Raw genomic sequence first — 174,698 nt, 5'->3', positions numbered from 1 at the left:
CACACCCTAACGCGCCGGCAGCTTCTGTTGTTTAAAAGCCACAGGTCGGCACCGGGTCCGAGTGCCCCGGAGGCGAGCGGGCGAATAACAGCGAAGGGCGGGCTCCCTCCGATCGGAGGGAGCCCGCCCTTTCGTCTGGCAGCGGCCGCGCGGCTACTCGTACTCGGGGAACCCCGGGATGACGCCCTCGCCCTCGGACAGGAGCAGGGCCCGGACCTCGTCGAGGGTCGCCTCGGCGCTCGGCAGGATCAGCTCGGACGGCTCCAGCGAGTCGTCCGGCAGCCGGCTGCCGTACTGCTTCACGGCGTCCAGCAGCTTGCCGTAGGCCTGGCGGAAGGTGTCCTCGTCGCCCGACTCCACCGCGGTGAGCAGCTCGTCGTCGAGCTGGTTGAGCAGGTGCAGGTGGTCCTCGCCCACCTCGAACTGCCCCTCACCCATGACCCTCATGATCATGCTGCGCTTCTCCTGGTTCGTGGGTGTGTTCAGCTCACTTGTTGTAGTTGATGCGCGGGGTGTCCTGCGGGTGCGACTCCTGCGGCTGCTGGGCCGGCTTGCCCTGCTCGATCGCGGCCGGACCGGCGGCGGGGCCACCGGACAGCTCGGCCTTCATCCGGGCCAGCTCAAGCTCGACGTCGGAACCGCCGGCCACTCGCTCCAGCTCGGCCTCGATGTCGTCCTTGCGGCCGAGACCGCTGGCGTCGTCGAGCGCGCCGGAGGCCAGCAGCTCGTCGATCGCACCGGCCCTGGCCTGCATCTGCGCCGTCTTGTCCTCGGCACGCTGGATCGCCAGGCCGACGTCGCCCATCTCCTCCGAGATGCCGGAGAAGGACTCGGCGATGCGGGTCTGCGCCTGCGCCGCGGTGTAGGTGGCCTTGATGGTCTCCTTCTTGGTGCGGAAGGCGTCCACCTTGGCCTGGAGCCGCTGGGAGGCGAGCGTGAGCTTCTCCTCCTCGGCCTGCAGGGCCTGGTACTGCGTCTCCAGGTCGGTGATCTGGGACTGCATGTTGGCCTTGCGGGTCAGCGCCTCGCGGGCGAGGTCCTCCCGGCCGAGGGACAGCGCCTTGCGGCCCTGGTCCTCGTACTTGGCGGACTGCTGCTGGAGCTGGGTCAGCTGGAGTTCCAGGCGCTTGCGCGAGGTCGCGACGTCCGCGACGCCACGCCGTACCTTCTGCAGCAGTTCGAGCTGCTTCTGGTAGGAGTAGTCGAGCGTCTCACGGGGATCCTCCGCCCGGTCCAAGGCCTTGTTCGCCTTGGAGCGGAAGATCAGCCCCATACGCTTCATGATTCCGTCGCTCATGGGCCTCGGGTGCCCCCTTCTCCGGCCTGCGGTTTTAAATCTCGTTACCAGACACGACGAGTGTATGTGCAGCGAGCCCGTCGCCGCAGTGCACCTGCCTGCAACAAGACTGCTACAGCGACCGGTGCCAGATCCTCATCCCCCGGGTGGATCCGCCTCTCATCCTCCCCATACTCCATCCGATTGATCCCCTACGGGAAGAGCCCGGGAGATCCGGGTCGGATCGCGGCCGGGCGGATCGATATGCGTTTGGGTCCGAGGGGACCCGTGGTCGCGGCGCCGCACCCCGTACGCTGGTGGTGTGTTCCGACGCCGTTCAGATGATGCCGCCGCCTCCGCCACCGTGCTGGAGAAGCAGGACGAGACGCCCCAGGCCCGCCACCCGCAGGCCAAGAAGGGCCGCCCCACCCCCAAGCGCAACGAGGCCGAGGCCAACCGGCGCACCCGGGTCACGGTGCCCAAGGACCGCAAGGAGGCCTCCCGCCAGGCGCGCGACCGGATGCGCACCGAGCGCGAGAAGCAGCGCCAGGCGCTGATCGACGGCGACGAGCGCCACCTGCCCGCCCGCGACAAGGGCCCGGTGCGCAAGTTCGCCCGCGACTACGTGGACTCCCGCTGGTCGCTGGCCGAGTTCTTCCTGCCGGCCGCCGTGGTCATCCTGGTGCTGAGCATCGTCAAGGTGCCCGCCCTGCAGCTGCTGTCCACGCTGCTGTTCCTGCTGTTCTTCGTGCTCGTCGTCCTGGACTTCGTCCGCCTCGGCTTCGGCCTGCGCAAGCAGCTCACCGAGCGCTTCACCGGGCAGAACACCCGCGGCACCGTCGCCTACGGCATCATGCGCACCCTGCAGATGCGCCGGCTGCGCCTGCCCAAGCCGCAGGTGCGGCGCGGGGAGAAGCCCTGACCGCCGAACCGGTGGACTCCGGCTGGGCCCCGCCGTCCTGGGAGGGGCCCGGCCTCTACGCCCTGCCCGGACAGGGGGGCGCCCTGCCCGGACAGGGCGACGGCGGCCACGACCGGCTCGGCCTGGAGCGCCGGCTGCCCTCGCGCAGCGGCTCCTTCGCCGGCGGCACCGCCGCCTGGCTGGACCGGCTCGGCGGACTGCGCAACTTCGTCCGGCAGGAGCTCGTCTCCCGGCAGCTCGCCGAGCAGCTGACCGGCCGGAGTGCCCAGCGCGTCCTGGACATCGGCTGCGGCCAGGGCACCCAGGCCCTGCGGCTGGCCCGGGCCGGCCACTACGTCACCGGGATCGACTCCGACCCGGTCGCCCTCGGCGTCGCCCAGGGGGCGCTCGCGGAGGAACCGCCCGAGGTGCGCGGCCGACTGCAGTTGCTCAGCGGCGACGGCCACCAGTGCGGTCGCTGGTTCGGCCCGCGCAGCTTCGACGTGGTGCTCTGCCACGGCGTCCTGATGTACCTGCCCGACCCGGACCCGATGATCGCCTCGCTGGCCCGGCTGCTGGCGCCCGGCGGGCTGCTCTCACTGCTGGTCCGCAACCGCGATGCGCTCGCGCTGCGGCCCGCCGCCGCCGGGGACTGGCGGGCCGCCCTGCACGCCTTCGAGAGCGACCGGTACTACAACCGGCTCGGGCTGGCCGCCCGCGCCGACCGGCTCGCCGACCTGACCGTCACCCTCTCCGAGGTGTCCGTGCCGCTGCGGCACTGGTACGGCGTCCGGGTCTTCACCGACAACGCGCCCGACGACGCGGCCCCGCCGGTGGACGGGCGGCAGCTGGCCCAGTTGCTCGAAGCCGAGGACCGGGCCGCCCGCACCGACCCGTACCGGCAGGTCGCGGCGCTGCTGCACGTGATCGGGGCGAAGTAGGGGCTCAGCCCTGGTGCGGGCTCAGCCCTCGTGCAGGCTCATCCCGTAGACCTTGGCGCCGTCCTCCAGCAGGACCGCGGTGTCCACGCCCTCCTCGGCGAGCTGCTTCCAGCTCTCCCCGATCCAGGTCTCGGCGTCGCCCTGACCGGCGAACTCCTCCTGGCCGAGGCTCGACGTCACCGCGCTGCCGTCCGCCTTCTCGTACCGCCACGTCCAGACCATGCCCGGCTCCTCCCACTGACGCTGCCTGCTGTACTGCCTGCTGTGTGCTGCGCACCATAGCCTGCCCGGCCCGATCTTCCGTATGCCTGTCGGGCAGGATGGGCGGCATGGCGACCCACCCCCCGCTCCCCCGCACGCTGCTGCTCGGCGGCGCGCGCTCCGGCAAGTCCACCCGTGCCGAGCAGCTGCTCGCCGACCACCCGGACGTCCTGTACGTGGCCACCGGCGGCACCCGGGACGGCGACGCCGAGTGGGCCCAGCGGGTCGCCCTGCACCGGGACCGCCGGCCGGCGGGCTGGCGCACCGCCGAGACCTGCGAGCTGGAGGCGGTGCTGGCCGACTCCGAGGACCCGGCGCCGGTGCTGATCGACTGTCTGGCGCTCTGGCTGACCGCCGTGATGGACGAGAGCGACGCCTGGGACGACCTGGCCTGGGCGGACGGCGGCGAGGCCGCGGTGCAGCGCCGCTGCGAAGCCCTGGCCGCGGCCTGGGCCGGCACCCCGCGCACGGTCGTCGCGGTGAGCAACGAGGTCGGCATGGGCGTCGTCCCGGCCACCGCCTCCGGGCGGCGCTTCCGCGACACCCTCGGCCGGCTCAACATGGCCGTCGCCGACGCCTCGGAGCGGGTCCTGCTGGTGGTCGCGGGACAGGTTCTGACGGTCAAGCCGAGCCCGCACACCTGCGGCGTGTAGCCTTCCGGACGATGGACACGACCGTGGATCTCGATACGTTCTCCTCGCTCGTCGAGCGCCCCGACGACAGCGCCCGGCGGGCCGCCGAGGAACGCTGGCAGGAGGCCGGGCGGCCGCGTGGCGGCCTCGGCAAGCTGGAGGAGCTGGGCAGCTGGCTGTCGTCCGTACAGGGGCGCTCCCCGGTGCGGCCGGTCTCGGCGCCCAAGGTGCTGCTGTTCGCCGCCGACCACGGCGTGGCCGCGCTCGGCGTCTCCCGGCTGCCCGCCGACGGCGGCACCGCGGCCCGGGTGCGGGCCGTGCTCGACGGCAGCGCCCCGGTGGCCCGGCTGGCCGCCCGCTACGGCGCCGAACTGCGGGTCGTCGACGTCGCGGTGGACACCGACCCCGCGAACTTCCCGGACGAGGTGGTCGCCCACCGGATCCGGCGCGGCTCCGGCCGGATCGACGTCGAGGACGCCCTCACCCCGGAGGAGGCCGTCCGGGCCTTCCGGGCCGGCATGGCCGTGGCCGACGAGGAGGCCGACGCCGGCACCGACCTGGTGCTGCTCGGCGACCTCGGGGTCGGCTCCACCACGGTGGCCGCCGTCCTGGTCGGCGCGCTGTGCGGGACGGACGCGGCCGCGGTCTGCGGGCGCGGCTCGGGCATCGACGACCGCGTGTGGATGGTCAAGTGCGCCACCATCCGGGACGCGCTGCGGCGCGCCCGGCCGGTGCTCGGCGACCAGCTCGCGCTGCTCGCCGCCACCGGCGGGGCCGACTTCGCGGCGATCACCGGCTTCCTGCTGCAGGCCGCCGTCCGACGGCTGCCGGTGGTGCTGGACGGCGTGGTCTCCTCGGCCTGCGCGCTGGTCGCCCAGCGGATCGCCTTCCGGGCGCCGGAGTGGTGGCGGGCCGGGCAGTCCAGCGGCGAGCCGGCCCAGGCCAAGGCGTACGACCGGCTCACCCTGACCCCGCTGCAGGACCAGGGCGTCACCGTGGGCGAGGGCGTCGGCGCGGTGCTCGCGCTGCCGCTGCTCCAGGCGGCGGGCGACGCGCTCGCCGAGGAGGCGCCGAGGCCGTTCGTGCCGTCGGTGCCGAAGGAGCAGCCGAAGCTGCCGTCGGCGGCGGATCTGCTCAGGAAGCTGTAGCAGGGGCGGCTGTCCGGACGCTCCGTCAGCTGAGGCTCGGCGTTCGGGCTTCGGGCCGTGGCCTTCCGCCTCGCGCAGTTCCCCGCGCCCCTTTCGGGGCGCGGGGATTCTGTTTGTCGGGGGGCTTCGGTTGGCGTCCGGCTTCGGTCGCGTCGGGGCGCGGGGATTCTGTTCGTCGGGGGCGCAAGGGGTTCGGTCGGGGCAGGGCGAGTGCGGTGGAGGAGTGCGTGATGGCCGGCGGCGGTGGGCGAGCGACGTGGGGCGAGGGGCTGCGGTTCGCGTTCGGGACGCTGTCCGTGCTGCGGGTGCGGGTGGAGCGGTGGGACCGCGAAGCGGCGGGCCGGGCGATGACGGCCGCTCCGGTGGTCGGGGCGGTGCTGGGCGGGATCGCCGCCGTGGTGGGTGCGCTGGTGGCCGGGCGGGCGGGCGGGCTGCTGGGGGCGGTGGCGGCGGTGGGGGTACTCGCCGCACTGACCCGGGGACTGCACCTGGACGGCCTGGCGGACGTCGCCGACGGGCTGGGCAGCGGCAAGCCCGCCGAGGACGCGCTGCGGGTCATGAAGCAGTCCGACATCGGCCCGTTCGGCGTACTGACCCTGCTGCTGGCGCTGCTGGCCCAGGTCGCCGCGCTGGCCGGGCAGTTCGGGCAGTCGACGCCGCGCGGCGCGCTCGCCGTACTCGCCTCGGCGGTGGCCGCGCGGTGCGCGCTCGCCTGGGGCTGTCTGCGGTCGGTGCCGGCCGCCCGGCCGGGCGGGCTGGGGGCGATGGTGGCGGGCACCGTCACACCCGCCGGGGCCGTCGCCGGGACGCTCGCCGCCGTCCTGGCCCTGGCCGCTGCCGGATCGTTCGACGGGTGGTCAGCAGCCCGTCTCCCGCTGGCCGTTGTGCTCGGTGTGGCCGGTTCCCGGCTGCTGCTGGAGCGCTGTGTCCGCCGGTTCGGCGGCATCACCGGGGACGTGCTCGGCGCGATGGCCGAGACCGCCGCGACCGGGACGCTGTTCGCCCTGGCGTTGCTCGGCTGACACCGGGCGGCGCGTGATCCCACCATGCGGACTACCATGCGTGGAGCACCGCAGCCCTGCACCGTGGCAGGTCCTGCCCGCCCGGCGCGCACCGAGGAGCCGGGGCCTCTGGCGTGCGCGGCCGCTCCGACGGACGCGCGCACCAGGGGGCCCGGAATCCAGGGCCCGCCGGCGGACGGCCCTGCACGTCGGGCTGCGCCGGTTCGGCAGTCACGCCGCGACCGGCCGTGGACCGCGAAAGAACAGGACGCATTACGTGACTGCATTGTCTGTGAGCACCTCCTCCGCCGCCTCGCTGCGTGCGGACGCCCTGGTGGTCGGTCTCGCGAAGGGCCCCAAGGGGATCGTGCTGACCCCTGGTGCCGAGGCCGTGAACGAGGCGTTCGAGGGCAAGCTGGCCGAGATCCTCGGCACCCTGGGCGCGACCGGCGCCGAGGGCGAGGCCGTCAAGGTGGCCTCCCCCGCCGGCCTGAAGGCCGCGCTCGTGCTCGCGGTCGGCCTCGGCGAGGCGGCCGAGGGCGCTTACGGCCTGGAGGCGCTGCGCCGCGCCGCCGGTGTCGCCGCCCGCACCCTGGCCGGCACCAAGAAGGCCGCGCTGGCCCTGCCGGCCGAGTCCGCGGAGGAGGTCGAGGCGGTCGCGCTGGGCGGCCTGCTCGGCTCGTACGCCTTCGGCGCCTACAAGGGCAACGGCAACGGCAAGGAGCCGGTCGGCGAGCTGGTCGTGCTGACCGCCCGCAAGGGCAGCAAGGACGCCAAGGCCGCCGTGGAGCGGGCCACCGCGATCGGCGAGGAGATGAACCGCGCCCGCGACCTGGTCAACACCGCGCCGAACGACCTGAACCCGAAGAGCTTCGCCGCGATCGCCCAGGCGGCCGGCAAGGAGCACGGCCTCAAGGTCGAGGTGCTGGACGAGAAGGCGCTGACCAAGGGCGGCTACGGCGGCCTGCTGGGCGTCGGCAACGGCTCGACCAACCCGCCGCGGCTGGTGAAGGTGGCCTACACCCACCCGAAGGCGAAGGCCTCGCTGGCCTTCATCGGCAAGGGCATCACCTACGACTCGGGCGGCATCTCGCTGAAGCCGGCCGGCCACAACGAGACCATGAAGTGCGACATGGCCGGCGCCGCCGCCGTGTTCGCCGCCGTGGTGGCCGCCAAGCGCCTGGGCCTGGCCGTCAACGTGACCGCCTGGCTCGCGCTGGCCGAGAACATGCCCTCCGGCACCGCCACCCGCCCGGGCGACGTGCTCCGCATGTACGGCGGCAAGACCGTCGAGGTCCTGAACACCGACGCCGAGGGCCGGCTGGTGCTGGCCGACGCGATCGTCAAGGCCGGCGAGGACAACCCGGACGTCATCGTCGACGTGGCCACCCTGACCGGCGCCATGGTGCTGGCCCTGGGTACCCGCACCTTCGGTGTGATGGCCAACAACGACGAGCTGCGCTCCACCCTGCACGCCCTCGCGGGCGAGGTCGGCGAGCAGTCGTGGCCGATGCCGCTGCCGGCCGACCTGAAGAAGGGCATGACCGACTCGACCATCGCCGACCTGGCGAACATGGGCGAGCGGATGGGCGGCGGCCTGGTGGCCGGCCTGTTCCTGCAGGAGTTCGTGGCCGAGGGCATCGACTGGGCGCACCTGGACATCGCCGGTCCGGCGTTCCACGAGAGCGCACCGTTCGGCTACACCCCGAAGGGCGGCACCGCGAGCGCGGTGCGCACCCTGGTCCGCTTCGCGGAGCAGACCGCGGCCAACGGCAAGGCCTGATCCTCCAGGCCCCGGCCTCGACGGGGGCCCGGCGCGAGTGCGCCGGGCCCCCGTCGGCGTTTCCGTACGGGTTACCTGCGAGTAGACCGGGACGCCTCACCGCACCCTTGTTCGCCACGGGCGAAACTTTGTTCCGCACTGCGGAAGAGGTGGCTGCGAAGCGGGCGGAAGACGCCCGTCCGGCGGCTGTCAACAAGGCCTTGAGCTGCGATGATGCCCTTCCGTCGGGGGCATTCCCGCCCCGGTGACCACTCCGTGGGACTCCCCTGGGGTGGACCCGGACATCAGCCACCGCGAACAAGTGCGAAGATGTATTTCCGGCACGACTGGGCGCCCCACAAAGGCTTCCGACCCACCGGACCGCGACCGGCCCGGCGACCCACCCCATTGCATGGAGGACGTGACGTGGCGAACGACGCCAGCACCGTTTTCGACGTAGTCATTCTCGGAGGCGGAAGCGGCGGTTACGCCGCGGCGCTCCGCGCCGCTCAGCTGGGTCTGAGCGTTGCCCTGGTCGAGAAGGGTGAGCTGGGCGGCACCTGCCTGCACCGCGGCTGCATCCCGACCAAGGCTCTGCTGCACGCCGCCGAGATCGCGGACGAGACGAAGGAGGCCGCCGAGTTCGGCGTTCTGGCCACCTTCCAGGGCATCGACATCAACGGCGTCCACAAGTACAAGGACGACGTCATCGCCGGCCTGTACAAGGGCCTGCAGGGCCTGGTGGCGTCCCGCAAGGTCACCTTCATCCAGGGCGCGGGCAAGCTCTCCTCGCAGACCTCCGTGGACGTGAACGGCCAGCGCATCGAGGGCCGCCACATCGTCCTCGCCACCGGTTCGGTGCCGCGCTCGATCCCGGGCCTGGAGATCGACGGCAACCGCGTGATCTCCTCCGACCACGCCCTCAAGCTCGACCGGATCCCGAAGTCGGCCGTCATCCTCGGCGGCGGCGTCATCGGCGTCGAGTTCGCCTCGGTCTGGAAGTCCTTCGGCGTCGAGGTCACCATCGTCGAGGCGCTGCCGCACCTCGTCCCGCTGGAGGACGAGAACTCCTCCAAGCTGCTGGAGCGCGCCTTCCGCAAGCGCGGCATCAAGTTCGAGCTGAAGGCCCGCTTCTCGGGCGTCGAGTACACCGAGTCCGGTGTCCGCGTCTCCACCGAGAACGGCAAGCAGATCGACGCCGACCTGCTGCTCGTCGCCATCGGCCGCGGCCCGGTCTCGGCCGGCCTCGGCTACGAGGAGAACGGCGTCGCGATGGACCGCGGCTACGTCCTGGTCGACGAGTACATGCGCACCAACGTGCCCACCATCTCGGCCGTCGGCGACCTCGCCCCGACCCTGCAGCTCGCCCACGTCGGCTTCGCCGAGGGCATCCTGGTCGCCGAGCGCCTGGCCGGCCTCAAGCCGATGCCGATCGACTACGACGGCGTCCCGCGCGTGACCTACTCCAACCCGGAGGTCGCCTCCGTCGGCATCTCCGAGGCCAAGGCCGTCGAGCTGTACGGCAAGGAGAAGGTCGTCACCCTGAAGTACAACCTGGCCGGCAACGGCAAGAGCAAGATCCTGAAGACCGCCGGCGAGATCAAGCTCGTCCAGGTCAAGGACGGCGCCGTGGTCGGCGTCCACATGGTCGGCGCCCGCATGGGCGAGCAGGTCGGCGAAGCCCAGCTGATCTACAACTGGGAGGCCCTGCCGGCCGAGGTCGCGCAGCTCATCCACGCGCACCCGACCCAGTCCGAGGCCCTGGGCGAGGCGCACCTGGCGCTGGCCGGCAAGCCGCTGCACGCGCACGACTGATCGCGCCCACCACCCCCCCGTTTCCAGTACTTCCCGTACGCAAGACTTGATAGGAGTCGCTGAAACCATGGCGGTCTCAGTAACACTGCCCGCGCTGGGCGAGAGCGTTTCCGAGGGCACCGTCACCCGTTGGCTGAAGGCCGAGGGTGAGCGTGTCGAGGTCGACGAGCCGCTGCTCGAGGTGTCGACCGACAAGGTCGACACCGAGATCCCGGCCCCGGCTTCCGGCATCCTCTCCTCGATCAAGGTCGGCGAGGACGAGACCGTCGAGGTCGGCGCCGAGCTGGCGATCATCGACGACGGCACCGGCGCCCCGGCCGCCGCCCCGGCCCCCGTGGCCGAGGCCGCTCCGGTCGCCGCGCCGGCCCCGGTCGCCGCGCCGGCCCCGGTCGCCGAGGCCCCGGCTGCTCCGGCTGCCGCCCCGGCTGCTCCGGCCGCCGCCCAGGCCGCCGACGCCACCCCTGTGCTGCTGCCCGCCCTGGGCGAGTCGGTCACCGAGGGCACCGTCACCCGATGGCTGAAGGCCGAGGGTGAGACGGTCGAGGTCGACGAGCCGCTGCTCGAGGTCTCCACCGACAAGGTCGACACCGAGATCCCGTCGCCGGTCGCCGGCGTCGTCGTCAAGATCCTGGTCGGCGAGGACGAGACCGCCGAGGTCGGCGCCCAGCTCGCGCTGATCGGTGCCCCGGGTGCTGCCGCTGCCGCTCCGGCCCCGGCCGCCGCTCCGGCTCCCGTCGCCGCTCCGGCCCCGGCCGCTCCGGCCGCTCCGGCTCCGGCTCCGGCCGCCGCTGCTCCGGCTCCGGTTGCCACCCCGGCTCCGGTTGCCACCCCGGCGCCCGCTGCCGCTCCGGCTCCGGTTGCCACCCCGGCGCCGGTCGCCCCGGCCGCTGCGGTGGCCGACGCCGGTGACGCCTACGTCACCCCGCTGGTGCGCAAGCTCGCCGCCGAGCACGGCGTGGAGCTGGCCTCCGTCGCCGGCACCGGCGTCGGCGGCCGCATCCGCAAGCAGGACGTCATCGCCGCCGCGGAGGCCGCCAAGGCCGCTCCGGCCCCGGTCGCCGCCGCCCCGGCCGCTGCGCCGAAGGCCGCTGTCGCGCCGTCCGCCCTGCGTGGTCAGACGGTCAAGATGACCCGCATGCGCAAGGTCATCGGCGACAACATGATGAAGGCCCTGCACGAGCAGGCTCAGCTGACCAGCGTGGTCGAGGTGGACGTCACCAAGATCATGTCGCTGCGCGCCAAGGCCAAGGAGGGCTTCCTCGCCCGCGAGGGCGTCAAGCTCTCCCCGATGCCGTTCTTCGTGAAGGCCGCCGCCCAGGCCCTGAAGGTCCACGCGGTCGTCAACGCGCGGATCAACGACGCCGAGGGCACCATCACCTACTTCGACACCGAGAACATCGGCATCGCGGTGGACTCCGAGAAGGGTCTGATGACCCCGGTCATCAAGGGTGCGGGCGACCTCAACATCGCCGGCATCTCGAAGAAGACCGCCGAGCTGGCCGCCAAGGTCCGCGACAGCAAGATCACCCCGGACGAGCTGTCCGGCGCCACCTTCACCATCAGCAACACCGGCTCGCGCGGTGCGCTGTTCGACACCGTGATCGTGCCGCCGAACCAGGCCGCCATCCTGGGCATCGGCGCCACCGTCAAGCGCCCGGTCGTCATCGAGGCCGACGGCGGCACCGCCATCGGCATCCGTGACATGACCTACCTCTCGCTCTCCTACGACCACCGCCTGGTGGACGGCGCCGACGCCGCCCGCTACCTGGTCGCGGTCAAGGAGATCCTGGAGGCCGGCGAGTTCGAGGTCGAGCTCGGCCTGTAAGGCGCACGGCCGCACCGCGGTCGTACGGAGCCCCGTGTCGTTCCCGGACGGCGCGGGGCTCCGGCGTATTCCCGGGATGCGGAATCCGCCGGGTCATGGCATGCGTGAAGACGACGGAACAGGGATGCTTGAGCCGTGATGGACGAGACCGACTTCTGGCAGATCATCGACGACACCTGGGAGGCCGCCGACGGCGATCCCGACGAACAGGCCGAACGGCTGGTGGAGCGCCTCGTCCAGCTGACTCCCGACGACGTGATCGACTTCGCCCGGCTGTTCGAGGCCCGGTTCCAGCGCGCCTACCGCTACGACCTGTGGGGCGCCGCCCACCTGCTGCTGGACGGCGCCTCCGAGGAGACCTTCGACTACTTCCGCTGCTGGCTGATCGGCCAGGGCCGGGAGATCTTCGAGGGCGGGCTGGTCGAGCCGGACGACCTGGCGGACCTGCTGCCCGAGTTCGACGAGGAGGAGGACGGCGAGGCCGAGGACCTCGGCTACGCCGCCGACGAGGCGTACGAGCAGCTGACCGGCCTGCCGCTGCCCGACGTGGGCGGGCGGCAGGCGGGGCGGCCGGCCGGGGCGACGCTGGACTTCGACGACCCGGACGTCATGGCGAAACGCTTCCCCAAGCTCTGGGAGCGCTACGGGGACTAGCTAGGCTCCGGTGGATCCTGCCGCAGCTCCCGAGGGTCAGGTGCTGCCGCCGGGGGTGGCGGCGGTGCCGTCCTGCTTGATGCCCTTGAGGATCTGGTCCAGCACCCCGGCGTCCGGGGCGGCCGGGTCGTCGTCGACGCCGCCCTCGAAGACGACGTAGCCGCCGCCCTTGGCCGGGACGGCGGCCAGCAGGACGTAGCCCTGGGTGCCGTCCGAGGTGCGGACGTGCCAGCGGGTGGCGTAGCCGAGCACGCCGGCCACGGTGACGTAGCCGGAGCCGGAGTCGGTGTGCGAGGTGATCCCGGTGAAGATCGTCCCGGCGTAGGCCGGCATGGCGGCGTCGGAGGCCGCCTTGGGGGTGTCGCCCTGGACGGTGTCCTTCTCGATCGAGAACTGGCCGCGGATGCAGGAGTTGCCGTCGGCGCAGGTGTAGCGGCCGCTGCCGAGGTAGACCGTGGAGTGCGTGGAGTTGGCCGCCGCGTCCCAGCCGTCGTACACCGGGACGGTGATCGCGTGCTGCGGGTCCGGGACGGTGCTCTTGAGGGTCGGGACGGGCTTGGGCGTGGGCCGGGGCGGGGTCGGCGACGGGCTGCCGCTCCGGGTGACCGTCACCGTGGGGTCGGGGGTCGGGTCCGCCTTGGTGTCCCCGCCGCTGTTGGCCACGATCCCGGCGATGATCCCGCCGACGGCCAGTACGGCGACCGAGACGCCGACGATCACGCCGGTCCGGTTCTTCCCGGGGCCGGCCGGCTGCGGGTAGCCGTAGGCCGCGCCCGGGTAGGCCTCCTGGCCGGGGTAGGGCGCCTGGCCCGGGTAGGGCGCCTGGCCGGGGTAGCCGTAACCGGGGTTCTGGGACGCGTCCTGGACCGGGTAGCCGTAGCCGGGGGCGGCCGGGCCGCCCTGCGCCGGGTAGCCGTAACCGGGCTGCGGCGGGGTGGCGGGCTGCCAGTGCTGGGTCGGGGCGTCGGCGAGCTGTCCGGCGCCGCCCTGGAGCGGCCGGACCTCGCTGGTCCAGGCGTTGCCGTCCCACCAGCGCTCGTGACCGGGGGTGCCGTCCGCACCGGGGACCGGGTACCACCCGGGAGGCGTCGAGTTGCTCACGGGCGTACGGTACCCGGCGGGGCGGCCGTGCAGACAGGGCAGGTACGTCACGACTCTGCAGCACCCGGCCTGACGGCACGTCAGGGATCGTCACGGGTTCAGTCGGTGAGCCGGCGGGCCATCCAGACGTCGTCCACGAAGCGCCCGTCGATCAGGAACTCCTCGGCCAGCACGCCCTCGACCGCGAAGCCGCAGCTCTCGTACAGCCGGCGGGCCGGGGCGTTCCAGCCGAGCACCCGGAGGGTCATCTTGCGGGCACCGTCGGCCCTGGCCGCCGCGCAGGCGGCCTCGACCAGTCGGCGGCCGATGCCCCGGCCGCGCACCGTGTCGTCGACGGCCAGGCCCTGGATCTGCCGGACGTGCCGGTTGACGGCCAGCGGCGTCGCCGGGACCTGGCGGACGTAGCCGACGATCCGGCCGTCCAGCACGGCGAGGAGGTACTGCTCGGGGGTGTGCCGCTCGTCGAAGACGCCGTCCTCCGTGGGCGGCTCCGCGGAGACGTCGGACAGGGTGGACCAGGTGGCCCGGTTGAGCGCTGCGAGTCCGCGCTCGTCCTCGGGGCGGGCCAGGCGGATGGTCGGATCGTCATCACGGGTCATGCCGGCTGATGCTAATGGGGCGCGTGCGAAAGGTGACAGAGGATAAGAACTGCGAGGATGAGCCCATGCGCATCGCTGTCACAGGCTCCACGGGATTGATCGGTTCGGCGCTCGTCCGCTCCCTGCTGGCGGACGGCCATGACGTGGTCCGGCTCGTCCGGCACCGCTCCAGGACCGGGCCACAGCCCGACGGCAGCACCGCGATCGGCTGGAACCCGCTGCTCGGCGAGGTCGACCGGGCCGGGCTCGCCGGGGTCGAGGCGGTGGCGCACCTGGCCGGCGCCGGGGTCGGTGACCGCCGCTGGACGGACTCCTACAAGCGGGAGATCCGGGAGAGCCGGGTGTACGGCACCGAGACGCTGGCCGTCGCGCTGGCCGAGCTCAAGGAGCCGCCGACGGTTCTGGTCAGCGCCTCCGCGGTCGGCTGGTACGGGCAGACCGGCGACCAGGTGATCGACGAGGACTCCCCCGCCGGGGACGACTTCCTGGCCGAGGTGTGCCTGGAGTGGGAGGCGGCCGCGCGGCCGGCCGAGCGGGCCGGGATCCGGGTCGTCCACCCGCGCACCGGGATGGTGCTCTCCGCCGCGGGCGGTGCGGGCGGGCGGCTGTTCCCGCTGTTCAAGCTGGGCCTGGGCGGGCGGCTCGGCAGCGGGAAGCAGTACTGGAGCTACATCTCGCTGGCCGACGAGGTGGCCGCGCTGCGGTTCCTGATCGACCGGGACGACCTCTCCGGCCCCTTCAACCTCACCGCGCCGGAGCCGGCCACCAACGCCGAGCTGACCGCGGCGCTCGGGCGGGCGCTGGGGCGGCCGACTCCGTTCCCGGTGCCGGAGGCGGTGCTCAAGGCGGTGCTCGGGGAGCTGGCGGTCGAGGTGGTCGGCAGCCACCGGGTGGTGCCGCGTCGGCTGCTGGACGCCGGGTTCCGGTTCGCGCACCCGGACCTGGACTCGGCGGTGCGGGCGGCGCTCTGAGGCTTCGCGAGGGCTCCGGGGCGGGCGCTTCCGCGGGCGGCGGTGCGAAGCCTCGCCGTGGTGGGGGGCGCTTCCGCGGGCGGCGGTGCGACGGTTCGTTCTGCGTAGTCCCCGTACGGCATTCGCCCTGGCCAGGGGCATATGCCGGGCGGGGGTCGGACGGGGCTCCGGGAGGGGGCGCACGGGAGCACATGGCGGGCGCGTCGCACGCCCCCGGTGACCGTGCGCGCCCGCCGACCCCGTAACCCGGGCGCCACGGCGCACTGTCCGTGACCGCGCCCCCGCCCGGTGCCACACCACCCCTCCGGAGCCCCGCATCCGGTCCACCGCACTTGTCTGATGCTCACACTGACTGGGCATCACCTTCCTCGGACCGTGTCCCGGCACCCCGCTGCCTGCGTCGGCCGGAGCCCCGGGACCAGGGAGGGAGCACTCCAGTGCCCACGTACGACTTCACCCGCCGCGCCCGTCGCCCGTCCGACCCGGACGTCGTCGTGGTCGGCGCCGGACTCGCGGGCCTGGCCGCCGCCCGCGCACTCACCGGCCACGGCCTCACCGTCCAGGTCCTGGAGACCACCGACCGGATCGGCGGCCGGATGGCCACCCGCGAGCTGGACGGCTTCCGCCTCGACGACGGCAGCCACCTGCTGAACACCGCCTTCCCCGAACTGCGCCGAGCGCTCGACCTCGACCGCCTGGACCTGCGCCCGCTCGCACCCGGCGTACTCGTGCACAGCGCCGGCCGCCGCTACCGCGCCGGGGACCCGCAGCTCACCGCCGCCCGGCAGGCCGCCCTCCGGGCCCCGCTCGGCAGCCCGCTGGACAAGGCCAGGCTGGGCAGCTGGCTCGGCCGGATCGCCTCCACCCCGGCCGCCCGGCTCCAGACCCGCCCGGAGACCACCGCCGCCCGCGCGCTGGCCGGCCACGGACTCGCTCCGCGCACCGTCGACGGCTTCCTGCGCCCGCTGCTCAGCGCCCTGCTGAGCGACCCGGCCCTCGGCACCAGCAGCCGGATCGCCGACCTGGTGCTGCGTTCCTACGCCCGCGGCCGGCTCTGTCTGCCCGCCGACGGGATCTCGGCGGTGCCCGCCCAGCTGGCCGCCGCGCTGCCCGTCGGCTCCGTACGGACCGGGGTGCAGGTCACCTCGATCGGCGCCGACGGCGTGGAGACCCTCGCCCACGGGCGGATCGGCGCCCAGGCCGTGGTGGTCGCCACCGACGCCCGCTCGGCCGCCGAACTGCTGCCCGGCCTCCGCCTGCCGGACTTCCACCCCGTCACCACCTTCTTCCACGCGGCCGACCGCGCCCCGGTCGGCGAGGCCGTCCTGCTGCTCGACGCCGACCGGCCGAACGGGCACCCGCCGCTGGTCTCACACTCGCTGGTGCTCAGCGAACTGCACCCGTCCTACGCCCCGGCCGGGCAGGCGCTGATCGCCACCACCGTGCTCGGGCGGCGCTCCTTCGACGCGGGCGGCCCGGCCACGCTGGAACCGGCCGTCCGGGCCCGGCTCGCCGAGCTGTACGGCGTCCCGACGGCGGGCTGGCAGTTCCTCAGCGTGCGGCACGTCCCGGACGCGCTGCCGGCCATGCCGCCGCCGCACAACCCCCGCCGCCCGGTGCGGCTGGTGGCCGGACTGTACGTCGCCGGGGACCACCGGGACACCAGCACCGTGCAGGGCGCGCTGGTCTCCGGGCGGCGGGCGGCCCGGGCGGTGCTGGGCGACCTCGGGCTGCCGGCCGGTGCGCGGGAGGCGGAGGTGGCGGCCTGAGGCCGGTCCTGGGGAGGAACGGACACGCCAGCGGTCTGCCGGGGTGACAGACCGACGGCGTGCCAGGATCCCTCGCATGACCGCTCTGGCCGTTTTGGCCGTTCCGGCCGTTCCGGCTGTTCTCGCTACTCTGGCCGCTCTGACAGCTCATCGGACGATTGCATCGGTTCCGACCGTTCGGCCGGCCACACCGTGAGCGCCACCGCCCAGCCGGTGGCGCTGATCCTGATCCCCGCCGCTGCCCTCGCCGCGCCCCTGCTCGCCGACCGGCCGCTGCGGTGGATCGCCGTACCGATCGTGGTGTTCGAGATCGTGCTCGGCGTCCTGATCGGCTCGGACGTCCTCGGCTGGGCGCACGTCGACGACCTGGTCAACGCGCTGTCCCAGTTCGGCCTGGCCATGCTGGTGTTCCTGGCCGGGTACGAGATCGACCTCGCCAAGCTGCGCGGCGGCCCGCTGAAGCGGGCGGGCACCGCGTGGCTGGGCTCGCTCGTACTGGCCCTGGGCGTGGGCGCACTGGTCAACCGGAATCCGTGGGACGGCGCCTTCGCCGGGCTCGTGCTCACCACGACCGCACTCGGCACGATCCTGCCGGCCCTCCGCGACTCCGGCGAACTGCCCACCCCCTTCGGCTCGTTGGTGATGGCCACCGGTGCGGTCGGCGAGTTCGGGCCGATCATCGCGATCGCGGTGCTGCTCAGCGGCAACTCGCCCGCGCGGACCGCGATCATCCTCGACGCCTTCACCGCCGGCATCGTCTCCCGGCTGCTGCTCTCCGACATCCGGCGGGCCGAGGAGGAGGTGATCGAGGCCAAGCTGGAGAGCATCGGCTTCGGCTTCCTGGTGCCGATCTTCTTCGTGGTCAGCGGGATGAACTTCGACCTGGACGCGCTGCTGGACGACCCCGGCACGCTGCTGCTCGTCCCGGTGTTCCCGCTCCTGTTCCTCGCCGTGCGCGGCGTGCCCGCCGCACTGCTCGCCCCGGCCGGGCTCGGCCGGCGGGACCGTACGGCGCTCGGGCTGTACGGGGCGACGGCGCTGCCGCTGGTCGTGGTGATCACCACGACCGAGGTGGAGGCCGGGCACCTGCCGTCCTCGACGGCGGCGGCCCTGGTGGGCGCCGGGATGCTGTCGGTGCTGGTGTTCCCGCTGGTGGCGCAGCGGGTGCGGGGCGGAGTGCGGCCGGCGACGGCGGCCGGTGCCGAGCGGCCGAGGGTCCGGGCCGAGAGCTGGTGAGCTCCCGGCCCTCGCTCACCTGCTCCGATCAGATCACGCCCGCCTGGCGGGCCGTCTCCTCGAAGGCCCGGGCCACCTGGCTGCCCCGGTAGGGGGTGAGGCGGCGGTGGAAGTCCCGGACGTACTCCAGCGAGCGGGCCGAGCGCATCTCCCCCGCCGCCCGCAGCGCGTCGGTGGCCATGGTGCAGGCCTCGTCGAGGTCGCCCATGCCGAGCCGGGCGGTGGCCAGCACCAGCCGGCAGAAGATCCGGCTGCGCGCGTAGGCGGGTGAACGAAGCCGCAGCGACTTCTCGGCGTGTTGCGCGGCGGTGCGCCACTGCTGGAGGTCGCGGTAGCAGTGGGCGAACTCGTCGGAGAGCTGGGCCTCGTCGAAGTACCGCGCCCAGGAGGGCAGTTCGTCACCCGTCCGGGAAGCCGCGAGCGAGCGTTCGGCCCGTACCAGCGCGGTGGTGCAGGACCGGACGTCGCCCAGCAGACCGTGCCCGCGCGCCTCGGCCGCGTGCATCAGCGACTGGACCACCGGCGGGACGGCGGTGCCGACGCCCTGCTGGGCGACCCGGGCGAGCTGGACGGCCTCCCGGCCGTGCCCCAGGTGGACGGCCTGCTGGCTCATCGTCACCAGGACGTAGCCGCCGAGCGCGCGGTCCCCGGCGGCCTGGGAGAGGCGCAGCGCCTGGACGAAGTAGCGCTGGGCGAGGCCGTGCGCGGCGATGTCGAAGGACGTCCAGCCCGCCAGCCTGGTCAGGTCCGCGACGGCGCCGAACAGGGCGCGGCCGATCTGCTCGCCGTAGCGGCCGCGCAGCATCGGCTCGGCCTCGCTCTCCAGGTAGCGGACCAGCGCCTGCCGGGCGTGGCCGCCGCCGTAGGCGTGGTCGAGCGCCCGGAAGAGGTCGCCGACGGCCCGGATGGCGGCGATGTCGCCGCGGCCGACCCGCAGGGTGGGGCGGGCGTCGCGGGCCGGGTCCGGGTACGGCGGCTCCAGGGCGGCGGGCGGGCGGCGGCTCTGGGTGGGCACCCGGCCGATGGTGGCGGCGGTGCCGGTCGTCCCGGCGGTGCTGCGGGCACCGGGAGCGCCCGGGGCGCCGGGGGACTGGGTGCGCGCGGGGCTCACGGCGGGGGCACCGGGCGCGCTGGTGACGCCCTGCGCCGGTGCGGTGGGGGTGGCGCCCGGCGGGCCGGTGGCGGCGTCCGGGCGGGTCAGGGTGGAGCCGTCCCGGGCGACCCGCTCGTCGGTGCGGCCGATCAGCCAGTCCCGGCTGGGGACGACCAGGCCGGCCGGGGTGAAGGCGATCCGGCGCAACTCGGACTGCGGGCCGTTGTCCTTGCGCCACATGCTCGCCACGATGTCCACCGCCTCCTGCGGGGTCTCGGCGAACTCCAGGCCCGCGTAGACCGGGGCGCAGGCGTCCAGGCCGAGGTCCTGGGCGGTGAGGCGGCGGCCGAGGCGGCGGGTGAAGACCTCGGCGATCAGCGCCGGGGTGGCGCCGCGGGGCTGCTGGCCGCGCAGCCAGCGGGTGACCGAGGTCTTGTCGTAGCGCAGGTCGAGGCCGTGCTCCAAGCCGAGCTGGTCGACCCGGCGGGCCAGGCCGGCGTGCGAGAAGCCGGCCTCCTCGATCAGGGCGGCGAGCTGGCCGTTCTGCGGGCTCGGGCCGGAGTGGCCGGTGTGGCTGCCGTGGCCGCTGGTGGTCGCGGGGGCGGGTGCGGGTGTGGCGGTGGCGTCGTGCCGGGCGGGTGTGGCCTGCGCGGGCAGCCGCAGTTCGTCGGCGGTCGGGGCGTCGGCGGTCAACGTGTCGGCGGTCAGGGTGTCCGCGGTCAGCGTGTCGGCGGTCAGGGTGTCCGCGGTCAGCGTGTCGGCGGTCAGGGCGTCGGGGGCGTCCGGAAGGCCCCGGCCGACCGGGCCTCGGCGCTGGCCGAGCGGGTCGAGCGGTCCGTACGCCGGGCTGTCGGTTGCAGGCCGTTGGGGCATGTCAGTCAACACCTCTCGGACGTCGCACCGGGCTCCACCAGCAGTTCGGCTCGCCCGGGGCGGCGCCCCCTGTCGGGAATCGGCGTGAATGTAGCGAGCATTCGGGCGCTATGGGTGGATCTGACCGAGCAATCCTCCGAACGGGTGAAGCATCCGCGCCCATTGTGGGGAAGCGGGGCCAGGATGGGTTTGGCCATACGGGCCCGAACCGTCAACCGGTGCCGGTGGTGGTTGACTCCATGGCACACCGGGATGCTGTGTCGGTCTGCCACATGGGAGCCGCGCCGCCGGATTCCTACCGTTCTCTGCCATGGACACCTCTACTGCCCGCCCGCTCGACGGCCGCACGGCCCTGGTCACCGGGGCCGCCTCGGGCATCGGCCGGGCCTGCGCCGAAGCCCTCGCCGGGGCCGGCGCCCGGGTCTACGTCGTCGACCTCGCGGCCGGCCCGGCCCGGGAGCTCGCGGACCGGATCGGCGGGCACGCGATCGTCGCGGACCTCGCCGACGCCGAGGCCGTGGACGCCCTGCCGGCCGACGCCGACATCGTGGTCAACAACGCCGGGCTCCAACACGTCGCGCCCGTGCACGAGTTCCCCGTCGAACGCTTCACCCTCATCCAACGCGTCATGGTCGAGGCGCCGTTCCGCATCCTGCGCCGCACCCTCCCGCACATGTACGAGCGGGAGTGGGGCCGGATCGTCAACATCTCCTCCGTCCACGGCCTGCGCGCCAGCGCCTTCAAGTCCGCGTACGTCACCGCCAAGCACGCCCTGGAGGGCCTCAGCAAGACCGTCGCCCTGGAGGGCGCCCCGTACGGCGTCACCAGCAACTGCCTCAACCCCGGGTACGTCCGAACTCCCCTGGTGGAGAAGCAGATCGCCGCCCAGGCGCTGGCCCACGGCATCCCCGAGGACGAGGTGGTCGAGCGGATCATGCTCGACCGCACCGCCGTCAAGCGCCTCATCGAACCCACCGAGGTCGCCCAACTAGCCCTCTGGCTCTGCTCCCCCGCCGCCTCCTACATCACCGGCGCCAGCCTGCCCATCGACGGCGGCTGGACGGCGCACTGAGGACGGGGCGGCGGGAGAACCCGCATCGACGGCCCGCGCCCCACCCCCGGGGCGCGGGCCGTCGCGCTCTGGTCATGGGACAGCTCGCCATGGACCGCCCGGGGACTATGTGGGTCAGCCACATAGTCCCCGGGGCGTGGGGTTCCTACCTTGTGGCGACATCGTCCCCCGCCTGGAAGTGGTGACCCATGAACGCCCCCGCACGTGGTTCGACGGCGACCAGTTCACTCCCGCGAGTGGTGGCCGCGAGTCTGATCGGCACGACGATCGAGTGGTACGACTACTTCCTGTACGGAACGGCCGCGGCGCTGGTGTTCGGGAAGCTGTTCTTCCCCAACACCGATCCGCTGACCGGGACGCTGCTGTCGTTCCTGACGTACGCGATCGGGTTCGCGGCGCGGCCGATCGGGGCCCTGGTGTTCGGGCACTTCGGGGACCGGGTGGGGCGGAAGAGGCTGCTGGTGGTGAGCCTGCTGCTGATGGGCGGGTCGACGACGGCGATCGGACTGCTGCCGACGTACGACTCGGTCGGGATGGCGGCCCCGGTACTGCTGACCGCGCTGCGGCTGGTGCAGGGGTTCGCGCTCGGCGGGGAGTGGGGCGGAGCGGTGCTGCTGGTGTCGGAGCACGGGGACCAGCGGCGGCGCGGGTTCTGGGCGTCCTGGCCGCAGGGCGGGGCGCCGGCCGGGAACCTGCTGGCGGCCGGGGTGCTGTCGCTGATGACGGCGGTGCAGTCGGAGAGCGCGTTCCTGGCGTGGGGGTGGCGGGTGCCGTTCCTGCTGTCCGCGGCGCTGGTCGGGGTCGGGATGTGGATCCGGCTGGCGGTGGAGGAGTCGCCGCTGTTCCGGCAGGCGGTACGGAACCGGCCGACCACCGAACCGGCCCCGCTGGTGGGGGTGTTGACGCAGCACTGGCGGGAGGTGCTGGTGGCCATGGGGGCACGGATGGCGGAGAACATCTCGTACTACGTGATGACGACCTTCGTCCTCACCTACGCCGTCACCCACGCCCACTTCGACAAGCAGAGCGCGCTGAACGCCGTGCTGATCGCCTCGGCGATCCAGTTCGCGCTGATCCCGCTGTTCGGCGCGCTGTCCGACCGGGTCGGCCGCAAGCCGGTGTACCTGGTGGGCGCGGCCGGGGTCGGGGTCTGGGCGTTCGTGTTCTTCGGGATGGTGGACACCAGGTCCTTCGCGCAGCTGGTGGTCGCCGTGACCGTCGGCCTGGTGTTCCACAGCGCGATGTACGCGCCGCAGGCGGCCTTCTTCTCCGAGCTGTTCGCGACCCGACTGCGCTACTCGGGGGCCTCGATCGGCGCCCAGTTCGCCTCGGTGGCGGCCGGCGCACCCGCCCCGCTGATCGCGACCGCACTGCTCAAGGACTACGGCACTGCCACTCCGGTCTCGGTGTACGTGGCGATCGCGGCGGCGGTCACCGTACTGGCGGTGCTGTGCGGGCGGGAGACCAGGGGGCAGGACCTGGCGGAGGTCGAGGAGCGGCCCGCGGAGGAGCCCTCGGCGGACGGTTCCCCGGCCGTAAAGCCCGCTGTCACCTGAGGGTCGAGCCGATAGCATCGCGAGTTCTCGGCACCGACGGAACCGACGCCGATTGGCGGCCAGCACCATGAACCACCCCGACGAGAGCGCCGCGCCCGCGCTGCGCCGGCTGCTCGACCTGCTCGCCTCCGGCGCCGCCACCGAGGACTTCGCCGAGGTGCTGGCCGACGCCCGCCGCCGCGGGGCGCCGGCCGGCGTCCTCGCCGAGATCGACGACGCCACCTGGCAGGCCCTCCGGGTGCACCGGACGCTACGCCAACACCGGCGCCGCGAAGCCGAGTTGACGGCCCTGTTCGACACCGCCGGGGATCTCGCCGCCTCCCGCGACCTGGACGCCGTCCTGCAGGCCATCGTCCGCCGGGCCCGGATGCTGCTCGGCACCGACACCGCGTACCTGACCCTGCCGGACATCGCCGCCGGCGACACCTACATGCGGGTCACCGACGGCTCGGTCTCGGTCCTGTTCCAGACCCTGCGGCTCAGCCTCGGCGACGGCCTGGGCGGGCTGGTCGCCCAGACCGCCCGCCCGTACGCCACCCCCGACTACCGAACCGACGAGCGCTTCCACCACACCGGCACGATCGACGCCGGGGTGCTGGACGAGGGCCTGGTGGCGATCATCGGCGTGCCGCTGCTGCTCGGCGGGGACGTCATCGGCGTCCTGTTCGCCGCCGACCGCTCGCCGCGCGCCTTCTCCCCCGACGAGGTCGCCCTGCTCTGCACCCTGGCCGCACACGCCGCGATCGCCCTGGACACCGCCAAGTCGCTGGCCGACACCAGGGCCGCGCTCGCCGAGCTGAACGCCGCCAACGAACTGGTCCGGGCGCACTCCGCCGCCGTCCAGCGCGCCGAGCAGGCCCACGACCGGCTCACCGACCTGGTCCTGCGCGGCGCCGAGGTGCCGGACGTCGCCGCCGCCGTCGCCCACCTCCTGGGCGGGGAGACAGCCGTACTGGACGCCGAGGGCGAGCCGCTGGCCGGACGGCCCGCCGCCGAACTCGCCGGGGCGGTGGCGGCCTCCCGCGCCGAGGGCCGGTCCGTACGGCACGGCGACCTGTGGGTGTGCGCCGCGCTGGCCGGGCACGACGCACTCGGCACCCTGGTGCTGCGCGGTCGGCCCGACCTCGACGACGCCGACCGGCGGCTGTTCGAGCGGGCCGGCGTGGTGACGGCGCTGCTCCTGCTGCTGCGCCGCTCGGTGGCGGAGACCGAGAACCGGGTCCGCGGCGAGCTGCTCACCGACCTGCTCACCGCCCCCGAGCGCGACCCGGCCGGGCTCACCGCGCGCGGCCGCCGACTCGGGGTCGACCTCGCCCGGCCGCACCTGGTGCTGACCGCGGAGCCCGCCGACCGCGACGGCGACGACCGGGGACGGCTGGCCGGCGCGGCCCGGCGCTACCTCTTCGGCTCCCGCGGCGTCAGCGCCGAACACGGCGAGACGGTCGTCCTGCTGGTGCCCGTCGTGCCGGGCAGTACCGACGACCCCGAGGAGACCGCCCGGCGGGCCGCCGACCGACTGGCCCGGCTCGCGGGCTTCGCCGTCACCGTCGGGGCCGGCCGCCCCGCCGCCGGCCCGGCCGCACTGGCCGCCTCCTACACCGAGGGCCTGCGCTGCGTACGGGCCCTGCGGGTGCTCGGCCGCGCCGGGGATGGCGCCTCGGCCCGCACCCTCGGCTTCCTCGGGGTGCTGCTCGGCGACGGCCACGACGTGGACGGCTTCGTCGGCGCCACGCTCGGCCCGCTGCTCGAGTACGACGCCCGGCGCGGCACCGAGCTGGTGCGCACCCTGCGCGCCTACTTCGACTGCGGCGGCAGCCTCACCCGGGCCAAGGACGAGCTGCACGTCCACGTGAACACGGTGGTGCAGCGGCTGGACCGGGTCGAGGCGCTGCTCGGACGGGACTGGAACCACCCGGAGCGCTCGCTGGAGCTGCAACTGGCCCTGCGACTCCAACTGCTCGCCGGCGACGGGAGCGGGAGCGGAGACAGGGGCCGGGCCGGCGACGGGAGCGGGAGCGGGAGCGGAGACAGGGGCGGGCTCGACTGACCAGGGGCGCCTACCCGGGACGGCCGAACGGGTGCGACGGGCGTGGGCGTACAGTGGCGAGGTTGGTCTCGAACGCCTGGCAAGGAGCGGCAGCGGTGAGCGAGAACGTGCGTTTCGTTCGAATGGGCATAGGCGATCAGGTCGTCCCGTACGAGGCGGCGTGGGAGGAGCAGCAGCGACTGCACGCACTGCGGGTCGCGGACGAGATCCCCGACACCGTGCTGCTGCTGGAACACCCGCCCGTCTACACCATGGGCAAGCGCACCAACCCCGCCGACCTCCCGCTGGACGGCACCCCGGTGGTCGAGGTCAACCGGGGCGGCGAGATCACCTGGCACGGCCCCGGCCAGCTGGTCGGCTACCCGATCATCAAGCTGCCCGACCCGATCGACGTCATCGCGTACGTCCGCCGACTGGAGGAGGCGCTGATCCGCGCCGCCGCCGACTTCGGCATCGGCACCACCCGGGTCGAGGGCCGCAGCGGGGTCTGGGTGCTCGGCGAGAACCTCCCCGACGCCGTGGTGGACCCGTCCGAGGTGGTGGACATCGGCAAGCTCACCCTGCGGATGGGCCTGCCGCTGGGCATCGACCCGCGCCTGGCCGGCCCCGAGTACGCGCCGTCCAACGCGGGGCAGCGCGGCGGCGACCGCAAGCTCGCCGCGATCGGCGTACGGGTCGCCCGCGGGGTGACCATGCACGGGTTCGCGCTCAACTGCGACCCGGACATGACGTACTTCGACAAGATCGTGCCGTGCGGCATCCGGGACGCGGGCGTCGCCTCGCTGGCCGGCGAGCTGGGGCGCGACTTCCCGGTCGGCGAGGCGGTGCCGTCGGTCGAGCGGCACCTGCGGGACGTGTTCGCCGAGCTGCCGGAGCCGGCGCTCAGCCGCTGAACCCTCCCGCTCATTGGGAATCTACTGGCCGGTAGCCGCGTTGCCCTGCGATTGCAGGGCGACAGGCCCGGCATAGGCCGTACAACCACAGGCGTACCCTGGGGGTACCCCGTCTAGTTCTAGGAGTCGCACGTGTCCGCTGTCGCGCCCGACGGCAGGAAGCTGCTCCGCCTGGAGGTCCGCAACAGCGAGACCCCCATCGAGCGGAAGCCCGAGTGGATCAAGACCCGCGCGAAGATGGGCCCGGAGTACAACGCCCTCCAGTCGCTGGTGAAGAAGGAGGGACTGCACACGGTCTGCCAGGAGGCCGGCTGTCCCAACATCTTCGAGTGCTGGGAAGACCGCGAGGCGACCTTCCTCATCGGCGGTGACCAGTGCACCCGCCGTTGCGACTTCTGCCAGATCGACACCGGCAAGCCCGCCGAGTTCGACCGCGACGAGCCGCGCCGGGTCGCCGAGTCCATCGTCACCATGGACCTCAACTACGCCACCATCACCGGCGTCGCCCGCGACGACCTGGAGGACGGCGGCGCCTGGCTGTACGCCGAGACCGTCCGCCAGGTGCACGCGATGACCGCCGAGCGCGCCGCCGGCCGCACCGGCGTCGAGCTGCTCATCCCCGACTTCAACGCCGTGCCCGAGCAGCTGGCCGAGGTCTTCTCCGCCCGCCCCGAGGTGCTCGCGCACAACGTCGAGACGGTCCCGCGGATCTTCAAGCGGATCCGCCCGGCCTTCCGCTACGAGCGCTCCCTGGACGTCATCACCCAGGCCCGCGCGGCCGGGCTGGTCACCAAGTCCAACCTGATCCTGGGCATGGGCGAGACCCGCGAGGAGGTCAGCCAGGCGCTGGCCGACCTGGTCGGGGCCGGCTGCGAGCTGATCACCATCACCCAGTACCTGCGCCCCTCGCTGCGCCACCACCCGGTCGAGCGCTGGGTGAAGCCGCAGGAGTTCGTCGAGCTCCAGGAGGAGGCCGAGGAGCTGGGCTTCGCCGGAGTCATGTCGGGCCCGCTGGTGCGTTCCTCGTACCGGGCCGGGCGGCTGTACCGGCAGGCGCTGGAGCGGCGCGAGCAGGCCGCGGTCTGACGTCGGTCTCGACGTCTCGACGTCGGCCTCGGCCTCGGCCTCGACGTCGGTCTCGACGTCGGCTTTCGGCCGCGCGAACCGCGTGAATCACGTGAACCGTCGGAAGGGCGGGGCTTCGGCTCCGCCCTTCCGACGGTTCACCGTGCTTTGACTGCCTGGTCACGGACTGGTAACACGGGGTGGGGACGATGGACGCCTGATGGGCGTTCGATTCTTCTCAGCCACGACCAGTCGTGAGAGGAGCTGTTCGGGATGCAGCTGCAGGTGCGGATCCGGTCGGTGGGGGCGGCGCTGCGGTTCGCCGAGAGCGTCCTGCTGGCACCCGGACAGCGGCACGCCCGACGCAACGCCTGGGCGGCGGTGTGCGAGAACCGCGAGCACGCGGCCGACCGGCGGAACGACGCTCCGGCGGGGAGCGCGGGGCGGGCGGGGGACGCTCCGTAGGGCAATGAGGCCCCGACGTCGCTGTGCGCGACGGCGCACGGTCCCCCGGGTCACGGTTCGGGCGAACGGGTACCCGGGCTTGGATATCCCGTACCCGCGCCACGTACCATGAGCGTTATGGCGAGGGAAACATCCGAGAACCCAGGGCGACTCAAGCAGATCCGCCTGGCGTACACCATGACCAAGAAGGTCGACACCAAGATCGGCCTGATCATCGCCGGCGTCGGCCTGCTGACCTTCGGCGTGTTCCTCGCCATCGGCTTCGCAATCGACCATCCGATCTACCTGGGCATCCTGGGCTTCATCGTGGCCGTGCTGGCCATGGCGATCGTCTTCGGGCGCCGGGCCGAGCGCGCCGCGTTCGGACAGATGGAGGGCCAGCCGGGCGCTGTCGCTGCGGTGCTGAACAACATCCGGCGCGGGTGGAGCTCCAACTCCACCCCGGTCGCGGTCACCCGTAACCAGGACGCGGTCTACCGCGCCGTGGGCCGGGCCGGCATCGCACTGATCGGCGAGGGCAACCCGAACCGGGTGCGCCAGCTGCTGGCCTCCGAGAAGAAGAAGATGGCCCGGGTGGTCGGCGACGTGCCGGTGCACGACATCGTGGTGGGCACCGGCGAGGGTGAGATCCCGCTGAAGAAGCTGCAGATCCACCTGATGCGGCTGCCCCGCGCCATCACCGCCGCCCAGGTCACCGAGACCAACGACCGCTTGCGCGCGCTGGGCGACCTGCTCTCCAAGGCGCCGATCCCCAAGGGCCCGATGCCCAAGGGCGCCCGGATGCCCAAGGGCGGCCAGGCCCGCTGATCCTCCCCTCCCCTGACGACAGCAGAACGGCCCCGCCCCGGAACCTCCGGGGCGGGGCCGTTCGACGTTCTGGCCGCTGTGACTCCGGCCTTCGTCGGGGGGCTACCGGCCAGGGCCCCCGCCGCGGGCTCCGTCAGGGGCTCCCGGTCAGATCCGGACCTCGACCGTGCCGACCGCCTTGTCGTGCAGACCGCGGGTGTCGCGGTCCCAGACCAGCGGCGGCACCACCAGGCACAGCAGCACGGTGCGCAGCAGCACCTGCGGGATGGTCGCGCGGCGCCCGTCGAGGCGGACCACCCGGAGGCCGAACAGCCGCTTGCCGAGCGTCGTGCCGGTGGTGGCGAGCAGGACGGCCGCGACCAGGAAGAAGAGCGGGAGGGTCCACAGGTTGGCCTCGGCCGGATCCCCCTTGGCGAGCAGGCCGTAGGAGACCAGCGAGACCAGCCAGCCGTCTACGAACAGCGCGCCGATCCGTCGGCCGGGGCCCGCGATCGAGCCGGGGCCCTCCTTGGGCAGTCCGAGGCGCTCGCCGCGGTAGCCGAAGTCGGCGCCCATCTTCTCGGCGGCCGCCTTGGGGCCGTCGATCCACGATCCCAACGCTTCTCTGGTGTCCACGAATCCACACTAACCGGGCTCACACCGCGGACCGGCACCGGCTCCCCTCCCGGCGGGGCGCGGCCAGGCTCCGGTCGGGCTCCGGTCGGGTGTCGCTCCGGGGCTCCGCCACGACCGGGTGAATCCCGCTCGCCGGGCTTACCCACTGGTCCAGACCACTTCTCGGACGCCCCCCAGGTCGGCGGGGTGATTTGCCCTGTCCCGTAGGGCTTTGCCGCCCGTCCGGCGGTCGTGGTTAACATCTAGGAAACGAGCGGGTCACCGACTGGAAACGACCCATTCCTAGGGTGAGCCGTCCCAATTCGCACGCCGAGGAGGATGGATGTTCAACAACGCCGCCGAAGTGAAGCAGTTCATCCAGGACAACGACGTCAAGTTCGTCGACGTCCGGTTCTGTGACCTGCCGGGCGTCATGCAGCACTTCTCCGTCCCTGCGGCCACCTTCGATCCGTCCGAGACCCTGATGTTCGACGGATCGTCGATCCGCGGCTTCCAGGCCATCCACGAGTCCGACATGGCCCTCGTCGCGGACCTCGCCACCGCCCGCCTCGACCCCTTCCGGGCCGAGAAGCACCTCAACATCAACTTCTTCATCCAGGACCCGGTCACCGGCGAGGCCTACAGCCGCGACCCCCGCAACGTCGCCAAGAAGGCCGAGGCCTACCTCGCCTCGTCCGGCATCGCCGACACCGCCTTCTTCGGGCCCGAGGCCGAGTTCTACGTCTTCGACTCGGTGCGGTTCGAGACCAGCGCCAACGCGTCCTTCTACCACATCGACTCGGAGGCCGGCGCCTGGAACAGCGGTGCCGCCGAGGGCGACGTCCGCGGCTACAAGGTCAAGTACAAGGGCGGCTACTTCCCCACCCCGCCGGTCGACCACTTCGCCGACCTGCGCGCCGAGATGTCCCTGGAGCTGGCCAAGTCCGGCCTGGAGGTCGAGCGCCAGCACCACGAGGTCGGCACCGCCGGCCAGGCTGAGATCAACTACAAGTTCAACACCCTGCTGCACGCCGCCGACGACCTGATGCTGTTCAAGTACATCATCAAGAACGTCGCCTGGCGGAACGGCAAGACGGCCACCTTCATGCCGAAGCCGATCTTCGGCGACAACGGCTCGGGCATGCACGTCCACCAGTCGCTGTGGACCGAGGGCTCCCCGCTCTTCTACGACGAGCAGGGCTACGCCGGCCTCTCCGACACCGCCCGCTACTACATCGGCGGCCTGCTCCGGCACGCCCCCTCGCTGCTGGCCTTCACCAACCCCTCGGTGAACTCCTACCACCGCCTGGTGCCCGGCTTCGAGGCGCCGGTCAACCTCGTCTACTCGCAGCGCAACCGCTCGGCCGCGATCCGCATCCCGATCACCGGCTCCAACGCCAAGGCCAAGCGCATCGAGTTCCGCGCCCCGGACCCGTCCTCCAACCCGTACCTGGCCTTCTCCGCCATGCTGATGGCCGGCCTCGACGGCATCCGCAACAAGATCGAGCCGCTCGAGCCCGTCGACAAGGACCTCTACGAGCTCGCCCCCGAGGAGCACGCCAACGTCCCCCAGGTGCCCTCCTCCCTCCCCGCCGTCCTGGAGGCCCTCGAGGCCGACCACGAGTACCTCCTCGCCGGCAACGTCTTCACCCCGGACCTGATCGAGACCTGGATCGACTTCAAGCGCACCAACGAGATCGCCCCGATCGCCCTCCGGCCCCACCCGCACGAGTTCGAGCTGTACTACGACCTGTAGGACACCCTCCGACCTGCGGAAACGCAGTTCGGTCTCTCGTCGTTTCCGCAGGTCAGGCAGGGCCCTGACCTGCGGAAACGCATGGAGAGAGGTCGACTGCAGCACCTCTGGGGCTCGCGATGTGAAATGAGTGTGAAATGACGCCCGCGCAGGTGCTGCTCGACGCGAGCGGGGACGCCGGTCTGCTCGTGGTGGGCACCCGCGGTGCCGGCGCCTGGGGCCGCCTGGCACTCGGCACAACCAGCACCGAGGTCGTCCACCACGCCCACGTTCCCGTGGTCGTCGTGCCGCCCGAAGGTGACGCCGCGCTCGACGAGTAGCCACGAGCCCAGTACCGCCTGGACCCGCTCAAAGGAGAGCCACGCGGCACCGCACCGTGGAAGACGTGATGACCCGCGACGTCGTCGTCGCCCACCGTGAGACGACGTTCAAGGAAATCGCCAGGCTGTTCCACCGCAACGCGATCGGTAGCACCGCGTCGCGCCACACCGTGAGGAGCCGGCTCGACATCGTGGTCCTCGGCACGCCCCCTGCGCGTACCGCACCACCGTGTCGTACCGCAGGATCAAGGTCCGTCAGCACCTACGACCAGGCGAGTTCAACCTGAGTAGTCGAACTGGATGAGCCCCCGGCGCGCGGCCTCCGCCACGGCGGCTGCGCGGTTCTCGACCTTCAGCTTGCGGTAGATGCGCACGAGGTGCGTCTTCACCGTCGCCTCGCTGAGGAACAGCGCCTCCGCGATCGCCCGGTTGCTCAGCCCGTCCGCCGCCAGCCGGATGACCTCGACCTCGCGCTCGGTCAGGTCGGCGTCGGGGCGGACCACTTGGCCGACGAGCTCCCCGATGACCTCGGGGGCGAGGGCCGTGGCGCCGGCGGCAGCGCCACGGACGGACCGGAAGAGCTCCTCGGGCAGCCCGGCCTTCAGTGCGTATCCGCGTGCTCCCGCCGCCAGCGCCCGCACGATGTCGGCCCGCCCGGAGAAGCTCGTCAACATCAGCACCGGCACGGCCGGGGCCTCGACGGCGAGTCGGCGGACGGCCTCGATGCCGTCGATGCCGGCACCGGCGAACCGGAGGTCCATCAGGACGACATCGGGCTTCATCCGGACGGCGAGCCTCACCGCCTCCTCGCCGCTGCCCGCCTCCGCGATCACCTCGAGGTCCGGTTCCCCCTCCAGCAGGGCCCGCAGTCCGGCCCGTACGACGGCGTGGTCGTCCGCGACCAACAGACGTACGGTCATCCGGCGGTCGCAGAGGTCAGCCGGGGAGCTGTCGCCGGCAGCACGGCCCGCACCCGGGTGCCCCGACCCGGTGCGCTGGTGACCCGCAGGTCGCCGCCGGACTCGCGGAGCCGGGCACGGGCCGCCGGGAGGCCGAAGCCGCGGCTCTTCCGAGGGGTGGTCCCGGTCGGTTCGAAGCCCAATCCGTCGTCCTGTACGTCGAGTTCGATCCGGTCCGCCTCATGGCGGAGCGTGACCAGCACATTCACCGCGCGGGCGTGCTCGCGCACGTTCGCCAGGATGCCCTGCGCGACGCGGAACAGGGTGGCCGCCGCCTGCTCGTCCAGGACGGGACTAGGCTCGCCGGCCGAGCGGAACTGCACCCGGGCCGCGGCCCCCTCCCGCTCCACCTGCGCGCACAGCAGCCGCAGCGAGCCTTCGAGTCCGGCCTCGGCGACGGCGGACGGTGTGAGGTCGTGAATGATCCGGCGGGTCTCGGCGAGATTGCCGTCCAAGCCGTCGGCCACCGCGCGGACCCTGGTGCGGGCCGCGTCCGGCCGCTGGTCCCAGTCTCGCTCGGCCGCCTGGAGCAGCATCAGGCTGCCCGCGAGTTCCTGGGCCAGCGTGTCGTGCAGGTCCCGGGCGATCCGGGTGCGCTCGGCCGACACACCGGCCCGGAGCCGCTGTTCGGCCAGGACGTCCCGGGTGCTCCGCAACTCCTCCAGGAGACGCTGCCGTTCGGCGACGTCCCGCTGCTGGGCCCGGTAGAGGGCCACGGTGCCCCAGACGGCCGCGACCGGGATCAGCGCCATCTCCAGGTCGAGCCGGCCGGTGGAGCCGGCCAGCCGCCAGCCCAGTGCGGCGGAGATCGTGCCCACCGCGAGCAGCGCCGCCCGCCGCCCGAGAGCCCGCAGGGCCGCGCACGCGAGCGGCACCCCGCTCCAGGCGTACGCCGAGGTCAGCGGAGCCGGCGCGAGGAAGACGAGGACGCCCCAGAGACCGATCAGCGTGGTGATCCAGCCGAGCCGGACGGCCGGACCGAGCCGAATCCACAACCCCAGACCGGCCCCGTACACCACGGCCAACAGCCCGCTGACGCCGACCATGTGCCAGCACAGCGGGCTGTTCAGATCCACGAGCCGAACGACGGCGGCACCGACGACCAGGAAGAACACGTAGTGCGGGGTGTGTTCCAGGGCGCGTCGGGCGCCGTGGGCGGGAGCGCGGTCGGTCACGGCAGATCCCCTTGGACGGACTGACCCACTTGGACGGGCGTCCGAGTCTATCGGGGCTCTGTATGACCTGTGTCAAGAACCGTGTGCGCTACACGCCCGGGTGCAGCCCCAGCCAGCCGGGCGTGGGGTCGCCCTTCACCTCGCCGAAGTACAGCGCGAAGGTCTGCTTCCAGCGCTCGACCGCGGCACGGTCGGCCATGAAGCGGGGGAAGCCGTCGAGGTTCGCGTCGGGGTACTCCCAGACCGGCTTCACGCCCGTCGGGGGCGTGACGTCGGTACGTACGGACCAGCCGTTGAAGGACCCCTGCTGCGTGGCGAGCGACAGCTGCCAGTTGAGGTACAGCTTGGCAGCGGTCTTGTTCGCGGCCTGCTGCAGGATCGCCGCGCGCTGACCCCAGGCCATGAACGGGGCACTGTCGGAAACGACCCACTTCACGGGCCCGGTGGAGAGCGGCGCGCCCGAGCCGCCGATGCCGATCGCGTGGGTGCCGGCCCGAACCGCCTCGCCGGGGGAGTTGCTGCCGCGCGCGAAGCGCACGTCCTGGGCGGCGAGCTTGGCCGCCCACTCCCAGCCGTACTTCTGGACGTAGAGCGAGTAGAGGTAGAGGACCGCGTCGTCGTCGTGCGGGTAGGAGGAAGCGATCTTCCCCTTCCACTTCGGGTCCACCAGGTCCAGCGGCGTCCGCGGGGCGTCCGAGCCGACCGCGGACGTGCTGTACATGAAGCTGAAGCCGATCGCTCCGATGGCGACCCACGCGCCGTCCGGGTCCTTGAACTTCTCGTACACCTTGGAGAATCCGGCCGGCTTGTACCGCAGCAGGTGCCCCTGCTGCGCCCAGCGTGTGAAGTCCTGGAGGGTCTGAAACTGCACGACGTCCGGGACACGGCTGCCGGTGGCGAGCAGGTTGTCGACGCGGACGTCGTGGTACTTGCTGTAGTCCACGACCAGGGTCAGGTCGATGTCCGGGAAGCGCTTGAGGAACGCCGCCTTGGTGAAGTCCTGCTGGGTCGGGGTGTCCCCACCGGCGTAGACGACGAGCTTCCCGCCCTCGGCGAGAGCAGCCTGGTAGAGCTCGTCGAGGGTCCTGGTCTCCTCGGACCCGGTGGTGGCCTGCGCGGAGCCGGCGCCCAGCGCACTGATCCCGATGGCGGCACCTGCGGCGGCGCCGGCGGCCAGGACACTTCGCCTACTGAGGAAGCTGGACATGAAGCGGAGACCTCTCTGTCGGGGGTGACGTACCGTACGCATCCTGCTCGCCACCGACCGGCGCCCGCGTCCTCCGCTCGGAGCGAAGGACGGGCTGGAGTGGTAACCGCGGTTCAACCGAACGGTTGACCTGTGACCTGTCTCGGCGACGTTTGATCTGAGCCCAGGCCTGCTGGACGACGCACCGTGAGATCACCCGGGCCATGGCCCGTGCCCGGCACCGCCCGATGTTCACACAGGTCCCGGGCCTCGCCCTGCGTGGGAGTGCACTGGGTTCGATCTCGGCCGGGCAGCGGCACGGGCTGGACCGGAGGCGGCGTCGCCGTTTCGCTCCGGGGAGAGAGGTAGCACTAGCATTCCGGCGGGCAAGATGTCCGATTGGCCGTTGTGCGATCTTGACTGTCGCGAGCAGCCCGGTGGCTCCGATGGCTCGGGCGCCTGAGTCGACAACCAGTGGGTCTGCTCGCTTCGGCGTCTTTTGACGCCGCGCCGACTCGGAGCAGTCCGATCTGTCGCCGACGGTCACCAGCGCCGGACGTCGCATCGCAAGCCAATGCGCGGAGCGGCTCGCGAACCATCCGTCGGAGTCACACTTCGGCGCGGCACAGGACCGCCAGGCGGCGCTGGGCCTGGCGGTCCTGCTGCGGTTCGGTTGAAGGGGGCGTGCCGGACCGGCGACTATCTCCCGTGCGTGTCAGATCAGTTCGAGCAACCGCAGGTCCGTCGCGTACTTCTCGATCAACTCCGCTTCCACATAAGGGATTTCTTCATCCGCGAGTCCTGCTTTCCGCACCGCCTCCGTGAACCGCACCGCCGGGACCATCGAACCGTTCAACGGCTCGTCGGGTCGGCGGAAGGTGTGCAGCAACGGCAGCAGCGAGTACTGCCGCCGTGCCTCCGGCAGGGCGCGCAGGGCGGTCTCGAAGCGGGCGAACCACTCGTCGTAGTCGGCGATGCGACTGACCGGGTGCCCGGCGGCGATGAGCCAGTCCACGAAGGTGTCCAGCGAGACACCGTCGTCGTGCGGGTTGACCACGTTGTACGTCCGGTAGCCGGTGAGGCCGGCGCTGCCGAGCGTGTCGACGGCCTCGGCGACGAAGTCGCCCGGCAGCCCGTCGTAGTGGGCCCGCGCCGGCCCGCCGTCGGCGTCGGGGCGGTAGAACGACGCCGGTGCGACCCCCGTGGTCAGGATGCTGAACAGCAGCCGGGTGAACATGTCGGGGACGTTCAACTGGCCCGCGTACCGGCGGTGGGCCAGGATCATGTCGGAGCGCAGAACGGTGACGGGCAGTCCGTACTCCTCGTGCGCGCGGCGCAGCAGTACCTCGCCGGCCCACTTGCTGGTGGCGTATCCGGAGGCGTAGCCGTCGGTGAGCGCGCGGGCGGCGCTCGCCTCACGGATGTCGGCGCCCTCGTCGAGCCGGGCCGGATCGAGACCGCCTGCCACGCCAACCGTGGAGAGGTAGGTGAGCGGCTTGACCTTGCCGGTCAGGGCCAGCCGGATCAGTTCGGCGGTGCCGACGACGTTCGGGCCGAAGAGCTGTTCGTAGGACAGGACGTGGTTGACGAGCGCCGCGGGGTGGAAGACGGCGTCGACGTCCTCGGCGAGCCGGTTCCAGGTGTCCTCGTCGAGTCCGAGCCGCTCCTTGCTGATGTCGCCGGCCAGCACTTCGAGATGGCTGGCCGCCAACTCGTTGAACCGGGACATGAGTTGCGGGTCTCGGCTGTCGAGTGCGGTGTCGAGCCGGCGACGGGCGTCGGCGTCGTCGCGGCCGCGGACCACGCAGATCAGCCGGCCGTCGGTCGCCGACAGGCGCTCCAGCCAGTCCAGGCACATGAGCCGGCCGAGGTAGCCGTTGGCGCCGGTCAGCAGCACGGTGTGCGGGGCGGCGCCGGAGGCGGGGCGGGCGCTGCCCAGGGCGGTGACGTCGAGGAACTTCTCCAGCGTCAGCTCGTCCGCGCGCACCTCGGACGCGTCCGCGCCGTGCACCGACGCGGACGACGGGCGCCCGGCGCCGGCGCGGGCCGCCTCGATGTGGTCCGCGACCGCCTGGAGGGAGTTGCCGGCGCTGAGCAGCACCCCGACCGGCACCTCGACGGCGAAGACGTCCCGCAGCAGTTGCGAGAAGGACAGCGCCGACAGCGAGTCGACGCCGAGATCGGTGAAGCGTGCGGTGGACCGCAGCTCGGAGGCGGGGCAGCCGAGCAGCGTGCTCGCCGCGACACGGATGGCCTCGAACACCGGCTGATCGGGGCCAGCCGCGCGCAGCGCGCGCAGTGCCTCCTGGCGCCCATCGGCCAATTCCTCGTACAGCGCCTCCAGTTGATCGCCGTAGCGGTCCTTGAGGCTGGGGCGCAGGTTCTTGCGGATGTCCGAGAGGAGTCCATTCGCCGTGCTGAACGGCTCGGTCTCGACGAGGAAGTCGCGCGGGATCTCGTACGGCTCCAGCTCAGCCTGCCGGGCCGTCTCCTGGAGGGAGGCGGCGAGCAGCGCCTTGAGCTGCTCCACGTCGCCGGCCTGCGCGAGGGCGTCCTCGGTGGGGACGATGACCGCGAGGAGGTACGCGCGCTCGCTGTTGCCGTAGACGTAGATCTGCCGGATCAGGGGGCTGGTGACGAAGGTGGTCTCCAGCTGGGAAACAGTGACGAACTCGCCCTGGGCCAGCTTGAGGACGTTGTTTCGGCGGTCGAGGTAGACCAACTGGTCCGGGCCGGTCTCGGCCATGATGTCGCCGGTGCGGTAGAAGCCGTCCGTGTCGAAGACCGAAGCGGTCGCGTCCGGCCGCTTGTAGTAGCCGGGGGTGATCATCTCGCTGCGGATCAGGAGTTCACCGCGCGGATGTGGCACGTCCGAGGCGAAATAGCCGAGTTCGGGTACGTCGGCCAGTTTGTACTCGATGACCGGGGGCCGCACGATGCGCCCGTCCATCAGGACGGGGCCCGTCTCGGTCGAGCCGTAGCCGTCCCGCAGTGACAGCTCCAGGCAGGACTCCACGAACCGCTTCAGCTCCGCCGCGATCGGCGCGCTGCCGCAGAGGACGTCACGCACCCGGCCTCCGACGAACTCCTCCCGCAGCTGCGCCTTGACGGCCTTGTCGAGCGCGTCGGGGTCCGCGAACTCCCCGGCCCTGCTCGCCGATCGGCTCTGGTACTCCTGGAAGAGCATGTCGCAGATCCGCGGCACCAGCAGCAGCTGGGTCGGACGGGCCTCGCGCATGTCGTCGAACAGCGTCGACATGTCGCTGGATCCGGTGAAGTACATCGCGCCGCCCCGGACCAGCGTCATGTACAGCGATGCGCGCGCCGCGATGTGGCTCATCGGCATGTAGCCCATGGTGACCGGCGACGCGTCGCCCGTCGGCGCGAGCCAGCCCGCCCAGACGCTCTTGAGCATGCTGTCCGTGTAGATCGCGCCCTTGGGCGCGCCCGTGCTGCCGGAGGTGTAGATCAGCAGCCGCACCGGGTTGTCCTCCGCTACCGCGGGCGTGACCGGTGCCGGCAGGGTCCGGCCGCGCGCGACGACGGCGCTCAGTGCCTCGACGGCCGTGACCCCGGCGTCCGCGAGCCGCCTGTGGGCGGCCTCGAACCGTTCCCGCTCCTCGTCGGCCTCCGGGTGGAAGTCGAACACGACAAGGCGTGGCCGCGACGGCACGGCGAGGACCAACTCGACGGCACTGTCGATGGATTCGATGCTGGTGGCGAGGACGCGCGGCGCGGACTCGGCGACGATCGGCTTCAGCTTGCCGAGCGAGGAGCTGTGCTGGAGTGGCACCGAGACCGCGCCGGCTCGCAGGCAGGCCAGGTCGAGCACCGCGTAGTCGACGCTGGTGAACCCGTGGATGGCGACGAAGTCACCTTCGGCCACCGGGTGTTCCGCGTCCGCCGCCCACTCGGCCGCGACCGCGCCGGCCCGCTCCCACAGCTCGGCGTAGCTGACGGTCGTGTAGTGCGGCAGGAGCCGCAGTTCGGTCCGGCCGGTCGCCGGGTCGGTCACCGGCTCGCGGACCCGCTCACCGAGAGCGGGGCGATCGGCGTACTCCGCCATCACGGCGGCGACGGCCTGCGGCAGAACGGTGCCGCGGTCGCGCAAGGTCGCCAGGACCGCGGGGGAGGCGAGGAGCCGGGTCTCCTGAGCGGGGGAGGCCGAGCCGTTGGTTCGAGGTGTCGAGGACACCGGCTTCACCGACTTTCCATCAACTGTGGTTTGTCAGGACACGTTGGTGCACGGTCTGGGCACAGGCCGATGGCCGGGCCTGGTGCGATGGCGCGGCGGATCAGCGGCCCGGGGAAGGCGTGGTCTGCCCGGGGTGGCGCTCGGGCCGCGGGTGGAGCGATGGGTGCGGCCTGCCGGGCGTGCCGGCCACCGTCTCCGCAGGGGAAGCCGACACATTCCTTCCGATCAGATGCCTTCGCGTACTCAACGACTATCTCAGGTTGCGTTACGTGACTGTCAAGTAAAGTAATGCCAAGCTACGCTGAACGGATGCGAGACATGGCCGAAAAGAGCCCTGGGAACAGCAAAGAGAGCGCAGGGAAGAGCAGGGCGAAACCGCCCTCCGGGAGCGGGCCGGGCAGACCCAGGGACCCATCGGTGGAGAAGGCAGTTCTGCGCGCGACCGTCGAGCGGCTCGTCAGTGACGGCTACTCCCGCATGACGATCGGTGACATCGCCGCCGATGCCGGCGTCACCCGGCCGACGGTGTACCGGCGCTGGTCCAACAAGCACGACCTGGTCGTCGACGCCCTCGACTTCAACTTCCAGGAGGAGCGCGAACGGCACCCCGTCGGCCCCCTGGACGAACTCCCACCCGTCGAGGCCCTGCGCCAGGCCCTGCGCCACGCCTCCCCCTTCGGCCCGACAAGCCGGGGCATGACCGTCATCGGGAACGTCCTCAGCGAGGCCGAGCGCACACCTGGCTTGATCGAGCTCGTCCGGGAACACGGGCTGGAGCCTCGGCAGCAGCCGCTCATCGACACCTTGCGGCGGCTGGCGGCACAGGGGGTGCTGCGCGAGGGGGTCGACGCGGAACTGGCCGCCGACATGATGATCGGGAGCTACTACGCGTCGTACATGCGACGGGGAGAGCGGGACCCGGAGTTGGGAGACCGAGTTGTGGAGATGGTGTGGCGACTCATGGGGATCGAGGGCTGAAAGGGCCTCTGCGCCGGGAACGCCTGGTCGCCATGCCGTACTCGGGTCGAGTCCGGGGCGGTCCGCAACCGCCGGCGGCGCCCCTCGGGAAGGCCGCGCAGCGAGACGCTCACCGTTGCGTCATGCCCGTTCCGTCAGGTCGACGTGGTGTGTCCGGTGCCATGCCCATGGTGAACCCGCCTCCGGTCCGGTTCGCTCCATGACGTGTCCAGCGACCGGCCGAGGCCGGTCACCCACCCGACTGCGGGATGCGTCTTGCGTCTTGTGGGTCTTGGGGCCCTCGTGTGCCCGGATGCGCCCTGGGTCGAAGCGGGAGCAGGCGCGTCCAGCAGGTGCGGTGCCGACGATCCGGACTGCGTCCACACGTTCGCGGGCAGTATCGCCCCTGGACCGGTCATCGCTGGAGTTCCCAGGCGAGTGCCAGCAGGGCTCCGACCGGCAGGGCGAACATGCCGACCAGGATTCGGTTGCGAAGGGTGTAGGGGAGGCCGGCGACCGCCGGGTAGGCCAGTAGACAGGCCGCCGCGAGGACGTCGACCACGAAGACGACGCCCGGTGGGTGGAGCGGGTGTGAACTGGCGCGGTTGGCCCAGCCGGTGACGACCTCGAAGCTGGAGAGGAGCACGACGACCGAGGCCAGCACGTTGGGCACGGGCGCCAACGCGGCGTGCGGGGTCATGCCGCCGGGTCTGAGCCGTGCCACGGCGACCAGGAGCCCGACGCTGAAGGCGATCGCCAGGACGGGCACGACGACGAAGATCAACGGTTCCTCCAGTGGGACGACGCGACGGCGCTCACCGCCGCGGGCAGCAGGACGGCGAGGAGGAGCAGGGAGACGAGGACCACGGACAGGTCCGCGGGTTCCCGGGTCCCGGGCTGCGAGATGTGTGGCGCGGCGACGGTGGCCGGGGCCGTGACACCGCTGCTGAGCGCGGTGGGGCTCGGTGTCACCGCGGCGGGCCCGGTAGGGCGGTCGGCGGGTGTGGTGGTCCGCTCGGCTGCGGCTGGCGCGGGCCCTTCCTGTGGGACGGACTCGGCGGGGGGAGGAACCGGAACGGGAGCCGGGGCCGGGACGGCGGGCCCGGGGGGTCGCTGGAGCGCCGCGGCGGTCGACTGCTGCGGGGCCGGTGGGACAGGGGGCTGGGCGGTGGGCCGTGGCCCTGCCGGCGGGGCCTGGTTCGCCGGCGGGCGCGGTGCCGCCGGCGGCACCGCGCTCGGCGAGGCATGCGCGGTGCCCGGTGCGATGGTCGCGGGCGGGGCGGTGGCCGCAGGCGGTGTCGGCTCGGGGCCGGGACAGTCGAGTGACGGAGCCGGTGTCGTGGGCCCGACGCCCGGAACCGGCGCGGCCGTGCGTGAGGTGACAGGGTCAGGCACTGGTGTTGACCTGGAGCGCGGCCTCCACCCCGGAGGCCACGGCACCCGCGATCCAGGCGTGGTAGCGCGGCTGGCAGTGGTCCCCCGCGAAGTAGAGCCGGCCGTCGACGGGCGTGGCGACGTGCGGTCCGAGGCTGGTCAGCTGGCCGGGTGTCTCGACGACCGCCTCGCCCAGTGCCCATCGGTTGCGCAGCCAGGACTGTGACACCGAACGGTCGGTGGCGAACTGCCGGATCCGGTTGCCGTACAGGGCCGCGAGGTGGTCGAGCGCCTCGGTGCGCCGGTCGTCGGGAGCGAGGGCGTCGAAGCGCATCGCGTCCTCCGCCCAGTTGTAGGCGGCGAGCACGACGCCGCCGGGTGCGCCCAGGTCACTGGGGTGGGAGGGGAAGTAGACGAAGCGGCTGGCCTCGTCGCTGACGCAGCCGCCACCCGTGGCCGGCCGGGAGGGCCCGTGGGGTGCGGGGCGGTACGCGTCGCCCGTCCGGCCGCGCCAGGTGTCCTCGTCCCACTCCCACCAGCGCTCGGTGAATTCCAGCAGCACCTTGTGCGCGGTGTCGTGGTGCAGTTCGTTGATCGCCCGCCGCTTCCCGTACGGCAGCAGCGGGTCGAAGTCGACGTGGCGCAGCGCGGCGAACGGTACGGCGAGGACCACGGCGTCGGCCCGGTACTCGTGCACCGGTGCACCGATGGCGCCGGCGCAGGCTTCGTCCTCGGGGCCGGTCTCGGGAGCGGCGAGGACGGTCACGCGGCCGGAGGGGTCGAGCAGGACCTTGGTGACCACGCGGTCCTGTTCGATCGGCAGGCCTCGGGCCAGGGCGGTGGTGAGGGCGTCCGTGCCGTCGGAGAACTCGAAGTAGGTGACGGCCGGGTTGATGTCGACGGCGTCCAGGGCCGAGTGCAGGAACCCGTAGGAGAGGCGGCTGGTGAGGTTCTCCAGGGTGCCGACCGCCTGGATCTGCGGTTCGTCCCAGTGCGCGATGTCCGTCAGGTAGCGACGGAGGGAGTAGCCGTCCAGTTCGTGCAGCAGGCGGGCCGCGCCGTCGACCCGGTCCTCGATGCCCTTGTCCGACCAGGTGCCGTCCGGGTTCCTGGTCTGGGTGTAGGAGCGGGCGGTGGCCAGCGCCTCGTCGAGGGCGGCGGCCGCGGTCTGCCCGCTGTCCCAGCCGAAGGACTTGTTGACGGGCCGTGGGTCGGCGGCGTAGGCGGCCTTGGTGACGGTCTGGCCGTTGACGTGGATCAGCCGTGAGCCGAGGGCGGGTGGCGCGAAGTACGGGGGCCGCGTTCCGGTGCTGAAAGTCTCGCCCGTCCAGGAGGTGTACGTGACCCGGCTGTCGCCGGAGGTGCGGTCGGGTGTCGGGCCGGTGTCGAGGAGGTGGAACGGGCGGCGGGCGACGCCGAGGTGGTCGGCGAGCGCGAGGGTGAGGACGTGGCTGGAAGGGATCCGCATGGCGCCGGCCTCCGCCCGCAGTCTGGAGTCCTGCCAGACCTCGCCCCGGAAGGTCTTCACCCGGCCGCCCACCCGGCTGCGGTTGGCCTCCAGCACGCGCACCCGGTGCCCGGCGGCGCGCAGCAGCCGGGCGCAGACCATCCCGGCCACCCCGGCCCCCACCACCAGGACGTCGCGTTCACGGACGGCCCGCATCGGGGACTTTCCGGTGAGGAGTCTGAGGTATTCCAGGGTCAGGTCGTTGTGGGCTTCGTCGGTGAGCAGGATCCGGCGGGCCATCGTCAGCGAGTTCGCGTCGCGCACCGGTTCGGCGGCGTGCGAGGTCGCGGAGAGGCCGGAGAGCGAGCCCACGGCCGCGGCGGAGGCCGCGGCGGAGAAGAGGGACCTTCTGGTGATCATGGTCCACAGAGTGGCAGGCACCGGGACCGCCGCTCCATGCGGTCGAGCAGGTCTCACTCGAACGCCTTACAGGCGTGCACGAACGGTAGTTCGCTGGAAGCTGGTTTGCCGATGGGCCGTTCGGATGCACGCGTGTCACGGCCCCCTGCCAACCACCGGGAGCCACCGGGAGCCACCGGGAGCCACCGGGCAACGGTTCCGGCGGGGCGAGCAACGATCACGACCACACCGTCGCGCGCCCGGCCTCACGGGCCGGTTCCGGGGCCGTATTCGACGGTGAGTTCGGGGGCGGTGATGGCCGGGCGGGACGACAGGGAGGGGTTCCGGCGGGCGGATCAGCGGGTGATGGCGGAGTTCTACCGGGAGTTGCGGCCGGTCAGTGCGGAGTACGCCCCGGAGCCGCTGGCGGTGGCGGGGTTGGGCCCGTGGGAGCGGGCGGTGCCGTTCGCGAACCCGTGTGAGCGGGGCGGGCCTGTCCAGGGGTGAGGGCGAGGACGGCGAGGTCGTCGGCGAGCAGGCCGGCGTACCGGTGGACGTCCTGGGCGAGGAAGGAGACCACCTGGTCGGGCGCCGTGCTGCCCAGGGCGGCGAGGCGCGGGGCGAGCGGGTAGAAGGAGCCGGTGGCGTCGCGGGCCTCGCTGACGCCGTCGGTGTAGAGCAGGACGGTGTGACCCGGGGGCAGGGCGACGGTGGCCGGCTTGGCGGGCTCGTCCTCGGGTCCGAGGTGGCCGAGGCCGAGCGGGAGTTCGTCGGCGCAGGCCAGCGGGGCGATGGTGCCCGGGCCGAGCAGCAGCGGGGTGGTGTGGCCGCGGTTGACGATCTCCACGCAGTCGGTGCCCGGGCGGTACTGGAGCAGGACGGCGGTGACGAACAGCTCGTCGTCGCCGCGGTCGGCGGCGTCGCGGAGCACCGCGCGGTCCAGCTGGTCGGCGAGTTCGACCAGGCCCGGGGTGTCGTGGGCGGCCGCCCGGAAGGCGCCGAGCACGTCGGCGACGGTGCGGACGGCGCCCAGGCCCTTGCCGCGGACGTCGCCGAGCAGCACCCGGACGCCGAAGCAGGTGTCGCACACCTCGTAGAGGTCCCCGCCGACCAGGACGTCGGCCTGGGCCGGACGGTAGAGCCCGGCCACCCGCAGGCCGCCGACCCGCTCGGGCACCGGCCGCAGCACGGTGCGCTGCAGGGTCTCGGCGACCGTACGGGCCTGCAGCAGGTTGCGGTTCTGCCGGGTGCGCTGCCAGGACAGGGCGGTGCCCATCGCCCCGGAGAGCGCGGTGGCGATGTAGACCCAGACGTGGTGCTGCTCGTTGATGTGGCCGGCCCGCAGGGCCAGCAGCAGTTGGAGGCCCAGCGCGCCGACGGTGGTGCCGGCGGTCAGCGCCGGTCCGTAGCTGAACGCGGCCACCACGGGCAGGGCGGTGAGCAGGAAGCCGGCGGCGACCGCGTCCGGGACGACGGCCTCCGCGATCAGGTCCAGGACCAGCAGGATCACCGGCAGCCAGGGCACCCAGCGCGGCGGCCGCTGCTGCGCGACCGCGAGCTGCGGCGGGCGGGGTGCTGACACGGTGGGGGCCTCCTGGCTGACCGGCCATGGGGGTTCGCGAGGAATGACCGGATTCGTCCCTCCATGCTCCCCCACGGACGGCCCAGCCACGAACGGCCGAACGTCCCGGTTTCCCGCCGGCGGACCGGACCGGAGCGGTCCGGAGCGGTCCGGAGCGGTCCGGAGCGGTCCGGACGGAGCTCAGCGGACCGGACCGGACGGGCTCACCGGCGCACGGTCACCGGACCGTCACCGGCAACGTCTCGTAGCCGCGCAGCACCAGTCGGTCACGCCGGGTCGGGACGCCGCCCGGGGCGAGCCGGGGGAAGCGGTCCAGCAGGGCGGGCACCGCGACCTCGCCCTCCAGCCGCGCCAGCTGGGAGCCCAGGCAGAAGTGGGTGCCGCCGCCGAAGCTGAGCGGCTGGCTGTCGGTGCGGCTCGGGTCGAACACGCCGGGGCGGTCGTACCGGGCCGGATCGTGGTTGGCCGCGCCGATCAGCAGGGTCAGCCCGCTGTCGGCCGGGACGGGCAGGCCCTCGACCGACAGGCCCTCCTCCAGCGCCACCCGCGCCGTCGCCTGGACCGGGGAGTCGAAGCGCAGCACCTCGTCGGTGAACCCGGCCGGGGTGACGGCGCCGCTGCGCAGCCCGGCGGCCACCCCGGGGTGGCGGAACAGCAGGGCGAGGCCGTTGCCGAGCAGGTTCGTGGTGGTCTCGAAGCCGGCCACCAGCAGCAGCACCAGGTTGGCCAGCAGCTCGGCGCCGGAGAGCCGCTCGCCGTCCGCGGCGGCGATCCGGGCGAGGTCACTGACCAGGTCGTCCTGCGGGCGGGCCAGCCGCTCGGCGATCAGCGCGGTGAAGTACCCGGAGAGCTCGTCGGCGGCGCGGTCGGCGCCGGCCAGCTCGTCGAGGTCCTGGACGATCTCCAGGGCGACGGTCAGGTCGGAGGCGAGGTCGCGGAAGCGGTAGCGGTCCCGTTCGGGGACGCCGAGCAGCTCGCAGATCACCCCGACCGGCAGCCGGAAGGCGAAGGCGTCCATGAAGTCCACCGGGGAGCCGTCGGCGCCCCGCTCGGCCATCTCGTCCAGCAGCCGGCCGACCGCCGCCTCCACCGCCGGGCGCAGCGCGGCGACCCGGCGGGCCGTGAACACCGAGGCGATCAGCGAGCGGACCCGGGGCTGGTCGGGAGCGTTGCGCTGGAGGATCGAGCGGCCGAACAGGGCGAGCGAGGAGTGTTCGGCGAACTCCGGGGCGAGGCCGGCCATCATGTCGGCGGTCGCCACGCCGAACGCGGGCGTGCGCAGCACCTTGTTGACCGCCGCGTATCCGCTCACCACGAACATCCCGTCCCCCGCCGGGGCCACCGGGCCGAGCTCGTGCGCCCGGGCGTAGAGCGGGTACGGGTCGGTTCTGCCCTCCGTCGTCATCAGCTGCTCGATGATCGCCGCGCCGTCCATGCGGTGCTCCCCTCCGACGTCCTGGTTCCTGGTTCGTGAACCGCGGTCGGACTCGGCGGAGTTCCCGGCGGCCCGGGAGCGGGCCGGGCCCCGATAGGCTGGCGGACATGGAGATCTGGATCAACCCGCGCTGCGGCAAGTGTCGGGCGGCCCTCACCGAGCTGAACGCCGCAGGGCTCGAGTACACCGTGCGCCGCTACCTGGAGGACCCGCCGACCGCCGCCGAGCTGGAGCAGGTGCTGGAGCGCCTGGGCCTGGAACCGTGGGACATCACCCGCACCGACGAGCCGGTCGCGAAGGACCTGGGGATGAAGGAGTGGCCCCGGGACGCGGGCGAGCGGGCGCGCTGGATCGCGGCGATGGCCGAGCACCCGGTGCTGATCCAGCGCCCGATCATCACCGCGGACGACGGGCACGCCATCGTGGCCCGGACGCCCGAGGCGCTCAAGTCCGTCCTGCCGTAGGACGTGACCGGGCCGTAGGACGTGACCGGCCGGTCAGTGGAGCTGGGTCCGCTCCACCGGTCGGCCCGGGTGCCAGTTGAGCACCCACAGGGCGTCGCCCTCCAGGGAGGTGTGCACCACCTGCTGGAGATCCAGCCGGAACAGGTGGAACGGGGTGGGCGGCGGCTCGGGCAGGTCGGCCGCGAAGGCGGCGAGCTCGGTCTCGTCGGTGACCTCCACCGCGCGGCCGGAGAGTTTGGAGTCCCCGCCCGCCATGGTCTCGTCGCCCGGGTGGGCGTGCAGCGCGAAGCGGGCGTCCCGCTGGAGGTCGCGCGCCTTGACCGCGCCGTACATCGAGCCGAGCCAGGCGTCGGCGCCGACGAAGTCGATCTCCGTGCCGCTGACCCGGGGTGAACCGTCCTTGCGCAGCGTCGCCAGGACGTGGTGCTTGTCGGCCTCGAACCGGGCGCGTACCAGGGCCGCGAGTTCGGGTGCCTCGTGCTCGAAATCCTGCCAGGTGGCCATGGCGCCAGTCTGGCACCCGGCACCGACGGCCGCCGGGTACGGGCGGTGCCGGGCGGGCGGCGACGGGCGCGGGTGGCGATGGGCGGGTGGGCGGCGGTGGGCGGGTGGTGCCGGGCGGGCGCCATCGGTGAGCGGGCGTTGTCGGTGGCCGGTGCCACACTGTCCGGGTGACCACCACGACCACGTACATCGCCTTCCTGCGGGCCATCAACGTCGGGGGCCGGACGGTGAAGATGGAGCGGCTGCGGGCGCTCTTCACCGAGTTGGGGCTGCGGGACGTCCGCTCGTACATCCAGAGCGGGAACGTCTTCTTCGGCACCGACGAGCCGGACCGCGCCGCACTGACCGCGCGGATCGCGGAGCACCTGGAGCAGGCACTCGGCTACCCGGTGCCGGTGCTGCTGCGGACGGTCGACGAGGTGGCCGCGCTGCTCGCCGCCGAGCCGTTCCGGGGCGTCGAGGTGACGCCGGACGTCCGGCTGGTGGTCGCCTTCCTCTCCGAGCCGCTGCCGGCCGAACTCGCGCTCCCGCACCGCTCCGCGAAGGGCGACGTCGAGGTGCTCGGCGCCGATCCGGGGGCCGCGTACATCGTGGTCCACCTGCAGGACGGCAAGTGGGTCACCAGGGAGATGTTCGGCAAGCAGTACCGGGGGGCGGTGACGTCCCGGTTCCTGCACACCACGGAGAAGATCCTGGCGGCCGCCCGGAAGGGCTGAACGCCCTGCCCACGGGCTGGAACCGCTCGGGTGGAGCGGGCGTCTGTCGCTCAGTGAGGCACGAAGTGACGGACGAACCACCCGCCGGGACACCGCGCGATCTGGACAGTCGGAGCCGCTCGATCCGACAATCGGGCCATGACGCAGCCTGAGCTCCCCACCGGCGCCGTCCGGCCCTCCGACGCCGAACGGGACCAGGCGCTCGGGGTGCTCCGGGACGGCGCGGGCAGCGGCCGGCTGTCGCACGACACCTTCCTCGGCCGGATGGACATCGTCCTGCAGGCCACCAGCCGCGGCGAGTTGGACGCGGCGGTGGCCGGGCTGCCCACCGGCGGGCCGGTCGAGCGCTTGGTCCTGCGGACGGTCGGCCGGGTTTCCGCCTTCGGTGGCCGGCTGAACCGGGCCTGGCGCACCGAGCGGCTGCCCGGGCTGAGCCTGCCGCAGGCCGGGGCCGGGCTGTTGACGATCGGACGGATCCCCGGCTCGGGGCTGCGGCTGCACGACGCCTCGGTCTCCCGGCACCACGCCGAGCTGCGACACGAGGGCGGCGGCTGGGTGCTGTACGACCTCGGGTCGACCAACGGCACCCATGTGAACGGGCGACGGATCGCGGGCGGGATCCGGGTGCGGCCGGGCGACCAGGTGCGGTTCGGCAACCTGGAGTTCCGGCTCGCCCCGCACTGAGCCGCCCCGGGACTTGCTCGGGCGGTCCCGCTCCCCCGGTCAGTGCGGGAACTGTCGGGGCGGGCGCTGTCGCGGCAGTTCGTCCCGGAACTCCTCGATCAGGGTGCTGATCTGGCGGGTCACCACGGTGTGCTCCAACCGGTCCAGGTAGCGGTTCTCGGCGGCCAGCGCCTCGACCGTGACCCCGAAGTAGAGCGTCATCAGCGGATTGACGAAGAGCTTCTCGCCCTTGGTCCGCTCGGTGAACCGCACGTCCCCGAACTCGCCGCGCAGTGCCGCCGCCACCGAGCCGTTGACGATGCTGGGGTGCTCGGGGAAAGCGGCCCGGGCGTGCTCGACCGCGTCCAGGTAGAGCGCGCCCTCGCGGCTGCCGCGCGGGATGGAGAAGGCACCGAGGTAGCCGCCGGCCCGGTCGAGCGCGGCGAGGTTCTCCAGCACCAGGGCGTGGTTGACGCCGTGGTGGGCGTCGATGCCGAAGCCCAGGCAGGCGACCAGCCGTTCGGGCACCTCCGTCAGGCCCGCCACCGCGGCCAGGCTCGCCATGTCCTCCTCGGGGGTGCCGAGTCCGGCCTCGTCGCCGCGCATCAGGATGTCGGTGCCGCCGTCCACCAGCAGGACCGCGTCCACGCCCAGGTGGGCGACGAGTCTGCGGTAGGCCTCGCGCAGCAGCCGGACGCCGACCGTCGGGAAGGCCCACACGGTGTCGGGCATTCCGTGCAGGCGCAGCCAGCGGGCCAGGGTGCGTTCCGGGAAGTAGCCCTCGGGAGCAGGGGTGTCGGGCCCGATCCGGGCCAGGTCGGGCTCGTGCCAGACCTCTCCGGGCAGGCCGTAGAGGTGGGTGAAGGAGAGGTTGGCCAGGTGCACCTCCTTGCCCGCGGCACGCAGGGCGAGGGCGATCGGCAGCCCGGCGTACACGTCGAAGCCGCCGCCGGCTCCGGCGATCAGGATGCGCTCGGCGGCCAACAGTCGGGTGATCAGCGGGGGTTGCAGCAGAGAGATCATCGGCGGACGGTAGCGCACCGGCGCGGACCGCGGACCGGAATTGTCAGTGGTGGGTGCGAGGATCCCGGCATGACCCAGGAGACGGCGCTCACCCCCGACGTGCTGCTCGAAGCCCGCGAGCGGGCTCGCGAGTTGATCCGGTGCGGCTTCCAGGAGCCGGACGAGATAGCCGAGTCCCTGGTCGAGGTCCTCGACGACCAGGGGCTGACCCAGGAGGAGGCGGAGCGGATCGTCGCTCCGCTGTGGAGCGAGAGGCTGGCCGAGCAGGCCGGGTGGCCGGAGTTCACGGACGTGGACCGGCTGGGGCAGGCCTTCGACCTGCTGGAGGATCAGGGCATCGTCGCGGCGATGGACTTCACCTGCTGCGCCGGTTGCGGCTACGCGGAGATCGGCGGCGAGGCCGACGAGGACTCGGTGGGCTTCGTCTTCTTCCACCAGCAGGACACCGAGGCGGCCGCGGCCGGGCACGGACTCATGCTGCGCTACGGCGCGTTCCGCACCGGGGAGGAATCGGACGAGGAACTGGACGAGGAGTCGGCGGCAGCGGCGGGGCGGCGGACGGTGGAGGTCGGCCGGGCCGTGGCGGCGGTGCTGGAGGCGGTCGGCCTTCCGGTGGAGTGGGACGGATCGCCGCAGAAGGCGATCCGGGTCGCTCCGCTGGAGTGGCTCAACCGGCTGCCGGAGTAGGGCCGGTACGGGCTTCGGCGCCCCGCCCGTCCTGGCGTCCTCGCGTCCTCGCGTCCGCCGTCCCGCCGTTCCCGCCGTTCCCGTCGTGTCCGCCAGTACGCCCGGGAGCGCTGCGGGACTGCGGGGTGCGGGACTGCGGGGTGCGGGGGCGCTGGCGTTCTTGTCGGTGAGGTGGCCGACGGTCATGTCCAACGAGTGCTCCCCGCCCAAGGCAGCGACGGCAACCGAGGTGCGACCGGGCATATGTCACCGACACATGCCACGCGCGTAGATCAACGGCCCGAAAAAGGACCCGGCGCTCAGTCGACCAGGCTCCCCAGACCGCCACCGTCCACCGGCCCCCACAGCGGCGCGGTGCAGCGCTGGTAGGTCGCCTGCCAGTGCGGCCAGTTGCGGGCCACATCGTCGTCGCACTCGGCCAGCAGCCGCTCGACCAGCACCGGGTCGACCCCGTCCAGCAGCCAGGCCAGCGCGTCCGGCGCACCCGGACCCTCCGCCGAGCGCAGCAGGTCGAGGAGTTCGCCGAGACCGCCGAGCCGGGAGTTGCCGGTGACCACCCGCTCCATCCGGGGCAGCAACTGGCGCTCCTCGATCCGCAGGTGGGTCTCCAGCCGGGCCGCCAGGTCCTCCATCGCGTACGCGACCGGCCAGGCGCTGCCGGTGTCCCGGCTGGCGATCCGGACCAGCGTGGTGACCCGGGTGAACGAGTGGTCCAGGTTGTGGTGATCGGCCTCCAGCCAGTTGAGCAGCAGGCGCAGCTCGGGCGCGAAGCGCCGCACGATCGGCCAGATCCGGGTGTCCTGCTGCTCGTGGTGGCAGGTCAGCATCGCGGTCATGAAGGTCCAGTGCCGCAGCATCGCCTCGCCCTTGTCCTCCTCGTCGGGCTGGAGCAGCCGGAGCGCGTTGGGCAGCCGGGCGAGGTCCCGGCGCAGGGCGGCGTGGACGAGCCGCAGCCCCGCGAAGCGGACGGTGAACGCCTCATCGTCCGAGGCCGGGCCGTACGCGTCCGCGCCCCGGTGGTCGACTCCGGGCTCCGCCTGGGCGGGGACGGAGGCGGCGGGCTGAGGCAGCAGGTGGATCGGCATGACACTCTCTTCACGACGTGGTGAGGCGGACGGGGGCGGCCGGTGAGGACCGCCCCATCCAAGGTGCTCGCAGTCGATCAGAAGCGAATCAATGTCCGATTGACGCGCAGGTCACGGGCCTGCGCGCGGGTTGGGCGCGCTCCCCCGGGACGCGCCTGGAAGGCACGCGGAACGGATCCGGAAGGACCCGGAACGGACCCGGAACGGACGGAGGGCCCGCCACCCCGATGGGTGGAGGGCCCTCTCCGCGCGGGTCGGCACCCGCCCGCGGCACGCCGTGCCGGCTCAGTCCGAGGCCGGCCCCGCCAGGTTGGCGGTGAGCCACTGCAGGGTGTCCGGGATCATCTTCTTGAAGTCCGAGGTGAGGTGCTTCCCACCCGGCTGCTCGTAGTACTGGATGGTCACCGGGGCGACGGCCTTGGCCACCCAGCTCTTGACCACGTCCTTCTCGTACCCGTTGGCGCCGCCCGCGGTGACGTACATCTTGACGTCGGCCTTGCCCTGGGTGATCAGCAGGTTGGGGTTGTTGGCCGCCTTCTCGGCGTCGTGGCCCTTCCACAGCCCGGAGTCCGGGATGAAGTAGCCGTCGATCGGCACCGCGGCCTTGTAGACGTCCGGGTACTGGAGGGCCATCTTGGCACTGCAGAAGCCGCCGGTGGAGGCGCCCATCACGCCCCAGCTGTCGCGGCCCTTCAGGGTGCGGAAGTTGGCGCGGACCCAGGCCGGGATGTCCTCGGCCATCCAGGTGCCCATCTTCGGCTGGCCCGGGATGTCGGAGCAGTCCAGCGCGTTCTTCTCGTCGCCGTTGAAGTTCTGCACCGGCATGATCATGATGAACGGGTGGGCCTTGCCCTGCTTGGCCAGCTGCTCGTCCACCTCCTGGATCGGCAGCTGGTTGTCGGTCCAGGTGTTGTAGCCGTTGCTCTGGCCGCCCGCGTAGAGGGTCAGCACCGGGAAGCCGGTCTTGGCGAACTTGGGGTCGTTGTACTCGGGCGGCAGCCAGACCCAGACCTGGCCGGTGACACCGGACTTCGCACCGGCCACCTTGGTCATCATGATCGGGCCCGCGCCGGTGTCCCGGACCTTGGTGAGGTTCGCGGCCGGACCGGTCGGCATCAGCACCTTCCCGTTGGCCGGGGTGGGCTGCTCGGCGGAGGGCGTCCCGGTGGTGCCCGCGAGCGGGCTGCCCGCGGCGGGGGTCGCCGCCGGGGTGCCGTCGGCCGAGGAGCCCTTCCCCTTCCCGCCGTCGGACCCTCCGCAGGCCGCGAGCGAGGCGGCCAGGGCGAGCACGGCGGCGCCGGTCAGGACGGCACGGGAACGGGACGACTGCCTAAGCACGGTGAGGACTCTCCGACCGATGTCGCGCCCGGTCCGTCTGACCGGGCGGCGGCCCCCCGGTGGGGCCGGACAGGCCCGGGGCGCGACGCTGTGCGGGCCCCGGAGCGACGGCGCGCGGACCCTCGCGGAAGCGCACCTTCCTGCGATCTTATGACGTGGCCCCGGCCCGGCCGGTTGCGAGGTGGCCACCGGAAATCCAATGTTTGTTCGCGATCAGGTAAAGGCCTTCACCGGTCCCGTCGGACGGCGGGGGCCGGACGGCGGGGGCCACAGCGGCCGGCCCCCCGGGCGGTCCGGATTTTGGGCGCTTTGCCCAGTGACGGCGGTCCGCACATCCGGAACGATCGCCTCAGCACGCCCGCCGGCAGCGTCCGGGCGGAGTGCGGCCGTGCCGGCACCGAGCCACCGAGCCACCGAGGAGAGCCACCATGCTCGAACAGATCGCCGTCGTCACCGGAGCCGGGAGCGGCGTCGGCCGGGCCGTCGCGGTCGAGCTGGCCGCGGCCGGCTGGCGGCTGGTGCTGGCCGGACGCCGCGCCGAGCAGCTGCGCGGGACGGCCGACGACTTCCCCGCCGGTGTGCTGCCCGCCCACGTGGTGCCGACCGACGTCACCGACCCGGCCGCCGTGGACGCGCTGTTCGCGACCGCCGCCGAGCGCCACGGCCGGGTGGACCTGCTGTTCAACAACGCCGGGACCTTCGGCCCGGCCGTCCCGGTCGAGGACCTGGCGGTCGAAGACTGGCGGGCGGTGGTCGACCTCAACCTGACCGGCGCCTTCCTCTGCGCCCGAGCCGCCTTCCGGCAGATGAAGGCCCAACACCCGCAGGGCGGCCGGATCATCAACAACGGCTCGATCTCCGCACACGTCCCGCGCCCGCACTCGATCGCCTACACCGCGACCAAGCACGCCGTCACCGGCCTGACCAAGTCGCTGTCGCTGGACGGCCGCCCGTACCGGATCGCCTGCGGGCAGATCGACATCGGCAACGCGGCGACCGACATGACGGCCGCGATGGGCGCGGGGGTGCGGCAGGCGGACGGCCGGATCGCGCCCGAGCCGACCATGGACGTCGCGGACGTGGCGCGCACCGTCCGGCACATGGCGGCGCTGCCGCTGGAGGCCAATGTGCAGTTCGCCACCGTGATGGCGACGGCCATGCCGTACATCGGCCGCGGCTGACACCGGGCGCAGCTGACACCGGCGCGGCCGAGGCACCCCGCCGGGCGGACAGCCGGGCACTCGGCGCCAGCCCGCTACTCGTCGTGCGAGTACCGGTACCGCAGCCCGCCGTCCGCCCCGTCCAGCCGGTAGACGCTGGTCGTCGGCCAGTACTCGCCGTCCTCGGCGACGGGCAGTCGGGTGCGGAGCACCATCCGCAGGGCGGGCGGCGGGGCGGTGGCGTGCACCCGCTTGCGGTGGCCGTCCCAGCGGCCGCCGCACAGTTCGAGGTCCAGGACGAGGGGGGTGGTTCTCATCCCGCGATGCTGTCAGCGCCGTACCCCTGTCGGGGGGTTTGGAACGGCTCGGCCACTCGTACGAGGGACCCCCGTCAGCCCTGGGCTGACGGGGGTCCGAGGGCCCGGGCCTACGACTGCCAGGTGTCGTTCAGGGTGACGTTCCCGGTGGCCGGCACCGTCGCCGTCCGGTTGGCGCCGGACTCCCAGGTCACCGCCCCGCTCGCGTCCTTGCGCAGGTACTTGTACTGGAACGGGGTGCCGGCCGGCAGCGAGAGCGCCAGCGACCAGACCGGGTAGCCGGCCGAGGAGAGCGGCAGCGCCTTGGCCGGGTCCCAGCCGCCGAGCGCCGGGGCGTCGCCGACCACGTAGAGGTTCTGCCCGTACGAGGTGGTGGCGTTGACGTTGAAGGACGCGCCGGAGGCGCTCGTGCCGGGCTGGACGTAGAGCGCGACCGCGTCGCCCGCGCCGACCGTCGCGGTGAACTGCCCGTTGGCGCCGACCTGGTACGTCGGGCCGGTGCAGCCGCCGCCGGGCTGCGGGTCGCCGTGCTGGACGTCGCAGTAGGTGCCGGCCGGCAGCCCGGTCTGGAAGGTCTGGGTGATCGCGCCGGTCTCGTGGTTGATCGCGACGTAGCCCCGGTTGCCGCGGCCGAAGGCGATCGCGTTGTTGCCGTTGGACCACCAGTCGGTCACCCCGGTGCCCGCGACCGCGTTGCGGAAGCCGACCATGTTGGCGATCTGCCGCCAGGCGTGGGTGCAGTTCCAGCCGTCCTGGTAGCAGGCGTTGACGGTGCCGCCGTTGGGCGGGCCGTCGTCGGTGCTGGCGAAGGAGTAGCCGGAGTAGATGTTGGGCGAGCCGTAGGTGGAGGCCAGCAGGAAGACGTTGGCCAGGGTGTAGGTGTTGCCGTAGGTGTAGTTGAGGGTGGAGCCGTTTCGCTCGGTGTCCCAGTTGTCGATGAAGCTGCGTGCCTGGTTGCTCGGCAGGTAGCCCCAGGAGGCGCCCCAGCTGCTGAGGTTGGCGAGCTTGTCGCCGGTGAAGATGCGCTTGAGGTCGGTGCCGACCCGGAACTCGTCGACGTCGCCGTTGCCGGTGTACTCGGTGGGCTGGATGGGTTCGCCGGCCCCGTAGATGACCTCCTGCACCCAGTAGGCGTTGGGGTTGGCCATCTTGGCCTTGATGGCGGCGAGTTCGGTGGCTGCGATGTGCTTGGCGGCGTCGATCCGGTAGCCGTCGACGCCGAGCGAGCCGAGGTCGTCCAGGTAGTGGGCGATGGTGGTCTGGACGGAGCTGCTGCCGGTGTCCAGGTCTGCGAGGTTGACCAGCTCGCAGTCCTGCACGTTGGTGCGGTCCTGGTAGTTGGAGATCGGCTGGCGGCAGGTGTGGAAGTCCTGGTCCTGGTACGTGCCGGGGTAGTTGTACTTGGTGTAGACGGTGCCGCCGGTGCCGGTGCCGGAGCCGGCCGACATGTGGTTGACCACCGCGTCCGCGATCACCTTGACCCCGGCCGCGTGGCAGGTGTCGACCATGTTCTTGAAGGACGTGCGGTCGCCGAGCCGCCCGGCGATCTGGTAGCTGACCGGCTGGTACGAGGTCCACCACTGCGGGCCCTGGATGTGCTCCTGGGGCGGCGAGACCTCGACGAAGCCGTAGCCCTTCGGGCCGAGGGTGGTGGTGCAGGCCTGGGCGACGGAGTCGAAGCGCCACTCGAAGAGGGTGGCGGTGACGTCCTTGCCGTTGTTCGCGGGTGGGGAGGCCTGGGCCGCGGGGGCGCCGAGGGCGGTGCCGAGCGACAGCGCGAGGGCGGCCGAGGCGGCGAGCGCGCCGGCCGTACGGGCGGGCCGGCGGGTGGGGGTGGTGACCACGTCGTCTCCTGGGGGTGGCTGGGGTGGGGGACAGCCGGGAGTGAAGCCTGCAGGAAGTTTCTGTAACTTGCCGGAAACTTGCAGCGCTGAACCTAGGACGACGGGGAAAAGCCGTCAAGGTCCCGGGAGATACGTTTCTGTATCGACGGACAGTCGGCGGGCGTCCGGCGGGCGTCCGGCGGGCAGTCACTGGGCAGTCGTCGGCCGGTCGCCGGGCGCCGGCAGCCGGAACGGCACACGACAAGGGCCCGGCAGCCGTAGCCGCCGGGCCCTCACCTGTCCTGGTTCACCGGTCCCTCAGGAGCCGGCGCGACCTCAGCCGGTCTGGATCGAGGTGTCGTCGATCACGAAGCTCGTCTGCAGCGAGGAGTCCTCGGTGCCGGTGAACTTCACGGTGACCGTCTGGCCCGCGTAGGCCGAGAGGTCGAAGGTCCGCTGCTGGTAGCCGGCCGCCGCGTCCGCGTTGGAGTAGGTCTTCAGCGCGGTGCCGTTCACCGTCACCGCCAGCTTGTCGTACGCCGTCGAGCCCGACTCGGCGGTGTCGATGTGCAGCCAGAAGCTCAGCGTCGCCTTGCAGCCCGCCGGGATGGTCACCGTCTGCGACAGCGAGTCGGTGTGGGTGCTGCCGTACCCGTCCAGGTACGCCTTCCAGCTGCCACCGTGGGCCGGCTCGGAGGAGCTGTTGTCCACCACACCGCTCGAAGCCGTCCACGGCGAGGCCGTGCCGGTCTCGAAGCCCGCGTTGCCGAGCAGCTGGGCCGGGGTGCAGCTGCCGCCGCCACCACCGGTGACCGTCCAGGTGAAGCTGGTCGTACCGGACTTGCCGGCCGAGTCCTTCACCGTGACCGTCACGTTGGAGCTGCCCGCGGCGGTCGGCGAGCCGGTGATCACACCGGTGCTCGCGTTGATGGCCAGGCCGGCCGGCAGCCCGGTGGCCGAGTAGGACAGCGGCGCCGTCCCGCCCGAGGCCTTGATCTGCAGGTTGACCGAACCGCCCACCGCGGTGGACTGGTTGCCCGGGCTGGTGACACTGACCCCGCCCGGGTTGGGCAGCGAGCCGACGTTGACGGCGGCCCAGGCGGTGGCGACCGCGTTGTACTCGGCGCTGTTGGCGCCGTACAGGTCGGTGGCCGCGTTCAGGGTCGCGGTGCGGGCGGCGGCGTAGTCGGTGGTGGAGGTCATGTACGCGGTCAGCGCCTTGTACCAGACCTGTGCCGCCTTGTCCCGGCCGATGCCGGAGACGGTGATGTTGTTGACCGTCGGGCTGTTGTAGCTGACGCCGTTGATCACCTTGGCGCCGCTGCCCTCGGCCAGCAGGTAGAAGAAGTGGTTGGCGACACCGGACGAGTAGTGCACGTCCAGGTTGCCGACGCCCGAGTACCAGGAGTCGGCCGAGGTGCCGTCCTTGGAGGGCTTGTCCATGTACCGCAGCGGCGTGCCGTTGCCGTTGATGTCGATCAGCTCGCCGATGAGGTAGTCCGGCACGTCCTTGGACAGGTTGGCGTAGAACTCGACCATCGTGCCCATGATGTCGGAGGTGGCCTCGTTGAGGCCGCCGGACTCGCCCGAGTAGTTCAGGTTGGCGGTGGCCGAGGTGACGCCGTGGCTCATCTCGTGGCCGGAGACGTCGAGTTCGGTGAGCGGGTGGGTGTCGCCCGAACCGTCGCCGTAGGTCATGCAGAAGCAGCCGTCGTCCCAGAAGGCGTTGACGTAGCCGGTGTCGTAGTGGACCCGGCTCATCGCGCCGACGCCGTCGTTCTTGATGCCGTTGCGGCCGAAGGTGTTCTTGTAGAAGTCCCAGGTGACCGCGGCGCCGTACTGGGCGTCGACGGCGGCCGACTCCCGGTTGCTGGCCAGGCCGTTGCCCCAGGTGTCGCTCGACTTGCTGAACAGCGTGCCGTTGCCGGAGGTGCCGTTGCTCATGTCGGTGGTGTACTGGCCGCCCCGGGTGGCGTCCTTGAGCGAGTAGGTCGAGCCGCTCTGGGTGGTGGTCAGCGGCACCTGGCCGACGAAGACGCCGTTGCCGCTGCCGCGCTTGATGCCGTCGGCCTTGCTGAGCACGGCGCCGGTCTTGGCGTCGGTGACGACGTGCAGCTTGCTCGGGGTGCCGTCCGACTCGCGGCCGCTGACCACGGTCTCCCAGGCGAGCTTCGGGGTGCCGTCGGCGGCCCACACGACCAGCCGGGGCGCGCCGTCGACGGTGCCCTGCTCGGCGGCGAGCGCGGCCTCCTGGGCCTTCGGCGCGGCCAGCGCGGGGGTGGTGTCCACGCCGGCGAGGTTGGCCTCGCTGGCCTTGGTCACGCTCTTGGTGGCGCCCGCGGCGTCCTGGTGGACGATCAGGTCGCCGCCGAGGACGGGGAGTCCGGCGTAGGTGCGCTCGTAGCGCAGGTGGCGGGCACCGTTGGCGTCCTGGACGACGTCCTTGGTGACCAGCTGCTCCTTGCCGCTCAGGCCGAGCGCCTGGGCCAGCGAGGCGGTCTGCTGGTTCGCCGAGGCGATCAGCGCGGCCCGGCTCGCCTGCTGGGTGGCGACGGCGGTCGGCGCGTCCGGGGCGGCCTGTGCGATCACCGGTATGCCGGTGACCAGCAGCGCCGTGGTGGCGGCCAGGACGACTGCCGCCTTCCGGACGTGAGCGTGACGAGACATGCGGACTCCTTTTCCGACCGGCGCGGGTGCGCGCACGGTGGAGAGAACCTGGGCCGCGGGGTTGCGGCGCAGTGGGGGCCTCCGTCGGGTGCGACAGAGGTGCGAGGTGCGGTGCGAGGTGCGGTGCGGCGCAAGGTGCGGCGCGACGTGCGGTGCAAGATGCGGCGCAAGGTGCGGCGCGACGTGCGGTGCAAGATGCGGCGCAAGATGCGGCGCTCACGAGTCGTGCGGTTTCTTTGCAGGTTGGGACGCGCTGCACCTGAACTGGGGCAGCTGCACCGGGGGGTGGGGCCCCCTCGTCTGCAGCCGGAGGAATCGTGGCAGCAAACGCGTCGTTAATGACAGATGCATGCCACCGATTGGCCGATTAATTACCGAAACCGTATGCACGACGTTTCGTCAGTTGTGTTACGTCATGACGAAGTCTTGAACACGGTTTTCATGCCATCGACAAAGTTCGATCACCACCGGAGGTGACTGACCAGCACTCGGTCCCACCGCCGACCCCACCGGGCCTCCGGCAGCGCCGGACCGGCCCGGCACGTCACAGTTCCGGCCGTGCCACCACCTGATTCCGGCCAAACCCCGGCCGGAACGGAACCGGGCCCCGCACCGCCGGAACGGCGCTGCGGGGCCCGGGAGTCGGGGCCGGCGGAATCAGCCCTGCACGAACACCGCCACGGTCCGGCCCGGCACGGTGAAGGTGCCGGTCGCGGCATCGAAGCCGGACTGCTTCACCACCCCGTCCAGCCCGCCCGCCTGGACGGGGTGCAGTGCCTGGTTCGTCCCCTTCAGGGCCGCCACGGTCTGCGCCTGGGCGGTGGGCGTGGCGTTGAACACCACGGTGACGCCCTTCTGGGCCCCGGCCAGCCCGGTGCCGTCCAGGTGCAGGGTGATCACCCCGGGCGTCTCACCGGGCGTACCGGAGAGCGGGTACGACAGCCGCCGCTGGACGTCGGCCAGGGTCGGCAGCGAGAACAGCGGCGAGGACTGCTTGATCCGCAGGAAGTCCTGGAACTGCGCGCTGGTCGCCCGGATGTCGGCCGCGCCGACGGTCGACTCCGGGTTGGCCAGCAGGGACTTGGCGGCCGGCCAGAGTTCCTGGTTGTCCTTGGCCATCGGCAGGCCCCGACCCCAGCCGTTGCCCTGCGAGGGGTCCCAGTGGATCGCGTTGAACCAGTCCCCCGAGTCGTAGGAGTTGGAGTCCAGCGACTTGGAGCGCAGCAGGTCGCTGCCGGCCTGGGCGAAGCCGGCGCCCTGGGTGAGCGCGGTCAGCGACAGCCCGAGGGCCTGCATCCGGGCCCGGTCGGCGGGCGGGGTGCCGGCCGGCAGCTTGTACGCGAGAGCGTCGAACAGGTCGGTGTTGTCGTGGGCGTCCACGTACTCCACCGCCTCGCCCGGCTTGGCCGCGTACCCCGTCGGGGCGCCGTTGTAGTCGACCTGGGCGCCGGTGACGGCCTTGCCCGAGCTGTCGGTGAAGGAGTAGCCGGCCAGGTTGCCGGTCAGTCCGACCTTCAGCTGGTCCATCTGGTGCAGCAGCCGGGCCTTCTGCTCCTCCGGAGTGCCGTTCGCGGCCGAGCCGTTGGGGTCGGTGTACAGCCCGGAGGCGAAGCCCTGCTGGGGCGCGGAGCTCAGCATGAAGTTGCCACCGCGGGCGGCGTCGCGGATCCGGTCGTCGAAGGTGGCGATGCCGGTGCCGGCCATGTTGGCCTGGGTGGCCTGCTCGAACCGGGCGTTGTTCGCGACGGTGCCGAAGTTCCAGCCCTCGCCGTAGAGGAAGACGTTCTTGCCGTCCACCCCGTCCGACTCGGGCGTCATCTTCCGCAGCGCGGCCTGTACGTCCAGCATGGTGGACTTCGGGTCCAGGCCCATCAGGTCGAAGCGGAAACCGTCGACCTGGTACTCCCGGGCCCACAGCGTCACCGAGTCGACCACCAGCCGGTTCATCATGGCGTGTTCGGGCGCGGTGTCGGCGCAGCAGCTGTCCGTGGTCACCTTGCCGTCGGCGTCCAGCCGCTGGTAGTAGCCGGGCACCACCTTGTCGAGGACGGAGTGCTCGGCCTGGCCGCTGGCCGCGGTGTGGTTGTAGACCACGTCCAGCACCACCCGCAGCCCGGCCGCGTGCATCGCCTGGACCATCTGCCGGAACTGCACGGTACGGGCGGTGCCGTTCGGATCGGTCGCGTAGGAGCCCTCCGGCACGTTGTAGTGCAGTGGGTCGTAGCCCCAGTTGTAGGCGTCGTCGGCGGCGACGGCCGCCACGCACTCCTGCTGCTTCGGGCCGTCCGGAGGAAGGGACTCGAGGTCGCAGGCGGGCAGCTTCTGGTCCGCCCGGTTCTCGTGGATGGTCGCGATGTCGAAGGTCGGCAGCAGGTGGACGGTGGTCACCCCGGCCTTGGCGAGGTCCCGGAGGTGCTGCATCCCGGCCGAGTTCGACTCGGTGAAGGCCAGGTAGGTGCCGCGCTCGGCGGCCGGGACGCTGGTGTCCTCCACCGAGAAGTCCCGGACGTGGAGTTCCTGGATCTGCTGCTGCGCGGGCGGGATCGCCTTCGGGTGGGCCTGGTCGTCCCAGCCGGCCGGCTTGAGCTCCTTGGCGTCGAGGTCGGCGACCAGGCTGCGCTTGGAGTCGGTGGCGAGTGCCACCGAGTACGGGTCGGTGACGGTGTTGACCACCAGCTGCTGCACCGAGGGCGCCCAGACCTTCACCTGGTACAGGTAGTACTTGCCGTCCAACTCCTTCCTGTCCCGGACGACTTCCCACACGCCGGTCTCGTCGTCCAGCTTCAGCGGAAGCGTCCTCGGGGTGCCCCCGGTGGCGCTGTCGAAGACCTGGACGGACACCTGCTGGGCGGTCGGCGCCCAGAGCGAGAGCGCGACCTTGCCGTCGTAGTACGCCGGGCCGAAGTCCACCTTTCCGGTCCGGCCGGCGTACAAGTCGTCCAGCACGCCCGGGGTCTGCACCCCGGTGGCGGCCAACGCGGCGCCGCTGGGCAGGTGTTCGGTGAACAGCAGCTGGCCGCGCAGCGCGGCCGGGACGCGGGCGGTGTCCCGGGCGTCCACGGTGAAGGCCCGGTAGCCCGCCAGGTGGGGGTACTTGGCCTTCTGGGCACCGGTGAGCCCGCCCGTGACGGGGGTGAGCCGGATCCACTGGCCCGGCTTGGTCAGCACGCCCTTGTCGGCGCGGATGCCGCCCTGCGGGTCGTAGACCAGCTGGGCACTGGTGCCGCCGGCCAGGGCCTGGTCGGTGGCACCGTAGTTCGCCGGGACGACGACGGTCTTCGCGTCGATCCACTGGGCCTTGGCACCGGAGAGGTCCAACTGCGAGGAGGCGGCGGGGTTCTGCGGCAGCAGGTAGCCCTCGCGCCCGCCGAGGACCCACACCTCCCGGCCGTTGACGGCGAAGTCCAGCGACTGGTCGGCGGGCAGGTCCTTGTCGTTGCCGTTGTGGAGGATGTAGCTGAGGCTGGTCGCCCCGGGGGCGAGCGGCACCTCGAAGACGGCGCCGAAGGCGTCGTGGCGCGCCGGCAGCAGCGGCTTGCCCCAGTCGGTGGGGGTGGCGGCGCCGGTCCAGTCGTGCAGGCCCCAGCCGTCGTAGTTGCCGTCGGCCCGGTTGTAGTGGATGACGGCGGTGCCGGCGGGCGGGCTGTCAGCCGGGCCCGGGTCGGTGGTGCGGACGGTCGGGTCGCCCTGCTTCAGCCAGACCTCGCCGGTGGCGCCGACGTCGAGGTGCCGGTCGGCGTCCACGTCCTTGACGCCGTTCTTCTCCACGATGAAGCCGACGTCCGAGGCGCCGGGCTTGAGCCGCACGTACGCGAAGGCGCCGTACGCGTCCCGCCCGGTGAAGGGGTGGCCGGCGGGCCACTGGGTGCCCTCGCCGTCGGCGAGGTCGCCCCAGGCGTAGAGGTTCCAGCCGTCGTAGTCGCCGTCCGGCCGGTTGTAGTGGACGACGGCGTACGGGCGGGCACCGGCGGTGGGCACCGGCACGGGCGCGGGGGTGCCGGTGGTGAAGCTCGCGGTGGCGGAGCGCAGGTGGCCGCTGGAGTCCTGGACGACGGCCTTGTAGCGCACCACCGTGCCGGGGGCGACGGCGCCCAGGTCCTGCGTCACCGCGTACTTCCCGGTGTCGGCGGTGCCCAGGGTCTGCCAGGGCCCGTTGCCGATCTGGGCGGCGAAGGAGACCCGGTCGAAGCCGCCGCCGTCCGGCGTGGCGCCGATCGTCACGAGCCCGGTGGATCCGTCCGCGGGCGGCCGGACCGAGAGCTGCGGCGCGGCGGCGACCGGAGCGAGCTTGGCACCCGCCTTGAACACCACGGAGGACAGCGCCGGCACGGTCACCGTCACCTTGCGGTCGGCGCCGCTGGTGATCCGCGAGCCCGCCGACGGGTAGATCGGGTCGAAGCCCATGCCCGCCGAGAAGGTGTCCAGCGTGACGGTCTTCGCCTCGGTGGCGTTGTTGACCGCCACCAGGTACTCGACCTGCTGGCCGGCGTCGATCCGGGAGAAGGCGTACACGCCCGCGCCGTCGGCGGCGTAGCGCTCGATCTGCGCGCCGTCGGCCAGTGCCGGGTTGGCGCGGCGCAGCTCGGCCAGGCCGGCGATGCCCTGGTAGAGCTCGCCGCCCTGCCCGTACCGGTCGGCGGGGCCGGAGGGGCCGCCGAGCACCCGGTCACCGTTGTACGAGGCCGTCCTGGAGGCGAACATGTCCTGCCGGGCGTCCTTGTCGCCGCCCGCGCCGGTGAAGCCCTGCTCGTCGCCGTAGTAGACGACGGGCTGGCCGCGGGTGAGGAACTGAAGCTCGTTGCCGAGCCGGTCCTTCTTCAGCAGGGTGGCGTCGTCGGCGCCCGGGTTGTCGGCGAGCAGGAACGAGCCGAAGCGGCCCATGTCGTGGTTGCCGAGGAAGGTCGGCAGCTCGTAGGCGTCGGTGTCGGCGCTGGTGTAGCGGTAGTCCTGGCCGTAGACGTCGGCCAGGTTCCGGGCCGAGCCGCCCTGGGAGACGTAGGACCGGGCCGCGCCCTGGAACGGGAAGTCCAGGGTGGCCTGGAGCTTGCCCTTGGTGACGTAGGGCGAGGTGACGGCCGGGTCCCCGGAGTAGACCTCGCCGAACATGAAGAACTTCTTGTTGCCCTGCTTGGCGGCGAAGTCCTTGAGCGCGGGCGCCCACTGCTGCCAGAAGGCCAGGTCGACGTGCTTGACGGTGTCGATCCGGAAGCCGTCGACCCCGGTGTCCTTGACCCACTGCTGGTAGACCTGCTCGAAGCCCTTGACCACCCGGGGGTTCTGGGTGTCGAGGTCGTCCAGGCCGTTGAAGTCGCCCTCGGTGGCGGACTCGCCGACGAAGGTGGAGTCCCCCCGGTTGTGGTAGAGCGCCGGGTCGTTGAGCCAGGACGGGGTCTTGGCCCCGGCGTCGGCCGGGGTGCGGAAGACCGGGGTGTAGGGGAAGGAGTCCTTGGTGATCTTCGGCCAGGGGCCGCGGGCGTCGGCGATCGCGGTCTCGTCGACCGGGTTGCCGTCCGCGTCCAGGGTCGGGTAGGCGCCGGTGGAGCGGTAGCCGTGCTGCTGCTCGGCGTCGTCGATGACGTCGGCGGTGTGGTTGGTGATGACGTCGAAGAAGACCTTGATGCCGCGCGCGTGCGCCTTGGCTATCAGCTCCTTGAGCTGCTCGTTGGTGCCGAAGTGCGGGTCGACCTGGGTGAAGTCCGTGATCCAGTAGCCGTGGTAGCCGGCCGAGGCGTCGGCCCCGCTGCCCTGCACCGGCTTGTTCTTGAAGATCGGGGCCATCCAGATCGCGGTGGTGCCGAGGTTCTGGATGTAGTCGAGCTTCTGGATCAGGCCGGCCAGGTCGCCGCCGTGGTAGAAGCCCTTGTCGCTCGGGTCGAGGCCGTTGTCCAGCCGTCCGCCGGTGATGCCACCGGTGTCGTTTCCGGGGTCGCCGTTGGCGAAGCGGTCGGGCAGGACGAAGTAGTACTGCTCGCGGGTGAGGTCGTGCCGCCCGGCGGTGGCCGCCAGCGCGGCGTCCGAGGGCGGGGCCGGCGGGGCGGCGGCGAGGGCCGCGGGGGCGCCGCCGAGGGTGGCGGCGGTCAGCGCGGCGGCCAGCAGCGCGGCCGTGCGGCCGGGTCTGCGCCGGCCGGTGCGCGGTGGAGCGGGGCTCCGCCTGGGGCGGAGCGCGGCATCGGTCACTGAGGGGCTCCCTTAGGGGAAGGGGCGATCGATTTCCCAGGAAGCTAGCGGCCTGCAATATGTTTCAGCAAGATGCAGAAACGGTTTCGTGCCGGGAAAATCCAGGCCGCCGGCCCTCCCGGCGACCCCGGTTACGTCCCAACGGCGGACGGCGTGACAATGGGACGTATGTCCGTCCCACCGGTAACCACCAGACCCGATCGCACCCCCTACCCCGGTGGGATCCGCCCCCTACCCCTGGAGGGGGACATCCGGTGAAGAATCCACTTCCAGAGGATGAGCAGACGGCTACGAGCGGTCTGGCAGACTTCTCGCCCATGGGGGAACCGACCGAGATCCAGCGAGACGACACCGGGCGCGCCGCCGCGGCCCACGGTGGCGGTTCCGAGGCAGCCGGGGCCACCGCGGCCCGGCGGCCCGAAGGAGCCACCCGTGCCGCCCAGTCCCGCACCGCCGCCCTGCGCAACCGCGTCCGCGACCAGCGCCGCTCACCGGCCCGGCCGCGGATCTGGTTCGAGCTGGCGCTGATCGGGATCAGCTACTGGCTCTACTCGATCGTCCGCAACGCCGTCCCCGAGCAGGAGGCGGTGGCCCAGCGGAACGCGAGCTGGATCTGGGATCTGGAGCACCACCTCGGCATCGCCGTGGAGCGCTCGATCAACCACGCCGCGGACAGCGTCGGGTGGCTCATCACCGGGATGAACTACTACTACGCGACGCTGCACTTCATCATCACGATCGGCGTGCTGGTCTGGCTCTACCGCAGCCACCCCGGCCGCTACGTCGCGGCCCGCACGGTGCTGTTCGTCACCACCGGGATCGCGCTGGTCGGCTTCTACTTCTTCCCGCTGGCCCCGCCCCGGCTGATGACCGACGGCGGCTTCATCGACACCGTGCAGACCCACCACACCTGGGGCTCGTTCGCCTCCGGTCCGGCCGCGCACGTCTCCAACCTGTACGCGGCGATGCCCTCGATGCACATCGGCTGGTCGACCTGGTGCGGCCTGGCGATCTTCTTCCTGGCCCGGCGGACCTGGGTCCGGGTGCTCGGCCTGCTGTACCCGCTGGCCACCCTGACGGTCATCATCTCGACCGCCAACCACTTCTGGATGGACGCCGTCGGCGGCTTGATCTGCCTGACGGTCGGCTTCCTCGCCGCCCGCTGGCTCTACCACGAGTGGGTGTACAAGCTGCCCCGGGTGCCCGCCCGGGAGACCGCGGACCAGCCGGTCACCGTCCCCGAGCAGTGGAGCGAGCCGGCCGTCAGCAGCGCCCGGCGCTAGGGTCCGCCCGGCGCCGGGCTCAGCCCGGCGCTTGTTCTTGCCCGGCGCTTGGTCCTGGCCGGCGGACCTTGCCGCGCAGAACGACGAGGGGCCCCTGACCGGGGCCCCTCTCGCGTCGGCGGCAAGAGCCGGTACGGGCGGCCGCGCGGAGGCTCAGCCCGTCCCGTAGAACAGCCGGTCCACCACCGCCCGGGCCCGCCGGGTGGTGCGCCGGTAGTCGTCCACCAGCTCCCCGCTGTGCCCGGCGCCGTACCCGAGGTAGCGGGCCACCCCGGCCAGCTCCCGGGCCTCCCCCGGGAAGCTGTCCCCCGGCCGCCCGCGCACCAGCATCACCGCGGAGCGCACCCGGGAGGCCAGCACCCAGGCCGCCTCCAGCACCTCCGCGTCGGCCGGCTCCACCAGCCCGGCCCCGGCGGCGGCCGCCAGCGCGGCCCTGGTCCGGGTGGTGCGCAGCCCCGGCACCTCGTGCCCGTGCTGGAGCTGGAGCAGTTGCACCGTCCACTCCACGTCCGCCAGCCCGCCCCGGCCGATCTTGGTGTGGGTGGTCGGGTCGGCGCCGCGCGGCAGCCGCTCGGCCTCGATCCGCGCCTTGATCCGGCGGATCTCCACCAGGTCCCGTTCCGGCACCCCGGCTCCCGGGTAGCGCAGCGGGTCGATCAGCTGCCGGAACCGCGCGCCCAGCTCCTCGTCCCCGGCCACCGGCTCGGCCCGCAGCAGTGCCTGGCTCTCCCAGGCGTGCGACCAGCGCCGGTAGTACGCCGCGTACGAGGCCAGGGTGCGCACCAGCGGGCCGCTGCGCCCCTCCGGCCGGAGGTCGGCGTCGACCAGCAGTGGCGGTTCGGTGGACGGCGCGGCCAGCAGGGTGCGCAACTCGTTGCAGACCGCCTGGGCCGCCTTGGCCGCCTCCTGCTCCAGCGAGCCGAGCAGCGGCTCGTGGACGAGGAGCACGTCCGCGTCGGAGCCGTAGCCCAGCTCGTGCCCGCCGAAACGGCCCATCGCGATCACCGCGATCCGGGTGGGCAGGTCCCCGTGCTCGGCCTCCCAGCCGGCGACACAGGCGCGCAGCGCGCCCTGGAGGGTGGCGGCGTTGAGCGCGGTGAGCGCCTCCCCCGCGGCGTCCAGGGCCTCGGCCGGGTCCTCGCCGAGCCGGCCGAGCACGTCCGCGGCGGCGGTCCGGAACAGCTCCCGGCGGCGCACCGAGCGGGCGGCGGCCACCGCGGCGCCGGTCGAGCCGGCCCGGCCGACGGCGGCCAGTATCTCCGACTGGAGGGCCGCCCGGCCGCGCGGTACCAGGCCCTGGGGGTCGCCCAGCATGGCCACCGCCTCGGGGGCGCGCAGCAGCAGGTCGGGGCCGAGCCGGCCGGCCGACAGCACCCGGGCCAGCTGCTCGGCGGCGGCGCTCTCGTCGCGCAGCAGCCGCAGGTACCAGGGGGTGCGGCCGAGCGCGTCGGAGACCTGGCGGAAGTTGAGCAGCCCGGCGTCCGGGTCGGCGGATTCGGCGAACCAGCCGAGCAGCACCGGCAACAGGGTGCGCTGGATCGCGGCCTTGCGGCTGACCCCGGAGGCGAGCGCGCTGATGTGCCGCAGCGCGGCGGCCGGGTCGGCGTAGCCGAGTGCCTCCAGCCGGGCCCGGGCCGCTTCCGGGCTCAACCCGGCGGCGCCGGGCGGCAGTTCGGCGACGGCGTCGAGCAGCGGCCGGTAGAAGAGCTTCTCGTGCAGCCGCCGGACCTCCACCGCGTGCCGCTTCCACTCGCGCTGCAGCGCGGCCACCGGGTCGGAGCGGGTGTCGTCGTTGATCAGCGCGGCGAGCGAGCGGGCGAGCCGGCGCTGGTCCTCCTCGGCGGTGGGCATCAGGTGGGTGCGGCGCAGTCGGTGCAGCTGGATCCGGTGCTCCAGCGAGCGCAGGAAGCGGTAGGCGGTGTCCAGCGAGGCGGCGTCCGCCCGGCCGACGTACCCGCCGCGGGAGAGCGCGGCCAGCGCCTCCAGGGTGTTGCCGCTGCGCAGCGCCTGGTCGGTGCGGCCGTGCACCAGCTGGAGCAGCTGGACGGAGAACTCGACGTCGCGCAGCCCGCCCGGGCCGAGTTTGAGCTGGCGGTCCAGTTCGGGGGCCGGAATGCTGTCGATCACCCGGCGGCGCATCTGCTGCACGTCGGTGACGAAGTTGTCCCGGGCGGCGGCCTGCCAGACCATCGGGGCGAGCGCCTCGACGTACGCGGCGCCGAGTTCGGCGTCCCCGGCGACCGGACGGGCCTTGAGCAGCGCCTGGAACTCCCAGGTCTTGGCCCAGCGCTGGTAGTAGGCGAGGTGGCTGGCCAGGGTGCGCACCAGCGGCCCGTTGCGGCCCTCGGGGCGCAGGTTGGCGTCCACCGGCCAGATGGTGCCCTCGCCGGTGGTGTCCGAGCAGAGCCGGGTGAGCGCGGCGGCCAGCCGGGTGGCGGCCCGGACCGCCTCGTGCTCGGCCACGCCCTCGCGCGGCTCGGCGACGAAGATGACGTCCACGTCGGAGACGTAGTTGAGTTCACGGCCGCCGCACTTGCCCATCCCGATCACCGCGAGCCGGCAGGCCGCGGCGGCCTCCGGGTCCTGTTCGGCGGCGAGGTCCAGGGCGGTCTGGAGGGTGGCGCCGGCCAGGTCGGCGAGTTCGGCGGCGGTCTGGGCGAGGTCGGTGGTGCCGGTGAGGTCGCGCGCGGCGATGGCCAGCAGGCAGCGGCGGTAGGCGATCCGCAGCGCGTTCTCCGGGGCGTGCTCGGTGCCCCGGACGCCTTCGGCGAGGGCGCGGCGGAAGTCCGCCGGGCCGGGGTGCATGTCGCGCAGCTCGAAGGTGACCAGCACGTGCCAGTCGTGCGGGTGCCGGGCCAGGTGGTCGCCGAGCGCGGTGGAGACGCCGAGCACGCCGAGCAGCCGGTCGCGCAGCGGCTTGGAGGTGGTGAGGGTGTCGCGCAGGGTGTGCCGCTCGGCCTCGTCGGCGGCCTCCAGCAGCCGGGCCAGGCCCAGCAGCGCGAGGTCGGGGTCGGCGGTGGCGCCGAGCGCGTCCAGCAGCACGGGGTCGTCGGCCAGGCCCTCCAGTCCGGGGCCGTCCAGTAGCCGGACCGCCTTGGCGGGGTCGGTGAACCCGCGCCGGACCAGCCTGATCTCGGGCCGACTGACCCGGCTCCCGGCCCGCTGCTCCTCCACCGCCATCGGCCCCTCCATCCGTCCGCCCCAGCAGGTTACGCGCCCGGGCGGCCGCGTGCCGGGCGTGACCGCCGGGTGGACGGGCCCCGCGCCCACGTGACCTCGCCACCGCCCCGCTCGTTCACCCGACGCCGCCCGTCCCCTCCCCGCCCTCACGGAGCGCCCGATGCCCCGCCGCCTGCCCTCGCTCACCGGGCTGCGCTTCTGGGCCGCCCTGCTGGTGGTGCTGTACCACCTCTCCCGCAAGGTCGGCGAGCTGCCGCTGCTCAGCCCGCTCGCCTGGTACGGCCGCTCGGGGGTGACGTTCTTCTTCGTGCTGTCCGGTTTCGTGCTCGCCTGGACGTACGACGGCGCCCCGGTCCGTGCCGTGACCTTCGCCCGCCGTCGCTTCGCCCGGATCCAGCCGCTGCACCTGCTGTCCACCGCCCTCTCGCTGGGCGTGGACGCCGTCACCGGCGCGGTGCTGCCGCTGGCCGCGGCGGCCTGGTCGCTGCTGCTGGTGCACCCCTGGGCGCTGTCGACCGTGTACGGGGGGAACCCGGCTTCCTGGTCGCTGGGCGCGGAGGCCTGGTTCTACCTGCTGTTCCCGTCCCTGCTGCGGCTGCTGGGCCCGCGTCCGCGGTGCTGGCTGCCGCTGGCCCTGCTCTGCTCCGCGCTCGGCCCCGCCCTGTGGGCCGCCGGCGCCCTGCTGCCCGCCGACCCGGGCCTGCGCGGCTGGCTGCTGGACTACCTGCCGCTGACCCGCACCCCGCAGTTCGTGCTCGGCGTGGTGACCGGCCTGGCCGTCCGGCACGGTCTGCTCCCCCGGCTGCGGCTCGCCCCGGCGGTCGCCGCCGTCCTCGGCTGGCACCTCGTCCTGGTGCCCTGGCACGCCGCCGTCCCCGACGGCCTCCGGTACGGCCCGTACAGCGCCTCGCAGTTGTTCCCGGCCCCGCTGTTCGCGGCGCTGCTGGTGGCGGCCGCCCAGCGGGACGCGGCGGGCACGGCGCCGCGGCTGCTCGCGGGCCGGGCGGCGGTGCGGCTCGGCGAGTGGTCGTACGCCTGGTACCTGGTGCACGAGATCGGCATCCGCTGCTGGCTGACCGCCGTCGGCCGCCCCACGCCGGGCGCCGCCACGGCGGGCGTCTGGCTGCTGCTGGCCGGGGCCTCGCTGCTCGCCGCCGGTGGGCTGTACCGCCGGGTGGAGCGTCCCTGCGAGCGGCTGCTGCGCTCCGGGCGCGCGGCGGCGCCGCTGCCGCGGGTGGTGCGGCAGCGGCGCGGGGAGGCGTCGGGGACTCAGACGTCGGTGGAGCCGTCCAGGTTGACGTAGGCGTAGAAGACGCCGACGTTGTAGCCGTCCTTCTGGGTGCGGAAGGTGGCCGTCAGGTCGGTGTCCCCGTTGCGCAGGAACGGCGAGATGTCCCAGCGGTTGGAGTCGTAGCCGAAGTTGTTGCGGTTGTACGGGTTGCGGGCGAACCGGTCGGCCGGGGTCAGCTCCTCGATGGTGGAGTTGAACGCGTCGTCCGGCGCGTGGTTGGCGTCCTGGAACAGCGCCGCGGGTCCGTTGGTGGACTTGACCGACAGGGTGTCGCCGGTCCACTTGAGGTCGCCGTCGTAGACGACGAAGCCGAGCTTGCCGCCGACCGGCCCGCTGTCCGGGGTGTGCAGCCCGGACAGCTTGATGTCCAGCGCCGGGCTGTCCGGCAGCTCCACCTGGAAGCCGTCCCAGAGGTGGATGTGGCGCATCGGCTTGCAGTCGTTCTCGTAGGCGACCACGATCGTCCAGCCGCCCCAGCTGTGCGGCTTCACCACCGAGTCCATGTTGGCCACGGTGTAGGTGCCGTTGCCGGCCTGCTTGACCAGGTCGGTGATGTCGGCGGACGCCTGGTAGCTGCTCTCCACGCTGGTGGTGATGTAGCCGATGGACGGCTGGTCGTTGGCGATGTTCCGGTACTGCGTCTCGCCCGGGACCTTCAGGTACACCTCGTTGATCTGGTTCTCCGGCAGCACGGTGTCACCGATGCCGCGGGTACCGCCCCAGTACAGCCGGGCGTACTTGACGGTGGACCCGTCGATCAGGCCGAGGTCGGCGGAGCTGGCGGAGTAGATCGCGTCGCCGAGCGGGCCGATCGAGCCCGGGTCGATGTTGATGTACTTCATCTCGTACTTGTTGTTGATCGGCATGGCGCCGAGGCCCTGGCGGGCCTGCTCGCAGGGCGGCTGCGCCGGGTCCAGCGGGGCTTTGGTCTCGTCGCAGGTCATCAGCGAGTTGCTGATCCGGCTGACGGAACCGTGGAAGTTGCCCGTGAAGCGGGTGGTGAACGGCAGCGGGTTCGAGGCGATGGTTTCGGCCCGGCTCTGCGGCTGCGACGAGTTCGAGCCCGAGCCGCGGGCGTCGGCGGGGCTGGGCGCGGCCAGCAGCTGGGCCGCCACGGCGGCGAGGGCGGCACCGGCGACGCCGACCCGGCGGGCGAGCAGACGGGCGGCGGCAGCACGACTGACGGATGACGAAGGCATGGGGACCTCTCTGGACGGAACGGGCTGGCAGGCTCATCGCACCACGACAATCCGTCACAGAATCGTCACATACCGCCATCGGGGGATCGATCTGCCGCAGATCCACCCATCAGGAGGGCCCGCTGCCGTCCGGTCGAACGACAGCGGGCCCGGGCGGGTTTGAACCGGCTCAGGGCGCCGGGAGCGACGGCCGGTCAGCCGGTCAGCTCTCCGTGGAGCCGTCCAGGTTGATGTAGGCGTAGAAGACGCCGATGTCGTAGCCGTCCTTCTGGGTGCTGTAGATGACGGAGATGTCGGTGTCCCCGTTGCGCAGGAACGGCGAGACGTCCCAACGGTTGGAGTCGTAGCCGAAGTTGTTGCGGTTGTAGGGGTTGCGGGCGAACCGGTCGGCCGGGGTCAGCTCCTCGATGGTGGAGTTGAAGGCGTCGTTCGGGGCGTGGTTGACGTCCTGGAACAGCGTCTGCGGGCCGTTGGTGGACTTGAAGGAGAGGGTGTCTCCGGTCCACTTGAGGTCCCCGTCGTAGACCACCCAGCCGATCTTGCCGCCGACCGGGCCCTCCTTCGGGGTGTTCAGGCCACCGAGGTTGATCCGGCGCTCCGGGCTGTCCGGCAGCTCGACCTGGAAGCCGTCCCAGAGGTGGATGTGGCGCATCGGCTTGCAGTCGTTCTCGTAGGCGACCACGATCGTCCAGCCGCCCCAGCTGTGCGGCTTCACCACCGAGTCCATGTTGGCCACGGTGTAGGTGCCGTTGCCGGCCTGCTTGACCAGGTCGGTGATGTCGGCGGAGGCCTGGTAGCTGCTCTCCACGTCGGTGGTGATGTAGCCGATGGACGGCTGGTCGTTGTTGACGGCCCGGTACTGGTTCGCGCCCGGGACCTTGAGGTACACCCCGTCGATCCGGTTCTCCGGCAGCACGGTGTCGCCGATGCCGCGGGTACCGCCCCAGTACAGCCGGGCGTACTTGACGGTGGACCCGTCGATCAGGCCCAGGTCGGCGGAGCTGGCCGAGTAGATCGCGTCGCCCTCCGGGCCGACCGCCCCCGGGTCGATGTTGATGTACTTCATCTCGTACTTGTTGTTGATCGGCATGCTGCCGAGGCCCGTGCGGGCGTCCTCGCAGGGCGGCTGCGCCGGGTCCAGCGGGGCCTTGGTCTCGTCACAGGTCATCAGCGAGTTGCTGATCCGGCTGATGGAGCCGTGGAAGTCGCCCTGGAAGCGGGTGGTGAAGGGGAGCTGGTTCTCGGCGACGGTCTCGGCCCGGGTCTGCGGCTTCGACGAGTTCGAGCCCGAGCCGCGGGCGTCGGCGAGCGTGGGTACGACCAGCAGCTGGGCAGCCACGGCGGTGAGGGCGGCGCCGGCGACGCCGATCCGGCGGGCGAGCAGACGGGTGGCGGCGGCGCGGCTGACGGATGAGGAGGGCATGGGGTCCTCTCTGGACGAAACGGACGGGCACGCCCATCGGACCACAACGTTTCGTCACAGAATCGCCACATACCGCCACCGGGGAAACGGTCCTCCCCAGATCCACCCAAGAGGAGGGTCCGCCATCCCCCTGAAGGGTGACGGCGGACCCGGAGAGGTTTGAAGCGGCTCAGAGCACCTGGAGGTTCTTCCGCAGCTCGAACGGGGTGACCTCGGAGCGGTACTCCTCCCACTCCTGGCGCTTGTTGCGCAGGAAGAAGTCGAATACGTGTTCGCCCAGGGTCTCGGCGACCAGTTCGCTGCGCTGCATCAGGTCGATGGCCTCGCCCAGGTTCTGCGGCATCGGCTGGATGCCGAGGGCGCGGCGCTCGGAGTCGGACAGCGCCCACACGTCGTCGTCGGCGCCGGGCGGCAGCTCGTAGCCCTCCTCGATGCCCTTGAGGCCGGCCGCGAGGGTGACGGCGTAGGCGAGGTACGGGTTGCAGCCGGTGTCCAGCGAGCGGACCTCGATCCGGGTGGAGCCCTGCTTGCCCGGCTTGTACATCGGCACCCGGATCAGCGCCGAGCGGTTGTTGTGACCCCAGCAGATGTACGAGGGGGCCTCGCCGCCGGCGCCGGCGGTGCGCTGGGAGCCGCCCCAGATCCGCTTGTAGGAGTTCACCCACTGGTTGGTGACGGCGGCCGTCTCGGCGGCGTGCCGCAGCAGGCCGGCGATGAACGATCTGCCGACCTTGGAGAGCTGGTACTCGGCGCCGGACTCGTGGAAGGCGTTGCGGTCGCCCTCGAACAGCGACACATGGGTGTGCATCCCGCTGCCCGGGTGCTCGGAGAACGGCTTGGGCATGAAGCTCGCGTGCACGCCCTGCTCCAGCGCGACCTCCTTCATGACCAGCCGGAAGGTCATGATGTTGTCGGCGGTGGACAGCGCGTCGGCGTAGCGCAGGTCGATCTCCTGCTGGCCGGGGGCGCCCTCGTGGTGCGAGAACTCGACCGAGATGCCCATCGACTCCAGCATGGTGATCGCCTGGCGGCGGAAGTCGTGACCCACCCCGCGCGGGGTGTGGTCGAAATAGCCGGACTGGTCGGCGGGGATCGGCGCGGTGCCGTCGCCGGGCAGGTTCTTCAGCAGGAAGAACTCGATCTCGGGGTGGGTGTAGAAGGTGAAGCCCTGGTCGGAGGCCTTCTCCAGGGTGCGCTTGAGCACGAACCGCGGGTCGGCGTAGGAGGGCGAGCCGTCCGGCATCAGGATGTCGCAGAACATCCGCGCGGTGCCCGGGGTCTCCGAGCGCCACGGCAGGATCTGGAAGGTGGTCGGATCCGGCTTGGCGATCATGTCGGACTCGTACACCCGGGCGAATCCCTCGATCGCCGAGCCGTCGAACCCGATGCCCTCCTCGAAGGCCTGTTCCAGTTCTGCCGGCGCCACCGCGACCGACTTCAGAAAACCGAGCACGTCGGTGAACCACAGCCGGACGAACCGGATGTCACGCTCTTCGAGCGTCCGAAGCACGAACTGCTGCTGCTTGCCCATGGGGACAGTCTCACCTCTGCTCTTTACGCGCGTGTTACGCCCGGAAGGCCCCCGAAAGACCTCGTAAAGCGATTGCCCCCCATCATGGCCGATCCCCGCGGACCACGGCAGGGCAGACCCCCGGTACGACGATCCTCACAGGACATTGTGTCAGTTAGACGATTAGACTTCCGGACATGCCCACTCTCCGTCTCGCCCTGAGCCAGATCGACCCCTGGGTCGGTGACCTCGCCCGCAACAGCGATGAGGTGGTGCGCTGGACCAAGCAGGCCGTGGAGGCCGGCGCCCAGCTGGTCGCGTTCCCCGAGATGGCCCTGACCGGGTACCCGGTCGAGGACCTCGCGCTGCGCCGCTCCTTCGTGGAGGCCTCGCGCGACGCCCTGGTCCGGCTGGCGGGCCGGCTGGCCGACGACGGCCTCGGCGAGGTGCCGGTGGTGGTCGGCTACCTCGGGCGCTCCGAGCACGCATCACCTCGACTGGGCCGCCCCGCGGGCTCGCCGCAGAACTGCGCCGCGGTGCTGCACCGGGGCCGGGTGCTCACCCGCTTCGCCAAGCACCACCTGCCCAACTACGGCGTCTTCGACGAGTACCGCTGGTTCGTCCCCGGCGACCAGCTGCCGGTGCTGCGACTGCACGGGGTGGACATCGCGCTGGCGATCTGCGAGGACATCTGGCAGGACGGCGGCCGGGTCAGCGCCGCCCGCGAGGCCAGGGCCGGGCTGCTGCTGGTGCTCAACGGCTCGCCGTACGAGCGGAACAAGGACGACCAGCGGCTGGAGCTGGTGCAGCGGCGCGCGGCCGAGGCGGACTGCGCCCTGGCGTACGTCAACATGGTCGGCGGCCAGGACGAGCTGGTCTTCGACGGCGACTCGATCGTGGTCGGCGCGGACGGCGAAGTCCTGGCCCGCGCACCGCAGTTCGAGGAACACCTGCTGGTCCTGGACCTCGACCTGCCGGCCGCCGACAGCGACCACACCGACGGCCTGCTGCTGAGCGACGGGCTGCACCTGGTCCGCACCGAGCTGAGCGACGAGCCGGCCCCGGTCCCCGCCGGGAGGCCCGCCGCCGGCATCGCGCCCCGGCTGTCCGACGAGGCCGAGATCTGGGCCGCGCTGGTCGCCGGCACCCGGGCGTACGTGGCCAAGAACGGGTTCCGGTCCGTGCTGATCGGCCTCTCCGGCGGCATCGACTCGGCGCTGGTGGCCGCGATCGCGGTGGACGCGGTCGGCGCCGACAACGTGCACTGCGTCTCGATGCCCAGCCGCTACTCCTCCCAGCACTCCCGGGACGACGCCGCCGAACTGGCCCGCCGCACCGGGCTGCACTTCCGGACGGTCTCCATCGCCCCGATGTTCGACGCCTACCTCGGCGCCGTCGAACTGACCGGCCTGGCCGAGGAGAACCTGCAGTCCCGGCTGCGCGGCACCCTGCTGATGGCGATCTCCAACCAGGAGGGGCACATCGTGCTCGCGCCCGGCAACAAGAGCGAGCTGGCGGTCGGCTACTCGACCCTGTACGGGGACTCGGTCGGCGCCTACGGCCCGATCAAGGACGTCTACAAGTCGCTGGTCTTCCGCCTCGCCAACTGGCGCAACGAGGAGGCAGAGCGGCGCGGCGAGGTGCCGCCGATCCCGGAGAACACCATCACCAAGCCGCCGTCCGCCGAGCTGCGGCCGGACCAGGTGGACAGCGACTCGCTGCCGGACTACGACCTGCTGGACACCGTGCTGGCCCGCTACATCGAGGACGACGAGGGCCGGGACGCGATCGTCGCGGCCGGCTTCGATCCGGCCGTGGTGGACCGGGTGGTCCGGCTGGTCGACACCGCCGAGTACAAGCGGCGCCAGTACCCGCCGGGCCCGAAGATCTCGGTCAAGAACTTCGGCCGGGACCGCCGGCTGCCGATCACCAACCGCTGGCGCCGCGGCTAGCCGTACCCGGCCGGGGCAGGCCGAGCCAGGCCTCAGCCGTACTTGTAGGCGGCGACCACCGCGAGGTGGTCGCTGCCGTCCCGGGGCAGGGTGCGGGAGTCGACCGGCCGGAGCCCGCCCTTGCTCATGATCTGGTCGATCCGCGCCATCGGGAACGCCGCGGGCCAGCTGAAGCCGAAGCCGTCCCCGGCCGCGCCCTGGGCCGAGCGCATCTGAGAGGTGACGGGCGCCAGGCTGCGGTCGTTCATGGTGCCGTTGAGGTCGCCGAGCAGCAGCACCTTCTTCACCGGCTCGGCCTGGATCGCGTCGCCGAGCGCCTGGGCGCTGACGTCCCGCTGGTTGACGGTGAAGCCGCCCTCGGCCTTCAGCCGCACGGACGGCAGGTGGGCGACGTACACCGCGAGCGGGCCCTGCGGGGTGCTGACCTCGGCCCGGAACGCCCTGGTCCAGCCCATCTTCAGGTCCACCGGGGAGGCGTCGCCGATCGGGTACTTCGACCAGAGCCCGACCGTTCCCTCCACGGTGTGGTGCGGGTACGTCCCGGCGAGCCCGGTCTCGTACGCCCGCAGCTGCGAGCCGGCCAGCTCCTGGAGGGCGACGATCTCGGCGCCGGAGGCGATCAGGCCGCGGATGGTGCCCGGCACGTCGGTGTTGCCGGCCTCCACGTTGTGGCTGACCACCGTCCAGTCGCCCTTGCCGCCGCTCTTGTCGGAGACCAGCCCGCCGAACAGGTTGACCCACAGCACGGTGGGCACCAGCAGGGCGATCAGCGCGGTGGCGGAGCGGCGCAGCAGCGCGGGCACCAGCAGCACCGGGACGGCCAGGCCCACCCAGGGCAGGAAGGTCTCCAGCAGGCTGCCGAGGTTGCCGACGGTGTTGGGCACATCCGCGTGGAAGGCCAGCAGCACCGCGGTGAGCAGGGCCAGCAGGGCGACCAGCAGCCCGCGCCGCCAGGTGTTGCCGCCGCGGGCGTCCCGGCCCCAGTCCCGCAGGCCGAGGAATCCGCCGGTACGGCCGGTCGCCGCGCTCGCACCGGCACGCGCCGTGGTCCGTTCGGTGCTGTCCGCCTGCGCCATGCCGTGGCTCCCGTTCGTTCGTGCCGTCGCCGGTCCGGGGTCCGGTCCGTGGGAGAACGGGCGCGGTGCCGGACCGGTGCCGGTTTGATCGGACTCCCGGCTCAGCCTATGCCGGGACAGACGCGCGGCTCCGGGAGCGGGTTCCGGCGTGGCCCGCTTTGGTGAGCCAGGCCACGTCCGGGCACGAAGGAGTGAACCTCAGCGGGGTGCGACGCCGTCGAGGACGGAGTCGACCAGCCGGCGCGCGAGGTTCGGGTCGTCCAGGTCGGAGTCCTCCGAGAGGATGCTGCGGTAGAGGATCGGCCCCATCAGCAGGTCGCCGAGCAGCTCCACGTCGAGGTCCTCACGGATCACGCCCTCGGCGACGGCCTGCCGGATCAGGTGCAGCCCGGCGTCCCGGCGGGGCTTGACCACCCGCTCCCGGTAGGCGGCGTGCAGCTCGGGCAGGGTCTGCATCTGCCCGAGCGCGGCCTTGAGCACCCAGCGGGTGCGCTTGGCCAGGCCGCGGCGGCGGATGTAGTCGACCATCGCGATCAGGTCCTCGCGGGCGCCGCCGCCGGTGGGGGCCGGCATCGGCTCCTCCAGCCGGCTGACCACCTCGACCAGCAGAGCCTCCTTGTTGGGCCAGCGCCGGTAGATGGTGGCCTTGCCGACGCCGGCGGCGGTGGCGATGCCCTCGATGGTGAGGTCGGACAGCGTGTTGCCGTCGGCCATCAGGTCCTCGACGGCGGTGAAGATGGCCTGCTCGGCGGCCTCGCTGCGGGGTCTGCCGCGGCGTACCGCCGCGCAGGGCTGCCCGGTGTCGGCGCTCGGCGTGTCCGTCCTCATCCCCGCTGTCTCTCCCTCGGTGGTCCGGGCGCGCGGGCGCCGTCGGTGGTTCCGTCGGTCCGGACGCCGGGGGTCCGCCCCCCGCCCGGGCCGGGGCCCCGCCGGCCGGAGTCACCGGCCGGCAGGGCCATTGTCGCTCAGTCGACCGCAGGTCAGGCGCCCCCGGGTCGAACGGCCGGGGTCAGGCGGCCGCGGACTCCCGGGCCTGGCCCGGCTGCTCGGTGGCCGGCCCGCCCACGGCGCCCGGCTTGCCCGGACCGCCGGGGGCGGCGGTGCGGCGCGGGAGCAGGAACCAGGCGACCAGCGCGCCGACCAGCGAGATGCCGACGGAGAGCGAGGCCACCACGTGCATCGCGTGGATGAAGGCGTCGTTCGCCGGTGCGATCAGCGCCTGCCCCTTGCCGTCCGGGATCCGGCCGGCGATGGCCAGGGTGGCCTCCAGCGACTCGCCCGCCTTGTCGCGCAGGTTCTCCGGCAGACGGGTGAGGGTGTCGGACATGCCGTCGCGGTAGACGGTGGAGAGCACCGCGCCGAGCACGGCGACCCCGAGCGAGCCGCCGACCTGGCGGAAGGTGTTGTTGACGGCCGAGCCGGCGCCGGCCTTCTCTCGGGGCAGCGAGCCCATGATCGCGACGGTCACCGGCGGCATCACGTGCGCCATGCCCGTACCCATCACCAGGCCGAGCACGATCAGCACCCAGATCGGGGTGGTGGCGGTCAACACAGTGTAGCCGACGAAGCCGAGCGCGACCAGCACCATGCCGCCGGCGGCGGTGGCGGCGACGCCGAGGCGCTCGACCACCAGCCGGGCCCGCGGGGCGAACATCAGCTGGGCGACGGCCAGCGGCAGCATCAGCAGACCGGCCTGCAGCGCGCTGTAGCCGCGCACGCTCTGGATGTAGAAGACGCCGAAGAAGGAGACGCCCATCAGCGCGAAGAAGATCACGCCGACCACCACCACGGAGGCGCTGAACACCTTGTTGCGGAACCAGGTGACGTCCAGCGCGGGGAACGGGATGCGGCGCTCGTACACGACGAAGGAGGCCAGGGCGACCACGCCGAGCAGGGTCGGCCCCCAGGCGGCGAAGGAGGTGAAGTCGGCCAGCTCACCGCCCTTGATGATGCCGTAGATCAGCGCGACCAGGCCGATGACGGACAGCAGCACGCCGACCGGGTCGAGGGCGCCCGGGTTGGGGTCCTTGGACTCGGGGACCAGGATCGCCATCGCGATCACCGCGACGATCACGATCGGGACGTTGATCAGGAAGACCGAGCCCCACCAGAAGTGCTCGATCAGCACGCCGCCGGTGATCGGGCCGATGGCGATGGCCAGGCCGACCGCGCCGGCCCAGATGCCGATGGCCTTGGGCTGCTCCTCGCGCTCGAAGACGTTCATGATGATCGCCAGCGTGGCGGGCATCGCGAGCGCGGCGCCGACGCCCATCAGGCCGCGGTAGCCGATGAGCTCGCCGGGCGAGCCGGACATCGAGGACAGCAGCGAGGCGATGCCGAAGACCACCATGCCGACCAGCAGCGCGAGTTTGCGGCCGAAGCGGTCGCCGAGCAGGCCCGAAGTGAAGAGCAGCCCGGCGAACACCAGGGTGTAGGAGTTGATCGACCATTCCAGGTCGCTCTGGGTGGCGCCCAGTCCGACCGGGGCCGGGGTCGCGATGGTCTTCATCGCGACGTTGAGGATCGAGTTGTCGAGCACGACGACGAGCAGGGCGAGCACCAGGGTGCAGAGGATCGCCCAGCGCCGACGGTGGATGGCTTCCGGCACACGGGGTGGCGCGGCTGCGGTGGTCATTGGTCTTCCCGTCCGTGTTGGCGTGGCACTGGCGGGCATTTGCGAGTCGCGGACGTCTCGTAACCCCCCGGGAACAGATTAGCGGCCAATACGATACGAGACGAGCCCGTTTCGTAAAAACGAGGCAAAGCCCGGCTGATGCCCCCGGGGCGCGTGTGGCGTGGATCGCACCCCGGCGGCGACACCCCTCTTTGCGCTCGCGCCGGGGCGTGCAAGCATGGAGGTGATCCGGGGACGCCGTACGGCGCCACGAGACGACAACCCTTCAGGAGTCCGTTCGATGAACGCTTCTTCGCCTTCGCCTGCCCAGAACCAGGCGTCGACCGCCACCCTCTACGGCGGGGTCACCAACCGCCGCGTCACCGTCCGCGACCTCGCCGGCGCCAAGCAGCGCGGCGAGAAGTGGGCGATGCTCACCGCCTACGACGCCCTCACCGCGGGCGTGTTCGACGAGGCCGGGATCCCCGTCCTGCTCGTCGGCGACTCGGCCGGCAACTGCCACCTCGGCTACGAGACCACCGTGCCGGTGACCATGGATCAGATGGTGATGCTCTCCGCCGCCGTCGTCCGCGGCACCCAGCGCGCCATGATCGTCGCCGACCTGCCGTTCGGCTCGTACCAGGAGTCGCCCGCCCAGGCCATGCACAACGCGGCCCGGCTGATGAAGGAGGCCGGGGTCGGCGCGGTCAAGCTGGAGGGCGGCGAGCGCAGCGCCCGCTCGATCGAGCTGCTGGTCGAGGCCGGCATCCCGGTGATGGCCCACATCGGCCTCACCCCGCAGTCGGTGCACGCCTTCGGCGGCTACCCCGTCCAGGGCCGCGGCGACGAGGCGGCCCACCAGCTGCTCCGCGACGCCAAGGCCGTGCAGCAGGCCGGGGCCTTCTCGGTGGTGCTGGAGGCCGTCCCGGCCGAGCTGGCCGCCCAGGTCACCGAGCAGCTGGCGATCCCGACCGTCGGCATCGGCGGCGGCCCGGAGACCGACGCCCAGGTGCTGGTCTGGACCGACATGGCCGGCATGACCGCCGGTCGGGTGCCCAAGTTCGTCAAGAAGTACGCCAACCTGCGCGGCGTCCTCGGCGACGCGGCCCGCGAGTTCGCGGCGGAGGTCCGCGGCGGCGCCTTCCCGGCGGAGGAGCACAGCTTCCACTGACGGCCCCTGGGCCCTGGCCCTCACGGCCCCGTTCCGAGCGGCTCGGAGCGGGGCCGCTGTCACGCCCCGACGGCGCCGGACGGCGGGTGACAGCGGCCTGACAGCGGGGCCGCCCCGGCGACAGGGGGCTGACAGCCGGTGCGGACAACCTGGAGGCATGACAGGAATCGCCACCGCCCCGAACACGCGGGGAACTGCCGGGAACGCCGTCGAGGTGCACGGCATCGTCAAGCACTTCGGCGACACCAAGGCCCTCGACGGCGTCGACCTCACCGTCCGCGAAGGCACCGTCCTCGCCCTGCTCGGCCCCAACGGCGCCGGCAAGACCACCCTGGTCCGCGTGCTCTCCACGCTGATCAAGCCCGACGCGGGCACCGCGTTCGTCGGCGGCTACGACGTCCTGAGCCAGCCCAAGCAGCTGCGCCGCACCATCGGCCTGACCGGGCAGTACGCCTCCGTGGACGAGCTGCTCTCCGGCTACGAGAACCTCTACCTGATCGGCCGGCTGCTCGACCTCTCCCGGCGCGACGCCAAGGCCCGGGCCACCGAGCTGCTGGAGCGCTTCTCGCTCACCGACGCCGCCAAGCGGATCGCCAAGACCTACTCCGGCGGCATGCGCCGGCGCCTCGACCTGGCCGCCAGCATGATGGGCCGCCCCCGGGTGCTCTACCTGGACGAGCCCACCACCGGCCTGGACCCGCGCACCCGCAACGAGGTGTGGGACGAGGTGCAGCGGATGGTCTCCGAGGGCAGCACCGTGCTGCTGACCACCCAGTACATGGAGGAGGCCGAGCAGCTCGCCAACGAGCTGACCGTCATCGACCGGGGCAAGGTGATCGCCAACGGCGGCGTCGCCGAGCTCAAGGCCAAGGTCGGCGGCCAGATCCTCCAGGTCCGCCCGGCCCACCCGGCCGAACTGCCGGAGATGGCCCGCTGCCTCCACGAGGCCGGGATCGGCTCCGCCACCATCTCCCCCGACGAAGGCCTGCTCGCGGTGCCGATCACCGGCGAGCAGCAGCTCACCGCGGTGATCGCGGTGCTCGGCGGCCGCGGTTTCGCGATCGCCGGCATCGACACCAAGGTGCCCAGCCTGGACGAGGTCTTCCTCGCCATCACCGGCAAGCCCACCGCCGACGCGGCCACCGCGTCCGCCGACGCCCTCGTCAAGGAGCCCGTCGCATGACCGCCGCCACCCTCACCCCCGCCCGGGCCGACCGCCTCCCGGCCGACGACACCCGGATCGGCCTGGCCGGCACCCTGCGCCACATCGGTGCGCTGACCCGCCGCAACCTGATGCGGATCAAGGCCGACCCGGAGTCGATGTTCGACGCCGTGCTGATGCCGATCATCTTCACCGTGCTGTTCGTCTACGTCTTCGGCGGCGCGATCTTCGCCCAGGACCCGGACCAGTACAAGCAGTTCATGATCCCCGGACTGCTCGGCCAGACCGGCATGACGCTGGCGCTGGCCGTCGGCACCGGCCTGAACACGGACTTCCAGACCGGGGTGATGGACCGCTTCCGCACCCTGCCGATCGGCCGGGCCTCCGTCCTGCTCTCCAAGATCGTCGCCGAGACCCTGCGCGCCCTGCTCTCCTCCGCGATCCTGCTGACCTTCGCGTTCCTCCTCGGCTTCGAGCTGAAGACCGGCCTGCCGGAGCTGCTGGCCACGGTCGGCCTGTCGCTGGTGTTCGGCATGTCGATCGTCTGGATCTCGATGCTGCTCGGCATGTCGCTGAAGAGCGCCCAGGCCGTCCAGGGCGTCTCCATGCTGGTCCTGATGCCGATGCAGTTCGGCAGCTCGATCTTCGCGCCGACCAGCACCATGCCGGGCTGGCTGCAGGCCTTCACCAAGGTCAACCCGCTCTCCGCGCTGGCCGACGCCTCCCGGGCCCTGCTCAACGGCCAGGGAGCGGTCGCCCACCCGGTGATGATCGTGCTGGTCTGGTCCGCCGCCTCGACCGCGATCTTCGCCCCGCTCGCCGTGGCCCGCTTCCGCAAGCGGACCTGAGCGAGCCGGGGGCGAGGACCGGCCGGCGGCCGTGGACAGGACGCCGGCCGGTACGCGGGCCGGTCGTACGGGTGACCAGGGGACGGGCACCCGTACGACCGGCCCCCGGGGGCGTGTCCCGCGAACCCTGCCGGGCGGGCGACGCCGGGGCGGCCTCAGCCGATCAGCTCCGTCAGCATCTCCTGGGTCTGCCGCTGAGTCAGCTCCTCACCGACCGCGTGCGCCGCCTCGAAGTCGGCACCGCCCAGCAGCTCCTGCAGGACGGCCGCCGAGCGCTCGCGCTCCACCCGGTCCAGGTAGCCGCCCTTCGGGCCGTTCAGCCGCGTGTGCGCGCCGATCAGCACGGCCGCCTGCCGGGCCCGCTCCAGGTCGCCGTCCCGCTGCGCGAACGCCCGCAGCACCCCGACCACGGCCGGCACCACCATGACCGTCATCTGCTCGGCGAACCCGCTCGCGGCCGTCATCGAGACCAGCAGTCGGCGGCCCTCGCGCAGCAGGGCGAGCCCCTCGTCCGGATCCCCCGCCCGGGCGACGATCCAGCCCCGGGCGCTGAGCAGCATCCCGCGCACGATGCCCGGCACGAACCCGGACGAGGTGATCGCGTCGAGCTCCGCCAGCTCCGCCAGGGCCTGCGGGTACTCGCCGCGCTGGGCGTGGATGCCGCAGAGCGTCAGGTGGCCGAACAGCAGGGCGCCGGTGTCGGACTGGTTGAGGCCCGCACCGTCGATGGCGGCCAGCGCCTCCCTGATGATCCGCTCGCCGAGCTCCAGGTCCTGCTCCAGCAGGGCGCTGCCGAGGTTCACCTGGAGCATCGGCACCTCCTGCGGTGCGCCCAGCTCCTCGGCCAGTTCGATCGCCCGCTCGTACGCCGCGGCGGCGCCCACGGCGTCGCCCCGGTTGGCCAGCGACTCGCCGCGGGCCGACAGCGCCTGGGACACCCCCCAGAGGTCGCCGGCCTGCTCGAACAGCTCCAGCGATCGCACGCCGTCCTGGATGCTCTGCTCCTCTCCGCCCGGCCAGTCGTTCAGCATCCTGGCCCGGACCTGGAGGGCGAACGCCAGGTCGTTCGGATCGCCGTGCACCTCGCAGCCGCGCACGGCGTCGTCCATCAGCTCCCGCATCGCCTCCAGCCGGCCGGCCAGGAAGGCGCCGAACACCCGCATCAGCCCCGGGAAGCGGTAGGCCTGCGGGTGCTCCGGGGTGTAGGCGTCCAGCAGCGCCTCCGCCATCCTGACCGCGTCCGGGTTGCCGAGCACGTCGAGGTTCCCCTCGAACATCCCGATCAGCCGGAACATCGCGACCAGCCGGCGGGCCTCCTCGACCACCCCCCGGGGCATCGGGACGCCGTACGCGAGCACGTTGCGCTCCAGCGGCACCGGCCGCGGGGCGTCCGGGCCGAACGGGTCCGGGCCGAGCGCGCCGATCGCGGTGTACCAGCCGCGGGCCTCCATGCCGTAGCCGCGCAGCGACCAGTACCAGCTCATGCCGACGGCGATGACCAGCGCCTGCTCCTCGTCGGCGCGGTCGACCGCGCGGCGCAGCGCGGCCCGGATGTTGTCCTGCTCGCGCTCCAGCACGGTCAGCCAGTGCAGCTGCTGCGGGCCGTGGACGTTGAGGTCGGCGGTGGCGACCAGCGCGCGGAAGTGCGCCAGGTGCCGGGCCTCGGTGGCGTCGCGTTCGGCGGCGGACTCGGCGAGGCGCTCGGTGGCGTACTCGTGGATGGTCTCCAGCATCCGGTAGCGCGGCTGGCCGGTGTCGTCGGCGAGGTCGGCCACCAGCAGGGACTTGTCCACCAGGGAGAGCAGCAGGTCGGCGACCTCCGGGGCGACCACCCCGGTGCCGTCGGCGCAGATCGCCTCGGCGTCCTCCAGCTGCCAGCCGCCCGCGAACACCGAGAGCCGGCGCAGCACCGCCCGTTCCCGCTTGCCCAGCAGCTCCCAGCTCCAGTCGACCACCGCGCGCAGCGTCTGCTGGCGCGGCAGCAGGGTGCGGCTGCCGGCGGTGAGCAGGGCGAACCGGCCGTCCAGGCGGTCGGCGATCTGCCGGGCGGTCATCACCCGCAGCCGGGCGGCGGCCAGCTCGATGGCCAGCGGCAGGCCGTCCAGGCGGCGGCAGATCTCGGCGCAGGCCTCCGGATCGCCCTGCGGGTCGAAGCCGGGGCGGGCGGCGGCGGCCCGCTCGGTGAGCAGCCGCAGCGCCACCGGGTCGGGCAGCGGCTCGACCGGCAGCACGGTCTCGCCGGGGACGCCCAGCGGCTCCCGGCTGGTGGCGAGCACGGTCAGCCCCGGGCACTCCGCGAGCAGGGTGTCCACGAGATCGGCGGCGGCCTGGATCAGGTGCTCGCAGTTGTCCAGGACCAGCAGCATCCGGCGGTGGCCGCAGTGTTCGATCAGCCGGCGCACCGGGTCCTCGGCGCGCTTCTCCATCACCTCGGCGACCATGCTGGCGCTGTGCAGCACGATCTCCCGCAGGCCGAGCGCGGAGACCACGGCGGCGGGGACGGCCTCCGGACTCTCCAGCGGGGCGAGTTCGGCCAGCCAGACGCCGTCCGGCCACTGCCCGGCGGACTGTTCGGCGCGGCCGGCCTCGACCGACAGCCTGGTCTTGCCGGAGCCGCCGGGGCCGGTCAGGGTGACCAACCGACGGGCCGTCACCAGCTCGCGCAGGGCAGCGAGATCGCTCTCCCGGCCGACGAAGCTGGTCAGCCGGCCGCGCAGGTTTCCGGTGGCGCGCGGGAGTTGGGCGGCGGACGGGGGCGCGACCGGGGCCGGGGCCGGTCGCATCCGCTCCGGCTCCGGCTCCGGCTCCGGCTCCGGAGCGGCTTCCGCCGACTTGAGCAACTCGGCGTGGAACGAACGGAGTTGCCGCCCCGGATCGGCGCCGAGCTCGTCCGCCAGGGCGCGCCTGGTGCGCTCGTAGTGCCGCAGCGCCTCGGCCGTACGGCCGCTCCCGTGCAGGGCCCGCAGCATCAGCAGCTGCAAGGGCTCGTCCAGCGGCTGCCGGTCGCACAGTTCGGCGAGTTCGGCGACCAGCTCCCCGGCCCGGCCGAGCCCGAGGTCGGCGGCTATCCGATGGCGGCGGGCCTCGTCCCGCTGGGACTCCAGCCGGGCGGCCGGCCCGCTGCGGTCCGGCAGGTCGGCCAGGGCGGGACCGCGCCACAGCGCCAGGGCGGCGCGCAGCCGTTCGGCGGCCAGCGCGTGGTCACCGGTGTCGAGGGCGCGGCGGCCCTCGGTGCTAAGCCGCTGGAAGTCGGCGAGGTCGGTGGCCGGGTCGGTCAGCCAGTACCCGGCCGGGCCGGAGCCGATCCGCTCCCGCCCGATGGTGCGGCGCAGCCGGCCGACCAGGGTCTGCAGGGCGGCCGAGGAGTCCTGCGGCGGCTCGGCCTCCCACACCTCGTCCACCAGCAGGTCGGCCGGGACCGGTCGGCCCTGCCGCAGGGCCAGCGCGGTGAGCAGCGCCCGCAGCCTGGCGCCGCCGAGCGGGACCGGCGTGCCGTCGTCGTGGTGGGCCGTGGTGGTTCCGAGGATGCCGTAGTGCACCGGTCCATTCTGGTCGATCGGCGGCTGCGAGGGCGCACAATTGTGCTGGCCCCCACCGGGCGCCGCCGCCCGACGGAACCGGGCACCGCCCCTCGGACGTTCCCCCTGGGCGGCTTGTCCGGCCCCCGGCCCGCCCGGCATGATCGGTCCCAGCCGGTAGTCCCCCGTCCCTCTGTTCACGGAGCCCCCACAGATGACCTTCGCCGCCACGCCGCGTTCCCGCAGCGAGGACCGCCGGATCAGCCCGGTGTTCTGGGTGCTCCTCGCCACCCTCGGCACCTCCGCCTGGGCGGTGTACTCGGGATACGGCAACGCCCGGTTCGGAGTGTTCCTGTTCGTGGTGTCGGGCTGGATGGTCTCGCTCTGCCTGCACGAGTACGCCCACGCGCGCACCGCACTGCACGGCGGTGACATCACCGTCGGCGCCAAGGGCTACCTCACGCTCAACCCGCTGAAGTACACCAATGTGCTGCTCAGCTTCGTCCTGCCGATCGTCTTCGTGATCCTCGGCGGCATCGGCCTTCCCGGTGGCTCGGTGTGGATCGAGCGCAGCCGGATCCAGGGGCGCCTCAAGCACAGCCTGATCTCGGCGGCCGGGCCGCTGGTGAACGTGGTGTTCGCGGCGGCGCTGCTGATCCCGGTCGGCGCGGGCTGGCTGGACGACTCCGACCTGCACGCCTCGTACTACGGCTACGAGCTGCCCGTCTCCCCGTTCGCCTGCGCCCTCGGCTTCCTCGGCCTGCTGCAGCTCAGCGCGGCCCTGCTCAACCTGCTGCCGGTGCCCGGCCTGGACGGCTACGGGATCATCGAGCCCTGGCTGTCGGCCAAGGCCCGGCGCTCGGTCGAGCCCTTCGCCCCGTACGGGATGCTCGCGGTGTTCGCGCTGCTGTGGCAGCCCGAGGTGAACTCGTTCTTCTTCGGGATCGTCCACGACCTGATGAGCCTGTTCGGCGTGGACACCGACTACGCGACGGTCGGCCGGTACCTGTTCAGCTTCTGGAAGAGCTAGCCCTGCTGGGCGGCGGCCGCCGCCTCGGCGATCTTCGCCTTGCGGCGGTTCATCCACAGCACGTTGCTCGCCACACCGGCGAGCGGGAGCCAGATCAGCCCGATCCAGAAGCCCTCGATCATCGAGACCACGGCGGCCGCCAGCGCGAGGACGACGACGAGCAGGGCGAAGAGGGACGTGCGAGGCATGGGGCGAGGCTCCTAGGACCGGGTACGGACGGCCGGGTCGCGGCCGGCCCCCATTGTCGCCGACCTCACCTCCGGGCTGGGCCCAGGGGGCCTGTCCTCAGGATTGCGTCGTCCGTCCGGCGGACGGCAGACGGATTCCTGAGGACAGGCCCCCTGAGGTGAGGCCGACACGACGCCGGTCATCGGTCGGTCACTACACGTCGGTGATCCGCAGGCCCGCGTGGGCCTTGTAGCGGCGGTTGACCGAGATCAGGTTGGCCACCAGCGCCTCGACCTGGTGGGCGTTGCGCAGCCGGCCGGAGTAGATGCCGCGCATGCCGGGGATCAGGCTCGCCAGCGCCCGCACCACGTCGGTGGCGGGCCGGTCGTCGCCGAGCACCATGACGTCGGTGTCGATCCGCTCGACCGACTCGTCCTGCAGCAGCACCGCCGAGAGGTGGTGGAAGGCGGCGGTGACCCGGGAGTCCGGGAGCAGTGCGGCGGCCTGCTCGGCGGCGCTGCCCTCCTCCGGCTTGAGCGCGTAGGCACCCTGCTTGTCGAAGCCGAGCGGGTTGACGCAGTCGACGACGATCTTTCCGGCCAGGTCCCCGCGCAGCGCGGTCAGGGTGGCGGCGTGGCCGTCCCACGGGACCGCGACGATCACCACGTCGCTCTCCCGGGCGACGGTGGCGTTGTCGGCGCCGCGCACGCCGAGGCCCAGCTCGGCGGCCGAGGCCTCGGCCCGGGCGGCGTCGCGGGAGCCGATGATCACCTGCTGGCCGGCCTTGGCCAGCCGCAGGGCGAGGCCGCGCCCCTGGTCGCCGGTGCCGCCGAGGACGCCGACCACCAACTGCGAGACGTCCGGCAGCTCGTGGGCCGGGTTTGTCGCTGATTCGAGGGAAGTCATGGCCCGATCTTCCCAAATCGCCGACCCGGCGCGACATCCTGGCCCGCATGGACGCGGTGAGAGTTTCGGCACTCCGGGAGCGGCTCGCGGGCACCGGCTGGCTGGAGGCGGTCGGCGGCTTCGCCGGCTCGTTGCGGCGCTCGGTGGAACGGCGCGGGGCGGGCCAGCTGCTGCTGGTCGGCACCGAGGCGTACGAGCCCTGGCACCTGGCCGCCCACCTGGAGGACGAGGCCGCCTGGTCGGCCGTCCCCCGGCTGGCACCCACCCTGCTGCGGCACCGGCCGCCCGCCGCCGCCCCGGCCCACCTGGCGCACGACCTGCGGCGGCTGACCGAGGCCGGGCGCGGCGCCACCGTGCTGGTGGTGGCCCCGGGGGCGGCCGGCGTCCCCCTGCTGGAGCGGGTGCAGGACGCCCGCCGGCACGGCGCGACGGTGCTGGCGCTGGACGGCACCGCTTCCGCCACCGGCGACCTCGCCGGTCTCGCGCACGAGCGGCTCGGTGTCGGCACCGCCGCCGAGGAGCCCTTCGACCTCGCCCAGCACCTGGTCAGCGCCGCCGCCGGGCAGCCGCCGGGCCGCCGCTCCGCGCTGGACCGGCTGGCCGGACTCGCCGGGCGACTGACCGCGGGACCCGCGATCAACCGCTGGTGAAAAACCCGTTGCGGGCGCGGAACCGACCGCCCGAGGATGGTGGTTCGTGAACGACGACGAACCACCGCATACCGGTCGGCCACGCGGCCTGCTGCGCTCGCTGACACCCGATCTGACGCCGTGGCGCGCCTCCCGCGACTTCCGCTACCTGTGGACGAGCGGCTGCGTCACCAGCTTCGGCAGCTTCCTGACGTACGTCGCCGTGCCGATGCAGATCAAGGAACTCACCGGCTCCTCCTTCGCGGTGGGCCTGATCGGCGCCGTCGAACTCGTCCCGCTGATCGTCTTCGGCCTCTGGGGCGGCGCCCTCGCCGACGCCCTGGACCGCCGACGGCTGGTGCTGCGCTCCGAGGCCGCACTCGGCCTGCTCGCCGGACTGCTGCTGCTCAACGCCCTGCTGCCGCACCCGCTGCTCTGGCCGATCTACCTGGTCGCCGCACTGGTCGCGGCCTGCGACGGCCTGCAGCGCCCGGCCCTCGATTCGCTGCTGCCGCGGATCGTGGCGCACCAGCACCTGACGGCCGCCTTCGCCCTCAAGTCGCTCTACCACAACGTCGCTTCGGTGGCCGGGCCGGCACTGGCCGGTGTCGTGGTGGCGTTCTCGGGGGTGCACACCGCGTACGCGCTGGACGTGCTGACCTTCGCCGTCTCGTTGCTGCTGCTCGTCCGGATCAAGGCGGTGCCGCCGGCCACCGGCGCCGAACGCCCTTCTGTGCGGGCGGTGTTGACGGGCGTGCGGTACGCGTGGAGCCGCAAGGACCTGCTGGGCACCTACGCGATCGACGTCTGCGCCATGCTGTTCGCCTTCCCGGTGGCCGTCTTCCCGTTCCTGGCCTCGGAGTTGGGTGCGGAGTGGGCACTCGGCCCGATGTACGCGGCCTCCGCCGTCGGCGCCCTGCTGGTCGGCGCGACCAGCGGCTGGGCGTCCCGGGTGCACCGGCACGGGCGGCTGCTGGTGGCCGCCGCGGTCGGCTGGGGCGCGGCCATGACGCTGGCCGGGCTGTCCGGGAACGTCTGGGTGGTGCTGCTCGGACTGGCGCTGGCCGGCGGCGCGGACGAGATCAGCGGGCTCGCCCGCTCCACCATGTGGAACCAGTCCATCCCGGACGCGGTCCGCGGCCGGATGGCCGGCGTCGAACTGCTCAGCTTCTCCGTCGGCCCCCAGCTCGGCCAGGTCCGGGCCGGCACCATGGCCGGCCTGCTCGGAGCCCGCGCCGCCGTCTGGACCGGCGGCCTGGCCTGCGTCGCCGCCGTCCTCGCCGTCGCCGCCGCCCTGCCCCGTCTGCTCGCCTACGACGACCGCACCGACCCGCACACCGCGGCCGTCCGCGCCGAGCACGAACGCACGGAACAGCAGACCGCCGCCCCGGCGTGACCGGTCGCCGCGCTACTGACCGCCCTCGTCCTTCGGCCGGTCGCTCCAGCGCGGGTCGTTCTGCCACTCGCGGTTGCGCTCGTCGGCGATCTGCAGGGCGTGGGCGGCCTCGTCGGGGGTGGCGTACGGGCCGAGGCGGTCCTTGGCCGGGCACTCGGGGCCCTCCTCGACCTTGCCGTGCTTGATGCAGTAGAACCACTCGCCGGGCTTGCCGGTCGGCTTGCGGTTGAATCCGAGGGGCATGGTGTTCTCCTGTCCGGACACAAGGGTCGGTACCGATCATTCCCCGGGCCGGGCCGCCCTGCACACCACGGGGGGAACCGCCGGGCCGGGGCGGGGGCGGGGGTGGCGACTAGACTCGCCGCCATGGCTCTCGTACCCGGCATCCAGTCCCCCACCCGCAAGGTCCCGGCGCACATCGCGCGCCCCGAGTACGTCGGGAAGCCCGCCCCGACGCCGTACACCGGGCCCGAGGTGCAGACCGCCGAGACGATCGAGAAGATGCGGATCGCCGGCGGGATCGCCGCCCGGGCGATGGAGGAGGCGGCCAAGCTGATCGCCCCCGGTGTCACCACCGACGAGCTGGACGCCGTCGCCCACGCGTACATGTGCGACCACGGGGCCTACCCCTCCGACCTCGGCTACCGCGGCTTCCCCAAGTCCGTCTGCACCTCCATCAACGAGGTGATCTGCCACGGCATCCCGGACTCGACCGTGCTGCAGGACGGCGACATCGTCAACATCGACGCCACCGCGTACATCCACGGGGTGCACGGCGACCTCAACGCCACCTACCTGGTCGGCGACGTGGACGAGGAGTCCCGGCTGCTGGTCGAGCGCACCCGGGAGTCCCTCGACCGGGCGATCAAGGCGGTCAAGCCGGGCCGTCAGGTCAACGTCATCGGACGGGTCATCGAGTCCTACGCCAAGCGCTTCGACTACGGCGTGGTGCGGGACTTCACCGGACACGGCATCAACACGTCGTTCCACTCCGGCCTGATCATCCCGCACTACGACAGCGAGCGGGCCACCGAGGTCATCAAGCCCGGCATGACCTTCACCATCGAGCCGATGCTCACCCTGGGCACCTACGACTACGAGATCTGGCCGGACGGCTGGACGGTCGTCACCAAGGACCGCAAGCGCACCGCCCAGTTCGAGCACACCCTGGTGGTCACGGCGGACGGCGCGGAGATCCTCACCCTGCCGTAAGCCCTGGCGTAAGTCCTGGCGTAGGTCCTGCGGCAAGTCCTGCGGCAGGTCCTGCCGCAAGCTTCTCCGCAAGCCCCGCCGTGACCCCGACCGGTGGGCGTCCTAGCCGATCAGCCACTGCTCCTCGGCGACGGCGCCCACCTCGGTGCAGGCGTCGGTGAGCACGTCCAGGACGCGCAGCGGGTCCGGCAGCGGCAGTTCGGGCCCGCGCAGCCACCGCACCTCGGAGCCGTCCGGCAGCGCGGCCGGCGGGAGCAGGGTGTACGAGCCGCGGCAGTGCCAGCGCAGACCGGGGTGCTCGGACATGGTGTCCGGGGTGGAGTCCAGCGCGCTGTCCCACCACTCGTCCTCGTCCTGGGGGGTGCCCCGGGTGGCGGTGAAGAACAGGTAGCGGTCCTCGCCGACGGCGGCGACCGGGCCCTCGACGCCCAGCGCGGTCAGCCGCTCCAGGGCGAGCCGGCCGGCCTCGGCCGGAACGTCCAGCACGTCGTGCACCCGGCCGGTGGCGGTGACGAAGTTGGCCAGGGGGTCGCGGGAGAGCCAGCGGGAGAGCTGCTCGGGGTCGGTGGTGGCCTGGGTCTGCCAGGCGAAGGAGACCGGGTGCTGGGCCGGGGCTGGGCAGGCCACCCGGTCGCAGGAGCACCGGTAGCCGGCCGGGTGGGCGGCGGGTGCGAGGGGGAATCCGGCGCGTACCGCGCCGAGCAGTTGATCGAGTCTGGCGGCCGGGTCCGCGCCTCCCGGGCGGTCCCGCTGTCGGTCACGCTTCTGCCACCAGGTCGTCCACCTGCCGCCGGCTTCCATCGGGCCCCTTCCGCGCAACTGCCGTGCCTGGTGCGACACAGCGTTCGACGTACCACTCCGACGCAACGCACGGCGCCCCCCGCTGCTTCCCCGAGGTGGTGCTCGGCCCTGCTGTCCGCGCCCCGCCGACCGCGGCCCGGGGTCACCGGACGGCCGACGCCGGGTCTCGGTACGCCTGTCGCGGCAGCACGCTGTCCGCGCCGGTGACGGCCGGAGGGCGCGCTGACACGCGCCCCGCCCGGCCCGTACGGGCCCGCTGACCCGGGGCGGACCCCGAGGGCGTAACAGGAAGGATAAGGGTGCGCGGGGCCTCCGGATGACCGGGGGCGGTGCCTCTCCGGTCACACTCCGGGCACTCCGCTCTCACCGGGCCTCCGCCCCGGGGTGCTCCCGCCGTGGCCACCGCGTGGAGGTGAGACCCTGGAGGGGTGAAGAGCGCGGACACCGAATTCGTCGGCGGGCCCCTGGACGGGCGGATCCTCCCGATCCCGCTGGGGCCGATGCTCGGCGTGCCCAAGAAGTACAAGGTCCCGGTCCCCGCGCACGGCGACGCCGCCGCGCGCACACTGGTGTACGTCCGGAGCAAGCAGACGCGGGGACTCAGCTGGTTCTGGCGCTACGAGTACGACGAGGCGGCCTCCACCGGACCCTCGGACTGACCGGCCGCCCGCTCCCCTTCCCCTCCCCGGGAGGTCGGCATGGCCAGGACGGCACGGCACCCCGTACGGCGCTCCAGGAGCCGCGCGCAGGCGGCCGCCCACCACAACCGGCAGGTCGCCGGGGTGACGGGGGTGCTGCTGCTGGTGGTCTGCCTCTACAGCGTGACGATCGGCCCGGACGGCTGGCTCTGGTTCGGCTGGGCGGTGCTGCTGCTCGCCTGCGTGGCCCTCTTCGTGGTCCGCCCCTGAGCAGCCGGCCGACCCGAGCAATGATCGGTCCCTCCGGAGTGCTCCACCCCTGAGCAGTGATCGACCCTCGGGCCGTGGTCGGCCCCTGAGCAGTCATCGACCCTTGGGCAGCGGCACCGCCCGTGTCACCGGCTGCCGCCGGGACCGGCCCCCCGCACCGGTCAGTCATCCTCTGCGAGGATGAGGTAGAGCTTCTTGCGGGCCTCGGTCAGCACCGCCAGGCCCTTGACGCGCTGCGCCTCGGTGCCCGTCCGCATGACCTGCTGGACCGCCTGCTCGACCGCGGCGAGCGCCTGGCCGACCTCCTGGACGGCCTCCCAGTCGACCTCCCGGCCGGCTTCGGCCCACGGCTCGGCGGGGCCGGCCTCGGCCTCGGCGCGGCCCTTCTCGGTGAGCGAGACCAGCCGCTTGCCACCGACCTCCTCCGCCGTGATCATGCCCTCCTCCTCCAGCAGTTGGAGGTTCGGGTAGATCGACCCCGGGCTGGGCCGCCAGGCCCCGTTGGTCCGCTCGGCAATCTCGGCGATCATCTCGTAGCCGTGCATCGGCCGCTCCTTGAGCAGCGCCAGCAGCGAGGCCCGGACGTCGCCGCGCCGGGCCCGGCCGCCGCGCCGCCCGTGCGGGCCACCGCGCCGGCCGCCGTGGCCGCCGAAGCCGTGCCCGAACGGGCCGCCCATCGACCGGCCGGGGCCACCGCCGCCGAACGGCGGGCCGAAGCCGCCGAAGGCCTCCCGCCCCTCGAAGCCGTCCCCGGGCATCCCCCGGAGCTCCGGGCCCGGCCCACGGCGTCGCCCGCCGCCGCGCGGGCCCTCGCCGCGAAATCGCATTCCTGAGCGCATGGCGCCCACCTCCTGAAGGTTCCATCTGACGCATCCGAGACAGTCGAGTCACTGTCTCGATAGTTCGACGATATATCGGTGACTGTCGCTCGTCAACGGATACCGACACGGCTCCGCCAGCGGCCCACGGAGTCCGGCAGGCTCCCGACGACTTACTGATCGCACGTCTACCGGGGTGCCGACAGCATTCGGGCCCATGAACGGACGATCACGCGTCGGCACCTGGCCGGGCCTGTCGGCCCTGGCCGTCTGCGCCACGCCCGCGGCTCCCTCGACCTCCGCGCAGGCCGTCACCACGGCCACCGACCAGGCATTCACGATCACCTTCGGCAACGACAAGTGCCTTGAGGTGGACGGGAGTTCCACGGCGAACGACGCGCAGGTCCGGATCTACGACTGCAACGGCTCCGGCGCCGGCGTCCGGACCGGCCGTGCGGCGAAGCACCGCGGCCTCGCCCTCGACCGTCGCCGCGACAGGACATCCTCCGGACGGCACCGGCCCGGACCAACCGATACGGTGACGGGTATGGCCGGTGAACGAGACCTTGCGACCCTGCTCCGCGGGATGCGCCCGCAACTCAACCCGGGGCGGTACGTCTACTGCACCCTCCCCGCGAAGGTGCCCGCCGGGATGCGGCCGGTGGTGACCGTGGCCGAACCCGAAGGGGTGACCGTGGTGGTCGCCCAGGACGAGGCGGACGCGCTCGGGCTGCGCTACGAGTACGTGGCGGCCTGGATCACCCTGCAGATCCACTCCGCGCTGGAGGCCGTCGGACTGACCGCGGCCGTCGCCGGGCGGCTCGCCGAGCGGGGCATCAGCTGCAACGTGGTGGCCGGCTTCCACCACGACCACCTGTTCGTCGCCGCCGACGACGCCGACCGCGCCGTCCGGGCCCTGGAGGAGCTCTCCGCCGGCTCCGCCTGACGCTCCCGCCCGGGTCCCGCCCGACGCCGCCCGCCTCCGCCCTGCGCCGCCCGGCCCGTCCCGCCGGACGGGCCCACCGGGTGGCCGCCGCCCGCCGGTCCTTCGACACTGGAAGGAGCCGCCCCGCCAGGGCCGGCCCCCACCGGAAGGAGACGGCCGCCATGGCCATCTGCGTCACCTGCGGCAACGACTACTGGCTCGCCTTCGAGATCAAGACGGTCACCGGCGACACCTACACCTTCGACAGCTTCGAGTGCGCGATGGAGAAACTCGCCCCACGCTGCGAACAGTGCCACGTGCGCATCGTCGGCCACGGCGTCGAGGTGGCCGGCATGTTCTTCTGCTGCGCCAACTGCGCCCGCGTCAACGGCGGCCTCGGCGAACAGATCCGCGACGCCGTCGGCTCCCGCCCGGCCTGAGTCGGGACGGGACGCACGAAGGCCCTCCGGCCGGCGCTACGCGCGCGGGCCGGAGGGCCTCCGACGTTCAGGGGGCGGAAGAGTCGGCCTGTACGCCGGGTTCTGTCACCCGGGTTGCTTGCGCGGCCCGGGGAGACGGCCATCCATCTAGGGCTGCCGTTGCCGACAGCCTCGTGCGGTCTACCCGCGAGCTCGGGCGAGCAGCCCTCGAACACTCGCGCACGGCGCCCGAAGGCACCGATCTTGACCTTGCTCCAGGTGGGGTTTACCTAGCCGGCCGGGTCACCCCGGTCGCTGGTGGTCTCTTACACCACCGTTTCACCCTTACCCACGCGCCGAAGCGGTGGGCGGTCTGTTTTCTGTGGCACTGTCCCGCGGGTCACCCCGGGTGGGCGTTACCCACCACCCTGCTCTGTGGAGCCCGGACGTTCCTCGGCGGGTCTGGGACCCGTCGCGACCGCCCGGCCGGCTCTTCCGCCGTAGTGGTCATGGTAGCCGCTCGGGCGGGGCCTCCCGCACCCCGGTCCGGACCACCGGCGCCTCCGCACCGAGGCGGGCCGCCACCCGGGCGGCCGTACCCGTCGCCCAGGCGCCCGTGGTGAGCACCCCGAGGACGAGGACCGCCCCGCCGAGACCGACCAGGATCCACCAGCCGGCGTGGCTGGCCGGGGCGAAGCCGGTCGCCATCGGGCCCACCACCGCCGAGGTGACGACCGTACCGATCACCGCGACCCCCAGCGACTGGCCGACCTGGCGGCTGGTCGAGGCCACGGCCGCGGCCACACCCGCCTGGGCCCGCGGCATCCCGGAGACGGCCGCGTTGGTGATCGGCGCGTTCACCAGGCCGAAGCCGAAACCGAACAGCGCGTAGGCGACCAGCAGTAGCGCCGCCGGGGAGTCCGCGGTCAGCCGGGTCAGCAGCAGTCCGCTGGCGGCCAGGCCCAGGCCGGCCACCACCAGCGGCAGCCGCGGGCCCCGGCTGCCGACGATCCGTCCGGACAGCGGCGCGCAGACCAGCATCAGCCCGGCCATCGGCAGCGTCCACAGGCCCGCCTCGACCGGGGTGTAGTGCCGGACGTCCTGCAGGTAGAGGGTGTTGAGGAAGAGGAAGCCACCGAGCGCGGCGAACGCGCAGACCGCGGTGACGGTCGCCCCGGTGAACGGCGCGCTGGCGAAGAACCGCGGGTCCACCAGCGGCTCGGCGACCCGCCGCTCCCACAGCGGGAAGGCGATCAGCGCGGCCACCGCGGCCGAGGCCAGGGCCAGGATCAGCGGGGACGTCCAGCCGCTGCCCGGGCCTTCGATGATCGCCGCGGTGCCGCAGCCCAGCAGGACGACCATCAGCGACTGCCCCACCGGGTCCAGCCGGCGCGGCCTGGGCGCGCGCGACTCGGGGACGTAGCGGACCGTCAGCAGTATCGCCAGCAGCGCCACCGGGACGTTGATCAGGAAGATCGACGGCCAGCCGGCGCCGTCCACCAGGAAGCCGCCGAGCAGCGGGCCGAGCGCCATCGAGATGCCGACCACACCGCCCCAGACGCCGATCGCCTGGGCCCGCTCCTTGGGATCGGTGAAGGTGTTGGTGATGATCGACATCGCCACCGGGTTCAGCATCGAACCGCCCACCGCCTGCAGCGCCCGGAACGCCACCAGCCACTCCAGGCTCGGCGCCAGACTGCACAGCAGTGAGCCCAGCGCGAAGCAGGTCAGGCCGATCTGGAACACCCGGCGGCGGCCGAAGCGGTCGGCCACCGAGCCGAACAGCATCAGCAGCGAGGCCAGCACCAGGGTGTAGGCGTCGATGATCCACTGCAGGCCGGAGGCCGGGGCGTCCAGGTCCTTCTGGATCACCGGGAGCGCGATGTTCACCACGGTGTTGTCCAGGCCGACGATGAACAGGCTCAGGCAGCAGATCGCGAGGACGAGCAGCCGGCGGCGGCGCCCGGCGTCGGGGACGGGCCCGGCGGGTCCGGGGGCGAGGGTGGGGAGCTGGGGATCGGGCACGGACCGATCCTCCCACCCCCGGGCCGGGGGCGGAGGACTCAGAGCGCCTCGAAGCGGACCGTCCGGGTGGCCGGGTCCGCCCTGCTGAGCCGGACGTCGATCTCCCGGCCCAGCGGCAGCCCGGCGGGAGCCCCGGCCGGCGAGCCGTTCACGGCCGCGTCGCAGCGGGCCCGGACGGCGGGCTCGCGCAGCTGGACGGTCCCCGACCCGGGGCGCTTGCCGTCCACCTCGATGACCACCGCCGAGAAGTCCTCGCCCTCCCGGCCGACCAGCAGCTCCGCCTCCACCAGGTCCACGCAGGCCCGTTCGACCTCGGCCGCCCGCCGGTCCCCGCTCGCCATCAGCGTCGGCACGGCCGGCAGCGCCTCCCGCGCCCAGCCCGGTACGTCCTCCCCCGCCGCCACCGCCGCGCACACCTCCTGGGTGAAGCGGTCGCCGAGCCGGCGCAGCGGTGCGGTGCAGTGCGCGTACGGGGCGGCCAGCGCGGCGTGCCCCGGCTCGACGGGGGCCGGCAGGCCACGGGACTCGTCGAAGGCGTGGTAGCCCGCGCCGCGCAGCAGACCCGTGCAGGCGTTCAGGAAGGCGGCGTTCAACGGCACCTCCGGATCCAGCGACCGGATCAGTTCCGGGTACGGGACGGCCTGCGGCCAGTCCACGTCCAGCGCGTCGGCGATCCGGCGCAGCCGCTCGTACGCGGCGGCGGGCGCCGCCGGCAGGGTGCGCAGCAGGCCGACGCCCGCGTCCAGCATCAGCTCGGCCGCGGCCATGCCGGTGAGCAGCGAGATCTGGGCGTTCCAGCCGTCGGCCGGACCGGCCGCGCGGTAGCCGAGCACGTAGCCGTGCAGGGTCTCGGTGACCTCCTGCTCGGGCACCGGCAGGCTGATCCCGCCGCGGGCCCGCTCCTGCTCCTCGCGCAGCCGGCCGACGGTGGCGAGGAGCGCGAGCTGCTCGTCGGCGCCGCCGAGGTCCACGGCCCGCTGGACGGCCGCGTAGTCCAGGCGGCGGTGCGAACGCACCAGGGCCCGTCGGACGTCCGCCAGCACCACGGCGCCGTCGGTGTCCAGGTCCAGTTGCCAGAGCAGGGCCGGGCGGGGTTCGCCGGGCAGCAGGCTGGCGGCGTCCTCGGAGATCCGGGCCGGGTGCAGCGGGACGCGGTGGTCCGGGAAGTAGAGGGTCTCCACCCGGCGGCGGGCCTCGGCGTCGATGGCGCCGCCCGGGCGGACGAAGGCGGCGACGTCGGCGATCGCGTAGTGCACCCGGTAGCCGCCGCCCGGACGGTGGGTCAGGTGCATGGCCTGGTCGAGGTCGCGGGAGCCGGGCGGGTCGACGGTGAACAGCGGCAGGTCGGTGGCGTCGTACTCCGGCAGCCGGGGGCTCCCGGCCGCCTCCTCCGCCTCGGCGAGCACCGCCTCGGGCCACTCGGTGTGGATCTCCAGGCGGGTGCGGAGCTCGGTCAGCTCGGTGTTGATCCGGGCGGAGTCGACGGCCTTGACGCGCAGTTTTCGGCGAGGCATGCAGGTCAGCGTAGGGCGAATCGGGTGATTCCGGACGGAGGCCTGGACGCTCGGCGCGGTTCCGGCGGCTGAACGTCCGGTACTACGCGCCCTGTGCGTGGCGCTGGGGGGCGGAGCGGCCGCAGTAGGGTGGCGGGGTTCGTCCGCCACAAACTGTTGAGGAGTCCGCTGTGCTGGTGCTGTTGCCGCCCTCGGAGGGCAAGGCCGCGTCCGGGGACGGCGAGCCGGTCGCGCTCGACCGGCTGTCGCTGCCGGGGCTGACGGCGGCGCGCGGTGCGGTGCTGGACGCGCTGGTCGACCTCTGCCGGGGCGACCAGGACACCGCCGCCGAGGTGCTCGGGCTGACCCCCGGGCTGCGCGGCGAGATCGCCAAGAACGCCGCCCTGCCGACCGCCGGGGCCCGTCCGGCGGCCGAGGTGTACACCGGGGTGCTGTTCGACAACCTGGGCCTGGCCACCCTGGACGCCGCCGCGTACGCCCGCGCCGAGCGCTCGCTGCTGGTGTTCTCCGGCCTGTGGGGCGCGGTGCGGATCTCTGACCGGATCCCGTCCTACCGCTGCTCGATGGGCGTGAAACTCCCGGAGCTGGGGGCGCTCGGCGCGTACTGGCGGGGCGCGACGGCCGCCGTGCTCCCGGAGGTGGCGGACGGGCTGGTGCTGGACCTGCGCAGTTCCGCGTACGCGGCGGCCTGGAAGCCGGCCGGCGAGGTGGCCTCCCGTACGGCGACCGTCCGGGTGCTGCAGGAGCGGAACGGCAAGCGCACGGTGGTCAGCCACTTCAACAAGGCGACCAAGGGCCGGCTGGTGCGGGACCTGCTGGTCGCCGGGGCGGAGCCGAAGACGCCGGGCGAGCTGATGGACGCGCTGCAGGAGCTGGGCCACCGGGTCGAGCTGGCGGCGGAGGGCACCGCGCGCAAGCCGTGGCAGCTGGACGTGGTGGTCACCGAGGTGCACTGACCCCCGGTTCAGCGGGGGTCAGTGCAGGTGGGAGCCGTCGTTGAGCAGCCGCAGCGAGGCGTTGCCGTCCGCGTAGTACTGGACGGCGCAGATCGAGGCGGCGGAGAGCTCCATCCGGTACATCGAGTCCGGCGGGGCGCCGAGCGCGAGGCGGACCAGCGTCTTGATCGGGCTGACGTGCGAGACCACCAGCACCGTCTTCCCCGCGTACCGGGCGAGGATCTTGTCCCGGGCGACGCCGGCCCGGTGGGTGAGGGTGGTGAAGCTCTCGCCGCTACCGGTCGGCTTGGCCTTGGCGGAGCCCAGCCAGGCCGACAGGTCGTCCGGGTAGCGCTCCTGCACCTCGGCGAAGGTCAGGCCCTCCCAGTCGCCGAAGTCGACCTCGCGCAGCCCGTCCTCGTACCGGACCTCCAGGCCGAGCCGGGCGGCGACGATCTCGGCGGTCTGCCGGGTGCGGCGCATCGGGGAGGCGACGACCGCCTGGATGCTGCCGCGCGCGGCCAGCGCCTCGGCGGCCCGCTCGGCCTGCCAGCGTCCCTTGTCGGACAGCTCCGGGTCGGTGCCGCCGCTGCCGGAGAAGCGCTTCTCCGGGGTGAGCGGGGTCTCGCCGTGGCGCAGCAGGACGAAGGTGGTCGGGGTGCCGAGGTCGGCGGGCGCGGCCCAGCCGGCCTTGGGGGCGGGCGGGCTCGGCAACGGCTCGATGGCCTCCGGGACGGGCTTCCGGGGCTCCCACCGGCGCCCGTCGCGGCCGGCGTCCATCGCCTCGTTGGCCAGCCGGTCGGCGTCCTTGTTCCGCTCGCGCGGGATCCAGGTGTACGTGACCCGGCCGCGCGGGAAGACGCTGCGCGCCTCGGCGGCGAGCGGCTGCATGTCGGGGTGCTTGATCTTCCAGCGCCCGGACATCTGCTCGACGACCAGCTTGGAGTCCATCCGGACGTCCACCGAGGCGTCCGGGTCGAGCTCGCGGGCCGCCTTCAGCCCGGCGATCAGGCCCCGGTACTCGGCCACGTTGTTGGTGGCGTGGCCGATGAACTCGGCGGCCTCGGCGACGAGCTGCCCGGTGTCGCCGTCCCGGACCACCGCGCCGTAGCCGGCCGGCCCCGGGTTGCCCCGGGACCCGCCGTCCGCTTCGACGACGAAGCGCGCCGCCATCGGCTCAGACGCCCGAGTCGGCGGTGCGGACCAGGATCCGCGAGCAGTTCTCGCAGCGGACCACCTTGTCGGCCGGCTCGGCCTTGATGGCGTTCAGCTCGGTGATCGAGAACTCGGTGCGGCAGCCCTCGCAGCGGCGCTGGTAGAGGCGGGCCGCGCCGACGCCGCCCTGGGTCTCGCGCAGCTTGGCGTACACCTTGAGCAGGTCGGCCGGGATGACGGCGGCGACGGCCTCGCGGTCGCGCTTGACCTTGTCGGCCTCGCCGTCGATCTCGGCGAAGGCGGCGTCGCGGCGGGCCTCGGCCTCCTTGAGCACGACGGTGGAGTGCTCCAGGCGGGCGGACAGCTCCTCGACCCGGCTCTGGGCGCTCTCCTGGCGCTCCATGATCTCCAGCACGACCTCTTCCAGGTCGCCCTGGCGCTTGGCCAGCGAGCCGATCTCGTGCTGGAGGTTCTCCAGGTCCTTCGGCGAGGTGATCGCACCGGAGTCCAGGCGCTGCTGGTTGCGGGCGGCCCGGGCGCGGACCTGCTCGACGTCCTGCTCGGCCTTGGTCAGCTCGCGGGCGGTGTCGCCCTTCTGGGCCTCGGCGGCGACGACGAGGTCCTTGAGCGCGGTGTGGTCGGCGGTGGCCTTGTCGATCTCGGCGTGCTCGGGCAGGCCCCGGCGCCGGTGGGCCAGCTGGTCGAGCTTCGAGTCGATGGCCTGGAGGTCGAGCAGGCGGATCTGGTCGGCGGGCGCGGCGTTCAAGGGGAAAGCTCCTGTGAATCGGGTCAGGCGGTGAAGGACATGGGGGCGTGCGCGGTCCACGGGTCGGTGACCCGGTGGGAGACCTTGGTCTCCACGGCCCAGCCGTGCTGGCCGGCGACGGCCCGCAGGGCGCGCTCGGCCAGGCCGAGCCAGGGCCATTCGGTGGCCCAGTGGGCGGCGTCGACCAGTGCGACCGGCGCGGCCTCGGTGGCCTCGGAGGCCGGGTGGTGGCGCAGGTCGGCGGTCACGTAGGCGTCCACACCGGCCGCCCGTACGTCGGCGAGGAAGCCGTCGCCCGAGCCGCCGCACACCGCCACCCGGCTCACCAGGCGGTCCGGGTCGCCGGAGACGCGCACGCCGGCGGCGGTCGCGGGCAGGCCCGCGGCGACCTGCGCGGCGAAGGCCGACAGCGGCAGCGGGGGCTCCAGCAGACCGATCCGGCCGGTGCCGCGACGGCCCAGCGGGTCGGTCGGGTCCGGCACCAGCGGGCCGGTGACCTTGAGGCCGACCGCCTCGGCCAGCGCGTCCGAGACGCCGGGGTCGGCGTGGTCGGCGTTGGTGTGGGCGACGTGCAGCGCGATGCCGTTGCTGATCAGCGTGTGCACCACCCGGCCCTTGAAGGTGGTGGCGGCGACGCTGGTGGTGCCTCGCAGGTACAGCGGGTGGTGGGTGACCACGAGGTCGGCGCCCCACTCCACGGCCTCGTCGACGACCGCCTGGACGGGGTCGACGGCGAAGAGCACACGGCTGACCTCGGCCTGAGGGTCCCCGCAGACCAGGCCGACGGCGTCCCAGGACTCCGCCCACTGCGGGGGGTAGACCTCTTCGAGCGCGGTGATGACGTCGGACAGTTTCGGCACCTGTCGAGACTACCGTGCGCGCGGGGGCGGTCGGGCCTCGGCCGATCGGGGGACGAGGGCGGGGGCGGGCTGCGGACGGGGGTGGGTGAGGTCGTGGACGGCGGCGGGTGGGGTCCCGGACGGGGCCGGGTGAGGTCGCGGACGGGAGTACTGCCGCCGTACAGATGCACGTCAACCTGCGGATGGGGCGCCCGAACCCCCGGGCGGGGCGCCCCGTTCGGGCTCGCGCGCACCGTACGCACCCGTGCGCCGGGCGCCCGCTACTCACAGCAGTGTTCTCGTACGAATTCGAAACCGCCTCCCGATCACCCTTACGAGTGAAGTGACCGGCTCTGCGTTGAGGCTTCGGTTTTCTCGAAACTAACTTCAGTCCTGCGAACGGGAGTTGCCCCGGCCACCCCGACCACCGGTCGGCGGCCCGGTTGAGGGCTCCCGTCCCGGAGCGGCACTCCCGCTCCTTCCGAGAAACCGATCAGGCCGGGCCGTCGCGCCGCGGATGCCGAGCAGGGGCACCCGCGGCCGCCGGCGGCCGAGACGAAGGGATGTGGCGGCGGATGAGGGCGAGCGCATCCCTTCGTACGGCCGGGGGCCGGGGATCGGCGGACCATGGACCGGACGCGGCCGGGACGTGGCCCGGGACGACGCGGGCGGCGCTGGCCGGTGCCGGAGGCCGGGGAGGCGGCGGTGACTGGGAGGTCACCGTCGGGGGCTTCTGGTGCACGGCCAGGCCGTCCGCGTCCGCGCCCTTACCGGACCAGGGGTGGAAGCTGCACGTCAGCGCGGCCTCGGTGGCGGGCGGGGAGGTGCTCGCGGCGGTGACCCGGGTGCTCGCCGCGGACCCGTGCGACTTCAAGTTCGCCGCCACGGAGGAACGGCTGCGCGAGCTCAACTCCCGGAACAGCGAACGGGGTTCGGCGGGCAAGTTCATCACCGTCTACCCGGCGGACGACGCGCAGTTCCAGCGGCTGGCGGCCGAGCTGGACCGGGCCACCGCCGGACTGCCAGGACCGGTGGTGCTCTCCGACCGCCCGTACCGGCCCGGCAGCCGGGTGCACTACCGCTACGGCGCGTTCGCGGCGCGGGCGGAGCTGGGCAACGACGGGGAGTACCGCTCGGTGCTGCGCGGGCCGGGCGGGGAGCGGGCCGAGGACGTGCGCGGGGGGTCGTACCGGGCGCCGGGGTGGGTGCGGGATCCGTTCGCGGCCCCTGTTCCTTCGGGTGGACCTTCGGGTGCTCCTTCGGGTGGTCCTTCGGGTGACCCTTCGAGCGGCAGGGGCCGAGGGGGTCGCGGGGTCCTGCTGGCCGGGCGCTACGCGGTGACCGCCGCCGTACGGCACGGCGCCAAGGGGGGCGTGTTCCTCGGGCGGGAGGCGGCGAGCGGCGCGGAGGTCGTGGTCAAGCAGGCCCGGGCGCACATCGAGGTCGACCGCGCCGGAACGGACGCCCGCGACGCGCTGCGGCACGAGGCCGACCTGCTCGCCCGGCTGGACGGACAGGGGCTCGCACCGCGCGCCGTCGAACTGATCGAGCAGGACGACTCCGTCTTCCTGGTGCAGGAACGAATCGCCGGACAGCCGCTGGGCAGCTGGGTCGCCGGCCGGCTGCGGCGCAACGGCACCCCGGACGTCGACTGGGCCGAGGCCGGCCCGGTGGTGCACGGGCTGCTCGACCTGGTCGAGCGGGTGCACGGCCAGGGGCTGGTCCTGCGCGACCTCTCCCCCGGCAATGTGATGGTCCGCCCGGACGGCAGCCTGCGACTGGTCGACCTCGAACTCGCCGCCGAGACCGGCCGCCCCGCCGGAACGGCCGGCACCCCCGGCTACCGCGCCCCCGAACAGGGCCGGCTCGCCCTCGCGGGCTCCTGCGTCGCCGACCCGGCCGTCGACCTGTACGCCCTCGGCGGGCTGCTCTTCCTGCTCGCCACCGGACACGACCCCCTGCTGCCGGAAGACCTGCCGAACGCCCGCCCGGTCGCCGAACGCCTCGGCCGCTGGCTCACCCTCGCGGCCCGCTCCGGCGCGACCGCGCGGCGGCTGGCGCCGGTGGTGCTGGGGCTGCGGGCGGAGGAGCCGGAGCTGCGGTGGGGGGTGGCGAGGGTTCGGGAGGCGCTGGTCGGCGCGGACGGTGCCGTCGACCGTTCCGTGCACCGGCCGGACGGCGCCGCGTCCGCCGTCGTCGCTCCGCTGTGGCATGTCGCCGCCCGGCCCGGCGCGGGCGCGGGCGCGGCTCGCCCTGGCGTGGGCCTGGTTCACCCCGGAGTCGGCTCGGTCCACCCCGGCGCAGGCCTGGTTCGCCCCGGCGCGCCGCAGGAGGCCGGCGCCGACGAACCGTCCCTCGACCGACTGCTCTGCGACGGCCTGCGACACCTCGCCCTCAGCGCTACGCCCGAGCGGTCCGACCGACTGTGGTCCGTGGTGCCCGCCGGGGAGCGGACCGACCCGTGCAATGTGCAGCACGGCGCCGCAGGTGTGCTCGCCGTGCTGGCGCGGGCGGCCTCGGCCGAGGGTCTGCCGGCCGAGGTGCGGGCGGAGGCGGCGCGCACGGCCCGTACCGCCGCCGGGTGGATCGAGCGTCGGGTGGCCGCCGAGCCGGCGGTGCTGCCCGGGCTGCACTTCGGACGGTCGGGGACGGCCTGGGCACTGCTGGATGCCGCCCGCGTCCTGGGCGACGCCGACGCGGCCGAGCGGGCCGCCACGCTCGCCCGTCGGATCCCCGTCGAGTGGCCCAACCCCGATGTGTGCCACGGCGCGGCCGGCGCCGGGTTCACCCAACTCCGCTTCGCCTCCGACGACCTCGCCGACAGCGCCAACGGCTTCGGCAACGGCCTCGGCGACGACTTCGGGCAAGGCTTCGCCGGGCGGGCCGACCGCTGCGCCCGCTCCCTGCTCGCCGCCGCGCGGCGGGAGCCGTACGGGGCGGTCTGGCCGGTGCCGGCCGGCTTCGACTCGGCGCTCGCCGGAGCCACCCACCTCGGCTTCGCCCACGGCGTGGCGGGCGTGGGCGCCTTCCTCCTCGCCGCCGCCGCAGCGACCGGCGACCGGGCCCTGCGGGACGCCTGCACCACGGCCGCGATCGAGGCCGGCCGGACGCTCGGCGCGACCGTACGGTGGGGTCCGTCCGACGGGGCCACCCGCCCGGCCAGCGACCGGACCGCTGACCGGAGCACCGCCTGGTGGCCGCAGAGCGCGGGCGACCCGGAGCACATCCGGCTCTCCCACTGGTGCAGCGGCTCCTCCGGCGCGGGCAGCTTCCTGCTGCGGCTGTGGCGGGCCACCGGCGACCCCGACGCGCTCGCCCTCGCCCGGGCCGCCGGGCGGGCCGTGCTGACCGGCCGCTGGCACAGCGGAGTGAGCGCCTGCCACGGCCTGGCCGGTGACGGCGAGTACCTACTGGATCTCGCCGAGGCCACCGACGATCCGGCATTCCTCACGGGGGCCAGGGAGTTGGGCCGACTGATCGCCGTCCGCGCCGCCCTGCGCGACGGCCTGCTGACCCTCCCCGACGAGACGGGCACGGGCTGCGCCGCCGCCTACGGCACCGGCACCGCAGGGCCGTTGGCCTTCCTGCTCCGGCTCCGTCACGGCGGCCCCCGGCTCTGGCTGGACCCGCTCTCCCCCGCTGACCATCAACTCCCGTGCGAGACGACCGGGGTGAGCGAGGCATGAACGTGGCCACCCGCACCACCACCCGGGCTCTGCGCCGACTGAGTTTCTCCTTCTCCGCCGACGGCAGCCACGCGGCCTGCCTGGCCGCCGCCGCCGACAGCGGCTGGTACGTGGAGAGTTGGCGGCTCCCCGCAGACGGCGCACCGGCCTCCCCGGCCGCGCTGCCGCTGTCCGGCAACCGCTCCGAGCACCTGCGCTCACAGCTGGTCGCACTGCCCGACGGCTCGGTGCTGGTCTGCCGGCACGACGGCGAACGGCATGACCTGGTCCGCCTCTCGTACGGCGAGAACGGCACCGTGGAACAGGAGTTGGCCTCGCTCCGGATGCCCGGACTGCGGCTGCTGCCGCTCCCGGTACCGCCCGGCGCCGACCCGCGCACCCCGGTGGCGATCGCCCTCGGCACCGACACCCGGCCGGCGACCACCGCGTGGCTGGTCCGGGCGGACGGCAGCGAACCCGTCAAGGTCGCCGAGATCCCCGGCCTGCACGGCGGCGGCGCCTGGCTGGACCACGCGGGCGCACTGCTCGCGCTGGACCGGGTGGCCGGCGGGCTCGTCCGCACCGTCGTCCTGGACCTGCGCAGCGGCACCACCAGCCCACTGCTGGAGATCGGCGAGCACAGCAACGACCGGCTGGTGCTGTTCGACCCCGACAGCCGCTTCGCGATGGTGCGCAGCGACGCACCCGGCACCGACCGGCTCGGCTGGGGCGTGCTGGGCGGCGGGGAGCCACTGCGGTTCCCGGAATGCCTGCACGCCACGGGCATTGTCCTGCGCCCGGTCGCGCTGCGGCAGGCGGCGGACGGCCCCCGGGTCGCGGTGCAGATCGACCACGGCGCCGGGTCCGCGCTCGCCCTGTGGCGGCCCACCGTCGGCCGACTGGACCCGCTGCCCGTCCCGCCCGGACGGCTCGGCGCGGTCGGCCACTGGGACGGGGCGGGGCTGCGCCTCCCGTACTCCTCGCCCGACCACCCGGCGGCACTGGCCACCCTGGACGTGGACGCCCTGCTGGCGCACGGCCCCGCCCCGACCGGGTCCGCCCCGATCCCGCTGCCGCTCCAGCTCGCACCCCTGGGATCGGGGCTGCCCGGCCCGTGGCGGGACACCGTCCCGCCCTGGCAGCCCGGCGCGCCGCGTGCCGTCCGCACCGAGCCCGTCGGCTGGCGGCTGGACGGCAGCACCCCGCCCGGCGACGGTGGCCGCTGGCATCCCGCCCAGAGCCTCGAACTCGCGGGCCCGGCAGGACCGTTGGAGGCCGTGGTGTACGGCGGGGACGCCTGGCTGAGCAGCCCGCACCTGGTGCTCGCCCTGCACGGCGGCCCGGCCGACGCCTGGCGGCTGGAGTTCGACCCGGCCCTGCAACGGATGGCAGCCGAGGGCCTGGCCGTGGTCGCCCCCAACCAGCGCGGCTCCACCGGCTACGGAGTGTCGCACGCCCTGGCCATCCGGGGCGCCTGGGGCGGGCCCGACCTGGACGACGTGCTGTACCTGCTGGAGGGCGTCGCCGGCCAACGGGCCGCTCTCGGCCTGGAACCGCCCGCCCTGTTCGGGGTCAGCTACGGCGCGTTCCTGGCGCTGCTGGCGGCCGCGCACGCGCCGGCCGAGCAGGTCGCCCGCTGCGCGGTGGTCGCACCGTTCCTGTCCGGCGGCCGGTTGCTGGCCGAAGCCGCGCCCCCCGTAAGGGCGTTGACCACCCGGCTGGGCGGCGGCGACCAGATCCTGGACGCCCGCGGCCCGCGCGACGTGCTCCAGCTGGCCCACCGGCTGAGCGCACCGCTGCTGGTGGTGCACGGCAACCGGGACGAGGTCGTACCCGTGAGCCAATCCCGTTCGCTGCGGCACGAGTTGCTGCGGATCGGGCGGGTCGAGGGCACGGACTTCCGGTACGTGGAGGCGGCCGGCTCCGGGCACGAGGTGCTGGCCGAGGAGGGCGCCGCCGTGCTGCACGAACTGCTGGCCGCCTTCCTGCGGACCGGCCGACCGGGCTGACCCGCCCGACGCCCCCAGCACTTCAGACTCCCGGGCCCGTCGCGGCCCGGGGCACCACCCCCGTGCGGCGGATGGAGGCCGCCCGGGGCGCAACACCCGACGCCCGCAGGCAGATCGCGGCGGGCGCACCTCAAGGGGAGGACCCACAACATGGAGAACATGGTGGACTTCGAGACCGACCTCGCGGCCCTGCAGGACCTGCCGGAGACCGAGTCGGTCGAGCTGACCGGCCACGGCAGCGGGTGCCAGTACACCTGTCTCATCCTGACCTGCCTGATCTTCACCAACAGCTGAGCCATCAGCTGATACATCGGCTGATACATCGGCCGACCAGGTTCGACCAAGGGTGCCGTCCCCGCCTGTCCGGACAGGCGGGGACGGCACCCGTCTCTTCTCCCACCCCTTTCAACCCATCGACGGGAGCCAGGACTTGCCCCGCCGCCCCACCGGATGGACCCTCGCGCTCGGCATCGCCCTGCCCGTCGAGGCCGCCACCACCCTCGCCCTGCCCGCCGTACTCGCCGGGGCCGTCGACACCGTCCTCGCCCACCGGGCCGGGACCTCCCCCGGCCTGCCGGCCCTCGTCCTGCCCGCCGTCGTGCTGCCCGCCGTCGTCCTCGGCGCGGCAGCCGCCGCCAACGCCATCGCCGCGGCGGCCGCGCCCGCCTGCTCGGCCGAAGCCACCGCCGACCTGCGCGGGCGCCTGGTCCGCCACCTGCTCGCCCTCGGGCCGGGCGGCCGACTTCACGGCGGCCCGCCACCCGGTGACCTCGCCACCCGACTGCTGGGCTCGGCGGGCGACGCCGGCGCCCGACTGCCCGCCGTGCTCGGCGCGGCCACCGCCCTGCTCACCTCGGTCGGCGCACTGCTCGGGCTCGCCGTGCTGTCGCCGTGGCTGGCCCTCGCCTTCTTCGCGGGCGTGGTGCCCGGTGTGCTGCTGATCCGGCTCTTCCTGCGCCAGGCCGGCCCGGTGTTCGCCCGCTACCAGGAGGTGCAGGCCGAGATCGCCGCCCGGCTCAGCGGCGCCCTCACCGGACAGCGCAGCATCCACGCGGCACACGCCGAACAGCGCGAGGCCGCACGAGTGTTGGCGCCACTGCCGGAACTCGCCACGGCCGGACACGCGCTCTGGGCCGCACAGCGACGCACCGCCTGGCAGGCCACCCTGCTGATCGCCATGGTCGAGGTCGCGGTGCTCACCACCGCCGGGGCCCTGCTCGCCGACGGCGCCCTCGCCCCAGGCGCGCTCGCCGCGGCGGGGGGCTGGGCGGCGCTCGGCGCGGGGCTGTTCGAGCAGGTCGAGTCGCTGGTCGGGGTCGCGCACGCCCGCGCCGGGCAGGCCCGGGTGGACGGGCTGCTCGCCCTCGCACCCGCCCCCACCGGCACGGCGGCCCTCCCGGCGGGCGGACCCGGGGAGGTCTCACTGCGGGGCGTGGTGGTGCGGGACGGCGAACGGGTCCTGCTCGGTCCGCTCGACCTGACCGTCCCCGGCGGTCGCACGGTCGCCGTGGTCGGGCGATCCGGCTCCGGCAAGTCCCTGCTGGCCGCACTGCCCGGGCGGCTGCGCGACCCCGACGAGGGCACCGTACTGATCGACGGTGTCCCGGTGAACGCCCTGTCAGCCGCCGAACTGCGGCACGCCGTCGGCTACGCCTTCGCCCGGCCGGCCCTGGTCGGCCGCACGCTCCGCGACGCACTCGCCGGCGCCGGCCCCGCCGAGGCGGCCGCCGCCCGCGCCGACGGCTTCCTGGCCCGGCTCCCCCAAGGCTGGGACACCCCGCTCGACGAACTCCACCTCTCCGGCGGCGAACTCCAACGCCTCGGCCTCACCCGGCTACTGGCCCGGCCCACCCGGGTCGTCGTCCTGGACGACGCCACCTCCGGCCTGGACCTCGCCACCGAGTACCAGGTCACCGAGGCCCTCGACCGCGCCACCCACGGCCGCACCCGCCTGGTGATCGCCCACCGCACCACCGTCGCCGCCCGCGCCGACCTCGTCGCCTGGCTCGACGCCGGCCGCCTCCGCGCCCTCGCCCCCCACACCACCCTCCTCGCCCACCCCGACTACCGCGCCACCCTCTCCGACACCGCCCTCTCCGACACCGCCCTGCGGACACCATGACCGCCTGCACCAGAAGTCGGCCCCACCGGCTTCTCCTCTGCTGCCCCTCCTCATGTCCCTCACGCAGAAAGTCAGCCGGATCGGCTTCCCATGCAACTGACCTCAAGCCGCGCAAGCGCCGGCACAGAAAGTCGGCGGGGCCGACCTCCCCTGCGATCCCGGCCCCGACCGCCACACCCGCAGAGCCGGGCGAATCACCGGGCGGGCCGGAGGCGTCGGCGGCGGGGCTCGGTGGTGGGGGCGGCGGGGTGGGGGTTGCTGTTCCGGCAGTTGCGGGTGACCCGCGGGGCGTTGCTGCGGTTGCTCGGGTGGTCCGGGGTGGAGGCGTTGCCGCCGCTGGTGTCCGGGTTGTTCGTCTCGGCCGCGGTCGATCAGGGGTTCCTGGCCGGGCGGCCCGGAGTCGGGGTGGCCTGGCTGGGTGGGTTCGGGGCGGCCATGGGGCTCCGGGCGTACGCGGCGCGGGCCGGATTCCCGCACCTCGCGGGGGTCGTGGAGCCACTGCGGGACGCACTGGTCGAGCGGGTGGTCCACAGCGCGCTCGCGCGGCCCACGGCGGACCCTGCCGAGGTCGCGCGGCTCACCGAGCAGGTCGAGTCCGCACGGCAGTTGACCGCGACGCTGCTCCGCACCCTGCGCGGGGTCGGGGTCACCCTGGCTGCCGCGCTGATCGGCCTGACGCTGCTGGCGCCGGCCGTCCTGCCACTGGTGCTGCTGCCGCTGCTGGCGGCCGGACTGCTCTTCGTACGGCTGCTGCGGCCGATGGCGGCTCGGCGGCAGGCGGTCGTCCTGGCCGAGGAACGGCTGGCGGCCGAGGCCGGACGGGCCCTGCACGGGCTGCGCGACGTGCAGGCGTCGGGTACCGGGGACGCGGTCGCCGAGGCGCTGGCCGGGGCGGCGTGGGAGAGCGCCGATGCCTCCCGTGCGCTGGGCCGGGCATCGGCCCTGCGTGCGCTGGTGGTGGCGCTCGGCGGGCGGCTGCCGGTCCTGGCCGTCCTCGTGACGGCCCCCTGGCTGCTCGCGCACGGCGCGCTGACGGCGGGTGAACTGCTCGGCGTCACCACCTATCTGCTCCAGCAACTCGACCCAGCGGTAAGGACGTTGGCCGGTACGGTCGGCGGCTGGCTGCTCAACCTCGCCGTGGTACTGGACCGCCTGGCGGCAGTCACGGTCAGCCCCGCCGAGGCCACAGGCACAGGCGCGGGAACCGGCAAACCAGTTCCGGTCGGGGAGGTGCGGCTGGTCGGGGTCGGGTTCGCCCATCGGGGCGGGGTGGCGCCTGTGCTGGAGGGGCTCGATGCGGTGGTCGGGGCCGGGGAGCACGTGGCGGTGGTGGGGGCGAGTGGGGTGGGGAAGTCGACGTTGGCGGGGATGGTGGCGGGGGTGGTGGCGCCGACGGCGGGGGTGGTGTCCGTGGGTGGCGGGGCGGGCGGGGTGGTGCTGCTGCCGCAGGAGGCGTACGTGTTCCCGGGGTCGGTGTGGGACAACCTGGCCTGGCTCGCTCCGGACGTGTCGGAGCGGGAGTTGGCGGCGGCCGTCGAGTGCTTGGGGGCCGGCGCAGTGGTGGCGCGGCTGGGCGGGTTGGCGGGTGCGCTGCGCGATCCGGGGGAACTGTCGGCCGGTGAGCGCCAGTTGTTGGCGCTGGTGCGGGCGTATGTGGCGGGTTCGCCGGTCGTGGTGCTGGACGAGGCGACCTGCCATCTGGATGCCGCGGCGGAGGAGCGGGTGGAGCGGGCGTTCGCGGGTCGGCCGGGGACGCTGGTGGTGGTCGCGCACCGGATCGGTTCGGCGTTGCGGGCGGACCGGGTGCTGCTGTTGGACGGCGGACATGGGCTGTCGGCCCGGCACGGCGATCTGCAGGTGCTGTCGCCGTTCTACCGCGAACTGGTCGGCCACTGGTTGGCTTCGACGCCACCGGGCGGGGCGGGACTCGCCTCATGAGGTCGATAGGATCTCGTCCGTCCCGGCCGTTATGGTGGCCGGGGCACGGGCCGCGATCACCGGCTGTGGGCGCGTACCGGGCGCCCGATCGGGGACCCGACCGTGTGCCGCAGGCGCCGGACGGGCGCCGATGACCTGCACCCTCGCACGGAAGACGATTCTCATGTCCGACACCCTCACCGACATCACCGGACCCGCGCTCAACGGGACCGACGCCGACGAGAAGACGGCCGGGGACGCCGCGTCGCACGGTCGCCACCGGGGTGGCTCCGCCGCGAACGACGCCCCTGGGTCGGACCCGCACGGCCGCCACCGCGCGGCCGGCGCCCAGGGCTGAGTCCAGGGCTGAGCCCAGGGCCGGCCCCGGAGCCGGTCCGAACGGATCAACCGCACACTGCGTCAACCGCACATCGCGAGGGCCCGCCGGGGCACACACCCGGCGGGCCCTCGCACGTTACCGGTCCGACCGGTCCAGCGAGACCACCGTCCGCAGCGCCTCGCCGCTGCGCATCTGCTCGATGGCCCGGTTCACGTCGGCGAGCCCGACCCGGTGGGTGATCATGCCGTCGAGGTCGATCCGCCCGGCCCGCCACAGGTCGACGACGAGGCCGATGGTGCGCGCCACCGGCGCCCCGCCGTACAGCGAGGGCAGCAGCCGCTTCTCGTTGAAGAACAGTTCCCCCATGGTGAATTGGGCGAGGTCGTCCTGGGCGCCGGCGCCGATGACGACGACCGCGCCGCCGCGCCGGACCGCGTCGTAGCCGACCCGGACGGTGGCCGCCCGGCCGACCGCTTCGAAGACGTAGTCGAAGCCGCCGCCGGGCAGCCCCTTGGCGAAGGGCTTGAGTTCCTCGGGGGCGAGCGCCTCGGTGGCGCCGAAGGCGAGCGCCCGTTCGCGGCGCGAGGCGACCGGGTCGACGACGGTGATCCGGGCGGCGCCGCAGACCCGGGCGCCCTGGACGGCGGCCACGCCGACCCCGCCCGCACCGATCACCGCGACCGAGGAACCGGGCTCGACCCGGGCGGTGTTGACGGCGGCGCCGATGCCGGTGGTGACGCCGCAGCCGATGAGTGCGGCGACCTCGTACGGCAGGTCGGCCGGCACCTTGATCACGGCGTCGGCGGTGACCACCACCTCCTCGGCGAACGCGCCGGTGCCGTAGAAGCCGGAGGCCTCGGTGCCGTCGTCGGCCAGCCGGAAGCCGGGCGCGCCGAGCCGTCGCAGGCTGGCGACGCACAGGTGGCCGCGGCCCTGCTCGCAGTGGGCGCAGCGGCCGCAGGGGGCCATCCAGCAGAGCACCACGCGGTCCCCGGACTGGACGCCGGTCACGCCCTCGCCGACCTCGACGACGTCGCCGGCGCCCTCGTGCCCGGGGACGAACGGTGCGGGCTGCGGCAGCACGCCACTCATCGCGGAGAGGTCCGAGTGGCACAGGCTGGCGGCGCGCATCCGGACCCGTACGGTGCCCGGTCCGAAGCCGACCGCCGTGACGTCCGCGCGGACGTCGAGGGAGTCCTGGCCGGTCTTGTGCAGGACGGCTGCGCGCATGGGGCTGCTCCCGGTGTGCCTCGGGTCATGGGTCGGGCCGATTCTGGCACGGCCCTCGGCGGCCGACTAGAACGCGTTCCAGAACGGCCGTGCGGGCGGTGCCGTGCGGGCGGTGCCGGCCGGGCGGAGCGGGAGGGGGCGGCTGGTGCGGCGCTACCGTCGAGTAGGGTCCCGAGCACGTCCCGTCCGTCGTCCGAGCCTGAGGAGCACCGCATGTCCGACCTGCTGGAGGGCGCCCGACCGGCGCCGGAGGTACTGGCGGCGTTCGAGGCGGCCACCGGGTTCATGCCGGTGGACGAGGGCCTCGCGCTGTACGCGGCGGCGGTGGCGGCGGCCCGGCGCACCGGGCTGCCGGTGCTGGAGATCGGCACCTACTGCGGCCGCTCGGCGGTGCTGCTGGCCGCCGCGGCGCGGGAGGCCGGAACGGTGGCGCTGACGGTGGACCACCACCGCGGCTCGGAGGAGCAGCAGCCGGGCTGGGAGTACCACGACCCGACCCTGGTGGACCCCGAGGTCGGGCGGATGGACACCCTGCCCCGGTTCCGCCGCACCCTGTACGCGGCCGGGCTGGAGGAGCACGTGGTGGCGCTGGTCGGCCGCTCGCCGCAGATCGCCGCGCTGTGGGGCCGGCCGCTGGCCCTGGTCTTCATCGACGGCGGGCACACCGACGAGCACGCCACCGGTGACTACGAGGGCTGGGCGCCGCACCTGGCGCCGGAGGGCCTGCTGGTGGTGCACGACGTGTTCCCGGATCCGGCGGACGGCGGCCAGGCCCCGTACCGGGTGTACCTGCGGGCGCTGGCCGAGGGCTTCGAGGAGGTCTCGGTGACCGGCTCGCTGCGGGTCCTGCGCCGGACCGCCGCGTAGGGAAGGACCGCCACCCGACGGACCGGGCAGCCGCGGGATCGCCCCCACGGCCCGGCCCGGATGCTCTAACGTCGTGCCGGGACCGTCGGGCGGAGCCCGAACGGTACGGTGTCCGCGCGGCTCCAGGCAGTGCGCGGAACCACGCACGGCACCAGGCGGAGCACAGGGCATCGGCGGACGGTGGGGGCTAGCGGCACATGACGGACCAGCACAACACCGCTCCGGCGGTCTGGGACCCGACCGCGCGCGGCGGCGCCGGCGGCTGGGTGCGCAATCCGCAGCGCCCGGACGCCGAGTCCGCCCCCGCCACGCCCCCCGCACCCCCCACCGCGGGCGCGGTCGGCGACCAGGGCCCGCCGCTGGGCGGCCGCCCGTACCTGTCCACCGCCCCGGGCTTCGGCCCGCCGCCGGACATGTCGGCGCCGGAGCCCGAACCGGCCGCGGGCCCCGGGGCGCCGACCACGGCCCTCCCCCGGATCACCCCGCCGCCGGGCGCGCCGCCGACGGCCGCGCCGTTCCCCTCCCACGCGACCCCGCAGGAGCGGGGCCCCCAGGGCGGGCCGCTCCCCGGCCCGGGGTACGTCTACCCGCCGCCGCCCCAGGCCGGCCCGTACCCGCAGGGCGACCCGCAGGCCCCGCACCCGCGGGGCGGCTACGGCTACCCCCCGCCCCCGCCCCCGTACCCGGCCCAGCCGGCCCAGCCGGACTACCCGACCGCCCACCCCGGCGGGCGCGCGGACGACGAGGACCGCCCGGCCAACCGCAAGGCCCCGCTGCTGATCGGCTTCGCGGTGCTGCTGGTGCTCGCGGTCGGTGGCGGCCTGCTGTACGCGACCCAGGGCGGCGGCAAGAACGACCAGGCCGCGCCCGCCCCTTCGGCCGCCACCGCGACCGGCTCCGGCAATCCGCAGCCCGCCCCGGCGCCCACCGGTACGGACGCCGCGCCGAGCGGCGCCGCCACGCCCTCCGACTCGCCCTCCCCGAGCGCGACCACCGCCGGCCCCAACGCCAAGGCCCAGGCGCAGGCCCTGGACGCGCTGCTGACCGAGGGCGGGAACGCCAGGACGCAGATCGGCAACGCGGTCGCCAAGGTGTCCAGTTGCCCCGCGAAGGCCGACATCGACAGCGCGGTGCAGGTCTTCGACAGCGGTGCCAAGCAGCGCGACGGCCTGCTGGCCAAGCTCGCCAAGCTGAGCGTCACCGACCTGCCGGGCGGCGCGGACGCGGTGAACTCGCTCAAGTCCGCCTGGCAGCTGTCCGCCGACATCGACCGGGCGTACGCGAGCTGGGGCCGCGCGGTCGCCACCCAGGGCTGCTCCGGCACCGCGCCCTCCACCGCGGACAAGAAGCACGCGGACGAGCTCAACCCGCAGGCCACCCAGGCGAAGAACGACTTCCTCACCAAGTGGAAGCCGATCGCCACGACGTACGGTCTCACCTCGCCCACCTCGGACAGGATCTGAACCACCCGTGACCGGCCCGACCTCCCGCACCCCCCGCCGTTCCGCCCTGCTGCGCGCCGCCACCGCGGTGGCCGTGGCCGTTCCGCTCTGCACGGCGGGCTGGTTGGGGTGGCACGCCCTGGACGACTCCGGCCCGGTGGGCGCCGCGACCTCCGCCTCGCCCGCCGCCCAGTCCACCGCGGCCCGGTCCACCACCGCGGAGCCCGCCCAGCCGACCCGGCCCACCACCCAGGCCCCGGCCGTCCCGGAGGCCCCGCCGACCAGCGGCGCCCCCACCGGCAGTACCCCCACCGGCAGTACCCCCACCGGCGGCACCCCGCAGAGCCCGGCCGCCGACCTCACCGGCCGCACCGTCGTGATCGACCCCGGCCACAACCCCGGCAACTTCGCCCACCCCACCGAGATCAACCGCCAGGTGGACGTCGGCAACGGCCACAAGGAGTGCGACACCACCGGCACCGAGACCGACGCGGGCTACACCGAGGCCGACTACACCCTGGACGTCAGCCGCCGGGCCCGGGCCCTGCTGACCGCCCGGGGCGCCAAGGTGGTGCTGGTCCAGGACGGCGACCGCCCCTGGGGCCCGTGCGTCGACGAGCGCGCCCGGGCGGGCGCGGACGCGCACGCCGACGTGGCGGTCTCGGTGCACGGCGACGGCGGCCCGGCGAGCGGCAGCGGCTTCCACGTGATCATGCCCGCCAAGGTGGTGGCCGGTAAGGCGGACAACTCGGCGATCGTCGAACCCTCGCACCGGCTGGGCCTGCTGCTGCGCGACCGCTTCCACGCCGCGACCGGCGAACCGTACGCCGACTACATCGCGAACGACGGCCTGGACACCCGCTCCGACCTGGGCGGCCTCAACCTCTCCGCGGTTCCCAAGGTGTTCATCGAGTGCGGTAACATGCGCAACTCCGCGGACGCCCGACGGATGACGGACCCTCAGTGGCGCCAGCAGGCCGCCCAGGGGATCGCCGATGCGCTGGCGGCCTTCCTGACCACTCACTGAGTGGGCTGGGCAAGGGAGTTGGGGCGTACGAGCCCGGTGGACGACACCCCACCTCGGTCGCACGGTTTGCAACGACTTCGACCCATTGCCGAGCCCGCCGTGCACCGGCGGGACGGTTGGGCCTAGGCTTCTGGTCCGTTCGGGAGTTTCGGCCGGTCGGCCCGACCGCACGAAGCACCGTCCACGACACGTCAACGAGGGGAACGTAAGTGAATCTGCGCGCTCTCACCAGGGGAGACGCCGCCGTCGCAGGCGGGGCCGTCCTGCTTTTCATCGCCTCCTTCCTGCCCTACTGGACCGTCGACTGCAGCGGCCGGTACTGCGGGAACACCTCGCAGAACGCGTGGAGCACCGAGCTGTTCCCCATCCTGCCCTCGATCTACCTGCTGGGCATCGCCGCCGCCGCACTGATCCTGGTGCAGCGCTTCCAGGGCCCGGCCGCCGCCAACCGCCAGGTGCTCGGCCTGCGGCTGGACCAGTGGGGCATCGCGTTCGCCGTGGCGGCGCTGTGGACCTCGCTCTGGTCGCTGGGCGGCGGCCCGTCCGCCGGCAGCATCAGCCACGGCTTCGGCGCCTGGCTCGGCCTGATCTCGCTGATCGTGCTGGCGGGCGCGGCCGCGGCCGCCCCGCTGGTGCCGGCGCTGAAGGCCCCGCTGGTCAGCGACCGCCCGGCGGCCGTGCCCTACCAGGGCGGCTACCCGATGCCCGGTCAGCCCGGTCAGCCCGGCCCCGGCCAGTACGGCTACCCGGGCCAGGCCCACGACCCGGCCTTCGGCGCCCAGCCGGCCGGTGGCTACGGCTACCCGGCCGCCGGCCAGCCGCAGCCCGGCCAGCCGGTGCAGCCGCAGGACGCCGGTGTCCCGGCCCCGCAGCCGACCCCGGCCGTCCAGCAGCCGGCCGCGCCGGCGGCGGACTTCCAGCCGTTCTGGTTCGCCGTCCCGTCCCCGCGCCAGCTGGCGCCGAAGGACAACCCGGTCGGCGCCCCGGTCGGCGAGGTCGTGCCGGGCACCTGGTACCTGGCCGTCGAGCAGCGCGGCGCGGCCCTGGTCGCCCAGCTGCCGGACGGCACCCAGGGCGTGCTGGCCGACACCGCGGGCATCCAGCGCGGCTGACGCCTGCCGCACATGACGAAGGGGCGGGACCGGTGATCCGGTCCCGCCCCTTCGTCATGCCTCCGCAGGCCCCTCCGCGGACCCGCTCAGCAGCAGTCCTGGACCACCAGTCCGGCGGGCAGCTGCTCCCCGCCGAATACCGCGACGGTCGCCGGGTCCCCGCCGAGCGCGGCGACCGCGAGCAGCAGCGCCCCGGCCGTCCAGGTGGTGCGCTCCTCGGGCCAGATCGCGTCGTCCTCGAAGACGTACCCGGTCCAGTACGAGCCGTCCTCGTGCCTCAGGTGCCGCTGGATCCAGCGCAGGATCTCCACCGCACGGTCGGACTGGCCGATCGCCCAGAGCGCGAGGGCCAGTTCGGCGCTCTCGCCGCCGGTCACCCACGGGCGGTCGCTGACGCAGCGCACGCCGAGGCCGGGGACGACGAAGCGCTCCCAGTCCCGCTCGATCCGCTGCACCGCCGCGTCGCCGCGCAGGCCGGTGCCGAGCACCGGGTAGTACCAGTCCATCGAGTAGCGGCCCTTGTCGAGGAACCGCTCGGGGTGGTGGGCGACGGCGTGCCGCAGCCGACCGGCCGCGAGCTCCCAGTCGGGCTGCGGCTCCTCCAGGTAGTCGGCGACGGCCAGCCCGCAGCGCAGCGCGTGCAGGATGCTGGACGAGCCGGTGAGCAGCGCCTCGTCGGTGGCGGCGCCGTCCTCGTCGACCCGCCAGGCGATCGGGCCGCCGGGCAGCCGCAGGCCGACGATGAAGTCCAGCGCCCGCCGGACCACCGGCCAGATCCACTCCAGGAAGGCGTCGTCGCCGGTGCTGAGGTGGTGGTGCCAGACCCCGACCGCGATGTAGGCGCAGAAGTTGCTCTCCTTGGCGCGGTCGGTGACCTCGCCGTCGGTGTACCCGGCGTACCAGGAGCCGTCCGGGTTCTGCCGGGCGGCCAGCCAGCGGTAGGCGGCCTCGGCGGCGGCGTGCTCGCCGGCGGTGTCGAGGGCCATCGCGGCCTCGGTGTGGTCCCACGGGTCGAGGTGGTGTCCGGCGAACCAGGGGATGGCGCCGTCGGGGCGCTGCTCGGCCAGGATGCTGCGGACGGTGTCGGCCGCCTGCTCGGCGTCCAGCACCCCGTCGAGCAGCAGCACCTCGGGGACGGCGGCGGTCATGCGCCCGCCCGACCGGACTCGGCGCGGTGCGGCTTGGCGGCGTACGCCACGAAGCTCTTGCCGATGAGCGGGTTGAGCGCCTTCTCGGCGGCCTTGGTGATCGAGCTGATCACCGGGGTGCCGACGATGTCCCAGACCAGCAGCTGGTGGTAGGCCTTGACCGGCAGCGCCTTGTCGTTGTCGACGCCGACGGCGCACTTGATCCACCAGTACGGCGAGTGCAGCGCGTGCGCGTGGTGGGTGCCGTACGGCTCCAGGCCGGCGTCCTTGAGCTTGCCGACCAGCTCGTCGCCCCGGTAGATCCGGATGTGGCCGCCCTCGACCTCGTGGTACTCGTCGGACAGTGCCCAGCAGATCTTCTCCGGCAGCCAGCGCGGCACGGTCACGGCGAGCAGGCCGCCCGGCTTGAGGACCCGGAACATCTCGTTGAGCACGCCCTTGTCATCGGGTATGTGCTCCATCACCTCGGAGATGATGATCTTGTCGAAGTAGTCGTCCTCGAACGGCAGCGCCAGCGCGTTGCCCTCCATCGCGACCGCCGACGCGCCCTCGGGGGCCTCGCCGGCCAGCTCCATCGCGGCGAACCACTTCTTGACCTCGGCGATCTCCTCGGCGTTCTGGTCGAGGGCGATCACATTGGCGCCGCGGCGGTAGCACTCGAACGCGTGCCGGCCCCCGCCGCAGCCCAGGTCGAGCACCCGGTCGCCGGGGGCGAGCGGGAAGCGCGAGAAATCGACGGTCAGCACTGCAGGGCTCCCATTCCTATTGCTACCAAGCGGTCCTGACGCTTCGTCAGACCATTTCGTCAGGTCAACGCTCCGCCGGTCCGGCGCCTCGGCGCCGGGCTCGGGGCGCGTACCGCCGAGTTCGGGGACGTACCGCTGAACTCGGAACGCGTACCGCCGAGTTCGGCGGACGCACCGCCGGGCTCGGGATACGCACCGCCGGGCTCGGAGCACGTACCGCCGGCTCGGCGGACGCACCGCCGGGCTCAGGGCACGTACCGCCAGCCCGGCCCGGAGCGGGCCCGGGCGCCGGCGCCGGTGGCGATCGCCGCGCGGTACGCCTCGGCGGTCAGCTCGGCGGCCCGCGCCCAGGTGAACCGGGCCAGCACCCGCTCCCGGCCGGCCGCGCCGAGGGCCGCGCGCAACTCCGGGTCGTCCAGCAGCCGGCCGAGCGCGGCGGCCAGCGCGTCCGCCTCCCCCGGCGGCACGGCCAGGCAGGTCTCGCCGTCCGGCCCGGCCACCTCGGGGATCGCCCCTCCGGTGGTCGCGACCAGTGGGGTGCCGGTGGCCATCGCCTCGGCGGCGGGCAGCGAGAAGCCCTCGTACAGCGACGGGACGCAGGCCACCTCGGCCGAGCGGTAGAGGTCGACCAGCTCCCGGTCGCTCAGGCCGGTGCGGAACTCGATGTGCTCCGCCAGTCCGAAGCGGCGCACCGCCTCGGCCACCGGCCCGTCCTCCTTCTGCGGCTTGCCGACCACCACCAGGTGGGCGTCCCGCTCGGTGCGGACCTTGGCCAGCGCCTCGACCAGGAACACCAGGCCCTTGAGCGGCACGTCCGCGCTGGAGGTGGTGACGATCCGGCCGGGGACCCGCCCGATCTCCTCGGAGGGCGACCAGAGCCGGGTGTCGGCGCCGATCGGCACCACCGAGATCGCGGCCGGGGCGGCGCCCAGGTGCTCCGCGATCTCGCGCTGCGAGGTGCCGGAGACGGTGATCACGTGGTCCAGCCGGGCCGCGACCCGGCGCTGCATCCGGGTGAAGGCGTACCAGCGGCGCAGCGAGAGCCGCTTGCCCCGGGTGGTGGCCGCGTCCAGCTCCAACTGCCGGTCCACGGTGATCGGGTGGTGGATCGTGGTGACCAGCGGGAAGCCGTGCCGGGCCAGGCCGAGCAGTCCGTAGCCGAGGGTCTGGTTGTCGTGCACCACGTCGTAGCGGCCCTTGTGCCGGGCCAGGTACTGGCGGGCGCGCAGCGAGAAGGTGAGCGGCTCGGGGAAGCCGCCGGTGCGCATGGTGGCGAACTCCAGCACGTCCACCGGCCCGCGGAACTCGCCGCGGGCGGGCGTGCGGAACGGGTCGTCGGCGCGGTAGAGGTCCAGGCTGGGCAGCTCCACCAGGCGGACCGAGCCGGGGCCCTCGACCTCGTCCAGCACGGGGTAGGGCTGGGCCCCGATCACGTCCACGTGGTGGCCGAGCCGGGCCAGCTCGCGGGAGAGGTGCCGGACGTACACGCCCTGACCGCCGCAGAACGGGTCCCCGCGGTATGACAGCAGGGCAATCCGCAGCGGCTGCGCGGTCATCCTCGGCCCTCATCTCTGGCTGCTATCGGTGCGAGCGGCGCCAACGGTGGTGCCGGTCGCTAAAGTAGATCAGGTTTCAGTGGCTGTGGAACTCGTCATCGACCGTGTGAACAATGAGAGACCTCGAAGATACCGGCCCGTAGCTTTCGCTCAGGAGCCAGGGCTGGTGATTCCCGCCACGCCGGGCCCGACCGACCGCGACCGACCGCCGGAAGCTTCGGGTCGACCTTTCTGGAGCACGCCGCCACCCACGCGCCCCCGGGAGCACCCTTGCCGTCGCCGACCACGTCCGTGAGCTCCGCCTCCCCCGCCCCGGGCGAGCCGACGCTGTCCGCGCGCCAGGCCGAGCGGCGCCGGCGCATCCTGCGCGCCGCCACCGCGCTGGCCGCCCGGGGCGGGTACGAGGCGGTGCAGATGCGGGAGGTCGCGGAGAGCGCGCAGGTCGCCCTCGGGACGCTGTACCGGTACTTCCCGTCCAAGGTCCACCTGCTGGTCGCGGTCATGCTGGAGCAGCTCCAGGGGCTCCAGGAGCACATCAGGCGGCACCCGCCGACCGACCCGGAGCCGGCCCTGCGGGTCGCCGACGCCCTCACCCGGGCCTTCCACGCGCTGCAGCGCGAGCCGCTGCTGGCCGAGGCGATGGTCCGGGCGCTCAGCTTCGCGGACCGCTCGGTCGGCACCGAGGTGGACCAGGTCAGCGCCGCCACCGGACAGCTCATCCTGGACGCGATCGGGCAGTCCGGCCCACCCAGCGACAGCCAGCGCGCGGCCGTCCGGGTGATCGAGCACACCTGGCACTCGGCGCTGGTCGCCTGGCTCTCCGGGCGCGCCTCGATCGCCGAGGTCCGGGCCGACCTGCACACCGCCGCCCGGCTGCTCACCCTGCCCTGAGCCCTCCGGACCCGAAGCCGATCCCGCCCCGGCCCCGCCCCGGTCCCACCCCCGATCCGGCCCGGCGGGGCCCGGCCGACGGGCCGATTACTGGAACCTGTTCCTGCTCCGGCCCGCTCCCGCCGACCCGCCCGCCGCGACCCGGCGGTTAGAGTCGACGGGTCGCACAACTCCATCCCGCTCCTCCCCCGGGGAAAGCCGGTGCGAATCCGGCGCTGACCCGCAACCGTGAACCCGGCCGCGCCCCCGCGCGCCGGGCGAGCCGGAGCACCCGGGGAGGGACGAGCGGCGAGCCGGACGCCCCGCGCGTCCGGCACCCGTCGAGGACTACGGACGGCCCGCCCGGGCCCCCACCGCTCACCGAAAGGCACACCCGCACCATGCCGACCGCCGCCCGCCTGGGTGCCGCCACCCTGTCCGCCGCGCTGCTGGCCGGCCTCGCCGCCGGACCGGCCCTCGCCGACACCGCCCCGCCCGCCACCCCGGACGGCCTGTACGGCAAGAGCGACCCGACGTACGACGGCGTCTGGCGGCAGTCCCTCGCGCTCACCGCGCTGACGGCGGCCAAGATCACCCCTGCCGACTCCGCCGTCGGCTGGCTCACCGGGCAGCAGTGCGAGGACGGCGGCTGGCCCTCCTACCGGGCCGCCGGCGCCGCCTGCGACCCCAAGTCCGAGGACAGCAACGCCACCGCCGTCGCCGTCCAGGCCCTGGTCGCCCTCGGCGGGCACCAGCCCGCCGTCGACAAGGGCGTCCAGTGGCTCAAGGCCAACCAGAACGCCGACGGCAGCTGGCCCTACAACCCCGGCAACCCCGGCGACGCCAACTCCACCGGACTCGTCGTCAACGCCCTGTTCGCCGCCCGCACCGACCCGGCCGGCGTCGCCAGGCCCGGCAACGGCGGCACGGCCGGCAAGAACGCCTTCGACGGCCTCGCCCGCTTCCAGCTCGGCTGCACCGCCCCCGCCGACCAGCGCGGCGCCTTCGCCTACCAGCCCGAGCCGGCCGCCGGCACCCTCACCCCCAACACCCTGGCCAGCGCCCAGGCCGCCCTCGCCGCCGCCGGCGGACACCTGCCGGTCGTCGGCTCGGTGCGCGCCGACGCCACCGCCGCGCCGCTCGCCTGCGCCGACGGCTCCGCGCCCGCCACCATCCCGCACGCCGAGGCCGGCGAGGCCGTCGGCGCCTACCTCGCCACCCAGCTCGAAACCGGCGACGGCCACCTCACCCTCACCACCCCGGGCGCCGACCCCAAGCCCGACTACACCGCCACCGCCTGGGCCGCCCTCGCCCTCACCCAGAGCGGCCACCCCGACCAGGCCACCGGCGCCGTCGACTGGCTGGACGCCCAGGGCTCCACCTGGACCAAGAACGGCACCGACGCGGCCGCCACCGCCACCCTCCTCCTGGTCACCCAGGCCGCCCACCGCAGCGACACCGCCCTCACCGAGCAGCTCACCGCGCTCGGCCCGGCCCCCAAGGCCAGCGCCGCCACCACGGACGCCGTCCCGGCGAAGAAGAAGGACGGGGGCTTCGGCAAGGTCTGGCTGATCATCGTCGGCGCCCTCATCGGCATCGGCGGCGGCCTGCTCCTCAGCCTCCAGCGCAAGCGCAACCCCAACCTCTGATGGGGCGCCTCCCCCACGCCCTACGTCCCGGACAGGGCCTGGACCCCGGTGGCGTGACCCGCCGCCCTGCGCGGCGCGCGGTGGCCGCCGTGCTGCTGCCGCTGCTCGGGGTGCTGGTGCCGCTGGCCGCCGCGGCGCCCGCCGAGGCGGCCGGGTACCGGTACTGGTCGTTCTGGCGCGGGGGCGGCGGCGGGGCGTGGGCGTACCAGCAGCAGGGGCCGGCGGTCGCCGTGCCGCCGGACGGCTCGGTGGACGGGTGGCGGTTCGCCGTCAGCCCGGACGGCGGGCAGGACGCCGCCAAGCCGCGTGCGGCGGCCCGGTTCGACGAGATCTGCGCCGCCACGCCCGCCCAGGACGGCCGCAAGCGGGTCGCCGTGGTGCTGGACTTCGGGACGGCCGAGGACGCCGGGGCATCCGCCGCGCAGCCTCCCGGGCAGCGGACCACCTGCGCCACGCTCGCCCCGCGCGCCACCTCGGCCGAGGCGCTGGCCGCCGTCGCCCCGCCGCTGCGCTACGACTCCAACGGCCTGCTGTGCGCCATCGCCGGCTACCCCGAGGCGGGTTGCGGCGACCAGATCGGCGCACCCGCCGCCGCCCGGCCGGACGCGAAGGGCCCGAAGGGCTCGTCCGACGGTGGACCGGACATCGGCCTGGTCGCCGGCGGCGCGCTGGTCGTCGTCCTCGCCGGTGGCGCCGTCTGGCAGGCGCGCCGCCGCCGTCACTCCTAACCCGTTCCCAGGACAGATCCGTGAACAGCCCCGCCCGTAGCACCCGCCCACCCGTCGGCCCGCGCCAACTGCACCCCGGCGCCTGGTGGCTGTGGGCGCTCGGGCTGGGCGCGGCGGCGACCCGCACCACCAATCCGGTGATCCTGCTGCTGCTCGCCGCGACCGCCGGGTACGTGGTCGCGGCGCGCCGCGGCGATGCGCCCTGGTCGCGTTCGTACGGGGCGTTCCTGCGCCTCGGCCTGCTGGTGCTCGGCGTCCGGCTGGTCTTCGCGGTGCTGCTGGGCTCGCCGGTCCCCGGCACCCATGTGCTGTTCACCCTGCCCGAAGTCCCGCTGCCCGTCTGGGCGCAGGGGGTTCGGATCGGTGGGCGGGTGACGCTCGAAGGGCTGCTCGCGGCGCTGTACGACGGCCTGCGGCTGGCCACCCTGCTGGTCTGCGTCGGTGCCGCCAACTCGCTGGCCAGCCCGGCCCGGCTGCTGCGGGCCCTGCCGGGCGCGCTCTACGAGGCGGGCGTGGCCGTGGTGGTGGCGATGACCTTCGCGCCGAACCTGGTCGCCGACGTCCGCCGGCTGCGCGCCGCCCGGCGGCTGCGGGGCCGTACCGACAAGGGCGTCGCGGCCGTGCTGAGCGTCGGACTCCCCGTCCTGGAGGGCGCGTTGGAGCGGTCGATCGCACTGGCGGCGGCGATGGACACCCGCGGATTCGGCCGCACCGCCGACGTCCCGCGCCGGCTGGCCCGGGCCACCGCCGCGCTCACCCTGGCCGGACTGCTCGGAGTCTGCCTGGCCGCGTACGGACTGCTGACCGCCGGGGGCACCGGCTGGGCGCTTCCGGTGCTGCCGCTCGGCCTGGCCGCCGCCTTCGCCGGACTGCTGCTCGGCAACCGACGATCCATCAGATCCCGCTACCGGCCCGACCCTTGGGCAGTTCCCGAGTGGCTGACCGCCGGCTCCGGAGCCGCCGTGGCCGCCCTCGTCACCTACCTCGCCGCGCGGGATCCGGCCGCCTTCGCCCCCACCGTCGTCCCGCCGACCGTCCCCGCGCTGCCGCTGGCCGCCGTCCTGGCCGTACTCCTCGGCCTGGTACCGGCGTTCGCCGCCCCGACCCCGCCCCGGAGGGCCTCGTGATCACCTTCGAGCAGGTCTCCGTCCGGTACGCGGACTCCGCCGAACCCGTACTGAACGGGGTCGACCTCACCGTCCCCGAGGGTGAGCTCTGCCTGCTGGTGGGCCCGTCGGGCTCCGGCAAGTCCACCCTGCTGGGCACGGTCAGCGGGCTGGTGCCGCACTTCACCGGCGGCGTGCTGCACGGCCGGGTCACCGTCGGCGGCCGGGACACCCGCGAACACCGGCCGCGCGAACTCGCCGACCTGGTCGGCACGGTGGGCCAGGACCCGCTGGCGCACTTCGTCACCGACACCGTCGAGGACGAACTCGCCTACGGCATGGAGTCCCTGGGCCTGCCGGGCGACGTCATGCGGCGCCGGGTCGAGGAGACCCTCGACCTGCTCGGCCTCGCCGACCTGCGCGACCGCGCCCTCGGTTCGCTCTCCGGCGGCCAGCAGCAGCGCGTCGCCATCGGCTCGGTGCTCACCGTGCACCCGCGCGTCCTGGTCCTGGACGAGCCCACCTCGGCCCTCGACCCGGGCGCGGCCGAGGAGGTACTGGCCGTACTGCAGCGGCTGGTGCACGACCTGGGCACCACCGTGCTGATGGCCGAGCACCGGCTGGAGCGGGTCGTCCAGTACGCCGACCAGGTGCTGCTGCTCACCCCGGGCGGGGAGCCGGTGCTCGGCGAACCGGCCGAGGTGATGGCCCACTCCCCGGTGCACCCGCCGGTGGTCGGACTCGGCCGGCTCGCGGGCTGGCGGCCGTTGCCGCTGTCCGTCCGCGACGCCCGGCGCAAGGCCGCACCGCTGCGCACCGAGTTGGACGGGCGGGCGCCGGCCGCCGTCGCCGCCCCCGACGGCGCGCCGATCGCCACCGGCGACCGCCTCGCCGTCCGGCGCGGCCCCGTCCACGCCCTGCGCGGGGTCGACCTCGCGCTGCGCCCCGGCGAGATCGCCGCCCTGATGGGCCGCAACGGCGCCGGCAAGTCCACCCTGCTCGGCAGCCTGGTCGGCCTGCACGCCCCCACCTCCGGCACCGTCACCGTCGCCGGCCGCACCCCGCACCGCACCCGCCCGGCCGAACTGATCCGCCACGTCGGCCTCGTCCCCCAGGACCCGCGCGACCTGCTGTACGGCGAGAGTGTCACCGCCGAGTGCGCCGCGGCCGACGCGGACGCGGGCGCCGCCGCCGGCACCTGCCGCGCCCTGGTCGAACGACTGCTGCCCGGCATCGCCGACACCGCCCACCCCCGCGACCTCTCCGAGGGCCAGCGGCTCACCCTCGCCCTCGCCGTCGTCCTCACCGCCCGGCCCCCGCTGCTGCTCCTGGACGAGCCGACCCGCGGCCTGGACTACGCCGCCAAGGCCCGGCTGGTCGAGATCCTGCGCACGCTGGCGACCGAGGGGCACGCCGTCCTGCTGGCCACCCATGACGTCGAGCTGGCCGCCGAACTCGCCCACCGCACCCTGATCCTGGCCGAGGGGGAGATCGTCGCGGACGGCCCGACGGCGGAGGTGGTGGTCTCCTCCCCGGCCTTCGCCCCGCAGGTCGCCAAGGTGCTGGCGCCGGGGCCGTGGCTCACCGTCCGGCAGGTCGCGGAGGCGATGGGCGCATGAGCAACCGCCCCGTTCCGCTCGGCCGTCGATCCGTCACGGCCCTGCTGCTGGTGTCGTTCGTCGGCGTGACGGCCTTCGGCTGGCCGCTGCTCGCCTCCACCGGGTCGGCCCTGGTCGGCCACTCAGCCGACGCGCCCTGGCTGTTCGCGCTGCTGCTGCCACTGCTGCTGGCAGTGGTCATCGCCCAGATCTCCGAGGGCCGTACGGCGGGCGGCGGCGCACCCGGACTGGACGCCAAGTCCGTGGCCCTGCTGGGGGTGCTGGCGGCCGCCGGTGCGGCGCTCCGTCCGCTGGGCGCGGGCACGGCGGGCTTGGAGCCGATGTTCTTCCTGATGGTGCTGTCCGGGCGGGTGCTGGGCCCCGGCTTCGGTTTCGTCCTCGGCTCGCTGTCGATGTTCGCGTCCGCGCTGCTTACCGGCGGGGTCGGGCCGTGGCTGCCGTTCCAGATGCTCGCCATGGGCTGGGTCTGCCTCGGCGCGGGGCTGCTGCCGGGGTCGGCCACCTTGCGCGGACGCCGTGAACTGCTGCTGCTGGCGGGGTACGGCGCCGTTTCCTCCGTCCTGTACGGCACGATCATGAACCTCCAGGGCTGGCCGTACATCGGCGGGCTGGCCGGCTCCATCTCCTTCGTCCCCGGCGACCCGCTGCCCGCCAACCTGGTCCGGTTCGCCGCCTACTGCCTGACCACGTCCCTGGGTTGGGACCTCCCCCGGGCCGCCCTCACCGTCGTGCTGTGCCTCACCCTCGGCACCCCGGTGCTGCGCGCCCTGCGCCGCACCACCCGCCGGGCGGCCTTCGACGTGCCCGTCGACTTCCGGCCGCCGCCGGCCGGGTGAACCCACCGCGCCACCCCCGCCTGGTCCGCGACTACGAAGCCCTGCCCGGGAACCCGCGAGATCGAACGCCCTCTAAGGTGAATGTTCGATCCGCGCGCCAGAACGGGAGCCCACCGAAGTGTCCGACGAACCCCTCGACAGCGATATCGACATCGACATCGACGAGGAGGACGAGGACGATCCCTGGATCGTCGCGAGCTGCCCCGTCTCCCCCGAACTGGCCGCGCAGATCGCCGGGATGACGGAACTCGACTGGACGGACGGCGACGCCGGCCGACAGGCGATGACCGACGCCGGCTGGCGCTCGACCGGCGACTACCTGGGCGACCTCAATGAGAAGGCCTACACGCCCGCAGGTCACTTCGCCTACGGCGACGAATGCCTCTTCGTGCCGTTCGCGTACGAGTACTACCTGCACCCCGATGGCGCGATGACCGAGGACTTCTGGGGCACCCTCCCCGGCTGGCAGAGCACCGTCGATCCGCCGGCCGGCACCTTCGAGGCCCAACTCGACGCAGTAGCAGCTCAGTTCACCACCCTACTGGGCCCGCCCGACCACGACACCACCCATGAGCGGCGACCGCACTCAAGCTACGTGTGGCGGTACCGCATCTGGCGCCGGGGGGACAACGCCCTGGTGGTGGCCCCTGGAATGGACCCCTTCTCGTACTCCCAGTTCGAGCACGCCTTCGTCCAGATCCGCCCCCTCCCGGCGGACGCCCCGCTGCCGCCCGCCGACGAGCTGCCCGACTTCTTCAACTGGTAACCGCCCTTGCACGGGAAGTCGGCCGGGCCGACTTCCCGTGCAGCGGCAACGCACACAAGTCAGATGAGGCCCTTGGCCGGGTCGCCGGCCGGGAAGGCGTCGAGGACGGCGACGTCGGCGGGCTCGGCGAGGGCGGCGGCGAGGACGGGGCCGAGGGCGGCGAGCGGGGCGCCGGCGCTGTGGGCGTCCAGGGCGGCCTGGTCGGCCCACTTCTCGACGACGGTGATGCGGTCGGGGCCGGCGTTCACGGCGTAGAGCTCGCAGCCGGGTTCGGCGTGGATGGCCGGGGCGTGCTGCTCGAAGGCGGCGAGGACTTCGTCGCGTCGGCCGGGCTTGGTCCTGAGCGTGGCGATGACGACGGGCATGTGGATCTCCAATGACGGTGGAATGGGCATGTTATCGACCCATCAAGGAGCCCTCATTGAGCCGGGGCCGCCGTCGACCTCACCCTCGTCGACGCCGACGGCCGTGAGCTGGGCCTCGGCACCAGGGCCGACGCCAGCCCGGAGGAGAGCGCCGGGGCACTGGTCGTACGGCGACCGCTACTGGGCGCTGGCCACCGGCGCGCCCGCCGCGCTCTACGGGCCCGACGGGCAGTAGCGACTCACCAGTCCAGGGCCGACCTGGCGAGGGCCCCGAGGCCGAGGGCGGCCGGGAGTTCGACGAGGAGGGCCATCGCCAGGGCGGTGTACCAGGCGCCGCCGCCGTCGGCGGTCATCACGTCGAACCAGGCGTCGAGCAGGAGCAGGGTGGCGGACGCGGCGGCGGCCAGGGCGGTCAGGCGGGAGCGCCGGACGAGCAGTCGGCCGGTGGCGAGCAGCCCGGCGACCTGGAGGACGTCCATGCCGACCCAGGCCGTGGACCAGTTCCGGACTTCGGCCTGTCCCCGGGTGACAGCTCCGAGGACCAGCAGCCAGCCGAAGAGCAGGACCGCGACGACGAGCAGCCCTGCGGCGAGGAGTCGGCGGGTGCGCTCCGCCGCCGGATGTTCCGTTCCCAAGTGGTCGAGCGCCGCGCGCAGCGGTCTACCGTCCCCCGTTGATGTTCTCATGATCCAAAATCTACCCACCGCCCCTGCGACACGCGGCGACCGGTGCCCCGACGGCCGGGCACGCGGGCGCGGACGACGCCCGGCACCGGACGAACACCAGTGGAGCACAGCGGCGTGACCCAGCCGAGCGCCGACCGGCGCCTCCCCGGCATCGCCGTGGCGATCGTCGTCCAGGACGGCCGGGTGCTGATGGTCCGCCGACGGGCCGCCGTGGGTGGGCTCTCCTGGCAGTTCCCGGCCGGGCGGGTCGAACCCGGCGAGTCGGCGGAGCAGGCCGCCGTCCGCGAGACCGCCTTCCCTGGGCCATCGAGGTCCGCACGGCCAACGCCGCCGCCCGGCACGAACGCTTCGGCGAGGGCCACCCGAAGACGTGGGCCGCGCACCGGTCCGTGTCGGCGCTGAGCCGACCCAGCGCCACCGCCGCAGGAACGGCTTCAACCGACCGATGTGCCCCGAACGCACCCGATACGCCCCGGCACGCCACCTGCCGTCCTGGGTCGAACCGTCGTAGATTTGACAGATCGTCAGTTCATCGGACCTACCTGACCAGCTACGACTCCGTCGATCGGTGGTGGTTGCCATGCGACGTCCCCCCCTGCGACCCCTGCGCACGCGGATCCTCCGTCTCGGCCTCGGCGCCTGCCTCCTGGCCGCCGTCACCACCGGCAACGCCGTCGCCGCCCCTCAGGAGCCGACGGACGGCGGGCAGGAGCAGCGCATCGAGCACCTGCTCTCCCAGCTCACCACCGACGAGAAGGTCACCCTCCTGCGCGGCCTGGACGCCCCGCCCGGCGTGCACTCCGTCGGCTACGTCGCGGGCGTGCCCCGGCTCGGCATCCCGCCTCTGCTGCTCTCCGACGGCCCGGCCGGGGTACGGGACGGCCGGCCGGCGACGGCCCTGCCCGCGCCGGTCGCGCTGGCCGCCGCCTTCGACCCCGCGCTCGCGACGACGTACGGCGACGTGCTGGGCCGGGAGGCGCGGGCGCGCGGCTACCAGGTGCTGTACGGGCCGATGGTGAACATCGTCCGGATCCCGCAGGGTGGCAGGGACTTCGAGACGCTGGGCGAGGACCCGTACCTCGCCGGGCAGCTCGCCGCCGCCGAGGTGCGCGGCATCCAGGCCCAGCACGTCGCCGCGCAGGTCAAGCACTACGCGGCCAACAACCAGGAGGACAACCGCCAGTCGTACAGCTCGGACGTGGACGAGCGCACGCTGGCCGAGATCGAGCTGCCCGCCTTCCGGGCGGCCGTCCGGGACGGCCGGGCCTGGTCGGCGATGTGCGGCTACAACCCGGTCAACGGCATCTGGGCGTGCGAGAACTTCCCGCTGCTGCGCGACGTGCTGAAGGGCCGCTGGGGCTTCGACGGGGTGGTCGGCTCCGACTACCCGGCGACCCATTCCTCCGTCAACGCCGCGGCGGGCGGCCTGGACCAGGAGTTCGGCGGTTCGACGTACTTCGCCGAGCTGCCCGCGGCGGCGGCCGACGGCCGGCTCGCCCCGGCCGTGCTGGACGACCAGGTCCGACGGGTGCTGCGGCTGATGGCGCGCACGGGGGCGCTCGACGGCGCCGCCGCGCCCGCCTCCGATCCGGCCGCCGGAGCGCGCGCCGCCCGGACGGCCGCTGCCGCCGGAACCGTGCTGCTGCGCAACGAGAACGCCGCCCTGCCGCTCGACGCCACCCGGATGAAGTCCGTCGCGGTGATCGGCCCCTGGGCGGACCACGCGTACACCGGCGGTGGCGGCTCCTCGCACGTCATCCCGTACCCCGAGCACACGGTCACGCCCCGGCAAGGCATCGCGGCCCGGGTCGGTGCGAGCACCGAGGTGCGCTACCACCCGGGCGACGACGCGACCGCAGCGGCCGCGGTGGCCGCAGGGGCGGACGCCGCGGTGGTGGTGGTCGGTGACCAGGAGACCGAGGGCGCCGACCGCGGCTCCCTCGACCTGGCCGCGGCCGACGACGCACTGATCCGGGCCGTCGCCGGGGCGAACCCGCGCACCGTGGTGGTGCTCGACACCGGCGGGCCGGTCACCATGCCGTGGCTGGACGCGGTGCCCGCCGTGGTCGAGGCCTGGTACCCGGGCGAGCAGAGCGGCGCCGCGCTCGCCGACGTGCTGTTCGGCGACACCGACCCGGCCGGGCGGTTGCCCGTCACCTTCCCGACCTCCTCGAACGCGACCCCCGTCCAGGACGCCGGCCAGTACCCGGGCACCGACGGCGCCTACCACTACACCGAGCGCCTCGGCACCGGCTACCGCTGGTACGACGCCAGCGGCACCGCCCCGCTGTTCCCCTTCGGCCACGGCCTCTCCTACACCACCTTCGACTACAGCGGCCTCACCGTGGCCGGCCCTGACCAGGCCGGCCGGGTGCGCGTCGGCTTCGACCTCGCCAACCGGGGCACCCGGACCGGCACCGAGGTGCCCCAGCTGTACCTGACCTTCCCGTCGGCGGCCGGCGAGCCGCCGCAACAGCTCAAGGCCTTCGACAAGGTCACGCTGGCGCCGGGCGGTTCGACCCACGTGGAACTGCGGCTGGACCGCTCCGCCTTCGCCGTCTGGGACGCGGGCGTCCACGGCTGGGCCGTGCCCGGCGGGCAGTACGACCTGACGGTCGGCTCCTCCTCCCGTGCACCCCGGCTGCGGGGCACGGTGAACGCGGCGGGCTCCCCCGCCGTCTCCACCTGGTCCGGGCGGATCACCGGCGCCGACGGCTCCTGCCTGGACGCGACGGACGCCGACTCGCCGGTACGGCTCACGAGTTGCGCGGCCACCGCGGCCCAGGACGCCACGGTGGGCTCGGGCGGCAGCATCGGCCTCCTCGACCGCTGCCTCACCCCCGACGGCCCGGCGGACGGCGCCGCCGTCCGGCTGCAGGACTGCACGGGCGCCACCGAGCAGGTCTGGCAGCAGCCTTCGGACGCCTCCATCCTGCACCCCGCCTCCGGCCGCTGCCTCGCGGCCGCCGACGGCCACCTGCTGCTGCGGAACTGCACGGGCGCCGCGGAACAGCACTGGGCCACCCCCCGCCCGAGCGGCCCGCTGACCGGCATCGCCGGACAGTGCGTGGACATCGCCCGGGCCTCGACCGTCAACGGCGCCGCCGTCCAGCTCTACCGCTGCAACTCCACCGGCGCCCAGGACTGGTCCGTCCAACAGGACGGCTCGCTACGAGCCTTCGGCAAGTGCCTGGACGTCACCAACGGCTGGACCGACGCCGGCACACCCGCCCAGCTCTACGACTGCAACGGCACCGGCGCCCAACACTGGCTGCCCCGCCCCGACGGCACCCTCCTCAACCCCGTCTCCAACCGCTGTCTGGACGCCCGCGACGGCAGCAGCGCCGACTGGACCAGGCTCCAGATCCAGGACTGCCAAGCAAGCGCCAACCAGCTCTGGAAACTGCCCAGTTGAACAATCCCGGCGATCACCTGAGTCCTCCAGGGGCCCGATGAGGGGTGGGGGAAGGCCGCCCACGCTACGCCTCCCCCCGGAATCCGTCCCACCGGTGATTCCGCGCGAACCGTTCGGAACACCCGAACGCAGCCGTACGCTGTCCCGCAACACCGGCAGCACCATCGCGAACACAACAACGCAGCACCTCGACACGAGCCGCACCGCGACCCGCCCGCGGGCCACCCGCGCCGGGCGGGCCATCCGACCACGCGCGGGCGTTCGGGGGAACCGGAGAAACCAGTGGAACTTCGTCAGTTGCGGGTCTTCGAAGCCGTGGTCACCCACCGCACCGTCCCCGCCGCCGCCGTGGCGCTCGGCGTCGCCCCCTCCTCGGTCGCCGAGCAGATCCGCGTCCTCGAACGCAGCCTGGCCATCGAGCTGTTCGACCGGGCCCCGCGCGGCATGACCCTCACCGCGGCCGGCGAACGGCTGCTGCCCTGGTGCCGCAGACTGCTCGACCAGGCCGAACAGGCCCGGCGGGAGGTGGCCGCCGACCGCGCCCGGCTGCGGCTCGGCGCGCTGGAGACCATAGCGGCGACCCACGTCCCGACCGTGCTGGCCCGGCTCGCCGAACGCCGCCCCGACCTCGACGTCTCCCTGCACACCGGCACCACCCGGGACGGCCTGCTCGGCGGCGTCGCGGCCGGGGCCCTGGAGGCCGCGCTCATCCTGGACACCGCCGGCCCGCTCGGCGAACTCGGCTTCTACCTGCCACCCGCCCCGCTCGACCACCTCGACCTCAAGGAGGTCCCGCTCGCCCTGGTCGCCTCCCCGACCCACCCGCTCGGCGGCACCACCACCCTCACCCGCGAGGACCTGCGCGGCCGGCGCCTCCTGGTGAACGCCCCCGCCTGCTCCTTCCGGCTCGCCGGCGAACGCCTGCTCGGCAACGACGTCGAACGCGTCCGCACCGGCGGCGTCGCCGTCACCCGCGCCTGCGCCGAACAGGGCCTCGGCGTCGCCCTGCTTCCCGACTTCGCCGTCCAGGACGCCCTGACCGCCGGCACCCTGGTCCGCCTCCCCCTCGCTCCCCCGCCCCTCCGCCTCCGCCTGGTCTGGCGAGCCGACCGCGAGAGCGTCCCCGGCCTGCGCGAGGTCCTCTGCGCCGCCGCGGCCTGAACTCCCGCAACCGGCACGGAAACGGCGAACGGCGCACCCCGGAACCCCGGAGCGCGCCGTTCGACAGGCCCTGCCCGACCGTCAGGCCTTCGGGCCGGCCGACTGGACGACCTCGAAGGACCACAGCGTGGAGCCCGAGGCGGCCGGCCGCTTCGGGGCCTCGCCGCCCTCGCCGCCGCCCTGGTGGGCGGACTTCATCGGGCCCTCCATCCAGGCCTTGAAGGACTCCTCGTCACGCCAGCGGGTGTAGACCAGGTACTGGTCGGTCCCCTCGACCGGGCGCAGCAGCTCGAACCACTCGAAGCCGTCCGAGCCCTCCACCGAACCGGCGCGGGAAGCGAAGCGCTTCTCCAGCACCTCGCGCTGCTCGGCTGGCACCGTCAGTACGTTGATCTTGACAACGGACATGCCGCTCCTCAGTGAACTGGTCCGCCGGGGCCCGTACGGCCGCCGGCTCGGTTGCTCCCTACGAGCAGCAGTCTGCTACACCTCACACGCCGCCGGTTCAGGCGATCCATGCCGGGAGGAGGCGTTCCGCGTCTCGCGGGGCGAGGGCGCAGGCGCCGTCGGGGGTGCGGGCGTCCGGGTTGTAGGCGTGGGACGGGGAGGGGGAGGCGACCAGGGCGGTGAAGCCTTCGGCGGTGGTGATGCGGCGGGGCGCGTCGGCGGGGAGGACGAGGGTGTCGCCGGCGCCGATGGTCAGGGTTTCACCGGACAGGGCCACGGTGGCCGAGCCGGCGAGCAGGGTCCAGATCTGCTCGGTGTCCATGGCGTGCAGCGGGCCCTGCCGGTCGGCGGGCATCTCGACCCGCCACTGGGCGAGGGCGGTCGCGCCCTGGGTGGGCGAGGCGAGGGTGGTCATGACGGCGTTCGGGGTCTCGGTGCGGCGGGCGTCGGCGGAGCGGATCACGGGCATGGCGAAGGAACCCCTTAAGATGGACAATGTCGTTGTCTATATGGTCAATGAGGTTGTCTATCGTGTCAAGTGACCCCGCCCCGCCCGGCTTCGAGCTCCCGCTGCGCCTGCTGCTCGCGTTCCGGACGATCATCGACGAGCTGCACGAACGCATCGCCCGCGAGGGCCACCCCGACCTGCGCCCGATGCACGGCTTCGTCTTCCAGGCGATCGGCCCCCACGGCACCACCGCCGTCGAACTCGGCCGCCGGCTCGGCGTCTCCAAGCAGGCCGCGGGCAAGACCGTCGAGAACCTGGAGCAGCTCGGCTACGTCGAGCGCGGCAGCGACCCGGCCGACGCCCGGCGCAAGGTGGTCCGGCTCACCGACCGGGGCGTGGACTGCCTGGTCCGCTCCGCCCGGATCTTCGACGAGCTGCGCGCCGAGTGGTCCGCCACCCTCGGCGAGGAGCAGCTGCGCCGGATCGAGGACGGGCTGCGGCAGCTCGCCCCCGGGGACCCGTTCCGGCTCGACACCCCGCGCTGGTTCGGCGGCCCGTGAACCCGTGAGGAGACCTCAGAACGACCGGCCCTCCCCCCGGTACGGCGGCTGGGGGCCGAGCGGCGGGTCGGGCCGGTCGCGCTGGTCGGCGCAGAGCGCGGAGCTGAGTCGGGTGAGCAGGGCGGCGAGGTCGTCGTACTCCTTCTCGTCCCAGTCCCCCAGCAGTTCGGCGAGCTGGGTGCGCCGGGCCTCGACCAGGCGCAGCGCCGCCTCCTCCCCCGGCTCGGTGAGCCGCAGCGGCAGCCCGCCGGAGCGGGCGGCGAGGCCGCGGCCCTCCACCTCCCGGACGGCCTCCTCGACGACCGAGACCGGGACGATCCGCCGCTCGGCCAGCTCGGCGGGCTCCACCGAGCCGTGGTGGTGCATCTGCAGCAGCAGCCAGCTGGAGGCGGGCAGCAGGTCGAGTCCGGCGGTGGCGGTGATCCGGCGGAAGAGGTCGCGCCGGGCCTCCCGGGTGCTCAGTACGGACAGCGCGCGGGCGATCTCGTCCAGGGAGGAGCGTTCGACCGGATTGATCCCGATGGACTCGCTCAGGTCGGGCGCGGTCACCGTGGAGCGCAGCTTCTGCTCGCGCAGGAACAGCGACAGCACGAAGGCGACCACCGCGACGGGCACCGCGTAGAGGAACACCCGGGTGATCGACTCGGCGTACGCGTGGTGGACGCCGGCCTGCGCGGCGGCGGGCAGCCGGGAGATCAGGCGGGGGTCGGCGGTGATCGCCTCCGCCCGGAAGCCCGGTGGCAGCGGCTGCCCGGCCAGGGCGTCGGCGAGCCGGGAGCGCAGGCCGCTGGCGAAGATCGTCCCGAAGATGGAGACGCCGAAGGAGGCGCCGATGGAACGGAAGAAGGTGGCGCCGGCGGTGGCCACCCCGAGGTCCTGGTAGCCGACCGAGTTCTGCACGATCAGCACCAGCACCTGCATCACCAGGCCCAGCCCGAGGCCGAAGACCAGGAAGTAGAGGCTCATCTCGGCCGTGCTGCTGTGCTCGTCCAGCCGGGAGAGCAGCAGCAGGCCGACCGTGGTGACGGCCGTCCCGGCGATCGGGAAGATCCGGTAGTGGCCGGTGCGGGCGACGACCTGGCCGGAGCCGATCGAGGTGAGCAGCATGCCGAGCACCATCGGCAGCATGTGGATGCCGGACATGGTGGGCGAGACCTGCTGGACCACCTGGAGGAAGGTCGGCAGGTAGGTGAGGGCGCCGAACATCGCGAACCCGACCACGAAGGAGATCACCGCGACCAGGCTGAAGGTCCGCGAGCGGAACAACCGCAGCGGCAGGACGGGCTCGGCGGCCGCCCGCTCCACCTGGACGAAGACCAGCAGCAGCGCCAGGCCGAGCACCCCCAGGCCGACGACCTGCCAGGAGCTCCAGGCCCAGGTGGTGCCGCCGAGCGAGGTCATCAGCACCAGGCAGGTGGCGACGGCGGCGATCAGCGCGGTGCCCAGGTAGTCGATCCGGTGCTCGCGCCGGACCTCCAGGCCGTGCAGCACCGCGGCGATCACCACCAGGGCGACGACGCCGATCGGCAGGTTGACGTAGAAGACCCAGCGCCAGCTGAGGTGGTCGACGAACAGGCCGCCGAGCAGCGGTCCGAGGACGCTGGTGACGCCGAAGACGGCACCGAAGACGCCCTGGTACTTGCCGCGGTCCCGAGGGGCGACGAGGTCCCCGACGATCGCCTGGGAGAGCACCATCAACCCGCCGCCGCCGAGCCCCTGGAGCGCCCGAAAGGCGATCAACTCCCCCATGTTCTGGGCGAGTCCGCAGAGCACCGAGCCGATCAGGAAGATCACGATGGAGGCCTGGAAGAACCGCTTCCGGCCGTACATGTCGCCGAGCTTGCCCCAGAGCGGGGTGGCGGCGGTGGAGGCCAGCAGGTAGGCGGTGACCACCCAGGACAGGTGGTCCAGGCCGCCGAGGTCGCTGACGATGGTGGGCAGCGCGGTGGAGACGATGGTCTGGTCGAGGGCGGCGAGCAGCATCGCCAGCAGCAGGGCGCCGATGGGCACCCACAGGTTGGGGGCGGTGACCTCCGGCGGGCCGGGCTCGGCCGCCGGGCTCCGGTCGGACGCGGCACGGGGGTACCCGCGGCCGGAGGTCGGGGGAGGGTCCGTCATGGCGTCTCCGTAGGGTCGCGGGGTGGCGGGGCCGGACCACCGGACGCCCGGTGGATGATCACTCCCGGTTCCCCATGCTGGCAGATTCGTCCCGTTTTGCGCCGCCCGGTTGAGCCGAACGTAAGCGCCCGGGCCATCCCACGCGCCCCGGCGGTTTCCCCCGGGGCCAACCACCACCAACCGGCACAACACCCCCGCCGGGGGCCGGACGCCCCTGTCCACCCTCCGGGACGTCCTGCATAATCAGGCGCGATCGCGAGACCCGAGAACCGAGGAGGACCGGCCGATGCCGGACCAGCACTGCCCGACGTGCGGCACCGCCCGCTCCACCGGGTGCGGCTGCCTCCCGGACCGGAGCCTCGACGAGACCGCCGTCCTCCCGCACCTGGAGGGCCCGCCGCTGGTCCGCCCGTACGTGCCGCAGGCGCCGGACCAGGTCGCGGACGAGCCGCCGCTGACCACCGACCCGTTCGCGACCACTGTCCTGCCGCCGGTCCAGCCGGGTCAGTCGGGTCAGCCGGGTCTCCAGGGCAGAGCGGGCACGCCCCCGCTCGGGCCGGACGCGGACGCCTACGCGACGACCGTGCTGCCGCCCGTCCCGGGCCCCGCGCCGGACGCGTACGCGACCAGCGTCCTGCCGCCGGTCCAGCCGGTCCAGCCGGTCCAGCCGGGGCCGCCTGCCCCGCCCGGCGGCGGGGACGACCTCGGCTACTTCCCCTTCGACAACGGCGCACCCGAACCCGGCGCCGCCCCCGGCGGACGGGCCGCGCGCCGGGCAGCCGAGCAGGCCGAGCGCAGCCCGTTCGCCGGGCGCAAGGGACTGATCGCGGGCATCGGCGCCGGACTGCTGGCGCTCACCGTGGGCCTCGCGTACGCCGTGACGCCCTCCTCCGAGCCGACCCGCCGGGCCGCACCGGCTCCCAGCACCTCGCTCGCCCCCGCCCCGGTGGACCCGCCGACCCTGGCCGCCCCGCCCACCGACTCCGCGGCACCGACCACCGAGGCGCCGAGCCCGACCCCCACGCCCACCCGCAAGCCGAGCCCGACCAGGACGCCGACCCCGACGCCCACCCCCACCCCCACGCCGACCCCGACCCCCACCCCGACGCCCACACCGACCCCGACGCCCACCCCCACACCGACGGCCACGCAGACCCCGCGGGTGCTCCAGATGGGCATGAGCGGACCGGACGTCAAGGCGATGCAGCAGCTGCTCTACCAGGCCGAATGCGGCTACGTCGACAAGTCGATCATCACCGGCACCTTCGACTGGTGGACCCAGTCGGCGCTGAAGGACTACCAGGGCCAGAACCGCATCAAGGGCGAGAACGGCGTCTACGGTCCCAAGACCCAGGCCGTCCTCACCGCCGACCCGGGCTGCTGACCCCGGCCGTCCTCACCACCGCCGGGCCGCTGGCCCCCGCCGCCGGGAACATCGCCCCCCGCCGTCGGCCCGCGCCGACCGGCGTGGGCGGTCACCGTCAGCCGGTGATCGCCCCGAAGATGCTGACCCCGGCCAGCACCACCATGATCGCCGCCGCCACCCGGATGATCAGCTTCATCGGCACGTACTTGAGCAGCTTCTGCCCGCCCACGATGGCGATCCCGCCGACCGCGCACAGCGCCAGCCAGGAGCCGAGGCCGACCGCCAGCGGATCGGCGTACTTGGCGGCCAGGTTGGCGGTCATGATCTGGGTCAGGTCGCCGAACTCGGCGACCGCGACGACCAGGAAGCTGGTCCCGGCCACCTTCCAGAAGCGGTTCGAGGACGGCTCCTTGGCGGCGTGCTCGTCCTCGTCCTCCCCGCCGTGGAACAGCAGCATCGCCGCGCCGACCAGGAACAGCACACCGGTGATGCCCTCCACCCACCGGTGCGGCAGCAGCGAGAGCAGGTGCCCGGCGACCAGTGCCAGCACCACCTGGACCAGCATCGCGGCGGCGACACCCGCGAAGACGTAGCTCGCCCGGTACTTGGTGCCGAGCACCAGGCTGGCCAGCGCGGTCTTGTCGGGCAGTTCGGCCAGGAAGATGATGCCGAACGTCAACGCGGCAACGGTCAAACTCATCGGAGGAATCCCTCGGTCGGGCTGCCCGGCCTCGGCGGGTCCGTCAGGGGACGCTTCGGCCCGACAGCACTGGAAACGGTCACAGCACTGCGGCCGAAGGTCTCGCCGGCAGCCGCCAACCGCGCGGTGCCCCGGGCGCCGGGCCTGTGAGGGCCAGTATGTCGACGGTCCGGTGGAGGGCTACTCCCCTTCAACGCGCCCCAGCCTACCCGACGCCGTCGAACACCCGACCGCGACCGCCGAGCACCGCGGGCGTCAGATCCAGCTGGTGAACCACATCCGGTCCTGCCAGGACGACATCGGGATCACCTCGCCCGTGTACAGCGGGTAGAAGAAGGCGAAGCAGCCGACGATCGCGAGCACGATCAGCCCGGCCGCCGCCGCGCCGTACCGGCGGCGCCGGGGGCTGCAGCCCACCGGGCCGAGGATCGCGCCGAGCATCTGGGCGACGGCCAGGCACAGGAACGGCACCAGCACGACCATGTAGAAGGAGAAGATCGTCCGCTCCTGGTACTGGAACCAGGGCAGGTAGATCCCGGCGACCGCGCACAGCACGGCGCCCGAGCGCCAGTCCCGGCGGAAGAACCAGCGCCACAGCAGGTAGACCAGCGCGAGGCAGGCCGCCCACCAGAGGAACGGGGTGCCCAGACCGAGGATCTGGGCCGCGCAGCCGCCGGAGGAGGTGCAGCCGCGGGTCCCGCCCTGGGCCGGTTCCCAGTACATCGAGACCGGGCGGCCGTCGACCAGCCAGGAGAAGGGGTTGGACTGGTAGGTGTGCGGGGTGCTCAGGCCGGTGTTGAAGTCGTACATCTGCGAGTGGTAGTGCCACAGACTGCGCAGCGGCCCGGGCACCCAGCTCATCGAGACCTGCGGCAGCGGGATGCCGAAGGCGTGGTCCGGGGAGAGCCCGGCGCGGCCGTCGGCCCAGTGCCGGTCGTAGCCGCCCTCGCCGTTCGCGCCACTGGCCAGCCAGCCGCTCCAGGCGCCGACGTACACCACCACGGCGGAGCCGACCATGGCGAGGAAGGCGGGTACGGCGTCCCGGCGCAGCATGGAGCGCCAGGGGTGGCGGGCGCCGGCGCCGCGGCGGCCGGACTGGTCCCAGAGCACGGTCAGCAGGCCGAAGGCGGCCAGGATCGGGGCGCCGTTCCACTTGACCGCGCAGGCCGCGCCGATGAGCACCCCGGCGGCGATCCGCCAGGGGCGCAGGCCGAGCCGGACGGTGTCGCCGTCGGTGGCCGCCGCCAGCCGGGCGCGGGCGTGGTCGCGGTCGACCAGCAGGGCGCCGAAGGAGGCGAGTACGAAGAACATCTGGATGCCGTCGAGCAGCCCGACCCGGCTCATCACCAGCTGGAGGCCGTCGACGGACATCAGCAGGGCGGCGGTGCAGCCGATCAGGGTGGAGCCGAAGAGCCGGCGGCCGATCCGGGCCAGCATCAGCACCGCGAGGGTACCGAGCAGGGCGGTCATGAACCGCCAGCCGAAGGGATGCAGCCCGAACAGCTGTTCGCCGATCGCCATCACCCATTTGCCGAGCGGCGGGTGGGCGATGAACTCGGGCGCGGAGGTGAGCGGGACGGACTGCGGGGCGGCCAGGATGTCGGCGTTGGCATGGTCGGGCCAGGTGCCCTCGTAGCCCTGCTGGAGCAGGGACCAGGCGTCCTTGGGGTAGTACGTCTCGTCGAAGACGAAGGCGTTGGGGTAGCCGAGGTTCCAGAACCGCAGCAGGCCCGCGAAGACCGCGACGCCGATCGGGCCGAGCCAGCCGGAGTGGTCGGCCGCCCAGCGGAGCGGACCTCCGCGCGGGGCCGGTGCCGGATCCGGGTCGGCGGTGGCCCGGGCCGCCGGGGGGTGCGTGAGCGCCGCTTGCGTCATAGCCTCGCCGATTCGCCTGTCTGCGGGGCCCGCGACTGCCGCGCCGGACCCGGGTCTGCTGCCCTGGCCGGGGCCGGGCGGTCAACAGCCACTGACACTATGTGGCGGTGCCCGGGAAGCCAAGCGCGACCGGCGCCGACCAGGTGACCTGGCCGGCGCCCGCCTCGAACACCCTTGCGCGGCCGGGGCGCACGCCCTCGCGCGGCTGCGGCGCGCGGGCCCGTGGCCCGTCAGGCGGCCGTCTGCAGCTCCCGGACCGGGGCCGGGGTGCGGACCACGGCCGGAGCCGCGTTGTCCTGCTCGGCCGTGAGGTACGGGCGCAGCCGCAGCGCCAGCAGGACGATCAGCAGCGTCGAGCCCGCCATGGCCGCGAGGTAGAGCGGCCAGGTGCCGGAGCCGACCAGCAGCACGCCGACGGCCGGGCCGACCGCGATCGCGATCTGCTTCACCAGGGCGTACCCGGAGTTGTAGGTGCCGAGCAGCCGGGCCGGGGCGAGGTCCGCGACCATCGGGCCCATGGTGGGCGCGAGCAGCGACTCCCCGACACCGAACAGGGCGTAGATCGAGACGATGGCGACCGTGGCGGCCATGGTCTCGGTCCGGATCAGGCCGGCCACCAGGGCCATCGCCCAGGCGCCGAGCCAGACCACGCCGGCCGCGGCCATCGCGGTGGTGCGGCGGCGGCGCGCGGTGATCCGCACCATGAACATCTGCAGCACCACGATGGTCACCGCGTTGGCGCCGATCGCGAGGCCCAGGGTGGACGGCGCGGTGCCGACGGTGTCGGTGGCGAAGGCCGCGACGCCGGACTCGAACTGGCCGTAGCAGGTGAAGAAGATCAGCCCGGCGAGGATGCTGAGCCGCACCATCGCCTTGTCGGCGAGCAGGGCGCGCAGGCCCGTCGGGCCGTCGCCCTGCCGCTGGACGACGCTCAGCTGGGCCTTGGGCATCCGTGCGGTGCCGGTGACCAGGGCCAGGCCGAGGAAGGTGATCGCCTCGATGGTGAACAGCCGGGTGAGGCTGGCCGGGTCGGCGACGTTCACGATCTGCCCGCCGACCAGCGCGCCGATGCCCATGCCCAGGTTGACCAGGGTGAACTGCAGCGCGAAGGCGTGCGAGCGGGTCGCCGCCGTGGAGCAGCGGACGATCATCGTGGCGAGCGCCGGCTGGCAGGTGGTGACACCGGCGCCGAACAGGAACGAGGAGACCAGCAGGGCCGGGGTGCCGGTGGCGTGGCCGAAGGCGAACGCGCCGGTGGAGGCCAGTGCCGCACCCACCAGCAGCACCGGACGGGGACCGTGGCGGTCGATGCCGCGCCCGGTGAACGGGAGCACGGCCAGCGCCGCCAGCGCGAAGACGGTGAACACCATCCCGGCCGCCAGCGAACCCAGCCCGCGCACCTGGTCCACGTACACGAACATGTACGGCATCGTGAACCCGCTGCCGAACGCACTGAGCGCGTTGCCGATCTGGACGCGGCGCAGCGGGCCGCCCGCCCCGCGCTGCTGCCTCTGCTGCTTCACCGTGCCGGTCACCGTGCACATCCCTTCTCTGTTTCGACTGGAACTCTTAAGCCCGGAAGATTTCAGACCTAAACTGTGACGAGATAAAGTCTTAGCACCGGAAGACTGCGGAGTCAAAGGCTTAAGGAGTGCACGCCCGTGCGACACTGGTCCGCATGACTACGGACAAGCCGTCGCCGGCTGCCGACAAACCGCCGCGGAGCACTCCCCTGGAGCTCGGCATCGCCGAGCAAGTTGCCCTCTACCAGCGGGAGTTCCCCACCGTCGACCCTCAGGTCGAGACGATCGTGCAGACCCTCAACCGGGTCTCCCGGCGGATGGGCGTCGCGTACGACCGGCAGCTGACTGTGCTCGGAATCACCTCCGCCGAGTGGGAGGTGCTCAAGGCGCTGGTGGTGAGCGGCAGCCCGTACCAGCTGGGGCCGGGCGAGCTGGCCAAGCGGCTGGGGCTCACCCCGGCCGCGATGACCCACCGGATCGACCGGATGGTGGCCGAGGACCTGGTCACCCGGGAGCGGGACGAGTCCAACCGGGTGCGGGTGATCATCGAGCTGACCGAGAACGGCCGCGACAAGTGGCTGGAGTCGATGCGGATGGCGGCGGTGTTCGAGGAGGAGCTGCTCCAGGACATCGCGGGCGAGGAGCGCACCGCGCTCTCCGCCCTGCTGGCCCGGATGCTGCGGCGGATCGAGGAGAGCCAGCCGGACGCGCTCGGGCGCACGGCCGACCTGGCCCCGTGACGCCGGTCCGGCGGAGACACGTGAGTCCGGCCCGCCGGGGGGGTGCTCCCCCGGCGGGCCGGACTCGTTCCAGGTCAGGTACCGCTCAGCCGCTCAGCCGCTCAGCCGCTCAGCAGGGGCCGTTGTCGGTCCAGACGCCCCACTGGCCGCTCTGGCTCGGGTCGTCGCCCTTGGTCCACCACTTGTTGGTGTAGTAGTGGCCCTTCCAGGAGACCTTGGTGCCGCCGGCCGCGTAGGTGGCGTTCGGGTCCCAGCTCGGGGCGGCCGGGCAGGTCGCCGGCGAGGACGGGGTGCCGGTCGGGGTACCGGTGGGCGTGCCGGTCGGGGTCCCGGTCGGCGTGCCCGTGGGGGTACCGGTCGGAGTCTGGGTCGGGGTCGGGGTGCCGGTCGGCGGGGCCGGGCAGCCGGCCGCGGAGCCGTTGGTGGCGTTCACCATCGTGTCGAACAGGGTGGTGTTGGTACCCAGGTCGTACAGCGAGAAGGCGAAGGAGCCGCCGAGGCCGTTGCAGTGCGCGTAGTCGAGCTTGGCCTGGACGGACTTGGCGTTCTCACCGCTCCAGAAGGTGTTGCCGTCGTAGAAGTAGGCGGCCTTGGCGTCGTCGTCCCAGTAGGTCTTGGACGGGTTGTCGACGAAGCCGGCCAGCTCCTTGTACATCTGGATGCCCGGGACGTTGCCGGACATCGCGGCGCCGGCCGCCGGGGCGGTGGCGGGCTGGAAGAGGCCGTTCTTGCCGTTGTTCTGGACGCCGGTCCAGCCGCGGTAGTAGAACGGCACGCCCATGTTGATCTTGTTGGCCGGGAAGCCGCCGGGGATGCCGTACTGGGCGTCGCCGGCCGTCCAGGCCTTGATGGCGTTGTCGATCGAGTACTTGCCGTTGCCCGGCTTGGCCGGGGTCGACGGATCGTTCGGGCCGGAGTACAGCGGGGCCTGGTGGTTGGTCGGCCCCTGGGGGTCCCAGCCGCCGTGCATGTCGTAGGTCATGACGTCGAGGAAGGTCAGGTACTGACCGATCTTGTCGGTCTCGACGTTCATGATCTTGTCCTGGCCGGCGCCGACCGCCGCCGACAGGGCGTAGGACTTGCTGTCGGCCTTGCCCTGGGCGTCCAGCTGGTTGCGGAACTCCTGCAGCAGCAGGGTGAAGTTCTGCTTGTCGGCCGGGCTGGAGATGTTGCCGGTGTGGCCGCCGCCGCCCGGGTACTCCCAGTCGATGTCGATGCCGTCGAAGATGCCCTTGCCCGTACCCGGACCGCCGTAGCCGGCGTCGGACGGGAGGTTGCCCTTGATGAACATGTCGATGCAGGACGAGACCAGGTGCTTGCGCGAGGCGTCCGTGGCGGCCGCCGACGAGAAGTACTTGGAGTAGGTCCAACCGCCGATCGAGAGCAGGATCTTGAGGTTGGGGTTCTTCGCCTTCAGCTTCTTGAGCTGGTTGAAGTTGCCCGCGATCGGCTGGTTCCAGACGTCGCCGACGCCGTCCACCGAGATGTCCGCGCCGAAGCTCTTCTGGTAGTCCGCGAAGGCGTCGGCCGCGCCGTCACCGGCATTGGGGTTGTTGTCGTTGGTGTCGGCGGCCTTGGTCGCCTCGAAACAGCCCAGGTCGGTCGGGGAGATGTTGGCGAAGTCGTAGATCAGGTAGTCCAGCTTCCCGGCCACGCCGGTGTCCTGGATCGTCTTCGGGTAGTACGCGTTGGCGTAGACCGACCACTGGTCGTAGTAGGCGACCTTGATGCCGCCGCTGGTGGCGGGCGCGCCGGTGGAGTTGGTGGTCGCGGCGTTGGCCGCGCCGCCGCCGGTCAGCGCGAGGCCCGCGCCGAGCAGCAGGGAGGCGGTGGTGCCGGCCGCGATGGCGGCCAGGCTCTTCGGGCGGCGCCGGCGGGGCCCGTCCGGAGCCGGGGTCCCGGCCCTTTCAATGCGTGAGCGCAGCATGGGTGCGTGACTCCTGGGTGTGGGGGGGTTCCGTCGCCCGGTGGGGTGGCACATCCGGGGTGGGGCCGGACGACCGGGACATGACAGACAAGGGGTGGGAATCGAGCGGGCAGGCCTTGGACGGACACCGGGATGTGCCGAACCGGCGCCCCCGGCACGAGGCCGGTGACGCCGGTTCAGGGGCTCCCTGCACCTGGGCAATAAAAATGGACTAGACCAACTCCCCCGTCAAGGGGTGCTGTTGGCCCTTGAGACCCGCTTAAGGTTCCGCCCCGCGCCGACCGCGGCCGCACACCGGGCCTGAGCTGCGGCAGTTCAGTAGCGGACGGCGTTGGCCACCTCGGCCTTGACCGTGCCGGAGAGGTCCCGGTTGGCGTGCGCGGTCGCCTGGGCGCTCCCGCCCGCGGCCACGTCGTCGACCGTCACCGCGGTCGCGTCCAGCAGCTTGCCGCTCCCGTCGGTGAAGTTCACCTGGATCACGTACCGGTACGACTGCTGCCCGTGGTTGGTGACGGTCAGCTGCACCTGCGGCTTGCCGTCCGAGCCGGTCGACACCGACCCGACCGAGACGTCCCCCTTGGCATCCAGGCCGCCCTTGATCCCGGCGACCGCCGAGGAGGCCGCGGAGATCGCCGACGAGGCCTCCGCCTCCGCCGAGGAGATCGCCCCGCCCACCCCGCCGGCCGCCGAGGCCAGTGCCGAGGCGGCGGAGGCCGCGGCGCTCGCCAGCTTCTGCGCCTCCCCGGCCGCCGAGGAGGCCGAGCTGCTCACACTCTTGCCGGAGGAGCAGCCGGCCAGCACCGCCGAACCCAGCACGGCGGCGGCCAACACCCCTGCGGCGAACCTGTGTTGACGTTTCACCGGTACGGCCGGGCGCGGCCCGGAGACGGCTCGGACGGGTGGCCGACGGTCCGTGCGGTCCATGGAATCCTCGTTCCTTCCCGGCGCCGGGCTGCCCGGCACACTCCCCGCCCACCCTCCGAGCCGGCCGCCACCCCCGCCAGCAGGGGTGCTGCCTCCGGGTGACGCCCGGGCCGCGCCCCGGAGCGGGTCCGACACTTCCCACCGGGCGCGCGGCGCCGAACGCGAACCGCCGACCGCCGACCGCCGGACGCCGGACGGGAACCGCCGGACGGGAACCGCCGGGTGCGAAGCGCCGAACGGGAACCGGCGGAGCGGCCCTACGACAGCCCGGATCCCTCCTGCTCGTCCGCCTCCACCGCCGCCCGCTCCTCGCGCAGCCGCACCAGGTGACGGCGCCGCGCCACCACCCCGTACGCGCCCGCCGCGCTCGCCACGAAGGCCAGCGCGCCGACCCACGGCCGGTCGAAGACGTGCCCGGTGCAGTGGTCCAGGGAGTACCGCCCCGGGCCGGCCAGCCCGATCGCCAGCCCGGTCGCGCCGAGGAACGCCGGGTACTCGTAGCCGCCACCGGTCATGAAGAAACCCGCCGGAGCGTGCACCGCCACGGCGCCGGCCATTGTCCCGGCGACCACCGCGCCGGCCGCCGGGGTGGCCAGCCCGGCCACCAGCAGCGCGCCGCCGCCCGCCTCGCCGAGGCCCGCCGCGATGGCGCTCTCCCGGGCCGGGTGGAAGCCCATGTGGTCCATCGCCTGGGTGGTCCCCTCCAGGCCGGCGCCACCGAACCAGCCGAACAGCTTCTGGGTGCCGTGCGCGATCAGCACCCCGCCGACCGCACTGCGCAGGGCCAGCAGGCCCAGGTCCTTACGGTTCAGGCACATGTCGCATCCTCGTTTCCGCCGAGGAGTGGTCGTACCGCCGGGGAGCGGTCGCACCCACCTCCGTGGCACCTACCTCCATGGCACCCGAGAGCGCTCGCCCGTTCGAGCCGGGACCGCCATCCGGGCGAATCCGCCCACTGCACGGAATGAACCGCGAACGGGGAGATTCGCGCCACGCCCGAGCGCGGGGCGTGGCGTGGCGGAGCGGTCGCACCCGGCGCCGCGGTCATGCTGGGCGCATGTTCGTCTTCAACCTCGGCAGCGCCTTCATCACCTTCTTCGCCGTGGTCGGCCCGCCGAAGACCATGCTGTCCTTCGCCCGGCTGGCCGGTACCCGCAGCAACCGGGAGCTGCGCGGCCTGGCCGCGCTGAGCACCGTCATCTCGGCGGTGATCGGCCTTGTGCTCGGCTTCGGGGCGGACGAGGTCACCACCCTCTTCCACATCAGCGACCAGTCGCTGCAACTCGCCGGCGGGGCGATCTTCTTCGTCTACGCGGTCGCCCTGGTCTTCGGCCTGCACCTCGGCGCGGACGGCGACGACGACGACCACCTGGCGAACCCGCTGGCGGACGGCATCCGCGAGCTGCTGCTGCCGTACATCGCCAGCCCGCTCGCGATCACCGCCGTGCTGGTCTCCTCGCTCAACCGGGACGACTGGGGCTGGAAGGCCGCCGTCGCCGGGGCGTACGTGGCCGTGGTGGCGCTCAACTACGTCTGCGTGGCCGTCCTCGCACCGCTGATGCGGCGCACCCACAGCACCTCGCTGGAGGTGCTGTCCCGGTTGCTCGGCCTGCTGCTGGCGGCGGTCGGCGTCGAGCTGTTCCTGGAGGGCCTGGCCGGGCTCGGGGTGCACCTGCCGGCGGCGCACTGACCGCACCGCACCCCGACCGCGGCGCACCGACCGCGTCGGCTCAGCCGGCCGCCAGGCGGGCCAGCACCTCGCCGATCCGCCCGCGCACCGCCGGGTCGGCGACCAGCCCGTCCGGGCCGATCGCGCCGCGCTCCAGCGGGATCCGGACGCAGGCCTCCGCCAGCACCGCCGCGCCGGTGTAGCCGAGCACCGTGCCCAGGGTGGCCGCGGCGCCCCCGCCGCGGCCCGGGCCGGCGCAGTTGATCCAGGCCGCGGGCTTGTCCGAGATCTCGGTCCCGCCGACCGTCCAGTCCAACAGGTTCTTGAAGGCCCCCGGCAACGTCCCGGCGTACTCGGGGGTGCAGACCAGCAGTGCGTCGGCCGCCCCGATCGCCGCCCGCAGCGCGGCCACCGGCTCCGGCAGCGGGTCGGTGTCGTGGTCCGGGTTGAAGTGCGGCAGTCCGGCCAGGCCCGGGTAGTACGTGGTCCGGAGGCCCGGCAGGGCGTCGGCCACCGCGGCGGCGGTGCGCAGCACGGCCTCGTTGGCGGAGCCGGCCCGCAGGCTCCCGGACAGCAGCAGGATGTTGCGCTCGTTCGGCATGCCGAGGAACCTACTCCCTGACGTCGACGTCAACGCACGGCCGACGTCATCGCACGGCCGACGTCATCGCACGGCCGACGTCAACGCACGGCCGACGGTGCCGCCCGGCCGTCAGTTCGGCAGCAGCGGACGCCAGGGCACCGGGCTGGAGAGGATCATCGAGCTGGCGGGCGGCCCGTACCCGCCGAGCCGGTCGCAGAGCGCCTCGAACTCGGCCATCGTCGCCACCGCGACCAGCAGCACGCAGCACGCCCCGCCGGTGACCCGGTGCAGCTGCAGCACCTCCGGCCAGGTCGCCACCTCGGGGTCGCGCAGCACGCAGCGCGGGCCGTAGCACTGGACCTGGACCAGTGCGGTGATCGGCAGCCCGGCCCGGGTGGGGTCGACGTGGGCGTGGTAGCCGCTGATCACCCCGTCCGCCTCCAGGCGGCGGACCCGTTCGGCCACCGCGGGTGCGGACAGGCTCACCCGGCGGGAGAGTTCGTTGTACGAGAGCCTGGCGTCGGCCTGCAGTTCGGCCAGCAGGCGGCGGTCGACGGCGTCCATGACGGCTCCTGGGATGCGTTGCGATCAGCGGTTTTACATTCATTAAGCAGATCGACCGAACGCCTCGCGAACGACAACCCGAAGCACGGTTGCGGTGCTCATCGGCCATTCAAGCGGGGGGCCACGGCGCCGCACAATGGGCTCCCCGGTGGAACCAGGACTTCCGTCCGCTCCGCCGGTCCCGGGCGACCAGGCCCGGACGGATCAGGAGGGATCGGGATGGGGCACGACACGGTGGAGACACCCAACCTGTCGTTCGGTCGGGGCGGCCGGCCGGGTCGGGGCACCCCGTACGCGCAGTACGTGCGCCTGGAGGAGCTGCACAGCCTCCAGCACCCACGCAGCAAGGAGCCGGCCGAGCTGTCGTTCATCGTCACCACCCAGGTGATGGAGCTGCTCTTCGACCTGCTGCGGCACGAGTGGACGATCGCCCGGCAGGCGCTGCGCGAGGACGACCTGACCGGCGCGCTGGCCGCACTGCGCCGCGGCACCCATGTGCAGGACGTGCTGGTGGAGTCCTGGGACCTGCTGGCCACCATGACGCCGCAGGAGTTCAACTCCTTCCGTGCCCTGTTCGGCGAGGCCTCCGGCTTCCAGTCCTCGGCCTTCCTGCACCTGGAGTTCCTGCTCGGCAACAAGAACGCCGCACTGCTCAACATGTACGGCGAAATGCCCGAGGTCCAGGCCGAGTTGACCGAGGCACTGCGCTCCCCCGGCCTGTACGACGAGGCGCTCGGGCTGCTGGCCCGGCGCGGCCTGGCGGTGCTCCCGGAGGCCTCGGAGCAGCGCTACCGCCCCTCCGAGGAGGCCGCCGCGGCCTGGCGCCGGGTCTACACCGAACCGGAGTTCGCGGAGCTGCAGCCGCTCGGCGAGACGCTGCTGGACGTGGCCGAGCGGGTCACCCGCTGGCGCCAGCGTCACCTGAGCTCGGTCAAGCGGACCATGGGCGGCAAGCCCGGCTCGGGCGGTTCCAGCGGGCTGACCTGGCTGCGCAAGGCCGCCGAGCAGGACGTGTTCCCGGAGCTGTGGGCGATCCGGGACGAGCTGTGAGCAGAAGCGACGGACGAGGGATGGGCATGATCACGCGCGAGGAGTGCGCGGCGCTGGACGCCGTCGACCCGCTGGCGGAGTTCCGCAAGGAGTTCACCCTGCCGGACGGGGTGATCTACCTGGACGGCAACTCGCTGGGCGCCCTGCCGGTGCGCACCCCGGAGCGGGTGGCCCGGGTGGTCGAGCAGGAGTGGGGCCGGGAGCTGATCCGCAGCTGGAACGACGCCGGCTGGTTCGAGCAGCCGTACCGGCTGGGACGGCGGATCGCGCCGCTGATCGGCGCCGATCCGGCGGAGGTGGTCGTCTGCGACACCACCTCGGTGAACCTGTTCAAGGTGCTCGCCGCCGCGCTGCGGCTGCGCCCGGAGCGGCGCACGGTGCTCGGCGACGTCGAGGCCTTCCCGACCGACCTGTACATCGCCGAGGGCGTGACCGGCCTGACCGAGGGCGGGCGCAGCGTGCTGATCCGCCCCGAGGAGCTGGACCGGCACCTGGACGGCGACGTCGCCGCGGTGGTCCTGTCGCACGTGGACTACCGCACCGGCGAGCTGCTGGACATGCCCGGGATCACCGCCCGGGTGCAGGCCGCGGGCGCCCTGATGATCTGGGACGTGTGCCACTCGGTGGGCGCGCTGCCGGTCGAACTTGGCGCCGCGAACGCGGACTTCGCGGTCGGCTGCACCTACAAGTACCTGAACTCCGGCCCCGGCTCACCGGCCTTCCTGTACGTCGCCGAGCGGCACCTGGCGGCCGGTCCGCGGCAACCGCTGAGCGGCTGGTTCGGGCACGCCCGCCCGTTCGCCTTCGAGCCCGGCTACGACCCCAAGCCCGGCATCGGGCGCTTCCTGACCAGCTCGCCCTCGCTGCTCGGCCAGGCCTCGCTGGAGGTCTCGCTGGACATCTGGGAGCGGGCCGACCTGGCCGCCGTACGAGCCAAGAGCCTGGCGCTGACCGACCTGTTCGTCTCGCTGGTCGAGGGCCTGGACGGGGTCGAGGTGGTGACCCCGCGCGAGCACACCCGGCGGGGCAGCCAGGTCGCGCTGCGGCACGCGGACGGCTACCCGGTGGTGCAGGCCCTGATCGCCCGCGGGGTGATCGGGGACTTCCGCGCGCCGGACCTGATGCGCTTCGGCTTCACGCCGCTCTACCTCTCGTACACCGAGGTGTGGGACGCGGCCCGGCAGCTGGCCGAGGTGCTGGCGAGCGGCGAGTGGCGGGAGGAAAGGTTCTCCCGTCGGGGCGCGGTGACGTAACCGGAAGGTCCTGGACATCAGCCTGACCGGCGTCTTCACCGGGGTTCGGGATGAAGACCGTCGTCCCGGCGATGCGGGCGGCCGGCGGCGGCGGCTCGATCGTCAACACGCGGATCCGGGTCAACTCGGTGCACCGGCCGCAGTACGGCGAAGGCCGCCCGGTCGGATCGACCGGGCGGCCTTCGCGTCGGCGCGACCCGTCAGCTGTGGCGGCCGCGGCGGCGGGCGGCCAGGACGGCGAGACCGCCCAGCCCGAGCAGGCCGACACCGGCCAGCCCGAAGACCACCGGAGCGTCGCCCGCACCGGTCGAGGGCAACTCACCACCGCCACCGGGGTGGTGGCCGGTCGGGTGGTGGCTGGTCGGAGCGGGGTGCCCGCTCGACGTGGACGTGCTCGCCGACGGCGAGGTGGCGCTCGCGCTCGGGGAGGTCGGGGACGGCGAGGTCGGGGACGGCGACGTCGGGGACGGCGACGTCGGGGACGGCGATGTCGGGGAGGGGGAGGTCGGGGACGGCGATGTCGGCGACGGCGAGGTCGGCGACGGCGAGGTGGGGCTCGGCGAGGGCGAGGTCGGCGTCGGGCTCGGCGTCACCTTGCAGTCCGGCAGGTCCCCGTCGAACGGGTAGCTGTGGATCTCGTAGCCGCCCGTCCCGGTGTGGATCAGGTTGCCCGCGAGGTACACCCGGCCGTTCACGCCCGGCTGGGCGAGGGTCGTGGTGCCGCCCGGGTTGCCCGCCAGGACCGCGCCCTGGAACTGGGCGCTGCCCAGGATCCGGGCGTTGGTCGCGGTCGGGAAGTTGTACATCAGCTTGGAGCGCATGTCGGTGGTCTGGTCGCCCGGCTGGCCGGTGCCCGTGTAGGTGTTGATGACCGGGCTGTCCCCGAGCATGTTCACCACGACGGTGGCCCCGGCCGGGATGTTGGCGAAGACCAGGCCGATCTGGCCGCCGCTCGGCGAGGCCAGGTCCCGGGAGACGTTGAAGACCTGCTTCATGCTGACTCCGTCACCGGTGAGGGTGGCCTGGCTGGCGGAGACGTCGACGGTGCCGGTCGCGGTGGCCCGCCCGACGCAGTCGGAGACCTCCTCGATCTGGGTCAGCACGTCCTGGTACGGCGCGGCCGCGTTCGGGTCCTGGATCGACTGGCCGGTGGGGTCGATGGTGACGGTGCCGGTGACGCTGCCCGCGTGGCGCAGGTTGCCGAAGGCCGGACCGTGGGAGTCACTGCCGCCGATCAGGATCGAGCTGCCGCTCTTCGCGTCGACGTTGCCGCCGGTGGTGACGAAGTCGCTGCCGTTCGGCGGCACGACGCGGGACCCGACGCCCACGACACCCATGTTGTAGATGCCGCCGCCGTTCTTGTCGACGGTCAGGTTCCCCAGCGTGACGATCTTGCCCTCGGCCTCGGCCGCACGGCCGTTGACGGTGTAGTCGCCACCGGTGAACACGTTGATCGTGGCGTCCCGCCCGGGGAAGTCGCCGTTGTGCGGCGGCGGCCAGGTGGCGGGGCAGTCGGGACCGGAACAGGCACCCAGCGGCGGGGCCAGCGGGGCGGCCCAACCGACCGTCAGCACGGCGGCCAGCGGCACCGCGGCCACGGCGGTGGCCACGGCGACCCGGACGGCCCGGCGCCGTCCGCCGGCGGGCGTTGTTCTCACGGCGGTCGTTCGGTGATCCGGCGAACCGGCGGCCTGACCCATCGACATTTCCTCCGCACATAGAAAAAAGACAGGCCCGGAGGACCTGCCATGTCCCGTGGTATCTGCTGGCGATCCCACAGATCCGGGACATCCAACCCTAGAAGGAACTTTTCCTACCCTATAGACCCTCGGATCCGATCCGACGATCATCCGATCGGCCCAAGACCTCGCCGTCTCCCGCACCGTCCCCGCGGGCTTCCCGCATCGTCCGCGCGGGCCCCCTGGGGGCTTGCCTCCGGCTCACTCCGGGCTCCTCGAGGTCCGGGCCCCCGCTCGACGACCCGGCGGACTAGGTTGGAGCCCATGACCACCGAGGCCCAGGAGCAGGACGCACCGCTCGTCGCCGTCGCGTCCGCAGACGCCGTACTGCGCCACCCCGAGGCGGGCGAGCACCTGCTCACCGACGTCGAGCGGGCCCGTGCCGGACGTTTCCGGCACGAGTCCGGGCGGACCGACTTCGTCGCCGGGCACGTCCTGGTCCGGCTCTGCGCCGCCCGGCTGCTCGGCGTCCCCGCGGCCGGGCTGGTCCTCGCCCAGCAGTGCCCGGACTGCGGCCTCGCCGACCACGGCAAGCCCTACCTGCCCGACCACCCCGGGGTGGAGGTGAGCCTGTCCCACACCCGGGGCGTGGTCGCCGCCGGGGCGGGCCGCCGGCCGGTCGGCGTGGACGTGGAACTCGCCACCCGGGGCGGCTCGCTGGGCGCGGTCGCCCGCCGGGTGCTCACCCCGGCCGAGCTGGCCCTGGTCGAAGCGGCCCCGGAGCCGGACCGGGCGTTCCTGCGGCTGTGGGTGCGCAAGGAGTCGCTGATCAAGATCGGGCGCGCCACCCTGGACACCCTCGGACAGGTCGACCTCTCCGCCCTGCCGCTGGAGGTGCCGCCCGGCCCGCCGGCGCGCAGCCGCTTCCAGGACCTCCACCTGCTCGACTGGACCGCCCCCGGGCAGGGCGCGGCCGTCGCCGCCGTCAGCACCGCCCCGCCGCGGATCGTGGAGCTGGTCCCGGCGGGCTGAGCAGGGCACCGGCCGGGGGCACCCGAGCGCGGGGCCGCTGAATAAGCGGTGTTAGCGTGCCTGGTCGTGGGCACGCCGACGGCGCACGCCCGCCGACCCCCAGCTGCCCACCGGATCAAAGGGTGCCCCGCCATGGCCAAGTTCCTGCTGAGCCTGCACGTCCTCGCGTCGGTCCTGTTCATAGGCCCGGTCGCGGTGGCCGTCAGCATGTTCCCGCGCCGGGCGAAGGCCGCCCTGGCCGGCGGGCCGGACCAGGCCTCGGACGCGGGCGTGCTGCGCGTCCTGCACCGGATCACCCAGCTCTACGCGCTGCTCGGCGTCGCCGTGCCGGTGCTGGGCATCGGCGTCGCCCAGGTGATGGACGTGCTGAGCCAGTCCTGGCTGATCGCCTCGATGGTGCTCACCGCGATCGCCGCGCTCTCCCTGCTGCTCTTCGTCCTGCCCGGCCAGCAGGCCGCCGTGGACGCGCTCGGACTCGACCCGGCGGACGAGAAGCACACCAAGGCCGTCAGCGGCCTGCGGATGCTGCCGATGACCGCCGGGGTGTTCAACCTGCTGTGGGCCGTGGTCGTGGTGCTGATGGTGATCCGCCCGGGCTCGACCACCGGCGCCTGATCCCCGGCCGACCCCGCCTGATCCGCCCGGCCCCCTCCCGCGGGACCGGCTCGTTCGAGTACCGTCCTTGCCCATGACGATCGTGGCGGGCATGGGCAGCCCCACCGGGACGGGCGTCGGCCCGCTGATCCGCGGCTGGCGGGAACGCCGGCAGCTCAGCCAACTGCAACTGGCCGTGCGGGCGGACTCCTCGGCCCGGCACCTCAGCTTCGTCGAGAACGGCCGCGCCCGGCCGGGCCGGGACCTGCTGCTACGGCTGGCCGAACAGCTGGACGTCCCGGTGCGCGAGCGCAACTCCCTGATGCTGGCGGCCGGTTACGCCCCGCACTACCCCGAGACACCACTGGCCGACCCGTCCATGGACGCGCTGCGCGGCGGCGTCGAGCGGCTGCTCGCCGCGCACGACCCGTACCCGGCGGTGGTGCTCGACGGGACCTTCCAGGTGCTGGCGGCCAACCGCTCGCTCGCCCTGCTGCTGGACGGCGTCGACCCGCAGCTGCTCCGGCTGCCGTTCAACGCCGTACGGGTCGCCCTGCACCCGGACGGGCTGGCGCCGCAGATCGTCAACTTCCGGCAGTGGCGCGGGCACCTGCTGGCGCGGCTGGAACACCGGCTGGAGCTGGTCCGCGCGGAGCCGTTGCGGCGGCTGTACGAGGAGGTCCGCGGCTACCCGGAACCGGCGGAGGACGGGCCGGCCGGGGACGGCGCCGGGCACGGGCACCCCTTCGCGCTGCCGTTGCGGGTCCGGCGCGACGGGCGGGTGCTCTCCTTCCTGTCCACCATCGCCACCTTCAACACACCGCTGGACGTGACCGTCTCCGAACTCGCCATGGAGACCTTCCTGCCCGCCGACCCGGAGACCGTCCGGTACCTCCAGTCCGTCGTCGGCCCGGAGCGCTAGCCGGCCACCGCTCCCCGGCCGCTGCGGCCCCCTCCTCCCGGCCGCCGCTGCCCCCGGCCGCGGGAAGGCCCGGCCCCTCATGGTCGGCCCGGCTGCCGGAGCGGCACGCCCGCCCGCTTCACCGCGCGGGCGGTGATGGTGGTCTCGGCGCGGGTGACGCCGAGCGGGCCGAGGGTGTCGGTGAGGAAGCGGTAGAGGCCGCCGTGGTCGGGGCAGAACAGCGTGGCCAGCAGGTTGGTCGGGCCGCTGGTGGCGAAGACGCCGTGCACCCGGGGGTGGCGGGCCAGTGCGGTGCCGACCTCGGCGAGCCGGCCGGGCGGCACGTCGAGCCAGAGGTTGGCGTCCACGGCCATGCCGAGCAGCCGGGGGTCCACGGTGGCGTGGGTACGCAGCAGTCCGAGCCCGTCCAGCCGGTGCAGGCGGCGCCGGACGGTCGACTCGGGGGCGCCGACCGCCGCCGCCAGTACGGCGTGGGACTGCCGGGCGTCCTGCTCCAGCCGGTCCAGCAGCGCGCGGTCGAGGCCGTCCAGCGGCGGGGGCGTGGCCGGGCGCGGGGCGAGCGGCCGGGCGAGCGCGGCGGCCTCCTGGTCGGTCAGCGAGCCGGCCCGCCACTGCCCGGCGTCCGCGAAGACGTGCAGCACGGCGTGGGTGGTGGTCTCGGTGACGGCGCCGGTCGCGGGCAGTTGCCCGTACAGCAGGCGGTCGCGGGCGCCCGCGTCGCTCAGCATCACGGCCCCGACCTCGTGGCCGCCGAGCATGACGTCGACGAAGGGGACGTCGGGGCGGTCGGCGAGCGCCCGGGCGATGGCGTCCACCCGGCCGCGCAGCACCCGGACCCGCAGCAGCAGCGCCCCCACGGCGGCGTCCTCGACGTCGGGCATCCGGACCACCCGCAGCACCCCGGCCTGCCGCATCCGGCCCAGCCGGCGGGTGACCGTCCGGGCGGAGACGCCCAGCACCTCGGCGATCCGGCCGGGCTCGGCCCGTCCGTCCACCTGGAGGGCACCGATCAGGCGGCGGTCGAGGGTGTCCAGCACGGTGTCCGGATCGGTCGTGGCGAGGTCCATGGTGTCCGATCTCCGTCATTCGAGGCCGATTGAGCGTCCTGTTCGGCAGCTCAGACGGTACTCCTTGTCCTGTTCGGCCGGAGTGGACCGGCCACCGGGAGAGGAAGAGACCGCGATGGGGACGACGGAGCTGTGGACGCTGGCGGCGGCCGTGGAGGCGGCGGTGCGGGAGGTCGGCGCGAAGCTGGCCGCGGGCCGGCCGGCCGAGCCCACCCCGGGGCGGACCGTCGAGGAGGCGATGGCGCGGTTCGCGGCACTGGACGGCCCGGCCGCCGCCGAGCTGCGCGAGCGGCTGGCCGCGCTGCGCCCGCAGGCCGGCTGGCTGCCGGAGGAGTTGGACGGCTCGGTGCCCGCCGCGGGCGAATGGTGGGTGTGCGACGCGACCGACGGCGCGGTGCAGTACCTGCTCGGGCAGCCGCACTGGGCGGTCACCGCGGCCCTGGTGCGCGACGGCGCCGCGGTGCTGGCCGTGGTGCACGCCCCGGAGCTGTTCGGCGCGGGCCGCACCTACCGCGCGGTGCTGGGCGGCGGAGCACAGCTGGACGGGCGGCCGATCGCGCCGCTGGAGCGGGAGTTGGCGGCCACCGTCGCCGCCACCAGCCAGCCGCCGCTGGTGGCCGCCGACCCGGTGGCGCTGCGGCGGGCCGGCGAGTCCCTGTCCGCGATGGCCGGCGCGGTGCTGGCGGTGCGCAACCTCGGCCCGACCGCGCTCCAGGTGGCGCAGGTCGGCTCCGGGCACCTGGCGCTGTTCTGGGAGTACGGCCAGGACGCGGGCAACCTGCTGCCCGGCGCCCTGGTGGCGAGCGAGGCGGGCGCGACGGTGACGGACGCCGCCGGGGCGGCCTGGACGGCCGACTCGGACAGCTTCCTCGCCGCCGCACCCGGACTGCACCCGGCGGCGGTGGGGGTGCTGGGCGCCGTCAGCTGAGGCCGAACAGCGCGGCCGCGTTGTCGTGGCAGACCGCCCGGAGCCACTCCTCCCCCAGCCCCAGCCCGGCCAGCGCCTCCAGCTGGTGGACGTACCGGTACGGGATGTTGGGGAAGTCGCTGCCCAGCAGGACGCGTTCGCCCAGCCCGCGCAGGCGCGGCAGTTCGTCGCGCGGGAACGGGACGTCGGCCTCGGCGAAGTCGGTGAACGCGATGGTGGTGTCCAGCCGGACGGACGGGTGGCGCTCGGCCAGGTCGAGGAAGTCGCGGTACTCGGGCATGCCGAGGTGGGCGACCACCAGGACCAGGCCCGGATGCCGGTCCAGGACCGCGCCGATCGGGCCGGGGCCGGTGAACTTGCCCGGGACCGGACCGGATCCGCAGTGGGCGACCACCGGGGTGCCGGTGTCGGCCAGCAGCGCCCAGACCTCGTCCAGCCGGGCGTCCGTCGGGTCGTAGCCGCCGACCTGGAGGTGCGCCTTGAACACCCGGGCGCCGTCCTCGATCGCCCGCGTCACGTAATCGGCCACCCCCGGTTCGGGGAAGAAGGTCGCGGTGTGCAGGCAGTCCGGGGTGCGGGCGGCGAACTCGGCCGCCCAGGCGTTCAGCCAGCCCGCCATGGCCGGCTTGTGCGGGTAGAGCATCGAGGTGAACGCCCGGACGCCGAAGTCCCGCAGCCGCTGGACGCGTTGTTCCTCGGCCTCGCGGTAGGTGATCGGCCAGGGGCGGTTCACCAGCGGGCCGGCCGCGTCGAAATACGCCCACACCTTGTCGAGGACGTTCTTCGGCATGAAGTGGGTGTGCACGTCGATCATCCCGGGCAGGCCGAGCGCCCGCCAGAACTCCCGTACGTCCTGCGCCTCCTGGGCTTCCTGGCCCTCCTCGTCGTTCACGCGGGCACCGGGCGGGCGCGGTCGATGATCTCCGCGGTGTCGACACCGGAGGGCAGGGTGCCGAAGGCGGCGCCGTGGTCGCCGCCGAGCCGGCTCGCGCAGAAGGCGTCGGCCACCGCCGGGCTGCCGTAGCGGACCAGCAGCGAGCCCTGGAAGGCCAGCGCCATCGACTCGACCAGCCGCCGGGTGCGGTACTCCAGATCACTCAAGTCGCTGAGCTGCTTGCGGAGTTCGGCGACGGCGGCGTCCAGCCGGCGGTCCGCCCCGGCGGCCGCGTCGAGTTCGCCGAGGAAGGCCTCGACCGTCTCCGGGCGCTTGGCCATGGCACGCAGGGCGTCCAGCGCGGCGACGTTGCCGGAGCCCTCCCAGATCGACACCAGCGGGGCCTCGCGGTAGAGCCGGGGCATCCCGGACTCCTCGACGTAGCCGTTGCCGCCCAGGCACTCCAGCGCCTCGGCGGAGTGCGCCGGACCGCGCTTGCACACCCAGTACTTGGCCACCGCCAGGCCCAACCGCCTCACCAGCGCCTCGGTTTCGTCCCCGGCGAGAGCGAGGTCGGTGGACCGGGCCAGCCGCATCGCGACGGTGGTGGCCGCCTCGGACTCCACCACCAGGTCGGCCAGCACGTTGCGCATCAGCGGCTGGTCGACCAGTGCCTTGCCGAACGCCCTCCGGTGCAGGGCGTGGTGGACCGCGCGGGTGGCGCCGTAGCGCATCCCGGAGGCGGCGCCGATGGTGCAGTCCAGGCGGGTCATGTTGACCATCTCGATGATGGTCTGCACGCCCCGGCCCTCGGCCCCGACCAGCAGTCCGACCGCGCCGTCGTACTCCAGCTCGGCGGAGGCGTTGGACTTGTTGCCGAGCTTGTCCTTGAGCCGCATCAGGTGCAGCCGGTTGCGGCTGCCGTCCGGGAGGACCCGCGGCAGCACGAAGCAGCTGAGCCCGCCGGGGGCCTGGGCCAAGGTCAGGAAGAGGTCGGACATCGGCGCCGAGGTGAACCACTTGTGGCCGGTGAGCCGGTAGCTGCCGTCTGGCTGCGGGAGCGCCGTGGTGGTGTTGGTGCGGACGTCCGAGCCGCCCTGCTTCTCGGTCATCGACATGCCGGCGATCAGCCCGCGCTTGGTGTGCGGCTCGCGCAGCCCGTAGTCGTACTCGGTGGCGGCCAGCCGCGGCTCCAACTCGGCGGCCAGATCGGGACTCTGGCGCAGCGCGGGGACGGCGGCGTAGGTCATCGAGATCGGGCAGGTGTGGCCGGCCTCGACCTGGCTCCAGACGAAGAACTTGGCGGCGCGGGCGGAGTGGGCGCCGGGCCGCTCCTCCCGCCAGGGCGCGGCGTGCAGCCCGTACGAGACGGCGGTGCGCATCAGCTCGTGCCAGTACGGGTGGAACTCGACCTCGTCGATCCGGTGGCCGAAGCGGTCGTGGGTGCGCAGCACGGGCGGGTTCTCGTTGGCCAGCCGACCCCAGTCGGCGGCCTGCTCGGAGCCCGCCAGGCGGCCGAGCTCGCGCAGTTCGGGCTCGGCCCAGCCCGCGCCGGCCCGGTGCAGGGCGGCGAGCAGGGTCGGGTCGGCGGCGGTGTCGTGTCCGTACGGCAGGGGCACCTGGTTGGTGACCTCATGCGTCGCTGTCATCGCGTCCTCCCAGGGCACGCAGGGTGAAGGAGACCAGGGCGGGGACCACCTCGGCGGTGGCCCGCTGGGGTTCGGAGGGCTCGGCTTTCCCGACTGTCTCGGCCGTCTCGGGTGCCTCGGCTCTCCCGGCTGTCTCGGCCTTCCCGGCCTTCCCGGATGTCTCGGCTGTCTCGGCAGGGGCAGTCGTCTCGACCGGGGCGGCCGCGAGCGGACCGGCCAGGGCCTCCCCGACCGCGCCGACCAGGGCGGCGGCGGTCAGCACCGGGTCCTGCTCGGGGAGTTCGCCGGCCGCCACGGCGGCGGCGATCTCGGTGGCGATCACGTCCCGGAACGCCCGCCGGAAGACCAGGCGCTCGCCGTCCACCACCGCGTCGGCGGGCTCCACCAGCAGCGCGTACGCCAGCCGGGGCGCGCGCAGGGCGCGGGCGGCGAAGGTCTCGACCACGGCGGCGATCCGCCGCTGCGGGGTGTCCCGGAGGGAGACGGCGGTGTTCACCGCGGCCATCTCGCGGGTGACCACCCGGCGGAACAACTCCACCGACAGCTCGGCCTTGTTGGCGAAGTGCTGGTAGACGCTGCCGGTGGCGATCCCGGCGCGGTCCGCCACGGCGGCCATGGTGCAGCCACCGTAGCCGCGCTCGGCGAGCAGGCCGACCGCCGACTGCAGCACCGCCTCGCGCTGGGCGTCCAGGCGGGCTTGGACGGCGGGGGTGCGTCGGTAGGCCATGGAAGCATTGAAGCACCGATTCACTGCTTCGGGGAGGGGGCGGCGCCCTCGTTCGGCTCCAACGACGGGAGGCCGCCCCGGCTGGGGCGGCCTCCTGGCCCTGCTGGTCGTGCTGGTCGTGCTGATCGTGCTGGTCCGACTGGTCGTGCTGATCGTGCCGAGAGCGCTGGTCCGACTGGTCGTACCGGTCCGGCTGGCCCGGCTGGCCCGGCTGGCCTTGACGGTCGGCTACGGGGTGTTACAGCGGGCGGCGCTCCTGCTCCAGCCGCTGGCCCTCGATGTCGAGCGGGCCGAAGGGCGCCCCCGCCTGCGGGGACTTGGCCAGCGAGCGGGCGCCGTCCTGGTCACCCAGACCGGCCCACTCCAGCACCTTGGCGGTGGCCTCCGCCGACTGCGCGGCCGGCAGCTTGCCGATGTTGGAGCCGTGGTTGCCGCCCGGAACGACGTAGACGTAGCTGTCGTCACTGCCCCGGCCGAGACGGAACGGCTTGGCGCCCCACGGGTCGTTGCCGCCGTAGACGAACATGATCCGCTCGCCCTCGCGCTTCACCCAGCGGTCGATGTCGGGCATCGCACGCGGGTTGAAGACGGTCGGGATCTCCTTCGGCACGTAGGAGCGGGCCGAGTAGAGCTCCTTGTAGTCGTAGTGCAACTGGTCCTTCAGGTACGAGACGTCGAAGTACGGCGCACCCAGCTCGGTCGCGGCCTGGTAGTAGTACGCGGTGTACTTCGCCAGCGACTGGTCGCTGTTGCCGGTGATGCCGGACTGGGCGTCGTACCACGCGTACAGCTCGTCGTCGGTCGCGGTGGCGGCCACCGGGACCTTCGCGCAGTCCGACTCCAGGCTGTACTGCCAGAACGCCCAGACCACGTCGAGCACACCGGCCTCGTAGGCGCGGTCCGGGGTGCCGAGGGTGTTGAAGGTGGAGCCCGCCGCCTTGTTGTCGGCGACGTAGCGGGGCTCCAGGCGGTCGCGACGCACCAGCAGCTCGCGCTGGGCGGCGTTCAGCTTGGCGCGGCACTCGGGCGTGCCGACGGTGCGGAAGAAGTCGGTGTAGGCCGCGTAGTCGTTGACATCGGTGTTGTTCGGCGCGACGTAGGCGATCGTGCCCGCCACGTCGTCCGGGTAGAAGCGGCGGTAGAAGGTGGAGGACATGCCGCCCTTGCTGGCACCGGTGGAGAGCCACTCCTGCTGGTAGATCCGCTTGAGCGCGGTCACCAGCTTGTGCGAGTCGGCGGCCTGCTGGCGGATGCCCGCCTTGGACCAGTCGGCCGGCTCGGGGCGGGAGGGGGTGAAGAACCGGTACTCGATGGAGACCTGGTTGCCGTCCACCAGCCGGGTCGGCTCGGTGCGGGACGGGGTGGTGCCCAGCGTGTAGCCGTTGGTGTAGAAGACGGTCGGGCGGTCGTAGCCCCGGTGCAGCACGCTGAAGCGCTGCTGGAAGGTGCCCAGCCAGGGGCGGAAGTGGTCGATCGGCTGGGTGTAGGTGGCCAGGAAGTAGCGGTGGCCGGTGGTGGTCGGCTGCTCCTCGGTGATCGTCACGCCGGGGATCGCCGCCAGGCGGTCCTTGATGTCGGCGGTCGGATCGTCCGCGGGGCTCCGGCCGTGCGCGGCACCGGCCGCCTCGGCCCCCTGTGCGCCGGCAGCCGAGGCCGGGGCGGCCAGGACGCCGATCGCGAACATCGGTATCAGCAGGACGGAAACCAACAGCCTCTTCAGCTTGGTGGTCATCAACTCTCCATCTGGTCAACGGACATGGCAGCTACCCCGTCGGCACAACTCTGCGGTGCGGATGGTGCGGCGGCCGCCCGGTGGACGGCCGAATGGGCCACCCGCCTGGTCGCGGGTGGCCCATCGGGAGAAGGTGCTGGTCAGGGGGTGTCGACGAGGCCTACGGGCGGGGCAGGGTGCAGCCCGACAGGGTGAGGTCCAGGCGGTTGCCGGGAGCGAAGCAGGCGGGGATGCCGTACGTCTCCTGGGCGTAGCCGATGCCCTGGTGCACCGTCACCGCGCCGCTCTCGTCGACCTCGCACGGGTTGTCAAGGGTGCAGGACTCGCCGTTCTCGTTGATCGTGTTGTTCACCGCGACCAGCTGACCGGTCGAGGCGTCGACCACCGGCGAGCCGGAGGTACCGCCGATGACGTTGCAGCCGGAGGTGTAGCGGACCGAGTCCTTGAAGGTCCAGTCGGCCTCGTTCAGCTGGTAGGCGAAGCCGTCGATCGAACAGGAGTAGATCTTCTTCCAGTAACCGGAGACGACCCGGATGTCCGCACCCTGGGTGGGGTGGGTGTCGGCGATGGTCAGCGGCGAGATCCCGTACTTCGACTTGATCGAGGCGTAGCTGGTGTTCAGCTGGTAGATCGACACATCGGTGTCGGTCATGGCGCCGTAGACCACCTTGGTCGCGCGCAGGGTGGCGAGGCGGCCGCCGGTGGCGTTGAGCAGGGTGAAGGTCCGGCTGGAGGCCTGGTCGAGCACCACCTCGCCGGGGCCCGGCATGCCGGATTCCAGGCAATGGCCGTTGGAGAGCACGAGGGCCGGGTCGGTCGCGGCCGAGTTCGGCATCCGCACCAGCGAACCGGAGCAGTTGCTGAGCGCGACCGTCCCGGCGAAGCTGACGGCGGCCGTCCGGGCCGTCGGGGCGGCCTGGGTCGAGGCGGCTTGGGTCGGGGCGGCGGCCTGGGCCGGGAGGGCGCCGACGAGGGAGGACGCACCGGCGACCAGGAGCGTGGAGAGCATGCCTATGAGCGGCTTCTTCATGAGAGACCTCTCGGTGTGGGGGTCCCCCAAAACTGTCGCGGACATGACTTACTGTCAAGAGTCAAAACAAGACCAAGAGAACACCCCTGACCGCGAGGGCCACCCCCCACCGAGCCCAGCCGGGGGCTCAATGGGGGCCCGGCAGGAGCTCACCCAGGTGGCCATCCGGAGCTCACCAGGGGCCCACCAGGAGCTCGCCGGGGCCCGTCAGGAGCCCGGGGCGCTCAACTCCCCTGCCAATGACGCCGACCGAGGCTGATCAGGCGCAGCTGCAGCCGGGCGGTCGCGGCGATCCGCTGCTCGCGGGCCGGGTCCGCCTCCTGGGCCTCCAGAAAGGCGGAGGCCGTCGACACCATGTGGTCGACGTACAACTCGGCGAGCATCCGCAGATCCTGCTCGCTCCAGCCCTTCGAGACCGGCTGGAGCGCCAGAGCGGAACCGACTTCGGCGGCGAAGCGGCCGAGCTCGGCGTCGATCGCCTCGCGTACCTGCCGGACCCCGCCGTGCCGCTCGCGCGCCAGGAAGCGTACGTGTGGACGGTGTTCGCGGACGTGCTGCCGGATCACGTCCACCGTCCGGTCGATCAGCTCCTCGGCGCCGCCGGCCTCGGCGAGCACCGAGCGGATCATGACGTGCAGGCTGGCGAGCGACTCCTCGACCAGCGCGACGCCGAGGGTCGCGAGGTCGGGGAAGTGCCGGTAGAAGGCGGCCGGGGACAGCCCGGCCTCCCGGGTGACCTCGCGGACGCCCAGGCTGGCCAGGTTCTGATCGGCCAGCAGGTGCAGCCCCGCGTCCAGCAAGGCCCGCCGACTCTGCTGCTTCTGGGCCTGTCTGGCCCCTACGGTGTGACTCACGCCATTCAGTAAACAGTCGTTTGCCGAACTTGGCCAGCCGGGCGTACAGTGGTGCCCGAAGTCAGTGAACACTTGTCAACCGAAACCGGCACAGCACCAGCCGCAGCCGAAGGAGCCAGCCGTGATCCTGTTCTCCGCACTGGTCGCCATGGGAGTCCTGATCGGCACCGCCGCCCACCTCCCCCTCCCGGTGTTCCTCGCCGCCTCCGCCGCCATCGCTGCCTGGCTGCTCGCGTTCGGCGCCCGCGAGGGCATCGCCCGCCTGCGCCACCGCTGATCCGGCCGACCGCCACCGGCCCGGCCGAACGTTACGGGCCCAGCCGAACGCCCCGGGCCCGAACGAACGCCGCCGGCCCCCGCAAGCCCCGCCGCCCCGTCCACTCCCGTTGAGAGGACCGCCACCGCCATGAGCACCGTCACCGAGCACGCCCGCACCAACCGCGCCGCCAGCACCCACGCCGCCACCGGGCGCACCGCCGGCGACCGCACCGCCGGCGACCGTCAGGGCACCGCCGAGGCCGACAACCTGGCCATCGCCTCCTTCCTCCTCGGCCTCCCCGGCCTGCTGCTCTTCAACATCGTCCTGGGCCCGATCGCCATCACCCTCGCCACGCTGGCCCTGGTCCGCGGCACCGACCGCCGCGTCCGCGCCTTCCTCGGCCTGGCCCTGGGCATCACCTCCCTGGTCATCCTCGCCGTCACCACCGCCACCTCCCACGGCGTGCTGATCGACCTCGGCTCCTGAACTACGCTCAACTCCCCGTCTCGCTGGCCGAACCACTGATCACCCCAACTCTGCCCACGGCCCCCGCCCGCCACGTAGGGTGGCCACATCGGCCGGGTGACCCCAGGGGGCAGGAGTGAGTACCGAGATCCGCAGCGACGCACAGTCGGCGTCCACCGACGCGGGCGGGGGCGGGCGGCTGCTCGCGGTGAGCGATCTGCACATCTCCTACCGGGAGAACCGCGAACTGGTGGAGAAGCTCCGGCCCACCCACCCCGACGACTGGCTGCTCGTCGCCGGGGACGTCGCCGAACTCACCACCAGCATCGAGTGGGCGCTGGGCCTGCTCGCCGACCGCTTCGCCCGCGTGGTGTGGGCGCCCGGCAACCACGAGCTGTGGACCCACCCCGAGGACCCGGTCCAGCTCCGCGGCGTGGCCCGCTACGACCACCTGGTGGAACTGTGCCGCGGCCTCGGCGTCGTCACCCCCGAGGACCCGTACCCGATCTGGCAGGGCCCGGGCGGCCCCGTCCGGATCGCCCCGCTCTTCCTCCTGTACGACTACTCCTTCCGTGCTCCGGGCACGACCACCAAGGAGGAGTCCCTGGCGGCCGCCTACGAGAGCGGCATCGTCTGCGCGGACGAGCGGATGCTCCACCCGGACCCGTTCCCGGACCGCGACTCCTGGTGCCGCGAGCGCGTCCGGCTGACCGAGCAGCGGCTCGCGGCTTGCGACCCGGACGTCCCGCTGGTCCTGGTCAACCACTATCCGCTGGTCCGCCACCCCACCGACGTCCTCTGGTACCCCGAGTTCGCCCAGTGGTGCGGCACCGAGCTGACGGCCGACTGGCACCGCCGCTTCAACACCGCCGCGATGATCTACGGCCACCTGCACATCCCGCGCAAGACCACCTACGACGGCGTCCCGTTCGAAGAGGTCTCGCTCGGCTACCCGCGCGAGTGGCGCAAGCGCGGGCTGCCGGACCCGCTCCTGCGGGAGGTGCTCCCGCAGGTCACGGTGGGCTGAGCGGAGGTGCCGTGAGCGGCGGCGCCCTGAGCCTCCGCGCCCGGATGCCGGTGCCACCGGCGCCGTGGACCTCCACGGCGCCGGCAGCCCGGGCAGCGGTGCCGCATCCGGTGTCGAGTCCGGTGCCGGGCACGGTCACCTGGCGCCACTTCCCCGGTCGGTGTCCCTGGTCGGCTCCGTGAGCACGGCCCGCTTGGCGCGGTACTCCTCGGCGTCGATGTCGCCCTCCGCGTAGCGGCGGCCCAGGACGGCGAGCGGGTGCTCCGCCGCCCCGGCGGCCCCGGCCCCGCCCGCGAAGCCGCAGGCTCCGCGGCGCCGCCAGACCGTCCGGCGCAGCAGCGCGATCACCAGGACCACCACGGCGATCCAGACCAGGGGCACCAGCAGGATCCAGGCGCCCGGCCCGTGCCAATCTGCCAGCTGGGTGTACATCGCGGGTCATCTCCTCGCGGTCGGCTCCACACCCCCGGGGTTTCCCGAGGTGCCTTGAGCGTCCCGCCGAGGAGTCTCATCGCGCATCCTCCCAGCAGCGGCAGTCGGGGTACTCCCGCGAGAGTACGAACACCGTCCGACACGCCGGACCGGGAGTAGCCGTCAGCCCAGCCAGCCCGGCCGCACCAGCCCCGACTCGTACGCCAGCACCACCAGTTGCGCCCGGTCCCTGGCCCCGAGCTTCACCATCGCCCGGCTGACGTGGGTCTTCGCCGTCAGCGGGCTGACCACCAGCCGCCGGGCGATCTCGTCGTTGGACAGCCCCATCCCGACCAGCGCCAGCACCTCGCGCTCCCGCTCGGTCAGCATCGAGATGTCCGAGAGCCCCGCCGGAGCCGCCTCGGGCCCCTTCGAGCGGGCCGCGAACTCGCCGATCAGCCGCCTGGTCACGCCCGGTGAGAGCAGCGCGTCGCCGGCGACCGCGACCCGGATCGCCCGCAGCAGGTCGGCCGGCTCGGTGTCCTTGACCAGGAAGCCCGCCGCCCCCGAGCGCAGCGCCTCGAAGACGTACTCGTCCAGCTCGAAGGTCGTCAGCACGACCACCCGTACGGAGGACAGCGCCGGGTCCGCGGCGATCCTCCTGGTCGCCTCCAGCCCGTCCATCCGGGGCATCCGGACGTCCATCAGCACGACGTCCGGCACCAGTTCGCGGGCGAGCCGGAGCGCCGCCTCGCCGTCGTCCGCCTCGCCGACCACCGTGAGGTCCTCCTGGAGGTCCAGCAGGGCCCGGAAGCCCGCCCGGACCAGCAGTTGGTCATCCGCCAGCATTACCCGAATCAATCGCTCTCCGCCTTCGGTGTCGGCAGCTCCGCCCGGACCCGGAAGCCGCCGCCCGGCAGCGGCCCCGCCGTGATGGTGCCACCGAACGCGGACGCCCGTTCCCGCATCCCGACCAGCCCGCTGCCGGACCCCCCGGCGTCGCCGACCACCGCGGGCCCCGGGTCCTCGACCAGCACCACCAGGACGGCGGCATCCCGCCAGTCGAGCACCACCACCGCCTCCCGGGCCACCGAGTGGCGGATGACGTTGGTCAGTGCCTCCTGGACGATCCGGAAGGCGGTGAGGTCGACGGTGGCGGACAGCGGTCGGCGCTCGCCGTCCTCGTGCACCTGGACCGCCAGGCCCACCCGGTCGGCCTGCTCGGTGAGTTCGTCCAGCCGACCCAGCCCGGGGGCCGGCCCGCGCGGCGCCGCGTCGGGCCCGCGCAGCGTGGCGAGCACCTGGCGGACCTCGCCGAGTGCCTCCTTGCTGGTCGACTTGATCGTCACCAGTGCGGTGCGGGCCTCCTCCGGCCGCCGGTCGAGCAGCGCCAGCGCGACCCCGGCCTGGATGTTGATCAGCGACAGACTGTGCGCCAGGATGTCGTGCAACTCCCGGGCCATCCTGAGTCGTTCCTCGTTGGCCCGGCGCTGCTCCAGCTGCTGCCGGTAGGCCCTGTGGGCGGCGATCCGCTCGCGCCGGAAGCGGATCAGCTCGGCGACCGCCAGCACCAGCAACAGCCAGGCCAGCAACCCGAGTTCGGCCTGCCAGGCGAACCTGCTCGGCGGGGTGCGCTGCCAGCTGTCCGGCAGCACGAAGGTGGCCAGGACGTGCACCAGGTACACCCCGGCGACCCCGGCCCAGGCCACCCGGCGGTGCCCGCGGCCGATCGCGAGGCCGCAGGCGATCACCCAGCTCACGAACACCGGCCCGTACGGGTACCCGGCGGCCAGGTACCCGGCGGTGACCACCGACGTCCCCGCCACGGCCGCGACCGGACGGCGCCCGAACAGCACCAGCAGCGCCGGGCCGAGCAGCAGCAGGAGGTAGCCGAAGACGTCCAGCGGGACCCGGCCGCCCTGGTGGCGCGCGGCGACGCCCGACCCGACCACCTGGACCACCGCGGCCACCAGCGCCAGCCGCACCGGCGGTCCCGACCCGCCGGACCAGCCTGGCCAGCCCGATCGGCCCGGCCAACCCGCACGCGCCCAGGGCGGGCGCCGGCGCCCGGACGGCGGCTCCGGCGCAGGTGGCGTCGCGGCGGACGGCGGGCCCGACGGCTCCGGGGGCTGGGGCGTGGGCGGCATCATGCCCGGAAGGCTAGACCCGGGCCCGGCTCCCGCGCGTCCTCCACCAGTGGCGTTCGGGCGTACTCCCGCTGGAGTACGCCCGAACCGGTCACCCCGCCTGCTCCGCCTGTCCGGAGGTCGCCGACGCCTCCGACCGCGCCAGCGTCACCACCAGTTCCCCGTCGCGGACGTCCGCGAGCAGCGTGTCCCCCGCCCGCACGGAGCCGTCCAGCAGCAGGTTGGAGATCCGGTTGTCCAGCTCCGACTGGATCGTCCGGCGCAGCGGCCGGGCCCCGAACTCCGGCTGGTAGCCGCGGTTGACCAGGTACTCCTTGGCCGCCTCGGTGACCTCCAGCCGCACGTCCTGGGCCCGCAGCCGCCGCCGGGTGCGCTCCAGCAGCAGGCCGACGACCGACAGCAGGTCCTCCCGGGTGAGCGCGTGGAAGACGATCACCTCGTCGATCCGGTTGAGGAACTCCGGCCGGAACTGCCGGCGCAGGTCCTGCATCAGGTCGTCGCGGATCTCGTCCACGTTGCCCGAGTGGTCCAGGATCCGCTGCGACCCGATGTTGCTGGTCATGATCACCACGGTGTTGCGGAAGTCGACCGTACGCCCCTGCGAGTCGGTGAGCCGCCCGTCGTCCAGCACCTGGAGCAGCAGGTTGAAGACGTCCGGGTGCGCCTTCTCCACCTCGTCGAAGAGCAGCACGCTGTACGGCTTGCGGCGCACCGCCTCGGTCAGCTGCCCCGCCTCCTCGTAGCCGACGTAGCCGGGCGGGGAGCCGACCATCCGGGAGACGGTGTGCTTCTCCTGGAACTCGCTCATGTCGAAGCGGATCATTCGGTCCGGGTCGCCGAACAGCAGCGCCGCCAGTGCCTTGGCCAGCTCGGTCTTGCCGACGCCGGTCGGCCCGAGGAAGAGGAAGGAGCCGGTCGGCCGGTCCGGGTCGCCCATCCCGGCCCGGCCGCGGCGCACCGCCTGGGCGACGGCGGTGACCGCCTCGTCCTGGCCGATCACCTTCTCGTGCAGGTGGTCCTCCAGCTTGAGCAGCCGCTCCTTCTCGGTCGCGTTCAGCTCCGCCACCGGGATGCCGGTCCGGGAGGAGAGCACCTGGGCGATGTCGTCGGCGGTCACCTCGACGACCTCCTCGCGGGACTCCGCGATCGCCGCCAACTCGGCCTCGGTCTGCCGCAGTTCGGTCTTCAGGTTGGCGGCCCGCACGAACTCCTCGTCCGCGACGGCCTCGTCCAGCTCCCGCTTCAGCTTGGTGATCCGGTCCTGCACGGAGGTCGCCGCGGTGGAGCCGCTGAGGCTGCGCAGCCGTACCCGGGCGCCGGCCTGGTCGAGCAGGTCGATCGCCTTGTCGGGCAGGAAGCGGTCGCTGACGTACCGGTCGGAGAGCGTCGCCGCCGCGTCCAGCGCCTCGTCGGTGAACCGCACCTGGTGGTGCGCCTCGTAGGCGTCGCGCAGCCCGTGGAGGATCTCGATCGTCTCCTCGACGCTCGGCTCCGGCACCAGCACCGGCTGGAAGCGCCGCTCCAGCGCGGCGTCCTTCTCCACGTGCTTGCGGTACTCGTCCAGCGTGGTCGCCCCGACCACGCTCAACTCACCACGCGCCAGGGCCGGTTTGAGGATGTTGCCGGCGTCCATCGAGCCCTCGCCGCCACCGCCCGCGCCGACCACGGTGTGCAGCTCGTCCAGGAACAGGATCACGCTCTTCTCGGCCGCCGTGACCTCGTCGATCACCTTCTTCAGCCGCTCCTCGAACTCGCCCCGGTACTTGGAGCCGGCCACCAGGGCGGTCAGGTCCAGGGTGACCACCCGCTTGTCCTTGAGGCTCTGCGGCACGTCCCCGGAGACGATCCGCTGGGCCAGCCCCTCGACGATCGCGGTCTTGCCGACGCCCGGCTCGCCGATCAGCACCGGGTTGTTCTTGGTCCGCCGGGAGAGGATCTCCACGGTCTGCTCGATCTCCTCGGCCCGCCCGACCACCGGGTCCAGCCGGCCGCCGCGCGCCTCCTCGGTGAGGTCCTGGCCGTACTCGTCCAGCGTCGGCGTCTCGCTCGGGTGGGCGCCCGAGCTGCTGCGCTCGCCACCGGTACCGCGCCCTTCCAGCACCGACTTCAGCGCCTCCTGCGAGGGCGCCGCGTTGCGCAACGCCGTACCAGCGCCGGAACGTTCCTGCTCCAGCAGGGCGCCGAGGATGTGCTCCGGGCCGATGTACGAGGCGCCGACCGCCCGCGAACGGGCGTGCGCGGCGAGCAGCGCGCGCTTGGCCGAGGGGGTCAGCGCGGGCTGCCCGTCCAGCGACTCCCGGTCGCCGGTGGGCAACGCGTGCGCCAGGTCCCCGGACAGCCGGTCCGGGTCGATGCCCGCCCGCTCCAGCATCCGCCGCGAGGGCTCCACCCGGGTGGCCGCCCAGGCCAGGTGCGCGGTGTCGAGGTCGCTGCTGCCGTCCTCGACCGCGCGCTGCGCGGCGAGCCCCAGCAACTCCTGGGAGGACTCGCTCAGCAACCGCCCGATCGGCACCCGCTGCACGGCGGGCGGAGAGGCCAGCGGGCTCATCCCGAAGAACCGGCTGAGCAGGTCGGAGAACGGGTCGTTCGATCCGAACGGGGGCATGGTCACGGAGGTTCACCTCTCCCAAGCGGTTTGCAGCCACACAAACACAGGGCGCGTGGACCCGCCTCCCGGGCGAACCGTCGGAGCGCTCCGGCCCCGGATGCCGCTCCCCGGTCCCTGGTCCCCCACATCCCGCGAAACCCGCGGTCCCGCTCGCTCAACCGGTGATCTGCTCCAGCAGCACACCGCCGCTGTACGTCACCGCCATCGCCAGCAGCCCGCCCACCACGTTGCGCAGCACCGCCCGTCCCGGCCCGGCCCCGCCCAGCCGGGCGCTCGTCCAGCCCGACCGGGTCAGCGCCAGCACGACCGCCACCACCGTCACCGCCAGCCGCCACCGGACTCGGCCGGCGGCTTGTCCGGCATTCCGACCAGGGTCTCCCACCCGGCCGCCGGCAGGCCTCCACCTCCCCGGCCGGACCCTCCACCTCAACGGCGGTGCCCACACCACCCGTCAACCCACAACAGGCGCCAGCACCCGCCGCAGATCCTCCGGACCCTGGTAGAGCAGCCCGGTCATCCCCAGCGCCACCGCCGCGTCCACGTTCTCCTGCCGGTCGTCGACGAACAGGCAGCGCTCCGGCGCCACGCCGGCCCGCTCCGCGGCGACCTCGTAGATCCGCCGGTCCGGCTTGGCACTGCCCACCCGGGAACTGTTCACCACCTCGTCCGCCAGATCCGTCAGCCCCAACCGCGCCAGGTCCTCGTCCAGCCACACCGTCGCATTGGTCACCAGCACCACTCGGCAGTGCTCCCGCACCCGCCGCAGCAACCCCACCACGACCTCGTCCGCCCAGAACGGCGAGTCGGCGAACGCCTCCGCCAGCCCCCGCGCCGCCGACTCCGGCACCCGCCCGGCCAAACCCCGCGCGATCGACTCCACCCACTCCGCCTTGCCGATCCGCCCCAGCAACAACGGCAGGTCGTTCTCCGGCGCGAACCCGACCGCCGCCGTACTCCCCTCGCCCAACCCCGCCGCCCGCTCCAAGGCCGCCACCCCGGCCCCGTCGAAGAACCGGATCACCCCGTCCACATCACACAGCACCGCGTCGAACGCCCTGGTAGTAGTCACCCCACCTCTCCTACCACGCACGACCACCGCCCCCGGCACCCGGGTGCCGTCAGCGCCCGGCCGGACCGGAGCGGGACCACCCCCGCGGGATCAGCGCCGGAACACGGTCCCGGTAGCCCTCGTAGTCCGCACCGAACAGGCCGGCCATCAGCCCGTCCTCCGCCCGGACCCGCAGCAGCAGCCACGGGATCACGATCACGAAGTAGGCGACCCACACACCGAAGCCGCACGCCAGCACGCCCCCGCCGATCAGACCCAGCAGACCGGTGTAGATGGGGTGACGGACCAGCCCGTACGGACCGTCGGTGCGCAGCTCGTGCCGCTCCTGGACGGTCGGCACGCTCGCCCACATCGTCCCCAGCACCCACCGGGCCCACAGCAGGAGTCCGGTCGAGGCCACCGCCAACAGCACACCCACCACCGCGAGTTCCGGCTGCCAGTACTCCAAGTGCCGCCAGAACCCCCGCGTCCGGTCCAGCACGGCGAGCACCCCATAGACCCCGACGCCCAACAACACCCGCCGGAACAGCGAGCGGCGCAACCCGCCCAACCACCCCCGGAAGCCGGACCGCCCCACCACCGCGAAGTACAGGACACCCGCGATCCAGGCCACACAGAAGATCACGACACACGTCTCGGTCAGCAACTCGGTTGCCGAGTGCAGAGAATCCATCCCCCAAGGCTGCTCCGCCCACCGGTCCCTCACCACCACCCCGGGGCCGATGGACACCCCCGTCCCCCGTCCACCCCCAGGTGGAGCCCCACCGCGCAGACCGGAACGCTCCAGGGGGCTCCCCCATGATCGTTCGGGCGACATACCGGAGGTCGACTTCTGTGGCGAGACTGCCGGAACGGCTGCGGCCCAGGTCGGAATCATGCTCCTGACCTGGGCCGCAGCCTGCGTTTCAGCTGTTCACGGGGTGGGCGCGGACGGTTTCGAACCGCCGACATCCGCTTTGTAAGAGCGGCGCTCTACCACTGAGCTACGCGCCCCCGCTCGTGGCCGGTGGGCGCACGACGAGTGCCTAGGGTACCTGGTTCGGAGGAGTGGTGTGG

147 protein-coding genes, 1 tRNA gene, 1 other RNA gene, 4 pseudogenes and 1 riboswitch are annotated in these 174,698 nt (G+C 73.3%); of the genes and pseudogenes, 77 read left to right on the top strand and 76 right to left on the bottom strand.

Translation table 11 applies throughout. From position 1 onward, the window contains the following. Positions 1 to 153 precede the first annotated feature (153 nt). Entirely contained in the window at positions 154 to 453 is a 300-nt protein-coding gene (locus ACFWIS_RS01920) for a hypothetical protein (RefSeq protein WP_380463783.1), read from the bottom strand. Between the two features lie 34 nt (positions 454 to 487). After that, positions 488 to 1,282, bottom strand: a complete 795-nt coding sequence (locus ACFWIS_RS01915) for a PspA/IM30 family protein (RefSeq protein ID WP_380463785.1) — start codon at positions 1,280 to 1,282, stop codon at positions 488 to 490. A 316-nt stretch (positions 1,283 to 1,598) separates the two neighbouring features. Here ACFWIS_RS01915 and ACFWIS_RS01910 point away from each other — a divergent pair, with 316 nt between their 5' ends. Further along, complete coding sequence (locus ACFWIS_RS01910; protein ID WP_380463787.1) at positions 1,599 to 2,198, top strand: DUF3043 domain-containing protein; 600 nt, start codon at positions 1,599 to 1,601, stop codon at positions 2,196 to 2,198. A 179-nt stretch (positions 2,199 to 2,377) separates the two neighbouring features. Further along, positions 2,378 to 3,118 carry a class I SAM-dependent methyltransferase gene (locus tag ACFWIS_RS01905; RefSeq protein WP_380463796.1) on the top strand — a complete coding sequence of 247 codons (741 nt, stop codon included), beginning with the start codon at positions 2,378 to 2,380 and terminating at the stop codon, positions 3,116 to 3,118. 21 nt (positions 3,119 to 3,139) lie between these two features. Here the strand turns inward: ACFWIS_RS01905 and ACFWIS_RS01900 are convergent, their stop codons facing one another. Next, positions 3,140 to 3,340 (bottom strand): hypothetical protein, encoded by a 201-nt coding sequence (locus ACFWIS_RS01900; protein ID WP_380463789.1) that lies wholly within the window; start codon positions 3,338 to 3,340, stop codon positions 3,140 to 3,142. Positions 3,341 to 3,438: 98 nt separating this feature from the next. Between ACFWIS_RS01900 and cobU the strand changes: the two are divergent. The 7 genes and pseudogenes from cobU to ACFWIS_RS01865 all read left to right on the top strand — a co-directional run. Continuing rightward, positions 3,439 to 4,032: pseudogene (cobU, locus tag ACFWIS_RS01895) on the top strand (bifunctional adenosylcobinamide kinase/adenosylcobinamide-phosphate guanylyltransferase); the annotation flags it as partial. A gap of 11 nt (positions 4,033 to 4,043) precedes the next feature. Next, complete coding sequence (locus ACFWIS_RS01890) at positions 4,044 to 5,159, top strand: nicotinate-nucleotide--dimethylbenzimidazole phosphoribosyltransferase (RefSeq protein ID WP_380463791.1); 1,116 nt, start codon at positions 4,044 to 4,046, stop codon at positions 5,157 to 5,159. A gap of 230 nt (positions 5,160 to 5,389) precedes the next feature. After that, positions 5,390 to 6,181: an adenosylcobinamide-GDP ribazoletransferase gene (locus tag ACFWIS_RS01885; protein ID WP_380463793.1), complete on the top strand. Its 792-nt coding sequence runs from the start codon at positions 5,390 to 5,392 to the stop codon at positions 6,179 to 6,181. 256 nt (positions 6,182 to 6,437) lie between these two features. Further along, entirely contained in the window at positions 6,438 to 7,943 is a 1,506-nt protein-coding gene (locus ACFWIS_RS01880) for a leucyl aminopeptidase (RefSeq protein ID WP_380463794.1), read from the top strand. A 405-nt stretch (positions 7,944 to 8,348) separates the two neighbouring features. Continuing rightward, the gene (gene lpdA / locus ACFWIS_RS01875; protein ID WP_380455762.1) at positions 8,349 to 9,737 is read left to right on the top strand and encodes a dihydrolipoyl dehydrogenase; all 1,389 of its coding nucleotides are present in this window, start codon (positions 8,349 to 8,351) and stop codon (positions 9,735 to 9,737) included. A gap of 67 nt (positions 9,738 to 9,804) precedes the next feature. Continuing rightward, complete coding sequence (gene sucB, locus ACFWIS_RS01870; RefSeq protein ID WP_380455764.1) at positions 9,805 to 11,562, top strand: 2-oxoglutarate dehydrogenase, E2 component, dihydrolipoamide succinyltransferase; 1,758 nt, start codon at positions 9,805 to 9,807, stop codon at positions 11,560 to 11,562. Between the two features lie 138 nt (positions 11,563 to 11,700). Beyond that, positions 11,701 to 12,216, top strand: a complete 516-nt coding sequence (locus tag ACFWIS_RS01865) for a DUF4240 domain-containing protein (RefSeq protein WP_380455885.1) — start codon at positions 11,701 to 11,703, stop codon at positions 12,214 to 12,216. 36 nt (positions 12,217 to 12,252) lie between these two features. Here the strand turns inward: ACFWIS_RS01865 and ACFWIS_RS01860 are convergent, their stop codons facing one another. Both ACFWIS_RS01860 and ACFWIS_RS01855 read right to left on the bottom strand, forming a co-directional pair. Beyond that, positions 12,253 to 13,317: a DUF2510 domain-containing protein gene (locus tag ACFWIS_RS01860; protein WP_380455766.1), complete on the bottom strand. Its 1,065-nt coding sequence runs from the start codon at positions 13,315 to 13,317 to the stop codon at positions 12,253 to 12,255. Between the two features lie 98 nt (positions 13,318 to 13,415). Then, positions 13,416 to 13,916: a GNAT family N-acetyltransferase gene (locus ACFWIS_RS01855; protein ID WP_380455768.1), complete on the bottom strand. Its 501-nt coding sequence runs from the start codon at positions 13,914 to 13,916 to the stop codon at positions 13,416 to 13,418. Between the two features lie 65 nt (positions 13,917 to 13,981). On the opposite strand from ACFWIS_RS01855, the gene ACFWIS_RS01850 reads away from it, so the two are divergent. The 3 genes from ACFWIS_RS01850 to ACFWIS_RS01840 all read left to right on the top strand — a co-directional run bounded on the left by ACFWIS_RS01850 (position 13,982) and on the right by ACFWIS_RS01840 (position 17,892). After that, the gene (locus ACFWIS_RS01850) at positions 13,982 to 14,887 is read left to right on the top strand and encodes a TIGR01777 family oxidoreductase (protein WP_380455771.1); all 906 of its coding nucleotides are present in this window, start codon (positions 13,982 to 13,984) and stop codon (positions 14,885 to 14,887) included. A 437-nt stretch (positions 14,888 to 15,324) separates the two neighbouring features. Further along, entirely contained in the window at positions 15,325 to 16,656 is a 1,332-nt protein-coding gene (locus ACFWIS_RS01845; protein WP_380455774.1) for an NAD(P)/FAD-dependent oxidoreductase, read from the top strand. 192 nt (positions 16,657 to 16,848) lie between these two features. Then, positions 16,849 to 17,892 carry a cation:proton antiporter gene (locus tag ACFWIS_RS01840; RefSeq protein WP_380455776.1) on the top strand — a complete coding sequence of 348 codons (1,044 nt, stop codon included), beginning with the start codon at positions 16,849 to 16,851 and terminating at the stop codon, positions 17,890 to 17,892. Positions 17,893 to 17,920: 28 nt separating this feature from the next. Here ACFWIS_RS01840 and ACFWIS_RS01835 read toward each other — a convergent pair whose 3' ends face one another. Continuing rightward, positions 17,921 to 19,858, bottom strand: a complete 1,938-nt coding sequence (locus ACFWIS_RS01835) for a regulator (RefSeq protein ID WP_380455779.1) — start codon at positions 19,856 to 19,858, stop codon at positions 17,921 to 17,923. Between the two features lie 310 nt (positions 19,859 to 20,168). On the opposite strand from ACFWIS_RS01835, the gene ACFWIS_RS01830 reads away from it, so the two are divergent. From ACFWIS_RS01830 to ACFWIS_RS01800, 7 genes are all read left to right on the top strand, one after another. Continuing rightward, on the top strand, positions 20,169 to 20,930 hold the full coding sequence (locus ACFWIS_RS01830) for a 3-hydroxybutyrate dehydrogenase (RefSeq protein ID WP_380455781.1): 762 nt from the start codon (positions 20,169 to 20,171) through the stop codon (positions 20,928 to 20,930). A gap of 188 nt (positions 20,931 to 21,118) precedes the next feature. Beyond that, positions 21,119 to 22,486 (top strand): MFS transporter, encoded by a 1,368-nt coding sequence (locus ACFWIS_RS01825; protein WP_380455784.1) that lies wholly within the window; start codon positions 21,119 to 21,121, stop codon positions 22,484 to 22,486. 67 nt (positions 22,487 to 22,553) lie between these two features. Further along, a complete protein-coding gene (locus ACFWIS_RS01820) occupies positions 22,554 to 24,533 on the top strand; it encodes a helix-turn-helix domain-containing protein (RefSeq protein WP_380455888.1) in 1,980 nt (659 codons plus the stop codon). A gap of 122 nt (positions 24,534 to 24,655) precedes the next feature. Then, a complete protein-coding gene (gene lipB / locus ACFWIS_RS01815) occupies positions 24,656 to 25,426 on the top strand; it encodes a lipoyl(octanoyl) transferase LipB (RefSeq protein ID WP_380455891.1) in 771 nt (256 codons plus the stop codon). Positions 25,427 to 25,558: 132 nt separating this feature from the next. Next, entirely contained in the window at positions 25,559 to 26,512 is a 954-nt protein-coding gene (gene lipA / locus ACFWIS_RS01810) for a lipoyl synthase (protein WP_380455787.1), read from the top strand. 252 nt (positions 26,513 to 26,764) lie between these two features. Continuing rightward, positions 26,765 to 26,956, top strand: coding sequence for a hypothetical protein (locus ACFWIS_RS01805; protein WP_380455789.1), 192 nt, complete (start codon positions 26,765 to 26,767; stop codon positions 26,954 to 26,956). Positions 26,957 to 27,073: 117 nt separating this feature from the next. Beyond that, positions 27,074 to 27,763 (top strand): DUF4191 domain-containing protein, encoded by a 690-nt coding sequence (locus ACFWIS_RS01800; protein WP_380455791.1) that lies wholly within the window; start codon positions 27,074 to 27,076, stop codon positions 27,761 to 27,763. Positions 27,764 to 27,910: 147 nt separating this feature from the next. Here the strand turns inward: ACFWIS_RS01800 and ACFWIS_RS01795 are convergent, their stop codons facing one another. Further along, on the bottom strand, positions 27,911 to 28,378 hold the full coding sequence (locus ACFWIS_RS01795) for an RDD family protein (protein ID WP_380455794.1): 468 nt from the start codon (positions 28,376 to 28,378) through the stop codon (positions 27,911 to 27,913). Positions 28,379 to 28,700: 322 nt separating this feature from the next. On the opposite strand from ACFWIS_RS01795, the gene glnA (ACFWIS_RS01790) reads away from it, so the two are divergent. From glnA (ACFWIS_RS01790) to ACFWIS_RS01780, 3 genes are all read left to right on the top strand, one after another. After that, positions 28,701 to 30,113 (top strand): type I glutamate--ammonia ligase, encoded by a 1,413-nt coding sequence (gene glnA / locus ACFWIS_RS01790; RefSeq protein WP_350515858.1) that lies wholly within the window; start codon positions 28,701 to 28,703, stop codon positions 30,111 to 30,113. Positions 30,114 to 30,250: 137 nt separating this feature from the next. Continuing rightward, complete coding sequence (locus ACFWIS_RS01785) at positions 30,251 to 30,433, top strand: universal stress protein (protein ID WP_380455797.1); 183 nt, start codon at positions 30,251 to 30,253, stop codon at positions 30,431 to 30,433. Positions 30,434 to 30,501: 68 nt separating this feature from the next. Further along, positions 30,502 to 30,720: a hypothetical protein gene (locus ACFWIS_RS01780; RefSeq protein WP_380455800.1), complete on the top strand. Its 219-nt coding sequence runs from the start codon at positions 30,502 to 30,504 to the stop codon at positions 30,718 to 30,720. On the opposite strand, the gene ACFWIS_RS01775 is transcribed toward ACFWIS_RS01780, so the two are convergent. From ACFWIS_RS01775 to car, 4 genes are all read right to left on the bottom strand, one after another. After that, a complete protein-coding gene (locus tag ACFWIS_RS01775) occupies positions 30,712 to 31,353 on the bottom strand; it encodes a response regulator (protein ID WP_380455803.1) in 642 nt (213 codons plus the stop codon). The two genes, ACFWIS_RS01780 and ACFWIS_RS01775, sit on opposite strands and share 9 nt — an antisense overlap. Further along, a complete protein-coding gene (locus ACFWIS_RS01770) occupies positions 31,350 to 32,567 on the bottom strand; it encodes a sensor histidine kinase (protein WP_380455806.1) in 1,218 nt (405 codons plus the stop codon). Before ACFWIS_RS01770 ends, ACFWIS_RS01775 begins: the two co-directional genes overlap by 4 nt. An 88-nt stretch (positions 32,568 to 32,655) precedes the next feature. After that, complete coding sequence (locus tag ACFWIS_RS01765) at positions 32,656 to 33,774, bottom strand: ABC transporter substrate-binding protein (protein WP_380455809.1); 1,119 nt, start codon at positions 33,772 to 33,774, stop codon at positions 32,656 to 32,658. A gap of 694 nt (positions 33,775 to 34,468) precedes the next feature. Continuing rightward, a complete protein-coding gene (gene car / locus ACFWIS_RS01760; protein WP_380455812.1) occupies positions 34,469 to 37,957 on the bottom strand; it encodes a carboxylic acid reductase in 3,489 nt (1,162 codons plus the stop codon). A gap of 408 nt (positions 37,958 to 38,365) precedes the next feature. On the opposite strand from car, the gene ACFWIS_RS01755 reads away from it, so the two are divergent. Beyond that, positions 38,366 to 38,926: a TetR/AcrR family transcriptional regulator gene (locus ACFWIS_RS01755; protein WP_380455814.1), complete on the top strand. Its 561-nt coding sequence runs from the start codon at positions 38,366 to 38,368 to the stop codon at positions 38,924 to 38,926. Positions 38,927 to 39,320: 394 nt separating this feature from the next. On the opposite strand, the gene ACFWIS_RS01750 is transcribed toward ACFWIS_RS01755, so the two are convergent. The 5 genes from ACFWIS_RS01750 to ACFWIS_RS01730 form a co-directional block, all read right to left on the bottom strand. Then, the gene (locus ACFWIS_RS01750; protein WP_380455816.1) at positions 39,321 to 39,689 is read right to left on the bottom strand and encodes a hypothetical protein; all 369 of its coding nucleotides are present in this window, start codon (positions 39,687 to 39,689) and stop codon (positions 39,321 to 39,323) included. Then, a complete protein-coding gene (locus tag ACFWIS_RS01745) occupies positions 39,686 to 39,877 on the bottom strand; it encodes a hypothetical protein (protein WP_380523448.1) in 192 nt (63 codons plus the stop codon). Before ACFWIS_RS01745 ends, ACFWIS_RS01750 begins: the two co-directional genes overlap by 4 nt. Before the next feature lie 415 nt (positions 39,878 to 40,292). Further along, the gene (locus ACFWIS_RS01740) at positions 40,293 to 42,146 is read right to left on the bottom strand and encodes a flavin monoamine oxidase family protein (RefSeq protein WP_380455817.1); all 1,854 of its coding nucleotides are present in this window, start codon (positions 42,144 to 42,146) and stop codon (positions 40,293 to 40,295) included. A 376-nt stretch (positions 42,147 to 42,522) separates the two neighbouring features. Then, positions 42,523 to 43,707, bottom strand: coding sequence for a PP2C family protein-serine/threonine phosphatase (locus ACFWIS_RS01735; RefSeq protein WP_380455820.1), 1,185 nt, complete (start codon positions 43,705 to 43,707; stop codon positions 42,523 to 42,525). Positions 43,708 to 43,924: 217 nt separating this feature from the next. Further along, complete coding sequence (locus ACFWIS_RS01730; RefSeq protein WP_380455823.1) at positions 43,925 to 45,142, bottom strand: cytochrome P450; 1,218 nt, start codon at positions 45,140 to 45,142, stop codon at positions 43,925 to 43,927. A 107-nt stretch (positions 45,143 to 45,249) separates the two neighbouring features. On the opposite strand from ACFWIS_RS01730, the gene ACFWIS_RS01725 reads away from it, so the two are divergent. Continuing rightward, positions 45,250 to 45,606, top strand: coding sequence for an arsenate reductase family protein (locus tag ACFWIS_RS01725; protein ID WP_380455826.1), 357 nt, complete (start codon positions 45,250 to 45,252; stop codon positions 45,604 to 45,606). Positions 45,607 to 45,639: 33 nt separating this feature from the next. Here ACFWIS_RS01725 and ACFWIS_RS01720 read toward each other — a convergent pair whose 3' ends face one another. Further along, positions 45,640 to 46,110, bottom strand: a complete 471-nt coding sequence (locus ACFWIS_RS01720) for a pyridoxamine 5'-phosphate oxidase family protein (protein ID WP_380455829.1) — start codon at positions 46,108 to 46,110, stop codon at positions 45,640 to 45,642. A gap of 167 nt (positions 46,111 to 46,277) precedes the next feature. Between ACFWIS_RS01720 and ACFWIS_RS01715 the strand changes: the two genes are divergently transcribed. Both ACFWIS_RS01715 and ACFWIS_RS01710 read left to right on the top strand, forming a co-directional pair. Further along, positions 46,278 to 46,826: a DUF1697 domain-containing protein gene (locus ACFWIS_RS01715; protein WP_380455831.1), complete on the top strand. Its 549-nt coding sequence runs from the start codon at positions 46,278 to 46,280 to the stop codon at positions 46,824 to 46,826. Between the two features lie 138 nt (positions 46,827 to 46,964). Continuing rightward, positions 46,965 to 47,510: an FHA domain-containing protein gene (locus ACFWIS_RS01710; RefSeq protein WP_380455833.1), complete on the top strand. Its 546-nt coding sequence runs from the start codon at positions 46,965 to 46,967 to the stop codon at positions 47,508 to 47,510. A gap of 39 nt (positions 47,511 to 47,549) precedes the next feature. Here the strand turns inward: ACFWIS_RS01710 and ACFWIS_RS01705 are convergent, their stop codons facing one another. After that, positions 47,550 to 48,512, bottom strand: coding sequence for a DUF1152 domain-containing protein (locus ACFWIS_RS01705; protein WP_380455835.1), 963 nt, complete (start codon positions 48,510 to 48,512; stop codon positions 47,550 to 47,552). Positions 48,513 to 48,581: 69 nt separating this feature from the next. On the opposite strand from ACFWIS_RS01705, the gene ACFWIS_RS01700 reads away from it, so the two are divergent. Then, complete coding sequence (locus ACFWIS_RS01700) at positions 48,582 to 49,199, top strand: DUF6891 domain-containing protein (RefSeq protein WP_380455836.1); 618 nt, start codon at positions 48,582 to 48,584, stop codon at positions 49,197 to 49,199. 299 nt (positions 49,200 to 49,498) lie between these two features. Here ACFWIS_RS01700 and ACFWIS_RS01695 read toward each other — a convergent pair whose 3' ends face one another. Further along, a complete protein-coding gene (locus ACFWIS_RS01695; RefSeq protein WP_380455838.1) occupies positions 49,499 to 50,284 on the bottom strand; it encodes a hemerythrin domain-containing protein in 786 nt (261 codons plus the stop codon). Positions 50,285 to 50,569: 285 nt separating this feature from the next. Continuing rightward, positions 50,570 to 51,622, bottom strand: coding sequence for an alpha/beta hydrolase (locus ACFWIS_RS01690; protein WP_380455840.1), 1,053 nt, complete (start codon positions 51,620 to 51,622; stop codon positions 50,570 to 50,572). Between the two features lie 428 nt (positions 51,623 to 52,050). On the opposite strand from ACFWIS_RS01690, the gene ACFWIS_RS01685 reads away from it, so the two are divergent. Continuing rightward, positions 52,051 to 52,803 carry an SDR family oxidoreductase gene (locus tag ACFWIS_RS01685; RefSeq protein ID WP_380455842.1) on the top strand — a complete coding sequence of 251 codons (753 nt, stop codon included), beginning with the start codon at positions 52,051 to 52,053 and terminating at the stop codon, positions 52,801 to 52,803. Positions 52,804 to 52,877: 74 nt separating this feature from the next. Here ACFWIS_RS01685 and ACFWIS_RS01680 read toward each other — a convergent pair whose 3' ends face one another. The 4 genes from ACFWIS_RS01680 to pulA all read right to left on the bottom strand — a co-directional run bounded on the left by ACFWIS_RS01680 (position 52,878) and on the right by pulA (position 63,766). Beyond that, positions 52,878 to 53,099 (bottom strand): hypothetical protein, encoded by a 222-nt coding sequence (locus tag ACFWIS_RS01680; RefSeq protein ID WP_380455845.1) that lies wholly within the window; start codon positions 53,097 to 53,099, stop codon positions 52,878 to 52,880. 110 nt (positions 53,100 to 53,209) lie between these two features. Beyond that, positions 53,210 to 54,943, bottom strand: coding sequence for a carbohydrate-binding module family 20 domain-containing protein (locus ACFWIS_RS01675; protein WP_380455847.1), 1,734 nt, complete (start codon positions 54,941 to 54,943; stop codon positions 53,210 to 53,212). Between the two features lie 315 nt (positions 54,944 to 55,258). Next, the gene (locus ACFWIS_RS01670) at positions 55,259 to 57,589 is read right to left on the bottom strand and encodes a M4 family metallopeptidase (protein WP_380455850.1); all 2,331 of its coding nucleotides are present in this window, start codon (positions 57,587 to 57,589) and stop codon (positions 55,259 to 55,261) included. A 657-nt stretch (positions 57,590 to 58,246) separates the two neighbouring features. Beyond that, the gene (pulA, locus tag ACFWIS_RS01665; protein WP_380455852.1) at positions 58,247 to 63,766 is read right to left on the bottom strand and encodes a pullulanase-type alpha-1,6-glucosidase; all 5,520 of its coding nucleotides are present in this window, start codon (positions 63,764 to 63,766) and stop codon (positions 58,247 to 58,249) included. 317 nt (positions 63,767 to 64,083) lie between these two features. Here pulA and ACFWIS_RS01660 point away from each other — a divergent pair, with 317 nt between their 5' ends. Next, positions 64,084 to 65,049, top strand: coding sequence for a phosphatase PAP2 family protein (locus tag ACFWIS_RS01660; protein WP_380455854.1), 966 nt, complete (start codon positions 64,084 to 64,086; stop codon positions 65,047 to 65,049). A 153-nt stretch (positions 65,050 to 65,202) separates the two neighbouring features. Here ACFWIS_RS01660 and ACFWIS_RS01655 read toward each other — a convergent pair whose 3' ends face one another. Continuing rightward, positions 65,203 to 68,229: a bifunctional [glutamine synthetase] adenylyltransferase/[glutamine synthetase]-adenylyl-L-tyrosine phosphorylase gene (locus ACFWIS_RS01655; protein WP_380455856.1), complete on the bottom strand. Its 3,027-nt coding sequence runs from the start codon at positions 68,227 to 68,229 to the stop codon at positions 65,203 to 65,205. Between the two features lie 160 nt (positions 68,230 to 68,389). Here ACFWIS_RS01655 and ACFWIS_RS01650 point away from each other — a divergent pair, with 160 nt between their 5' ends. Continuing rightward, positions 68,390 to 69,532 (top strand): acyltransferase family protein, encoded by a 1,143-nt coding sequence (locus ACFWIS_RS01650; RefSeq protein ID WP_380455858.1) that lies wholly within the window; start codon positions 68,390 to 68,392, stop codon positions 69,530 to 69,532. Here the strand turns inward: ACFWIS_RS01650 and ACFWIS_RS01645 are convergent. The 3 genes from ACFWIS_RS01645 to glnA (ACFWIS_RS01635) all read right to left on the bottom strand — a co-directional run bounded on the left by ACFWIS_RS01645 (position 69,499) and on the right by glnA (ACFWIS_RS01635) (position 73,673). Beyond that, a complete protein-coding gene (locus ACFWIS_RS01645) occupies positions 69,499 to 70,719 on the bottom strand; it encodes a hypothetical protein (RefSeq protein WP_380455860.1) in 1,221 nt (406 codons plus the stop codon). The genes ACFWIS_RS01650 and ACFWIS_RS01645 overlap by 34 nt on opposite strands. A gap of 202 nt (positions 70,720 to 70,921) precedes the next feature. Beyond that, positions 70,922 to 72,142, bottom strand: coding sequence for a hypothetical protein (locus tag ACFWIS_RS01640; RefSeq protein ID WP_380455863.1), 1,221 nt, complete (start codon positions 72,140 to 72,142; stop codon positions 70,922 to 70,924). Positions 72,143 to 72,311: 169 nt separating this feature from the next. Continuing rightward, on the bottom strand, positions 72,312 to 73,673 hold the full coding sequence (gene glnA, locus ACFWIS_RS01635) for a type I glutamate--ammonia ligase (protein WP_270147265.1): 1,362 nt from the start codon (positions 73,671 to 73,673) through the stop codon (positions 72,312 to 72,314). Between the two features lie 176 nt (positions 73,674 to 73,849). Here glnA (ACFWIS_RS01635) and ACFWIS_RS01630 point away from each other — a divergent pair, with 176 nt between their 5' ends. Beyond that, complete coding sequence (locus ACFWIS_RS01630) at positions 73,850 to 75,604, top strand: NAD+ synthase (RefSeq protein ID WP_380455866.1); 1,755 nt, start codon at positions 73,850 to 73,852, stop codon at positions 75,602 to 75,604. A 32-nt stretch (positions 75,605 to 75,636) separates the two neighbouring features. On the opposite strand, the gene ACFWIS_RS01625 is transcribed toward ACFWIS_RS01630, so the two are convergent. The 3 genes from ACFWIS_RS01625 to ACFWIS_RS01615 form a co-directional block, all read right to left on the bottom strand. Continuing rightward, positions 75,637 to 76,680, bottom strand: coding sequence for an endonuclease/exonuclease/phosphatase family protein (locus tag ACFWIS_RS01625; protein WP_380455869.1), 1,044 nt, complete (start codon positions 76,678 to 76,680; stop codon positions 75,637 to 75,639). 198 nt (positions 76,681 to 76,878) lie between these two features. Continuing rightward, entirely contained in the window at positions 76,879 to 77,508 is a 630-nt protein-coding gene (locus ACFWIS_RS01620) for a TetR/AcrR family transcriptional regulator (RefSeq protein WP_380455872.1), read from the bottom strand. A gap of 181 nt (positions 77,509 to 77,689) precedes the next feature. After that, on the bottom strand, positions 77,690 to 79,315 hold the full coding sequence (locus ACFWIS_RS01615; RefSeq protein ID WP_380455875.1) for a DHA2 family efflux MFS transporter permease subunit: 1,626 nt from the start codon (positions 79,313 to 79,315) through the stop codon (positions 77,690 to 77,692). Positions 79,316 to 79,595: 280 nt separating this feature from the next. Here ACFWIS_RS01615 and panB point away from each other — a divergent pair, with 280 nt between their 5' ends. The 3 genes from panB (at position 79,596) to ACFWIS_RS01600 (ending at position 82,475) form a co-directional block, all read left to right on the top strand. Then, entirely contained in the window at positions 79,596 to 80,465 is an 870-nt protein-coding gene (panB, locus tag ACFWIS_RS01610; RefSeq protein WP_380455878.1) for a 3-methyl-2-oxobutanoate hydroxymethyltransferase, read from the top strand. Positions 80,466 to 80,622: 157 nt separating this feature from the next. After that, positions 80,623 to 81,648 (top strand): ATP-binding cassette domain-containing protein, encoded by a 1,026-nt coding sequence (locus tag ACFWIS_RS01605; protein WP_380455880.1) that lies wholly within the window; start codon positions 80,623 to 80,625, stop codon positions 81,646 to 81,648. Continuing rightward, positions 81,645 to 82,475, top strand: a complete 831-nt coding sequence (locus ACFWIS_RS01600; RefSeq protein WP_380455883.1) for an ABC transporter permease — start codon at positions 81,645 to 81,647, stop codon at positions 82,473 to 82,475. Before ACFWIS_RS01605 ends, ACFWIS_RS01600 begins: the two co-directional genes overlap by 4 nt. 155 nt (positions 82,476 to 82,630) lie before the next feature. On the opposite strand, the gene ACFWIS_RS01595 is transcribed toward ACFWIS_RS01600, so the two are convergent. Next, positions 82,631 to 86,014 carry a BTAD domain-containing putative transcriptional regulator gene (locus ACFWIS_RS01595; RefSeq protein ID WP_380454533.1) on the bottom strand — a complete coding sequence of 1,128 codons (3,384 nt, stop codon included), beginning with the start codon at positions 86,012 to 86,014 and terminating at the stop codon, positions 82,631 to 82,633. Between the two features lie 193 nt (positions 86,015 to 86,207). On the opposite strand from ACFWIS_RS01595, the gene ACFWIS_RS01590 reads away from it, so the two are divergent. After that, entirely contained in the window at positions 86,208 to 87,023 is an 816-nt protein-coding gene (locus tag ACFWIS_RS01590; RefSeq protein ID WP_380454535.1) for a site-2 protease family protein, read from the top strand. On the opposite strand, the gene ACFWIS_RS01585 is transcribed toward ACFWIS_RS01590, so the two are convergent. Next, the gene (locus tag ACFWIS_RS01585) at positions 87,020 to 87,211 is read right to left on the bottom strand and encodes a hypothetical protein (protein ID WP_380454537.1); all 192 of its coding nucleotides are present in this window, start codon (positions 87,209 to 87,211) and stop codon (positions 87,020 to 87,022) included. The genes ACFWIS_RS01590 and ACFWIS_RS01585 overlap by 4 nt on opposite strands. Positions 87,212 to 87,404: 193 nt before the next feature. Then, positions 87,405 to 88,097 (bottom strand): NADPH-dependent F420 reductase, encoded by a 693-nt coding sequence (gene npdG / locus ACFWIS_RS01580; RefSeq protein ID WP_380454539.1) that lies wholly within the window; start codon positions 88,095 to 88,097, stop codon positions 87,405 to 87,407. Positions 88,098 to 88,144: 47 nt separating this feature from the next. Here npdG and ACFWIS_RS01575 point away from each other — a divergent pair, with 47 nt between their 5' ends. Both ACFWIS_RS01575 and ACFWIS_RS01570 read left to right on the top strand, forming a co-directional pair. After that, complete coding sequence (locus tag ACFWIS_RS01575) at positions 88,145 to 88,747, top strand: hypothetical protein (protein WP_380454541.1); 603 nt, start codon at positions 88,145 to 88,147, stop codon at positions 88,745 to 88,747. 46 nt (positions 88,748 to 88,793) lie between these two features. Then, positions 88,794 to 90,122 carry an MFS transporter gene (locus tag ACFWIS_RS01570; protein ID WP_380454543.1) on the top strand — a complete coding sequence of 443 codons (1,329 nt, stop codon included), beginning with the start codon at positions 88,794 to 88,796 and terminating at the stop codon, positions 90,120 to 90,122. Between the two features lie 12 nt (positions 90,123 to 90,134). Here ACFWIS_RS01570 and ACFWIS_RS01565 read toward each other — a convergent pair whose 3' ends face one another. Continuing rightward, a complete protein-coding gene (locus ACFWIS_RS01565; RefSeq protein ID WP_380454546.1) occupies positions 90,135 to 90,365 on the bottom strand; it encodes a hypothetical protein in 231 nt (76 codons plus the stop codon). Between the two features lie 123 nt (positions 90,366 to 90,488). On the opposite strand from ACFWIS_RS01565, the gene map reads away from it, so the two are divergent. Continuing rightward, a complete protein-coding gene (gene map / locus ACFWIS_RS01560) occupies positions 90,489 to 91,334 on the top strand; it encodes a type I methionyl aminopeptidase (RefSeq protein WP_380454548.1) in 846 nt (281 codons plus the stop codon). Between the two features lie 102 nt (positions 91,335 to 91,436). Here the strand turns inward: map and ACFWIS_RS01555 are convergent, their stop codons facing one another. Then, a complete protein-coding gene (locus ACFWIS_RS01555; protein ID WP_380454550.1) occupies positions 91,437 to 92,135 on the bottom strand; it encodes a bifunctional DNA primase/polymerase in 699 nt (232 codons plus the stop codon). Positions 92,136 to 92,563: 428 nt separating this feature from the next. Between ACFWIS_RS01555 and ACFWIS_RS01550 the strand changes: the two genes are divergently transcribed. Together ACFWIS_RS01550 and ACFWIS_RS01545 are read left to right on the top strand one after the other, a co-directional pair. Continuing rightward, positions 92,564 to 92,794, top strand: a complete 231-nt coding sequence (locus tag ACFWIS_RS01550) for a hypothetical protein (RefSeq protein WP_380454551.1) — start codon at positions 92,564 to 92,566, stop codon at positions 92,792 to 92,794. 39 nt (positions 92,795 to 92,833) lie between these two features. After that, positions 92,834 to 93,043, top strand: a complete 210-nt coding sequence (locus ACFWIS_RS01545) for a hypothetical protein (protein ID WP_380454553.1) — start codon at positions 92,834 to 92,836, stop codon at positions 93,041 to 93,043. A 161-nt stretch (positions 93,044 to 93,204) separates the two neighbouring features. On the opposite strand, the gene ACFWIS_RS01540 is transcribed toward ACFWIS_RS01545, so the two are convergent. Beyond that, the gene (locus tag ACFWIS_RS01540) at positions 93,205 to 93,882 is read right to left on the bottom strand and encodes a PadR family transcriptional regulator (protein ID WP_380454555.1); all 678 of its coding nucleotides are present in this window, start codon (positions 93,880 to 93,882) and stop codon (positions 93,205 to 93,207) included. A gap of 526 nt (positions 93,883 to 94,408) precedes the next feature. Here ACFWIS_RS01540 and ACFWIS_RS01535 point away from each other — a divergent pair. Beyond that, positions 94,409 to 94,807, top strand: coding sequence for an ACT domain-containing protein (locus ACFWIS_RS01535; protein ID WP_380454579.1), 399 nt, complete (start codon positions 94,409 to 94,411; stop codon positions 94,805 to 94,807). A gap of 161 nt (positions 94,808 to 94,968) precedes the next feature. Then, the gene (locus tag ACFWIS_RS01530; RefSeq protein ID WP_380454557.1) at positions 94,969 to 95,226 is read left to right on the top strand and encodes a Prokaryotic metallothionein; all 258 of its coding nucleotides are present in this window, start codon (positions 94,969 to 94,971) and stop codon (positions 95,224 to 95,226) included. Between the two features lie 75 nt (positions 95,227 to 95,301). Here the strand turns inward: ACFWIS_RS01530 and rnpB are convergent. From rnpB to ACFWIS_RS01515, 3 genes are all read right to left on the bottom strand, one after another. Continuing rightward, positions 95,302 to 95,699, bottom strand: an RNA gene (rnpB, locus tag ACFWIS_RS01525) — RNase P RNA component class A. A 13-nt stretch (positions 95,700 to 95,712) separates the two neighbouring features. Next, positions 95,713 to 97,230: an MFS transporter gene (locus ACFWIS_RS01520; protein ID WP_380454559.1), complete on the bottom strand. Its 1,518-nt coding sequence runs from the start codon at positions 97,228 to 97,230 to the stop codon at positions 95,713 to 95,715. 38 nt (positions 97,231 to 97,268) lie between these two features. Then, the gene (locus ACFWIS_RS01515) at positions 97,269 to 98,744 is read right to left on the bottom strand and encodes an RNB domain-containing ribonuclease (RefSeq protein ID WP_380454561.1); all 1,476 of its coding nucleotides are present in this window, start codon (positions 98,742 to 98,744) and stop codon (positions 97,269 to 97,271) included. Positions 98,745 to 98,914: 170 nt separating this feature from the next. Between ACFWIS_RS01515 and yaaA the strand changes: the two genes are divergently transcribed. Next, positions 98,915 to 99,700: a peroxide stress protein YaaA gene (gene yaaA / locus ACFWIS_RS01510; protein ID WP_380454563.1), complete on the top strand. Its 786-nt coding sequence runs from the start codon at positions 98,915 to 98,917 to the stop codon at positions 99,698 to 99,700. An 18-nt stretch (positions 99,701 to 99,718) separates the two neighbouring features. Here yaaA and ACFWIS_RS01505 read toward each other — a convergent pair whose 3' ends face one another. The 3 genes from ACFWIS_RS01505 to ACFWIS_RS01495 are packed head-to-tail and all read right to left on the bottom strand — an operon-like array spanning position 99,719 to position 102,460. Next, positions 99,719 to 100,852: a bifunctional RNase H/acid phosphatase gene (locus ACFWIS_RS01505; RefSeq protein ID WP_380454565.1), complete on the bottom strand. Its 1,134-nt coding sequence runs from the start codon at positions 100,850 to 100,852 to the stop codon at positions 99,719 to 99,721. A gap of 4 nt (positions 100,853 to 100,856) precedes the next feature. Then, positions 100,857 to 101,600, bottom strand: a complete 744-nt coding sequence (locus ACFWIS_RS01500; RefSeq protein WP_380454567.1) for a zinc ribbon domain-containing protein — start codon at positions 101,598 to 101,600, stop codon at positions 100,857 to 100,859. 23 nt (positions 101,601 to 101,623) lie between these two features. Then, positions 101,624 to 102,460, bottom strand: a complete 837-nt coding sequence (locus ACFWIS_RS01495) for a Nif3-like dinuclear metal center hexameric protein (RefSeq protein WP_380454569.1) — start codon at positions 102,458 to 102,460, stop codon at positions 101,624 to 101,626. A 542-nt stretch (positions 102,461 to 103,002) separates the two neighbouring features. Between ACFWIS_RS01495 and lanL the strand changes: the two genes are divergently transcribed. The 6 genes from lanL to ACFWIS_RS01465 all read left to right on the top strand — a co-directional run bounded on the left by lanL (position 103,003) and on the right by ACFWIS_RS01465 (position 112,510). Beyond that, complete coding sequence (lanL, locus tag ACFWIS_RS01490; RefSeq protein WP_380523446.1) at positions 103,003 to 106,125, top strand: class IV lanthionine synthetase LanL; 3,123 nt, start codon at positions 103,003 to 103,005, stop codon at positions 106,123 to 106,125. Continuing rightward, positions 106,122 to 108,113 (top strand): alpha/beta fold hydrolase, encoded by a 1,992-nt coding sequence (locus ACFWIS_RS01485; protein WP_380454573.1) that lies wholly within the window; start codon positions 106,122 to 106,124, stop codon positions 108,111 to 108,113. The genes lanL and ACFWIS_RS01485 overlap by 4 nt, the downstream gene beginning before the upstream one ends. 150 nt (positions 108,114 to 108,263) lie before the next feature. Beyond that, positions 108,264 to 108,407: a VenA family class IV lanthipeptide gene (locus tag ACFWIS_RS01480; protein WP_157882160.1), complete on the top strand. Its 144-nt coding sequence runs from the start codon at positions 108,264 to 108,266 to the stop codon at positions 108,405 to 108,407. A gap of 136 nt (positions 108,408 to 108,543) precedes the next feature. Continuing rightward, positions 108,544 to 110,235: an ATP-binding cassette domain-containing protein gene (locus ACFWIS_RS01475; RefSeq protein ID WP_380455265.1), complete on the top strand. Its 1,692-nt coding sequence runs from the start codon at positions 108,544 to 108,546 to the stop codon at positions 110,233 to 110,235. 255 nt (positions 110,236 to 110,490) lie between these two features. After that, entirely contained in the window at positions 110,491 to 112,173 is a 1,683-nt protein-coding gene (locus ACFWIS_RS01470) for an ATP-binding cassette domain-containing protein (protein ID WP_380455267.1), read from the top strand. A 163-nt stretch (positions 112,174 to 112,336) separates the two neighbouring features. Continuing rightward, a complete protein-coding gene (locus ACFWIS_RS01465) occupies positions 112,337 to 112,510 on the top strand; it encodes a hypothetical protein (protein ID WP_380455269.1) in 174 nt (57 codons plus the stop codon). A gap of 117 nt (positions 112,511 to 112,627) precedes the next feature. On the opposite strand, the gene ACFWIS_RS01460 is transcribed toward ACFWIS_RS01465, so the two are convergent. Then, a complete protein-coding gene (locus tag ACFWIS_RS01460; RefSeq protein WP_380455271.1) occupies positions 112,628 to 113,722 on the bottom strand; it encodes an alcohol dehydrogenase catalytic domain-containing protein in 1,095 nt (364 codons plus the stop codon). 213 nt (positions 113,723 to 113,935) lie between these two features. On the opposite strand from ACFWIS_RS01460, the gene ACFWIS_RS01455 reads away from it, so the two are divergent. The 4 genes from ACFWIS_RS01455 to ACFWIS_RS01440 all read left to right on the top strand — a co-directional run bounded on the left by ACFWIS_RS01455 (position 113,936) and on the right by ACFWIS_RS01440 (position 118,170). Then, positions 113,936 to 114,589: a class I SAM-dependent methyltransferase gene (locus ACFWIS_RS01455; protein ID WP_380455273.1), complete on the top strand. Its 654-nt coding sequence runs from the start codon at positions 113,936 to 113,938 to the stop codon at positions 114,587 to 114,589. A 197-nt stretch (positions 114,590 to 114,786) separates the two neighbouring features. Continuing rightward, positions 114,787 to 116,052, top strand: coding sequence for a hypothetical protein (locus ACFWIS_RS01450; protein ID WP_380455275.1), 1,266 nt, complete (start codon positions 114,787 to 114,789; stop codon positions 116,050 to 116,052). A gap of 7 nt (positions 116,053 to 116,059) precedes the next feature. After that, positions 116,060 to 117,058 (top strand): N-acetylmuramoyl-L-alanine amidase, encoded by a 999-nt coding sequence (locus ACFWIS_RS01445; protein WP_380455277.1) that lies wholly within the window; start codon positions 116,060 to 116,062, stop codon positions 117,056 to 117,058. A 209-nt stretch (positions 117,059 to 117,267) separates the two neighbouring features. After that, the gene (locus ACFWIS_RS01440; protein WP_380455279.1) at positions 117,268 to 118,170 is read left to right on the top strand and encodes a hypothetical protein; all 903 of its coding nucleotides are present in this window, start codon (positions 117,268 to 117,270) and stop codon (positions 118,168 to 118,170) included. Positions 118,171 to 118,256: 86 nt separating this feature from the next. Here ACFWIS_RS01440 and ACFWIS_RS01435 read toward each other — a convergent pair whose 3' ends face one another. The 3 genes from ACFWIS_RS01435 to ACFWIS_RS01425 all read right to left on the bottom strand — a co-directional run bounded on the left by ACFWIS_RS01435 (position 118,257) and on the right by ACFWIS_RS01425 (position 121,620). Continuing rightward, positions 118,257 to 119,318, bottom strand: a complete 1,062-nt coding sequence (locus ACFWIS_RS01435) for a prenyltransferase (RefSeq protein ID WP_380455281.1) — start codon at positions 119,316 to 119,318, stop codon at positions 118,257 to 118,259. Further along, a complete protein-coding gene (locus tag ACFWIS_RS01430; protein WP_380455283.1) occupies positions 119,315 to 120,064 on the bottom strand; it encodes a class I SAM-dependent methyltransferase in 750 nt (249 codons plus the stop codon). The genes ACFWIS_RS01435 and ACFWIS_RS01430 overlap by 4 nt, the downstream gene beginning before the upstream one ends. A gap of 245 nt (positions 120,065 to 120,309) precedes the next feature. After that, positions 120,310 to 121,620, bottom strand: coding sequence for a glycosyltransferase family 4 protein (locus ACFWIS_RS01425; RefSeq protein WP_380455285.1), 1,311 nt, complete (start codon positions 121,618 to 121,620; stop codon positions 120,310 to 120,312). A 291-nt stretch (positions 121,621 to 121,911) separates the two neighbouring features. Between ACFWIS_RS01425 and ACFWIS_RS01420 the strand changes: the two genes are divergently transcribed. From ACFWIS_RS01420 to ACFWIS_RS01390, 7 genes are all read left to right on the top strand, one after another. Continuing rightward, positions 121,912 to 122,511 carry a TetR family transcriptional regulator gene (locus ACFWIS_RS01420; RefSeq protein ID WP_380455287.1) on the top strand — a complete coding sequence of 200 codons (600 nt, stop codon included), beginning with the start codon at positions 121,912 to 121,914 and terminating at the stop codon, positions 122,509 to 122,511. A 191-nt stretch (positions 122,512 to 122,702) separates the two neighbouring features. Next, positions 122,703 to 122,784: riboswitch (cobalamin riboswitch) on the top strand. A 107-nt stretch (positions 122,785 to 122,891) separates the two neighbouring features. Further along, positions 122,892 to 124,139 (top strand): prenyltransferase/squalene oxidase repeat-containing protein, encoded by a 1,248-nt coding sequence (locus ACFWIS_RS01415; RefSeq protein WP_380455289.1) that lies wholly within the window; start codon positions 122,892 to 122,894, stop codon positions 124,137 to 124,139. A 53-nt stretch (positions 124,140 to 124,192) separates the two neighbouring features. Beyond that, positions 124,193 to 124,867, top strand: coding sequence for an SCO2322 family protein (locus ACFWIS_RS01410; RefSeq protein WP_380455291.1), 675 nt, complete (start codon positions 124,193 to 124,195; stop codon positions 124,865 to 124,867). Between the two features lie 20 nt (positions 124,868 to 124,887). Then, entirely contained in the window at positions 124,888 to 125,994 is a 1,107-nt protein-coding gene (locus tag ACFWIS_RS01405) for an energy-coupling factor transporter transmembrane protein EcfT (RefSeq protein ID WP_380455292.1), read from the top strand. Next, positions 125,991 to 127,592, top strand: coding sequence for an ABC transporter ATP-binding protein (locus ACFWIS_RS01400; RefSeq protein WP_380455293.1), 1,602 nt, complete (start codon positions 125,991 to 125,993; stop codon positions 127,590 to 127,592). The genes ACFWIS_RS01405 and ACFWIS_RS01400 overlap by 4 nt, the downstream gene beginning before the upstream one ends. Next, positions 127,589 to 128,428 (top strand): ECF transporter S component, encoded by an 840-nt coding sequence (locus ACFWIS_RS01395; protein WP_380455295.1) that lies wholly within the window; start codon positions 127,589 to 127,591, stop codon positions 128,426 to 128,428. The genes ACFWIS_RS01400 and ACFWIS_RS01395 overlap by 4 nt, the downstream gene beginning before the upstream one ends. A gap of 118 nt (positions 128,429 to 128,546) precedes the next feature. Beyond that, entirely contained in the window at positions 128,547 to 129,194 is a 648-nt protein-coding gene (locus ACFWIS_RS01390; RefSeq protein ID WP_380455297.1) for a hypothetical protein, read from the top strand. 59 nt (positions 129,195 to 129,253) lie between these two features. Here the strand turns inward: ACFWIS_RS01390 and ACFWIS_RS01385 are convergent, their stop codons facing one another. Beyond that, complete coding sequence (locus tag ACFWIS_RS01385) at positions 129,254 to 129,559, bottom strand: putative quinol monooxygenase (protein WP_380455299.1); 306 nt, start codon at positions 129,557 to 129,559, stop codon at positions 129,254 to 129,256. A gap of 60 nt (positions 129,560 to 129,619) precedes the next feature. Between ACFWIS_RS01385 and ACFWIS_RS01380 the strand changes: the two are divergent. Continuing rightward, positions 129,620 to 129,794: pseudogene (locus tag ACFWIS_RS01380) on the top strand (dipeptidase); the annotation flags it as partial. Between the two features lie 4 nt (positions 129,795 to 129,798). Here the strand turns inward: ACFWIS_RS01380 and ACFWIS_RS01375 are convergent. Then, positions 129,799 to 130,245, bottom strand: coding sequence for a hypothetical protein (locus tag ACFWIS_RS01375; protein ID WP_380523444.1), 447 nt, complete (start codon positions 130,243 to 130,245; stop codon positions 129,799 to 129,801). A 114-nt stretch (positions 130,246 to 130,359) separates the two neighbouring features. On the opposite strand from ACFWIS_RS01375, the pseudogene ACFWIS_RS01370 reads away from it, so the two are divergent. The 3 genes and pseudogenes from ACFWIS_RS01370 to ACFWIS_RS01360 form a co-directional block, all read left to right on the top strand. Then, positions 130,360 to 130,536, top strand: a pseudogene (locus ACFWIS_RS01370) (NUDIX hydrolase); the annotation flags it as partial. A 289-nt stretch (positions 130,537 to 130,825) separates the two neighbouring features. Beyond that, entirely contained in the window at positions 130,826 to 133,660 is a 2,835-nt protein-coding gene (locus ACFWIS_RS01365; RefSeq protein WP_380455302.1) for a glycoside hydrolase family 3 C-terminal domain-containing protein, read from the top strand. A gap of 282 nt (positions 133,661 to 133,942) precedes the next feature. Further along, a complete protein-coding gene (locus tag ACFWIS_RS01360; protein WP_380455304.1) occupies positions 133,943 to 134,821 on the top strand; it encodes a LysR family transcriptional regulator in 879 nt (292 codons plus the stop codon). An 81-nt stretch (positions 134,822 to 134,902) separates the two neighbouring features. Here ACFWIS_RS01360 and ACFWIS_RS01355 read toward each other — a convergent pair whose 3' ends face one another. Continuing rightward, on the bottom strand, positions 134,903 to 135,229 hold the full coding sequence (locus ACFWIS_RS01355) for an antibiotic biosynthesis monooxygenase family protein (RefSeq protein ID WP_380455306.1): 327 nt from the start codon (positions 135,227 to 135,229) through the stop codon (positions 134,903 to 134,905). A gap of 97 nt (positions 135,230 to 135,326) precedes the next feature. Beyond that, on the bottom strand, positions 135,327 to 135,737 hold the full coding sequence (locus ACFWIS_RS01350; protein WP_380455308.1) for a cupin domain-containing protein: 411 nt from the start codon (positions 135,735 to 135,737) through the stop codon (positions 135,327 to 135,329). A gap of 62 nt (positions 135,738 to 135,799) precedes the next feature. Here ACFWIS_RS01350 and ACFWIS_RS01345 point away from each other — a divergent pair, with 62 nt between their 5' ends. Next, a complete protein-coding gene (locus ACFWIS_RS01345) occupies positions 135,800 to 136,276 on the top strand; it encodes a MarR family winged helix-turn-helix transcriptional regulator (RefSeq protein ID WP_380523442.1) in 477 nt (158 codons plus the stop codon). Positions 136,277 to 136,291: 15 nt separating this feature from the next. Here the strand turns inward: ACFWIS_RS01345 and ACFWIS_RS01340 are convergent, their stop codons facing one another. Continuing rightward, the gene (locus ACFWIS_RS01340) at positions 136,292 to 138,394 is read right to left on the bottom strand and encodes a DHA2 family efflux MFS transporter permease subunit (protein WP_380455312.1); all 2,103 of its coding nucleotides are present in this window, start codon (positions 138,392 to 138,394) and stop codon (positions 136,292 to 136,294) included. A 286-nt stretch (positions 138,395 to 138,680) separates the two neighbouring features. Between ACFWIS_RS01340 and ACFWIS_RS01335 the strand changes: the two genes are divergently transcribed. Next, positions 138,681 to 139,778: a peptidoglycan-binding protein gene (locus ACFWIS_RS01335; protein ID WP_380455313.1), complete on the top strand. Its 1,098-nt coding sequence runs from the start codon at positions 138,681 to 138,683 to the stop codon at positions 139,776 to 139,778. Positions 139,779 to 139,875: 97 nt separating this feature from the next. Here the strand turns inward: ACFWIS_RS01335 and ACFWIS_RS01330 are convergent, their stop codons facing one another. From ACFWIS_RS01330 to ACFWIS_RS01320, 3 genes are all read right to left on the bottom strand, one after another. Further along, positions 139,876 to 140,460 carry a TMEM165/GDT1 family protein gene (locus tag ACFWIS_RS01330; RefSeq protein WP_380455315.1) on the bottom strand — a complete coding sequence of 195 codons (585 nt, stop codon included), beginning with the start codon at positions 140,458 to 140,460 and terminating at the stop codon, positions 139,876 to 139,878. A 255-nt stretch (positions 140,461 to 140,715) separates the two neighbouring features. Beyond that, positions 140,716 to 142,335: a dolichyl-phosphate-mannose--protein mannosyltransferase gene (locus ACFWIS_RS01325; RefSeq protein ID WP_380455317.1), complete on the bottom strand. Its 1,620-nt coding sequence runs from the start codon at positions 142,333 to 142,335 to the stop codon at positions 140,716 to 140,718. Between the two features lie 230 nt (positions 142,336 to 142,565). Then, complete coding sequence (locus ACFWIS_RS01320; protein ID WP_380523440.1) at positions 142,566 to 143,858, bottom strand: MFS transporter; 1,293 nt, start codon at positions 143,856 to 143,858, stop codon at positions 142,566 to 142,568. 155 nt (positions 143,859 to 144,013) lie between these two features. Between ACFWIS_RS01320 and ACFWIS_RS01315 the strand changes: the two genes are divergently transcribed. Continuing rightward, positions 144,014 to 144,598, top strand: coding sequence for a MarR family winged helix-turn-helix transcriptional regulator (locus tag ACFWIS_RS01315; protein ID WP_380455321.1), 585 nt, complete (start codon positions 144,014 to 144,016; stop codon positions 144,596 to 144,598). Between the two features lie 109 nt (positions 144,599 to 144,707). On the opposite strand, the gene ACFWIS_RS01310 is transcribed toward ACFWIS_RS01315, so the two are convergent. The 3 genes from ACFWIS_RS01310 to ACFWIS_RS01300 all read right to left on the bottom strand — a co-directional run bounded on the left by ACFWIS_RS01310 (position 144,708) and on the right by ACFWIS_RS01300 (position 148,267). Beyond that, positions 144,708 to 146,525: a glycosyl hydrolase family 18 protein gene (locus ACFWIS_RS01310; protein ID WP_380455323.1), complete on the bottom strand. Its 1,818-nt coding sequence runs from the start codon at positions 146,523 to 146,525 to the stop codon at positions 144,708 to 144,710. Positions 146,526 to 146,840: 315 nt separating this feature from the next. Further along, positions 146,841 to 147,356: an FxLYD domain-containing protein gene (locus ACFWIS_RS01305; protein WP_380455324.1), complete on the bottom strand. Its 516-nt coding sequence runs from the start codon at positions 147,354 to 147,356 to the stop codon at positions 146,841 to 146,843. A 350-nt stretch (positions 147,357 to 147,706) separates the two neighbouring features. After that, the gene (locus tag ACFWIS_RS01300; protein WP_380455326.1) at positions 147,707 to 148,267 is read right to left on the bottom strand and encodes a DoxX family protein; all 561 of its coding nucleotides are present in this window, start codon (positions 148,265 to 148,267) and stop codon (positions 147,707 to 147,709) included. Positions 148,268 to 148,506: 239 nt separating this feature from the next. On the opposite strand from ACFWIS_RS01300, the gene ACFWIS_RS01295 reads away from it, so the two are divergent. Beyond that, positions 148,507 to 149,139, top strand: a complete 633-nt coding sequence (locus ACFWIS_RS01295; RefSeq protein WP_380455328.1) for a MarC family protein — start codon at positions 148,507 to 148,509, stop codon at positions 149,137 to 149,139. A gap of 40 nt (positions 149,140 to 149,179) precedes the next feature. Here ACFWIS_RS01295 and ACFWIS_RS01290 read toward each other — a convergent pair whose 3' ends face one another. Together ACFWIS_RS01290 and ACFWIS_RS01285 are read right to left on the bottom strand one after the other, a co-directional pair. Beyond that, positions 149,180 to 149,719 carry an NADPH-dependent FMN reductase gene (locus ACFWIS_RS01290; protein WP_380455330.1) on the bottom strand — a complete coding sequence of 180 codons (540 nt, stop codon included), beginning with the start codon at positions 149,717 to 149,719 and terminating at the stop codon, positions 149,180 to 149,182. A 111-nt stretch (positions 149,720 to 149,830) separates the two neighbouring features. Next, on the bottom strand, positions 149,831 to 150,265 hold the full coding sequence (locus ACFWIS_RS01285) for an Lrp/AsnC family transcriptional regulator (RefSeq protein ID WP_033348146.1): 435 nt from the start codon (positions 150,263 to 150,265) through the stop codon (positions 149,831 to 149,833). A gap of 219 nt (positions 150,266 to 150,484) precedes the next feature. Between ACFWIS_RS01285 and ACFWIS_RS01280 the strand changes: the two genes are divergently transcribed. Together ACFWIS_RS01280 and kynU are read left to right on the top strand one after the other, a co-directional pair. Then, complete coding sequence (locus tag ACFWIS_RS01280) at positions 150,485 to 151,315, top strand: tryptophan 2,3-dioxygenase (RefSeq protein WP_380455332.1); 831 nt, start codon at positions 150,485 to 150,487, stop codon at positions 151,313 to 151,315. A 26-nt stretch (positions 151,316 to 151,341) separates the two neighbouring features. Next, on the top strand, positions 151,342 to 152,568 hold the full coding sequence (kynU, locus tag ACFWIS_RS01275) for a kynureninase (protein WP_380455387.1): 1,227 nt from the start codon (positions 151,342 to 151,344) through the stop codon (positions 152,566 to 152,568). Positions 152,569 to 152,768: 200 nt separating this feature from the next. Here kynU and ACFWIS_RS01270 read toward each other — a convergent pair whose 3' ends face one another. Then, positions 152,769 to 154,226 (bottom strand): choice-of-anchor A family protein, encoded by a 1,458-nt coding sequence (locus ACFWIS_RS01270; RefSeq protein WP_380455334.1) that lies wholly within the window; start codon positions 154,224 to 154,226, stop codon positions 152,769 to 152,771. 345 nt (positions 154,227 to 154,571) lie between these two features. On the opposite strand from ACFWIS_RS01270, the gene ACFWIS_RS01265 reads away from it, so the two are divergent. From ACFWIS_RS01265 to ACFWIS_RS01255, 3 genes are all read left to right on the top strand, one after another. After that, complete coding sequence (locus ACFWIS_RS01265; protein WP_380455336.1) at positions 154,572 to 155,279, top strand: 4'-phosphopantetheinyl transferase family protein; 708 nt, start codon at positions 154,572 to 154,574, stop codon at positions 155,277 to 155,279. Between the two features lie 132 nt (positions 155,280 to 155,411). Continuing rightward, a complete protein-coding gene (locus ACFWIS_RS01260) occupies positions 155,412 to 155,894 on the top strand; it encodes a DUF2269 family protein (protein WP_380455337.1) in 483 nt (160 codons plus the stop codon). A gap of 73 nt (positions 155,895 to 155,967) precedes the next feature. Beyond that, the gene (locus tag ACFWIS_RS01255) at positions 155,968 to 156,795 is read left to right on the top strand and encodes a helix-turn-helix domain-containing protein (protein ID WP_380455339.1); all 828 of its coding nucleotides are present in this window, start codon (positions 155,968 to 155,970) and stop codon (positions 156,793 to 156,795) included. Between the two features lie 77 nt (positions 156,796 to 156,872). Here the strand turns inward: ACFWIS_RS01255 and ACFWIS_RS01250 are convergent, their stop codons facing one another. Beyond that, the gene (locus ACFWIS_RS01250; RefSeq protein WP_380455341.1) at positions 156,873 to 157,862 is read right to left on the bottom strand and encodes an Lrp/AsnC family transcriptional regulator; all 990 of its coding nucleotides are present in this window, start codon (positions 157,860 to 157,862) and stop codon (positions 156,873 to 156,875) included. 115 nt (positions 157,863 to 157,977) lie between these two features. On the opposite strand from ACFWIS_RS01250, the gene ACFWIS_RS01245 reads away from it, so the two are divergent. Next, positions 157,978 to 158,790 (top strand): inositol monophosphatase family protein, encoded by an 813-nt coding sequence (locus ACFWIS_RS01245; RefSeq protein ID WP_380455343.1) that lies wholly within the window; start codon positions 157,978 to 157,980, stop codon positions 158,788 to 158,790. On the opposite strand, the gene ACFWIS_RS01240 is transcribed toward ACFWIS_RS01245, so the two are convergent. The 6 genes from ACFWIS_RS01240 to ACFWIS_RS01215 all read right to left on the bottom strand — a co-directional run bounded on the left by ACFWIS_RS01240 (position 158,783) and on the right by ACFWIS_RS01215 (position 165,656). Next, a complete protein-coding gene (locus tag ACFWIS_RS01240; protein ID WP_380455389.1) occupies positions 158,783 to 159,604 on the bottom strand; it encodes an amidohydrolase family protein in 822 nt (273 codons plus the stop codon). The two genes, ACFWIS_RS01245 and ACFWIS_RS01240, sit on opposite strands and share 8 nt — an antisense overlap. Positions 159,605 to 159,678: 74 nt before the next feature. Continuing rightward, positions 159,679 to 161,313 (bottom strand): acyl-CoA dehydrogenase family protein, encoded by a 1,635-nt coding sequence (locus ACFWIS_RS01235; protein ID WP_380455345.1) that lies wholly within the window; start codon positions 161,311 to 161,313, stop codon positions 159,679 to 159,681. Beyond that, a complete protein-coding gene (locus ACFWIS_RS01230) occupies positions 161,297 to 162,040 on the bottom strand; it encodes a TetR/AcrR family transcriptional regulator (RefSeq protein WP_380455347.1) in 744 nt (247 codons plus the stop codon). The genes ACFWIS_RS01235 and ACFWIS_RS01230 overlap by 17 nt, the downstream gene beginning before the upstream one ends. Positions 162,041 to 162,278: 238 nt before the next feature. Continuing rightward, positions 162,279 to 163,772: a S28 family serine protease gene (locus tag ACFWIS_RS01225; RefSeq protein ID WP_380455349.1), complete on the bottom strand. Its 1,494-nt coding sequence runs from the start codon at positions 163,770 to 163,772 to the stop codon at positions 162,279 to 162,281. A 160-nt stretch (positions 163,773 to 163,932) separates the two neighbouring features. Next, positions 163,933 to 164,802, bottom strand: a complete 870-nt coding sequence (locus ACFWIS_RS01220) for a serine protease (protein WP_380455351.1) — start codon at positions 164,800 to 164,802, stop codon at positions 163,933 to 163,935. Between the two features lie 224 nt (positions 164,803 to 165,026). After that, positions 165,027 to 165,656, bottom strand: a complete 630-nt coding sequence (locus ACFWIS_RS01215; protein WP_380455353.1) for a TetR family transcriptional regulator — start codon at positions 165,654 to 165,656, stop codon at positions 165,027 to 165,029. Between the two features lie 121 nt (positions 165,657 to 165,777). On the opposite strand from ACFWIS_RS01215, the gene ACFWIS_RS01210 reads away from it, so the two are divergent. The 3 genes from ACFWIS_RS01210 to ACFWIS_RS01200 all read left to right on the top strand — a co-directional run bounded on the left by ACFWIS_RS01210 (position 165,778) and on the right by ACFWIS_RS01200 (position 167,407). Further along, positions 165,778 to 165,933, top strand: coding sequence for a hypothetical protein (locus ACFWIS_RS01210; RefSeq protein WP_380455354.1), 156 nt, complete (start codon positions 165,778 to 165,780; stop codon positions 165,931 to 165,933). A 129-nt stretch (positions 165,934 to 166,062) separates the two neighbouring features. After that, positions 166,063 to 166,401 carry a DUF4190 domain-containing protein gene (locus tag ACFWIS_RS01205; RefSeq protein ID WP_380455356.1) on the top strand — a complete coding sequence of 113 codons (339 nt, stop codon included), beginning with the start codon at positions 166,063 to 166,065 and terminating at the stop codon, positions 166,399 to 166,401. 115 nt (positions 166,402 to 166,516) lie between these two features. Then, on the top strand, positions 166,517 to 167,407 hold the full coding sequence (locus ACFWIS_RS01200) for a metallophosphoesterase family protein (RefSeq protein ID WP_380455358.1): 891 nt from the start codon (positions 166,517 to 166,519) through the stop codon (positions 167,405 to 167,407). A 135-nt stretch (positions 167,408 to 167,542) separates the two neighbouring features. On the opposite strand, the gene ACFWIS_RS01195 is transcribed toward ACFWIS_RS01200, so the two are convergent. From ACFWIS_RS01195 to ACFWIS_RS01160, 8 genes and pseudogenes are all read right to left on the bottom strand, one after another. Continuing rightward, positions 167,543 to 167,839: an SHOCT domain-containing protein gene (locus tag ACFWIS_RS01195; RefSeq protein ID WP_380455360.1), complete on the bottom strand. Its 297-nt coding sequence runs from the start codon at positions 167,837 to 167,839 to the stop codon at positions 167,543 to 167,545. A gap of 162 nt (positions 167,840 to 168,001) precedes the next feature. Further along, on the bottom strand, positions 168,002 to 168,679 hold the full coding sequence (locus ACFWIS_RS01190) for a response regulator (protein ID WP_380455362.1): 678 nt from the start codon (positions 168,677 to 168,679) through the stop codon (positions 168,002 to 168,004). Next, a complete protein-coding gene (locus ACFWIS_RS01185; RefSeq protein WP_380455364.1) occupies positions 168,676 to 169,803 on the bottom strand; it encodes a sensor histidine kinase in 1,128 nt (375 codons plus the stop codon). The genes ACFWIS_RS01190 and ACFWIS_RS01185 overlap by 4 nt, the downstream gene beginning before the upstream one ends. 253 nt (positions 169,804 to 170,056) lie before the next feature. Then, complete coding sequence (locus ACFWIS_RS01180; RefSeq protein ID WP_380455391.1) at positions 170,057 to 172,570, bottom strand: ATP-dependent Clp protease ATP-binding subunit; 2,514 nt, start codon at positions 172,568 to 172,570, stop codon at positions 170,057 to 170,059. Positions 172,571 to 172,727: 157 nt separating this feature from the next. Beyond that, positions 172,728 to 172,907 (bottom strand): annotated as a pseudogene (locus ACFWIS_RS01175) (VIT family protein); the annotation flags it as partial. A gap of 117 nt (positions 172,908 to 173,024) precedes the next feature. Further along, positions 173,025 to 173,642, bottom strand: coding sequence for an HAD family hydrolase (locus ACFWIS_RS01170; RefSeq protein ID WP_380455366.1), 618 nt, complete (start codon positions 173,640 to 173,642; stop codon positions 173,025 to 173,027). A 49-nt stretch (positions 173,643 to 173,691) separates the two neighbouring features. Beyond that, positions 173,692 to 174,315: a methyltransferase family protein gene (locus tag ACFWIS_RS01165; protein ID WP_380455367.1), complete on the bottom strand. Its 624-nt coding sequence runs from the start codon at positions 174,313 to 174,315 to the stop codon at positions 173,692 to 173,694. A gap of 248 nt (positions 174,316 to 174,563) precedes the next feature. Beyond that, positions 174,564 to 174,635: transfer RNA gene (locus tag ACFWIS_RS01160), tRNA-Val, on the bottom strand. Between the last annotated feature and the right edge of the window lie 63 nt (positions 174,636 to 174,698).

The sequence above is a fragment of the Kitasatospora sp. NPDC127060 genome (assembly GCF_042724935.1).
Lineage (GTDB): Bacteria > Actinomycetota > Actinomycetes > Streptomycetales > Streptomycetaceae > Kitasatospora.
Note: the sequence above shows the minus strand (reverse complement) of the source record. Positions and strands in the feature narration are given on the sequence as shown.

What these genes read in the sequence shown, in the direction of transcription:
- ACFWIS_RS01250 (WP_380455341.1), bottom strand. Translation starts at nt 157,862, where the DNA reads ATGGACCTCGCCACGACCGATCCGGACACCGTGCTGGACACCCTCGAC.
- ACFWIS_RS01645 (WP_380455860.1), bottom strand. Translation starts at nt 70,719, where the DNA reads ATGCCTTCGTCATCCGTCAGTCGTGCTGCCGCCGCCCGTCTGCTCGCC.
- kynU (WP_380455387.1), top strand. Translation starts at nt 151,342, where the DNA reads ATGATCACGCGCGAGGAGTGCGCGGCGCTGGACGCCGTCGACCCGCTG.
- ACFWIS_RS01330 (WP_380455315.1), bottom strand. Translation starts at nt 140,460, where the DNA reads ATGAGTTTGACCGTTGCCGCGTTGACGTTCGGCATCATCTTCCTGGCC.
- ACFWIS_RS01680 (WP_380455845.1), bottom strand. Translation starts at nt 53,099, where the DNA reads ATGAGAACCACCCCCCTCGTCCTGGACCTCGAACTGTGCGGCGGCCGC.
- ACFWIS_RS01340 (WP_380455312.1), bottom strand. Translation starts at nt 138,394, where the DNA reads ATGACGGACCCTCCCCCGACCTCCGGCCGCGGGTACCCCCGTGCCGCG.
- ACFWIS_RS01515 (WP_380454561.1), bottom strand. Translation starts at nt 98,744, where the DNA reads ATGCCTCGCCGAAAACTGCGCGTCAAGGCCGTCGACTCCGCCCGGATC.
- ACFWIS_RS01435 (WP_380455281.1), bottom strand. Translation starts at nt 119,318, where the DNA reads ATGACCGCCGCCGTCCCCGAGGTGCTGCTGCTCGACGGGGTGCTGGAC.
- ACFWIS_RS01265 (WP_380455336.1), top strand. Translation starts at nt 154,572, where the DNA reads ATGACCACCGAGGCCCAGGAGCAGGACGCACCGCTCGTCGCCGTCGCG.
- ACFWIS_RS01255 (WP_380455339.1), top strand. Translation starts at nt 155,968, where the DNA reads ATGACGATCGTGGCGGGCATGGGCAGCCCCACCGGGACGGGCGTCGGC.
- ACFWIS_RS01245 (WP_380455343.1), top strand. Translation starts at nt 157,978, where the DNA reads ATGGGGACGACGGAGCTGTGGACGCTGGCGGCGGCCGTGGAGGCGGCG.
- ACFWIS_RS01180 (WP_380455391.1), bottom strand. Translation starts at nt 172,570, where the DNA reads ATGCCCCCGTTCGGATCGAACGACCCGTTCTCCGACCTGCTCAGCCGG.
- ACFWIS_RS01725 (WP_380455826.1), top strand. Translation starts at nt 45,250, where the DNA reads ATGGAGATCTGGATCAACCCGCGCTGCGGCAAGTGTCGGGCGGCCCTC.
- ACFWIS_RS01355 (WP_380455306.1), bottom strand. Translation starts at nt 135,229, where the DNA reads ATGTCCGTTGTCAAGATCAACGTACTGACGGTGCCAGCCGAGCAGCGC.
- ACFWIS_RS01900 (WP_380463789.1), bottom strand. Translation starts at nt 3,340, where the DNA reads ATGGTCTGGACGTGGCGGTACGAGAAGGCGGACGGCAGCGCGGTGACG.
- ACFWIS_RS01650 (WP_380455858.1), top strand. Translation starts at nt 68,390, where the DNA reads ATGCCCCGCCGCCTGCCCTCGCTCACCGGGCTGCGCTTCTGGGCCGCC.
- ACFWIS_RS01225 (WP_380455349.1), bottom strand. Translation starts at nt 163,772, where the DNA reads ATGACCACCAAGCTGAAGAGGCTGTTGGTTTCCGTCCTGCTGATACCG.
- ACFWIS_RS01585 (WP_380454537.1), bottom strand. Translation starts at nt 87,211, where the DNA reads ATGCCTCGCACGTCCCTCTTCGCCCTGCTCGTCGTCGTCCTCGCGCTG.
- ACFWIS_RS01300 (WP_380455326.1), bottom strand. Translation starts at nt 148,267, where the DNA reads ATGTGCCTGAACCGTAAGGACCTGGGCCTGCTGGCCCTGCGCAGTGCG.
- ACFWIS_RS01825 (WP_380455784.1), top strand. Translation starts at nt 21,119, where the DNA reads ATGAACGCCCCCGCACGTGGTTCGACGGCGACCAGTTCACTCCCGCGA.
- ACFWIS_RS01535 (WP_380454579.1), top strand. Translation starts at nt 94,409, where the DNA reads ATGGCCGGTGAACGAGACCTTGCGACCCTGCTCCGCGGGATGCGCCCG.
- ACFWIS_RS01655 (WP_380455856.1), bottom strand. Translation starts at nt 68,229, where the DNA reads ATGGCGGTGGAGGAGCAGCGGGCCGGGAGCCGGGTCAGTCGGCCCGAG.
- glnA (WP_350515858.1), top strand. Translation starts at nt 28,701, where the DNA reads ATGTTCAACAACGCCGCCGAAGTGAAGCAGTTCATCCAGGACAACGAC.
- ACFWIS_RS01640 (WP_380455863.1), bottom strand. Translation starts at nt 72,142, where the DNA reads ATGCCCTCCTCATCCGTCAGCCGCGCCGCCGCCACCCGTCTGCTCGCC.
- ACFWIS_RS01285 (WP_033348146.1), bottom strand. Translation starts at nt 150,265, where the DNA reads ATGGACGCCGTCGACCGCCGCCTGCTGGCCGAACTGCAGGCCGACGCC.
- ACFWIS_RS01165 (WP_380455367.1), bottom strand. Translation starts at nt 174,315, where the DNA reads ATGGATTCTCTGCACTCGGCAACCGAGTTGCTGACCGAGACGTGTGTC.
- ACFWIS_RS01425 (WP_380455285.1), bottom strand. Translation starts at nt 121,620, where the DNA reads ATGACCGCGCAGCCGCTGCGGATTGCCCTGCTGTCATACCGCGGGGAC.
- ACFWIS_RS01545 (WP_380454553.1), top strand. Translation starts at nt 92,834, where the DNA reads ATGGCCAGGACGGCACGGCACCCCGTACGGCGCTCCAGGAGCCGCGCG.
- panB (WP_380455878.1), top strand. Translation starts at nt 79,596, where the DNA reads ATGAACGCTTCTTCGCCTTCGCCTGCCCAGAACCAGGCGTCGACCGCC.
- ACFWIS_RS01310 (WP_380455323.1), bottom strand. Translation starts at nt 146,525, where the DNA reads ATGCTGCGCTCACGCATTGAAAGGGCCGGGACCCCGGCTCCGGACGGG.
- ACFWIS_RS01295 (WP_380455328.1), top strand. Translation starts at nt 148,507, where the DNA reads ATGTTCGTCTTCAACCTCGGCAGCGCCTTCATCACCTTCTTCGCCGTG.
- ACFWIS_RS01660 (WP_380455854.1), top strand. Translation starts at nt 64,084, where the DNA reads ATGGGGGAACCGACCGAGATCCAGCGAGACGACACCGGGCGCGCCGCC.
- ACFWIS_RS01805 (WP_380455789.1), top strand. Translation starts at nt 26,765, where the DNA reads ATGCAGCTGCAGGTGCGGATCCGGTCGGTGGGGGCGGCGCTGCGGTTC.
- ACFWIS_RS01220 (WP_380455351.1), bottom strand. Translation starts at nt 164,802, where the DNA reads ATGAAGAAGCCGCTCATAGGCATGCTCTCCACGCTCCTGGTCGCCGGT.
- lanL (WP_380523446.1), top strand. Translation starts at nt 103,003, where the DNA reads ATGTGGCGGCGGATGAGGGCGAGCGCATCCCTTCGTACGGCCGGGGGC.
- ACFWIS_RS01835 (WP_380455779.1), bottom strand. Translation starts at nt 19,858, where the DNA reads ATGCCCCAACGGCCTGCAACCGACAGCCCGGCGTACGGACCGCTCGAC.
- ACFWIS_RS01260 (WP_380455337.1), top strand. Translation starts at nt 155,412, where the DNA reads ATGGCCAAGTTCCTGCTGAGCCTGCACGTCCTCGCGTCGGTCCTGTTC.
- ACFWIS_RS01395 (WP_380455295.1), top strand. Translation starts at nt 127,589, where the DNA reads ATGAGCAACCGCCCCGTTCCGCTCGGCCGTCGATCCGTCACGGCCCTG.
- ACFWIS_RS01625 (WP_380455869.1), bottom strand. Translation starts at nt 76,680, where the DNA reads ATGGCGCAGGCGGACAGCACCGAACGGACCACGGCGCGTGCCGGTGCG.
- ACFWIS_RS01695 (WP_380455838.1), bottom strand. Translation starts at nt 50,284, where the DNA reads ATGCCGATCCACCTGCTGCCTCAGCCCGCCGCCTCCGTCCCCGCCCAG.
- ACFWIS_RS01450 (WP_380455275.1), top strand. Translation starts at nt 114,787, where the DNA reads ATGACGGACCAGCACAACACCGCTCCGGCGGTCTGGGACCCGACCGCG.
- ACFWIS_RS01205 (WP_380455356.1), top strand. Translation starts at nt 166,063, where the DNA reads ATGAGCACCGTCACCGAGCACGCCCGCACCAACCGCGCCGCCAGCACC.
- ACFWIS_RS01890 (WP_380463791.1), top strand. Translation starts at nt 4,044, where the DNA reads ATGGACACGACCGTGGATCTCGATACGTTCTCCTCGCTCGTCGAGCGC.
- ACFWIS_RS01830 (WP_380455781.1), top strand. Translation starts at nt 20,169, where the DNA reads ATGGACACCTCTACTGCCCGCCCGCTCGACGGCCGCACGGCCCTGGTC.
- ACFWIS_RS01630 (WP_380455866.1), top strand. Translation starts at nt 73,850, where the DNA reads ATGCCCACTCTCCGTCTCGCCCTGAGCCAGATCGACCCCTGGGTCGGT.
- ACFWIS_RS01710 (WP_380455833.1), top strand. Translation starts at nt 46,965, where the DNA reads ATGACGCAGCCTGAGCTCCCCACCGGCGCCGTCCGGCCCTCCGACGCC.
- ACFWIS_RS01365 (WP_380455302.1), top strand. Translation starts at nt 130,826, where the DNA reads ATGCGACGTCCCCCCCTGCGACCCCTGCGCACGCGGATCCTCCGTCTC.
- ACFWIS_RS01800 (WP_380455791.1), top strand. Translation starts at nt 27,074, where the DNA reads ATGGCGAGGGAAACATCCGAGAACCCAGGGCGACTCAAGCAGATCCGC.
- ACFWIS_RS01590 (WP_380454535.1), top strand. Translation starts at nt 86,208, where the DNA reads ATGACCTTCGCCGCCACGCCGCGTTCCCGCAGCGAGGACCGCCGGATC.
- ACFWIS_RS01290 (WP_380455330.1), bottom strand. Translation starts at nt 149,719, where the DNA reads ATGCCGAACGAGCGCAACATCCTGCTGCTGTCCGGGAGCCTGCGGGCC.
- ACFWIS_RS01485 (WP_380454573.1), top strand. Translation starts at nt 106,122, where the DNA reads ATGAACGTGGCCACCCGCACCACCACCCGGGCTCTGCGCCGACTGAGT.
- ACFWIS_RS01920 (WP_380463783.1), bottom strand. Translation starts at nt 453, where the DNA reads ATGATCATGAGGGTCATGGGTGAGGGGCAGTTCGAGGTGGGCGAGGAC.
- lipB (WP_380455891.1), top strand. Translation starts at nt 24,656, where the DNA reads ATGGGCATAGGCGATCAGGTCGTCCCGTACGAGGCGGCGTGGGAGGAG.
- ACFWIS_RS01720 (WP_380455829.1), bottom strand. Translation starts at nt 46,110, where the DNA reads ATGGCCACCTGGCAGGATTTCGAGCACGAGGCACCCGAACTCGCGGCC.
- ACFWIS_RS01885 (WP_380463793.1), top strand. Translation starts at nt 5,390, where the DNA reads ATGGCCGGCGGCGGTGGGCGAGCGACGTGGGGCGAGGGGCTGCGGTTC.
- ACFWIS_RS01350 (WP_380455308.1), bottom strand. Translation starts at nt 135,737, where the DNA reads ATGCCCGTGATCCGCTCCGCCGACGCCCGCCGCACCGAGACCCCGAAC.
- ACFWIS_RS01530 (WP_380454557.1), top strand. Translation starts at nt 94,969, where the DNA reads ATGGCCATCTGCGTCACCTGCGGCAACGACTACTGGCTCGCCTTCGAG.
- ACFWIS_RS01775 (WP_380455803.1), bottom strand. Translation starts at nt 31,353, where the DNA reads ATGACCGTACGTCTGTTGGTCGCGGACGACCACGCCGTCGTACGGGCC.
- ACFWIS_RS01460 (WP_380455271.1), bottom strand. Translation starts at nt 113,722, where the DNA reads ATGCGCGCAGCCGTCCTGCACAAGACCGGCCAGGACTCCCTCGACGTC.
- ACFWIS_RS01540 (WP_380454555.1), bottom strand. Translation starts at nt 93,882, where the DNA reads ATGCGCTCAGGAATGCGATTTCGCGGCGAGGGCCCGCGCGGCGGCGGG.
- ACFWIS_RS01575 (WP_380454541.1), top strand. Translation starts at nt 88,145, where the DNA reads ATGGACGCGGTGAGAGTTTCGGCACTCCGGGAGCGGCTCGCGGGCACC.
- ACFWIS_RS01230 (WP_380455347.1), bottom strand. Translation starts at nt 162,040, where the DNA reads ATGGCCTACCGACGCACCCCCGCCGTCCAAGCCCGCCTGGACGCCCAG.
- ACFWIS_RS01505 (WP_380454565.1), bottom strand. Translation starts at nt 100,852, where the DNA reads ATGGCGGCGCGCTTCGTCGTCGAAGCGGACGGCGGGTCCCGGGGCAAC.
- ACFWIS_RS01415 (WP_380455289.1), top strand. Translation starts at nt 122,892, where the DNA reads ATGCCGACCGCCGCCCGCCTGGGTGCCGCCACCCTGTCCGCCGCGCTG.
- ACFWIS_RS01605 (WP_380455880.1), top strand. Translation starts at nt 80,623, where the DNA reads ATGACAGGAATCGCCACCGCCCCGAACACGCGGGGAACTGCCGGGAAC.
- ACFWIS_RS01780 (WP_380455800.1), top strand. Translation starts at nt 30,502, where the DNA reads ATGACCCGCGACGTCGTCGTCGCCCACCGTGAGACGACGTTCAAGGAA.
- ACFWIS_RS01280 (WP_380455332.1), top strand. Translation starts at nt 150,485, where the DNA reads ATGGGGCACGACACGGTGGAGACACCCAACCTGTCGTTCGGTCGGGGC.
- ACFWIS_RS01375 (WP_380523444.1), bottom strand. Translation starts at nt 130,245, where the DNA reads ATGAGAACATCAACGGGGGACGGTAGACCGCTGCGCGCGGCGCTCGAC.
- ACFWIS_RS01455 (WP_380455273.1), top strand. Translation starts at nt 113,936, where the DNA reads ATGTCCGACCTGCTGGAGGGCGCCCGACCGGCGCCGGAGGTACTGGCG.
- ACFWIS_RS01820 (WP_380455888.1), top strand. Translation starts at nt 22,554, where the DNA reads ATGAACCACCCCGACGAGAGCGCCGCGCCCGCGCTGCGCCGGCTGCTC.
- ACFWIS_RS01765 (WP_380455809.1), bottom strand. Translation starts at nt 33,774, where the DNA reads ATGTCCAGCTTCCTCAGTAGGCGAAGTGTCCTGGCCGCCGGCGCCGCC.
- ACFWIS_RS01685 (WP_380455842.1), top strand. Translation starts at nt 52,051, where the DNA reads ATGCTCGAACAGATCGCCGTCGTCACCGGAGCCGGGAGCGGCGTCGGC.
- ACFWIS_RS01855 (WP_380455768.1), bottom strand. Translation starts at nt 13,916, where the DNA reads ATGACCCGTGATGACGATCCGACCATCCGCCTGGCCCGCCCCGAGGAC.
- ACFWIS_RS01915 (WP_380463785.1), bottom strand. Translation starts at nt 1,282, where the DNA reads ATGAAGCGTATGGGGCTGATCTTCCGCTCCAAGGCGAACAAGGCCTTG.
- ACFWIS_RS01325 (WP_380455317.1), bottom strand. Translation starts at nt 142,335, where the DNA reads ATGACGCAAGCGGCGCTCACGCACCCCCCGGCGGCCCGGGCCACCGCC.
- ACFWIS_RS01335 (WP_380455313.1), top strand. Translation starts at nt 138,681, where the DNA reads ATGCCGGACCAGCACTGCCCGACGTGCGGCACCGCCCGCTCCACCGGG.
- ACFWIS_RS01235 (WP_380455345.1), bottom strand. Translation starts at nt 161,313, where the DNA reads ATGACAGCGACGCATGAGGTCACCAACCAGGTGCCCCTGCCGTACGGA.
- ACFWIS_RS01565 (WP_380454546.1), bottom strand. Translation starts at nt 90,365, where the DNA reads ATGCCCCTCGGATTCAACCGCAAGCCGACCGGCAAGCCCGGCGAGTGG.
- ACFWIS_RS01865 (WP_380455885.1), top strand. Translation starts at nt 11,701, where the DNA reads ATGGACGAGACCGACTTCTGGCAGATCATCGACGACACCTGGGAGGCC.
- sucB (WP_380455764.1), top strand. Translation starts at nt 9,805, where the DNA reads ATGGCGGTCTCAGTAACACTGCCCGCGCTGGGCGAGAGCGTTTCCGAG.
- npdG (WP_380454539.1), bottom strand. Translation starts at nt 88,097, where the DNA reads ATGACTTCCCTCGAATCAGCGACAAACCCGGCCCACGAGCTGCCGGAC.
- ACFWIS_RS01195 (WP_380455360.1), bottom strand. Translation starts at nt 167,839, where the DNA reads ATGTACACCCAGCTGGCAGATTGGCACGGGCCGGGCGCCTGGATCCTG.
- ACFWIS_RS01555 (WP_380454550.1), bottom strand. Translation starts at nt 92,135, where the DNA reads ATGGAAGCCGGCGGCAGGTGGACGACCTGGTGGCAGAAGCGTGACCGA.
- glnA (WP_270147265.1), bottom strand. Translation starts at nt 73,673, where the DNA reads ATGGGCAAGCAGCAGCAGTTCGTGCTTCGGACGCTCGAAGAGCGTGAC.
- ACFWIS_RS01740 (WP_380455817.1), bottom strand. Translation starts at nt 42,146, where the DNA reads ATGATCACCAGAAGGTCCCTCTTCTCCGCCGCGGCCTCCGCCGCGGCC.
- ACFWIS_RS01620 (WP_380455872.1), bottom strand. Translation starts at nt 77,508, where the DNA reads ATGAGGACGGACACGCCGAGCGCCGACACCGGGCAGCCCTGCGCGGCG.
- map (WP_380454548.1), top strand. Translation starts at nt 90,489, where the DNA reads ATGGCTCTCGTACCCGGCATCCAGTCCCCCACCCGCAAGGTCCCGGCG.
- ACFWIS_RS01465 (WP_380455269.1), top strand. Translation starts at nt 112,337, where the DNA reads ATGTCCGACACCCTCACCGACATCACCGGACCCGCGCTCAACGGGACC.
- ACFWIS_RS01600 (WP_380455883.1), top strand. Translation starts at nt 81,645, where the DNA reads ATGACCGCCGCCACCCTCACCCCCGCCCGGGCCGACCGCCTCCCGGCC.
- ACFWIS_RS01785 (WP_380455797.1), top strand. Translation starts at nt 30,251, where the DNA reads ATGACGCCCGCGCAGGTGCTGCTCGACGCGAGCGGGGACGCCGGTCTG.
- ACFWIS_RS01850 (WP_380455771.1), top strand. Translation starts at nt 13,982, where the DNA reads ATGCGCATCGCTGTCACAGGCTCCACGGGATTGATCGGTTCGGCGCTC.
- ACFWIS_RS01480 (WP_157882160.1), top strand. Translation starts at nt 108,264, where the DNA reads ATGGAGAACATGGTGGACTTCGAGACCGACCTCGCGGCCCTGCAGGAC.
- ACFWIS_RS01700 (WP_380455836.1), top strand. Translation starts at nt 48,582, where the DNA reads ATGACCCAGGAGACGGCGCTCACCCCCGACGTGCTGCTCGAAGCCCGC.
- ACFWIS_RS01385 (WP_380455299.1), bottom strand. Translation starts at nt 129,559, where the DNA reads ATGCCCGTCGTCATCGCCACGCTCAGGACCAAGCCCGGCCGACGCGAC.
- ACFWIS_RS01670 (WP_380455850.1), bottom strand. Translation starts at nt 57,589, where the DNA reads ATGTCTCGTCACGCTCACGTCCGGAAGGCGGCAGTCGTCCTGGCCGCC.
- ACFWIS_RS01315 (WP_380455321.1), top strand. Translation starts at nt 144,014, where the DNA reads ATGACTACGGACAAGCCGTCGCCGGCTGCCGACAAACCGCCGCGGAGC.
- ACFWIS_RS01705 (WP_380455835.1), bottom strand. Translation starts at nt 48,512, where the DNA reads ATGATCTCTCTGCTGCAACCCCCGCTGATCACCCGACTGTTGGCCGCC.
- ACFWIS_RS01240 (WP_380455389.1), bottom strand. Translation starts at nt 159,604, where the DNA reads ATGATCGACGTGCACACCCACTTCATGCCGAAGAACGTCCTCGACAAG.
- ACFWIS_RS01615 (WP_380455875.1), bottom strand. Translation starts at nt 79,315, where the DNA reads ATGACCACCGCAGCCGCGCCACCCCGTGTGCCGGAAGCCATCCACCGT.
- ACFWIS_RS01730 (WP_380455823.1), bottom strand. Translation starts at nt 45,142, where the DNA reads ATGGACGGCGCGGCGATCATCGAGCAGCTGATGACGACGGAGGGCAGA.